This is a genomic window from Phycicoccus sp. M110.8, assembly GCF_032464895.1.
Taxonomy (GTDB): domain Bacteria; phylum Actinomycetota; class Actinomycetes; order Actinomycetales; family Dermatophilaceae; genus Pedococcus.
On sequence record NZ_JAWDIC010000001.1, the window covers coordinates 1194250 to 1417712 of the forward strand.

General features: G+C 72.6%; 229 protein-coding genes, 4 tRNA genes, 1 pseudogene and 2 riboswitches (2 of these 236 only partly in view). Of the genes and pseudogenes, 110 read left to right on the plus strand and 124 right to left on the minus strand.

Features of this window, described 5'->3' with window-relative positions; translation table 11 throughout:
• From RKE38_RS05575 to RKE38_RS05590, 4 genes are all read right to left on the minus strand, one after another.
• Positions 1-390, minus strand: the 5' end (the start) of a protein-coding gene (locus RKE38_RS05575; protein WP_316006455.1) for a YeiH family protein. It extends 567 nt beyond the left edge of the window; 390 of the gene's 957 nt are visible here — the first part of the coding sequence; it begins with the start codon at positions 388-390; the stop codon falls past the left edge of the window.
• Positions 391-735: 345 nt separating this feature from the next.
• Positions 736-811: transfer RNA gene (locus RKE38_RS05580), tRNA-Ala, on the minus strand.
• A 184-nt stretch (positions 812-995) separates the two neighbouring features.
• A complete protein-coding gene (locus tag RKE38_RS05585; protein ID WP_316006456.1) occupies positions 996-1838 on the minus strand; it encodes a zf-HC2 domain-containing protein in 843 nt (280 codons plus the stop codon).
• On the minus strand, positions 1835-2347 hold the full coding sequence (locus RKE38_RS05590) for a sigma-70 family RNA polymerase sigma factor (protein ID WP_316006457.1): 513 nt from the start codon (positions 2345-2347) through the stop codon (positions 1835-1837). Before RKE38_RS05590 ends, RKE38_RS05585 begins: the two co-directional genes overlap by 4 nt.
• Before the next feature lie 138 nt (positions 2348-2485).
• Here RKE38_RS05590 and RKE38_RS05595 point away from each other — a divergent pair, with 138 nt between their 5' ends.
• A complete protein-coding gene (locus RKE38_RS05595) occupies positions 2486-2950 on the plus strand; it encodes a DUF2231 domain-containing protein (RefSeq protein WP_316006458.1) in 465 nt (154 codons plus the stop codon).
• 69 nt (positions 2951-3019) lie between these two features.
• Here RKE38_RS05595 and RKE38_RS05600 read toward each other — a convergent pair whose 3' ends face one another.
• The 6 genes from RKE38_RS05600 to RKE38_RS05625 form a co-directional block, all read right to left on the minus strand.
• Positions 3020-4045, minus strand: a complete 1026-nt coding sequence (locus RKE38_RS05600) for a hypothetical protein (protein WP_316006459.1) — start codon at positions 4043-4045, stop codon at positions 3020-3022.
• A 10-nt stretch (positions 4046-4055) separates the two neighbouring features.
• The gene (locus RKE38_RS05605) at positions 4056-4736 is read right to left on the minus strand and encodes a GNAT family protein (protein WP_316006460.1); all 681 of its coding nucleotides are present in this window, start codon (positions 4734-4736) and stop codon (positions 4056-4058) included.
• A complete protein-coding gene (locus tag RKE38_RS05610) occupies positions 4736-5215 on the minus strand; it encodes a MogA/MoaB family molybdenum cofactor biosynthesis protein (protein WP_316007602.1) in 480 nt (159 codons plus the stop codon). Before RKE38_RS05610 ends, RKE38_RS05605 begins: the two co-directional genes overlap by 1 nt.
• Before the next feature lie 14 nt (positions 5216-5229).
• Positions 5230-5661 (minus strand): cyclic pyranopterin monophosphate synthase MoaC, encoded by a 432-nt coding sequence (gene moaC / locus RKE38_RS05615; RefSeq protein ID WP_316007603.1) that lies wholly within the window; start codon positions 5659-5661, stop codon positions 5230-5232.
• A gap of 62 nt (positions 5662-5723) precedes the next feature.
• Positions 5724-6944 (minus strand): gephyrin-like molybdotransferase Glp, encoded by a 1221-nt coding sequence (gene glp / locus RKE38_RS05620; protein ID WP_316006461.1) that lies wholly within the window; start codon positions 6942-6944, stop codon positions 5724-5726.
• Positions 6941-8353 (minus strand): UTP--glucose-1-phosphate uridylyltransferase, encoded by a 1413-nt coding sequence (locus RKE38_RS05625; protein WP_316006462.1) that lies wholly within the window; start codon positions 8351-8353, stop codon positions 6941-6943. Before RKE38_RS05625 ends, glp begins: the two co-directional genes overlap by 4 nt.
• 29 nt (positions 8354-8382) lie before the next feature.
• Between RKE38_RS05625 and RKE38_RS05630 the strand changes: the two genes are divergently transcribed.
• On the plus strand, positions 8383-8928 hold the full coding sequence (locus RKE38_RS05630; protein WP_316006463.1) for a 5-formyltetrahydrofolate cyclo-ligase: 546 nt from the start codon (positions 8383-8385) through the stop codon (positions 8926-8928).
• 18 nt (positions 8929-8946) lie between these two features.
• Here RKE38_RS05630 and RKE38_RS05635 read toward each other — a convergent pair whose 3' ends face one another.
• Positions 8947-11691, minus strand: coding sequence for a penicillin acylase family protein (locus RKE38_RS05635; protein ID WP_316006464.1), 2745 nt, complete (start codon positions 11689-11691; stop codon positions 8947-8949).
• A 48-nt stretch (positions 11692-11739) separates the two neighbouring features.
• On the opposite strand from RKE38_RS05635, the gene RKE38_RS05640 reads away from it, so the two are divergent.
• The 5 genes from RKE38_RS05640 to mscL all read left to right on the plus strand — a co-directional run bounded on the left by RKE38_RS05640 (position 11740) and on the right by mscL (position 15869).
• The gene (locus RKE38_RS05640) at positions 11740-13353 is read left to right on the plus strand and encodes a potassium/proton antiporter (RefSeq protein WP_316006465.1); all 1614 of its coding nucleotides are present in this window, start codon (positions 11740-11742) and stop codon (positions 13351-13353) included.
• A gap of 88 nt (positions 13354-13441) precedes the next feature.
• Entirely contained in the window at positions 13442-13729 is a 288-nt protein-coding gene (locus tag RKE38_RS05645; RefSeq protein WP_316006466.1) for an FmdB family zinc ribbon protein, read from the plus strand.
• 112 nt (positions 13730-13841) lie between these two features.
• Positions 13842-14687, plus strand: a complete 846-nt coding sequence (locus RKE38_RS05650; RefSeq protein WP_316006467.1) for an S-methyl-5'-thioadenosine phosphorylase — start codon at positions 13842-13844, stop codon at positions 14685-14687.
• Between the two features lie 10 nt (positions 14688-14697).
• On the plus strand, positions 14698-15387 hold the full coding sequence (locus RKE38_RS05655; RefSeq protein ID WP_316006468.1) for an SAF domain-containing protein: 690 nt from the start codon (positions 14698-14700) through the stop codon (positions 15385-15387).
• 119 nt (positions 15388-15506) lie between these two features.
• Positions 15507-15869, plus strand: a complete 363-nt coding sequence (mscL, locus tag RKE38_RS05660) for a large conductance mechanosensitive channel protein MscL (RefSeq protein WP_316006469.1) — start codon at positions 15507-15509, stop codon at positions 15867-15869.
• A 120-nt stretch (positions 15870-15989) separates the two neighbouring features.
• On the opposite strand, the gene RKE38_RS05665 is transcribed toward mscL, so the two are convergent.
• The 4 genes from RKE38_RS05665 to RKE38_RS05680 form a co-directional block, all read right to left on the minus strand.
• On the minus strand, positions 15990-20189 hold the full coding sequence (locus RKE38_RS05665) for an AAA domain-containing protein (RefSeq protein WP_316006470.1): 4200 nt from the start codon (positions 20187-20189) through the stop codon (positions 15990-15992).
• Positions 20190-20198: 9 nt separating this feature from the next.
• Entirely contained in the window at positions 20199-21512 is a 1314-nt protein-coding gene (locus tag RKE38_RS05670; protein ID WP_316006471.1) for an MFS transporter, read from the minus strand.
• A 164-nt stretch (positions 21513-21676) separates the two neighbouring features.
• A complete protein-coding gene (locus RKE38_RS05675; protein ID WP_316006472.1) occupies positions 21677-22210 on the minus strand; it encodes a hypothetical protein in 534 nt (177 codons plus the stop codon).
• A 480-nt stretch (positions 22211-22690) separates the two neighbouring features.
• Positions 22691-23449, minus strand: coding sequence for a matrixin family metalloprotease (locus tag RKE38_RS05680; protein ID WP_316006473.1), 759 nt, complete (start codon positions 23447-23449; stop codon positions 22691-22693).
• A 341-nt stretch (positions 23450-23790) separates the two neighbouring features.
• Between RKE38_RS05680 and RKE38_RS05685 the strand changes: the two genes are divergently transcribed.
• Positions 23791-24225 carry a nuclear transport factor 2 family protein gene (locus tag RKE38_RS05685; protein ID WP_316006474.1) on the plus strand — a complete coding sequence of 145 codons (435 nt, stop codon included), beginning with the start codon at positions 23791-23793 and terminating at the stop codon, positions 24223-24225.
• A gap of 149 nt (positions 24226-24374) precedes the next feature.
• A tRNA-Arg gene (locus RKE38_RS05690) sits at positions 24375-24447 on the plus strand.
• Positions 24448-24465: 18 nt separating this feature from the next.
• Here the strand turns inward: RKE38_RS05690 and RKE38_RS05695 are convergent.
• From RKE38_RS05695 to RKE38_RS05730, 8 genes and pseudogenes are all read right to left on the minus strand, one after another.
• Positions 24466-25209, minus strand: coding sequence for a site-specific integrase (locus tag RKE38_RS05695; RefSeq protein WP_316006475.1), 744 nt, complete (start codon positions 25207-25209; stop codon positions 24466-24468).
• Positions 25206-25409, minus strand: coding sequence for a helix-turn-helix domain-containing protein (locus tag RKE38_RS05700; RefSeq protein ID WP_316006476.1), 204 nt, complete (start codon positions 25407-25409; stop codon positions 25206-25208). The genes RKE38_RS05695 and RKE38_RS05700 overlap by 4 nt, the downstream gene beginning before the upstream one ends.
• A 31-nt stretch (positions 25410-25440) precedes the next feature.
• A pseudogene (locus RKE38_RS05705) lies at positions 25441-26969 on the minus strand (replication initiator).
• 10 nt (positions 26970-26979) lie between these two features.
• Entirely contained in the window at positions 26980-27342 is a 363-nt protein-coding gene (locus RKE38_RS05710; RefSeq protein WP_316006478.1) for a WhiB family transcriptional regulator, read from the minus strand.
• Entirely contained in the window at positions 27339-28925 is a 1587-nt protein-coding gene (locus RKE38_RS05715) for an FtsK/SpoIIIE domain-containing protein (RefSeq protein WP_316006479.1), read from the minus strand. Before RKE38_RS05715 ends, RKE38_RS05710 begins: the two co-directional genes overlap by 4 nt.
• A gap of 9 nt (positions 28926-28934) precedes the next feature.
• Positions 28935-29186, minus strand: coding sequence for a hypothetical protein (locus RKE38_RS05720; RefSeq protein ID WP_316006480.1), 252 nt, complete (start codon positions 29184-29186; stop codon positions 28935-28937).
• The gene (locus RKE38_RS05725) at positions 29183-29650 is read right to left on the minus strand and encodes a plasmid replication, integration and excision activator (RefSeq protein WP_316006481.1); all 468 of its coding nucleotides are present in this window, start codon (positions 29648-29650) and stop codon (positions 29183-29185) included. The genes RKE38_RS05720 and RKE38_RS05725 overlap by 4 nt, the downstream gene beginning before the upstream one ends.
• 81 nt (positions 29651-29731) lie before the next feature.
• Complete coding sequence (locus RKE38_RS05730) at positions 29732-30508, minus strand: GntR family transcriptional regulator (RefSeq protein WP_316006482.1); 777 nt, start codon at positions 30506-30508, stop codon at positions 29732-29734.
• Between the two features lie 52 nt (positions 30509-30560).
• Between RKE38_RS05730 and RKE38_RS05735 the strand changes: the two genes are divergently transcribed.
• Together RKE38_RS05735 and RKE38_RS05740 are read left to right on the plus strand one after the other, a co-directional pair.
• Positions 30561-31022: an NUDIX hydrolase gene (locus RKE38_RS05735; RefSeq protein WP_316006483.1), complete on the plus strand. Its 462-nt coding sequence runs from the start codon at positions 30561-30563 to the stop codon at positions 31020-31022.
• Positions 31019-31624, plus strand: coding sequence for a hypothetical protein (locus tag RKE38_RS05740; RefSeq protein WP_316006484.1), 606 nt, complete (start codon positions 31019-31021; stop codon positions 31622-31624). The genes RKE38_RS05735 and RKE38_RS05740 overlap by 4 nt, the downstream gene beginning before the upstream one ends.
• Before the next feature lie 574 nt (positions 31625-32198).
• On the opposite strand, the gene RKE38_RS05745 is transcribed toward RKE38_RS05740, so the two are convergent.
• From RKE38_RS05745 to RKE38_RS05755, 3 genes are all read right to left on the minus strand, one after another.
• Entirely contained in the window at positions 32199-32795 is a 597-nt protein-coding gene (locus tag RKE38_RS05745) for a hypothetical protein (RefSeq protein ID WP_316006485.1), read from the minus strand.
• Between the two features lie 26 nt (positions 32796-32821).
• Positions 32822-34048: a DUF262 domain-containing protein gene (locus tag RKE38_RS05750; protein WP_316006486.1), complete on the minus strand. Its 1227-nt coding sequence runs from the start codon at positions 34046-34048 to the stop codon at positions 32822-32824.
• 234 nt (positions 34049-34282) lie between these two features.
• Positions 34283-35680 (minus strand): hypothetical protein, encoded by a 1398-nt coding sequence (locus RKE38_RS05755; protein ID WP_316006487.1) that lies wholly within the window; start codon positions 35678-35680, stop codon positions 34283-34285.
• Between the two features lie 309 nt (positions 35681-35989).
• On the opposite strand from RKE38_RS05755, the gene RKE38_RS05760 reads away from it, so the two are divergent.
• Positions 35990-36520 carry a DUF2199 domain-containing protein gene (locus RKE38_RS05760; protein ID WP_316006488.1) on the plus strand — a complete coding sequence of 177 codons (531 nt, stop codon included), beginning with the start codon at positions 35990-35992 and terminating at the stop codon, positions 36518-36520.
• A 350-nt stretch (positions 36521-36870) separates the two neighbouring features.
• Here RKE38_RS05760 and RKE38_RS05765 read toward each other — a convergent pair whose 3' ends face one another.
• On the minus strand, positions 36871-37230 hold the full coding sequence (locus RKE38_RS05765) for a hypothetical protein (RefSeq protein ID WP_316006489.1): 360 nt from the start codon (positions 37228-37230) through the stop codon (positions 36871-36873).
• Positions 37231-37416: 186 nt separating this feature from the next.
• On the opposite strand from RKE38_RS05765, the gene RKE38_RS05770 reads away from it, so the two are divergent.
• From RKE38_RS05770 to RKE38_RS05785, 4 genes are all read left to right on the plus strand, one after another.
• A complete protein-coding gene (locus tag RKE38_RS05770; protein WP_316006490.1) occupies positions 37417-37848 on the plus strand; it encodes an SRPBCC family protein in 432 nt (143 codons plus the stop codon).
• Between the two features lie 137 nt (positions 37849-37985).
• Entirely contained in the window at positions 37986-38798 is an 813-nt protein-coding gene (locus RKE38_RS05775) for an SGNH/GDSL hydrolase family protein (RefSeq protein WP_316006491.1), read from the plus strand.
• A gap of 174 nt (positions 38799-38972) precedes the next feature.
• Positions 38973-39398, plus strand: coding sequence for an SRPBCC family protein (locus RKE38_RS05780; RefSeq protein WP_316006492.1), 426 nt, complete (start codon positions 38973-38975; stop codon positions 39396-39398).
• Positions 39399-39467: 69 nt separating this feature from the next.
• On the plus strand, positions 39468-39812 hold the full coding sequence (locus tag RKE38_RS05785) for a hypothetical protein (protein ID WP_316006493.1): 345 nt from the start codon (positions 39468-39470) through the stop codon (positions 39810-39812).
• A gap of 42 nt (positions 39813-39854) precedes the next feature.
• Here RKE38_RS05785 and RKE38_RS05790 read toward each other — a convergent pair whose 3' ends face one another.
• Positions 39855-41357: a carboxylesterase/lipase family protein gene (locus RKE38_RS05790; protein ID WP_316006494.1), complete on the minus strand. Its 1503-nt coding sequence runs from the start codon at positions 41355-41357 to the stop codon at positions 39855-39857.
• A 195-nt stretch (positions 41358-41552) separates the two neighbouring features.
• Here RKE38_RS05790 and RKE38_RS05795 point away from each other — a divergent pair, with 195 nt between their 5' ends.
• From RKE38_RS05795 to RKE38_RS05805, 3 genes are all read left to right on the plus strand, one after another.
• On the plus strand, positions 41553-42626 hold the full coding sequence (locus tag RKE38_RS05795) for a sodium:calcium antiporter (RefSeq protein ID WP_316006495.1): 1074 nt from the start codon (positions 41553-41555) through the stop codon (positions 42624-42626).
• Positions 42627-42741: 115 nt separating this feature from the next.
• The gene (locus RKE38_RS05800) at positions 42742-43437 is read left to right on the plus strand and encodes a PAS domain-containing protein (protein WP_316006496.1); all 696 of its coding nucleotides are present in this window, start codon (positions 42742-42744) and stop codon (positions 43435-43437) included.
• Between the two features lie 149 nt (positions 43438-43586).
• Positions 43587-44192, plus strand: coding sequence for a hypothetical protein (locus tag RKE38_RS05805; protein ID WP_316006497.1), 606 nt, complete (start codon positions 43587-43589; stop codon positions 44190-44192).
• Between the two features lie 69 nt (positions 44193-44261).
• On the opposite strand, the gene RKE38_RS05810 is transcribed toward RKE38_RS05805, so the two are convergent.
• The gene (locus RKE38_RS05810) at positions 44262-44456 is read right to left on the minus strand and encodes a hypothetical protein (protein WP_316006498.1); all 195 of its coding nucleotides are present in this window, start codon (positions 44454-44456) and stop codon (positions 44262-44264) included.
• 65 nt (positions 44457-44521) lie between these two features.
• Here RKE38_RS05810 and RKE38_RS05815 point away from each other — a divergent pair, with 65 nt between their 5' ends.
• The 3 genes from RKE38_RS05815 to RKE38_RS05825 all read left to right on the plus strand — a co-directional run bounded on the left by RKE38_RS05815 (position 44522) and on the right by RKE38_RS05825 (position 46825).
• Positions 44522-45010 (plus strand): MarR family transcriptional regulator, encoded by a 489-nt coding sequence (locus tag RKE38_RS05815; protein WP_316006499.1) that lies wholly within the window; start codon positions 44522-44524, stop codon positions 45008-45010.
• Positions 45011-45133: 123 nt separating this feature from the next.
• Entirely contained in the window at positions 45134-46156 is a 1023-nt protein-coding gene (locus tag RKE38_RS05820) for an NADP-dependent oxidoreductase (protein ID WP_316006500.1), read from the plus strand.
• 129 nt (positions 46157-46285) lie between these two features.
• Entirely contained in the window at positions 46286-46825 is a 540-nt protein-coding gene (locus RKE38_RS05825) for a GNAT family N-acetyltransferase (protein WP_316006501.1), read from the plus strand.
• Here the strand turns inward: RKE38_RS05825 and RKE38_RS05830 are convergent.
• On the minus strand, positions 46819-47328 hold the full coding sequence (locus RKE38_RS05830) for an ATP-binding protein (RefSeq protein WP_316006502.1): 510 nt from the start codon (positions 47326-47328) through the stop codon (positions 46819-46821). The two genes, RKE38_RS05825 and RKE38_RS05830, sit on opposite strands and share 7 nt — an antisense overlap.
• Positions 47329-47521: 193 nt before the next feature.
• Here RKE38_RS05830 and RKE38_RS05835 point away from each other — a divergent pair, with 193 nt between their 5' ends.
• Together RKE38_RS05835 and RKE38_RS05840 are read left to right on the plus strand one after the other, a co-directional pair.
• Positions 47522-48199 (plus strand): GAF and ANTAR domain-containing protein, encoded by a 678-nt coding sequence (locus RKE38_RS05835; RefSeq protein WP_316006503.1) that lies wholly within the window; start codon positions 47522-47524, stop codon positions 48197-48199.
• A 67-nt stretch (positions 48200-48266) separates the two neighbouring features.
• Positions 48267-49043 (plus strand): GAF and ANTAR domain-containing protein, encoded by a 777-nt coding sequence (locus RKE38_RS05840; protein WP_316006504.1) that lies wholly within the window; start codon positions 48267-48269, stop codon positions 49041-49043.
• On the opposite strand, the gene RKE38_RS05845 is transcribed toward RKE38_RS05840, so the two are convergent.
• Positions 49040-49216 (minus strand): hypothetical protein, encoded by a 177-nt coding sequence (locus tag RKE38_RS05845; RefSeq protein ID WP_316006505.1) that lies wholly within the window; start codon positions 49214-49216, stop codon positions 49040-49042. The two genes, RKE38_RS05840 and RKE38_RS05845, sit on opposite strands and share 4 nt — an antisense overlap.
• Positions 49217-49264: 48 nt before the next feature.
• Positions 49265-50596 (minus strand): glycoside hydrolase family 32 protein, encoded by a 1332-nt coding sequence (locus RKE38_RS05850; RefSeq protein ID WP_316006506.1) that lies wholly within the window; start codon positions 50594-50596, stop codon positions 49265-49267.
• Between the two features lie 150 nt (positions 50597-50746).
• Between RKE38_RS05850 and RKE38_RS05855 the strand changes: the two genes are divergently transcribed.
• From RKE38_RS05855 to RKE38_RS05865, 3 genes are all read left to right on the plus strand, one after another.
• The gene (locus RKE38_RS05855; RefSeq protein ID WP_316006507.1) at positions 50747-52069 is read left to right on the plus strand and encodes a D-alanyl-D-alanine carboxypeptidase/D-alanyl-D-alanine-endopeptidase; all 1323 of its coding nucleotides are present in this window, start codon (positions 50747-50749) and stop codon (positions 52067-52069) included.
• A 69-nt stretch (positions 52070-52138) separates the two neighbouring features.
• Positions 52139-53866 (plus strand): alpha-glucosidase, encoded by a 1728-nt coding sequence (locus tag RKE38_RS05860; RefSeq protein ID WP_316006508.1) that lies wholly within the window; start codon positions 52139-52141, stop codon positions 53864-53866.
• 252 nt (positions 53867-54118) lie between these two features.
• Positions 54119-54619 carry a PLD nuclease N-terminal domain-containing protein gene (locus RKE38_RS05865; RefSeq protein WP_316006509.1) on the plus strand — a complete coding sequence of 167 codons (501 nt, stop codon included), beginning with the start codon at positions 54119-54121 and terminating at the stop codon, positions 54617-54619.
• Positions 54620-54633: 14 nt separating this feature from the next.
• On the opposite strand, the gene RKE38_RS05870 is transcribed toward RKE38_RS05865, so the two are convergent.
• Complete coding sequence (locus tag RKE38_RS05870; RefSeq protein WP_316006510.1) at positions 54634-55533, minus strand: DUF1028 domain-containing protein; 900 nt, start codon at positions 55531-55533, stop codon at positions 54634-54636.
• Positions 55534-55626: 93 nt separating this feature from the next.
• Between RKE38_RS05870 and RKE38_RS05875 the strand changes: the two genes are divergently transcribed.
• The gene (locus RKE38_RS05875) at positions 55627-56724 is read left to right on the plus strand and encodes an ionic transporter y4hA (protein WP_316006511.1); all 1098 of its coding nucleotides are present in this window, start codon (positions 55627-55629) and stop codon (positions 56722-56724) included.
• A gap of 16 nt (positions 56725-56740) precedes the next feature.
• Here RKE38_RS05875 and RKE38_RS05880 read toward each other — a convergent pair whose 3' ends face one another.
• The 4 genes from RKE38_RS05880 to RKE38_RS05895 all read right to left on the minus strand — a co-directional run bounded on the left by RKE38_RS05880 (position 56741) and on the right by RKE38_RS05895 (position 60581).
• Entirely contained in the window at positions 56741-57418 is a 678-nt protein-coding gene (locus tag RKE38_RS05880; RefSeq protein ID WP_316006512.1) for a DsbA family oxidoreductase, read from the minus strand.
• Between the two features lie 87 nt (positions 57419-57505).
• Positions 57506-58252: a C40 family peptidase gene (locus tag RKE38_RS05885; protein ID WP_316006513.1), complete on the minus strand. Its 747-nt coding sequence runs from the start codon at positions 58250-58252 to the stop codon at positions 57506-57508.
• 1 nt (position 58253) lies between these two features.
• Positions 58254-58463: riboswitch (cyclic di-AMP (ydaO/yuaA leader) on the minus strand.
• A 172-nt stretch (positions 58464-58635) separates the two neighbouring features.
• Entirely contained in the window at positions 58636-59334 is a 699-nt protein-coding gene (locus RKE38_RS05890; protein ID WP_316006514.1) for a metal-dependent transcriptional regulator, read from the minus strand.
• A 26-nt stretch (positions 59335-59360) separates the two neighbouring features.
• Positions 59361-60581: an MFS transporter gene (locus RKE38_RS05895; protein ID WP_316006515.1), complete on the minus strand. Its 1221-nt coding sequence runs from the start codon at positions 60579-60581 to the stop codon at positions 59361-59363.
• Positions 60582-60626: 45 nt separating this feature from the next.
• Here RKE38_RS05895 and RKE38_RS05900 point away from each other — a divergent pair, with 45 nt between their 5' ends.
• The 3 genes from RKE38_RS05900 (at position 60627) to RKE38_RS05910 (ending at position 63222) form a co-directional block, all read left to right on the plus strand.
• A complete protein-coding gene (locus tag RKE38_RS05900) occupies positions 60627-61352 on the plus strand; it encodes a hypothetical protein (RefSeq protein ID WP_316006516.1) in 726 nt (241 codons plus the stop codon).
• Complete coding sequence (locus tag RKE38_RS05905; RefSeq protein WP_316006517.1) at positions 61349-62149, plus strand: SDR family NAD(P)-dependent oxidoreductase; 801 nt, start codon at positions 61349-61351, stop codon at positions 62147-62149. The genes RKE38_RS05900 and RKE38_RS05905 overlap by 4 nt, the downstream gene beginning before the upstream one ends.
• Before the next feature lie 401 nt (positions 62150-62550).
• Positions 62551-63222 carry a DUF4232 domain-containing protein gene (locus tag RKE38_RS05910; protein ID WP_316006518.1) on the plus strand — a complete coding sequence of 224 codons (672 nt, stop codon included), beginning with the start codon at positions 62551-62553 and terminating at the stop codon, positions 63220-63222.
• A gap of 112 nt (positions 63223-63334) precedes the next feature.
• Here RKE38_RS05910 and eda read toward each other — a convergent pair whose 3' ends face one another.
• From eda to pdxH, 3 genes are all read right to left on the minus strand, one after another.
• A complete protein-coding gene (gene eda / locus RKE38_RS05915) occupies positions 63335-63988 on the minus strand; it encodes a bifunctional 4-hydroxy-2-oxoglutarate aldolase/2-dehydro-3-deoxy-phosphogluconate aldolase (protein WP_316006519.1) in 654 nt (217 codons plus the stop codon).
• Complete coding sequence (gene edd, locus RKE38_RS05920; protein WP_316006520.1) at positions 63985-65865, minus strand: phosphogluconate dehydratase; 1881 nt, start codon at positions 65863-65865, stop codon at positions 63985-63987. The genes eda and edd overlap by 4 nt, the downstream gene beginning before the upstream one ends.
• Positions 65866-66105: 240 nt before the next feature.
• Positions 66106-66786 (minus strand): pyridoxamine 5'-phosphate oxidase, encoded by a 681-nt coding sequence (gene pdxH, locus RKE38_RS05925; RefSeq protein ID WP_316006521.1) that lies wholly within the window; start codon positions 66784-66786, stop codon positions 66106-66108.
• 132 nt (positions 66787-66918) lie between these two features.
• Here pdxH and RKE38_RS05930 point away from each other — a divergent pair, with 132 nt between their 5' ends.
• The 3 genes from RKE38_RS05930 to RKE38_RS05940 are packed head-to-tail and all read left to right on the plus strand — an operon-like array spanning position 66919 to position 69880.
• The gene (locus tag RKE38_RS05930; protein WP_316006522.1) at positions 66919-67377 is read left to right on the plus strand and encodes a hypothetical protein; all 459 of its coding nucleotides are present in this window, start codon (positions 66919-66921) and stop codon (positions 67375-67377) included.
• Positions 67374-68249 (plus strand): oxygenase MpaB family protein, encoded by an 876-nt coding sequence (locus RKE38_RS05935; protein ID WP_316006523.1) that lies wholly within the window; start codon positions 67374-67376, stop codon positions 68247-68249. The genes RKE38_RS05930 and RKE38_RS05935 overlap by 4 nt, the downstream gene beginning before the upstream one ends.
• A 47-nt stretch (positions 68250-68296) precedes the next feature.
• The gene (locus RKE38_RS05940; RefSeq protein WP_316006524.1) at positions 68297-69880 is read left to right on the plus strand and encodes an NAD(P)/FAD-dependent oxidoreductase; all 1584 of its coding nucleotides are present in this window, start codon (positions 68297-68299) and stop codon (positions 69878-69880) included.
• 98 nt (positions 69881-69978) lie between these two features.
• Here the strand turns inward: RKE38_RS05940 and RKE38_RS05945 are convergent, their stop codons facing one another.
• Positions 69979-70422: an SRPBCC family protein gene (locus RKE38_RS05945; RefSeq protein WP_316006525.1), complete on the minus strand. Its 444-nt coding sequence runs from the start codon at positions 70420-70422 to the stop codon at positions 69979-69981.
• Positions 70423-70778: 356 nt separating this feature from the next.
• Complete coding sequence (locus RKE38_RS05950; protein ID WP_316006526.1) at positions 70779-72056, minus strand: MFS transporter; 1278 nt, start codon at positions 72054-72056, stop codon at positions 70779-70781.
• A gap of 76 nt (positions 72057-72132) precedes the next feature.
• Here RKE38_RS05950 and RKE38_RS05955 point away from each other — a divergent pair, with 76 nt between their 5' ends.
• On the plus strand, positions 72133-72900 hold the full coding sequence (locus RKE38_RS05955) for an NYN domain-containing protein (protein ID WP_316006527.1): 768 nt from the start codon (positions 72133-72135) through the stop codon (positions 72898-72900).
• Here RKE38_RS05955 and RKE38_RS05960 read toward each other — a convergent pair.
• Positions 72897-73478, minus strand: coding sequence for a pentapeptide repeat-containing protein (locus RKE38_RS05960; protein WP_316006528.1), 582 nt, complete (start codon positions 73476-73478; stop codon positions 72897-72899). The two genes, RKE38_RS05955 and RKE38_RS05960, sit on opposite strands and share 4 nt — an antisense overlap.
• A gap of 170 nt (positions 73479-73648) precedes the next feature.
• Here RKE38_RS05960 and RKE38_RS05965 point away from each other — a divergent pair, with 170 nt between their 5' ends.
• From RKE38_RS05965 to RKE38_RS05975, 3 genes are all read left to right on the plus strand, one after another.
• Positions 73649-74746 carry a citrate synthase 2 gene (locus tag RKE38_RS05965; protein WP_316006529.1) on the plus strand — a complete coding sequence of 366 codons (1098 nt, stop codon included), beginning with the start codon at positions 73649-73651 and terminating at the stop codon, positions 74744-74746.
• A gap of 166 nt (positions 74747-74912) precedes the next feature.
• Positions 74913-76043: a phosphoserine transaminase gene (gene serC, locus RKE38_RS05970; protein WP_316006530.1), complete on the plus strand. Its 1131-nt coding sequence runs from the start codon at positions 74913-74915 to the stop codon at positions 76041-76043.
• A 169-nt stretch (positions 76044-76212) separates the two neighbouring features.
• On the plus strand, positions 76213-77520 hold the full coding sequence (locus RKE38_RS05975; RefSeq protein ID WP_316006531.1) for a lytic transglycosylase domain-containing protein: 1308 nt from the start codon (positions 76213-76215) through the stop codon (positions 77518-77520).
• Between the two features lie 229 nt (positions 77521-77749).
• On the opposite strand, the gene RKE38_RS05980 is transcribed toward RKE38_RS05975, so the two are convergent.
• The 3 genes from RKE38_RS05980 to RKE38_RS05990 form a co-directional block, all read right to left on the minus strand.
• Positions 77750-79042, minus strand: coding sequence for an MFS transporter (locus RKE38_RS05980; protein WP_316006532.1), 1293 nt, complete (start codon positions 79040-79042; stop codon positions 77750-77752).
• Positions 79039-79503: a MarR family transcriptional regulator gene (locus RKE38_RS05985; protein WP_316006533.1), complete on the minus strand. Its 465-nt coding sequence runs from the start codon at positions 79501-79503 to the stop codon at positions 79039-79041. Before RKE38_RS05985 ends, RKE38_RS05980 begins: the two co-directional genes overlap by 4 nt.
• 170 nt (positions 79504-79673) lie before the next feature.
• The gene (locus RKE38_RS05990) at positions 79674-81185 is read right to left on the minus strand and encodes an NCS2 family permease (protein ID WP_316006534.1); all 1512 of its coding nucleotides are present in this window, start codon (positions 81183-81185) and stop codon (positions 79674-79676) included.
• Between the two features lie 54 nt (positions 81186-81239).
• Between RKE38_RS05990 and RKE38_RS05995 the strand changes: the two genes are divergently transcribed.
• The gene (locus RKE38_RS05995) at positions 81240-81569 is read left to right on the plus strand and encodes a DUF2530 domain-containing protein (protein ID WP_316006535.1); all 330 of its coding nucleotides are present in this window, start codon (positions 81240-81242) and stop codon (positions 81567-81569) included.
• Positions 81570-81724: 155 nt separating this feature from the next.
• Here RKE38_RS05995 and RKE38_RS06000 read toward each other — a convergent pair whose 3' ends face one another.
• The 3 genes from RKE38_RS06000 to RKE38_RS06010 form a co-directional block, all read right to left on the minus strand.
• Positions 81725-82645 carry a type IV toxin-antitoxin system AbiEi family antitoxin domain-containing protein gene (locus RKE38_RS06000; RefSeq protein ID WP_316006536.1) on the minus strand — a complete coding sequence of 307 codons (921 nt, stop codon included), beginning with the start codon at positions 82643-82645 and terminating at the stop codon, positions 81725-81727.
• 175 nt (positions 82646-82820) lie between these two features.
• Positions 82821-83561: a DUF3027 domain-containing protein gene (locus RKE38_RS06005; RefSeq protein ID WP_316006537.1), complete on the minus strand. Its 741-nt coding sequence runs from the start codon at positions 83559-83561 to the stop codon at positions 82821-82823.
• The gene (locus RKE38_RS06010; protein ID WP_316006538.1) at positions 83561-83956 is read right to left on the minus strand and encodes a cold-shock protein; all 396 of its coding nucleotides are present in this window, start codon (positions 83954-83956) and stop codon (positions 83561-83563) included. Before RKE38_RS06010 ends, RKE38_RS06005 begins: the two co-directional genes overlap by 1 nt.
• Positions 83957-84255: 299 nt before the next feature.
• Here RKE38_RS06010 and RKE38_RS06015 point away from each other — a divergent pair, with 299 nt between their 5' ends.
• Positions 84256-85626, plus strand: a complete 1371-nt coding sequence (locus RKE38_RS06015; RefSeq protein ID WP_316006539.1) for an MFS transporter — start codon at positions 84256-84258, stop codon at positions 85624-85626.
• Here the strand turns inward: RKE38_RS06015 and RKE38_RS06020 are convergent.
• Both RKE38_RS06020 and RKE38_RS06025 read right to left on the minus strand, forming a co-directional pair.
• Positions 85545-86474, minus strand: a complete 930-nt coding sequence (locus tag RKE38_RS06020) for an aldose 1-epimerase family protein (RefSeq protein ID WP_316006540.1) — start codon at positions 86472-86474, stop codon at positions 85545-85547. The two genes, RKE38_RS06015 and RKE38_RS06020, sit on opposite strands and share 82 nt — an antisense overlap.
• Positions 86475-86572: 98 nt before the next feature.
• Complete coding sequence (locus tag RKE38_RS06025) at positions 86573-87514, minus strand: hypothetical protein (RefSeq protein WP_316006541.1); 942 nt, start codon at positions 87512-87514, stop codon at positions 86573-86575.
• A 101-nt stretch (positions 87515-87615) separates the two neighbouring features.
• On the opposite strand from RKE38_RS06025, the gene RKE38_RS06030 reads away from it, so the two are divergent.
• Positions 87616-89889 carry a helicase-associated domain-containing protein gene (locus tag RKE38_RS06030; protein WP_316006542.1) on the plus strand — a complete coding sequence of 758 codons (2274 nt, stop codon included), beginning with the start codon at positions 87616-87618 and terminating at the stop codon, positions 89887-89889.
• A gap of 63 nt (positions 89890-89952) precedes the next feature.
• Here RKE38_RS06030 and RKE38_RS06035 read toward each other — a convergent pair whose 3' ends face one another.
• Entirely contained in the window at positions 89953-90903 is a 951-nt protein-coding gene (locus RKE38_RS06035; RefSeq protein ID WP_316006543.1) for a hydroxymethylglutaryl-CoA lyase, read from the minus strand.
• Positions 90904-91012: 109 nt separating this feature from the next.
• On the opposite strand from RKE38_RS06035, the gene RKE38_RS06040 reads away from it, so the two are divergent.
• The 7 genes from RKE38_RS06040 to RKE38_RS06070 all read left to right on the plus strand — a co-directional run bounded on the left by RKE38_RS06040 (position 91013) and on the right by RKE38_RS06070 (position 100987).
• Complete coding sequence (locus tag RKE38_RS06040) at positions 91013-91810, plus strand: hypothetical protein (protein ID WP_316006544.1); 798 nt, start codon at positions 91013-91015, stop codon at positions 91808-91810.
• Between the two features lie 4 nt (positions 91811-91814).
• Complete coding sequence (locus RKE38_RS06045; RefSeq protein ID WP_316006545.1) at positions 91815-93464, plus strand: DNA repair helicase XPB; 1650 nt, start codon at positions 91815-91817, stop codon at positions 93462-93464.
• A 281-nt stretch (positions 93465-93745) separates the two neighbouring features.
• Positions 93746-94519: a CHAP domain-containing protein gene (locus RKE38_RS06050; protein ID WP_316006546.1), complete on the plus strand. Its 774-nt coding sequence runs from the start codon at positions 93746-93748 to the stop codon at positions 94517-94519.
• Positions 94520-94750: 231 nt separating this feature from the next.
• Complete coding sequence (locus RKE38_RS06055; RefSeq protein WP_316006547.1) at positions 94751-95461, plus strand: response regulator transcription factor; 711 nt, start codon at positions 94751-94753, stop codon at positions 95459-95461.
• A gap of 188 nt (positions 95462-95649) precedes the next feature.
• Positions 95650-97095, plus strand: a complete 1446-nt coding sequence (locus RKE38_RS06060) for a HAMP domain-containing sensor histidine kinase (RefSeq protein ID WP_316006548.1) — start codon at positions 95650-95652, stop codon at positions 97093-97095.
• 49 nt (positions 97096-97144) lie between these two features.
• Positions 97145-98734, plus strand: a complete 1590-nt coding sequence (locus RKE38_RS06065; RefSeq protein ID WP_316006549.1) for a S1C family serine protease — start codon at positions 97145-97147, stop codon at positions 98732-98734.
• 219 nt (positions 98735-98953) lie between these two features.
• Positions 98954-100987, plus strand: a complete 2034-nt coding sequence (locus RKE38_RS06070; RefSeq protein WP_316006550.1) for an AAA family ATPase — start codon at positions 98954-98956, stop codon at positions 100985-100987.
• Here RKE38_RS06070 and RKE38_RS06075 read toward each other — a convergent pair.
• Positions 100941-102161 (minus strand): hypothetical protein, encoded by a 1221-nt coding sequence (locus tag RKE38_RS06075; RefSeq protein WP_316006551.1) that lies wholly within the window; start codon positions 102159-102161, stop codon positions 100941-100943. The genes RKE38_RS06070 and RKE38_RS06075 overlap by 47 nt on opposite strands.
• Before the next feature lie 63 nt (positions 102162-102224).
• Here RKE38_RS06075 and RKE38_RS06080 point away from each other — a divergent pair, with 63 nt between their 5' ends.
• Together RKE38_RS06080 and RKE38_RS06085 are read left to right on the plus strand one after the other, a co-directional pair.
• On the plus strand, positions 102225-102761 hold the full coding sequence (locus RKE38_RS06080) for a CGNR zinc finger domain-containing protein (RefSeq protein WP_316006552.1): 537 nt from the start codon (positions 102225-102227) through the stop codon (positions 102759-102761).
• Between the two features lie 123 nt (positions 102762-102884).
• The gene (locus RKE38_RS06085; protein WP_316006553.1) at positions 102885-103532 is read left to right on the plus strand and encodes a hypothetical protein; all 648 of its coding nucleotides are present in this window, start codon (positions 102885-102887) and stop codon (positions 103530-103532) included.
• A gap of 198 nt (positions 103533-103730) precedes the next feature.
• Here the strand turns inward: RKE38_RS06085 and RKE38_RS06090 are convergent, their stop codons facing one another.
• Together RKE38_RS06090 and RKE38_RS06095 are read right to left on the minus strand one after the other, a co-directional pair.
• Entirely contained in the window at positions 103731-104240 is a 510-nt protein-coding gene (locus tag RKE38_RS06090; protein ID WP_316006554.1) for an NUDIX hydrolase, read from the minus strand.
• Positions 104237-104974, minus strand: a complete 738-nt coding sequence (locus RKE38_RS06095; RefSeq protein WP_316006555.1) for a DUF4031 domain-containing protein — start codon at positions 104972-104974, stop codon at positions 104237-104239. The genes RKE38_RS06090 and RKE38_RS06095 overlap by 4 nt, the downstream gene beginning before the upstream one ends.
• Positions 104975-105150: 176 nt before the next feature.
• Here RKE38_RS06095 and RKE38_RS06100 point away from each other — a divergent pair, with 176 nt between their 5' ends.
• Positions 105151-105441 (plus strand): WXG100 family type VII secretion target, encoded by a 291-nt coding sequence (locus tag RKE38_RS06100; RefSeq protein WP_316006556.1) that lies wholly within the window; start codon positions 105151-105153, stop codon positions 105439-105441.
• Positions 105442-105571: 130 nt separating this feature from the next.
• On the opposite strand, the gene RKE38_RS06105 is transcribed toward RKE38_RS06100, so the two are convergent.
• The 5 genes from RKE38_RS06105 to RKE38_RS06125 form a co-directional block, all read right to left on the minus strand.
• Entirely contained in the window at positions 105572-108112 is a 2541-nt protein-coding gene (locus RKE38_RS06105; RefSeq protein WP_316006557.1) for an ABC transporter permease, read from the minus strand.
• A 3-nt stretch (positions 108113-108115) separates the two neighbouring features.
• Entirely contained in the window at positions 108116-108931 is an 816-nt protein-coding gene (locus RKE38_RS06110; RefSeq protein WP_316006558.1) for an ABC transporter ATP-binding protein, read from the minus strand.
• A 233-nt stretch (positions 108932-109164) separates the two neighbouring features.
• Entirely contained in the window at positions 109165-110853 is a 1689-nt protein-coding gene (locus RKE38_RS06115; RefSeq protein ID WP_316006559.1) for an alkaline phosphatase D family protein, read from the minus strand.
• A 155-nt stretch (positions 110854-111008) separates the two neighbouring features.
• On the minus strand, positions 111009-112634 hold the full coding sequence (gene groL, locus RKE38_RS06120) for a chaperonin GroEL (RefSeq protein WP_316006560.1): 1626 nt from the start codon (positions 112632-112634) through the stop codon (positions 111009-111011).
• 315 nt (positions 112635-112949) lie between these two features.
• Positions 112950-113390 (minus strand): phage tail protein, encoded by a 441-nt coding sequence (locus RKE38_RS06125; RefSeq protein WP_316006561.1) that lies wholly within the window; start codon positions 113388-113390, stop codon positions 112950-112952.
• An 896-nt stretch (positions 113391-114286) separates the two neighbouring features.
• Here RKE38_RS06125 and RKE38_RS06130 point away from each other — a divergent pair.
• Positions 114287-114592 (plus strand): endonuclease domain-containing protein, encoded by a 306-nt coding sequence (locus RKE38_RS06130; RefSeq protein WP_316006562.1) that lies wholly within the window; start codon positions 114287-114289, stop codon positions 114590-114592.
• Positions 114593-114767: 175 nt separating this feature from the next.
• On the opposite strand, the gene RKE38_RS06135 is transcribed toward RKE38_RS06130, so the two are convergent.
• The 8 genes from RKE38_RS06135 to RKE38_RS06170 form a co-directional block, all read right to left on the minus strand.
• Positions 114768-117803, minus strand: coding sequence for an alpha-mannosidase (locus RKE38_RS06135; RefSeq protein WP_316006563.1), 3036 nt, complete (start codon positions 117801-117803; stop codon positions 114768-114770).
• 121 nt (positions 117804-117924) lie between these two features.
• Positions 117925-118971, minus strand: coding sequence for a P1 family peptidase (locus RKE38_RS06140; protein ID WP_316006564.1), 1047 nt, complete (start codon positions 118969-118971; stop codon positions 117925-117927).
• Positions 118971-119363: a VOC family protein gene (locus tag RKE38_RS06145; RefSeq protein ID WP_316006565.1), complete on the minus strand. Its 393-nt coding sequence runs from the start codon at positions 119361-119363 to the stop codon at positions 118971-118973. Before RKE38_RS06145 ends, RKE38_RS06140 begins: the two co-directional genes overlap by 1 nt.
• Complete coding sequence (locus tag RKE38_RS06150; RefSeq protein ID WP_316006566.1) at positions 119360-119812, minus strand: GNAT family N-acetyltransferase; 453 nt, start codon at positions 119810-119812, stop codon at positions 119360-119362. The genes RKE38_RS06145 and RKE38_RS06150 overlap by 4 nt, the downstream gene beginning before the upstream one ends.
• 116 nt (positions 119813-119928) lie before the next feature.
• A complete protein-coding gene (locus RKE38_RS06155) occupies positions 119929-120219 on the minus strand; it encodes a DUF3263 domain-containing protein (protein WP_316006567.1) in 291 nt (96 codons plus the stop codon).
• Positions 120220-120347: 128 nt separating this feature from the next.
• Entirely contained in the window at positions 120348-120884 is a 537-nt protein-coding gene (locus tag RKE38_RS06160; protein ID WP_316006568.1) for a hypothetical protein, read from the minus strand.
• A gap of 147 nt (positions 120885-121031) precedes the next feature.
• Positions 121032-122402, minus strand: a complete 1371-nt coding sequence (locus RKE38_RS06165; RefSeq protein WP_316006569.1) for a pyridoxal phosphate-dependent decarboxylase family protein — start codon at positions 122400-122402, stop codon at positions 121032-121034.
• A 22-nt stretch (positions 122403-122424) separates the two neighbouring features.
• Entirely contained in the window at positions 122425-123096 is a 672-nt protein-coding gene (locus tag RKE38_RS06170) for an HAD-IA family hydrolase (RefSeq protein WP_316006570.1), read from the minus strand.
• Between the two features lie 33 nt (positions 123097-123129).
• Between RKE38_RS06170 and RKE38_RS06175 the strand changes: the two genes are divergently transcribed.
• From RKE38_RS06175 to RKE38_RS06200, 6 genes are all read left to right on the plus strand, one after another.
• The gene (locus RKE38_RS06175) at positions 123130-124101 is read left to right on the plus strand and encodes a DUF389 domain-containing protein (protein ID WP_316006571.1); all 972 of its coding nucleotides are present in this window, start codon (positions 123130-123132) and stop codon (positions 124099-124101) included.
• Positions 124102-124111: 10 nt separating this feature from the next.
• Entirely contained in the window at positions 124112-124417 is a 306-nt protein-coding gene (locus RKE38_RS06180; RefSeq protein ID WP_316006572.1) for a metalloregulator ArsR/SmtB family transcription factor, read from the plus strand.
• Between the two features lie 62 nt (positions 124418-124479).
• Positions 124480-125157 carry a uracil-DNA glycosylase gene (locus RKE38_RS06185; protein ID WP_316006573.1) on the plus strand — a complete coding sequence of 226 codons (678 nt, stop codon included), beginning with the start codon at positions 124480-124482 and terminating at the stop codon, positions 125155-125157.
• The gene (locus RKE38_RS06190; RefSeq protein ID WP_316006574.1) at positions 125154-125984 is read left to right on the plus strand and encodes an SGNH/GDSL hydrolase family protein; all 831 of its coding nucleotides are present in this window, start codon (positions 125154-125156) and stop codon (positions 125982-125984) included. The genes RKE38_RS06185 and RKE38_RS06190 overlap by 4 nt, the downstream gene beginning before the upstream one ends.
• A gap of 104 nt (positions 125985-126088) precedes the next feature.
• A complete protein-coding gene (locus tag RKE38_RS06195; protein ID WP_316006575.1) occupies positions 126089-127273 on the plus strand; it encodes an acyl-CoA dehydrogenase family protein in 1185 nt (394 codons plus the stop codon).
• 6 nt (positions 127274-127279) lie between these two features.
• Positions 127280-128044: an SDR family NAD(P)-dependent oxidoreductase gene (locus RKE38_RS06200; RefSeq protein WP_316006576.1), complete on the plus strand. Its 765-nt coding sequence runs from the start codon at positions 127280-127282 to the stop codon at positions 128042-128044.
• Positions 128045-128341: 297 nt separating this feature from the next.
• On the opposite strand, the gene RKE38_RS06205 is transcribed toward RKE38_RS06200, so the two are convergent.
• Together RKE38_RS06205 and gabT are read right to left on the minus strand one after the other, a co-directional pair.
• Complete coding sequence (locus RKE38_RS06205; RefSeq protein ID WP_316006577.1) at positions 128342-128887, minus strand: GNAT family N-acetyltransferase; 546 nt, start codon at positions 128885-128887, stop codon at positions 128342-128344.
• Positions 128888-129031: 144 nt separating this feature from the next.
• A complete protein-coding gene (gabT, locus tag RKE38_RS06210) occupies positions 129032-130363 on the minus strand; it encodes a 4-aminobutyrate--2-oxoglutarate transaminase (protein ID WP_316006578.1) in 1332 nt (443 codons plus the stop codon).
• 150 nt (positions 130364-130513) lie between these two features.
• Between gabT and ligD the strand changes: the two genes are divergently transcribed.
• Complete coding sequence (gene ligD / locus RKE38_RS06215) at positions 130514-131488, plus strand: non-homologous end-joining DNA ligase (RefSeq protein ID WP_316006579.1); 975 nt, start codon at positions 130514-130516, stop codon at positions 131486-131488.
• Here ligD and RKE38_RS06220 read toward each other — a convergent pair.
• The gene (locus RKE38_RS06220; protein WP_316006580.1) at positions 131485-132618 is read right to left on the minus strand and encodes a glutamate--cysteine ligase; all 1134 of its coding nucleotides are present in this window, start codon (positions 132616-132618) and stop codon (positions 131485-131487) included. The two genes, ligD and RKE38_RS06220, sit on opposite strands and share 4 nt — an antisense overlap.
• Before the next feature lie 113 nt (positions 132619-132731).
• Here RKE38_RS06220 and RKE38_RS06225 point away from each other — a divergent pair, with 113 nt between their 5' ends.
• From RKE38_RS06225 to RKE38_RS06240, 4 genes are read left to right on the plus strand one after another with little or no spacing between them, the layout of a single operon-like run.
• Positions 132732-133136 carry a molybdopterin-binding protein gene (locus RKE38_RS06225; RefSeq protein WP_316006581.1) on the plus strand — a complete coding sequence of 135 codons (405 nt, stop codon included), beginning with the start codon at positions 132732-132734 and terminating at the stop codon, positions 133134-133136.
• Positions 133133-133948: a molybdate ABC transporter substrate-binding protein gene (modA, locus tag RKE38_RS06230; protein ID WP_316006582.1), complete on the plus strand. Its 816-nt coding sequence runs from the start codon at positions 133133-133135 to the stop codon at positions 133946-133948. The genes RKE38_RS06225 and modA overlap by 4 nt, the downstream gene beginning before the upstream one ends.
• Before the next feature lies 1 nt (position 133949).
• Positions 133950-134735 (plus strand): ABC transporter permease, encoded by a 786-nt coding sequence (locus tag RKE38_RS06235; protein ID WP_316006583.1) that lies wholly within the window; start codon positions 133950-133952, stop codon positions 134733-134735.
• Positions 134732-135778, plus strand: a complete 1047-nt coding sequence (locus RKE38_RS06240) for a sulfate/molybdate ABC transporter ATP-binding protein (protein ID WP_316006584.1) — start codon at positions 134732-134734, stop codon at positions 135776-135778. The genes RKE38_RS06235 and RKE38_RS06240 overlap by 4 nt, the downstream gene beginning before the upstream one ends.
• 4 nt (positions 135779-135782) lie before the next feature.
• Here the strand turns inward: RKE38_RS06240 and RKE38_RS06245 are convergent, their stop codons facing one another.
• Positions 135783-136154: a VOC family protein gene (locus tag RKE38_RS06245; RefSeq protein ID WP_316006585.1), complete on the minus strand. Its 372-nt coding sequence runs from the start codon at positions 136152-136154 to the stop codon at positions 135783-135785.
• A gap of 101 nt (positions 136155-136255) precedes the next feature.
• Positions 136256-136534 carry a hypothetical protein gene (locus RKE38_RS06250; protein WP_316006586.1) on the minus strand — a complete coding sequence of 93 codons (279 nt, stop codon included), beginning with the start codon at positions 136532-136534 and terminating at the stop codon, positions 136256-136258.
• 206 nt (positions 136535-136740) lie between these two features.
• Between RKE38_RS06250 and RKE38_RS06255 the strand changes: the two genes are divergently transcribed.
• The 8 genes from RKE38_RS06255 to RKE38_RS06290 all read left to right on the plus strand — a co-directional run bounded on the left by RKE38_RS06255 (position 136741) and on the right by RKE38_RS06290 (position 144240).
• On the plus strand, positions 136741-137565 hold the full coding sequence (locus RKE38_RS06255) for an alpha/beta hydrolase (protein ID WP_316006587.1): 825 nt from the start codon (positions 136741-136743) through the stop codon (positions 137563-137565).
• Between the two features lie 91 nt (positions 137566-137656).
• A complete protein-coding gene (locus RKE38_RS06260; RefSeq protein ID WP_316006588.1) occupies positions 137657-138256 on the plus strand; it encodes a hypothetical protein in 600 nt (199 codons plus the stop codon).
• 223 nt (positions 138257-138479) lie between these two features.
• A complete protein-coding gene (locus RKE38_RS06265; protein ID WP_316006589.1) occupies positions 138480-138692 on the plus strand; it encodes a heavy-metal-associated domain-containing protein in 213 nt (70 codons plus the stop codon).
• Positions 138689-139651, plus strand: a complete 963-nt coding sequence (locus RKE38_RS06270) for a heavy-metal-associated domain-containing protein (protein WP_316006590.1) — start codon at positions 138689-138691, stop codon at positions 139649-139651. The genes RKE38_RS06265 and RKE38_RS06270 overlap by 4 nt, the downstream gene beginning before the upstream one ends.
• Before the next feature lie 43 nt (positions 139652-139694).
• Positions 139695-141968 carry a heavy metal translocating P-type ATPase gene (locus RKE38_RS06275; protein ID WP_316006591.1) on the plus strand — a complete coding sequence of 758 codons (2274 nt, stop codon included), beginning with the start codon at positions 139695-139697 and terminating at the stop codon, positions 141966-141968.
• 50 nt (positions 141969-142018) lie between these two features.
• Positions 142019-142309 carry a YHS domain-containing protein gene (locus tag RKE38_RS06280; protein WP_316006592.1) on the plus strand — a complete coding sequence of 97 codons (291 nt, stop codon included), beginning with the start codon at positions 142019-142021 and terminating at the stop codon, positions 142307-142309.
• A 69-nt stretch (positions 142310-142378) separates the two neighbouring features.
• A complete protein-coding gene (locus RKE38_RS06285) occupies positions 142379-143593 on the plus strand; it encodes an NAD(P)/FAD-dependent oxidoreductase (protein WP_316006593.1) in 1215 nt (404 codons plus the stop codon).
• A gap of 119 nt (positions 143594-143712) precedes the next feature.
• On the plus strand, positions 143713-144240 hold the full coding sequence (locus tag RKE38_RS06290; RefSeq protein ID WP_316006594.1) for a DinB family protein: 528 nt from the start codon (positions 143713-143715) through the stop codon (positions 144238-144240).
• Positions 144241-144282: 42 nt separating this feature from the next.
• Here the strand turns inward: RKE38_RS06290 and RKE38_RS06295 are convergent, their stop codons facing one another.
• Genes RKE38_RS06295 through arsM form a run of 3 tightly spaced genes read right to left on the minus strand, consistent with a single transcriptional unit; the run spans position 144283 to position 146686 of the window.
• On the minus strand, positions 144283-144705 hold the full coding sequence (locus tag RKE38_RS06295) for an arsenate reductase ArsC (RefSeq protein ID WP_316006595.1): 423 nt from the start codon (positions 144703-144705) through the stop codon (positions 144283-144285).
• The gene (gene arsB, locus RKE38_RS06300; protein WP_316006596.1) at positions 144702-145799 is read right to left on the minus strand and encodes an ACR3 family arsenite efflux transporter; all 1098 of its coding nucleotides are present in this window, start codon (positions 145797-145799) and stop codon (positions 144702-144704) included. The genes RKE38_RS06295 and arsB overlap by 4 nt, the downstream gene beginning before the upstream one ends.
• The gene (arsM, locus tag RKE38_RS06305; RefSeq protein ID WP_316006597.1) at positions 145796-146686 is read right to left on the minus strand and encodes an arsenite methyltransferase; all 891 of its coding nucleotides are present in this window, start codon (positions 146684-146686) and stop codon (positions 145796-145798) included. Before arsM ends, arsB begins: the two co-directional genes overlap by 4 nt.
• 77 nt (positions 146687-146763) lie before the next feature.
• Here arsM and RKE38_RS06310 point away from each other — a divergent pair, with 77 nt between their 5' ends.
• Together RKE38_RS06310 and RKE38_RS06315 are read left to right on the plus strand one after the other, a co-directional pair.
• Entirely contained in the window at positions 146764-147105 is a 342-nt protein-coding gene (locus RKE38_RS06310) for a metalloregulator ArsR/SmtB family transcription factor (protein WP_316006598.1), read from the plus strand.
• 85 nt (positions 147106-147190) lie between these two features.
• Positions 147191-148081 (plus strand): PAS domain-containing protein, encoded by an 891-nt coding sequence (locus RKE38_RS06315; protein WP_316006599.1) that lies wholly within the window; start codon positions 147191-147193, stop codon positions 148079-148081.
• A 15-nt stretch (positions 148082-148096) separates the two neighbouring features.
• Here the strand turns inward: RKE38_RS06315 and RKE38_RS06320 are convergent.
• The 5 genes from RKE38_RS06320 to RKE38_RS06340 all read right to left on the minus strand — a co-directional run bounded on the left by RKE38_RS06320 (position 148097) and on the right by RKE38_RS06340 (position 153082).
• Positions 148097-148169, minus strand: a tRNA-Thr gene (locus tag RKE38_RS06320).
• A gap of 137 nt (positions 148170-148306) precedes the next feature.
• Positions 148307-149044, minus strand: a complete 738-nt coding sequence (locus RKE38_RS06325; RefSeq protein ID WP_316006600.1) for a transglycosylase family protein — start codon at positions 149042-149044, stop codon at positions 148307-148309.
• Positions 149045-149052: 8 nt separating this feature from the next.
• Positions 149053-149232, minus strand: a riboswitch (cyclic di-AMP (ydaO/yuaA leader).
• 126 nt (positions 149233-149358) lie between these two features.
• The gene (locus RKE38_RS06330) at positions 149359-150837 is read right to left on the minus strand and encodes a threonine/serine exporter ThrE family protein (RefSeq protein ID WP_316006601.1); all 1479 of its coding nucleotides are present in this window, start codon (positions 150835-150837) and stop codon (positions 149359-149361) included.
• Entirely contained in the window at positions 150837-152594 is a 1758-nt protein-coding gene (locus RKE38_RS06335; protein WP_316006602.1) for a serine/threonine-protein kinase, read from the minus strand. Before RKE38_RS06335 ends, RKE38_RS06330 begins: the two co-directional genes overlap by 1 nt.
• A 59-nt stretch (positions 152595-152653) precedes the next feature.
• Positions 152654-153082: a CBS domain-containing protein gene (locus tag RKE38_RS06340; protein WP_316006603.1), complete on the minus strand. Its 429-nt coding sequence runs from the start codon at positions 153080-153082 to the stop codon at positions 152654-152656.
• Between the two features lie 76 nt (positions 153083-153158).
• Here RKE38_RS06340 and RKE38_RS06345 point away from each other — a divergent pair, with 76 nt between their 5' ends.
• Entirely contained in the window at positions 153159-154694 is a 1536-nt protein-coding gene (locus RKE38_RS06345; protein WP_316006604.1) for a trehalose-6-phosphate synthase, read from the plus strand.
• Positions 154694-155461 carry a trehalose-phosphatase gene (gene otsB / locus RKE38_RS06350; protein WP_316006605.1) on the plus strand — a complete coding sequence of 256 codons (768 nt, stop codon included), beginning with the start codon at positions 154694-154696 and terminating at the stop codon, positions 155459-155461. The genes RKE38_RS06345 and otsB overlap by 1 nt, the downstream gene beginning before the upstream one ends.
• Positions 155462-155533: 72 nt before the next feature.
• Here otsB and RKE38_RS06355 read toward each other — a convergent pair whose 3' ends face one another.
• Positions 155534-156547: a LacI family DNA-binding transcriptional regulator gene (locus RKE38_RS06355; RefSeq protein WP_310151054.1), complete on the minus strand. Its 1014-nt coding sequence runs from the start codon at positions 156545-156547 to the stop codon at positions 155534-155536.
• Between the two features lie 253 nt (positions 156548-156800).
• On the opposite strand from RKE38_RS06355, the gene RKE38_RS06360 reads away from it, so the two are divergent.
• The 3 genes from RKE38_RS06360 (at position 156801) to RKE38_RS06370 (ending at position 159947) form a co-directional block, all read left to right on the plus strand.
• The gene (locus tag RKE38_RS06360) at positions 156801-157910 is read left to right on the plus strand and encodes a sn-glycerol-3-phosphate ABC transporter ATP-binding protein UgpC (RefSeq protein ID WP_316006606.1); all 1110 of its coding nucleotides are present in this window, start codon (positions 156801-156803) and stop codon (positions 157908-157910) included.
• A gap of 78 nt (positions 157911-157988) precedes the next feature.
• Entirely contained in the window at positions 157989-159254 is a 1266-nt protein-coding gene (locus RKE38_RS06365) for a DUF4032 domain-containing protein (protein WP_316006607.1), read from the plus strand.
• Positions 159255-159320: 66 nt separating this feature from the next.
• Complete coding sequence (locus tag RKE38_RS06370) at positions 159321-159947, plus strand: RDD family protein (protein WP_316006608.1); 627 nt, start codon at positions 159321-159323, stop codon at positions 159945-159947.
• A 49-nt stretch (positions 159948-159996) separates the two neighbouring features.
• On the opposite strand, the gene RKE38_RS06375 is transcribed toward RKE38_RS06370, so the two are convergent.
• From RKE38_RS06375 to cysS, 4 genes are all read right to left on the minus strand, one after another.
• A complete protein-coding gene (locus RKE38_RS06375; protein ID WP_316006609.1) occupies positions 159997-160443 on the minus strand; it encodes a DUF2752 domain-containing protein in 447 nt (148 codons plus the stop codon).
• Between the two features lie 10 nt (positions 160444-160453).
• Positions 160454-160843: a CD225/dispanin family protein gene (locus RKE38_RS06380; RefSeq protein ID WP_316006610.1), complete on the minus strand. Its 390-nt coding sequence runs from the start codon at positions 160841-160843 to the stop codon at positions 160454-160456.
• A gap of 151 nt (positions 160844-160994) precedes the next feature.
• A complete protein-coding gene (rlmB, locus tag RKE38_RS06385) occupies positions 160995-161984 on the minus strand; it encodes a 23S rRNA (guanosine(2251)-2'-O)-methyltransferase RlmB (protein WP_316006611.1) in 990 nt (329 codons plus the stop codon).
• Complete coding sequence (cysS, locus tag RKE38_RS06390) at positions 161984-163438, minus strand: cysteine--tRNA ligase (protein WP_316006612.1); 1455 nt, start codon at positions 163436-163438, stop codon at positions 161984-161986. The genes rlmB and cysS overlap by 1 nt, the downstream gene beginning before the upstream one ends.
• A gap of 70 nt (positions 163439-163508) precedes the next feature.
• Here cysS and RKE38_RS06395 point away from each other — a divergent pair, with 70 nt between their 5' ends.
• On the plus strand, positions 163509-163919 hold the full coding sequence (locus RKE38_RS06395; protein ID WP_316006613.1) for a hypothetical protein: 411 nt from the start codon (positions 163509-163511) through the stop codon (positions 163917-163919).
• A 77-nt stretch (positions 163920-163996) separates the two neighbouring features.
• Positions 163997-164500, plus strand: a complete 504-nt coding sequence (locus RKE38_RS06400; protein ID WP_316006614.1) for a phosphatase PAP2 family protein — start codon at positions 163997-163999, stop codon at positions 164498-164500.
• Between the two features lie 68 nt (positions 164501-164568).
• Here the strand turns inward: RKE38_RS06400 and RKE38_RS06405 are convergent, their stop codons facing one another.
• The 3 genes from RKE38_RS06405 to ispF form a co-directional block, all read right to left on the minus strand.
• On the minus strand, positions 164569-165237 hold the full coding sequence (locus RKE38_RS06405; RefSeq protein WP_316006615.1) for an MBL fold metallo-hydrolase: 669 nt from the start codon (positions 165235-165237) through the stop codon (positions 164569-164571).
• The gene (locus RKE38_RS06410) at positions 165234-166322 is read right to left on the minus strand and encodes an S-(hydroxymethyl)mycothiol dehydrogenase (protein WP_316006616.1); all 1089 of its coding nucleotides are present in this window, start codon (positions 166320-166322) and stop codon (positions 165234-165236) included. The genes RKE38_RS06405 and RKE38_RS06410 overlap by 4 nt, the downstream gene beginning before the upstream one ends.
• A 135-nt stretch (positions 166323-166457) precedes the next feature.
• Entirely contained in the window at positions 166458-166949 is a 492-nt protein-coding gene (gene ispF, locus RKE38_RS06415; RefSeq protein WP_316006617.1) for a 2-C-methyl-D-erythritol 2,4-cyclodiphosphate synthase, read from the minus strand.
• Between the two features lie 71 nt (positions 166950-167020).
• Between ispF and RKE38_RS06420 the strand changes: the two genes are divergently transcribed.
• Positions 167021-167605 (plus strand): GNAT family N-acetyltransferase, encoded by a 585-nt coding sequence (locus RKE38_RS06420; RefSeq protein WP_316006618.1) that lies wholly within the window; start codon positions 167021-167023, stop codon positions 167603-167605.
• Between the two features lie 106 nt (positions 167606-167711).
• On the opposite strand, the gene ispD is transcribed toward RKE38_RS06420, so the two are convergent.
• Together ispD and RKE38_RS06430 are read right to left on the minus strand one after the other, a co-directional pair.
• Positions 167712-168386, minus strand: a complete 675-nt coding sequence (gene ispD, locus RKE38_RS06425; protein ID WP_316007604.1) for a 2-C-methyl-D-erythritol 4-phosphate cytidylyltransferase — start codon at positions 168384-168386, stop codon at positions 167712-167714.
• Positions 168383-168865 (minus strand): CarD family transcriptional regulator, encoded by a 483-nt coding sequence (locus RKE38_RS06430; protein ID WP_310151095.1) that lies wholly within the window; start codon positions 168863-168865, stop codon positions 168383-168385. The genes ispD and RKE38_RS06430 overlap by 4 nt, the downstream gene beginning before the upstream one ends.
• Before the next feature lie 197 nt (positions 168866-169062).
• Here RKE38_RS06430 and RKE38_RS06435 point away from each other — a divergent pair, with 197 nt between their 5' ends.
• On the plus strand, positions 169063-169629 hold the full coding sequence (locus RKE38_RS06435; protein WP_316006619.1) for a hypothetical protein: 567 nt from the start codon (positions 169063-169065) through the stop codon (positions 169627-169629).
• 148 nt (positions 169630-169777) lie between these two features.
• On the opposite strand, the gene RKE38_RS06440 is transcribed toward RKE38_RS06435, so the two are convergent.
• Together RKE38_RS06440 and RKE38_RS06445 are read right to left on the minus strand one after the other, a co-directional pair.
• Entirely contained in the window at positions 169778-170461 is a 684-nt protein-coding gene (locus RKE38_RS06440; RefSeq protein WP_316006620.1) for a response regulator transcription factor, read from the minus strand.
• Positions 170458-171669, minus strand: a complete 1212-nt coding sequence (locus RKE38_RS06445) for a sensor histidine kinase (protein WP_316006621.1) — start codon at positions 171667-171669, stop codon at positions 170458-170460. Before RKE38_RS06445 ends, RKE38_RS06440 begins: the two co-directional genes overlap by 4 nt.
• Positions 171670-171835: 166 nt before the next feature.
• Between RKE38_RS06445 and phoU the strand changes: the two genes are divergently transcribed.
• The 3 genes from phoU (at position 171836) to RKE38_RS06460 (ending at position 174645) form a co-directional block, all read left to right on the plus strand.
• Positions 171836-172525, plus strand: coding sequence for a phosphate signaling complex protein PhoU (gene phoU / locus RKE38_RS06450; RefSeq protein WP_310151106.1), 690 nt, complete (start codon positions 171836-171838; stop codon positions 172523-172525).
• 168 nt (positions 172526-172693) lie between these two features.
• Positions 172694-173245, plus strand: coding sequence for a SigE family RNA polymerase sigma factor (locus RKE38_RS06455; protein WP_316006622.1), 552 nt, complete (start codon positions 172694-172696; stop codon positions 173243-173245).
• Positions 173242-174645, plus strand: coding sequence for a hypothetical protein (locus RKE38_RS06460; RefSeq protein ID WP_316006623.1), 1404 nt, complete (start codon positions 173242-173244; stop codon positions 174643-174645). Before RKE38_RS06455 ends, RKE38_RS06460 begins: the two co-directional genes overlap by 4 nt.
• Positions 174646-174655: 10 nt before the next feature.
• Here the strand turns inward: RKE38_RS06460 and RKE38_RS06465 are convergent, their stop codons facing one another.
• The 5 genes from RKE38_RS06465 to RKE38_RS06485 all read right to left on the minus strand — a co-directional run bounded on the left by RKE38_RS06465 (position 174656) and on the right by RKE38_RS06485 (position 178381).
• Positions 174656-175393: a phosphoglyceromutase gene (locus RKE38_RS06465; protein ID WP_316006624.1), complete on the minus strand. Its 738-nt coding sequence runs from the start codon at positions 175391-175393 to the stop codon at positions 174656-174658.
• Complete coding sequence (locus RKE38_RS06470) at positions 175378-175596, minus strand: DUF6767 domain-containing protein (RefSeq protein ID WP_316006625.1); 219 nt, start codon at positions 175594-175596, stop codon at positions 175378-175380. The genes RKE38_RS06465 and RKE38_RS06470 overlap by 16 nt, the downstream gene beginning before the upstream one ends.
• Before the next feature lie 40 nt (positions 175597-175636).
• Positions 175637-176176 (minus strand): YbjN domain-containing protein, encoded by a 540-nt coding sequence (locus RKE38_RS06475; RefSeq protein ID WP_410055432.1) that lies wholly within the window; start codon positions 176174-176176, stop codon positions 175637-175639.
• 5 nt (positions 176177-176181) lie between these two features.
• Entirely contained in the window at positions 176182-177534 is a 1353-nt protein-coding gene (gene mshA / locus RKE38_RS06480) for a D-inositol-3-phosphate glycosyltransferase (RefSeq protein ID WP_316006627.1), read from the minus strand.
• A 70-nt stretch (positions 177535-177604) separates the two neighbouring features.
• Positions 177605-178381: a hypothetical protein gene (locus RKE38_RS06485; protein WP_316006628.1), complete on the minus strand. Its 777-nt coding sequence runs from the start codon at positions 178379-178381 to the stop codon at positions 177605-177607.
• Between the two features lie 80 nt (positions 178382-178461).
• Between RKE38_RS06485 and RKE38_RS06490 the strand changes: the two genes are divergently transcribed.
• Positions 178462-179289, plus strand: coding sequence for a class I SAM-dependent methyltransferase (locus RKE38_RS06490; RefSeq protein ID WP_410055433.1), 828 nt, complete (start codon positions 178462-178464; stop codon positions 179287-179289).
• Here RKE38_RS06490 and RKE38_RS06495 read toward each other — a convergent pair.
• The 7 genes from RKE38_RS06495 to RKE38_RS06525 all read right to left on the minus strand — a co-directional run bounded on the left by RKE38_RS06495 (position 179277) and on the right by RKE38_RS06525 (position 183688).
• Positions 179277-179675: a phosphomannose isomerase type II C-terminal cupin domain gene (locus tag RKE38_RS06495; protein WP_316006630.1), complete on the minus strand. Its 399-nt coding sequence runs from the start codon at positions 179673-179675 to the stop codon at positions 179277-179279. The genes RKE38_RS06490 and RKE38_RS06495 overlap by 13 nt on opposite strands.
• A gap of 11 nt (positions 179676-179686) precedes the next feature.
• Positions 179687-180022 carry a DUF2516 family protein gene (locus tag RKE38_RS06500; protein ID WP_310151134.1) on the minus strand — a complete coding sequence of 112 codons (336 nt, stop codon included), beginning with the start codon at positions 180020-180022 and terminating at the stop codon, positions 179687-179689.
• A 28-nt stretch (positions 180023-180050) separates the two neighbouring features.
• On the minus strand, positions 180051-180476 hold the full coding sequence (gene dtd, locus RKE38_RS06505; protein WP_316006631.1) for a D-aminoacyl-tRNA deacylase: 426 nt from the start codon (positions 180474-180476) through the stop codon (positions 180051-180053).
• Between the two features lie 3 nt (positions 180477-180479).
• On the minus strand, positions 180480-181460 hold the full coding sequence (locus RKE38_RS06510; protein WP_316006632.1) for an asparaginase: 981 nt from the start codon (positions 181458-181460) through the stop codon (positions 180480-180482).
• A 133-nt stretch (positions 181461-181593) separates the two neighbouring features.
• Complete coding sequence (locus RKE38_RS06515) at positions 181594-182070, minus strand: hypothetical protein (RefSeq protein ID WP_316006633.1); 477 nt, start codon at positions 182068-182070, stop codon at positions 181594-181596.
• Between the two features lie 14 nt (positions 182071-182084).
• Entirely contained in the window at positions 182085-182627 is a 543-nt protein-coding gene (locus RKE38_RS06520; RefSeq protein ID WP_316006634.1) for a helix-turn-helix transcriptional regulator, read from the minus strand.
• Positions 182628-182836: 209 nt separating this feature from the next.
• Positions 182837-183688, minus strand: coding sequence for a 3-keto-5-aminohexanoate cleavage protein (locus RKE38_RS06525; protein WP_316006635.1), 852 nt, complete (start codon positions 183686-183688; stop codon positions 182837-182839).
• Between the two features lie 140 nt (positions 183689-183828).
• Here RKE38_RS06525 and RKE38_RS06530 point away from each other — a divergent pair, with 140 nt between their 5' ends.
• Positions 183829-185241 (plus strand): polysaccharide biosynthesis tyrosine autokinase, encoded by a 1413-nt coding sequence (locus tag RKE38_RS06530; protein ID WP_316006636.1) that lies wholly within the window; start codon positions 183829-183831, stop codon positions 185239-185241.
• Positions 185242-185356: 115 nt separating this feature from the next.
• Here the strand turns inward: RKE38_RS06530 and RKE38_RS06535 are convergent, their stop codons facing one another.
• Both RKE38_RS06535 and RKE38_RS06540 read right to left on the minus strand, forming a co-directional pair.
• The gene (locus RKE38_RS06535) at positions 185357-186409 is read right to left on the minus strand and encodes a glycine cleavage T C-terminal barrel domain-containing protein (protein ID WP_316007605.1); all 1053 of its coding nucleotides are present in this window, start codon (positions 186407-186409) and stop codon (positions 185357-185359) included.
• Between the two features lie 32 nt (positions 186410-186441).
• Positions 186442-186855, minus strand: coding sequence for a Fur family transcriptional regulator (locus tag RKE38_RS06540; protein WP_316006637.1), 414 nt, complete (start codon positions 186853-186855; stop codon positions 186442-186444).
• A gap of 56 nt (positions 186856-186911) precedes the next feature.
• Here RKE38_RS06540 and RKE38_RS06545 point away from each other — a divergent pair, with 56 nt between their 5' ends.
• On the plus strand, positions 186912-187931 hold the full coding sequence (locus tag RKE38_RS06545) for an LCP family protein (RefSeq protein WP_316006638.1): 1020 nt from the start codon (positions 186912-186914) through the stop codon (positions 187929-187931).
• 102 nt (positions 187932-188033) lie between these two features.
• Here the strand turns inward: RKE38_RS06545 and RKE38_RS06550 are convergent, their stop codons facing one another.
• Genes RKE38_RS06550 through RKE38_RS06560 form a run of 3 tightly spaced genes read right to left on the minus strand, consistent with a single transcriptional unit; the run spans position 188034 to position 190066 of the window.
• Entirely contained in the window at positions 188034-188981 is a 948-nt protein-coding gene (locus tag RKE38_RS06550; RefSeq protein WP_316006639.1) for a hypothetical protein, read from the minus strand.
• Positions 188981-189565 carry a low molecular weight phosphatase family protein gene (locus RKE38_RS06555; protein ID WP_316006640.1) on the minus strand — a complete coding sequence of 195 codons (585 nt, stop codon included), beginning with the start codon at positions 189563-189565 and terminating at the stop codon, positions 188981-188983. The genes RKE38_RS06550 and RKE38_RS06555 overlap by 1 nt, the downstream gene beginning before the upstream one ends.
• Before the next feature lie 3 nt (positions 189566-189568).
• Positions 189569-190066, minus strand: coding sequence for an FABP family protein (locus RKE38_RS06560; RefSeq protein WP_316006641.1), 498 nt, complete (start codon positions 190064-190066; stop codon positions 189569-189571).
• Positions 190067-190188: 122 nt separating this feature from the next.
• Here RKE38_RS06560 and RKE38_RS06565 point away from each other — a divergent pair, with 122 nt between their 5' ends.
• A complete protein-coding gene (locus tag RKE38_RS06565; protein ID WP_316006642.1) occupies positions 190189-190560 on the plus strand; it encodes a DsrE family protein in 372 nt (123 codons plus the stop codon).
• A 56-nt stretch (positions 190561-190616) separates the two neighbouring features.
• On the opposite strand, the gene RKE38_RS06570 is transcribed toward RKE38_RS06565, so the two are convergent.
• Both RKE38_RS06570 and RKE38_RS06575 read right to left on the minus strand, forming a co-directional pair.
• On the minus strand, positions 190617-191474 hold the full coding sequence (locus RKE38_RS06570; protein ID WP_316006643.1) for a hypothetical protein: 858 nt from the start codon (positions 191472-191474) through the stop codon (positions 190617-190619).
• A 16-nt stretch (positions 191475-191490) separates the two neighbouring features.
• Positions 191491-191751: a MoaD/ThiS family protein gene (locus tag RKE38_RS06575; RefSeq protein ID WP_316006644.1), complete on the minus strand. Its 261-nt coding sequence runs from the start codon at positions 191749-191751 to the stop codon at positions 191491-191493.
• Between the two features lie 83 nt (positions 191752-191834).
• Between RKE38_RS06575 and RKE38_RS06580 the strand changes: the two genes are divergently transcribed.
• Positions 191835-192524 carry a response regulator transcription factor gene (locus RKE38_RS06580; protein ID WP_316006645.1) on the plus strand — a complete coding sequence of 230 codons (690 nt, stop codon included), beginning with the start codon at positions 191835-191837 and terminating at the stop codon, positions 192522-192524.
• A 149-nt stretch (positions 192525-192673) separates the two neighbouring features.
• Here the strand turns inward: RKE38_RS06580 and RKE38_RS06585 are convergent, their stop codons facing one another.
• The gene (locus RKE38_RS06585; RefSeq protein WP_316006646.1) at positions 192674-194530 is read right to left on the minus strand and encodes a bifunctional metallophosphatase/5'-nucleotidase; all 1857 of its coding nucleotides are present in this window, start codon (positions 194528-194530) and stop codon (positions 192674-192676) included.
• A gap of 113 nt (positions 194531-194643) precedes the next feature.
• On the opposite strand from RKE38_RS06585, the gene mshD reads away from it, so the two are divergent.
• From mshD to pstB, 7 genes are all read left to right on the plus strand, one after another.
• Positions 194644-195624, plus strand: a complete 981-nt coding sequence (mshD, locus tag RKE38_RS06590; protein ID WP_316006647.1) for a mycothiol synthase — start codon at positions 194644-194646, stop codon at positions 195622-195624.
• 10 nt (positions 195625-195634) lie between these two features.
• Positions 195635-197893, plus strand: coding sequence for an RNA degradosome polyphosphate kinase (locus RKE38_RS06595; protein WP_316006648.1), 2259 nt, complete (start codon positions 195635-195637; stop codon positions 197891-197893).
• Positions 197890-198840, plus strand: coding sequence for an NUDIX hydrolase (locus RKE38_RS06600; protein ID WP_316006649.1), 951 nt, complete (start codon positions 197890-197892; stop codon positions 198838-198840). Before RKE38_RS06595 ends, RKE38_RS06600 begins: the two co-directional genes overlap by 4 nt.
• Before the next feature lie 210 nt (positions 198841-199050).
• Positions 199051-200184: a phosphate ABC transporter substrate-binding protein PstS gene (pstS, locus tag RKE38_RS06605; RefSeq protein ID WP_316006650.1), complete on the plus strand. Its 1134-nt coding sequence runs from the start codon at positions 199051-199053 to the stop codon at positions 200182-200184.
• A 185-nt stretch (positions 200185-200369) separates the two neighbouring features.
• Entirely contained in the window at positions 200370-201344 is a 975-nt protein-coding gene (pstC, locus tag RKE38_RS06610) for a phosphate ABC transporter permease subunit PstC (protein WP_316006651.1), read from the plus strand.
• The gene (gene pstA / locus RKE38_RS06615; protein WP_316006652.1) at positions 201341-202279 is read left to right on the plus strand and encodes a phosphate ABC transporter permease PstA; all 939 of its coding nucleotides are present in this window, start codon (positions 201341-201343) and stop codon (positions 202277-202279) included. Before pstC ends, pstA begins: the two co-directional genes overlap by 4 nt.
• A 104-nt stretch (positions 202280-202383) precedes the next feature.
• Positions 202384-203160 carry a phosphate ABC transporter ATP-binding protein PstB gene (gene pstB, locus RKE38_RS06620; RefSeq protein ID WP_316006653.1) on the plus strand — a complete coding sequence of 259 codons (777 nt, stop codon included), beginning with the start codon at positions 202384-202386 and terminating at the stop codon, positions 203158-203160.
• Between the two features lie 55 nt (positions 203161-203215).
• Here the strand turns inward: pstB and RKE38_RS06625 are convergent, their stop codons facing one another.
• The 7 genes from RKE38_RS06625 to RKE38_RS06655 form a co-directional block, all read right to left on the minus strand.
• Positions 203216-204313 (minus strand): hypothetical protein, encoded by a 1098-nt coding sequence (locus tag RKE38_RS06625; RefSeq protein WP_316006654.1) that lies wholly within the window; start codon positions 204311-204313, stop codon positions 203216-203218.
• A gap of 261 nt (positions 204314-204574) precedes the next feature.
• Complete coding sequence (locus RKE38_RS06630; protein ID WP_316006655.1) at positions 204575-205567, minus strand: inorganic phosphate transporter; 993 nt, start codon at positions 205565-205567, stop codon at positions 204575-204577.
• Between the two features lie 8 nt (positions 205568-205575).
• Positions 205576-206202 (minus strand): DUF47 domain-containing protein, encoded by a 627-nt coding sequence (locus tag RKE38_RS06635; protein WP_316006656.1) that lies wholly within the window; start codon positions 206200-206202, stop codon positions 205576-205578.
• A gap of 99 nt (positions 206203-206301) precedes the next feature.
• Entirely contained in the window at positions 206302-206520 is a 219-nt protein-coding gene (locus tag RKE38_RS06640) for a hypothetical protein (RefSeq protein ID WP_316006657.1), read from the minus strand.
• A gap of 578 nt (positions 206521-207098) precedes the next feature.
• A complete protein-coding gene (locus RKE38_RS06645) occupies positions 207099-207746 on the minus strand; it encodes a hypothetical protein (RefSeq protein WP_316006658.1) in 648 nt (215 codons plus the stop codon).
• Positions 207747-207798: 52 nt separating this feature from the next.
• On the minus strand, positions 207799-208179 hold the full coding sequence (locus RKE38_RS06650; RefSeq protein WP_316006659.1) for a zf-TFIIB domain-containing protein: 381 nt from the start codon (positions 208177-208179) through the stop codon (positions 207799-207801).
• 74 nt (positions 208180-208253) lie between these two features.
• The gene (locus tag RKE38_RS06655; protein WP_316006660.1) at positions 208254-209729 is read right to left on the minus strand and encodes an MFS transporter; all 1476 of its coding nucleotides are present in this window, start codon (positions 209727-209729) and stop codon (positions 208254-208256) included.
• Positions 209730-210112: 383 nt separating this feature from the next.
• Between RKE38_RS06655 and RKE38_RS06660 the strand changes: the two genes are divergently transcribed.
• Positions 210113-210733, plus strand: coding sequence for a TetR/AcrR family transcriptional regulator (locus RKE38_RS06660; RefSeq protein ID WP_316006661.1), 621 nt, complete (start codon positions 210113-210115; stop codon positions 210731-210733).
• A gap of 115 nt (positions 210734-210848) precedes the next feature.
• Positions 210849-210921 (plus strand) — tRNA-Lys (locus RKE38_RS06665).
• A gap of 81 nt (positions 210922-211002) precedes the next feature.
• Here RKE38_RS06665 and RKE38_RS06670 read toward each other — a convergent pair.
• Positions 211003-211461, minus strand: coding sequence for an SRPBCC family protein (locus tag RKE38_RS06670; protein ID WP_316006662.1), 459 nt, complete (start codon positions 211459-211461; stop codon positions 211003-211005).
• Positions 211462-211698: 237 nt separating this feature from the next.
• Here RKE38_RS06670 and RKE38_RS06675 point away from each other — a divergent pair, with 237 nt between their 5' ends.
• From RKE38_RS06675 to RKE38_RS06685, 3 genes are all read left to right on the plus strand, one after another.
• Entirely contained in the window at positions 211699-212136 is a 438-nt protein-coding gene (locus tag RKE38_RS06675; RefSeq protein WP_316006663.1) for a cupredoxin domain-containing protein, read from the plus strand.
• Positions 212133-212594 carry a hypothetical protein gene (locus RKE38_RS06680; protein WP_316006664.1) on the plus strand — a complete coding sequence of 154 codons (462 nt, stop codon included), beginning with the start codon at positions 212133-212135 and terminating at the stop codon, positions 212592-212594. The genes RKE38_RS06675 and RKE38_RS06680 overlap by 4 nt, the downstream gene beginning before the upstream one ends.
• Positions 212595-213051: 457 nt before the next feature.
• Entirely contained in the window at positions 213052-213186 is a 135-nt protein-coding gene (locus RKE38_RS06685; protein WP_316006665.1) for a hypothetical protein, read from the plus strand.
• Between the two features lie 109 nt (positions 213187-213295).
• On the opposite strand, the gene RKE38_RS06690 is transcribed toward RKE38_RS06685, so the two are convergent.
• Both RKE38_RS06690 and RKE38_RS06695 read right to left on the minus strand, forming a co-directional pair.
• A complete protein-coding gene (locus RKE38_RS06690) occupies positions 213296-214540 on the minus strand; it encodes an amidohydrolase (RefSeq protein WP_316006666.1) in 1245 nt (414 codons plus the stop codon).
• A gap of 245 nt (positions 214541-214785) precedes the next feature.
• Positions 214786-215643, minus strand: a complete 858-nt coding sequence (locus RKE38_RS06695) for a PAS and ANTAR domain-containing protein (RefSeq protein ID WP_316006667.1) — start codon at positions 215641-215643, stop codon at positions 214786-214788.
• 108 nt (positions 215644-215751) lie between these two features.
• On the opposite strand from RKE38_RS06695, the gene RKE38_RS06700 reads away from it, so the two are divergent.
• A complete protein-coding gene (locus tag RKE38_RS06700; RefSeq protein WP_316006668.1) occupies positions 215752-217005 on the plus strand; it encodes an FUSC family protein in 1254 nt (417 codons plus the stop codon).
• 31 nt (positions 217006-217036) lie between these two features.
• Here the strand turns inward: RKE38_RS06700 and RKE38_RS06705 are convergent, their stop codons facing one another.
• Entirely contained in the window at positions 217037-217252 is a 216-nt protein-coding gene (locus RKE38_RS06705) for a hypothetical protein (RefSeq protein ID WP_316006669.1), read from the minus strand.
• A 115-nt stretch (positions 217253-217367) separates the two neighbouring features.
• On the opposite strand from RKE38_RS06705, the gene RKE38_RS06710 reads away from it, so the two are divergent.
• The 7 genes from RKE38_RS06710 to RKE38_RS06740 form a co-directional block, all read left to right on the plus strand.
• On the plus strand, positions 217368-218369 hold the full coding sequence (locus RKE38_RS06710; RefSeq protein ID WP_316006670.1) for a pirin family protein: 1002 nt from the start codon (positions 217368-217370) through the stop codon (positions 218367-218369).
• A complete protein-coding gene (locus RKE38_RS06715; RefSeq protein ID WP_316006671.1) occupies positions 218366-219358 on the plus strand; it encodes a hypothetical protein in 993 nt (330 codons plus the stop codon). Before RKE38_RS06710 ends, RKE38_RS06715 begins: the two co-directional genes overlap by 4 nt.
• 29 nt (positions 219359-219387) lie before the next feature.
• A complete protein-coding gene (locus RKE38_RS06720) occupies positions 219388-219606 on the plus strand; it encodes a hypothetical protein (protein ID WP_316006672.1) in 219 nt (72 codons plus the stop codon).
• On the plus strand, positions 219603-220445 hold the full coding sequence (locus RKE38_RS06725; protein ID WP_316006673.1) for an oxidoreductase: 843 nt from the start codon (positions 219603-219605) through the stop codon (positions 220443-220445). The genes RKE38_RS06720 and RKE38_RS06725 overlap by 4 nt, the downstream gene beginning before the upstream one ends.
• A 189-nt stretch (positions 220446-220634) precedes the next feature.
• The gene (locus tag RKE38_RS06730) at positions 220635-222077 is read left to right on the plus strand and encodes a GuaB1 family IMP dehydrogenase-related protein (RefSeq protein WP_316006674.1); all 1443 of its coding nucleotides are present in this window, start codon (positions 220635-220637) and stop codon (positions 222075-222077) included.
• Positions 222078-222095: 18 nt separating this feature from the next.
• On the plus strand, positions 222096-223145 hold the full coding sequence (locus RKE38_RS06735; protein WP_316006675.1) for a PHP domain-containing protein: 1050 nt from the start codon (positions 222096-222098) through the stop codon (positions 223143-223145).
• A 72-nt stretch (positions 223146-223217) separates the two neighbouring features.
• Positions 223218-223463 carry the start of a hypothetical protein gene (locus tag RKE38_RS06740; RefSeq protein ID WP_316006676.1) on the plus strand. 681 nt of this gene lie beyond the right edge of the window, so only the first 246 of its 927 coding nucleotides appear in the window; the start codon lies at positions 223218-223220; its stop codon lies off the right edge, out of view.

Here is a 223463-nt window from a genome sequence, read left to right on the forward strand (position 1 = left end):
GGCCGCGGCCACCGCGGCAGCCCCGCAGATGGAGAATCCACACGCGATCAGCAACGCCTGTTTGGCACCGACCCGGAAGACCCGTCCCAGCCCCACTGAGGAGAGCACGCCAACGGCCACGACCGTGACGATGACGCCGACCATGCCGCCCCCCAACCCGAGGATGTCCTGGAAGGCGACTTGCAGTCCCAGCAGGACGACTCCGGCGCGCAGCGCCTTGCGTGCCACGACAGCAACGCCGGGCGCCACCCGCCTCAGCATCTCGGCCACGTTGGCAAGCAGGACTCCCAACACGATGGCCCAGACCAGTGGCCCGATGCCGTGAGTGGCGCGGGACCCGCGGCACGCCCGCACAGTCCAGCAAGGGTGGCCAATCGGGCCTTCCTCCATGCGCTGCAGGCCGGCCGCCTACGCGCCCCGCCAGGACGGCAGCCCCTTCTGGGCTGAGCTCGCCATGCAGCGGCTCGCGATCATCATCACTAGTTCGCCGACGGATCGCGGGTGTCGGTTAAGGGTCGACACGATGCCAGGGCTGCTGCTGGCCATTGAACTTGCACGCCGCTCCTTCGCACCTTCGGGCGCCGTCAAGCAGAGTCAGACGCACATGCCGCTGCATGTGGAGGCATGGAGTGCATCCACCGACTTGTGCCACACCGGGGGCACAAGCCAATGGGTCAAATAGCAACACCCTGTGTCCATCCTGCGACGTTTCCGCAGTTCAGACCCGGTGTCCTTTGGTGGAGCTGAGGGGATTCGAACCCCTGACCTTCTCATTGCGAACGAGACGCGCTACCAACTGCGCCACAGCCCCTTGATGCGGACGAAACTGTAACACCAGCCCGGCACCGGCGAGAAAACGGCCCACCGTTGCCGAGCCGGGCGGTCACCGGCGCCTTTGCCGTGGCACCCACCCTGCGTTGCCCCAGCCTCCGGGGCAACGCAGAGCACCGACGAGACGACGTCCGCACAGGCCCTCGGCGACAGCCGCACCCACATCAGCTCAGGCGCGCCCGCATCACCGTGGCGCCGTCCGTCACGCGGCGGATCTCCACGGCGCCGATACGGCCGACGGGCAGGTCCGAGCGCCCCACGGGACGCATCACGCGGTCGGGCCGGGCGGTCCAGGCGTGCAGCTCCGTGGCCGCCCCGGAGCGGTCGACGACCCAGATCGCGTATGCGACGCCGTCCTCACCCGGGTACCGACCGTCCGACGCGCCTGAGGTGGAGTCCGCGGAGGACCGCGCGTACTGGCACTCGACCCGCAGCTCGGTCCCGGACGCGACTGGCACCACGTCGACCACCGCCGTCATCAGCGACGGCTGAACCGGGGAGAAGGCCAGTCGCGCGGCCCCGGCGCCTCCGGCCACACTGCCGCCACCGGTCGAGGTCGCCGTCGCCACCGGGCCCGGCGAGCGGTCCCCTAGAACGGCCGACACGGCATACCCCGCGAGCGCGCCGAGCACCACGGCGGCGGCGAGCCCGAGCGCCACCCACCTCGGCGCACGGGCCGTGACCGGCAGCGCGCGCAGGGGTCTCGGCGCGGACCTCGGCACGGAGCCCCGCCCGGGCCCCCGTCCCGACTCGCCGTCGCGGGGCAGTACGGGCATGAGCGACGACGGCGGCTCGGGCCACTCGCCGCCCTCGGCCTCGTCCAGCGCCAACGCCTCACCCGGGGGCACCTGGGCGAGCAGACCGGGGACTCCGGCGAGCTCGGCCACCGCGGCCTGGCAGCGCGGGCACCCGGCCAGGTGAGCCTCGTACTCCACGCGCTCGGGGCCGCTCAGGGCACCCAGGACGTAGGCGGCGTCCCAGTCGGCGTATGCGTCGGTGCCGGTCACGAGCCCGTCACCCCCTTCTCCTGCAGCACCAGGCGCAGGCTTCGCAGCCCGTAGTGCAGGCGGGACTTGACGGTGCCCTCGGGCACCCGCAGCTCGGCGGCGATCTCCGCCACGCTCCTTCCCTCGTAGTAGGCGGCCGTGATGACCTGGCGGTGGTCACGCGACAGGCGGGACAGGCCGTCGGCGACCAGCCAGCGGTCGAGCACCTCGCCGGTCCGGTCGGCCTCCCCCGGGTCGAGCAGGTCGGCGCCGGTGAGCTCGTGCCGCGCGGCCGCGCTGCGCCACCGGTCCACCACGAGGTGGCGCACGACGGTGAAGAGCCACGCCCGCGACTGCGGGTCCGGGCGCTCGAGCAGGCCCGGGTCGCGCCAGGCCCGCAGCAGGGCCTCCTGCACGAGGTCCTCGGCGACCTGCGGGTCACGGGTCAGCCGCAGCGCGAACCGCCACAGCTCGGCGGCGTGCCGGTCGTGCAGCCCCTGCAGCACGGTCTCCCGCTGGTCCGGTTCCACCGCCTCTCCTTCACCCTCGCCCACGATTGTCGCGGTGGTGCACCGCGCTGGGAAGGACGAGACAGGGCCGCGTGTGGTTCACCACCTCCGCGGCCTGGCTGCCCCCGGCGCAGGGGTCGCGGTGAACCGAACGCGTGCGTGCCACGTTCCCCCGGCATGGAGATCAACGGCCTGCCGGCACACCCCCTCCTCGTCCACCTCGTCGTCGTGCTCCTGCCGCTCAGCGCGGCCGGCGGCATCCTGGTGAGCACCTGGCCGGCGGCCCAGCGCAAGCTCGGTCTCCTCGTGCCGCTCGGCGCCGTCGTCGGCATGCTCGCCGTCCCGCTGACCACCCGTGCCGGACGCGACCTGGCCCGCCACTTCGGCAACCCGCCGTTCATCGCCCAGCACCAGAACTACGGCAACCAGGTCCTGCCGTGGGCGATCGCCCTCGCCGCCACCACGACGCTGCAGTGGCTCGTGCTGCGTCGACCCAGGACGACCACCTCGAGGGCGCTCCGGGCGGCGCTGGGACTGGCCGTGGTCGTCAGCGCGGTCGGCACCGTCGTCATCGTCGTGCTCACCGGTGACTCCGGCGCGCGCGCCGTCTGGGGCTCCCGCTAGGCGGGGCCAGCCGGGCCCAGGCGCTTCGTCGGCTCCAGATGCCTCGTCGGCACCGGGCCCCGGTTGGGCTCAGGCGCCGGCGGCGCGACGGACCGGCTGCTCGTCCTCGACGGGGGCGTACTCGGTGTCCGCGTCACCGACCAGGTCGGCCGAGGTGGGTGCGGGCCGGGTGACCCGGGCCTTCATCGTGTAGGTCGGGCGCGGGACCGGCACCGGGTCCCAGGTCAGCGGGATGTCGTCCTCGTCGACGAGCGGCCGAGCCGGGACGACGAGCTCCTCGACCGGCGCAGCAACCTCGACGGGCCCCGCGGACCGGGTCGCGTGGGCGGCCTCGACCGCCTGCACGTCGTAGAGCTCCGCCCCCCGGGCCACAGGTGAGCCGGCGACGGCCTCGACCGCCTCCTCGATCTCCTCCATGCCCTCGACCCGAGGAGTCGCAGCGACACCAGCGGGTGCAGCGGCACGAACGGGTGCAGGGACGCGAACGGGTGTGCGCGACTCCGCACGCTTCTGCGCCCAGCTCTCGGACGCGTCGACCGCACGCCGCTGCGGGCGGCCGGCGGCGCGGCGAGCGCGCTGCTCGGCCCGAGCCGAGGCCCGCACCCAGCCGAATGAGCCCGCGATCGACAGCACCGGCACGAGCAGCGTCCACAGCGGCAGCAGCGACAGGGCCAGGAGGGGAAGGGTGACGACAGCGGTGGACAGCGCCCCGAGCATGACCAGGGCGCGGGTGCGCCGGACGGACGCGGCAGGACGACCCGCCTGCTCGCCCTCGCGGGGGCCGCCTGCAGCCTCGGCGTGGTCGTCGGAGTGGCCGGAGGTCGCCGGCACCTGCGCGGAGGAGGCCGCACGCCGCAGGAGCAGCTGGCTGTATGCCGCGTGGGCCGTGGTCGCGGGCGCGTCCGAGCCGCCGGCAGCGGACGTCACCGGCTGCGGGTTGCGGCGCTCGAGGACGCGCATCGACTCCGAGAACTGGTCCACCGACTGGGCCGTCGCGAGGTGCTCGCGCCGACGGACCCAGTACTGGATGAAGTAGGCAGCCCAGACACCGATGATGACCACGAAGATGAGACTGCTGAGACCGCCTGGCTGCACGGAGAAGACGTTAGGTCTCGCTCGGCTCCCCTCCGGGGAGGTGGGGCGGTGTGTCGCCAATGTGGCGGATGTGATCAGTGTGAATCCGCTCCAGGTACCGCTCGAGGAGGCTGTGCCCACCCAGGTCCTCGGTGGTCAGCGCGAAGGTCCGGTGGTCGCGCCAGGACCCCGAGATGTGCAGGTATGCCGCGCGCGTCCCCTCGTCGCGGAACCCCAGCTTGCGCACGACCGCGAGGCTGCGCGCGTTCTCCGGGCGGATGTTCACCTCGACCCGGTGCAGTCCCATGGTCTGCATGGCATGGTCGCCCGCGAGCGCCAGGGCCGTCGGCGCGACGCCGGCGCCGGCGACCCGCTCGTCGACCCAGTACCCCGCAGCCGCCGACAGCAGCGACCCCCAGGCGATCCCGAAGAGGACGACCTGCCCCACGAGCCGGCCGTCGAGCCGGATCGTCAGCGGCACCATCCGCCCGGCCCGGGCCTCGCCGTTGTAGTGACGGACCAGTCCGGCGAAGGACACCCGTTGCGGCTCGGCCTCGGGCGAGGTCGCCTCCCAGGGCCCGAGCCAGTTGCGGTTGCGGGAGCGAACCTCGATCCACTCGTCCTTGTCCCGGCGGCGCAGGGCGTCGAGCACGAGCGCCCGGCCGCCGGGCGTCTGGCCGTGCAGTTCGATCGGCCAGGCCGACCGGGACATCAGTGGTCGCCGCCCCGGACCTGCGACACGGCGTGCCGCACCACGGGCTCGAGCACCTCGAGCGCGTCGCGGACCCCGCCGCTCGAGCCCGGGAGGTTCACGACCAGCGTCCGACCGGCCAGGCCGGCGACCCCGCGGGACAGCATCGCCGTCGGCACGCCCTTGGCGACGCCGGCCGCCCGGATGGCCTCGGCGATGCCCGGCACCTCGCGGTCGAGGACCGCGCGGGTGGCCTCCGGTGTGCCGTCGGTGGGCGACAGTCCCGTGCCCCCGGTGGTGACGACCACGTCGGCGCCGGACGACAGGGCCGCCGAGAGCGCCTCGGCGACCTCGGGACCGTCGGGCACGACCGTCGGGTCCGCCACCTCGAAACCCCACTGCCGCAACGCCTCGACGACCAGCGGGCCGCCGCGGTCGGGGTAGACGCCGCCGGCCGCGCGGGTCGAGCACGTGATGACGACTGCGCGCCCGAGCGGCATGGCCGCCTGCTCGCTCACGGCCCCTCCACCCAGTCGCCCGAGCGGCCCCCGGACTTCGCGGTGACCCGCACGTCGGTGATCCGCGCGTGCTTGTCCACGGCCTTGACCATGTCGATGAGGGCCAGGGCGCCGACGGCGACCGCGGTCAGGGCCTCCATCTCGATGCCCGTGCGGTCGGCGGTGCGCACCGTCGCCACGATGTCGACTCCGTCGTCGGCCACGGACAGGTCCACCTCGACGGCGTGCACGGCGATGGGGTGGGCGAGCGGGATGAGCTCGGGGGTGCGCTTGACCGCCTGGATGCCGGCGATCCGCGCCACGGCGAGCGCGTCGCCCTTGGGCACCTCCCCGTCCCTCAGCGCCGCCACGGCAGCCGCGGAGAGCAGCACCCGGCCGGCCGCGCTGGCCGAGCGGGCCGTCACCGCCTTGGCCGAGACGTCGACCATGTGGGCCGACCCGTCGGCGCGCACGTGGGTCAGCCCGGAACGCGCGCTGCCGTCCCCGGACGTCACAGCCCCTCCCGGCCGAGCAGCGGCAGGCACTCGATCGCGTCGCCCGCCTGCACGGAGGTGACGTCCTCGGGGATCACGGCCAGGGCGTCGGCCGCGGCCAGGGCGCCGAGCATGTGCGAGCCCTGCCCGCCGGCCAGCCGGGCGGAGTCGCCGTCGAGGACGACCCGCAGGAACTCCATCTTCCCGGGCACCGAGGTGAACGGCTCGGACGCCACGGCCGGCACGTAGCCCGGCGGGTAGGACGGCTCGGGCCGACCGGCCATCGCCCGCAGCGCAGGCGCGACGAAGACGTGGAAGGACACCAGGGCGCTGACCGGGTTGCCGGGCAGGGTGAACACCGGCACCTGCTCGTCGCCGAGCAGCCCGAACCCCTGGGGCATCCCCGGGCGCATCGCGACCTTGTCGAACTGCACGGTGCCGACGCGCGACAGCACCTCCTTGACCGTGTCGAACGCGCCCATCGACACCCCGCCCGTCGTGATGATCGCGTCGGCCCGGACCAGCTGGCCCTCGAGGGTGTCCATCAGCTCGCGGGCGTCGTCCTTGACTCCCCCGACGCGGAAGGGCGTCGCCCCCACGGCCGTGACCGCCGCCGAGATCATCACCGAGTTGGAGTCGACGATCTGCCCGAAGCCCGGGGTCAACCCGACCTGCACCAGCTCGTCCCCCGTCGACAGCACGACGACCCGCGGTCGCGGCACCACCTTGAGCCGGGCGATGCCGGCCGCCGCCAGCAGGGCGATCTGTCCCGGCCCGAGCAGCGTCCCGCGCCGGAGCACGACGTCCCCCGCCTCGACGTCCTCGCCGGCCTCGCGGACGTGCTGGCCGACGACGGACCGCTGGCGCACCTGCACCCGGACGACGCCGCCGTCGGTGGCCTCCACGGGGACGACCGCGTCGGCCCCGCGCGGCATCGGCGCGCCGGTCATGATGCGCATCGTCTGGCCCTGGGCGAGGGACAGCGCGTGGGTGTTGCCGGCCGCGATGTCGTTGACGACGGGCAGGACGACCGGGTCCTCCGGGGTCGCCGACGCCACGTCGGCGGCGTGCACGGCATACCCGTCCATCGCGGAGTTGGTGAAGCCGGGCAGCGAGCCGCGGGCGGTGATGTCCTCGGCCAGGACGCACCCCTGCGCATCGAGCACCCCGAGCTCGAACGGGCGGATGACCTTGACGGTGCCCATGATCCGCGACAGGTGCTGCTCGACCGAGATCACCGGCCGACCTCCGCCGGCGACTCCTCGAGGCTGTCGTGCAGGACGGTGTCGTCGGCGATGGTCCGCGGCTCGTCCGCCTCGACCACGACGTCGCCCACGCAGCGCACGCCCGCGCCGAACGTCACGTCACCGTGCACGACGAGCGACGTGCACTCGACCAGCGACGGCGCCCCGGCCGGGAACCGCTCGTCGAAGTCGCCGATCAGCGTGTAGTGGTCGTCGAGGTCCACGCGCGGGTCACGCCGGTCGCTCTGCGCCACCACCCGGGACAGCTCGTCGAACGCGAACAGGTCCGAGCGCAGCAGCAGCAGCTCGTTCGTCGTCTTCACCGGCCGGAACCGGCTGCGCGGGATCCGCAGGGCGCGCGACCCGGCGAACACCTCGATCGCCGTTCCCATCGCCGACTCGACCTGGATGACCGGCGTCGAGTCCTTGCGGCTGGGGTCCACGGTCTTGCGGTTGACGATGATCGGCAGGCCGAGCACGCCGTCGCTCTCGGTGAGCTTGGCCTCGAGCGCGTCGAGGTCGACCCACAGGTTGTTGGCGTGGAACAGCGGGTGGCGCTCGGTGTCCTGGAACCAGCGGTCGTCCTCCTCCGACACCATCGACCGCTCGCGCAGCACGATGCGGCCGTCGGAGCGGCGGATCGCCAGGTGGCCGCCCTTGCGGTCGTTGGCGGTGCGGTCGCACACCTCCGACACGTACGGGATGCCCTCCTTGGCCATCCACACCGGCACGGTCGGGTCGCAGGTCGCGCCCAGGTTGTCGGAGTTCGAGAGGAAGACGTAGCGGAAGCCCTTGTCCCGCAACGCCTGCAGCACCCCACTGGCCAGCATCGCGACGTAGACGTCACCGTGGCCGGGCGGGCACCACTCGAGCTCGGGGTCGTCGGGCCACTCGACGGGGGTGAGGTCGTCGGCCCGCAGCTTCGGCTCGGCGTTCTGCAGGAAGTCCAGCGGCAGCCCCTCGACCTCGAGCTCGGGGTAGGCCGCCAGTGCCTCGAGCGACGCCTCCCGGGTGCGGAACGAGTTCATGAGCAGCAGCGGCACCTCGACGCCGTACTCCTCGCGCAGCGCCAGCACCTGGCGGGCGATGACGTCGAGGAACGTGCGGCCGTCGCGGACCTCCAGCAGCGACTTCGGGCCGGAGAGGCCCATGCTCGTCCCGAGCCCGCCGTTGAGCTTGACCACCGCCGTCCGCGACAGCGCCTCACGCCGCTCGTCCTCGGTCGCCTGCAGCTGCTCGAGCGAGGTCACCTCGCTCAGCGGCTCGATGTCCGACTCGGCGATCAGGCCGGTCGTCCCCTGCTCGAGCTGCTCGTAGTAGTGGGAGAAGACACGGATCGCGCGCTCGTCGACCCCGCGCTCCTCCAGCCGCTCCACGGCCGCTGCCAGACCAGATTGGCTCATGCCAGCCACCCTAGTGCGACGATCAGGGCATGGCTGGTGCGACCAAGGACGCCGAGCGCCGCCGCCTCGCGGCGCTGCGGCGCGAACGCGTGCCCGGGCGGGACCGGGCCAAGGACGCCGAGTCCCTCGAGCTCGGCGCCCTCGAGGTGGCGTATGCCGAGGGGCTGGGTCCCGGGGACTGGGTCGCGGCATACGAGTCTCTGGCGAGCGAGCCACCCACGGAGTCCCTCATCGGCGCCCTCGCGGCGCGGGGCATCCGCGTCATGGTCCCGGTGACGCTGCCGGACTGGGACCTGGACTGGCGCGAGGCCGGGGACGACCGGCTGCTGGGCCGCGATGCCGTCGCGGACGCCCGGGTGGTGTTCCTGCCCGCGCAGGCGGTCGACCGCCACGGCACCCGGCTCGGGCGCGGCAAGGGCTGCTACGACCGCGCCCTGTCGCGCACCGCCGCCCGGACCGTCGCCCTCGTCCACCCGTGGGAGGTGCTCGACGAGGCCCTGCCGGCCGAGCCGCACGACCACCCGGTCGACGCGGCCCTCACCGCCGAGCAGGGCCTGGTCCGCCTGGGCAACTGACCGACCGACCGGGGCAGGTCAGTTGGAGTTGGGTGCCGGCACCAGGGTCAGCGTGTCGCCGCCGGCGGCGTCCACGGCCTTGCGGGTGAACGGCCAGTCGAACAGCTCGCCCTTGACCCAGGCGTCGGTCTGGTCGTCGTAGTGGTCGTTCCAGGCGTGGCCGCTGTTGCCGGTCTGGTTGACCCAGCGCGACCGGTCGAGGTCGGACAGGTCGACGACCATCCGCATCGAGGGCGCCCAGTCGACGTCGTACGCGCCGTTCTTGAAGCACTCGTCCGGGGGCTGCACCGTCGTGCACGCGGCGTTCCAGCCGTTGGCGTCGACGATGGCCGAGCCGCCGGGCATCTCCTTGGGCGAGAGGTTGAAGATCGACCGGACGATGCCGGGCACGTCGTCGCCGCCGAGCACCTGGTGGCGCAGGGTCAGCTGGTGCAGCCGGCCCCACTTCCAGTCCGACGGGTCCTTGCCGAGCTGACGGGTCAGCTCCAGCCGCGCCTCGACGAGCGCGCGACGCAGGATCTCGGACTTGCCCTCGGTGATGCCCGCGGTGCGCTTGTCGTCCCACCAGGCCGAGGTGCCCTTCTGCGACAGCAGCGAGGCCATGGCCGCCATCCACTGGTCACCGCCGTCGGCCCGCAGGTCACGCGGCAGCTCGTCGTTGAAGGTCAGGTCGAGCAGCTTGGCCCACACGGCGTTGTAGTAGGCGGCCGCGGCGGCCGAGTCGCTGTCGTCGGCCGGCTGGCTGAAGTTCCACCCGCGCAGCAGGTCCTGCGCCTGCTTGGTGAAGTCGTCGTGCCCGAGGTCGATGTCGAGCAGCGCCTTGACCAGGGTCGGCGCGAACTGGTTGCGCGTGTCCATCTGGATCCGCGCCATGTCGGCGGGGCTGACCTTGTCGTCCTTGCCGAGCAGGTCGCGGATGCGCTGCGCCCGGTAGCCGTAGTCCCACTCGGTGGTCAGGAACGGCGTCCCGCTGGCGGTGACGGCCTGGTTCGCCGTGACGAGGTAGCCCTCGCTGGGGTTGTACGTCCACGGCATCTCGTCGAAGGGGACCCAGCCCTTCCAGTCCCACGAGGAGACCCAGCCCGGGCGGATCCAGTACCCGGGCGCGGCGTCCATGTAGCGGCTGCGGATCGGGATCGCACCCGGCGCCTGGTAGCCGATGTTGCCCTTGGTGTCGGCGTAGATGAGGTTCTGCGCCGGGACGGCGAAGTCCTTGGCCGCCGCGCGGAACTGCTGGAAGTCCTGCGCGGTGTTGAGCCCGAAGATGGCGTCGGCGGTCTGGCCGACCTTCAGGCCGGTCCAGTCCAGGGCGACCTCGTAGGCGCCCGGGCTGCGCCGCCCGTTGACCGGCGGCGAGTCGCCGGCCTGGTCCACGCCCTTGATCGCGTCGGAGAGGATCGGCCCGTGGACCGTGGAGCGGACGGTGATCGTCTGCTCTCCCCCGCCGCCGACCTTGATCGTCTCGGTGCGCATGGTGAGCGGCACCTGCTTGCCGTCGCGCAGGTAGGTGCGGCCCTTGACCTGCTCGAGGAAGAAGTCGCTGACGTCGGGCCCGAGGTTGGTGAAGCCCCACGCGATGGACTGGTTGTGGCCGATGACGACGCCCGGCAGGCCGGAGAAGGAGTAGCCGGCCACGTCGAACGGGCAGCTCGGGCCGACCGACCGGCAGTGCAGGCCGACCTGGTACCAGATGCCGGGCACGCTGACGCCGAGGTGCGGGTCGTTGGCCAGCAGCGGCTTGCCCGTCGTGGTCCGGCTGCCCGAGACGACCCACGAGTTGGACCCGATGCCGTCACCCCGGCCGAGCGTCTGGGGCACCGCGGCGAGCGCCCGCGACACCGCGGCATACGCCTGCTGCACCTGCTTGTTCCCGGGACCGGGCAGCTGCGAACCGGCCGGCGCGACGCCGGCCTTCGTCGGCGCGGTGCCCGTCGTGGACGCGGCGCCGGTCTGCGGCGCGGTGCCGGACTTCGACGCGGTCCCGGCCTTCGCGCCCACGGTGGGGACGGCGGACCCGGCGCTGGAGGTGGTGGGGGCGGCCGTGCCCGGCGACCAGTCCTGGGCGGAGAGGATCGGCTTGTTGGTGGCGTACTGGTACGGCGGCCACAGCTCGTCGATCTGGCTCATCGGCATGGTGCTGGCGAGCCGCGCCCGCATCAGCTCGGCGGAGTAGTCGCCACGCAGGTCCCAGGCCATGGCCTTGAGCCAGGCCAAGGAGTCGGCCGGCGTCCAGTCCTCGACCCGGTAGTCGGGCACCTTCTGCCCCAGGACGACGTACTCCAGCGACATCTTCGACGGCGAGCCGGCCTGGTGGATGTAGGCGTTGACGCCGTCGGCGTAGGCCTGCAGGTAGCGGCGGGTCTCCGGCTTGAGGGTCGGCAGCTCGGCCTCGGCGGTGCGGCGCCAGCCCAGCGTGCGCACGACGCGGTCGGTCTCGACCCCGCCCTCGCCGACGAGCTCGGCGAGGCGGCCGGCCGTGATGTGCCGGCGCAGGTCCATCTCGAAGAAGCGGTCCTGCGCGTGGACGAACCCCTCTGCCTTGAACAGGTCCTCGGAGGAGTCCGCGTAGATCTGCGGGATGCCGTGGTCGCCGCGGACCACGGTCACCTTGCCGGTCAGGCCCGGCACCTGGACCTGCCCGTCGGTCACGGGGAACGGACGCCGGACCCAGGTCACGGCCAGGACCGCCACGATGCCGATCACGACGACCAGCAGGGCCGCCAGCGCGACGGCGACACGGCGGAGGAGTTTCAGGCGGGGCACCCTGCGAGACTATCCGCACCGCCACGAGGGGAAGGGAGGGGACAGGCCGTGCCGTTCGGATTGTCCAGCGCCGGTGCGGCGTTCACGCTGCACGAGCTGACCCCCGCCCTCCTGGTGGGTTCGGTCGTGCTCCTCGTCTCGGTCGCGGCGGTCCGGTTGTCGACCAAGTCGGGGCTGCCGTCGCTGCTGCTCTACCTCGGGATCGGGCTGGTCATCGGCGAGGCCGGCTTCGGCATCCGGTTCGACTCCGGCGAGCTGACACAGGTCCTCGGCTACTCGGCGCTGATCCTCATCCTCAGCGAGGGCGGCCTCAGCACCCGCTGGGAGGGCATCCGCCGGGCGGTGGCGCCCGCGGCGGTCCTGTCGACCGTCGGCGTGATGGTCTCGGTGGTCGTGGTCGCCCTGGCCGCCCGGTTCGTCCTGCACCTCGACTGGGACACCGCCCTGCTCGTCGGCGCGATCCTGTCCTCCACCGACGCCGCCGCCGTGTTCTCCGTGCTGCGCCGGGTGCCGCTGCCACGCCGGGTCACCGGGATGCTCGAGGCGGAGTCCGGCTTCAACGACGCGCCCGTGGTCATCCTCGTGACGGCCCTCGCCGCCCGCAGCGCCGACCCGGCCGGTGCCGACCCGTGGTGGCACCTGCTCGGGCTGGCCGTGTTCGAGCTGACGGTCGGCGCGGCGATCGGCCTCGCGGTGGGGTGGCTGGGCGCGCAGTTCATGCGCCGCGCCGCGTCCGGGTCCTCGGGCCTGTTCAGCCTCGGGGTCGTGGCCCTGACGGTGCTCGCGTATGCCGCGGCCGCCAGCGTGCACACCAGCGGCTTCATCGCCTGCTACCTGGCGGCCCTGCTGCTGGGCAACCTCCAGCTCCCCCACCGGCCGGCGGTGCAGGGGCTCTCGACCGCGCTCGGCTGGCTGGCCCAGATCGGGCTCTTCGTGCTCCTCGGCCTGCTCGCCGCCCCCGGTCACATGTGGAGCCAGGTGCTGCCGGCGATCGTGATCGGCCTCGTCCTGCTGCTCGTCGCCCGGCCGCTGTCGGTGCTGGTGTCGGTCGCGCCGTTCCGGCTGGGGTGGCGCGACCAGGTGTTCCTCTCGTGGGCCGGGCTGCGCGGGGCCGTCCCGGTCGTGCTCGCCACCGTCCCGGCGACGATGGGGGCCCGCGGCGTCGACTGGATCTTCGAGCTGGTCTTCGTGCTCGTCGTCATCTTCACCCTCGTCCAGGGCCCGACCCTGCCGTGGGTGGCCCAGCGCCTCGGGATCGTGGAGGACCACAGCACCCTGGACCTCGCCGTGGAGGCGACGCCCCTGGAGGAGCTCGGCGCCGAGGTGATCCAGGTGACCGTCGGGCCCGCGTCCAGGCTGCACGGCGTCGACGTCTTCGAGCTGCGGCTGCCCGAGGGGGCGAACGTGACCCTCGTCGTCCGCGGCGGGGAGGGGTTCGTCCCCGCGTCGAACACGGTGATCCGCCGCGGCGACCAGCTGCTCATCGTGGCCACGGCCGCGAGCCGGGCGCGGGCCGAGAAGCGCGTCCGGGCCGTGAGCACGTACGGGCGCCTCGCCGGCTGGAGCGAGAAGGGCGGCCGGGAGCAGGCCGACGGTCGCGAGGCCCGCGGCCGCTGGTGGTCCGGCCTGCGGGCCGCCCGGACCCTCGACGGGAAGAAGTAGGGCGCTCTGGGCCTTATAGTTGGCACTCGAACCGATCGAGTGCCAGACCGCGCGGGGGCGCGTGGCCTGTGACCGTCCAGGAGGAACCGTGCCGACGTACGCCTACGCCTGCACCGAGTGCGACCACCGCTTCGACATCGTGCAGTCCTTCAGCGACGACTCGCTGACCGTCTGCCCGGAGTGCGACGGGAAGCTGCGCAAGGTGTTCAACGCCGTCGGGGTCGTCTTCAAGGGTGGCGGCTTCTACCGCACCGACTCGCGCAGCGGGTCGTCCTCGTCCGTGCCCGCGTCGAGCTCGTCGGACTCCGGCAGCTCGAAGTCGGAGTCGTCGTCGAGCTCGACCAGGAGCGCTGCCGCGGACGGCTCCGCCGCCTGACGCCGCACCACCTGCGCCCGCGCCTGTCCACAGGCGCGGGCGTCGCAGCACCTCGTTCACAGGCCTGCTGCGCGGATGCCGGGTGCTCGCGGCCCGTGCGTAGGCTGCCGCCATGACTTCCTCCCCCGTGCCCGACGGAGGGGCCGACCTCGGGCTCATCGGCGGCTCCGGCTTCTACGAGTTCTTCGAGGGCGCCGAGCGCGTCCGGGTGACGACCCCGTTCGGCGACCCGAGCGACGACGTCGTCATCGGTGAGGTCGACGGCCGGCGGGTCGCGTTCCTCGCCCGGCACGGCCAGGGCCACCGGTTCCCCCCGCACCGGGTCAACTACCGCGCCAACCTCTGGGCACTGCGCTCGGTCGGCGTGCGCCAGGTGCTCGCGCCGTGCGCGGTCGGCTCGCTGAAGGCCGAGAACGGCCCCGGCACGGTCGTGGTCCCCGACCAGGTCGTGGACCGCACGTGGGGCCGCGACCACACCGTGTATGCCGAGGAGGGCCCGGTCGTCCACGTCTCGTTCGCCGACCCCTACTGCCCGCGGGGCCGGGCGGTCGCGATCGAGTCGGCGGAGCGCGCCGGGCTGCCGGTCGTCGAGGACGGCACCCTGGTCGTGGTCAACGGACCCCGCTTCTCCTCCAAGGCCGAGTCCGCCTGGCACCAGGCCGCGGGCTGGTCGATCGTGGGCATGACCGCCATGCCGGAGGCCGCGATCGCCCGCGAGCTGGCGATGTGCTTCACCACGGTGGCGCTGGTCACCGACCTCGACGCCGGGGTCGACGGCGGTGACGCGGTCACCCACGAGGAGGTGCTCGCCGTCTTCGCGAAGAACGTCGAGGGCCTCAAGACCGTCCTGCGGTCCGCGCTGGCCGCCCTCCCTGCGCCCGAGCCCGACGCCGAGGCGACCTGTCCGTGCCGTCGAGCGCTCGACGGCATCGAGCTGCCGTTCGCCCTGCCGGGCTGAGGCCGCAGCCGTGCCGACGTCGCCGCTGGCCGCCGTGACCGCCTGGGTGCGCGGTCCCGGTCGCCGACGCGAGTGGCGTCGCAGGGTCCTGCGTCGGGGCGTGGCAGCCGCCTGCGCCGCGGCCGCTGTGGTCGGCGTCGTCTCGATCGCCCGCCAGCCGGGCGAGCCCGTCGTCCCGGTCGTCGTCGCCTCCCGGCCGCTCGCCGTCGGCGAGGTCGTAACCGCTGCCTCGGTGCGGCTCGTCGCGTGGCCCCGGCGGCTGGTCCCGCCGGGCGCCGCCCAGGACCTCGCCGAGGTCGTCGGACGACCGCTCGCCTCCCCGGTCGGGCTCGGCGAGACGGTGAACCAGTCCCGGTTCAACGCGCACTCGCTGCTGGCGGGACGTCCCGCGGGCGAGGTCGCCGTCCACGTCACGGTGGCCGACGACGGTGCAGTGTCGATGGTGACGTCGGGCGACCGGATCGACCTGCTCGGGGCCGACCGCGTGGTGGCGCGGGACGTGTTGGTGCTGCGGGTGGAACGGCCGCTGCGGACCGACTTCGGGTCGGTGATCCAGGGCCAGGGCTCCTCGGGTGGGTACGCGCTCGAGGGCCCCGGGTTGGTCGTGGCAGCCGACGACAACACCGCGCGTGCGATCACCGCCGCGCCGCTCGACGCCTCGGGCCGGGCCGCTCTCCAAGTGGTGTTGAGGGGGCGCTGAGGCGCGACCCCTGAGCTCGTCGTCCCGGCGCCACCCGGTGTTCCGCCGCGAGATCGGGCACTTCGGTCGCTACGGTGCAGAGGTCAGGCTTTCACTCCAGAGCGAAAGGTCGGGGGCCCATGAAGGGTTTCAAGGACTTCATCATGCGGGGCAACCTCATCGAGCTTGCCGTTGCCTTCATCATCGGCGCGGCCTTCGCAGCCGTGGTCACGTCCTTCACCAAGGTCATCATCGAGCTCCTGGCCAAGGCCGGGGGCGCACCCAACTTCGACAAGTGGCAGCCGGGCGGCCTGGTGTCGGTGGGTCCCTTCCTCACGGCGCTGGTGGCGTTCCTGATCATGGCGGCCGTCGTCTACTTCTTCATCGTCAAGCCGTACGAGGCCGTCAAGGCGCGCTACGCCAAGGCCGAGGAGGACGCCGCTCCCGACGAGCAGGTCGTCCTGCTCCGCGAGATCCGCGACGCCCTGACCCGGCGGATCTGACACTCCCCCGAGACGTAGGCCGACGGCGCCGGACCCTGAAGGGCCGGCGCCGTCGTCATGTCCCGTCGGCTCTCGCCAGGCAGGGTCGTGTGCCGCCGGTGGAGGCACCTGCCGCCCGCGTCAGTCTCTGCCCCAGTGCGGCGGGCGCTGCTCCTCGAGCCACCGGTCGTGGGCGGCGCGGTCGGAGTACTCGCCCCAGCCCGCGTCGGTGTCGTCCTTGGTCTGCTCCGGCGGACGCCTCTTCCGACCCCGGACGCGCCGCGTCCGGGCGCCCTCGTCCGGCGTCGGCACGAACTCCGGCTCGCGCTCGGGCTCCTGCATCTCGTCCACGGCTCCATCCTCCACCGGAGCCTGGCCGTCCCCCACGCCCGGGTCGGCCGGTCCGGCGGCGGCGGGTGCGGCGTCGGCGCGTCCGGCGTCCCGCCCCTCCGTCCCACCGGAGTCGGCTCGTCCCGCGTCGCGAGCCGGGGCCGGTCGGGCCTGCTGCGCCTCTGCCTCGGCGCGGGCGGCCGCGGCCTGCTGCACCGCGGCGTGCACCCGGGCGACGTCCCGCGCCGGGTCGCGGAAGATGTCCGTCGACCAGACCCGCACGTGCATCCAGCCGAGGCGCCCGAGCTGCTCGCCCCGCAGCCGGTCACGGTCACGGGTGCTGGGCATCGCGGCATACCCCGGGCCGTCGGTCTCCACGGCGACGAGGACGGTGCCCGGCCGGTCGGGGTGCTCGACGGCGAGGTCGATCGGCTGGCCGGCGACCCCGTAGCGCTCGTGCACCACGAGCCCGCTGGCGCGCAGCCGCTGGGCGAACTCGGCGACGACCGCGTCCGGGCGGTCGTGGTCGCCGGAACCGGCGGCCGTCGCCGCACGCGCGCCGTTCCCGGGCGGGGCGGCCGCGGCGGCACCGTCGGCGGCAGCACCGCCGGCGGCGGACCCGGGGAGGGAGCCGTCAGCGGCATACGCGAGGAAGTCCCGCAGCATCATGGCGCCGCGCGCCTTGAGCCGCGCCGGGTCCAGGTCACCCGCGACGAGCGAGGAGACCACGGTCATCCGGCGACGCGAGCGGGTGATGGCGACGTTGAGGCGACGCTCGCCGCCCTCGAGGTTGAGCGGCCCGAACCGGTGCAGCACCCGGCCGTGCGGGGTCTTGCCGTAACCGACGGCGAGGATGATCGCGTCGCGCTCGTCGCCCTGGACCCGCTCGAGGTTCTTGACGAAGAATCGCTCCGGCCGGTCCTCGTCGAAGAAGTCGCCGACTCCGGCGGCCGCGTCGCCCGCGAGGGCGCGTCGCAGGGCGTCGTCGATGCGGGCGGCGTGCTTGATGCCGAGGGCGATGACGCCGAGGGACTCCCACGGACGGGTGCGGGCATGCTCGAGCACGAGCTCGACGACCCGCTCGACCTCCGCCTCGGTCGACTCGATGGCCTCCTCGCCGGGCGAGACGACGCCGGCTCCCTCGACGGCCTCGAGCCGGACGACGGGGTCGGTGCCCGTGCCGGGGAAGGTGACGAGCGAGCCGTCGTACATCTCGCGGTTGGCGAAGGCGATGAGCCGCTCGTCGAGCGACCGGTAGTGCCACGCCAGGCGGCGGGTCGGCAGGGCGGCCGTGAGCACGTCGAGCACCGACTCGAAGCCCTCGGTCAGCGTCTCGGTCTCGGGCGAGCCCGCGGCCTCCTCGTCGACGGCGGAGGTGAAGAACGACGTCGGGGGCAGCTGGCGCTCGTCGCCGGCGACGACGACCTGGTGGGCACGGGAGATCGCCGAGACGGCCTGAGCGGGCGGGATCTGCGAGGCCTCGTCGAAGATCACCACGTCGAACCAGCGCCCCGGCGGCAGCACCGAGGCCACGACCAGCGGCGACATGGCCCAGGCCGGCTTGACCGCGGTGAGCGTCTCGCCGGCGCGGGGCAGCAGGTCGCGCAGCGGCCGGTGGCGACGGGACTTGCCCGCCTCCGCCCGGACCAGCGACTCCTGCTCGGGGTGGTCGGCCAGCACCTCGCGCAGCCGCCGCCCGGCCCCCGCCTTGACCCGCTCGGCGCTGGCGCGCAGGTGCGCGTGGTCGGCGGCGACGTACTCGCGGGCGACCCGCTGGAGCTGGGCACCGTCGTGGGCGCCGTAGCGCGGGTCGCGCACGGTGAGGTCCTCCGACAGCGAGGTCCACCAGACGAACTCGAGCTCGGCGGCCACGTCGTCGGCCTCGACCCCGCGCGCGGCGAGGTCGTCGACCAGCGGGCCCATGCCCGCGGCGCGCAGGGCGTCGAGCGCCCCGAGCACCTGCGGCACGACCGCGAGCCGCTCGGGCGCCGCGGCGAGCGTGGTCAGCCGCTCCCGCAGAGCCGGCAGGTCGGTGTCGAGGAGGGCTCCCCCGGCCGCGGTGGTGGCCAGCCGCTCGCCGAGCCACGTGAGGTCGGCGGCCACGGCGGCATACGCGGCTCGCGCACGGTCGAGGTCGATCGGGATCTCGGGGCGCCCACCGGCGCCGGCCATCTGCTGCCACGCGGTCCGCTGGACCTGGGCGTCGGCGAGCGCGGCGTGCAGGTCGGCGGGCGGCGGGCCGGGGCGCAGCAGCGCGCGCGCCTGCCGGCGCAGCCGCCAGCGCGACCACGCGCCGAGGTCGACGTCGTGGTCGCGGCGGTACTGCGCGGACCCGGTCGCGGAAACCAGCTCGCCGAGCGGGATGTCGAAGACCTCCGGCCGGAACACCTCGAGCGTGTCGCGGACCCGGCCGACGGACTCGAGCACCGCGCCCCAGTCCCGCGCGCGCTGGGCCTGCGGCAGGCTCACCTCGGCGAAGACCTCCTGCATGGTCCGCTCGAGCTCGTCGAGCCCGCCCTCGCTGAGGCGGCTGGTGATGTCGCGGGCCCGGACGGCGTCCTCCTGGGTCTCGACGCGCGCGCCGAACCAGGGGTCCTCGCCCTCGCGGGTCGACCACGCGCCGAGCGAGGCTGCCTCGGTGAGCTGCCGGCCGAGCTCGTCGACCCGCTGGCGGGAGAGCCCGGCGAGCTGGTCGCCACGCACGCGCACCCGCGAGGTCGGCGGGTGCTCGCGACCGGTCAGCCCCGTGATGGCCTGCTGCGCCTGGTAGACCGAGACGCCCCACGGCTGGCGGACCTCGTGCAGGGCGGCCGCGTGCTCGACGAGGCGCGTGCGCCGGTCGACGAGCGCGCGCTCGAGCTCGCCGGTGTCGGGGTCGCGCGTCTGGGTGGAGCGCTCGAGCGCGTCACCGAGCTCGCGGGCCAGCCGCCGCTTGTTGACCGCGCCGTCGTAGGCGTCGAGGACGAGGTCGGACAGGCCCACCCCGTCGAGCCGGGAGAGCACCGCGTCGATGGCCGCGCGCTTCTCGGCGACGAACAGCACGCGCTTGCCCTCACCGGCGAGCGAGGCGATGAGGTTGGCGATGGTCTGGGACTTGCCGGTGCCGGGCGGGCCTTTGATGACCAGGTGCGCGCCGGAGCGGACGGCGTCGATCGCCGCCTGCTGGGTGGAGTCGGCGTCGAGGATCAGCAGCTCGTGCGAGGGGTCGGCGTCGGCCGGCGAGTCAGGGACGGCCGTGCGGACCGTACGCAGCGCGCCCGGGTCGCCGGCCAGCGCCGCCACGACGTCGTGGTCGGCGAGCGACGGGCCCTGCGCGGCCAGGTCGGCGACCATGGGCAGCTTGGCGTAGGAGAAGGTGCCGACGACCAGCCGCGGGGTGATGGAGAAGTCGGGGACCGAGGCGCACAGCCGCCCCAGCTCCTCGTAGACCGGGTACGGGTCGAAGGCGTCGCCTGCCGTGGCCAGGTCCTCCAGCGAACCGGTGTCGAGCTCGAGCCCCTGCTCCGAGCGCAGGTAGTGCTCCAGGACGGGGTTGAGCTCGACGTCCGGGCCGAGGTCGATGTCGAAGTCCTCGCGCGCGGCGCCCGTCGGCTTGAGCACGCACGACCGCAGCAGCACGGGCGCGGCCGGGGGCCGGTTCGCGCCGCGGACGGTCCACGACGCCATGCCGATGGCGATGAACCCGGCCGCGATGCCGCGCTCCTCCGCGAGCTCGAGGGTCTTGGCCCGGATGGTCCGCGCCCGGCGGCGCGCCTCGTCGAGCGCGACCGGCTCGCGGACGAGGTCGGACAGCCGGGTCGGGCGCCCGGCGAGCAGCATGGCGAGCCCGCCGGGATGGGCGGTGGTGAGGTCGAGGGTGCCGCTGGGCAGGTCGCGGTACCAGAGCAGGGTGTTGCGACCACCGAGGTCGACGAGGTGCCGCTGCCAGGTGCGGACCGCCGCCGCGACCCTCTCCCCGCGGGGGTCGGCGTCGCGGGGGTCGGCGTCCTGGGGCTCGGTGGGCTGACTCACCCGTGCAGGCTAACCAACCTCGCTGTCCACTTCGCCGGGCAACACCGGTGGCGGCGAGACCCGCTCCAGATCGGTCGGCCGCAGGAGCAGGGCGGCCACCCCGACGGCCCCGGCGAGGCACGCCGCGAGGGTGCCGAGCACGGCATACCCGAGCTGCCCGACGACGACGCCGGCGAGCGCACCCCCGCCACCGGCGGCCAGACCCATGGCGAGGTCGGAGGCGCCCTGCGCCCCGGCGCGCTCGCTCAGCGGCACCGCCCGCACCACGAGGGTCGACCCGCTGACGAGGGTGAACGACCAGCCCAGCCCCAGCAGGAACAGGCCCACCGCGAGCCCCGGCGACCAGCCGGTGGGCGCCTGCGCGGCGAGCACGCCGGCGGCGACGAGGATGGCTGCGCCCGCGAGCGCCGTCGCGCGGCCGCCCCACCGGTCGACGGCGAACCCGACCACCGGCGAGAACGCGAACATGCCGAGCACGTGGGCACTGATGACCAGCCCGATGACCTGCAGGTCGGCTCCGCCGTGGTGCATGTGGAGCGGGGTCATCACCATGACACTGACCATGACGGTGTGCCCGATCGCCATCGTGATGACGCCGAGCAGGGCACCGGGGTAGGCGCCGAGGGTGCGCAGGCCTCGCCAGACCGACCCGTGCTGGCGCTCGAGCGGCTCGGTCGCGCGGGCGGCCTCGACCTGACGGGCCAGGAGCAGGGGGTCGGGGCGCAGCCGCAGCAGGATGACCAGGGCGCCGAGCAGCAGGCCGCCGAGGGAGAAGACGTAGGGGCCGGCGAGTGAGGGGACGCCGAGGAAGCGCGCGACCGGCTCACCCGGCCCGGCGAGGTTGGGCCCGAAGACCGCGCCGACGGTCGTCGCCCACACGACGATCGACAGGTCGCGGCCGCGGCGGTGCTCGTCGGCGAGGTCGGCCGCGACGTAGCGGGCCTGGCTGTTGGCGGCGTTGGCGCCGCCGAAGAGGGTGGTGCCGAGCAACAGGAGCGGGAAGCTGCGCAGCGCCGCCGCCACGATGATCGTCACGGCGCCGAGGATCCCCAGCCCGTAGCCGGCTAGCATGCCCCAGCGGCGGCCGCGGGCGGCCATGACGTGCGCCATCGGGATCGCGACGAGGGCGCCGCCGAGCACCTGGAACGTGCCGCCCAGACCCGCGAGGTCGGCCGAGCCGCTGGTCTGCTCCGCGAGCAGCGCGCCGACGGCGGCACCGGCCGAGACGCCGACCCCGACGAGCACCTGGGTGCCGACGAGTGTGGTGACGGTGCGCCGCTGGACGGCGTGGACGTCGGCGGTCGTGGGCACGGCTTCGGGCACCGCGACAGTATGCCGCCGGGTGCCGACACCGCCGTACCGGTTTGTTCGCGGCGTCCGGCTGGCTGGTTCAGGGTCGGCGCGCCGGTCCGGGGCGGCCCGCGAGCGAAGGCCCTGGGCACAGGCCCTGCGCCCTGCCCAGGGCCTCCGCCCTCCCGGGACCCCCGTCAACCGGCGTTCGTGGCCGCGCGACCCGGGCTGACCACCCCCGTGAGGGTCAGCGGGAAGGTCGCGTCGCGGCAGCTGTCCTGCCCCGGCAGCGCCAACCGCATGACCGTCACCGGGATGCGGATGCTGGACCCGCGCGGCACCACGTAGGTGGGCGCGCCGGTCCGGTCCGAGCGGTAGGAGCTCACGACCAGGGACCGGTCGGCCCGGCAGTCCGTGCCGGTGTCACGGGGCGTGGCGGTGAGCTCGAGCACCCGGTATGCCGTGCTGCCCGGGTTCGTCACCGTCACCTCGACGGTCCGCAGCTCCCCCGGCGCGAGCGCCCGGATGCCGTCGGCAGCGGCCCAGGGCGCGTCCTGGGTCGGCTTGGGTGCGGCGACTTCCCCGGCCGCGGCGACGACCTGGAGGGTGCCCGCCCGGGTGGTCTTGGCGGCACCCGCGTGGTGCGACGACGCCACGACGGCGACCACCCCGAGCGCGACCACGCCGGCGACGGCGGCCGTGACGGTGCGGATCGCGCGGGTGGTGGACATCGGGGCGCTCCTTCGTGGCGGATGAGGAGGACCCGGTGGCGTCTCAGGGGCGAACGCCACCGGGTCGGTCTCTGGCCCGGCCCCCAGCTGGAGGACTGAGTGGGGCTCGGGCCGGGGCTCCTTCCCCCGAAGGAGCCGACACCCATGGTTGTCGCTGGAGCCACCTCGGCACATCAGCCCTCGGGGCACGGCCGACTCAGCCGTTCAGGTAAAGGCAACCCCATGTAAAGGTAAAGGGATGGTAAAGCGCGGATCGCGGTGGTAGCGACGCGAGCGGGCTGCGGCCGAGGTCGGCACGGCGTCACCACGGGGCGGCACGACGTCACGACGGGGCGGCACGACGTCACGACGGGGCACATGCACGACGCCCGCCCACCGGGTGACGGTGGACGGGCATCGGGTTCGGGGGCGTGCCGGGGTCGGCCTCGGGGGGGATCGGGTGGGGATCGGCCCGCTGGCGGCCGACCGGCCGGCTCGCGGCTAGCTGAGGTCCCTGTACGGCAGGCCCGTGGTGCTCAGGCAGCCCGCGCCACGACCGAGCCTGGCCAGGCCGGCCAGGTCACCGGTGGCGTACGCGTACGGAGACGTGGTGCGCAGCGTCGGGTACATCTGCTCGCGCGTGTCGCTGACGTGCTGCAGCCCCATGACGTGGCCGAGCTCGTGCATGAGCAGGTTGGTGCGCCGCAGCCCCGACCCGAAGCCGCCGCGCAGCTGCGCGAACGCCTGCGGGGTGTCGAGGACGACGAAGCCGCGCTGCGCGGCATACGTGTAGGTGGTCCGGCCGTTGACCCAGCGCGAGGCCCAGGCGTAGCTGAAGCCGCCCTGGCCGGCAGTGGCGCCGGTGAGGGAGTAGCGGGTCTTGGCCGGCGTGGTCCACGCGATGATGATCTCGGCGGACTGCTTGGCGGCCGAGCCCGGCTGCGGCACCTCGCTGGTGGTGCCCTTGTATGAGAACCGGATCCGGGTCGCCGTGGAGATCCGGGCGACCGCGGACTTCGTCTCGTTCAGCACGGTGGTGCGCGAGGCAGCCGGCACCGAGGCGAGGTTCACCTTCCAGGTGATGGCGGTCTGGCACGGGTTCCAGCGCAGGACCGGCTTGGTGCCGTTGGGGAGGCTGGCGTAGGCGAGCTTGTACGAGGTCGTGGCCCCGCTGGCGGCCTGCGGGGCGGCGACGGAGGCCGCGGCCACCAGCGCGACGGGCGCGAGGGCGGCGGCGAGTGCGCGGAGCGACAGGCGCATCGAGCGATCCTTCGGGGAGCTGAGCCGTGGGGGGAGGTGCGGCGCTCGCAGCGGGGGCAGGGGCAGGGCTCGCGCGACGCGGTGCCCAGTATGCGTGGGCACATGCCGCCGACCAGCACGGATGTGGACATTTCAACCGAACGGGTGATGTGCGCCCACCCGTCCTCGCGAGCTGCCCTGCCGGCAATCTGCGCGGACGCGGGTCATAGGTCACGCGCGCACGTCCGGCGGCCGTCGGATGCTGGTGACGTCACCGCAGGGGGACGCTGCGACGGGCGCTTGCCCGTGGCACGACTGGGGTGGGGACGATGACGGGGCGCAGTGGGCATGCACGACGTTGGGTGGCTCCGGTCGCGGCGGCGGTGCTGGCGGGGGCCGTCGGGGCCGCGGGCGGGTACGCCATCGGTCACCGCGAGCCGCCGCAGGGACTGGCCTCGCCCAAGGTCGAAGCCGTCGTGGACGGGGCGCTCGCAGCCCTGGGCAGGGGTGACTTCACGACGTTCGGGTCCTACTTCGCCCCCGACGCCGTCTACGAGGAGCCCGGCCCGGGCGCTGCTCCCGTCACAGGCCGTGCACGCATCGTCGAGGTGAACCGCAGCCTGTACGGCATGGGCGCCCGGTACCACCGGACCGGCGCGATCCTGCAGCGTGGCCACGTCGTGTCGTATGCCGTGAGCTGCCCAGGGTGCCCCGGCGCAGACGAGGAGATCGACATCGCGGTCCTCGACGACCAGCTGCGGTTCGTCCACTACTGGATGATCGAGGGCGGCGGCTGAAGCGACTGCCTCAGCCGACGCAGCCAGCGCTGCGGCCAGCCACACGCATGCGTACCAGCTCAGGGCTGCGGGTCGGATACGCTGCCTGCGGTAGTCCTCCACCGCGCCGGGCCTTCACAGCCCTGGCTTGGGGAGGCCGACCACACCCCGCCCTCGTAGCTCAGGGGATAGAGCACCGCTCTCCTAAAGCGGGTGTCGGCAGTTCGAATCTGCCCGAGGGCACAACTACGAAACCGCAGGTCAGAGGCTTGCACTGCCGTTGTCGCTCCCGCTCTGTTTCCCCGAAACGTCGGCTCGGGCCCCCGTGAGGCCCCCTAGTGCGCGGTTGACCCGCTCCAGAGCAGCCCTGTCGGCATCCGTCCCCATGAGGTGGCCGTAGGTGTCCAGCGTCAGCTTCGCGGTGGAGTGACCCAGCCACGCGGAGACCGTCTTGATGTCGATCCCTGCCGCGATCCACAAGCTTGCCGCGGTGTGGCGGAGGTCGTGGGGGCGACGTCCCCGTGATGTCTCGTTCCAGTGGACCGCACGTCGCCAGTTCTGGGCTCGGAGGTAGCCGCCCTCAGGAGCCGGGAACAGCAGATCATCAGGCTCACGGCCCTCGACCCAGCTCGCGACCACTGGCTGCATGGGCGCGGAAAGCGGCACCAGCCGTGACCGGCCACTCTTCGTCGTGGCCCGTTCGATCGGTGCGCTGGTACGACCCGATTGGGGTATCGAACGCTTCTCCACCAGCGCCGGATAAGGCACGTCGACCACGTCCCGAACGCGCAAGCCGCGGAGTTCCCCGAGCCTCACGCCGGTCAGCGCCAGGACGGTGATCCGGCCCGCTGCTGGCGCCACGAACTCACCGGACTGCAGCAGCCGTTTCTGCTCCATCTCCCAACGAACGGCATCGCCGCGCCGCTCGAAGGTTCGGTCTGCCACGATCACACCGCGGAACTTGACCTTGACTCGCCATTTCCCGTTGGGGCGCTTGAGGATCACGTCGACTCCTTGTTCGCCTCAAGCCAGTCGAGCAGGTCCTTCGGCATCCAGAAGCAACGCTTGCCGATCCTCACAGCGGGTGCGAACCGACCGTGCAGCCGCAGGTGGTTCAGCGTCCCGACGCTGATGTGGCACCACTCGGCCGCCTCCGTGGGAGTATGCAGGACCGGTGCCTGCACCCCCTCCACTTCCACGCTCATGACCGTTCCCCTCTCTTGGAATCTGTTGTGCTCACTTCGAAGTTCCTGTCTTGCGCTTCGCCTTGTACTGCGCGTGCTCACGAGCCCTGGCCGCGGCCGCCTTGGCGAGGGCGACGTCTCCGGGGGTGTCCCAGCCGATTCCGGCGAAGGACCAGCTGCCGACGATGAGCGTGGCTTCGGCGTCGTCGTCGGCGAGGAGCTGGGCTTCCATGGAGGCGAGGTCGATCGGGTCGCCACGGCGTTGAGCATCGGCGAGGAGGACCTGCGCGCGGCGGCGGGCGCGGCGGAGCTGGCCGAGGGTAACGGAGTAGCGCCGGGACTTGGAGGCGAAGTGGCCGCGGAACCCGAGGTCGTGGACCCATTTCCCTAGCAAGCCGTAGGGCCAGTCGCGCAGTTCGACGGGGCGTCCGGCGTGGTTCCACTGGTCCTCGACGGCGCGGGCGAACTCGTCGACGACGGTCTTGATGCGGCGCAGGTGGGCGTTGCCGTGGTCGGTGGTGTCGGTGGCGGACTTGGTCGAGTACTTGGCGAGGTAGCCGGCGACCTGCTCGGGTGCGAGGTGCTGGCCGGGGTCGTCGGTGCGGTGGCCGGTGCGGACGTGGCGGGCGTCGACCTGGGCTCCGAACGCCAGGACCCGTTCGACGTCTCCGTCGGACACGGGTGCGGCGGTGAACCGGACGGACGCTGCAGCGTCGCGGATGAGGTCGGCCAACTGGTCGGCGTCGACGTCGACGGGTGCGGGCCCGAAGGCCCCGTCGACCTTGGGGCCGTCGAGGCGGATGAGGGCGTGGAAGTGGATGAGCCCCCGCGCTGGTACTCCCCGACCTTGGCGTACTGCAGCGACGCCCGGGTACTGAGCTTGGTCTCGCGGATGCTGAGGTGCTGGGCCAGTGCGCGGCGTAGCGCGATGGTGAAGCGTCGCCATAGCTCCGGGGCCCACCACTGCCACACGACGTGGGAGGCGTAGTCGTAGCACTCCCAGCACAGGGGCTGCCCCAGCTGCGGGTCCTCGTCGTCGTGGACGGCCATGCAGGTCGTGGGGCGACCGTGGGGGCAGCGCGGGTTTTTGGCGCGTGGGCGGCAGCGGCGGTGGTTGTCGCGGGTGCCGTGGACGTGCCCGAACGAGGGCGCTGTCAGGGTGGCGAACACCAACGGGTTCTCGCTGATCGTGTCGGGGACACCTTTGCCGCCGGCTACCCCGGCGCGGATGAGATGGAACATGTCCGCGGCGTAGATCCGCGAGCAGGACAGGCATTCCGACGCGCGGCGGTTGCCGCAGCGGATCAGCGTGGCTCCGCCGGGCTCCTGGTCGGAGCAGTAGGTCGACATGACCTCACCGGTACGGGCGTCGAGCGTGGTCGAGGAGCCGGTGAGGTGGATCGGGTTGGCGCAGAACCCCACCCGGGACAACTGGTCGCTGAAGTTCTCGAAGTCCGGCGACAGCAGCCGCTTGACCACCTGCGCGGCGACGGCGGGTGAGTCCAGGTCGAGGTCGAGCGCTGCCTCGTCTCCGTACCCGGCGAACCGGTTCGGAGTGGTGGCGGCGTCGACGACGGTCATGGGTGGAGCCTCAGCCCGCGTCCTGGAGGGTGAACAGGTCGAAGGGGTGCTGGCGGGTCTTGAGCAGGTCCCGCTCCCTTGCGGTGGCGCCCTGTCGCAGGACGGCCCGGTCGACCTCGCACAGGCCACCCCAGACGCCGTACTCCTCCCCAGCCGCGAGGGCGTAGTCGCGGCACTCGGCCAGCACTGGGCACCCGTCACAGAGGGTGCGGGCTCGGTTCCTGGCGTTGAAGTAGCCGGAGCCGCTGACGAACCATGCCTGCGGGTGTGATGACGCGACGCACTTGCCCTCCTGCCCGATGCGGGCCAGCGTGTGTCGCAGGTCCGGTCGGGCGGCGAGGACAGCTTCGGTGGTCGCCTTGGTGCCGTTCATGAGGTCTCCTCCCCGTGGGTAGTCGACGTGGTCGATGCGGCTGCGCGGGCCCGTGGCTTGCGTGGCTTCCGCTGCCTCGGGGGTGCTGGGGATGCCGCTGGCGCAGCGGGCTCGGGTGGAGCTGGGGCCCGGTCGGGGTTGAACGCGTCGAGCGGGTCGACCGGCTTCGGCGGTCGCGGGGCCGACAGGGCCGGTGATGCGGTGACGGTGCGGGCTAGGTCGGCGATGTCTTCGTCGGTCAGGTACGAGGCGCGCACGCGGCGGATGGCGCGAGTGCCCTCGACCCGAACGAACGCGACCCCGGGAGTGAGTTCGCTGATGTGGTCGGCCGTGGCACCCACGTCGCGGGCTCCTTCGCCGAGGACCATATCGACCTGGATCGGGTTGTCCAGGCGCATCGCGACCCGGGTCGGGAACAGGTCGCGCCAGCCAACGACGTCCTTGCCCGGGTCCTGCACCGCCGCCAGCACCGTGATCCCCACGGCTCGCCCCTTGGTCAGCAGAAGTCCGAGGGCCCGGTCGATCCGGCGGACGGTGTCGCGTTCGGCGAACGCAGTAAGCGTGGCCAGCTCGTCGATCACCGCGAGGATGTGCGGGTCCCGCACCCACGGCTCGTGCTTGCGCACCCCTCGGGACGCGAGGGTCTTGGCACGGCGGTCCATCACCGCGACGAGGTCCTCGAGGAGGTCGCACATGGCCTCCGGGGTGGAGTCCTCGAACCGAGAGAACAGCGGCAGGCCGGGTCGGAGTTCCATGCCGCCTTTGGGGTCGATGGCCCACACCTGGACCCAGCCGTCGTTGATGGCCGGGGCCAGGCCGCGCAGGAGCGACCACAGCACGGAGCCCTTGCCTGCCCCGGTCGCGCCCGCGATGAGGACGTGGGTGCCGTGCAGGTTGAACTGCCACGGTGTTCCGTCCTCGTGACGTCCGACCGGGACCCCGGCGAGGTCCACCTGGTCTCCAGGCGGGGTCGGTAGCGGGGCGATGGTGGCTTTGAGGACATCGGTGCGGTGCAGCTCGACCCAGACCGATCCCGTGCCGGCCCGGGTCACTCGTGCCTCGCGGACCTCGAACGCCACGGCCAACGCGTCGGCCCTGCGGGTGTAGTCGTCCAGGGTGAGCCCGGTCGGGATGACGATCCGCAGCCGCACGACCCCTGCGGGCGTGACCTTCACGTCCTTCAGCGCACCGTGGACCCAGCGGGCGTCAGAGCCGGTGTTGTCGTGGACGACGAGCCCGACCCGGGAGGCGATGCCACGCCACTTGCGCGGGTACGTCGCCCGCACCCATGCCGCACGGAGCCGTGGACGGATGCGAACAGAGTATGAATCCGGCCGCGCCATCCGCCACACCCCCAGCCCGACGACGAGCACTCCGAAGAGCGTCAGCACCGCGATGTGACCGGCGTACCGGTCCAGCGCCACCACCGCTGCGGCGGCCGAGGCGACGCGGGGCCGACGGATCGCGAACCGAATCAGCCGAAACACGGAACGGACCGCGAACCCGACCAGCAGCACCACCGCTTCTAGCAGCATCGGGATCGGCTCGTCGCTGCCGAACATTGGTCCCTTGGGCGAACTCATCGCAGACTCCTACGGCGTCCGGCGTGCGTCCGCGGCAACCGCCATGACCCGCGACTCGGCCGCACCGAGTGAGGAGTACGCCCGGAACATGCCCTGGCGCACCTCGTCGTCGGGGGCGCCGGCGAACTCCCGGACGAGCTTCGCCAGCTCGGTACGGACGCCGTCGACCCGGGCCACCTCGTGGTTCAGCACGGCGGGCAGGTCCTTCACGTCGACGTCGAACGCGTCCGCCCACGCCACCGCCTCAACCGGGCGCATCACGCGGCATCCTTGTCAGAACCCGACGAGGGCGGCTTGCCCGTCGAGCCGGTCGACTGCTTTGCACCGGGGGCACGCATGCCCTCTGCACGGAAGGACCACGCCAGCTTCGCCCGGCTCCCCCGGTCATCGATCCAGCCCGTCAGGGTCAGCCCTACCAGCTCGACTGGCCGCATCGGCAGGCCGTCGACCCGCGGCGGGGGCACCGGCTGCTGCTCGGACGCGATCTTCACGACGATGTCGCCCTGACCCTTCGGCGCCTCCTCGTCCAGGTCGACCACCCGGAACTCCCAGACCCGCAGACCCGTCTCCTTGTCTCGGACCTGAACGTCCCCCGGCTCCCTGCCCTCGGCCTTCGCCCGCTGGATCAGGTCGAAGTCCTCGACAGCCGTCACCTCTCCACGAAAGAACGCCCCCGCCGGGAAGACGTCCTCGAACCGAACCGGCATCCGCTGCTTGATCGCCACTGCATTCTCCTCTACTTGCCTAGAGCAGTTATCTACCACGAGCAGTAAAGCACACTCCTCTAGATGAGCAAGGAAGCGGTCTCAATTGGCCGGGAAGCGGTACTCCAAGACGTAACTAGGCGCCGCCTTAACCGTGTCCGTCATCTCCACGGGTGTCCCCGCCGTGTCGTACGCGATACGACGCACCGTCAAAACCGGCGTTCCAGCGGGCAGCTGCAGCCGGCGACGCTCCTCGGGGGTGGGCATACGCGCCGCCACCTCCTCGGAGAACTCAGCGAGTTGATGCCCCAGCTCCTCGAGGCGCGCATAGATACCACCGGGGCCCGTGTCGCTCTCAGCGATCTTCGTCCCGCCTGCGATGACCTGTGGAACGAAGGACTCCGCCAGCTCCACGGGCCGCCCGTCCATCAGGTAGCGCCGTCGACGAGCCACGACTTTCGCTCGCACGGGCAAGGCAAGAACTTCACGGATCGCGGGGGAGGCCGGCTCCGCGCCCACCGCAAGCTGATCCACCGAAGGGACGCCGACGCCGTCCGCCTCAGCAAGAAACGCCGCTTGACCGTCTTCACGATGCCGCCGAGCAAAGCGATCAGATGCGACGCGCCGCACAACGGGCCGCTCTCTTACGAAGACGCCCCGGCCGTGCTCGGCAACCAATAGCCCCTCAGCGCGCAGGTCGGCCAGAGCCTGACGAACGGTCATGCGCGCTACACCGAAGTGCTCCATGAGCTGAGACTCAGAAGGAACCCTGTCGCCGGGCTCAAGTCGGCCGGTGGTGACCGCCGCGCGCACCTCTTCGGCGATCTGCTTGAAGGCAGGCTTGTCCGAGGTCTTGTCGACCTGGCCGAGTTCCAACATCACTCCTCCAGACGTCTGTACTGCATACACTCTGACAGATGAGGAGGAACCGATGAGCGATAGCCCACGCCACTCCGTGAGCGTTGCGGCGGCGATCTTCGACGACTCCGGAGAGAACGTCCTATTGATCAAGCGCCGCGACAATGGCCGCTGGGAGCCACCTGGAGGCGTGCTCGAACTAGAGGAGACAATCGAGGACGGCCTCCGCCGCGAGGTTCGCGAGGAAACGGGGGCGGAGATCCAAGTCGGACCACTAACCGGCGTATACAAGAACATGGCTGGTGGCATCGTCGCCCTAGTCTTCGCAGCCCGGAGCGCCACAGAGCCGCAGTCGGATACCGCAGAGGCTTTCGCCGTCCGATGGGTGCCATTGAGCGAGATTGACGGCCTGATGACGCCTGCATACTCCACGCGCATCCGCGACGCGCTTGGTTCCCACGCCGGACGACCTACAGTCAGAAGCCACGACGGACGAAACCTGCTTCCGCGCTCCACCATGGGGGACCGGACGTGACCCTTGTGGCGCCGGCTGGCCACAGTCACGGGTCATGGGTCAATGAAGTAGTTAGCGACCCAAAGCTTGCCATTTCCGCCATTGGACTCTTCGTGGCGATAACCGCTGGGTTGGTCGGCTGGCGCAGTTTGAGGACATCTAGGTCCTCTCTGAACCTCTCAAAGGCCCAGGACCTGCGCAAACAACCTGGGCTTAAGATTGAGTACCTCAAGGGAATATGTCTAATCGGGCCCGTTTATCGCGACTATCTCTTTGAACTAATTATTCGGAACCCTGCAGACACGGCGAATTCGATCAGCGACGCAGAACTCCTTTTGGACTACGAAGTCGAGGGAAAGGGTTTGATACTGAAGGTGCGTGCCGCACGCGATGGACTGCCCGAAGATTCCGAGGCAGCCGTGATGAAACTTCCGGTCGCAATTGCTGCGAACCAATCGAGTGTTGGCGCAGTCAAATTTCGCATAGCAAACGAGGTTCTTGCTGCGCGTAGCGTCGAGCGTTTGCGCGTCGAACTTACCGACACGTTTCTAAACAAACTCACAGTCTCGACGGAAATGGTTCAGGAGCGCATTGACGAGGTTCCCACGGAGGCGGCGGAATGAAGACCGAGAAGAAGAGGCTCCACGCCGATGCTGTTCTTCCCGTGGTAGCAGACGGAGCAGTTGCCCATCACAACGTAGGCGGTGGACGCCTGATTCCAGTCGTGATGGTTGATCTTGACGACCACCCGCAGGTCGCGGAGTTGCTGCGTGTACATGAGCACCTTCCCCCAGGAGATTGCGACTCTCAGTGGGCATCCATTTTAGGAAAGGACTCCACACTCGGCCTAGTACTTGAGTTCGCGCGACCAATCGAAATGAGCATGGTCGTGATCTTCGAGTTGCCGCACCACGCGGGTCTCGTCGACCAAGTCCTCCGGGCTCGAAGCATGTATCTAGGTCACGGAAAACCGGGTGACCGGATGAGTACCACACAAGGCTCTAAGCGTGTGCTTATCGAACTTCCGCCAACTGGATTCGAGGAAGAGTGGGAACGACTTTTTCCCAAGGTCGTAACCAAGCAGATGCGCGACCGCGGACTTTCACGGCGCGATGCCCGAGAGGCCGCGCAGCAACACATCAGGAAATGGCGCCAGCTGGGGTCCATCCGACTCCCGTAGTCCTGGAAGGCACGCCACTACGGGTTTAGAGGGAAGGTCTCGACTGCTACTTGGAGGGCGTCGTCAAGCTGCTCGAGCAGACCCACGATGTCCTCGACCTGCTTGACCTCGACGCTCGGCGCAAAGTGACTGCGAGCTCGCGTGATCGACACATGGACAACCGGGTCGCGTCGATCAGCCAACGACTGAACCTTATCCGCTAAACCCGAGGGGACCTGATGTTGGCGCAACCCAACTGGATTAACGAGGCGGGCGAGGTCCTTGGAGTTGAGGCCGTGACTTCCCGAAACGGATGTCAAATAGGAATCAAGTATCGAATCATATTCAGAGAAATATGACCCGACATCTGCCTCGTGGATTGGGATAACGCCAGGCGTGTTTCGACTAACGCCCCAAATCACGAGAGCTCTCCCCGTAGAGGTAGGCAACCCCTTCTTGAGCCTTTCCATTCCGTCGCGGGCCGCTTGCTTGCAACGCTCCTCGACGTATTCTTCCATTGCCGCACTTGACAATATCCGAAACGCGATTGCCTTGGCATGCTCTTCTGGCCCGCAGTCGAGGTCTTCCTTGTCGGTGATGAAGTATGACCTGTAACTACTGATTCGATCGCTCATGCCGACCCAAAGCGTCGAGGGCAACACTAACTCCTTGCGTTAGCCAGTTGCTCAACCCCGGCCCTCAACTGCAAATTGACGCCGAGAATCTCTTCAATGCGCCCGGCAAAGGTCAGGAAGCGCCCACTCACCGAGTCAATGGACTTCGTCGTTGCAGTGATGCTGGACTGAAACTCCTCATCGTTGCTACACAGATCCTCATATGCGCCGCGAATCTCTCGCGCGTGCGTTTGAATCAACTCGTCGGTCACGGCGTCGTCGCTCAGGACGACAGACATCAGGTCAAATACGGCAATATTGAAGCGCCGGTTGTAGGAGCCCTTTTCAAAACGCAAGAACGCGTCATCCCCAAAGACCATAAATGTTCTAGCGATCGCTTGTTCACAGAGCGCCCCAAGAATTTCGTAGTGTTCGGGTCCCCGCCTCTTCCAGTTATCGTCGCCACGCACGCATGCATCATCCAGAAATTGCCGGAGATTCCCTCTATAGGTGGCGATCCCCTCTTTCCATGCAACGAATCGGAGCAGCATCTCCGCATCGCGCATTCGGAAGTCCTCGCGCTTCGCCCGTCGGGCTTGATGGATCAGGACGCTTTCCGCGGACTTCTTGTTGATCCAAAAGGTGAACGGCGTTGGGAACAGGGCTTGACGCAGCTCCTGTGGCGACAGGGGCAGACTATTTTGGTTCAGACGAATGAAGACCTCATACAGCACCGCGGCTTGGCCCCAGTTGCGCACAACCACGGTCCTGATGGGCTGCGCCAAGAAGTTCTCGGCGTAGTCTCGTGCCATCAGCGACGAGGTCATGTCAGCAAACGTCATCCCCTCCAAGCCATCCGCAAACTGCAACCCGCGAAGCTTGAAGCTTGGGAAGTGCTCGTTCGGCGATGCGAACTGCTTGAGAGTGACCAGTCGCTGCTTACCGTCCAAGACTATAAACCGGCCCTTCCGCTCGGGATCCTCCGCTAGGACGATCTGCGGAATCGGCAGACCCAAGATGACGGACTCTATGTAGGAGCTCTTGCGGCTCGGCGACCACGCGTCGCGGCGCTGGAAGCTCGGGTTGACATCGAACGTGTCACCGATGCGTTCGAGAATGGACTGCACACTCCAGTCCAAGGAGTAGAGGACCAGCCCCTGAAGGTCCTCAGGCCTGAGCTTGTCATCTTCATTTGCCTCGTCGACAAGCTCGTCTGGCAGCGCTTCGTCATCCTCTGCGTCGGTGGCGTCCCGCCCGTCCGTGCTCTGAGTCATGCGCCGAGTCTAGGCAGAACCGACAAACCGGAAGCGACTGTCGTGAGAAGTTTCCTTACTGGTTCAAGGCCGCGGCTCCGCCGCGGCGCGGGACCCCGCGGTGGGACCCCGCGCTCCGAGCGCTTCGCGCCCTGCGCGCACCCCACCGCACCCCGCGACAACCAGCGGTAGCGCCCTGCGTCCCAAGCGCCACCGCTCCCAGCCTGGCGAGAGCCCGAGCCGCAACCGGCTTGATCACCGACGTCCCAGGGATACGTCGCTCCCCTCCCTCATTTCGGGCCCGGGACCCTCCTCACTCATCCGAAATCCGGGGCCGTTTCGACGCCTACCACGCCCGGACCCCCAAGAGAGAGCCGCTCGACACTGGACGAGGCCTTGGTTAGCAATGAGAGCCAGAATTAGGCACGCGCGGGCGTGATTCGTGGCAGCCACGAGAGTGTGATGCTGATTCAGGAGCAGTGCGCGCGTCCGATCGGCGCGAATGTCGAACGGGGTACCGAAGAGACTCGCGGCCTCCCAACCATCGCTCGCAACGCTCTGCATTGTCGCGAGCTCGTCGAGCGAGACCGACAAGCGAGCAAGCCAAACAAAGCACGGTTGCCACCTACCGGTGTCGAAGAACATCCCCACCAACTTGAGGCCGCTCAACGGTTCATTGCCCGATTCGACAACGTCAATACCGAGCTCCTCGTCTAAAGCACGCAGAGCCGCCGCCCTTAGTGGAGAGCCACCCGCGCGCACGTCGGCTGGGATCATTCCTTCCGCGACGATGTGGACCTTGGTCCGCCGATCACCCGGAAGCGGTCCGCCGATATACGTCGAAGCCCTCTCCAAGAGCACGATCTGGTTGTCATTGGTGACAACCACGACACCGCAACCCATCGCGGCAGGAGCAGGAAGCGACGAGACATGCTCCAGAGCCAGCGGCTCGTGGCCCCATCGCTCACGAAGTGTGTGGGTGTTTTCGAAAAGTTCGCTCACGTCCTCGTCGAGTGCGTTGGACATGCCGGCGAATCGGAAGTACGTCGTGGCACCCACACTCAATTCATAGACAGTAACGGGACGACCGTCCTCCAGATCGCGGCTCCGCACAGCGTCGAGGAGATCGAGCTTTTCGTCATCGAAGAACACTTGTCGTCGTTCTTGGGCACGCTGCTGCAAGCGGGGAAGCAGGTCTGTTTCGATGCGAAACCACTCCGGAGGATCGGCCCTGCGAGGTAGGTCATCTCCGCCAGGACTCAGCACGCGGAACCTCATGCGCCTCTCCAACTCATCGCCGGCCGCAACTACGCGTATATCTTCGATCGATAAGTGACCAAGGGACAGGCTGGGCCGCGACGTCGCGGGAGCATCCTGCAGGCGATTCAGTTCGCGGCGCTCCTGCATCTCCTTATTCGCGATAACCAAGAGCGACGCAAAAGCCGCCACGGCGGTCACACCAGAACCAAGGAGGGTCGGCCCTACATAGTCGCGCAGGAAGGACCCACTGGCGGTCCACCTCCACAGCAAACCGGAGACGACCATTAACGCAATGGCACCCATCCAGTAGAATGCCAGGCTGCGGTTTAGCCCCGTATTCCACCACCGTCTCAACCAATCGCGCAGTCCATCTTCTCCGATATCCGTCCGCATGAACAGAGGGTAAGTGTCGGAAGCACACACGTTGGAGGGGCGCGCGGTCAGTGGAAGCATCTGATTACCGCTCAAATCTAGCCACCGGCAACAGGGGTCCGCGCCCCGGTCGGCATCTGCGCGCAGCCGACCCTGCGCTTCACTCTGCGCCCGCCTTCGGGCCGCATCAAGGGCGCTGCGCGTCACTTCGTGATGGCCTGCGGCCACCCTTGACCCGACCGCTCCGGCCGGCTCTTCTGCTCCGCTATCGGGTCGGTGTCTGCGTATGGTCCCCGTGCTGGTCGTTAACGTCGCAGTACTGTCAGCCCCGTGACTGACGACGGCTCCATCTGGCAGTGCTCGATGTGTGGCGAGCATCATCACGGCCTCGCCACCGTCTTTGGGCCACCCGCACCGGAGCCTTGGGTCGAGGCCACCCGTCGTCAACGGCGCCGAGGTGAGATCAACGACGACCTGTGCGCCTTTGAAGACGACGCCGGTCACGAGCGCTACTTCCTGCGCGGCCATCTTGAGATCAAGGCGCCCGACCTTGAGGAGGGCCAGTTCATCTGGTCCGTCTGGGTGGAACTCGACGTCCACGGGTGGGAAATGACCAGTCGACATTGGGACGACCCCGACCGCGACCAGCTGCTGCCCCTTCCGGGCATCCTCGCGACCGACCTGCCCTACACGAAGGCCACTCGAGGACTGGGAGTCCGCGTCTTCACCAGGCCTCCCGGGGTCGTTCCCTTCGTCAAGCTGGACCGGTCCCAGGACCATCCCCTCGTCGACGAGCAGCGGGAGGGCATCAGCGCGCATCGCGTTGCAGAGCTGAACAACGAACTCCTCGGCAGCCGCTAACCCAGCACGACGCACGCTCAGGTACCTCGGAGGTACCCACAGGGTCCGAAACAGCCAGAACCACCCGGCATTCATCCACCGCATAGCTGTTGCCGGGCAATGGGATTCGCGAACCGGGTCACCCCTAGGCTCGCTCCTAAAGCGGGTGTCGGCAGTTCGAATCTGCCCGAGGGCACGACCACTTCTTTGGAGTGAGCGCTCAACCGCTCGTGCGCGCTTCCCTGGCCCGGCCAGCCCTGCCGACCCCAGCCCTGGCGCAGCCCTGACTCCCGGCGCATCAAGGGGGCACCGGGTGACACAGGACCAGCCCCGCCCGAAGGAAGGGCGAGGCTGGTCAGGATGGAGCTCCGTCAGGGCTCTTCGCCACCACCGGCCAAGAAGCCGCTGTGGCCGTTGCAGGAGTCGCCGGGCGCGAAGCCGGAGGCGTTGATCTCGGCAGGCGTGGCACCCATGGCTGTCAGCTGCTGCCGGACGTGGCCCCAGTTCTGGACCCGGCCCGGCTCGTAGTTCGGGTCGGACGGGTCGAGGAACCGCTCGGGGTTCTGTCCGGAGAAGCCGCAGATGGAGTTAGCGTGTCCGCGCATCCCGGTCTCGTTGATGTTCCCGGCGCTGCTGTTGCCTTGGGCCTCCCCCGCGCTGGCTGCGGAGGTGCCGAGGAGGATGAGAGTCCCGGCGAGGGCCGGGACGGCGAGTGCGGATCTGATTCTCATGGAGAATGACCGTAGGCGCCAGGTTGACGGTGCGCCTCCATCATCTTTGCTATCTCGCCTGAAGCAGAACACCCCTTCGCCCTAGAACATTTGCGTGGACGGCCCAACATTCGGCTATGGCCCTACCCCCTCCCGCGGATGCACCATTCCCTCATCACGGCGTACTGCCGTGATGAGGAGCGGACCATGGCCAGAGCCAGCCACACCGTCGTCATCAACCGGCCGATCGAGGACGTGTTCGCGTTCTTCACGACCCACTCCAACGACAAGTCGTGGCGCTCCCACGTCAAGGAGATTTCCGACATCGGACCACCCGGACTTGGGGCGCACATCCACCAGGTGGTCAAGGGCCCCGGTGGCCGCGGCATACCCGCGGACGTGGAGGTGACTGACTACGAACCACCGACGAGGTATGCCTTCGTGGCGGTCGCCGGACCCGTGCGGCCGGCCGGTGAGTTCCGGTTCCGCTCCCTCGAGGGCGGCACAGAGGTGACGCTCACGTTGCGCGCCGAGCTCGGCGGCCTGAAGCGCCTGGTCATGTCACGCTCGGTCCAGAAGGCCATGGACAGCGAAGTGGCCGGGCTCGAGAAGGCGAAGCGGCAGCTGGAAGCCCCATGACGGCCTCCCACCGCCCAGTTCAACGGGCCGCACAGGTCGGGCCAGACAGTGCTGCAGAGAAGGAGTTGCTGCGGCTCCTCCGCGGGTCCATGGTGAGGCCAGAGAGTCCGGACAGTGTCCGCGAAAGGTGGCCCGCCATGCGCCGTGTAGTGATCTCCCTCCTCGCCGCCATCGCCCTCGTCGTCGGCGTGGGCCCGACCGCGAATGCAGCCGCTCCTCCGGTGCCACACAGCATGGCGGCCATCGGCGACTCGATCAGCCAGGCGGTCGACGTCTGCTGCTGGTACGGGAACCACCCGGCGAACGCTTGGAGCACGGGCTACTCGAGCTACGACGGCGTCACCAGCCACTACGAGCGCCTCCGGGCGTTGAACGGCGCCATCAGCGGCTACGAGTACAACGACTCGGTGTCGGGCGCCCGCATGAGCGACGCCCCGCGCCAGGCGACGTCGGCCGTCTCCCAGGGCGCGCAGTACGTCACGATCCTCATGGGGGCCAACGACGTCTGCACGTCCTCCCCGTCGACGATGACGCCGGTGGACACCTTCCGTCAGGAGTACGAGCAGGCGCTGGGCATCCTCAACTCCGGCCTGCCTGCGAGGGCCCACATCTTCGTGGCGAGCATCCCCGACATCTACCACCTGCGGCAGATCTACTACACGGACAGCACCGCCGAGCTGGTCTGGGCTGCTGCGGGCATATGCCAGTCGATGCTCTCCCCGTTCCTGACGGAGTCGCAGCGCCTCGCGGTGCGACAGCGCAACATCGACTTCAACACCGTGCTCGCCCAGGAGTGTGCGAAGTACACGCGCTGCAAGTTCGACGGCAACGCGGTCTTCTCCTACCAGTTCAGCCGAAGCCAGGTGAGCAAGCTCGACTACTTCCACCCGAGCCTGTCCGGACAGTCCGCGCTCGCCAGCATCACCTGGGCGACGAGCTGGTGGGGCTGAGCCAAGGGGGAAGCCAGCCGCACGGTCGTCATCGACCGGCTGATCGCGGACGTGGACGCTCCGCCGACGAGTAATGCCCGACGACCGGGTCACAGGACCAACGGCCCTCTGAGGCTCAGGGCACCGGCGCCACCGTGGGACGAGGTAGTGGGAGCCAGCCCCGAGGAGCCAGTCATGGCCGAAGCCAGTCGCACCGTCGTCATCAACCGCCCGATCGACGAGGTGTTCGCCTTCTTCACCACTCCGTCGAACGACCCGTCGTGGCGAACTCAGGTCAAGGAGATCTCCGGGGAGCCTCGCACGGGCGCGCGCATCCACCAGGTCGTCAAGGGACCGGGCGGCACGGACTTCCCTGCCGACATGGAGGTGACGGCCTTCGAGCCACCGACCAGGTACGCGTTCCGCGTCGTGGCTGGGCCGGTCAGACCAGAGGGCGAGTTCCTCCTGACGTCCGTGGACGGAGGCACCGACGTCACCTTCCACCTGAAGGCCGAGATCAAGGGCCTCAAGGCCCTCGCCCTGGCGCGGCCGGCGCAGAGCGCGATGGACAGCGAGGTCGCTGGCCTCGAGACGGCCAAGCGCAAGCTCGAAGGCACCTGACCAGTTCCGCCCACCGTCGCTGGACTGCCGTGCCACCCTGTCCGTGATCGAGTCACGTGGGGGGGACGCATGACAGGGCAGGGCACGACGGACCGGACGGACGAACCCACGCACCGGGGCCATGTCGTCGCCCTGGTCGTGACGTCCCTCGTCCTGGGCGCCTTCGACTTCCTGCTCCTCAGCGTCGCGGTCGCCTTCGGCCCGAGCGGGTTCGGCGGCGACCGGACCATGTCCGACGGCGAGATCCGGGCGGCGCACCTGACCCAGGCAGCCGCGATCGCGGGCTGCCTGCTCGGCGCGGCCATCCTCGTCCTGTCACTGGTCACCCAGGCGTCACCACGACGCAACCGGGCCTTGTTGTGGATGCTCGCCGGCCAGGTGGCCGCGACGGTCGCCGTGTACGTCCTGTCGTGACGGCTCAGCCGCCGTCGCACACCTCAACCACCGGCGGACACCTCAGCCACCGGCGGACACCTCGGGGGCCGGCCCCAGGGCGGCGAGCTCGTCGCCCCGCGGGTCGAGCTGCAACGAGGACGGAGTGTCGAAGACCTGGACCGGTCGCTGCGCCGGGTCCCACTGCGACCACCCCGGGTCGCCGGTCTTGGCGAACGCCACCCAGGCGGCGTGCATCTCGTCGGCCAGCTGCTGCGGGGCTTCGGGCCCCGTCAGCGTCCCACCACCCGAGAGCGTGTCGAAGACGAAGGGCAGCTCCAGCGCGTGACAGGCCCCGAGGCCCGGAACGCCTGACTCCCAGTCGAACTCGTACACGTGGGTCCGCCCACCAGCCGCCGTGTGGGCGTCGGCGAGACGCACCGTCTCCCGCCGGAACGACGCATCCGTGAGGATCGACGCGAGCAGGTCACCGCCGGTCGCACCCGGACGCGACGCGGCATACACCTGCGCGACGGAGGGGTCGATGCCATAGCGGCCCAGCACCATCGGCAACGCGGCGTCGCTCACCATCGCCGCGATGCCGGTCGGCATCAGGAAGAAGCGGAACTCGTCGCGCGTCGTGCCGGTGAGCAGCTCGACGCCGCTCCCCGCGCCGGCGGCGATGCGCTGCAACGGAACCTCCGGAACGACGTCCCCGTCGACCGTCGGGAAGAAGCTCATGATGCCCAGGCCGTTCCGGATGACCGAGGCACCCCACCGCTCCGGGTCCGGCGCCTGGGCGAGCGCCAGCCCCACGGCGTTCTGCGCCTCGAGCAGCGCCTCCGGGTCGGTCGCGCCGAGCGCCTCGGCGCTCGCAGGCACCCCCACGTGGGCGGCGACCGCCTCCGTGACGCGGCGCGCGTCGGACTCGTCGGCCACCGCCGTGGCCATGCCGCTCTGCACGACCGCCCGCCGGAAGAGACCCTCGGCGGCCGGCGACGCCAGCAGGTTCGCCACGCTCATGCCACCGGCCGACTCGCCGAACACCGTGACGTTGCCCGGGTCGCCGCCGAAGGCCGCGACGTTCTCCTGCACCCACGCGAGCGCCAGCAGCTGGTCGCGCAGCCCGCGGTTCGACGGCGCTCCCTCGACCGCCGCGAAGCCCGGCACCCCGAGCCGGTAGTTCACCGAGACGAGCACCACTCCGTCGCGCGCGAACGCGGTGCCGTCGTAGATGGAGAGCGCGTTCCCGCCCCGGGTGAACGCCCCGCCGTGGATCCACACCATCACCGGCAGCCCGGAGGCGCTGGGGTCGGGCGTCCAGACGTTGACGTGCAGGTGGTCGTCGCCGGGCAGGATCGTCGTGCCGAGGATCGCCGCGATCGGCGGCGGGTACGGCGACTGGGTCGCCGTCGCCGCCAGCGTCGTCGCCTCGCGCACGCCCTCCCACGCCTCGACCGGCCGAGGCGCCTCGAACCGCGCGGGACCCACGGGCGCCGCGGCATACGGGATCCCGAGGAACGCGCTCACGCCGTCGCTCGTGCGCCCCCGCACGCGTCCGGTGGTCAGGGAGACGACAGGGTCCACGGTTCCTCCAGAGTCGTTGCCTCGCGAGCGCCGGGCACCGCCCGGCACCCCAGCAGCCTCGTCCACCACGGGCTGCGGTGCACGTCCGGCACGCCGACATCGTTGCGCCCCCCAACTTGCACGCCGGCAGCGGCCCCGGTAGCCAGAAAGGGACACATCCCCCAGCACCACGACAACCCGGACGGAGTCGCCCCCTTGTCCTCCTGGTCCCTGCCCGTCCTGCTGCTCGTCTTCGCCGCCGCGGCCGCCGCCATCTGGGTGGCCGGCATCCAGCTCTCGAACCAGACCGACGTCCTGTCGACGCGGCTGCACCTCGGCACCGCGCTCGGCGGCCTCATCCTGCTCGCCGTCGCGACGAACCTGCCCGAGATCGCCATCGTCGGGAGCGCCTCGCTGGCCGGCAACGTCGGCGTCGCGGTCGGGAACATCCTGGGCGGCATAGCGATCCAGACCGTGGTGCTCGTCGTGCTCGACGTCTTCGGCATCCGCGGCAGACGCCCCCTGACTTACCAGGCGGCCTCGCTCGTCCTCGTGCTCGAGGCCGCTCTGGTCGTCGCCGTCCTTGCCGTCGTGGTCGCCGGCTCGCAGCTGCCGTCGAGCCTCGAACGCTTCCGGCTGGCGCCCGCCTCGGTGCTCATCACGATCCTGTGGGTCGCGGGACTCGTTCTGCTGCAACGGGCTTCGCACTCCCTCCCGTGGACCGACTCCGGCGAGGCGCCCGACAACCAGGAGAAGCCGAAGGGCCACTCCCAGCAGAAGGCCGAGCAGGACGCCTCCACGCGCGGCACCAGCACCGCGAAGTCCGCCACCGTCTTCGGCGTCGCAGCGCTCGTCACCCTCGTCTCCGGCGTCGTCCTCGAGCGCAGCGGCGACGCCATCGCCGGCCACATCGGGCTGTCCGGCGTGCTCTTCGGCGCGACGGTCCTCGCCGCGGCCACGTCGCTCCCCGAGGTCTCGACCGGCCTCACCTCCGTCAAGAACGAGGACTACCAGCTTGCCGTCAGCGACATCTTCGGCGGCAACGCCTTCCTGCCGGTCCTGTTCCTGCTGGCGACCCTGCTGTCGGGCAAAGCCGTTCTGCCACAGGCACAGTCGACCGACGTCTACCTCACCGCCCTGGGGATGCTGCTCACCCTCGTGTATGCCGTGGGCCTGGTCTTCCGGCCGCAGCGCCGGATCGCGCGCATGGGCGTCGACTCGCTGGCCGTCCTCGTCCTCTACGTCCTGGGGGTCGCCGGTCTCTTCGCCGTGGCGAGCAGCAGCGGCTGACACCTGCAGGCTCCACGGAGCGGGGGGACGTTGGTCCCATCCCGCCGCCCCGGCACCACCCCTAGGGTCCGGCTGTGTTGCGGTCGGCCGAGGAGGCGAAATGCTGTCTGCCCAGGTGAGGTCGTCAATCGTCGAGTCCGACTGGTTCGAGACGAGCTGGGCGCCGTGGGTCCTGCTCGACACCGACCTCGTCATCCGAGCCGTCAACGGCGCCCTGGAGCGCGAGCTCGGCCTGGCGCGGGACCAGGTCACCGGTCGACCGGTGTTCGACGTCTTCCCCGAGAACCCGGCGGACCCCATCGGGGCCCAGGAGCGCCTGGCCGCCTCCCTCGAGCAGGTGTTGCGGACCGGGCGACGCCTCTGGAGGGGCGTGCAGCGGTACGACCTGCCGGACCCCGCCTCGCCGGACGCCTTCGTCCACCGGATCTGGATGCCGGTCCTCGTGCCCGTTCGCGAGGACGGGCGCACCGTGGGCGTCCTCATCAACAGCCAGGACGTCACGGTCCCCCTGTCGACCGCTGACCGTGCGGCATTCGAGGCGTTCCGTCCCGGCGAGCTCGAGGCCGCCGCCGAGCTGCTGCTCAGCCAGTTCCCGGGTGCCGCGCCATCGCTGGTGCTCAGCACGCTCGCGCACTCCCAGCGCAGGGTCCTCGAGGCGACAGGGACCCCCGACTCCCGCTCGGCCACGGACCTTGCCCGCCTGCGCCTCGAGGCGCGCACCCGCCAACCTGCCCTGAGCGTCCATGACACCGAGGGCACTGAAGACGCTGAGGACGCCGCGCGCGCAGAAGACTCTGACGCCGGGGAATGACCCGAGCATCGACCCGGGCGCCGCTGTGTGATCTGGACCTCATGGGACGAAAGTCCTTCTGCCCCAACGGCTCCCGCCGAGATGGTTGAAGTGCCAACAAGGCACACAGCACAGGGCCACCAGCCCTGAGACAGCGGGAGTTGATTTGAATGCGACGCAAGACCCTTGACGCACTACTCACCACCGGTGGCTTCGTCGTCACCGCCGTCCTGCTGGTCGCCGGCGGACTGCTGATGTGGGCCAGCAACTTCGTGCACGACAACGTGCACAGCCAGCTGGCCGAGCAGCGGATCACGATGCCGTCCGGCAAGGCCATCGAGGACCCGGCCATCAAGCCCTACCTGCAGCAGTACGCGGGCCAGCAGATGACCACCGGGGACCAGGCCAAGGCCTACGCCGACCACTACATCCTGGTTCACATGAACAAGGCCGGTCAGGGCCGGACCTACGAAGAGGTCAGCGGCGAGTACATCGCCCTCTCGGCCAACCCGAACGCCGACAAGGCCAAGGTCGCCGAGCTCGGCCAGCTGCGCCAGACGCTCTTCATGGGCAACACCCTGCGGGGCCTGCTCCTCAACGCCTACGCCTTCGGCACCATGGGCACCATCGCCTTCTGGGGCGCGATCGCCAGCTTCGTGGGCGCGGCCTTCCTGTTCCTCCTCAGCCTCCTCGGCCTCAGGCACGAACGCCACGTGCCGGCCGAGCAGGAGGTCCGCATCGGTCGCGGCGCAGCAGCCGCTCCCGCTGTCGGCTGACTCCAGCCGCACCCCGCGGACCGCGTCAAGGCCTCCGACCCCCGGGTCGGGGGCCTTGGCACGTCCCCGTCAGCCCTTGGCGAGGCGGGCCGCGCGGGCGGCCTCGACCTTGCGCCGTCGCTCCCGGCGCAGCCGCTCGTGCGGGTCGCTCGGCCCCTGCAGCTCGGCCGGCCCGTACAGGTGCCACCCCAGGTACCGGATGCGCCACAGGATCCGGTAGCCGATGGACAGGCCCTCGTTGTCGGCCTTGTGCGCCATGGTCATCCAATCGTTAGTGCCCTAATGATTCGTGCACTACGGTAACCGACCGCCGCCCCTAGACTGAAACCGTGACCCGCGCCCGCTCCTCGGCCCGCACCTCCGTGCAGCCCAGCGACGACCTGCTCGCCCTCGACCGGCAGGTCTGCTTCGCCCTCGCCGTCGCCTCGCGCAACGTCATCGCGCTCTACCGCCCGCTCCTCGAGCCGATGGGTCTGACCCACCCCCAATACCTCGTCATGCTCGCCCTCTGGGAGGAGTCCCCCCTCAAGGTCGGGGACCTCGCCCGCCGGCTCAGCCTCGAGCCGGCCACGCTGTCGCCCCTGCTCAAGCGGCTCGAGGCCGGCGGCATGGTGACCCGCGAGCGGGACCCCCGCGACGAGCGCGCCCTGGCCGTCACGCTGACCGAGAAGGGCGCCGCGGCCCGCCAGCAGGCACTCGGTGTTCCGCCCGCCATCCTGGAGCGCCTCGGCATGGACGTCTCCGAGCTTGAGACCCTGCGCGACGGCCTCACCCGCCTCATCGCCGCCGCCCGGCCGCCGGAGCAACCGACCACCTGAGGAGACCGACGGCCTGAGCCCCCGGGTGAGAAGGGTCACGGCATACCCAAGGGCTTCCGCGTCGTTGTCTCCTGACGGCAACGACGCCGCCCCTGTCCCCTCACCACACCCAGGAGGTCGTCCATGACCGACGCCACCACGCCCGCCACCGCACCCCGCGAGTGGCGGCTCGCCTCGCGCCCCACCGGCTGGCCCACACCGGAGAACTTCGAGCTCGCCGAGTCAGACGTCCCCGAGCTCGCCGACGGCCAGATCCGCGTGCGCAACGAGGTGCTGTCGGTCGACCCCTACATGCGCGGGCGGATGAGCGCCGCCAAGTCGTACGCAGCGCCGTACGAGGTTGGTGCCGCCATGACCGGTGGCGCGGTCGGCGTCGTCGAGGAGTCGCGTGCGGAGGGGGTCGCCGTCGGTGACCACGTCCTGCACGGCCTCGGCTGGCGCGAGGTCGCGGTCCTGGACGCCAAGGACGCCCGCGTCGTCGACACCAGCGCTGCCCCCGCCTCCTCCTACCTCGGCGTCCTCGGCATGACCGGGCTCACGGCATACGCAGGCCTCAAGCGCATCGCCGAGCTCAAGGAGGGCGACGTCGTGTTCGTGTCCGGCGCGGCAGGCGCCGTCGGCGGCGCCGTCGGCCAGATCGCCAAGGCGCTCGGCGCCAGCAAGGTCATCGGCAGCGCCGGCTCCGCCGAGAAGGTGCGCCACCTCACCGAGGACCTCGGCTTCGACGCGGCGTTCTCCTACCGCGACCGCAAGGTCTCCGAGGCCCTGCGCGAGCTCGCCCCCGACGGCATCGACGTCTACTTCGACAACGTCGGCGGCGACCACCTCGAGGCCGCGATCGGCTCGCTGCGCCTCGGCGGCCGCATCGCCGTCTGCGGGATGATCTCGGCGTACAACAACACCGAGCCCGCCCCCGGTCCGCGCAACCTCGTGCGCCTCATCCAGACCCGCGGCCGGATCGAGGGCTTCCTGGTGGGCGACCACTACGACCTCGCGGGCGAGTATGCCGAGCAGGCCGCCGCGTGGCTGGCCGACGGTTCGCTGTCGCTGCGGGAGACCGCGGTCGACGGGTTCGAGAACACGGTCGACGCGTTCCTCGGCGTCCTGCGCGGTGACAACACCGGGAAGATGGTCGTCCGCGTCTGACGTCGCCCGGTGGCGGCCCCGCGCGAGCAGCTCGTGCTGCCGGGCGCGGGGCCGCCACCCACCGGACTGCTATCCTGCAACCGCAGCCCAGCCTCCCGTCCGCACGTGCCGGACGCGGAGGCTTTTTTCATGCCCTCCTCCACCACGCCCGCCGCCCCTGGTCCCCCTCTCCCCCTCGTGGTCCGCCGGGCCACGGCCGACGACCGACCGCTGCTCGAGCGCCTGTGGCTGCTGTTCCGCCACGACATGTCCCGGTTCACCGCTGACCTCCCCCGGCCGGACGGCTCGTTCCGCAGCGAACGGCTGGAGTCGGCCCTGACGAACCCGGGGTGGGCGGCGTTCACGGCCTTCCTCGGGGAGGCGCCCGTCGGTTTCGCGTTCGTGCGCGGGCTCGAGGGCTCGCCCCGGGTGCTCAACAGCTTCTTCGTCGTGGCCGGTGCCCGGCGTTCCGGCCTCGGTTCGGCCCTGGCGCACGAGGTGCTGCAGGCCTTCCCGGGGCGGTGGGAGGTGGCCTTCCAACAGGCGAACGCGGGCGCGGTCCGGTTCTGGCGGGCAGTCGGGGCCGCCCACGACACCGGCTGGACCGAGGAGCTGCGCGCGGTGCCCGGCTCCCCTGACACGCCGCCCGACTCCTGGATCTCGTTCCGGGTGAGGGTCCCGCCTCAGTAGTGGCACCACGGCGGCAGGTCCCCATCGGGACCCTCGCCCGACGGGCCGCCGTCCTCGCCACGCCCTTCGCCCTCGGCCGCGCCGCCGCCTGCGCCGGCCCTGCCCCCGTCCTGCGGGTCGAGGTTGAAGGCCGCCCAGACCGACTTGCCGTCACGCCTGGGCCACACGCCCCACGCCTGGCTCAGGGCCTGCACGATCTCCAGGCCCCGGCCGTGCAGCTCCACCCCGTCCGACGGCGGGGGCACGGCCACCCGGCCGGCGACGTGGTCACGCACCTCGAGCACGAGCCAGGAGTCGCGACGGGCCAGGGTGACGGTGAACGGCGTGTTGGCGTGGAGCACGACGTTGGTCGCCAGCTCGCTCACGACGAGCGCGACGGCGTGCGCCTGACGCTCCAGCTCCGTCTCGGCCAGGCAGTCCAGCACGAAGGTCCTGGCGTCGCTGACGTGCAGCGGATGGGCAGGCCAACGTGCCTCGCGACTCCACGCGAGCTGCGTGTCCATCCCTCACCCCACGTCGACGACGTGCGCCACGAGGCGAGGTCCGGGCTCTCTGCGCGTTCCACCAGCCACTGTGCCCCCGAGTGGTCCCGGCTCGCAACCGGTTCAGCCCGGTCCGACCGTTTCGGCCGGGGGTAGGGTGGAACCGACGGCCGTGGCCCACTGGTCGCTGGCGCACGGCGGATCCAGGTGAGACATGGCGACGGACAACGGGCTCACGGCCCCGGGCTTCGAGATCGAGGCCGACCTCAGCGAGATGTGCCTGGACTGTGTCGACAAGGCCGGCGTCGACGGGGTCGGCCTCGCGGTCTTCGCCAATGACGGCACCCCCGGGACCGTGCACGCCACCAACGAGCTGGCCGCCCGGATCGAGGACCTGCAGTTCACCACCGGCGAGGGACCGTGCGTCGACGCGGCCCGCACCGGGTACCCGGTCCTCGTGCCGAGCCTTTCTGCGACCCACCAGGAACGCTGGCCCGCCATGGCCCGGGAGCTCACCACGGCGGGTGTGCGGGCCATCTTCGCGCTGCCCATCCGGGTGGGCGCGGTGTCGTTCGGGTCGCTGGACCTGCACCGCCTCGAGCCCGGGCCGCTGTCGACCCGGCAGATGACCGAGACGCTGCGCACCGTCGACCGGGCCAGCGAGCTGCTGCTCTCCGCCGCAGGGGAGCACCTCGAGGAGCTGTTGCCGGCCACGACCTACCGCATGGTGGTCCACCAGGCGGTGGGCATGGTCATGGTGCAGCTCGACGTCGGCGTCGAGGACGCCATGTTGCGCCTGCGCGCCGCGGCATACGCGGAGGGGCAGTCGATCACGGAACTGGCCGCCGACATCGTCGCTCGGCGACGCCGGCTCGCCGAGGAGGGGTCATGAGGAGCGTGCCTAGGGGCGGGTTCCTCCGGGTAGGACCCACGGGGACGGGACTCTGCGAGGAGGCACGATGACGACGGAACAGGCACGACCGCCGAGCCATGACGAGACCGAGCGGTACGTGCTGCTCGCCCAGCGCTTCGTGTCGCTGGCAGACACGCTGGTGGACGACTACGACGTCGTCGACCTGCTCGACCAGCTGGTGCAGTCGTGCGTGGAGCTGCTCGACGTGAGCCAGGTGGGTCTGATGCTGGTCGACCAGGACGGCAACCTCAGCCTGGTCGCCTCCTCCAGCGAGAAGACCCGGCTGCTGGAGCTCCTGCAGATCCAGACCGAGGAGGGTCCCTGCCCCCAGTGCGTCCGCGAGCGCCGGGCCATCACCGTCCCCGACATCGCGGCCTCGCGGGACGAGTGGCCCCAGTTCGCGCGGGCAGCCGACGAGGCCGGGTTCACGTCCGTGCAGGCGCTGCCGCTGCGGCTGCGCAACGAGACGATCGGCGGGCTCAACCTCTTCAACACCGGCGACCGGGCCCCGCTCAGCAGTTCCGAACAGCGCATCGCACAGTCCCTCGCCGACGTCGCGACGATCGGCATCCTGCAGCAGCGCGCGTCCCAGCGGGCGTCCCTGCTCGCCGACCAGCTGCAGAGCGCGCTGACCAGCCGCATCGTCGTCGAGCAGGCCAAGGGCGTGATCGCCGAGCGTGGCAACCTCGACATGGACGCCGCCTTCGCGCACTTGCGCAACTGGAGCCGGTCCCACCGGCGCAAGCTCGTCGAGGTGGCCGACGACGTCGTGCAGCGACGGCTCGACCCCACCGAGGTGCTCGCCGCCCGCCCCCACCACTAGGACGCCGGCGCCCCCTCGTCCGTCGGCGGCGGGTGGATGACCCCGAGCAGCTCGTCGACCCGCGCGTCGGACAGGTGCTCCACCTGGCCCGCGGCAGCAGCCATCAGCTCACCCAGCAGGACGATCTCCTCGGCGAGCGCCCGGTCCTCGACCCCGTCCGGCCCCGACCCCACATCTCACGGTAGGACGGCGGCCGGACCAGCCGTCACCCCCCAGCCGAGTCATCTGGGGATGGCCCGCAGGGCCATGGGCCCGTCCGGGAACACCAGGGCCGTGAGCACCGCCTCACCGTCCGCCGCGAACACCTCGACGCTGCAGCTGTCGACGGCCACCTCGAGGCGCACCACCCCGTCGCCGACCGGGACGGCGACCGACGAGACGCAGGGGTATGCCGGGTGGAACGGCCGGGCGTCGCCGGCCACCGGTCCGCGCGCCAGGGACAGCAGTCCTGTGCCGCGGTCGTACCCGACACGGGCCACGTCACCACGGTCACCGCCGGCGAGCTCCACCACCGCCGAGGGGCGGTCGCGGACGTCGAGCTCGACCTCGTGCCACTGCAGTCCCGGCGCCGACCGGGCCTGCGCCACCGGCCGCTGCACGAGCGCGAGCTCGCCACCGGCCCGGCGCCGGAGCGAGAGGTCGCGGGGCAGGGTCATCGCTCCCCGCCACGGGGTCGTCGGCAGGTCCCGGGCGTAGGCCCAGTTGGCCATCCAGCCGACGAGCACCCGCCGCCCGTCGGGGGCGTCGTTCCACGTCACCGCCGCGTAGTCGTCCGGGCCGTGGTCGAGGCGGCGGAAGCCGCGGGCGTCGGGGGTGAAGCGGACCCCGTCGAAGGCGCCCACGGCATACCAGGTGCCGCAGCCGGCCACCGTCGTGTCGTTGCCGCTCAGCACCAGCACGTGCCCCTCTGCCCCCGGCTCACCCTCCACGGGCAGCCGCACGAGGTCGGGGCACTCCCAGATCCCGGCCGGCTCGGACAGCGGGCCCAGCTCGCTGAGCAGCTCCCAGTGCCACAGGTCGCTCGAGCGGTAGAACACGACGAGCCGCTCGACCGCCTCCACGGCCACCATCAGCCAGAAGCCGGTGGAGCCGTCGCCCGGCTCCCACCACGAGACCTTGGGGTCGCGGAAGTCCGCCGAGGCGCGGTCGAGCACCAGGCCGGCGCACCGCTCCCACGTCGCGCCGGCGTCCCGGGAGCAGGCAAGCGACTGCGCCTGGTGGCCCTCGCGGGCACTGGTCCACACCGCGACGAACGGCGGGTACGGGTCGCCCTCGCGACGCAGCCCGGAGGTGTCGTCGTGGTCGACGACGACCGAGCCGGAGAAGACCTGCTCCCCCGACTCGAGGTCGTGCGTCAGGGCCACCGGGTGCTCGGTCCAGTGCACGAGGTCGGTGCTGGTGGCGTGGCCCCAGCTCATGTTCCCCCAGTCGGGACCCTCGGGGTTGTGCTGGAAGAACAGGTGCCAGGTGCCCTCGTGGTGGACGAGGCCGTTGGGGTCGTTCATCCAGTGCCGGGCGGGCGTGAAGTGGGCGCGTGGCCGCCAGTCCGGCACCGTCCACCTCCACGTCTCCGGGCCGCGCCCATTGCCTCGGCCGATCGGGCCGATCATCCTGTGAATACCCGCCCAAACGGCCACAACCGGGCGCGTCCGGGGTTACCTTCCGTGCGTCACCCACCCAGTCTCCCCTCCGAGGACCGCGCCATGACCGACCGCCACGCCCGGGTCAGCGCCACCACCCGCAGCCGCCGCAGGGCCCTGCGCCTCACCGTCGCGGGTGTCGCCGCGGTGGCGGTAGGCGCGCTCGTGCCGGCTGCCGCCGGCGCGGCTCCCATCGACACCACCCACGCCTCCACGCCGGCACGCACCTTCACCAAGGCGCCCAACGCCGACCCCCGGATCTCCCAGCTGCTCACCGCCCGCGCGACCACCAGCCGGTTCGGCAGCGCCTTCAGCGGCGCGGTGGTCGACGCCGCGAGCGGCCGTGTCGTGTGGAGCCGCAACGGCAACACCGGCCTGATGCCGGCCTCCACGACCAAGCTCGTGACGGCGACCGACGCGCTCGCCGTCTTCGGCTCGGGCCACCGCTTCACCACCCGCGTCAAGCGCGGCACCGCGGCCGACCAGGTCTACCTCGTGGGCTCCGGCGACCCGGCGTTCTCCTCCGGCCAGCTCACCGCGCTGGCCAAGACCACCGCGGCCGCGATGAAGGCCGCCGGGCGCACGACCGTGCGCGTGTATGCCGACGACTCGCTCTTCCCCGCCCCGAGCCTGGCGACCGGGTGGCGGTCGACCTACATCCCCGCCGACACCACGTGGCTGCGAGCCCTGGACGTCGACGGCCGCCAGAACTCCGACACGAGCATCGACGCGGCGAAGCTGTTCGCCGGCAAGCTCAAGACCTACGGGCTCACGGTCAGCTCGGTCGCCCGCGGCAAGGCCGCCTCGAACGCACCGGTCCTCGCCTCCTCGGCCGGCCAGACGGTCGGACAGATCATCTCGACGATGATGCTGAACTCCGACAACGAGCACGCCGAGTCGCTGCACCGGCTCGTCGGCATCCAGCTCGGCTACGGCAACACCTGGTCAGCGGCCCGCAGCGCCCAGGCCTACCGGATGGCGCAGGAGGGCCTGAGCGTCTCGGCGCTCTACGACGGCTCCGGCCTGTCCCGCAGCGACCGGCTCACGAGCCTGCAGCTCGCGCGCATCGTCAGCAACGTCTTCGAGCCGGCGAACGCCACCCGCCTCGGCCTCCTGCGGTCCGACGCCGGGCTGCCCATCGCGGGGCGCACCGGGACGCTGCAGGCGGCATACGGCCGATTCACAGCGCCGACATCGAGCTGCGCGGCCGGACTCGTCCACGCCAAGACCGGCACGCTCACCGACGCGGCCGCCCTGGCCGGGTGGGTGGTCGGGACCGACGGGCGGGTCAAGACGTTCGCCTTCGTGGTCAACGGGCGCACGGTCACGACGACCCTCAAGCAGGACATCGACATGCTCGCCGCGACGGTCGCCGGGTGCTACTGACCGGGGGCTGCTGACCATCGGCTGACCCACTGTTGCCGCTGGGGTGCACGGGCCCGAGACTTGCGACCCATGACCGATGACCAGTGGTTCCGCGAGGCAGTCGTCTACCAGATCTACCCGCGCAGCTTCCAGGACACCGACGGCGACGGCATCGGTGACGTCCCGGGCATCATCGACCGGCTCGACTACCTGCACACGCTCGGCATCGACGTGCTGTGGCTGTCGCCGATCTACCGCAGCCCGCAGGACGACAACGGCTACGACATCAGCGACTACGAGGACGTCGACCCCACCTTCGGCAGCCTCGCCGACGTGGACCGGCTGATCGAGCAGGCGCACGCCCGCGGCATACGCATCGTCATGGACCTGGTGGTCAACCACACCTCGGACGAGCACCCGTGGTTCGTCGAGTCGCGGTCGTCCAAGGACAACCCCAAGCGCGACTGGTACTGGTGGCGGCCTCCGCGCCACGGCCACGAGGCCGGCGCCCCGGGGGCCGAGCCGACCAACTGGCAGTCCTTCTTCAGCGGGCCGGCCTGGGAGCTGGACGAGGCGACGGGTGAGTACTACCTGCACCTGTTCACCCGCAAGCAGCCCGACCTCAACTGGGAGAACCCGGACGTCCGCGCGGCCGTCTACGCGATGATGCGCTGGTGGCTCGACCGCGGCGTCGACGGCTTCCGCATGGACGTCATCAACATGATCTCCAAGCGCGTCGGGCCGGACGGCTCGCTCGCCGACGGGCGGCCCATCGCGGGCACCGTGCTCGGCGACGGGACACCTCAGTTCATCTGCGGCCCGCTGATCCACGAGTTCCTGCAGGAGATGCACCGCGAGGTGTTCGAGGGGCGGCCGCAGAAGTACCTCACCGTGGGCGAGATGCCGATGGTCACGGTCGACGAGGCGGTGCTGTTCACCGACCCGGCGCGGCACGAGGTCGACATGGTGTTCCAGTTCGAGCACGTCGACCTCGACCACGGCGAGCACAAGTGGGACCGCAAGCCGCTCGACCTGCGCGACCTCAAGGCGTCGTTCGCGCGCTGGCAGGAGGGCCTGGCCGACGTCGGGTGGAACTCGCTCTACTGGAACAACCACGACCAGCCGCGGGCGGTCTCCCGCTTCGGGTCGGACGCGCCGGAGCACCGGGTCGCCTCGGCCAAGCTGCTGGGGACGGTGCTGCACCTGCACCGCGGGACGCCGTACGTCTACCAGGGCGAGGAGCTCGGCATGACGAACATGCCCTTCGCCGGGCCCGAGGACTTCCAGGACGTCGAGTCGGTCAACTACTACCGGACCGCGGTCGAGGCGGGGGCCGACCCGGAGTGGGTGCTGCACAACCTGCGCCTCGGCAGCCGCGACAACGCCCGGTCGCCGATGCAGTGGGACGCCTCGAACCAGGCGGGGTTCACCACCGGCACGCCGTGGGCGCGGGTCAACCCCAACTACCCGGAGATCAACGCCGAGGCCGCCGTCGCCGACGACGGGTCGGTGTTCCACCACTACCGGCGCCTCATCGCGCTGCGCCGGTCCGAGCCCGCAGTCGCCCACGGCCACTTCACGATGCTGGCGCCCGAGCACCCGACGCTGTACGCCTTCACGCGCACCTTCGAGGGCACCGAGCTGCTGGTGCTGGCCAACTTCTCCGCCGACGACCTCACGGTGACGGGCGAGGACGTGCCCGGGCTCGACGGCTGGTCGGCCGCCGACCTGGTGCTGGGCAACCTCGCCGACGACCCGTCCTCCGTCGTGGCACCCCTGCGCGCCTGGGAGGCCCGCATCCTGCGCCGCACCACCTGACCACTGATGGGCGGTCCCGGGGCGCCCGGCATTCCTCGGTGTGCTCGAGAAGCGAACCTGGGTTTCGGACTTCCGAAACCCAGGTTCGCAGTTCACGCACACACCTCTGCCCCACGGCCCCACTGCCGCACGGCCCCTGCCCCGCCCGCGCAGGATGGAGGTGGGTGACGCGTCTCCGTCGTTCGGGTGGGGGTGTGCGCCAGATGTCCGGTTTCGCCTCCGGGCGGTATGCCGGTGTGCCACCATCGCGGCGTGATTCGCGCTGAACTGGGGTTGGGGATCCTGGGCACGGCACTGTGGGTGTACTGCCTGCTGGACGTGATCATGACCGACGAGAGCCGCATCAGGAACCTGAACAAGGGCACCTGGATCTTCGTCGTGCTCATCACGTCGGTCGTCGGGGCCGTCGCCTGGCTCGTGGCCGGTCGGCCGGAGTCGTCGCCGCGCGGCGGTGGCCTGCCCTACAAGGGGAACCGCGGCACGGCATACCCGGAGTACGACCGGCCGGGACGCGCGGTGGCGACGAACCCGGACGACGACGCCGAGTTCCTGCGCAAGGTCCGCGAGCGCGCCGAGGCGCAGATGGCCGAGGCCAAGCGGCAGCGGGCCGAGCGCGAACGGGCCGAGCGTGAGGCGGTCGAGCGCGAGCGGGCCGCCCGCCGAGCGCGCGAGGAGGAACTGCAGCGCAAGCGCGACGAGGCCGCTCGCACCGACCCGACGACCGGGCCGGACGCCCCGCTGCCCGAGGCCTGAGCGCCCCGGTCGGGCTACTCCTCCTCGTCGAGGTGGTCCTCGGCCTCGTCCTCGGCGTGCTCGTCGTCGCCGTATCCCTCGAGCCGGTCCTCGTCCGTGGCCGCGCGCAGGGCACCGAGCACCTTGGCATCGATGCCGTCGGCGCTGAGCCGGGTCTCGTAGTTCTCCTCCGACGCCCACGCCGCCAGCGCCTCCGCCGCGGAGCTGCCGCTGAACCCGATCGACTCCAGCCGGGCCAGCACCTCGTCGGCGAGCGCACCCTCGAGCGGCTGCACGTCCTCCGGCGACCCGAACAGCAGGTCGTTCAGCCCCACCAGCCGGGCCAGCTCGCGCGGCGCGTCGGGGTGGTCGTCGACCCGGACGTCGGCGAGCAGCCCGTACTGGTCGTACCCGGCACCCGGCCGCACGGCATACAGGGCCGCGCCCTGGCGTCCACGTGAGTCGCCGCCGGCGTCGTCACCGGCGAGCAGCGCGGCGACGAGCCGGTCGGTGAACGGCCGCCCCGCCGACGCCAGCCACGCGCGCTCCATCGCCTCGACGACCTCGGGACCGACGAGGATGTTGCCCTGGATCGCGTAGGCACCGGACTCGTCGCGCCCGCTCACCCCGCCGGCCCACGGCAGGCACGAGGGGCCCGTCCAGGTCGCCTGCGAGTCGCGACCGACGACGCCGAGCTGGCGGTGGTCGCGCTCGTCGTCCGGCCCGGTGCAGGCCTCGATGGCGGCTGTTGCGTCCGCGCCGGACGACAGCGCCTCCAGGGCGGTGTCGCGGTAGGACACCCGCGCCATCGCCTGGGTCGCCACGGCACCGAGGCCGAGCCGCGCGTCGGGCACGACCGCGCCGACGAAAGGGAACTTGCTGGCGACGGCGACCCCGAAGGAGTCACCGTCCTGGGCCACGATCGAGAACGTCACCCCCCGGACGCTAGCCGGGCTGCGAGGTTCTGGCAGGCCGTCCGGCGACCGGTTGCTGGCCGGGCACGTGTCCGAAACCTGCGAGAATGCGGCATGGCCGCGCGAACGACCAGTCCCCTGCTCACCTGGACCAGTCTGGCGCCGCCCCTGGCGCTCGTGGCGCTGGTCCTCACCTGGGGACGCCACCTCAGCGCGGTCCCGGTCGTCATCGTGGCCGTCGTGCTCGGCCTTGCGGTCCTCGCCGCCGTCCACCACGCGGAGGTCGTGGCGCACCGGGTCGGCGAACCGTTCGGGTCCCTCGTGCTGGCCGTGGCCGTGACGATCATCGAGGTGGCGCTCATCGTCACGCTGATGGTCAGCGGCGGCAAGGACACCGACACGCTCGCGCGCGACACCGTGTTCGCCGCCGTGATGATCACCTGCAACGGCATCGTCGGCCTCGCCCTGTTCATGGGCGCGCTGAAGTACCGGCTCATCGCGTTCAACGCGGAGGGCGCGGGCGCTGCGCTCGCCACGGTCACGACCCTCGCGGTGATGACGATGGTGGTCCCGACGTTCACGACCAGCCAGCCGGGGCCGGAGTTCACCAGCAGCCAGCTCGCATTCGCCGCGGTCGTCTCGCTCGCGCTCTACGGCATGTTCGTGTCGACCCAGACCCGGCGGCACCGCGACTTCTTCCTGCCCGTCGGCAAGGACGGCGAGCCGCTCGACGACGAGCACGCCGACCCGCCGACCAACCGCGCGACCTACGCCTCGCTCGGGCTGCTGCTCGTCTCGCTCGTCGCCGTCGTCGGCCTGGCCAAGGTCGAGTCCCCCGCCATCGAGTCGGGCGTGGCGGCCGCGGGCTTCCCCCAGTCGTTCGTCGGCGTCGTCATTGCGCTGCTCGTGCTGCTGCCCGAGACGCTGGCCGCCGTCCGGGCCGCCCGCCGCAACCGGATCCAGATCAGCCTCAACCTCGCACTCGGCTCGGCCATGGCGAGCATCGGCCTGACCATCCCGGCCATCGCGGTCGCGTCGATCTGGCTCGAGGGCCCGCTGGTGCTCGGCCTCGGCGCGACGCAGATGGTGCTGCTCGCGCTGACCGTCGTGGTGAGCGTGCTGACCGTGGTGCCCGGCCGGGCGACGCGGCTCCAGGGCGGCGTGCACCTCGTGCTGCTGGCGGCGTTCGTGTTCCTCGCCGTCAACCCCTGAGCCGGGCGCTGGGCGCTCAGGCGCCCTGGGTCATGGCCTCCGTCGAGCCGTCGGTCGCGGCCTCGATCAGCTGGCCGATGACCTCGACCGAGTGCGCGCCCGAGAGCGCCACCTTGCGGTTCGCCATGAAGAACGGGACGCCGGTGATGCCGATCTCCGTGGCCGCGCGCTCGTCCTGGCGCACGTGGTCGGCATACTCACGGCTCGCCAGCACCGCCGACAGGCGACGCCCGTCGAGCCCCGCCTCCGCGCCCAGCCGCTGGAGCGTCTCGATGTCGTCGATCTGCCTGCCCTCGGTGAAGTGCGCGCTGTACAGCCGCTCGAGCACCGCGGCCTGCAGCGCGTGGCCACCCTGGGCCAGGCCGAGCGCGATGATCCGGTGCGCGTCGAAGGAGTTGGCGCGGCGCTGCTCGTCGACGTTGATCTCGAGCCCGTCCGGACGCCCGAGCACCGCCGGGCGCTCGGCCATCTCGCGGGCGCCCTCGAGGTCGGTGCCGTAGCGCTCGGCCAGCCAGGACAGCACGAGGCTCCCGTCACCGACCGGTGCACCGGGGTCGAGCTCGTACGCGTGGTAGGTCACCGTCACGTCCGCGGGGTGGGCGCACTCGGCGATCGCCTGCTCGAGGCGGCGCTTGCCGATGTAGCACCAGGGGCAGACCACATCGGCCCAGACGTCGATCTCCACAGCAGTCATGCCTCCATGTAAACACGGCGGAACGGCGAAGGCCCCGGCCGCAGCTGCGGTCGGGGCCTTCGCCGAGGTGGCTTCGAGAGCCTCAGGTCACGGGCGGCCGTAGGACACGTTGCCGGACCAGATGGAGCGCTTCTGCACGGTCTCGCCGGTGCGCGGGCTGTCCCACATCATGCCGTTCCCGGCGTAGATGCCCACGTGGTACGCGGGCGAGCCGAAGAACACGAGGTCGCCGGGCTGCGGGGACGACACGGGGGTCGCGGCCTGCCGCTGCTCCTCCGCGGTGCGCGGCAGCGAGATGCCGACCTGGCGGAACACCCACTGGGTGAAGCCCGAGCAGTCGAAGCCGGTCGACGGGCTCGTGCCGCCGTACTTGTAGGGCAGGCCCTGGTACTGCGCGGCGATGGCGAGGACGCCACCGGCAGCCGGCTTGAGGTTGGTGTAGTCCTTCGTCGCCAGCGGCGCGCGCTGGGTCGACCGGCTCGCGGTCTGCGTGTCGGTCGCACGGACGACCGGCTTCGGCGCCGGCTTGGGCTTCGGCTTGGCCGTGGCCTGGAAGCCGATGACACCGAAGGCGTCGGTGGCCTCGGGGGCAGCCACCTCGGGAGCCTTGACGGCGACGGGGGCCACGGAGGTGGCCTGGCCGGCAGCCTTGGTCGCAGCGGCCGGGGCGGCCGAGGCGGGGAGGGCGAACGACGCGACGAGACCACCGGAGGCCGCGATCACGGCAGAGGTCTTGACGGCCGGCTGGGCGGCGGTGGCCACGATGCCGGACAGCTCGCTGACGGGGTTGAAACGACCGGGCGCGCGGTGGCGGCCAGAAGTGGGAGAAGCCACGATGAATAACCTCCGGCGCCTACGAGGTGAGCTGTCGGGTTCGGGTGGAGGTAGATCACCCGGCCCTCGTTCGTCCGACCTCGCGGTCGCACTCCCGAGGGCTTCACCCCAAGGACCGTCCGGAGACGGCCCACAAGTGGGTCCCCCGCTCCTGCCAAGCGGTGTTCGTTGCTGACCCGGGCGTGGCGGCAGGACTAGGCGTGTCCACATCGGGCCGGATCCTCGGGGGGCTGAGGAACCTCGGGAAACCGTACACAACGCTCCCGGGAAAGTCACGCTGCGGTCACGGTCGGTCCAAGAAAGTTCCACACGATGCCAACCGCAGGTCCCGATCCGTGCTCAGCGGACCCTCGGCGGCCGCCCGGCGGACGTCCAGCCGACGCTCAGATGAGCGCGCCGAAGACGTGCTGTGCCACGTCGTCCGGCAGCGAGACGCCCGTGGACTCCGGAGCCCCCTCGCGCACCGCCACGACCCGCCCGTCGGCGCGGTGCACACGCACCCGCTCCCCCGGGAGCAGCCGGGCCACCGTCAGCAGGCTCAGGGCCTCGTGGTCGACCTGCACCGGCTCGCCGATCCGGCGGACGAGCACCGTCTCGGGCTCGGCGCCGGCCAGCTCGGTGAGGGTGTGCAGCCCCGAGCGGAAGTCCTCCGTGGGCTCGGCCTCGCCCAGCTCGTCCAGTCCCGGGATCGGGTTGCCGTACGGCGAGTCGTGGTGGTCCTTGAGCAGGGCCAGGATCTTGCGCTCGACCCGCTCGGACATGACGTGCTCCCACCGGCAGGCCTCGTCGTGGACGTACTCCCACTCCAGGCCGATGACGTCGATGAGCAGGCGCTCGGCCAGCCGGTGCTTGCGCATGACCCGCGTGGCGAGGCGACGACCCTCCTCGGTGAGCTGGAGGTGACGGTCGCCGGCCAGGGTCAGCAGGCCGTCGCGCTGCATCCGTGCGACGGTCTGGGACACGGTCGGACCCGAGTGCGCGAGCCGCTCGGCGATGCGGGCGCGCAGCGGGGGGATGCCCTCTTCCTCGAGCTCGAAGATCGTCTTGAGGTACATCTCGGTGGTGTCGATCAGGTCCGTCACGGGCCCAAGCCTGCCACCTGCGGGCGTCACCGTGCCCCGGCGTCGCCCCGGCCCGGCTCGAACCGCCTCACCCAGTACCCCAGCCAGCCCGTCCCGAGCAGGGTCAGGCTCCCGATCCCGACGCACGCCGCGGCGAGACCGACCTGCGCCGTCACGGCGCTGATGAGCAGCGGGGCGCCGCTGCCGCCGATGACCGACATGAACCGCCAGCCGCCCAGGAACTGCGAGCGCCCCACGTTCGGCGCCGTGTCGGCACCCAGGGTCATGACGATGCCGGAGCCCAGCCCGTTGCCGACCGCGGCCAGCAGCGAGGCGCCCAGGACGGTGTATGCCGTGTGGGTCAGGGGCAGCAGCAGCGCCCCCACCCCGAGCAGCACCGCACACGGGACGGCGACCCAGAACCGGCCGAACCGGTCCATCACCGAGCCCGCCGGGTAGAACAGCAGCATCTCGATGCCCCCGGTGACGCCGAAGATGACGGCCGTCGCCGACGCCGACAGCCCGACGTGCGCCGCCCACAGGGGCACGAGCACGACCCGGGCCGACCGCGCGGCGCCGATGACGAGGATCCCGAGGCCGAGCGTGGCATACGTGCGGCGGTGGGCCCACAGCAATCGGCGGGTGCTCGTCTGCGCCTGCGCTCGCTGCGCCTCCTCGTGGTGGGCCGTGATGTCCGGCGCGCGCCACACGAGCAGGCTCGCGGCCAGCCCCGAGACCACCGCCACCCCGAACGCCGCCTGCGCGCCCCACGCCGCGATGACCGGCGCCCCGACGAACGGCCCCACGAACAGGCCGATTCGGTTCACCCCGCCGAGGGTCGACATGGCCCGGGCGCGCATCGAGTACGGCACCGCGTCGATGAGGTACGCCTGCCGCGCCACGAGGAACATCGAGGAGGTGAAGCCCATCGCGAAGACGGCCGCGAAGAGGACCACGACGTTCGGCGCGAGCAGCGCGACGGCCGAGGCGACGGCGTCGACGGCTCCGGCGGACAGCAGCGCCCGCCGCTCCCCGATCCGGTGCACCATCGCCCCGGCCGGCACGGCGAAGAACAGCTCGGCCACGAGCGCGGCCCCGGCCGTCAGCGCGGCCACCGACGGGCTGGCGCCCAGCTCCAGGGCGGTGAGCGCCACGACGGGCAGCGTCGCACCCGCACCGACCGCGGCGACGACGGTCGGCCCGTAGGCCGGCACGGCGATGCTGCGCAGCCGGAAGCCGGCCTCGGTGCCCGTCGGCGGCGTCGCCATTCCACCCCTCGTTCCCACCCGCTCCCCGGCGGGTACGTTCGGCCCATGGACTTCGTCATCCCCGCCCGGTTCTGCGGGCCACCCGAGTCGGGCAACGGCGGCTGGACGAGCGGTCACGCCGCGCGCCTCGTCGCGACGACCAGTGACCATCCTGCCGTGACGGTCCGACTGCGCACGCCTCCCCCGCTGGACCGCCCCCTCGTCGTGACCCGCGAGGACGGCCTCGTCCGCGTGAGCGACGGGGACCACCTGGTCCTCGAGGCCTTCGCCGCCGCCCGGCCGAGCGCCGAGGGCGCCCCGGCACCGGTGGCGTACGACGTCGCAGTGGCCGCCGGCGACCGGTACGAGGGCGACGTCGACCACCCGTTCCCCACCTGCTTCGCGTGCGGGACCGGGCGCGAGCCCGGGGACGGCCTGCGGCTGCGGCCGGGTCGCGTCGAGGGCGGTGACGGCGCGTATGCCGCCGCGTGGACGCCCGGCCCGGACGTGGACCAGGAGACGGTGTGGGCGGCGCTGGACTGCCCGGGCGGCTGGTCGTCCGGGTTCGCCGGGCGTCCCATGGTCCTCGGCACGGTGACGGCGGTCGTCGACGAGCTGCCGGAGCCCGGCGTCCCGCACGTCGTCATGGCGTGGCAGCGTGGCGCCGAGGGCCGCAAGACCTTCAGCGGCACCTCCCTGCACGCGCCGGACGGGCGCGTCCTGGGCCGGGCCGAGGCGACGTGGATCTCGGTCGACCCCACGGCCGTGCGGCCGGCGGGAGCACTGACGTGAGCACCGAGGAGAGGAACGACGTGACGAGCGACAGCAGGGACGACGTGGCGAGGAGCGACCGGCGGCTGGCCGTGGTCACCGGCGCCTCGAGCGGCATCGGCGCCGAGACCGCGCGCCAGCTGGCCGCCGCGGGCTTCGACGTCGTGGTGGCCGCGCGCCGTGCCGACCGCATCGAGGCCCTGGCGCAGGAGATCGGCGGCCGGGCGGTTGCCTGTGACGTCTCCTCGGCCGACGACGTGGCCCGGCTCGCCGAGGCCGTCGGCCCGCGGCTGGACGTGCTGGTCAACAACGCCGGTGGCGCGCTGGGGCTGGCTCCCGCCGCGCAGACCGACGTCTCGGACTGGCGCGGCATGTACGAGTCGAACGTCATCGGCACGCTGCAGGTCACCCAGGCCCTGCTGCCCGCCCTCGTCGCCTCGGGCGCCGGGACGATCGTCAACGTCGGGTCGATCGCCGGCCGGACCGTCTACGAGGGCGGCTCGGGCTACACCGCCGCCAAGCACGCGGTCGCCGCCCTCACCGAGACCCTGCGCCTCGAGCTCGTCGACCAGCCGGTCCGGGTCACCGAGATCGCGCCGGGGATGGTGCGCACCGAGGAGTTCTCGCTCACCCGGTTCGGGGGCGACCAGGAGCGCGCCGACGCCGTGTATGCCGGGGTGCCCGACCCACTCGTCGCCGCCGACGTCGCGGAGGCGATCGTGTGGATGGTCGACCGGCCCGCGCACGTGAACATCGACCTGCTGGTGATCAAGCCCCGCCGGCAGGCCGCGTCGTACAAGGTCGCCCGCGAGTCCTGACCCGGGGCCACCCCCGGGGGCACCCACGACCGCCGACCGGCACCTCCCCGGACCCGGGTTTGTTCCCGTGTTCGCCCAGCGGGAAAACCGTTGCAGGACGCGACCACCCGGCATAGCGTTCTGAGCACACGGAAAGGAGGTGGTCCAGGAAGTGATTTCCCATAGGACGCGTGAGGTGGCTGCGCGCTAGCGCACCCTCGACTGCTTCGAGGGCGCGAGAGCGCAATCCCAGCAGTACCACCGCAGCCCGTGGGCCGCGCAGGTCGTCCCCTGCGCACGCCTCGCCGCTCGTCTCGGCAGGCAGGGCCCACGGGCTGTTTCCTGCCCGGGCTCCCGGTCGGACCAACCCAGAGGCGCCCTCGGACGTCTCCAGGACAAGGGGAACCGACAGGAGGATCGTCATGGCAGGAACGGGACACCAGGGCCGACGGCACCTTGCGGGGCTCACGCTCGTCGCGACGGCGGGACTGGCCCTGGGGGCATGCGGCGGCGGGGGCACCTCGGGCGGATCGGGCAGCTCCAGCAGCTCCAGCAGCGCGACGCCCTCGAGCGCCACCGGCACATCCTCGAGCTCCACCACCAGCAGCAGCTCCTCGAGCGCCACGTCGAGCGGGTCGGCCGGCTCCAGCAGCGGCACGGCCACGACGGCCGCCGCCCGGTGCACGGCTGTCACCACCCGCACCCGAGCGGTCACCGAGCCGGGTGGAGGAGCGGCAGGCAGCTACGGCGTGGAGCTCGTCACGACCAACACCGGCCGGACACCCTGCACCCTCAAGGGCTTTCCCGGCGTCTCCCTCACGGCACCGGGCACGGGGGCCCAGCTCGGCGCGGCCGCGGACCGTGAGCCGGGGCAGACGACCCCGCTCGTGCGCCTGGCACCCGGCGCCTCGGCGACCGCGCTGGCCCGGGTGACGCAGGCCGGCAACTACGGCTCCCGCTGCCAGCTGGCGAAGGCCTCAGGGTTCCGCGTGTACCTGCCCGGCGAGAAGGCCGCGCAGTACGCGCCGTACCCGGCCCAGGCGTGCAGCAACAGCGACATCCACCTGCTGACGGTGCGGCCCTTCCACACCTGATTGGGGCGTCCCCCGGCGCCCGCCAGGGGCTCCCCCCAGCGGCTTTGGGTGCCCAGAGGGTCGGATATCCGACCCTCTGGGCACCCAAACGCCGGCGAGAGCGCGAGGGACCTCAGCGGGGCAGGGCGGCGGCCTCCCGCGCGAGCTGCTCGATGCGGGCCCAGTCGCCCTGCGCCACGGCGTCCTTGGGCGTCAGCCACGAGCCGCCGACGCAGCCGACGTTGGGCAGCGCCAGCCAGTCGGCTGCGGTCTGCGGCGTGATGCCGCCGGTGGGGCAGAACCGCAGCTGCGGGCAGGGACCGGCCACCGCGGACAGGTAGGGCCGCCCGCCACTGGCCTCGGCGGGGAAGAACTTCTGCACCTCCAGCCCGGCCTCGGCCAGCGTCAGCATCTCGGTGAGCGTGCCGGCACCGGCCAGCAGCGGCAGCCCCGAACCGAGCGCCGCCTCGACCAGCCGCGGCGGGGAGCCGGGGGTCACGAGGAACTGCGCGCCGGCGTCGACCACCTGCTGCACCTGGGTGGGCGTGACGACCGTGCCGGCACCGACGACGATGCCCTCCACCTCGGACGCCACGGCCTCGATGGCGCCGAGCCCGGCCTCGCTGCGCAGGGTGAGCTCGATGACGGGGATGCCGCCGCGGAGCAGGGCGCGCGCCAGCGGCACCGCCTGCTCGACCGAGTCGACGACGACCACCGGGATGACGGGCGCGAGTCCGAGGATGTCGGCCTCCCCCGAGATGACGGGCTTGGTCGTGACGGCGGTCATCGGGACTCCTCCTGCGGCAGGTGCGGGACAACGGGTTCGGGGACGGCGGCGAGGCTGCCGAAGACGTGCGCACCCTCGTCGGCGCGGCCGACGGCCGAGCGCATGACGCCGAACAGCTCGCGGCCGGTGCCGACGCCCTCCTCGGTCACCCGCGACGCGGGGAGCCGGGAGGCGAACTCGGACTCGTCCACGAGGACGTCGAGGCGCCCGGTGACCGCGTCGACCCGGACGACATCGCCGTCGCGCAGCTTGGCGATCGGGCCGGCGTGCACCGACTCCGGCGTCACGTGGATGGCGGCCGGGATCGAGCCCGACGCCCCGCTCATCCGGCCGTCGGTGACCAGCGCCACGGCATACCCGCGCTTCTGGAGCACCCCGAGCGAGGGGGTGAGGGCGTGCAGCTCGGGCATCCCGTTGGCCGAGGGGCCCTGCTCGCGCAGGACGACGACGACGTCGCGGTCGAGCTCGCGCCGCGAGAACGCCTGGAGGAAGCCGACCTGGTCGGTGAAGACGCGCGCCGGCGCCTCGACGACACGGTGCTCCTCGGCGAGGGCGGACGTCTTGATGACTGCCTGTCCGAGGGTGCCGCGCAGCAGGCGCAGGCCGCCGTCCGGCTCGAACGGGTCGTGGGCGGGGCGCAGGACGTCACGGTCGAGCGACTCCTCGGCCGCCTCGACGAACTCGAGCGAGCCGTCGGCGCCGACCACCGGGCGGCGGGTGTACCGGCGCAGCCCCGGGCCGTCGAGGGTGAGGACGTCCTCGTGGAGCAGACCGGCGTCGAGCAGCGTGCGCACGAGGAACGGCGTGCCACCGGCGGCGTGGAAGTGGTTCACGTCGGCGGTGCCGTTGGGGTAGATCCGCGCGACGAGCGGCACGGCGGTGGACAGGTCGTCGAAGTCCTCCCAGCGCAGGTCGATGCCGGCAGCCGCGGCCATGGCGACGAGGTGCATGGTGTGGTTGGTCGAGCCGCCGGTCGCGAGGAGGGCGACGACGCCGTTGACGACCGACTTCTCGTCGACGACCTGGCCGATGCCGTACCGGTCCTGGCCCGCCGCGATCTGCACGACCCGACGGGTGGTCGCGTCCGTGAGGGCCGCGCGCACCGGGTCGTCCGGGTGGACGAACGCCGCGCCCGGCAGGTGCAGGCCCATGACGTCCATGAGCATCTGGTTGGAGTTCGCCGTGCCGTAGAACGTGCAGGTGCCCGGCGAGTGGTAGGACGCGACCTCGCTGGCGAGCAGCTCGTCGCGGCCGGCCTCGCCGGCGGCGTAGGCCTTGCGGGTCTCGGCCTTCTCCGCGTTCGAGCGGCCGCTCGCCATCGGGCCGGCCGGGACGAGCGCGGTCGGCAGGTGCCCGAACGACAGCGCGCCCATCACCAGGCCCGGCACGATCTTGTCGCAGACGCCGAGCATCAGCGCCGCGTCGAACACGTCGTGCGACAGGGCCACGGCCGTCGACATCGCGATGACGTCGCGGCTGAAGAGGCTGAGCTCCATGCCCGCCCGCCCCTGCGTGACGCCGTCGCACATGGCCGGCACGCCGCCGGCGACCCGGGCCACGGCACCGAGCTCGCGCGCGGTCGCCTTGATCTCCTGCGGGTAGTGCTCGAACGGCGCGTGTGCCGACAGCATGTCGTTGTAGGACGTCACGATCCCGACGCCGACCCCCGTCTCGGCCGACAGGACGGCGCGGTCTGCCCCTCCACAGGCTGCGACGGCGTGGGCGAGGTTGGAGCAGCCGAGCTCGGTGCGCGCGGGGCGCAGGCTCAGCTCGGAGGCGGCGCGGGAGATGCGCTGCAGGTATGCCGTGCGGCTCGCGCGGCTGCGTTCGGTCACCCGGGCGGTGACGTCGGCGACGACGGGGTGGACGGCGGCCATGGGTCTCCTGGCGGTCGACGGTCGGGACGGACCGCGGACGACGACTCTGGCGCCTGCGTTGTGACGTGCGTCACCAGTGTGGGGACGCCGTCCCGTCACGGGCAGGGGCGTCCCGGCATACGGACGGGTAGGGCCGCAGGGTGGACAGCGCGTGCGTGGCAGCACACGGCGGTGCGGGCGGCACCCGAGGCGACGCGAGGGGCACCTGCGGCGATGCGAGTGGGGCCTGCGGTGGCAGGCTCAGGGCTGGCGGCGCCAGAGCCGCCACGCGCCGGCGTCGTCGAGGTCGCCCTCGGCGACCCGGGTGAAGACGAGCCGGTCGTGCAGCCGGTTGCGGCGGCCACCCCAGAACTCGACCTCGTCGCAGGCGACCCGGTAGCCGCCCCAGAAGTCGGGGACGGGCACGTCGTCGGGGTTCCCGCGGTCGGGCCACTGCGCGGCATACCGCTCGTAGGTCTCCTCGAGCTGCGCCCGGCCCTCGACCGGCCGCGACTGCTGCGAGGCCCAGGCGGAGATCCGCGAGGCCCACGGGCGCGAGCCGAAGTACCCGGCGACCTCGTCGCGGTCGAGCAGCTGGGCGCGGCCGCGGAAGCGGATCGCGCGGTACATCGCCGGCCAGGTCAGGGCTGCCGCGATCCCACCCGAGGCGGCGATCTCGATGCCCTTGGACGACTCGGTGTTGGTGACGAAGCCCGGCCCGCGCTCGTCGAAGAACCGCATGAGGACGGTCCGGACGTTCGGCAGGCCGTCGGCGTCGACGGTGGCGACGGAGATGGCGAGGGGCTCCGGGACGTCGGCCTGCGCGTCGGCCCGGGTGAGCGCGTCGTCGACCCAGCGGCGGGCCTGCTGCCACGGTGTCGGTGCGACCTCGTCCTCCGAGATGCCCGTCCCGACGTAGTCCACGCGCCGCACATCGTCCATGGCGGCAGCGTATTGCCCGGCCGCCACCGCCACCGGCGCACCCGTCGGCACCGGCTTACGCTTGGAGACAGGAGAGCGGGCGACCGGTGCCGGACGCCGCTCACGAGGACGCGAGGGCGTCGGGGAGGCAGCATGCCGGACAGGGGTCGGGCCGTCGGCCGGGTCGTGAAGTGGGGCGTCAAGTACGGCCCCCACGTCGTCGTCCTGGCCCAGCAGGCCAAGGAGCCGGCGATGAAGGCTGCCCAGACCGTCCTCGACCGCCAGCGGGCGAAGCGGCGGGCGCTCGAGCACGCCGCGACCCTGCGCGAGGGCACGGTGCTCAAGACCTTCGACCCCGCCGCCGACCACGGCGAGCCCGTCTGGGTGGTCTTCACCGGGGACGAGCCGGTCGCCGCGCACCCTGCCACGACGACGCCGCTGGCCCAGCTCGTCGCGCACAGCGACCTCTCGACGCGGGTCCGGCCGGCGGACCTCCCGACGCCCGTCGAGCGGGTCAAGGCCCTGCCGCGGTCCGTCCGCGGGCGGGGACCGGGCGCGGCCCGCCGGGCGCCGGGCGGGGCGGCCGGCCAGGACGCGGGGCGCCGCTCATGACGCTCCTCGAGCCGATCACCTCCGGGGCGCGGCGTGAGCTCGGCCGCGCGTTGCGCTCGCGCGTGGCGGGCGAGGACGCGCAGACCAAGGCCGCCCGCATCTGGCAGTCCGAGGGCGAGCGCTGGTTCGGCCCGGACGACCCGGTGTGGCGGGTGCACGCCGACGCGGCCATGTTCCCCGGCGGCATCCGGGCCCTGCTGCTGCAGTCCCTCCACCCGCTGGCGATGGCGGGCGTCGCGGCCCACTCCGGCTACAAGGGCGACCCGTGGGGCCGGCTCCAGCGCACCAGCGAGTTCCTGGCGACGACGACCTTCGGCACGGTCGAGCACGCCCAGGAGGCGATCACCCGGGTCCGCTCCATCCACGAGCGCGTGAAGGGCACCGCCCCCGACGGCCGGCCGTATGCCGCGAGCGACCCCCACCTGCTGCTGTGGGTGCACGTGACCGAGGCCGAGTCCTTCCTCACCTCCTTCCAGCGCTACGCCCGCGAGCCGTTGAGCGACGCCGAGGCCGACACCTACGTCGAGCAGGCCGCCGTCGTGGCCCGGCTGCTCGGGGTGCTCGACCCGCCCACCACCGTGGCGGGGCTGCGCGCCACGATCGAGGGGTTCCGCCCCGAGCTGGCCGGCACGCCCGCGGCCCGGGAGGCTGCGCGCTTCCTGCTCGTGAACCCGCCGCTGCCGCCGGCCGCCCGCCCCGGGTATGCCGCGCTGGCCGCCGGTGCCGTGGCGATGCTGCCGCGCTGGGCACGCCGACCGCTGCGGCTGCCCTGGCTGCCGGTGACCGAGCGCGTCGTCGGACGGCCGCTGGGCGGTGCGGCGACCGCCGTGGTGCGCTGGGCCATGCACGCCGAGGACCCGCGCCTGTCGTAGGGCCGGCTCGGCTGGTCCCCCCGGCCGGACGCTGGAAGGGTGGCGCCGTGGAGAGCGTCGACGCAGTCGTCATCGGAGCGGGACACCACGGCCTCGTCGCCGCGTCGGTGCTCGCCGACGCCGGGTGGGACGTCCTCGTGCTCGAGCGGCGCGACACCGTGGGGGGCGCGGTCGCCTCGGTCGAGCGCGACGGCTGGGTGATGGACGAGTTCAGCTCGTGCCACCCGCTCGCGGCGATCTCCCCCGTCATCCGGAACCTCGACCTGGAGGCGCACGGCCTGCGCTGGAGCCGGGTCGACCGGGTCGTGGCCCACGCCGGCACGCCCGACGACCCGCGGGGCGCACTGATCCACCGCGACCCGGCCGTCACCGCCCGCGGCGTGGCGGTCGACCACCCCGGTGACGAGCAGGCGTGGCACGACCTGGTCGGCTTCTGGCACGACATCCGGGACCCGCTCATCGACGCGCTGCTGACCCGGTGGCCGCCGGTGCGCGCCGGCGGGAGGCTCGTGCGGTCCGTGGGGGCCCGCGACGTCCTGCGGCTGGCGCGCGAGTTCCTGCTGCCGCTCAACCGGTTCGCGGTCGAGCGGTTCGAGGGCGAGCAGGCTCGCATGCTGCTCGCCGGCAACGCCGCCCACGCCGACATCCCCTCCGAGGCGCCCGGGAGCGGGCTCTTCGGCCTGATCATGGCGATGCTCGCGCAGGACGTGGGATTCCCGTCCCCCACCGGGGGCACCGGGCGGCTGGCGGAGGCCATGCGCAGCCGGGCCGAGTCGGCCGGTGCGCGGGTGGACACGGGGGTGACGGTCAGCCGCGTGGTGACGTCGGGGGGTCGGGCCGTCGGCGTCGAGACCGCGGACGGCCGTCGGGTCCGCGCACGGCGCGCCGTCATCGCGGACACCACCGCGCCGGCGCTGTACGGGAGCCTCCTGCCGACGGGCAGCGTCCCGGCCCGGCTGCTGGAGGACCTCGAGCACTTCGAGTGGGACCTGCCCACGGTCAAGGTCAACCTGCGCCTGTCGGCACCGCTGCCGTGGACGGCGGAGTCGGCCCGCGGCGCCGGGGTCGTGCACGTCGGGCATGATCGGCAGGGCCTCATGCACTGGGAGGCGGACCTCGCCGGGGGCACGGTGCCCGAGAAGCCGTTCGCCCTGCTCGGGCAGATGACGACGACAGACCAGACCCGGTCACCGGCGGGCACCGAGACGGTGTGGATGTACTCGCACCTGCCGCGTGGCGTCAGCGACGACACGAGCGGGGCCCTGCTCGCGGACCGCATGGACGAGATGCTCGACGCGTTCGCACCGGGGTGGCGCGAGCACCTCGTCGAGCGCTGGGTGCAGCTGCCGTCGGACCTGCAGGGCTCCGACCCGAACCTCGTGGGCGGCGCCGTGGCCGGTGGGACGAACCAGCTGTTCCAGCAGCTGGTGTTCCGGCCGGTTCCGGGCCTCGGCGGTCCCCGGACACCCGTGGACGGCCTCTACCTCGGCAGCGCGTCGGCCCACCCGGGCGGAGGCGTGCACGGCGCGTGCGGGTACCTCGCAGCGCGCGCAGCCCTCACCGACTCGGCCTGGTGGGGCAGGCCGCGGCACCGGCTCGAGCTCGCGGCGCTGCACTGGCTCTACCGCTGAGGGCGTCGCGACACCGCCCACAGTGCCGAAGTCCCAGACTTCGGGCCCAACTCCCGCCCATGGTGCCGGAGTCCCAGACCTCGGCGGCCAAGGAGTGGCTAGCGCTCGCCCGCGCGGCCCTCGGCGATGAGGCCGAGCCGGCGCAGCGCCTCGGTGTTCCGCCACGCGATGAACGGGTCGACGACGCTGTCGGGCAGCGTCGCGCCCGGGCCGCGGATGATGGTCTCGTCCATCGTGATGAGCGCCCCGTCGCCGTCGTCGTCGACGCGCATCACCACGAGCGCCTCGCCGAGCGGGCGGCCCTTGGCCTGAAGCGTGAGCTCGGTCGGCGCGTGCGACTCGACGACCTCCGTGTGGTCGTTGAGCAGCAGCGGCCAGGCGCCCACCGAGTGGTGGATCCGCGCGCCCGCCTGGGGCCAGGAGCCCTCGACGTCACGCAGCCGCGAGGCGCCCACCACCCAGCTCGGGTACATCCACGGGTCGGCCAGCACCTGCCACACCACACTGCCGGGCGCCTTGCACCGTCGGCTCACCGTCGCCACGTCCCACTCCTGCCCTCGACTGCTCGGTCCTCCTCGAGCATGCCCCAGTGGCGGCATCCCGTCGCCCCGAGCTGAACCCCGGGCGCGGTCCGCACCCCGCCTGGGAGGCTCTCGGCGCGTGCTACGTCACTGACCACCATCCGGATCAGTGACGTAGGACCGGCAACCCGCCCCCTTCCAGGGGCTACGTCACTGACCACAGTGCGGATCGATGACGCAGTAGCGGCGTCCCACACCTCGTACCGGCGCTACGTCACTGATCAGCGAACCCGATCAGAGACGTAGCACTACCGACCCCATCCCTGGCCGGCCCCACGTCACTGACCGGCGAACCCGATCAGAGACGTAGTACCGCGTCAGGGCGTCGGCCGGTGCGCGTCGTACCGGACGAACCCCGGCTGCAGCCGCGCCAGCACCCCCATCGCCAGCACGCACGCGATCCCGCCGAAGAGCGCCATCCGCCCCTCCCCGATCCGCGACGCCACGACGCCACCGGCCAGCTCCCCCAGCCGCGGCCCGCCCGCCACGACGACGATGAACACGCCCTGCAGCCGCCCGCGCAGGTGGTCCGGCGTCGCCGCCTGCAGGATCGTCGTGCGGAACACGGCGCTGACCGAGTCCGAGGCGCCGGCGACCGCCATGGCGACGAGCCCGGCATACAGGGCGTGCGAGCGGGACAGCGCACCACCGGCGGCGAGCATGGAGACACCGAACCCGGCGATCGCCGCACCCCACCCGACGATGGCGACGAGGATGGCCGCCCCCTGGCGGCGCACGTGCCCGAGCCGCCCGGAGAAGAACATCGCGAGGATCCCGCCGACGGCCGCCGCGGCCGACAGCGCGCCCACCGTCTTGGCCCCGCCCCCGAAGATCACCGCTCCGGCGGCAGGGAACAGCACCCGCGGCTGGGCGAGGAACATCGCGGCGATGTCCGCGATGAAGGTCATCCGCACGTTGGGCCGGGTCGCGAGGAAGGTGAACCCGTCGAGCACGGACCGCAGGCCCGGGCGCGTCGTCGGCGGCCCGTCCTCGCCGTGGTCCGGCGGCAGCGGCGGCAGCGTCGACAGGCCCCAGAGCGCGGCCGTCGTGATGACCGCGTCGACCGTGTACGCCGTCCGGAAGCCGCCCCAGTCGACGAGCACCCCGGCGAGCAGCGGCCCGACCGTGAGCGAGGCGTTCATCGCGAAGACCGACAGGGCGTTGGCGGCGGGGAGCAGGTCGCGGTCGAGGATGCGCGGGTAGATCGAGGTCCGCGCGGGCGACGTCACGGCGAACGCGCCGTTCCACACCGCGACCAGCGCGTAGAGCACGCCCACGTGCGTGTTGCCGAGCCAGGCCTGGACCGCGCAGGCCACGCTCGTGAGGAACGCGACGGACTGCGCCACGAGACCGACCCGGCGCCGGTCGAAGTGGTCGATGAGCGCACCGCCGTACAGCCCCATGACGACGAGCGGGACGAGCGCGCACAGCCCGACGACACCCACCGCGGCGGTCGAGCGGGTGAGGTCGTAGACCTGCAGCCCAACCGCGACGACTGCGAGCTGCGAGCCGACGTTCGAGAGCGTGAAGCCGGTGTAGAGCCGCCGGTATGCCGGGTTGGCCCGCAGCGGGGTCAGGTCCAGGAGCAACGGCACGGGATGGAGCGTATGCCGCCGCGCCGGTACCGCCGTTGCCGGGCGCCGACCGCACGAAGTCCGTACGGTGACCTGCGTGGACGCCAAGCCCCGCATCGCCCTGCTCATCGACGCCGACAACGCCTCGGCCAAGCGGATCGACCTGATCCTCAACGAGCTGTCGAACTTCGGCGAGACCAACATCCGCCGCGCGTACGGCAACTGGACCAAGCCCGAGCTCGCCGGGTGGACGGCCGTCCTCAGCGACAACGCGATCCGGCCCGTGCAGCAGTTCGACCAGACCAAGGGCAAGAACGCCAGCGACATGGCCCTGGTCATCGACGCCATGACGCTGCTGTACACCGACGCCCCCGACGCCTTCGCCATCGCCTCGTCCGACGCCGACTTCACCCCGCTCGTCATGCACCTGCGCGAGAAGGGCGCCGCGGTCTACGGGTTCGGCGACCGCAAGACGCCGATGCCGTTCCAGAACGCGTGCACCCGGTTCCTCGTGCTCGACCAGCTCCGCGACGCGCAGGAGGAGCCGTACACCGAGGAGGCGCCGACGACCCGGCTCCGGGCGACGACCCAGGAGCTCAAGCAGGACACCAAGCTCGTCGCCCTGCTCCGGCGCGCCGTGCAGAACGCCGCCGACGACGACGGCTGGGCGAGCGTCGGCGCGGTCGGCAACCTCATCGCCAACCAGTCGTCGTTCGACTCGCGCAACTACGGCTACGCCAAGCTCACCGCGCTCATCAAGGCGACCGAGCTGTTCGAGATGCGTGACGAGGGCAAGCCCACGCTCGCCGTCCGGGACAAGCGCGTCGGCGGCGGCTCCGGCGGCGGCTCGAGCCGGAACCGCTAGTCGGCCACCCGGATCCCCAGCTCCGCGGCGAGCGCGGGGGCCAGGTCGATCAGCTGCAGCCGCGACACGGTCGCGCCCCGCAGCCCGGCCAGCCCACGAGGACCGGCCAGGTCGGCCCCGGACAGGTCGACGTCCTTCATCCGCGCGCGCCCGAAGTCTGGCGACACCAGCCGCGACCCGGCGAAGTCCACCTTCTCCAGCGTCGCCTCGGCGAAGTCGGGCTCGAGGAGCTGGCAGTCCACGAAGGCGCAGTCGGCCAGCCTCGCACCCCTCAGGTTGAGGAACTCGATCTTGCAGCCCTCGAAACGCACCCGGCGCAGCTCCGCCCCGAACAGCTGCACGGCCCCCAGCCGCGCGCCCTGCACCACGCAGTCCAGCCACGTCGACTCGGCGAGGTCGACGCCCGCGCCGTGCACCGCATACAGGCCCGTGTCGCCGAACCGCGCCCGTGGTGCGGAGAGCTCGGTGAGGTCGCACCGCTGGAACGTGCACTCCAGGAACCGGGCGTTGCCCGCGGACGCGCCGGAGAGGTCGCCGGTCAGGACCTCCCCGTCGAGGTCGGCTTCGGGTCGCAGCATCCCGCCATGGTGGACCATCCCTCGGACAGGGTGCAGCGGACGTCGCCGCCCCTGCCGCTACGGTGCAGAATGAACCCGCCAGTAACGAGCAGGGCCGCCCGAACGAGTGGGCGGCCCCTCCAGCAACCGGCCAGCGCACCCGCTGGCCGTCTCGAGCCGAGAGGACGCCGATGTCCGACAGCGACTTCAAGCCCGGCCTCGAGGGCGTCATCGCCTTCGAGTCCGCGATCGCCGAACCCGACAAGGAAGGCGGGGCGCTGCGGTACCGCGGCGTCGACATCAAGGACCTCGTCGGACGGGTCAGCTTCGGCCAGGTCTGGGGGCTGCTCGTCGACAACGAGTTCGACCCGGGCCTGCCGCCGGCCGAGCCGTTCCCGCTGCCCGTGCACACCGGCGACATCCGGGTCGACGCGCAGTCGGCGTTGGCGCAGCTCGCGCCCGTGTGGGGCTTCAAGCCGCTGCTCGACGTCAGCGACGACGAGGCGCGCGAGCAGCTCGCCCGCGCCTCGGTCATGACGCTGTCGTTCATCGCCCAGTCCGCCCACGGCCAGGACACCCCGATGGTGCCGCAGAGCCGGGTCGACGAGGGCAAGACCATCGTCGAGCGGTTCATGATCCGCTGGCGCGGCGAGCCCGACCCCAAGCACGTCGAGGCGATCGACGCGTACTTCATCTCCGCCGCCGAGCACGGCATGAACGCCTCGACCTTCACCGCCCGCGTCATCGCCTCCACCGGCGCCGACGTCGCGGCCTGCCTCTCCGGTGCGATCGGCGCGCTGTCCGGGCCGCTGCACGGCGGCGCCCCCTCGCGCGCCCAGCACATGATCGAGGGCGTCGAGCGCACCGGTGACGCCACGGCGTACGTCCAGGGCGTCCTCGACCGCGGCGAGCGGCTCATGGGCTTCGGCCACCGCGTCTACCGGGCGTACGACCCGCGCGCTGCCGTCCTGCGCGACACCTGCCAGCGCCTCGGGGCGCCCCGCTACGAGGTCGCCCTCGAGCTCGAGAAGGCCGCCATCGCCGCCCTCGCCGAGCGCCACCCCGAGCGCAAGATGGAGACCAACGTCGACTACTGGGCCGCGGTCCTGCTCGACTTCGCCGAGGTCCCCGGCAACATGATGACCCCGCTGTTCGCCTCCGCCCGCACGGCGGGCTGGGCGGCGCACATCCTCGAGCAGAAGAAGACCGGGCGCCTGATCCGCCCGTCCTCGCGGTACGTCGGCGAGGGCCCGCGCGGCCTCGAGGACGTGGCCGGCTACAAGGGCTGAGCCGAGAGGGACGCGCCCCGGCTGCCGGGGCGCCCCACGAGCACGAGGTATGCCGCGTGGCCGGCTCGGCCACGCGGCATACCCCTGCCCCGGGCACCGATCTCCGGTGCGTCCGCGTGGTGGACCTCACGTCCCACGCCTCGGGACAGGGTGCGACACTGGCCGGGTGACAGACACCGCGGCAGCGCCCACGCAGACCATCCCCGCCGACCTGCTCCCCAAGGACGGCCGGTTCGGCTCCGGCCCCTCCAAGGTCCGTCCCGAGCAGGTGGAGTACCTCGCCGGTCTCGGCACCACCCTCCTCGGCACCTCCCACCGCCAGGCCCCCGTCCGCAACCTCGTCGGTGCGGTCCGCGAGGGCCTCGGTGAGCTCTTCTCGCTGCCCGAGGGCTACGAGATCATCCTCGGCAACGGCGGCTCGACCGCGTTCTGGGACATCGCCGCGTTCGGCCTCGTCCGCCAGCGCGCCCAGCACCTGTCGTTCGGCGAGTTCTCCAGCAAGTTCGCCTCCGTGACGCAGAAGGCGCCGTTCCTGGGCGACTCCACCGTCATCAAGGCCGACCCCGGCACGCTCGCCGCACCGCGGGCCGAGGAGGGCGTCGACGTCTACGCCTGGCCGCACAACGAGACCTCGACCGGCGTCATGGCCCCGGTCAAGCGGGTCGAGGGCGCCGACGAGGGCGCGCTCGTGCTCATCGACGCCACCTCCGGCGCCGGCGGCCTGCCCGTCGACGTGGCCGAGGCCGACGTCTACTACTTCGGTCCGCAGAAGTGCTTCGCCTCCGACGGCGGCCTGTGGCTCGCGGCCTTCTCCCCCGCCGCGCTGGCCCGCGTCGAGGAGATCGAGGCGACCGGCCGCTGGGTCCCCGACTTCTTCAGCCTGCCGACCGCCGTGTCCAACAGCCGCCTCAACCAGACGTACAACACCCCGGCGCTGTCCACGCTCGCGCTGCTGCGGTCGCAGGTCGACTGGCTCAACGAGCAGGGTGGCCTGGACTGGGCCGTCGCCCGCACGGCCGACTCCTCGGGCCGGCTGTACGAGTGGGCCGAGCGCACCTCGTACACGACCCCGTACGTCACCGACCCGGCAGCGCGCTCGCAGGTCGTGGCGACGATCGACTTCTCCGACGACGTCGACGCCGCCGCGGTCGCGAAGACCCTGCGCGCCAACGGCGTGGTCGACGTGGAGCCGTACCGCAAGCTGGGGCGCAACCAGCTGCGCGTCGCGACCTTCCCCGCGGTCGACCCCGAGGACGTCAGCGCCCTCATCGCCTGCATCGAGCACGTGGTGGGCTGACCAGCCACGACGCTCCCCCACACCTCCTCAGGACCCGTGCCCCGCGCCACCGTGCGCGGGGCACGCGTCTGTCCACCGGCGGGATCCCCCGAGCACGCGTAACCTCGGCGACTCGGGCTCGTTGAACCTCATGACACGGGGTGGGACGACGACGTCGAGGAGCCGAGACATGAGCCGCGCAGGGCATGGACCGCAGCGAACCTTCCAGCTGCCGTGGCGGGCGCTGGCCGGAGGGCTGCCCGCGGTGGCGCTCATCGGCAGCGGGATCGGGCTCACCCTGACCGGCGGCCACCCCCTCACCGAGATCGCGAGCGACTCCGGGCCGGTCGTCACCGTCCCGAAGGCCCCGGTCGAGCAGCCCGCGGCCCCGACCCTGCCGATCCTCCCCGCACCGCCGGAGCAGCAGGCCACGCCGCTGGGCGGTGAGGGAGGCGCCACCTCCCCGGCCGGAAGCCTGCCGCCGAGCCTCACGGTCAAGGGCATCCCGGCCGCCGCCCTCTCGGCATACCAGCGCGCAGCCCGCATCGTCGACGCCGCGGACGCGCAGTGCCGCATCGACTGGGCCCTCATCGGGGCCATCGGCAAGGTCGAGTCCGACCACGGGCGCTACGGCGGCAACGGCACCGACTCGACCGGCACCGTGCGCCCCGGCATCTACGGCATCCCGCTCAACGGGGCCAACGGCACCGCGGTCATCCACGACACCGACGGCGGCGTCTTCGACCGCGACACCACCTGGGACCGCGCGGTGGGCCCCATGCAGTTCATCCCCGGCACCTGGCGGGTCGTCGGCGTCGACGCGAACCAGGACGGGCGCAAGGACCCGCAGAACCTCGACGACGCCGCCACCGCGACCGCCGTCTACCTGTGCTCCGGCCCCGGCGACCTCAGCACCGCGTCGGGCGCCCGCAGCGCGGTCCTGCGCTACAACCACAGCGACGCCTACGCGAACGAGGTCCTCGCGATCGCCGACGCCTACCGCAACGGGTACACCGTCGTGCCGGACTCCGGCCTGGCGCCCGGGCAGGCGGACGCCGCGCCATACCTCCCGTCGGGCGACCCGCAGACCATGGCGCAGTACGACCCAGCCGCGGTGCGCGAGCCGGCGCCGACGCGGGCGTCCGGCGGCAAGCCGGCGAAGGGCTCCGCGGGCGGCTCGGGCTCGTCCGGCGGCACCGGCGGCACGAGCGCGGGCGGGGGCCCGGGGCCGACGCCCACCAGCACGAGCTCGGCGTCCGGCCCGGTCGGCCAGGTCGTGGGCGGGGTGACGGGTGTCGTCGGCGGCGTGGTCGGTGGCCTCACCGGCAGCACGCCCAGCTCGACCACGAGCTCCCCGAGCCCCTCGCCGTCCCCGTCGCCCACCTCGACGACCTCCCTGCCGCTGCAGGTCCTGCCGACCAACGGGAAGTGCCCGACCGGCTACGACCCGGTGCTCAGCACGCTCGGCATCACCGTCCTGTGCGTCCTGCACCAGTGACGCCGTCGGCGAGCACGTGCGCGGGCGCCACGACCTGACCGCCACCTGACCTCCTGGGGTGCGCCGACAACCCCCACGGCGCACCGGCGAAGGCCCACCACTCCTCGAGGGTGGTGGGCCTTCGTCGTGCCGGACAGCGCCGGCGGTCAGTGCAGGACGCTCGCGACGACCGCCACGGCCACCACGATGACGAGCACGGCGATGGTCATGCGCCGGCGGAACGTCGGGGTCACCGGACCGCCTCGGGCACCGGCTCGGAGACGGGCGCGGTGGTCCGGATGCGCAGCCGCGGGCGGGCCTTCGACTCGTAGGTCACCTGCACATTCTCGTGCTTCGCGAGCCAGTACGACACCGCCACGAGCGTGACGCCGACCGCGATGGTGCCGATCGCGATGGTCCACCGCGGGCCCCAGGCGTCGCCGATCCACCCGATCAGCGGCGCGCCGAGCGGGGTCCCGCCCATGAAGATCGCCATGTACAACGCCATGACCCGGCCCCGCATGGCGGCGTCCACCCTCGTCTGCACCATCGCGTTCGCGGTGGTGAGCGCGGTCAGGGCGGCCAGCCCGGTGGGCACGAGGGCGATGGCGAAGAGCACGTAGGTGGGCGCCAACGAGGCGAATGCCGTGGCGGCGGTGAAGCCGACGAGGGCGACGAGCAGGGTCCGCAGCCGGGCCTGCGCCCGGCGGGCCGAGAGCAGGGCGGCCGTCAGCGAGCCGATGGCCATGATCGAGCCGAGCAGGCCGTACTCCTCCGGCCCCTTGCCGAACTCCTTGGTCGCCATGAGCGCGGTCGTCACCTGGAAGTTCATGCCGAACGTGCCCAGCACGAACACGAGCAGCATGACCAGCTGGATGTCGGGGCGGTTGCGCACGTAGCGCACACCCTCCTTGATCGCTCCCTTGCCGCGCGCCAGCCGCGGCGCCGGCTTGAGCTCGCTGGTGCGCATGGCGGCCAGGGCCAGCAGCACGGCGACGAAGGTCAGGGTGTTCGTCAGCAGGGTCCAGCCGGTGCCGAACGCGGCGATGGTGAGACCGGCGAGGCCCGGGCCGATGAGCCGGCCGGCGTTGAACGAGGCGCTGTTGAGCGAGACCGCGTTGGTGAGCCGGTCGCGCGGGACCATCTCGGAGACGAAGGTCTGGCGCGCCGGGTTGTCGAAGGCCGTGGCGACGCCGGTCCACAGGGCGGCGACGTACACCATCCACAGCTGGGCGTGGCCGGTCACGGTGACCAGACCGAGTCCCAGCGACGACAGGGCGAGCGCCGTCTGGGTCACCGCGAGCAGCCGCCGCTTGGCGAAGCGGTCGGCCACGACGCCGGTCCACGGCGCGAGCAGCAGGAAGGGCAGGAACTGCAGCCCGGTGACGATGCCGAGGGCGGAGGAGGAGTGGCGGGTGAGCTCGGTGAGCACCAGCCAGTCCTGGGCGACCCGGCCCATCCAGGTGCCGATGTTCGACACGAAGGCGCCGGTGGCGTAGATCCGGTAGTTCCGGACGCTGAGGGAGGCGAAGGTCGGACTCACTCGCTCGCCACCCTCGTGAGGATCGCGGCGGCCCGCTGCAGGACCTCCTGCTCCTCGGCGCTCAGGTGGCTGACCCGCACGGACATCCACGCGTCGCGCCGGCGACGGATCTCCTTGAGCAGGGTGGTCCCCTCGCGCGTCAGCGACAGGATCACCTGGCGGCGGTCGGCGGGGTCGGCGGTGCGCTCGACGAGCCCGCGCTCGACGAGGCCGCCGACGGTACGGGTCATGCTCGGCGCGCTCACGCGCTCGATCTCCGCGAGCTCCCCCGGCGTGCGGGGGGTGTCCTCGAGGCGGCACAGCACCGAGAACTGGTGCGGTGCGACCAGGTCGGTGCTCTCGAACCGGACCCGGCGCGAGATGCGCATGCAGGCGAGCCGGAGCTCACCGGCGAGGGCGGAGACGGCGGAGGGCGACAGGCCGGTGGCGGCGCGGCTCCTGCGCGCAGGCGGTGGCGTCATGCTTCTACTCCTCGGTCAGGTACTTAGCATAACTCATTACCTCTGCTAAGTATTTCCGGCGTCGACCGCACGCCGGCCGCGGTGCCTCACAGTGCCCGGACGCACGTATGCCGCGCGGCCCCGAGCGGGGGCCACGCGGCATACGCGGGTGTCGCGGAGGTGCTGGGCGCTCAGCCCACGCCGAGCAGGGACTTCACCGGGTCGATCGCGAAGTACACGACGAACAGGGCCGACACCGCCCACAGCAGCGGGTGGATCACGCCGGCCTTGCCCCGGACGACCTTGATGATCGTGTACATGACGAAGCCGGCACCGATCCCGGCCGTGATCGAGTAGGTGAACGGCATGAGGACGATCGTGAGGAACGCCGGGATCGCGATCTCGAGGTCCTCCCAGTTGATGCCGCGGACCTGCTGCATCATCAGGAAGCCGACGACGACCAGGGCCGGGGTGGCCGCCTCGTAGGGGACGATCTTGACCAGCGGGGCCAGGAACGTCGCGAGCAGGAACAGCACGCCGGTGACGACCGACGCCAGGCCGGTGCGCGCGCCCTCGCCGACGCCGGAGGCCGACTCGATGTAGGACGTGTTCGACGAGACCGAGCCCGCGCCACCGGCGACGGCGGCGAGGCTGTCGACGAGCAGGATCTTGTCCGAGTTCGGCGGGTTGCCGTTCTTGTCGAGCAGCTTGGCCTCGGCGCCGATGGCGACCATCGTGCCCATCGTGTCGAAGAAGTCGGCCAGCAGCAGGGTGAAGACGAGCAGGATCGCCGAGACGAAGCCGATCTTGCCGAACGAGCCCAGCAGGTTGAAGTGGCCGAGCAGGGAGAAGTCGGGGACGTCGACGACCTGGTCGGGCAGCTTCGGGACGTTGAGGCCCCAGCCGGCCGGGTTGACCACCTTGCCGGTCGCGTCGGTCTGGCCGCCGATCGAGCCGATCGCCTCGACGATGACGGCCAGCACGGTGGCGCCGACGATGCCGAAGAGGATCGCGCCCTTCACGTGCTTGACCATCATGATGACGATGGCGATCAGGCCGATGACGAAGACGAGCAGCGGCCAGCCGTTGAGGAAGCCGCCGATGCCGAGCTCGACCGGCACGGGGCCGGTGGCCGGGCGGCGGATGAAGCCGGCGTCGACCAGGCCGATGATCGTGATGAACAGGCCGATGCCGACGGAGATCGCGGTCTTGAGCTCGCCGGGGATCGCCTTGAAGACGGCCTGCCGGAAGCCGGTCAGCACCAGGATCGTGATGATGACACCCTCGATGACGATCAGGCCCATCGCGTCGGCCCAGGTCATCTCGGGCAGCTTGGCGATGCCGAACGTGACGAAGGCGTTGAGGCCGAGCCCGGTGGCGAGCGCGAGCGGGAAGTTCGCGACCACGCCCATGAGGATCGTCATCACGCCGGCGACCAGCGCGGTGCCCGCGGCGACGAGCTGGATCGCGTGCGGGACGCCCTGGCCCCCGAGGAACTTGCCGGTCCCGTCGGCCTGCGTGCCGATGATGAGCGGGTTCAGCACGACGATGTACGCCATGGTGAAGAAGGTCACGAGTCCACCGCGGACCTCCCGACCGACGGTCGACCCGCGCTCGGTGATCCGGAAGAACCCGTCGATGCCGCCGGTCTTCGCCGGGGCGGGGCGTTGCGCCGTCGTGGGCGCCGATGAGGGGTTGGCCATGGCGCACAGGGTAGGGCCTGCGTGTTTCCGAGATGTGAAGGCTACGCTGACCGCGTGACCGAGTCGCAGCGCACGGGCGGTGAGCCCGCCCCCGACGAGGTCCTCGCGGGGGTCGCGGAGGCGGTGCCGGCACCGGAGCCGGCACCGGCACTGGAGCCGCTCGGGGCACCGGGGCTGGAGCCGCTGGCCTGGAGCTCGGCCCGGATCGTCCTGGGCGGCCTCGTGCTGTGGGCGCTGGCCCTGGTCGTCACCCTGGCCGTGCCCGCGCTGCACACCGGCGAACGCGACTGGTGGCCGTGGTGCTGCGTCGCGGGTCTCGCGCTGGGCTCGCTCGGCTACGCCTACATGCGCCGCGGCCGCGGCAACGCCGCCGGCGCCCTCTGACCCACCTACGCCCGGGCAGCCTCCCAACAGACCCTTCCCCGCAAAACGGCAGTTGCTCGACGTCCCGCGGGACAGCAACCCGCGGTATGCCGCGAAACCGCCGTTTTGCGAGCGGAAAGGCAGGGGCGCCGGACACCCCGGGAGACCTTGCCGGCTCAGACCGCGGCTCGGGCGAGGGCTGCAAGCACGTGCGCCCGCACCAGCTCGGGGCGCTTCAGGTCGTCCCACGTCAGGCGGACGACGGCGTAGCCGAGCGCGCGGAGGCGGTCCTCGCGCCGCTTCTCGGCGACCAGCGCCTCGCGGCCGTCGGCGCCGCCGTACTTGAGCGCCCCGTCGAACTCGACCACCACACGACCCGCCACCAAGAAGTCCACCCTTCCCACCAGCGATCCCGCGCGGTCACGGACCTCGACCTGTGATCGGACCGGCACACCGAGGGCAGTGAGCAGGAGGCGGCTGATGCTCTCACCGGGAGACTCCGCTACCGGGTCGAGGTTGCTCAGCATCGTCCGCACCCGCCGTCGTCCGCGGAGCCCGGGCGTCAGCCGGTCCGCCGCCTCGGCGATGTCCTCCAGCGTGCACAGACGCCGATGCAGGGCTGCGTCGGCGGCCACCACCGCTGGCGTCACCCCGAAGGACGCCGTGGTCACGAGGGAGTCCGGCAGGGCGTCGCACGGCAGACCGTCCACATCGTCCGGGGCGCTCAACCCCCTCAGCGGCGCGACCCGGACACCCGACCGCGTCGTCGTCTCCTCGACGTCGCCACTCAGCACCACCACCCGCCAGTCGACGTCCCACAGGGGAAGCCGGCGCAGGGCCAGCGCGCTGTGCCGGCTCGCCGACTCGACCGAACCGCGCGACAGCACGACACCCCGGACCGTGAGCCGGTAGCGCTCGTCACGGTCGGCGGCATCCCAGAGGTCGGCCACGGCATACGCCCCTCGGCGCACGCGGACGACCTCCCCCGTCCTGACCCACCGCGACACGTCATCGGCGCTGACCCCGAGCCGACCGATCTGGCACCACCCAGCCACGCCACCCTGGGCCGCGAACACGGCCGCCACCTGAGCATCCATCCGGTCAGGGTCGAGGGGGCCGCTCCCGAGGCACACCCCGGCCGCCCGGGGTTGTGGACGGACGATCCGCGATCACCGCACCTGTGGACACGCAAAACGGCGGTTTCTCGACGACCCGCGGGTCAGCATGCCGCGGGTCGTCGAGCAACCGCCGTTTTGCGGGAAGCACCCGGGGTCAGACGAGGTCGAAGGCCTCTTCGTCGACGATGGGCTCGGGAGCGGCCGCCAGGGACTCGGCGGGCTCGACGTCGACCTCGGAGTGGGCGCCGCAGCCGTGGTCAAGGCTCACGACGCGACCGTCGGAGGGCGACCAGGCGTTGGCGCACACGCCGAAAAAAGAGCGGAGTGCACCTGCCATCGGGAGGAAGTAGCCGCAGCTCGAGCACGGCGCCGGCGCCTTCTCGGCGACGGGCGAGTGCGGCCCGTTCTCGCCGTCGTACCAGCGCTGGGCAGCCGCCTCGCGCCCCTCGGCCGACAGCACCCGCTTGCGGCCCAGGCCGAGCTCGTACTGCGCCAGCTCGTCGACGTCCTCGTCGCCCGTCGCCTCGAAGCCGGGCTCGAGCAGCGGGTCGTCCTCCTTGTACGGCAGCACGTCGCCCGCGCCGAGGTCCCCCGGTGCCAGCCGGTCGGCATACGGGAGCCACTCGGGGGACAGCAGCGCACCGTCACCCGGCACGAGGTTGGTCTCGCACACCGTCGCGACCTTGCCGCGCGGCACGCGGGCGACGGTGATCGCCCAGCGCCAGCCCGGGTACGCCTTGGCGGTGCAGGCGAAGTAGTGGGTGGCCAGCCGCTCGTCGTCCATCTCCATGCCGAGGTGGTCGCCGACCGTGCCCGACTCGGCGATCGACTCGGCGGCCTCACGGGCCTGGTCGACGGCGGCGGCGAGCACGGCGTCCTGCTTGGGTGCCGGCATCAGGGCTCGATCTGGTCGGCGAGGAAGCGCAGCACCTGGGCCAGCTTGGTGGCGTGGTCCTTCTCGGGGCGGCGGCCGCGGCGGAAGGTGTTCGAGGCGCTGTCGAGCAGCTTGATCGCGTCCTCGACGAGCGGGGCGAGGTCCTCGGGCGACTTGCGGCCGGCCTCGCGCTTGCCCGCGGACACGGTCGGTGCGGGCTCGAGCAGGGTCACCTGGAGCGCCTGCGTGCCGCGCCGCCCCTCGGCCACGCTGAACTCGACGCGCGTGCCGCCCTTGAGCGTCTGCACGCCCTGCGGCAGCGCGTTGGCGTGCAGGAACACGTCCGCACCGTTGTCCTCGGAGATGAAGCCGAAGCCCTTCTCCGCGTCGTACCACTTGACCTTGCCAGTGGGCACCGTTCGTCCCTTTACCTCGAAGTTCGCGAGCGCGCGTCACGCGCACCTGCAAGCCTAACGGCCGCGTCCAAATCCATTTGTCGTATGCCGGGTGCGCCCGGCGCAGGGGCCGTCGCCTGCCCGGCTCGCCCGGTGCAGGGGCTCTCGCCTGTCCGGCTCGCCCGGTGCAGGGGCCGTCGCCTGCCCGGCTCCCCCGGTGCAGGGGTCCCGCCGCCTGCGGCGGACACCCGGGCCGTGCTCACCGCAACCGGGACGAAAACCGTTTCGGCGTTGTCGGTGGGGTGCGGGAGACTCGTCCGGTGAGTGGGACGACGACCTCGGGGCACGGCATCCGCGACTTCTGGGCGGCGCTGCCGAGCGCCGGGAGGTGGCTGCTGTCCACCGTCGCGGTGCAGACGCTCGGGCGCGGCCTGACCCTGCCGTTCACCGTCATCTACCTGCACGAGGTCCGCGGCATCTCCCTCGACCTCGCCGGCGTGCTCATGGCGTTCATCGCGGTCGTGGCGCTGGCCGTCACCGGGCCGGCGGGAGCCCTGACCGACCGCCTCGGCGCCCGGACCGTGCTCCTGTGGGGCACGACGGCGCAGGTCGTCGGCTGCGTCGTGCTGGCGTTCGCGACGACACCGCTGGTCGTCGCCGTGGCGTTCCTGTTCCTCGGGTTCAACTTCGGCGTCTCGTGGCCGGCGTTCAACGCCCTCGTGGCGGCCATCGTCAGCGGCAAGGCGCGCCAGCAGTACTTCGGCATCAACTTCGCGCTGGTCAACCTCGGCATCGGACTCGGCGGCGTCATCGGCGGCCTCTACGCCGACGTGCACAAGCCGACGACGTTCACCGTGATCTTCCTGGCCGACGCCGTCTGCATGCTCATCCCGATCGCGCTGCTGCTCGGCCCGCTGCGCCACGTGCACGGCCGGGCTGAGAAGCCGGAGGGCGACGACGCCGAGGGCGGCTCGTACCTCGCGATCCTGCGCCAGCCCGCGACCCTGTGGCTGACCGGGCTGACCTTCCTCGGGGTGTTCATCGGCTACGGCCAGATGGAGGCCGGCTTCCCGGCGTTCGCCCGCCAGGTGAGCGGGGTGTCGACCGACGTCATCGGGTTCGCGTTCGCGGTCAACACCGCGGTGATCGTGGGCCTGCAGTTCTGGGTGCTGCGCCGCATCAGCGGGCACCGGCGCACCCGCGTGCTCATCGTCATGGTCGCCCTGTGGGCAGCAGCCTGGACGGTGCTCGGGTTCACCGGGGCGGTGGCCGGGACGATGGCCGCGGCGGCCGGGGTGCTGCTCTTCCACGCGATGTTCGCGCTCGGCGAGACGTTGCTGCAGCCGACCGTGCCGGCGATCACCAACGACATGGCCCCCGACCACCTGCGCGGGCGCTACAACGCGGTCAACGCCGGGGCGTTCCAGACCGGGACGATCCTCGGGCCGGTCGTGGCGGGCTTCATGCTGAGCCGGCACTGGTCGACGGCGTTCGTGGTGATGATCGTCATCGGCTGCGGGCTCATGGTCGTGCTGTCGCTCGCCCTCGAGCGCCGGATCACGCCCGCGGTCAACGGGCTCGGTGACGGCGGCGACGGGGCGTCGGCCGGTCAGCCTGCCGACGCGGTGGACGGGCTGATGCCCCAGGTGCCGCTCCACGACTCGCCCAGGGTGAGCACGACCAGCCCCTGACCGGAGTTGAAGGCCTCGGCCGGGCAGCTCATCGGCTCGACCGCGATCCCGCGGACGCCCGGGGCGTCGTCGGCTCCCTTGACGGTGAAGACCTGCAGCCAGCCGAAGGACTCGTCCGCCCACAGGCGCACGTCGCCGCGGTCCTGCAGGCCGGACACGGTCACGACCCACCGCCCGGTGCCGGGGTCGCGCTCGAGCCCGGTGAATGCGGTGTCGAGGCTGGTCGACCCCAGCGGCCGCGCGCTGCGGAAGTCGGTCTCCGGGCGGACCGGCTGCGTGCCGGTCGGCAGCATCCGGTCGTCGACGAGGACCTCCTGGCTCGCCGGCAGCTGCAGCACCACCTCGGCCAGGGGCGTGCCACCGATCGCGACGTAGGGGTGAGCGCCGTACCCGAAGGGCACGGTCGCTTCCCCGACGTTCGTCGCCCGGTTCGTGACGGTGAGGCCGGACGCGTCGAGCGCGTAGGTGACCGACAGGTCGAGCACGCCGTCCCACCCGGGCTGGGCGTGCAACCGCGTGCCGACGGTGAGGGCGTCCTCGGTCTGCTCGACGACGTGCCAGGGGACCCACCGGACGAGCCCGTGGCTGGCGTTGTGGAAGGCCGGCTCGGTCAGGGCCAGCTGCTGGTCCTTGCCCTCGAAGGTGTAGCGCCCGTCCCGGATCCGGTTCGGCCACGGCATGAGCAGCTGGCCACGGCCCGACGACGCCGGCTCGTCCACGGCATACCCGGCCATGACGTCCACGCCCTCCAGCGTGTACGTCCGCACGCCGCCGCCCACCTCGACGACGGTGACCTCGTGACCGCCGGAACGGATCGTCCACTGCTCGCCCGAGGGGTGCACGCTCATGGCGCCACCGTAGTCCCGCGCCGCCAGCCGGACCGATACCGGCCGGACCGATACCGGTGGGCGTCGCGTGGGCCCCGGGCCTCCGAGCCAGCCGCTGGTCAGCGGGTGAGCCTGACGAGCACGGCCTTGCTGCCCTGCTTCTGCGCGACGACCAGCACGGAGTCGCCGTTCGCCACGGTGCGTGCCGGGGTGCGGGTCGAGGAGTCTAGGGCGTAGGTCGCGGTGAAGCCGTCGGTGCTGCGCACCGAGAGCGACGTGGCGCTGGCCGCGGTCACCGTCCCGCGCTGCAGCGTCATGGTCGTCGGCGTTCCACCGGAGCCGGTGACCGTGAACTCACCGTGTTCGACGGAGCCCAGCCCCGCCGCGCCGCCCAGCAGCGAGCCGCCGCCGTTGCCGCCCATGCCGTTGCCGCGCTGCTGGGGACCCAGCTGGCGCTGCTCACCCAGCCCCCGCTCACCGGGGCCGCGCATCCCCGGGCCCATGCCGTTCCCTCGGCCGGGGTGCACCAGTCCCACGCGGGCCTCACCGTGATGGTTCAGCCCCCGGCCGACCGCGAACGCTGCCGCCCCCGCCACGGCGACCAGGAGCAGGACGACGAGGACCCCCGCCACCACGAGGGCCACGAGCCCACCGGTGGTCGAGGTCGCGCGCCGGAAGACGTTCGGGCGGCCACCGCCCGACGGCGCGGCCTGCGCCGGCCCGAGAGGTCCGGGCGGGCCGCCTGCCGAGCCCCAGCCCCCACCCGTCGCGTATGCCGGCGGTGCCGGCTGCCCGGGACCCGCCGTCCCGGCAGCTGTGGGGCCACCGGTCGCCGAGGGGCCACCGGTCGCCGAGGGACCGCCGGCGGCCGAGGCGCCGGCAGCCGAGGCGCCAGGAGCCGACGGCGCGGGAGGCGAGACGTGGGGCCCCGACGAACCACCCGCGGGCGGACCGGCGGACTGCGCGGCCGGCTGCACGGGCAGCTCGGAGGTGGGCGCGGACGCCCAGGACTCGGTCGGGTCCTGGGGTGTGGCGGGACCGTTCGGTTCGCGGGTGGTCATGGCTCCTCCTGTCGAGCTCCCCACCAGTGTGTAGGTCCGTGCTGGGCCGGCAATGGGAATTCGCTGTGAAGGCGCAGGACCGCGCGGACTACCGTGGGTGGGTGCCCCCGACCTCCCCCACGCCCGCTGCCGGCGCCCGGTCGATGGCCGACGACATCCGCGCGCGCAGCGACGAGCAGCTCGGGGAGCTCCTGCACCTGCGCCACGACCTCGCCCGCCCCGCCCCTGCCGACCTCGCCGCCCTCGCGGCGCGCGCCAGCACCCGGGCCAGCGTCCAGCGCGCCGTGGACAACCTCGACCTGGCGCACCTGCAGGTGCTCGAGGCCGTGACCGCCGGGCCGAGTCCCGTCGACCCGGCCGAGCTCGCCGGCTTCCTCTCGCTCCCCGACTCCGAGGCGGTCGATCCCCTCCTGCAGGACCTGTGGGCCCTCGCCCTGCTGTGGCGCAGCCCCGAGGGCCTGCGCGTCGTCCGCACCGTGGGCGAGGTGCTGGGCCACCCCGCGGGCCTCGGTCCGCGCGCCGAGGACCTGTCCGCCGACGTCCCGGACGTGGACTCGGTCGTCGAGGCGGCCGCCTCCGCCCCCGCACCGGCCCGCGCCATCCTCGACCGGCTCACCTGGGGACCCGCCGTCGCCGTCCTGCCGCCGGGAGCCCCCGACCGCGTTGCCGAGGGGGCCCGCTGGCTCCTCGAGCACCGCCTGGTGCACGCCCCCACGCCCGACCAGCTGGTCCTCCCGAGGGAGGTCGCCCTCGCCCTGCGGGGCGACCGGACGCACCGCGACCCGGCCCCCACCGCACCGGCCCTCGACGGCCGGCAGGTCCCGCCGCAGGACGCAGACTTCGCCGCCGGCCAGCAGGTCACCGACCTGCTGGCGCTGCTCGACGAGCTCGCGGCGGAGTGGGGGCTGCGGCCGCCGCGGGTCCTGCGGTCCGGCGGGCTCGCCGTCCGCGACCTCAAGCGGCTGGCGAGCGTCCTCGACGTGGACCAGGAGCGTGCCGCCTTCGTCGCCGAGACGGCGTATGCCGCGGGGCTGGTCGCCGACGACGGTTCCCTGGACCCCTCGTGGGCACCGACACCGGCATACGACGAGTGGCAACAGCAGCCCGCGGAGGTGCGCTGGGCCACGCTCGCCCGTGCCTGGCTCGCCACCACCCGCGCGCCACACCTCGTGGGCACCACCCCGCCCGGCGGGTCGGGCACGGTCAACGCCCTCGGACCCGAGGCCCACTGGCCGCCGGCCCGCAGCCTGCGTCGCGACCTGCTCGACCTCGCCGCGTCCGCGGAGCCGGGCCTGGCCCCCACCGCTGGGTCCTGGGCGGCGCTGCTGCGGTGGCACCGTCCGCGACGGGTGCCCGCCCGCCTCGACACGGTCGTGGCCGCCGTGGCCCGCGAGGCCGAGTGGCTCGGGGTCACCGGCCGCGGCGCGGTCTCCAGCGCGGGACGGGTCCTGCTCACCGACGCCGGGGACGAGCAGCTGGCCGACGCGGTGCGCCCCCACCTGCCCGAGCCGGTGGAGCACGTCCTGCTGCAGGCCGACCTCACCGCCGTGGCCCCGGGGCCCCTCGCCGGAGGCCTGGCGACGTTCATGCGGCTCGTCGCCGACGTCGAGAGCCGCGGTGGCGCGACGGTCTACCGGTTCACGCCCGACTCCGTGCGCCGCTGCCTGGACGCCGGCTGGTCGGTCGACCAGCTGCTCGGCACACTGACCGACGCCAGCCACACGCCGGTGCCGCAGCCGCTGGAGTACCTCGTGCGCGACGTCGCCCGGCGGCACGGGCAGGCCCGCGTCGGCTCGGTCCGGGCCTACGTGCGGTGCGACGACGAGACGACGCTGGGGGCGATGGTCGCCGACCGCGAGCTGTCGCCGCTGCAGCTGCGCAGCGTCGCCCCCACGGTGCTCGTCTCCCCCGTGGCCGCCGAGACGGTCCTGGACTTCCTGCGCGACAACGGTTACGCCCCGGCGGCCGAGAGCCCCGACGGCGGGGTGGTCGTCCCGACGGCGGGGCGCCACCGCACCCCGGTGCACCGCCGCCCGAACCAGGTCAGCGCGCAGGTCGTCGACGACGACCTCGTGACCCGGCTGGTCGGTGCCCTGCGCGCCGGCGAGGAGGCCGCGGCATACCAGCGCGAGCAGCTCGCCCGCCGCGAGGGACCGGCGCTGCCGAGCACCGACCCCAACACGACCCTCGCCGTGCTGCGGGACGCGGCGGCGGACCGCCAGGCGGTGTGGCTCGGGTACTCCGACGCCGACGGGCGGGTGCGGCGCCTGCTGTTCTACCCCGACCGGGTCGAGGGCGGTCGGGTGCACGGCACCGCCGACGGCGCGCTGCGGACCCTGTCGATCCACCGGGTCACCGGCGCGGCCCCCGGCTGACCAGCCCGGACCCCTGACCAGCCCGGACCACTGACCGGTCCGGCCCGGGGTGAAGGGACGGGCTCAGTCGCCGCCGGCGAGCGCCTTGACGACGCGCGACGGCGACGGACGGCCGAGCCGCTCGGCCATCCAGACGCTGGTGTCCACGAGGGCGGCGAGGTCGACGCCCGTAGCCACGCCCGCGCCGTCGAGGGCCCAGACGAGGTCCTCGGTGGCGAGGTTGCCGGTCGCGCTCTTGGCGTAGGGGCAGCCGCCGAGACCGCCGGTCGACGCGTCGACCACCCGGACGCCGTGCCGCAGCGCCGTCATGGTGTTCGCGAGGGCCTGGCCGTAGGTGTCGTGGAAGTGCACGCCGATCCGGTCGGCGCCGATGCCGCGGGCGTCCAGCTCGTCGAGCAGCCGGCTGACGTGGCCGGTCGTGCCGGTGCCGATGGTGTCGCCGAGCGACAGCTGGTCGGCGCCTAGCTCCATGAGCCGCACCGCCACGTCGGCGACCTGCTCGACGGGCACCGGTCCCTCCCACGGGTCGCCGAAGCACATGGACACGTAGGCGCGCACCCACAGCCCCGAGTCCTTGGCGCGGCGGACGACCGGCCGGAACATCTCCACCGACTCGGCGACCGTGCGGTTGAGGTTCTTGCGGGCGAACGTCTCGGTGGCGCTGCCGAAGACCGCCACCGCCCCGACACCGGCGGCGAGCGCGTCGTCGAGCCCGCGCTCGTTGGGGACGAGCACCGGCCGCCGGGCGCCCCTGCCGACGTCGCCGAGGTCGGCGAGGAGCTCGCGCGCGTCGGCCAGCTGCGGCACCCACGACGGCGGCACGAACGAGGTCGTCTCGATCGTCTCGAGGCCCGCGGCCGCCAGCCTGCGGACGAACTCCGCCTTCACCTCGACCGGGACGACCGTCTTCTCGTTCTGCAGTCCGTCGCGCGGGCCGACCTCGTAGATCGTGACGCTCTGCGGCAGGTCGGTCGCGGGCTCGCGCTGGGGCAGGGCGGGACGGTCTGTGCTCACGCGTCGATCCTGCCATTCCGGCGGACCTGCGACCCCGGCCCCGCACGAGCGGGTTAGATTTGGGCACAGGTGACAGGCCACCGGAGCCAGGCCACGACGAAGGACGACCATGAGCGACACCCCTCGGAACGACGAGAGTCCCGAGTTCCGCGACCCCACCGCGCCGAGCGACCCCTGGTCCGACTCCACGGGTGGGACGGACGAGTCCGCCTCGTCGCCCGAGTCCGCGTCGCCCGAGCACACCCGGCCGGTCGAGACCTCGCAGACCCAGCAGGTGCCGCAGGCGCCCGGGTCCGATGAGGGCACAGCCGCGTCGGTGCCGCCGGTCCCCCCTGCGCCTGGTTCCGAGTCGCCGTGGGCCTCCTCGTCGGCGACCCCCGAGAACCCGTACGCCAGCCCGGCGCCCGGCTCGACGCCCCCTCCTCCCCCGCAGAACCCGTACGCCAGCCCCGCCCCGGGCTCGACGCCCCCTGCGCCGCCCCAGAACCCCTACGCCGCACCGCAGAGCCCGTATGCCGCGCATCCCCCGGCCGCGCCGCAGAACCCGTACGCCAGCCCCGCTCCCGGCGGAGGCTACGGCCCCCCGCCCGGCTACGGCACCGCCGCCACCCCCGGGTACGGCGCGAACCCGTACGCCTCAGCCCCCCGCTCGATGAGCGGCAACACCATCGCGCTGCTGGTCGTCTCCGGCCTGCTGACCCTCGGCGGCTGCGGCGTCGGCATCGTCGCCCTCGTCTTCGGCATCCTCGCGGCCACCAAGAACAACGAGCCGCAGGAGCAGGCGAAGTTCACCCGCTGGGGCTGGTGGGCGCTGGGCATCACGATCCTGCTGGCGATCATCGCGATCGTCGCCGTCGTCGTCCTGGCCGCGGTCGGCAGCAGCACCAGCACCGGCGGAGGGTACTGACCGCGTGCCTGACGGCCCCCTGATCGTCCAGAGCGACAAGACCCTCCTGCTGGAGGTCGACCACCCCAGGGCCGAGGAGGCCCGGCGGGCGATCGCACCCTTCGCCGAGCTCGAGCGCGCGCCCGAGCACATGCACACCTACCGGGTCACCCCGCTGGGCCTGTGGAACGCGCGTGCTGCCGGGCACGACGCGGAGCAGGTGGTCGACGCGCTCGTCACGCACAGCCGGTACGCCGTGCCGCACGCCCTGCTCGTCGACGTCGCCGACACGATGGACCGGTACGGCCGGCTCACCCTGCTCAAGGACGACGAGCACGGCCTGGTGCTGCGCACGACCGACCGGCCGGTGCTCGAGGAAGTGTTGCGGCACAAGAAGATCAAGCCGCTCGTCGGTTCCCGGGTCGACGACGACACCGTGCTGGTGCACCCCTCCGAGCGCGGCCACCTCAAGCAGGAGCTGCTGAAGGTCGGCTGGCCCGCCGAGGACGAGGCCGGTTACGTCGACGGCGAGGCGCACCGCATCGACCTCGACAACGCCGACTGGTCCCTGCGGCCCTACCAGCAGCAGGCGGTCGACGGGTTCTGGCACGGCGGCTCGGGCGTCGTCGTCCTGCCGTGTGGGGCCGGCAAGACCCTCGTCGGGGCGGGTGCCATGGCGCAGGCCAAGGCGACCACGCTGATCCTCGTCACGAACACGGTGTCGGCGCGGCAGTGGCGCGACGAGCTGCTGCACCGCACCTCCCTCACCGAGGAGGAGATCGGCGAGTACTCCGGTGCCCGCAAGGAGATCCGGCCGGTCACCATCGCGACCTACCAGGTGCTGACGACGAGGCGGAAGGGCGTCTACACGCACCTCGACCTGCTCGACGCCCGCGACTGGGGCCTCATCGTCTACGACGAGGTCCACCTGCTCCCCGCGCCGATCTTCCGGATGACCGCCGACCTGCAGGCTCGCCGGCGCCTCGGCCTCACCGCCACCCTCGTGCGCGAGGACGGCCGCGAGGCGGACGTGTTCTCCCTCATCGGCCCCAAGCGCTTCGACGCGCCGTGGAAGGACATCGAGGCGCAGGGCTACATCGCGCCTGCCGACTGCGTCGAGGTGCGGGTCACGCTCGGCGACAGCGAGCGCATGGCGTATGCCGTGGCCGAGCCGGAGGACCGCTACCGCCTGTCGTCGTGCAGCCCGACCAAGCTGCCGGTCGTCGAGCGGATCGTCGAGCGCCACAAGGGTGAGCCGACCCTCGTCATCGGCCAGTACCTCGACCAGCTCGACGAGGTGGCCACGCGGCTCGGGGCCGACGTCATCACCGGCGAGACCCCGGTCGGCCAGCGGCAGAAGCTGTTCCAGGCGTTCCGGGACGGCGACATCGACCTGCTGGTCGTGTCCAAGGTCGCGAACTTCTCGGTCGACCTGCCCGAGGCCACGGTCGCCATCCAGGTGTCGGGGACGTTCGGCTCCCGGCAGGAGGAGGCCCAGCGGCTCGGTCGGGTGCTGCGCCCCAAGGGCGACGGCCGCACCGCGCACTTCTACACGGTCGTCGCGCGCGACACCGTCGACGCCGAGTTCGCCGCGCATCGGCAGCGGTTCCTCGCCGAGCAGGGGTACGCCTACCGCATCGTCGACGCCGACGACCTGCCCGCCGGTCGCGCCTGACGCCGCTGACGCGGTTGCCGCCCCGTGGCTCCCTGACGCCGCTGCCGCGAGGGCACACCAGCGCAACCCCCGGGGAGGGGAGCGCTCCCCTCCCCGTCGGCACACGGCATACCAGGTGCGCCAAAGTGGTTGTGCCGCAATGGATTTCACCAGAACGACCCGCACAGCCGAGCGTATCCACGGGTAGCTCTCCCCATCGCCAGCGGGTGTCCGACGCTCCTACGTTCCTGCCAGCAGCCGGAACCACAGGGGGGCCGGCCGACACCCAGGAGCGAACAGACATGGGCATCACCACCATCGCCACCAAGCCGGTCCGCGTGGCCGTCGCCTCCCTCGCCGGACTCGGCATCGCCGGCGGGATCGCGGTCGCGGCCAACGCCGCCACCGGGACGATCAAGACCTCCGGCGCCAACCTCACCGTCCGCAAGGGCCCCGGCACCGGCTACGCGGCCGTCGGGACCGTCGCCAAGGGCACCAAGGTCAACATCATCTGCCAGACGACCGGCTCGAGCGTCAAGGGCACCTACGGCACCTCGAACATCTGGGACAAGATCGGCACCGGTCGGTTCGTCTCCGACGCCTACGTCTACACCGGCTCCGACGGCCGCGTCGCACCGGCGTGCGGCAGCACGGGCGGCAGCACCACCCCGAGCGGCATCATCGGGAACAACTACCCGTACAGCGGCCAGACCTCCGGCGTCGACCCCTGGAACTTCTACAAGGGCCAGTGCACCTCCTTCGCCGCCTGGCGCGCCCGGAGCGTCAAGCACGTCAGCTTCACCAACTCCTACAAGGGCCAGCACTGGGGCAACGCCAACCACTGGGACGACGCGGCCCGCGCGGCCGGCGTGACCACGAGCGGCCGCCCGCACGTCGGTGACATCGCCCAGAGCGACGCCGGCTCGTACGGCCACGTCGCCTACGTCGCGAAGGTCAACGCCAACGGGAGCTTCGTCGTCGAGGAGTACAACTGGGCCAACCCGGAGCACTACGGCACCCGCACCACCACGGTCGGCGGCGCGCACGGCCAGTTCGACACCTTCATCCGCTTCTGAGGGATCGGCCACCGGCCGCCTTCCGGCCAGCCGCGCCCTCTGCAAAACAACGGTTGCGCGGCAACCCGCGGGACAACAACCCGTGGGAAGCCGCGCAACCGTTGTCTTGTTCAGCCGGTGACACCTCCGAGTGCTGGCGACCGGCGCCGGCGACCACGGCCCGGCGAACCGGCGAGGACGCGCCCAGACGGCATACAGGAAACTCCCAGAGAGCGGGCAGACACTGGTGCCGTGAGCACCACGACCCAGCCCGAGGCCCGGCTCCTCGTCGTCGAGGACGAGCCGAACATCCGCGAGCTCCTGGCCACCTCCCTGCGCTTCGCGGGGTTCGAGGTCCACGTCGCCGGCGACGGCGCGACCGCCCTCAACCTCGCCACCGCGCACGACCCCGACCTGGTCGTGCTCGACGTGATGCTCCCGGACATGGACGGGTTCTCGGTGACCCGCAAGCTGCGCGACACCGGCCGCCAGCTCCCGATCGTCTTCGTCACCGCCCGCGACTCGGTCGACGACAAGATCAAGGGCCTCACGGTCGGCGGCGACGACTACGTCACCAAGCCGTTCAGCCTCGAGGAGGTCGTCGCCCGGATCCGCGCCGTCCTGCGCCGCACGCGCGGTGAGGTCGACGACGGCGCGTCGATGCGGTTCGAGGACCTCGAGCTCGACGAGGACTCCCATGAGGTGCGCCGCGCCGGCCGCGTCATCGACGTGTCCCCCACCGAGTTCAAGCTGCTGCGCTACCTCATGCTCAACCCCAACCGCGTGCTGTCCAAGGCGCAGATCCTCGACCACGTGTGGGACTACGACTTCCGCGGCGAGAGCGGGATCGTCGAGTCCTACATCTCCTACCTCCGGCGCAAGATCGACACCGAGGGCCTCGCGCCGCTCATCCACACCAAGCGCGGCGTCGGCTACGTGCTGCGCAAGCCGCCGGAGGCGTAGTGACGACGCCTCCCGCCGCGACCCCCGCCACTTCTGCGACGGCGGCGACACCGCCGCCCGTGCCTCCTGCGCAGGCGGGTGGGGGTGCAACGCCGGGCGGTCCTGCGGTGCCGGGCGATCCCGCCACCACGGGAGGACCCACGGGTTCCCTCGGACCGCGCCTGGGCCGGCCGCACCTGCCCGACCGGGTGCACCAGCGCCTCGAGGAGCTCCCGCTGCGGGTGCGGCTCGTCAGCGTGCTGCTCGTCCTGCTGCTGCTCGCCCTGACCCTGACGGCCGGCGCGACGGCGGCGCTGATGCGTCGCGACCTCATGGGCCGGGTCGACCAGGACCTGCAGCGGGCCTACCCCAGCGTGGCGCAGCAGGCGCTCGACACGCTGCGGGCGCCGACGCGCAACCGGCTGCCCAGCGGCTACGCCGTCGTCTTCTACCCCACCGACGGCTCGAACGCGGTCGAGATCGACCCCACCGGGCTCGACGCGCGTCCCGGCGTGCCCGACACCCTGCCCCTCAACGACCGGCGGGTCACGGGGACCGACGCGTTCACCATCACCTCCCGCGACGGGAACGGCGAGTGGCGCGCCGTGGCCGGCAAGCTGCGCGACAACTCCGCGACGTTCATCGTCGCCGTGCCCCTGACGTCCGTCAGCCACACCGTCCGCCGGCTCATCCTCGTCGAGCTGCTCATCGGCCTGGGCGTGCTCGTCGCGATGGGCTGCGTCGGCTGGTATGCCGTGAACCGTGCCTTCCGGCCGCTGCGCCAGATCGAGGACACCGCCGCCGCCATCGCCGACGGCGACCTGACCAGGCGCGTGCCCACGCGGACGGCCAAGGACGAGGTCACCTCGCTCTCGCGCTCGCTCAACGCGATGCTCGCGCAGATCGAGCAGTCGTTCGCCGCCCGCGAGGCCTCCGAGGAGAAGATGCGGCAGTTCGTGGCGGACGCCTCGCACGAGCTGCGCACACCCCTGGCCGCCGTCCGGGGCTACGCCGAGCTGTACCGCCAGGGCGCCGTGCGCGAGCCCGAGGACGTGGCCAGCGCGATGAGCCGGATCGAGGGCGAGGCCGGCCGGATGAGCGGGCTGGTCGAGGACCTCCTGGTGCTCGCGCGGCTCGACGACCAGCGGCCCCTCGCCATCGCCCCCGTCGACCTCACCGTGGTGGCCGCCGACGCGGCCCAGGACGCCCGGGCCATCGACCCCGGCCGCCGCATCGAGGTCGTCGGCCTCGAGGGACCGCTCGGTCCCACGGTGGCCCAGGGCGAGGACGCCAAGCTCCGGCAGGTGGTGGCGAACCTGCTCTCCAACGCGCTCAACCACACGCCGGCCGGCACGCCCATCGAGGTCGCCGTCGGCCCCCGCGCGCAGGACGGCATGGCCGTCGTCGAGGTCCGGGACCACGGGCCCGGCGTCGACCCCGACAAGGCCCGGCGCGTCTTCGAGCGCTTCTACCGCGCCGACCCGTCCCGCGCCCGCACCGGGGGTGGCGGCAACGGCCTCGGGCTGGCGATCGCCGCAGCCATCGTCGCCGCGCACCGGGGCCGGATCGGCGTCGCGCAGACGCCTGGTGGAGGCGCGACATTCGTGATGGAGCTGCCCACAGGAAACTCCCAGCAGGCGCCCAGTAGCCGTTGACATCGACGGGGTTGACTCGGGTCATCAGCCACACCGAGGAGATCGAGAGATGACCCAGACCCCGCACGACACCCGGTTCCCGACCAGCGGCAGCGCGGGCACGGACCCCGGGCGCGAGCCGGGGTCGGCGGCCGAGCAGCCCGGCACCCAGGCCCCCCAGCAGGAGCCGTGGGCGGCCCCGCAGCCGCCGCATGCCGCGCCGCACGGGTCCCAGCCCACCGCCCCGCAGCCCGGTGTGGACGCCCCTGCCGCGCCGCAGTCCGACGTCACGGGACCGGTCTGGTACGGCCAGACGCGTGAGCTCCCGCGCACGTCCGCCTTCGGCCCCGGCGCGTCCGGCTACGACGCATCCGGCTACGGCGCGTCCGGCTACGGCGCGTCCGGCTACCCGGGCCAGCACCCCTCCTCACAGACCCCGGCTGGGCCGCCCCCTTCCTTCCCCACTCGGGACGGGGCAGAGCCTGCCCAGCCGGCCAAGCGGCGTCGCCTGGCGGAGCTCACCACCGTCGCGGCGCTGGCCGCCCTGCTCGCCAGCGGCGGCACCGTGGCCGCGACCCAGCTGGTCGACGGCTCGCAGCCCTCCTCCACTGCGAGCTCGACGACCCTGGGTCGCGGCACGGACAAGGGCCCGGTCGTCCAGGCCGACGCGAGCAACCCGAACTGGACCGCCACCGCCGCTGCGGTCTCCCCCAGCGTCGTGGCCATCACGGTGGCCTCCAGCCAGGGCGAGGCCGAGGGCAGCGGTGTCATCATCGACGCCAAGGGCCACATCCTCACGAACAACCACGTGGTCAGCGGCGCCGGATCGGGCGCCAGCCTGACCGTGACGCTGAACGACGGGCGGTCCTACAAGGCGAGCGTGGCCGGCACCGACCCCAGCACCGACCTGGCCGTCATCACGCTGTCCAACGCGCCGAGCGACCTCAAGCCGGTCGCCGTCGGCGACTCCGGCGCTCTCAAGGTGGGCGACCCCGTGATGGCAGTCGGGAACCCGCTCGGCCTCGCGGGCACGGTGACGACCGGCATCGTCAGCGCCCTCAACCGCCCGGTGACCACCCAGGCCGAGGACAACAACCAGAACCAGAACCCGTTCGGGCAGCAGCAGGGTGGCAGCGACAGCACGGAGGTCGTGACCAACGCGATCCAGACGTCGGCCGCCATCAACCCCGGCAACTCCGGTGGCGCGCTGGTCAACGCCTCGGGCCAGCTCGTCGGCATCAACTCCTCGATCGCCAGCCTCGGCGGCTCGAGCAGCGGCAGCCAGAGCGGCAGCATCGGCATCGGCTTCGCCATCCCGGTCAACGAGGCGAAGATGATCGCGACGCAGCTCATCGACTCCGGGAAGGCCCAGCACTCGTTCCTCGGGGTCACCACCCGTGACGGCACGGCCTCCGACGGCACCAGCCAGCGCACCGGCGCCCAGGTCGTCGACGTCTCGGCCGGCACGCCGGCCGCCAAGGCCGGCCTGCGGTCCGGCGACGTGGTCATCAAGGTCGACGGCCAGTCCACCGGCTCGTCGGAGTCGCTCGTGGCGAGCATCCGCGAGCGAGCCGTGGGCGACAAGGTCACCCTGACCGTGATCCGCGACGGCAAGCAGATGACCCTCTCGGCCACCCTCGCCGCCAAGCCGGCGCAGTAACCCTCCCGGCGCCGGGCGTCCTCCCCCGGCTGCCGGTGGCCGCCCCTTGTGTGCGGGGCACGTGCCGCGCCCCTCGGATCCCCTTCCCGAGGGGCGCGGCCTCGTCTGCGCCACCCTGGGCGCTCGGGGTCGGCATCGCGACCGGCCCCCTCCGGGGTCGGGTGAGCACCGGTGAAACCCGGTTGGCCGAGTCCGCCTCCGGTGGCAGAATCGCCCCTCGTGCCTGACGCCTCCGCCCTCGACGAGCTCGAGCGGGAGAGGGAGCACCTCGAGCGCGCACGGGCAGCGCTCGCCCGGATGCGCGAGCAGACGCTGTCGCTGAAGGTCCAGGCCCACGACCCGATCTCGGCCGAGCACCTGGCCCGCACCCTGCACCTGCGCGCGGCCTCGCTCGAGGACGACCCCTCGACCACCCTGTTCTTCGGCCGGGTCGACACCGACGGCTCGCACTCCGACCAGGGCCCCGAGAGCTGGCACATCGGCCGGCGCCACGTGGCCGACGAGCACGGCGACCCCATGGTCATCGACTGGCGCGCCCAGATGTCGACCGCCTTCTACCGGGCCTCGCGCACCGACCCGATGGGCGTGGTCCTGCGCCGCCGCTTCGGCCTCGACCACGGGCGCATCACGGCATACGAGGACGAGCACCTCCAGGACGTCCGCGAGCACGAGGTCCGCAGCCAGATCCTCGCCGAGGAGATCGAACGACCGCGTGTCGGCCCGATGCGCGACATCGTGGCCACCATCCAGCCCGAGCAGGACGAGATCGTGCGCGCGGGCGCGGACCGGACCATCTGCGTCCAGGGGGCGCCGGGCACCGGCAAGACCGCCGTCGGCCTGCACCGCGCGGCGTGGCTGCTGTACGCGTTCCGCGACAAGCTCGCCCGGTCCGGGGTGCTCGTCATCGGCCCCAACCGCGCGTTCCTCGAGCACATCGGCGCCGTCCTGCCGGCCCTCGGCGAGGTCGCCGTCGGCCACACCACCATCGAGGAGCTCGTGGCCTCCGTGCCGGTCCGCGGCACCGACCCCACCGACACAGCCGTGCTCAAGGGCGACGCCCGGCTCGCCGAGGTCCTGCGTCGTGCCGTGTGGTCGGCCGTCCGTACCGCGACCGAGCCCCTCGTGGTGCCGCGCGGGGTGCGCAAGTGGCGCGTCCCGGCATACGAGGTCGCGGAGATCGTCGAGGAGCTCCGCGCGCGGGGCGTGCGGTACGACGCCGCCCGGCAGATGCTCCCCCAGCGCCTTGCCCACACCGTCCTGCTCAAGATGGAGGCCGCCGGGGACTCGCCCGACGACCGCGTGCAGGACTCCGTGGCGCGCTCGGCAGTGGTGAAGAAGTACGTGGGCACGCTCTGGCCGGCCCTCGACGCCAAGGCGGTCCTCTTCGACCTGCTCTCCGACGCCGAGGCGCTCGCCCGCCACGCCGACGGCCTGCTGACCGAGGACGAGCAGCGGGTCCTGTTGTGGGACAAGCCTGCTCGCACCAAGGGCTCAGCCCGCTGGTCCCACGCCGACACCGTCCTGCTCGACGAGCTGGCCGACCACATCAGCCGCACGCCCTCGCTCGGCCACGTCGTGCTCGACGAGGCGCAGGACCTGTCACCGATGCAGCTGCGCGCGGTGGGCCGCCGCTGCTCCACCGGCGCGGCGACGGTGCTCGGTGACATCGCGCAGGGCACCACCCCGTGGGCGACCGACTCGTGGGAGTCCTCGCTGGAGCACCTGGGCAAGCCGGGCAGCCACGTGGAGGTGCTCGACCGCGGCTTCCGGGTGCCCGCGTCGGTCATCGAGTATGCCGCGCGCCTGCTGCCGCACATGGCGCAGGGACTGGGGGCGCCGGTCTCCGTGCGTGACAACCCGGGCCGGCTCGACCTCGTCCCGGTGAGCGGCGACGTGGCCGCCCGCGTGGCCGAGGTGGTGGCGACGGAGTCGGCGGAGCCCGGTTCGGTCGGGGTCATCGCTCCGGACGCCTCCGTGCCCGTGATCTCGAAGGCGTTGCAGGACAACGGCATCGAGCACGGCGTGCTCGGCCAGGACCACGGCGACATCGACCACCAGGTCGACGTCGTCCCGGCCAGCGTCGCCAAGGGCCTCGAGTTCGACCGGGTCGTCGTGGTCGAGCCTGCGGAGATCGCCGCCGCCGAGCCCGACGCGCGCACGGGGCTGCGCCGGCTCTACGTGGTCCTGACCCGTGCCGTCTCGGCGCTCACCGTGGTGCACGCCCTACCCCTGCCGGCCGAGCTGTCCGACTGAGCTCCGCACGGCGCCGGACCCCCGGCGCGGTTCCGAGGGCGGACAGCACCGTCACGGCGCCCAGCACGGCGAGCACCCGCTGGCCGCCCCACGCCGCAGCGAAGCCGGCGAGCGCGGTCCCGGCCGAGGAGAACGCGACCTTGGCCCCGCCGACAGTCACGAACACCGCCCCGGCGAGGTGGGGCGGCGAGAGCTCCCCGCGTGCCGACAGGCTGAGCAGGGTGTGGACCGCGAGCACTCCTCCCAGGGCGCCGAACCCGGCGGCGAGGAGCCGGGGGTCGGCACCCACGACGGCGCAGCCGGCCAGGACGGTGCCGAGCGCCCCTGTCGCCAGGACCATCCCCGTGTCGAGCTGCACCCGCAGGGGCCGGACCGCCAGGCACAGGCCGCCCGCCACCCCGCCCAGCCCGAAGGCCGAGACGACCCACCCGGCCTCGGCGCTGCCCTGCCCGCGGGCGAGTGCGGTGCCGGTGAGCAGGGCTGCCGAGACCGTGAGGGCGCCCACCCACGTCAGGGCGACGACCCTGCGAGGCCCGGGTTCCCGCCACAGGTGCCTGGCTACGTCCCGGGCCGTCACGCGCCCCTGTACGGACGATGCGGCGGCGACGCGGGGCAGGGCCAGGACGCCCAGGGAGCCGGCGAGGCCGCTGGCGGCCAGGGCCAACAGGGCGGCGCCGGAGGACCAGGTCGTGGCGAGCAGGGCCACCAGGGCAGGGGCGATCGTCGCCGATGCGCCGTAGGTCAGGGCGTCGAGGGCCCTGGCCCGCCGGGCGTCCCCGGACTCCCCGCAGTCCCCGGAGGCTGTGGGGAGCAGGCTGCTCAGGCCGCCGGTGAGCATCGGGCCGCCCGCCCCTGCGAGTGCCCACGGCACGAGGGCAGCAGCCAGCGGCCACGAGCCCACCACGGGGGTCCCGACCGCCACGCCCGCGGACGCGAGCACCCCCGCCGCCGACACCACCCACCTGCGGTCCCGCGCCCGTCCGAGCAGGGGAGCGCTCAGCGGTCCGGTGACGTGCAGCGCCGTGAGCGCGGCGGCAAGCATCCCGGCGACCCGGACGGGTTGGTGCGCCACCCGGTCCGTGCAGAGCAGGACGAGGCCCACGCCGGCGCCGGCGTCCATCGACCGCACCAGGACCGCACTGACCAGGAACAGGACCACACCGCGCCATCCCATGACACCCCTTTGACCGGTTACGACGACCTTGCTCGCCCTCGTGACACCTGTCAAACTGGTGACATGTCCCTGGTCCACGTGGCCGGCAACCCGGCCCTCGACCTCGTCGGCACCGTCGCGGAGCGCGGCACGACCGACCTCGACGAGCTCACCGACCCCGCGACGCTGGCGCGGTGGTTCGTCGACGCCGGGATCGTCGACCGGGCGCCGAGGGCGACGAGCGAGGACCTGCGGGCAGCCGTGCGACTGCGCGAGCACCTGCACGCCCTGGTCACCGCCCTGGTCGACGGCACGGCACCGCCATCGGCCAGCCGGGCGGCAGTGAACCGGCTCGCGCGCCTGCCGGGCCCCGTCCCGCAGCTGGGTCCGGACGGCTCGGTCGTCCGCCGGGGTCCCGCGGCAGCCTGCCTGGCTGCCGTGGCGCGAGCTGCGACCGAGCTCTACGACCGCGACGACGGCGCCGTCGTCCGCTGGTGTGCCGACGACCGGTGCACCCACCCCTTCCTGGACCGGTCGCGCAGCAAGCAGCGTCGCTGGTGCGACATGGCCACGTGCGGCGACCGGGCCAAGGTGCGCCGCTACCGCGGTCGCACGGGCTGATCCCCCCCAGGGCAACCTGCCGCCTCCGTGCCGCAGCCCTGCCGCCTCCTGCCGTGGTCAGCACCCCGGGCACGGTCCGCCGCCTCCGTGCCCGGCACCGCGACCCGTGCCAGACTGCCCGCCGTGCCGGCCCTCATCACCTGGTGGAAGCTCGACCTCGCCGACCTCGCTCCCGGGGCCCACTCCGACGCGGTCCAGGCGATCGGCGCCGACCTGCTGGGCCGCTGGACCGAGCCGCACCGCAGTTACCACACCACCCGCCACCTCGTGGAAGTGTTCTGGGCGCTGGAGGACCTCGAGCAGGCCGGCGCCCTGAGCGCCCGCGAGGGCACGCTGGGGCGCCTCGTGGGCTGGTTCCACGACGCCGTCTACGACCCGTCGGCCACGGGCGGCGACAACGAACAGGCCAGTGCCGACCTCGCCGCCCGGGACCTGCACGCCCTCGGCCTCCCGGAGGACGACGTCGCCACCGTGCGCGACCTCGTCGTCGCCACGACGTCCCACGACCTGCCCGACAGCGGCCTCGCAGCCGCCTTCCACGACGCCGACCTGTGGATCCTGTCCGCCCCGCCCGACCGGTACACCCAGTACACCGGGCAGGTGCGCGAGGAGTATGCCGCCGTGCCCGACGAGGCGTTCCGCTCCGGCCGGGCCGCCGTGCTGCGACCGTTCCTCGAGCGGGACTCCGTCTACGCGACCTCGTTCGCCCGCGAGGCCTGGGAGGAACGCGCTCGGCAGAACCTCGCCGAGGAGCTGCGCGCGCTCGGCTGAGTGGCCCGCCCCGCGACCGCCGAAGTCTGGGACTTCGGCGCAACACCCCGCGCTGATCCCCGAAGTCGGGGACTTCGGGGCATTCCGACGCACCGACCACGAGGTCTGGGACTTCGGGGCATTCCGACGCCCTGATCCCCGAAGTCTGGGACTTTGGCGCAACACCCCTCGCTCATCCCCGAAGTCTGGGACTTCGGGTCAGCCGGCCAGGACGCCGGCCACCATCGGCCACCAGAACTGGCCGCCCGAGCGCGCCTCCAGCTCCTCGGGCTCCAGCCACTGCGGGTCGACAGCGTCCGGCTCGCCCGCCACGAGGGGTGGCCCTGCGACCCCGAGCCGCGCGGCATACAGCTGCATGCTGCCGCCGTCGACGGGCCAGCGACCGCGGACGCCGATGGGGTGGAAGTCCTCGTGCCCGACCGGCACGAGGTCGGCCGCGCGCAGCCGCACGCCGGTCTCCTCCCACACCTCGCGCACGGCGCACTCGGGCACGGACTCGCCGTCCTCGCGCCAGCCTCCCGGGATCCCCCACTCCTGCCTGCGCGGGCTCCACGCGGCCGCGCACCGGCCGTCACCGTCGCGCAGCACCACCATGGCCGCGAACACGCGGTCGGGCGGGACGGGCGCCGGGTCGAGCCAGAGCTCGACGTCGCACGAGCTGCCGTCGGCGAAGCGGGCACCCGGGACGCGGCCGACGAGACCCCTCACCGGCGCGGCCCTCCCGACACCAGCGGCCACCAGTGGCGCGTGGACAGCTCGTCCTCGACGTCCCCCGGCAGGACCCAGCGCCCGGCGAGGGCCCGCGTGCCCGCCCCGACCTCGTCTGTCCAGACCGCGAAGGCCGCCGTCGGCACCGGCCACGGGTAGTCGGGGTCCGGATGGGGCACGGTGTTGCGCACGTAGCCGAGCAGGGTCGCCGTCGCCGGCACCGGGCCGCCCATGACGACCGTGTGCAGGTGGTCCAGCACCGCCCCGGTGTCCAGCGCCCCCACCGGCGCCGACGGCAGGTCCGGCCCGCCGCCTCCCAGGCGGTCCACGACGAGCAGCTCCTCGCCCCGCCAGAGCGCGAGCCGGACGACCACGGTCGTCGCGGGCGGTTGCGCCTGGCGCGAAACGATGACGTCGGCCCGAGACCCCGGGGGCAGCCACGCTGCGTCCGGCACCGAGGCGACGACCCGCTCGAGCCGGCGCTTCTGCACCCGCAACCCGCTCGCGCGCAGGATGCGCACGAGGTCGCGACCGGCCACCGGCTGTGCCCCGGCGCCGACCAGCGCGGCATACCGCTCCTCGGGCACGTCGTAGTGGTCGCCCTCGAACGCCCGGCGCGGGATGCCCGCCGCCGCAGCGAACTCGTGCAGCTCGTCGTACGAGCGGTCGCTCACGAGGTGGGACCACAGGCGTCCGTGCGCGGGCCAGGCCGGCGGGTCGATCCAGATGGTCACGGGGCGACGCTACCCCGGCCGTCGCGGGCCGACCCGTGCGCGCGACCGGCTGGGGCCCCACCAGGTCCCACCAGCCCCTCACCACGGGGCTGTGGACAACCGGCTGCCGACCCCGGCGGCGCGCCTACCGTGCTGGGAGTCGGCGCCACCGGGGTGCCGGGACGACAGGAGGGGTCATGTCCGCACAGTTCCAGGTCGACACCGAGCGGATCTCGGCCGCGTCGGGCGACGTTGCCCGGATCTCGGGTGAGATCGACGGGCAGGTGACGGCGATGATGAGCCGGCTCACCTCCCTGCAGGACGCGTGGACCGGCACCGCCTCCGCGCGGTTCCAGTCGCTCGTGGGCGAGTGGCAGTCCACGCAGAAGCAGGTCCGGGCCTCGCTCGACTCGATCGGCGGTGTGCTGGCGGCGGCCGGCGCGCAATACGCCGAGACGGAGGCCCAGACCGTGCGCATGTTCCAGTGACGGTCCGGGCCTGCGCCCCCGCGGGCTGACTCCGGCAGCCCACCACCTGGGTGGGCTGCCGAGTCGGACTGCGTATGCCGCGGGGCCGCCGGGCACGGCCGCCGGGCACAGGCGCCGGGCGGCCGTCGGGCTACTCGGTGGTGATCGCGCGCAGCACGTCGAGGCGGGCGGCTCGCCGTCCCGGCCACAGGGCGGCCAGCACCCCGACCAGCCCGGAGAGCACCACGAACACCGCCAGCTGCGCAGCCGGGATCGACAGCACGTCGATGCCCTGGTCGGCGAGGCTGCGCTGGAGCACCCAGCCGGCGCCGAGGCCCAGCAGGACGCCGAGCACCGCACCCAGCAGGGCGATGGCGACCGACTCCAGCCGCAGCATGCTGCGCAGCTGGCGCCGGCTCAGGCCGACCGCCCGCAGGAGGCCGATCTCGCGGGTCCGCTCGATCACCGACAGCGCCAGGGTGTTGACGATGCCCAGCACCGCGATGACCACGGCCAGGCCGAGCAGGGCGTAGATGATGTAGAGCATCTGGTCGATCGGCTTGCGCTGCTCGGCGGCGAAGGCGCCCTGGTCCTTGAGGGTCACCGACGGCTGGGCGTCGACGACCTTTGCGAGGGCCGACTCGACCGTGGCTGCCGAGGCGCCGGGCTTGCGCAGGATGTACGTCGCCGTGTCCTGCACCGGAACCCCGGCGGCAGTCGCGGCCGCCTGCGTGACGAGCACGGGCGGTGTGATGGCCTGCTTGGCGAAGATGCCCGCCACCGTGAGGGGCTGCGGCTTGCCGCCCGCGATCGCCACGTCGACCCGGGAGCCCACGCGGGCGTCGAGCGCCGCCGCCTTGTCCTCGTCGAGGAACACGCTGCGGTCGCCGGCGCCCCCGAAGGAACCCGACTTCATCTGCAGCGGCACGACCTCGGCGAACTGGTCGGGGACCACCGCTCCGGTCCACGAGCGGTCACCCTCGATGGTGGAGCCCGTGTAGCGCATGGAGGCTGCGGCCTCGACACCCGGGACGGCGGCGAGCTCGCGGGTGATCGTGGCCGAGAACGGCTGCCCGATGGCGTTGGACACCACGTAGTCGGCGACGAAGTTCTCGCCGATCGACCGGTCGACGCTGGCCTTGGCCGAGGCCCCGAACACCGACATCATCGACACGAGGGTCAGGCCGATCATCAGGGCCGACGCGGTGGCCGCCGTGCGCCGCGGGTTGCGGACGGCGTTCTGCTCGGCCATGAGGCCCACGGCCCCGAACACGCTGCGGTACAGCGCGCCGAGCAGCGCGATCACCGGACGGCCGATCACCGGGCTGGTGAGGATGGCCGCCATGACCAGGCCGAACACACCGGACCCCACCCAGTAGGAGCCGTGGTCGGCGCTGGTGAACGCACCGAGCCAGGTGGCCCACAGCCCGAACAGGAACAGCACCAGGCCCACCATGAGCCGCCAGCGCATCGTCGACTCCGGCAGTGTGACGTCGTCGCGCATGGCGGCGACCGGCGGCATCTTGCCGGCGCGGCGAGCGGGCAGGTAGGCGGCGAGCATCGTGACGACGAGCCCCACGGCATACGCGATGAGGGCGGTGGTCGGGCGGAAGACGAGCGGCGAGCCCGTGAGGTCCAGCCCGAACTGCCCGAACAGCTTCGTGATCCCGATGGCCAGGACGAACCCCAGGCCGAGGCCGAGGGTCGACCCGACCAGCCCGACGACGAACGCCTCGAACAGCACCGACCGCGTCACCTGGCGCCGTCCCGCCCCGAGCGCCCGCAGCAGGGCCAGCTCGCGGCTGCGCTGGGCGACCAGGATCGAGAACGTGTTGATGATGAGGAACGACCCGACGAACAGGGCGATCCCGGCGAAGATCAGCAGGAACACGTTGATGAACGACAGCGCCTTGGTGACGGAGTCCTGCGACTCCTTGGCGACGGCGTCACCCGTGACCGCCTGGTAGCCGGACGGCAGCTTGGCCTGCACGGCACGGGCAAGGTCCGCGGGCGAGACGCCGGGCTTGGCGGTCACCCAGGCGTCGCTGTACTGGTCCTTGCCGCCGTAGTAGATCTGCTGGGCGGACTTGGTGTCGAAGAACGCCAGCGTGGCGCCGACCGTGCCGCCCTTGAACTGGGCGATGCCGACGAGCTTCGCCGACAGCTTCGGCGTCGCGCTGCTGGTGACCAGCTGGACCGTGTCGCCGAGCTTGTACCCCGCCCGGTCGGCGGTCGAGGAGTCGAGCACGACCTCGTCCTTCCCCTGCGGCCAGCGGCCGCTGGAGAGGGTCGCCGGCGGGTCGCCGGCCGACGTCGGGGCGTCGTTGTGGCTCAGTCCGAGCCCGGGTGGGCCCCCGCCGCCGATGAGCTTGCCCTCGGTGGACACGACGAACGTGGTCGGGTCGCTGACATTGCCGTCGGCGCGGGCGACCCCGGGGACGTCGGCGAGCGAGCGCACGAGCGAGCCGGGCACGGTCCTGGCCGTCGGCCCCTGCTCGAAGCTGCTCCCCGTCACCTCGGGGCGCACGACGACGTCGCCGACGGTGTTGACGATGCCGTCGAACGCCTTGCCGAGCGTGTCGGTGAAGATGAACGACCCCGACACGAACGAGACGCCGAGGATGATCGCGAACGCGCTCATGAACAGCCGCAGCTTGCGGCCGAGCAGGCTCTTCCAGCTGGCCCTCAGCACGGCTCAGCCCTCCGCGGGGGCGCTGGCAGCCACCGGGTGGTGCGCCGACAGCTCGGCCATCCGCTCGAGGATCCGCTCGGCGGTGGGGTCGCGCATCTCGTCGACGAAGCGGCCGTCGGCGAGGAAGACGACGCGGTCGGTGTGCGACGCGGCGACCGGGTCGTGCGTCACCATGACGATCGTCTGGCCGAACTCGTCGACGCTGCGGCGCAGGAAGGACAGCACCTCGGCGCCCGAGGTGGAGTCCAGGTTGCCGGTCGGCTCGTCGGCGAAGACGATCTCGGGACGGCTGACCAGGGCGCGGGCGCAGGCCACGCGCTGCTGCTGGCCACCGGAGAGCTCGCTCGGCCGGTGCGTGAGCCGGTCACGCAGCCCGACGGTGTCGATGACGAGGTCGAACCACTCGCGGTCCGGGCGGCGGCCGGCGATGGCCATGGGCAGCAGGATGTTCTCCTGCGCGGTCAGGGTCGGGACCAGGTTGAACGCCTGGAAGACGAAGCCGATCCGGTCCCGTCGCAGCGCCGTGAGCGCCTTGTCCTTGAGCGTCGTGATGTCGACGTCGCCGATGAGGACCTGGCCGCTCGTCACGGCGTCCAGACCGGCCGCGCAGTGCATCATCGTGGACTTGCCCGACCCGGACGGCCCCATGATGGCGGTGAACTCGCCGCGGCGGATGTCGAGGCTCACGCCGTCGAGGGCGCGGACCGCCGTCTCCCCCTTCCCGTACACCTTGGTCAGGTCGACGACCCGTGCCGCGGGCGGCTGGACGTCCCGGCGGCTCGGTGCCGCGGTCGTCCCGGTCGTGGTGGTGGATGTCATCTCAGGCTCCCGGCTCACAGTGGTTTCCCCTTCTCCTCCACGGTAGGGACGACGCCGTCCCGGGACCCTCGGGTTCGACCCTGACCTCACCCTGAGGAAACCCCGAACGTCCCGGCTTCGTTCCCGGGGGTCGGGTGTCGCCCGCTCTGCCCGGTCTGCACCGTCTGCTCGGGTATGCCGGGTCTGAAGCGGGTGCGCCACGGGGGTGCACCGGGGGGTTCGTCGCAGCGGCGTCAGGAGATGGCGACCCGGGCGACCTGGCGCGTGTCCGGCTGGTCGTAGCGCTCGCCGTGCACCTCGCCGGCGTCCCAGCGCACGACCAGCCCGCGACCGCGGACCTCGAGCGTGGCCAGCGTGTTGTCGAACCACGGGCCGTGCGTGACGGTCCACGGGTACGGCGCGGTCGGCACCTTGTCGGTGTGCCGGACGACGAGCTCCATGGGCCTGGCCAGCCGCTTGCCGAGGAAGGCCTGGGCGATGCGGACCTTGCGCGGCAATGGGTTCCGGATCGGCGAGCAGACGAGCTGGACGACCTTGCTGCTGCCCGGCTCCAGGCTCGACGGGGTGATCTCGGTGACGTAGGAGTTGTGCACGTCCCCGGACAGGAAGGTGATGGTGCCGGGCCGCTTGCCCCGGCGGCCGCCGGCCACCTCGGTCACCATGCCCATGACGCGCTGGAAGCCCTCCTGGAAGGCCGCCCAGTGCTCGAGGTCGATGGCGCGGCGCATCTTCTCGCCCCACACCGCGACACGGTGACCCCAGGCGCCATTGGCCATCGCCTCGTTGATGGCCTCGAGGTCGTGGATGCCCTGCGCCATGAGGAACGGCAGCGACGTGCCGACGAACAGGTGGTCGACGTCGCCGCGCAGCTGCTGGTCGAGCCACGCCATCTCGTCGTCGTCGAGGATCGACCGGTGGCCCGGCTCGAGCACCCTGGCGGCACGCGAGTCGACGACCACGAGGCGCGACTCCCCCAGGTCGCGGCTGTAGCTCCACCGGTAGGTCTCGGGCCGGCGGTCGACCCGCTCCGCGAAGGCGTCGAGGGCCTCGGTGAGGTCCACCTCGTCGTCGCCCTCGTGCCCGGCGACGAGCTGCCACAGCTCGTCGCCCGCGAGGTCGTCGGGCGAGAGGTTGCCCAGGTGCTGGTAGACCCAGTACGACGCAAGGCCCCCGACGATGCGGTCGTGCCACCACGGCTTCGCGTTGATCTCGCGGTGCCACGACAGCGAGGTGTTCCAGTCGTCGCGGATGTCGTGGTCATCGAAGATCATCGCGCTCGGCAGGGTCGACAGCAGCCAGCGGTTGAGCGGGTCCGACCAGGCCAGCAGGTACAGGTGCGCGTACTCGTCGTAGTCCTTGAGCTCCTCGCCCGGCGGCTCGTCGAGGCTGCGCCTCGAGGCGATGTAGGCGCGCATCTCCTCGGAGGTCTCGTCGGCATACACCTGGTCGCCGAGGAAGGCCACGAGGTGCGGCCACTCCTCGGCCTGCCGCTGGGGTCGGCTGAGGTGGTAGGCCATCGCCCTCAGGGCGTCCACGCCGTTGCTGGCGTTGCCCTCCTTGTCGTGCGGGACGCTCGTGCGGCACGAGCCGAAGGTGAGGCGGGTCGGCTCGGACCGGCGCAGCAGGCGCACCCGGCTGGCGGGCAGACCGGCATACCGCGGCTCCGGCTCCGGCCAGACCTGCTCGCCGGCGATGCGCACGACGTAGTCGCTGCTCGCACCCGCCTCGAGCCCGTCGAGCACGACGAGGGCGTAGTGCCGGCCGTGGGCGCCGAACGTCCGCGCCTGCCACGTCCGGCCGAAGGCCTCGACCTCGACCGTGCCCGCGTCGCGGGTCTGCACCCAGATGGTGGCCGAGGTCTCCCCGACGTACCGCAGCAGGGGTCCGAGGACGAGGGGCCCCTCGGGCACGTCAGTGGTCACCGCACAGTTCTACACGTCCCCGCGGTGCGGGGCACCGGAGTCGCCCCGACGGAAGGCGAGGCACGCGGCATACCGGGGCATGCGGAAGGGCGGCCCACCCGGAGGTGAGCCGCCCTTGCGCGTATGCCGTGTGCGGCAGGTGTCCGAGCGTCAGCTCAGAAACCCATGCCACCCATCTCGTCGCCACCCGGAGCCATCGGCGCAGCCTTCTCGGGCTTGTCGGCGATGACGGCCTCGGTGGTGAGGAACAGCGCGGCGATCGACGCGGCGTTCTGCAGCGCGGAGCGCGTCACCTTGGCCGGGTCGATGATGCCCGCGGCCACGAGGTCGACGTACTCGCCCGTGGCGGCGTTGAGGCCGTGGCCGGCGGGAAGGTTCGAGACCTTCTCCGCGACGACGCCGCCCTCGAGACCGGCGTTGATCGCGATCTGCTTGAGCGGGGCCTCGATGGCGACCTTGACGATGTTCGCCCCGGTGGCCTCGTCACCCTCGAGCTCGAGCTTCTCGAACGCGGCCTTGCCCGCCTGGAGCAGGGCCACGCCACCACCGGCGACGATGCCCTCCTCGACGGCAGCCTTGGCGTTGCGCACGGCGTCCTCGATGCGGTGCTTGCGCTCCTTGAGCTCGACCTCGGTCGCGGCGCCGGCCTTGATGACTGCGACACCGCCGGCCAGCTTGGCCAGGCGCTCCTGCAGCTTCTCGCGGTCGTAGTCGCTGTCCGACTTCTCGATCTCGGCGCGGATCTGGTTGACGCGACCCTGGATCTGGTCGGCGTCGCCCGCACCCTCGACGATCGTGGTCTCGTCCTTGGTGACGACGACCTTGCGCGCACGACCGAGCAGGTCGAGCTCCGCGGTGTCGAGCTTGAGGCCGACCTCCTCGGAGATGACCTGGCCACCGGTGAGGATGGCGATGTCGGCGAGCATGGCCTTGCGGCGGTCACCGAAGCCCGGGGCCTTGACGGCGACGGACTTGAAGGTGCCACGGATCTTGTTGACCACCAGGGTCGACAGGGCCTCGCCCTCGACGTCCTCGGAGATGATCAGCAGCGGCTTGCCGGACTGCATGACCTTCTCGAGCAGCGGGAGCAGGTCCTTGATGCCCGAGATCTTGGAGTTCACGACGAGGACGTAGGGGTCCTCGAGCACGGCCTCCATGCGCTCGGTGTCGGTCACGAAGTAGTGGCTGATGTAGCCCTTGTCGAAGCGCATGCCCTCGGTGAGCTCGAGCTCGAGGCCGAAGGTGTTGCTCTCCTCGACGGTGATGACGCCTTCCTTGCCGACCTTGTCCATGGCCTCGGCGATCATCTCGCCGATCTGGGGGTCAGCGGCGGAGATCGAGGCGGTGGAGGCGATCTGCTCCTTGGTCTCGACGTCCTTGGCCATCTCGAGCAGCTGGCCGGAGACGGCCTCGGTGGCCTTCTCGATGCCGCGCTTGAGGGCCATCGGGTTGGCGCCGGCCGCGACATTGCGCAGACCCTCCTTGACGAGGGCCTGGGCCAGCACGGTGGCGGTGGTGGTGCCGTCGCCCGCGACGTCGTCGGTCTTCTTCGCGACCTCCTTGACGAGCTCGGCACCGATCTTCTCGTACGGGTCGTCGAGCTCGATCTCCTTGGCGATGGACACACCATCGTTGGTGATCGTGGGGGCGCCCCACTTCTTCTCGAGCACGACGTTGCGGCCCTTCGGGCCGAGGGTGACGCGGACGGCGTCGGCGAGGGTGTTCATGCCCCGCTCGAGCCCGCGACGAGCCTCTTCATCGAAGGCGATGATCTTGGCCATTCGGGTGGTTCCTCCCACGCGAATCGATGTGACGGCCAGCGGGTGCCCGCGACGGACGGACCGGCACGCACGGCTCAGGTCATCCGCGCATCCCGGACCTCACCTTGACTGGCCAGGATTGTCACTCTCAGGGTGAGAGTGCTAACGCCATTATTGGCACTCTCGGGTGGAGAGTGCAAACGACAGGACGGGGTGCGGGACGCCGCTTGCGGGCAGCGCAGCGGGCGGCGCAGCGGGCGGCGCAGCAGGTGGCGCAGCAGGTGGCGCAGCAGGTGGCGCAGCGGGTGGCGCTCCGGCACCGCCCGGGCCCCCCGCTCAGGTGGCCTCGACCTCCATGGAGTCGAAGACCAGCTCCACCGTCTCGAGGACCACCTCGCCCGATCCCGCCACCAGCGGGGAGACGCGGTATGCCGCGGGGAACGCGTTGCGGAACCGCCAGGCCAGGACCGGCGCACGGGTCGCGTCCAGCAGCCGGACGCGGACGTCGCGGTCCACGTGCGGGTCGCCGTCACGGGCGGACTTCCACCACGTCCAGAGCGACAGGTCGGTCGTGAGGCCCCGCGTGAGCACCAGCCGCGAGTAGCCCGCGCGGCCCGGCTGCATGCGCGCCTCGTTGCTCCGGTCGGCGCCCGAGCGGTACGCGACCTCGTCGACGTGCGCGACCGGGAGGTCCACCCGTGAGAATCGGACCTCCTCGCCCGTGCCGAGGTCCACGGTGAAGTCCGAGCCGTCGAAGGGGTCCGTGGGAGCGGCCATGCCACAGCGTGGCAGGTCCCGCGGCACCCGGTCGAGGACTCCGCTTTCACTCGCGGACGAGGTCGGGCACATCGCCCCCCGACACTCCTCCGCTGCCGAAGTCCCAGACCTCGCCTGATTGCGGGACGGACGTCGCCGAAGTCTGGGACTTCGGGGTATGCCGGTCCGCTTGCACCCGAGGTCTGGGACTTCGGGGCATGCCGGTCCGCTTGCCCCCGAAGTCTGGGACCTCGGGGCAGTGAGCACAGTGGCGTATGCCTGTGGACAGCGCCGTGGGGCGCCGGGACTCGCGACAGGCTGGGACCGTGTCACGACCACTCACGGATCTCCCGGAGGAGCTGCGCGGCCGCCCGTTCACACTGTCGGAGGCGCGTGGACTTCGGGTGTCTCAGGCCCGCCTCGAGGCGCGGGACCTCCTGAGGCCGACGTGGGGAGTCCGTGCCCACCACCGGGCAGGGACTGTCGAGGAGCTCGCGGAGACCGTCAGCCTCGCCCTGGGTGAAGGGTTCGCCTTCTCGCACCTGACCGCGGCACGGCTGTGGCGCCTGCCCCTGCCGACAACCTGGCTCCCCGACGAGCCGCTGCACGTCATGCGCGATGGAACGCCTTTGAGGCGAGCCGGAGTCGTGGGGCACCGTGGCTTGCGGACCCGAAGCCACGAGGTACTGAGGGGACTCCCGGTCACCTCGGCCGTGGACACCTGGGTGGACCTGGCCGCGATGCCCGGGTTCGGCGTGGAGGACCTCGTCATCGCAGGGGACGCCTTCGCGACACGGGACCCCGCCCTCCTCGAGCGCATGGTGGGAGCGGGCAGGGCGACCGGCCGACGCGGCCGACGGGGGCGCCGGGGCCTCCGGGAGGCTGGGCCCCTCTTGCGGTCAGGAAGCGGCTCGCCGATGGAGTCCCGGGCGAGGCTGCACTTCGGCCGGGCGGGGCTCCCCGAGCCGGAGCTGAACGCCGAGGTCTTTGCCGAGGACGGGAACTTCGTGGCACGGGCCGACTTCCTGTGGCGTGACGCCCGCGTCATCGTCGAGTACGAGGGAGATCACCACCGGACGGATCGGCGCCAGTGGCAGAGCGACATCCAACGCACTCGGCTCCTCGAGTCGCTCGGCTGGCGCGTGCTGCGCATCACGGCAGCCGACCTGCGCGGCTCGGCCCTGACCCGTCTCCTCGCCGAGCTCGCGGCCCTGCTCGGGTAGTCCCGGTCGAGCCGGAACGGCAAGGCGGTCACCGAGGTCTGGGACTTCGGGCTGAAGAGCAAGACCATGGGCCGAGGTCTGGGACTTCGCGCTCCCGACAGCGGTTCTTCCCCGAAGTCTGGGACTTCGGCGGTCAGACGGAGGTGAGGCACCGAAGTCTGGGACTTCGAGTGCCTCAGCCGCGGGCTAAGCGGAGGGTGACGACCTGGAAGGGGCGCAGCGCCAGCGAGACACCCCCGTCCGGGCCGTCGTCGACGACGCCGTCGGTGGGCATCGGTCGCTCGAGCAGGTCCACGGCACACGCCCCGGAGTGCTCGAACGTCGCACGCACCCGGACCGCGCACCGCCGCCCGAGCGCCTCGTACAGCCGCACGACCACGTCGCCGGACCCGTCGTCGGCCAGCTTGACGGCCTCGACCAGCACGCCGTCACCGTCGACGGCCACCAGCGGCTCGACCGGCTCCCCGCTGCCGCGCAGGACCCGCAGCGGCAGGTTGACCCGGTAGCCCTCCCGGACCGCGTCCGCGATCCCGGCACCGGGCACGAGGGCGTACCGCATGCGGTGCACGCCGAGGTCGGCGTGCGGGTCGGGGCTCTGCGGCGCACGCAGCAGCGACAGCCGGACGCAGGTGCTCGTCCCGCCACCCTCGCGCTCGCGCCGGGTCACGTCGTGCCCGTAGGTCGAGTCGTTGACGACGGCCGCGCCGTACCCGGGCTCGCCCACGTGGACCCAGCGGTGGGCGCAGGTCTCGAACTTGGCGGCGTCCCAGGACGTGTTGGCGTGGGTCGGCCGGTGCACGTGCCCGAACTGCACCTCCGACGTCGCCCGCTCGGTCGCGACGTCGAGGTCGAACCCCGCCTTGAGGATCTGCTCGCGCTCGCGCCAGTCCACCTCGGTGTCGACGTCGACGCGCGGCTCGCCGACCGGCAGGGTGACGAGCTGGGTCACCGTCGACGACCCGAACCGGCGCACCACACGCACGCCACCGGCGACCGCTTCGACCGACTCGGCATCGTCGAGGTCGCGGACCGCGTTGCGGTAGAAGGCGTCCACGTCCCAGGCGTCCCACTTGTTCGGGGTGTCCGGGTGGATCTGCAGCAGGTTGCCGGCCGAGCCCGGTGCCAGGGCCTCGCGACCGGTCGCTGCGTCGACGACCGACACGAGCAGGCCGCGGGCGTCGAGCCTGGCCGTGACGAGCCCGTTGTCGAGCACCCACCCCTCGCCGTCGGCGCGCACGTCGACAGCCGATCGCCCCTCGACGTCGTCACCGGACGGCTCCACCGGCGCGACCCCCAGCGCAGGCACCCCCGCCCGGTCGTGCGGCGCGGCGTTGAACGCCACCTCCACGTCGCCCTCTCCCGCCAGGGCCGATTGCGCGCGGGCGATGATCCCCTCGAGCTCGGCCGCCACCGCGGCATACGCCTCGACGGCCTGGCGGTGCACCCACGCGATCGAGGAGCCGGGCAGGATGTCGTGGAACTGGTTGAGCAGCACCACCTTCCAGATCCGGTCCAGGTCCTCGCGCGGGTATGCCGAGCCGGTGCGGACCGCGGCCGTGGCCGCCCACAGCTCGGCCTCGCGCAGGAGGTGCTCGCTGCGTCGGTTGCCCCGCTTGGTGCGCGCCTGCGAGGTGTACGTGCCGCGGTGGAACTCCAGGTACAGCTCGCCGACCCAGATGGGGGCGTCGGGGTACTCCGCCTCGGCCGCCGCGAAGAACGCGTCCGGTCGCTCGACCTCGACCCGCGGCGAGCCGTCGAGGTCTCGCAGGCGCGCCGCGCGGGCGAGCATCTCCCGGGTCGGGCCGCCGCCGCCGTCGCCCCACCCGAACGGCACCAGCGACCGCGTGGCCGCGCCCTTGTCGGCGAAGTTCCTTGCTGCGTGGGCCAGCTCGGCCCCGGAGATCTCCGAGTTGTAGGTGTCGACCGGCGGGAAGTGCGTGAAGACCCTCGTACCGTCGAGGCCCTCCCAGCGGAACGTGTGGTGCGGGAACCGGTTCGTGGTGTTCCACGAGATCTTCTGGGTGAGGAACCACTGCGAGCCCGACAGCGCGACCAGCTGCGGCATGGCGGCCGTGTAGCCGAACGAGTCCGGCAGCCACACCTCGCGCGTCTCGACCCCGAGCTCGTCGAGGAAGAACCGCTTGCCGTGGTTGAGCTGGCGCACCAGCGCCTCGCCGCCCGGCATGTTCGTGTCGGACTCCACCCACATGCCGCCGACCGGCACGAACCGGCCCTCGCGCACCCGCTCCACCACGCGCTCCCACACCGCCGGCCGGTGCTCCTTGAGCCACGCGAACTGCTGCGCGGACGACATCGCGTAGACGAAGTCGGGGTGGCTGTCCATGAGGTCGACGACGTTGGCGCAGGTGCGGGCGACCTTGCGGACGGTCTCGCGCACCGGCCACAGCCAGGCGGAGTCGATGTGGGCGTGCCCCACCGCCGAGATGCGGTGGGCGCTCGCGCGAGCAGGCGCGGTGAAGGCGGCGGCCAGCTCGGCGCGAGCGGCGGGCGCCGTCCCCGCGATGTCGGCGACGTCGACCAGGTCCAGCGCCCGGTCGAGCGCCCGCAGCAGCTCCCAGCGGCGGGCATCCTCGAGCGGCAGCTCCGCCGCGAGCTGGCCCAGCACCTCGAGGTCCTGCTGCAGCTCCCAGACCTCCTGCTCGAAGACGGCGAGTTCGGCGCGCGCGACCCGGTAGAGCAGCTCGTCGCCGGCCGTCTCGGGGTCGCCGAGCGGGTTCGGCTGGAACGCGAAGCCGGGACCGCCCAGCAGCATCGGGTTCGACGCCGACTCGACGAAGAGCTCGACCTGCTCGCCGCCGGTCGCCTCGTCGGCCACCCGCACCCACTGCGTCCGCGGGTTCAGGCCCTTCACCGGGGTGCCGTCGGCGCGGTGGACGAGGCCCTCTGCGTGGAAGCCCGTCCAGTCCGGGTTGAAGCCGAGGTCCAGCCGCAGGTCGACCACGCGCCCGGCGTGCCGCTCGGGGACCGTCCCGCGGACGCGCCACCAGGTCGTGCCCCACGGCGCGCCCCAGCGCTGTCCCACCTGCGCCGGCTCGTATGCCGCGGCCAGCCCCTCCGCCACCGGCACCGGCTCCCCCGGCGCCTCCCAGCACGCGAGCTCCACGGGCTCCGGCTCGGACCACACCGCCTCCGCGATCCGCCCGAGCATGCGGGCCAGCCGACCCTCGATCAGCTGCCGGTCGTCGTGCATCAGTCTCCTCGTCAGTGGGGTCGGGTGGTGCGTGTCGCGGTCGGCGGGAAGGGCTCCGCGGTCAGCGGCGGGAGGGGCGCGGCGCCGGGGCGCCCCGCCACGTGCCGCGCCAGGTGCCCGGTCAGGTCCCGGGGAAGGCTGACGGGAACGCGTCCCGGTAGGACCGCAGCTCCCCCTCGGCGGTCGTCGTGGTCGTCGCGGCCAGTACGGCGCGCCCGACTGCCCGCGTCACGCAGTCACCGGCCGCGACCATGAGCGCGTGCAGGCCGACGAGGTCAGGGGCGGGCCGGGCGCCGGACGCGAGCGTGAAGAGGGTGTCGCCGTCGAGCAGCGTGTGCACGGGGTGGACGGCCCGCGCGAGGCCGTCATGACCCAGCCCGCTCACCTTCTGGCACTGGGCCTTGGTCAGCGCGGCGTCCGTGGCGATGACGCCGATCGTGGTCGCCGTGCCCGGGCGGATCGGGCGTTCCGCGTATGCCGTGGCCGCCCGGTCCCGCGCCGCCGCCACGTCCTGCGGCGCGGGGGTGACCAGCCCGGCGAACTCGTCGGCGAGCGCCCACCGGGAGGCGTGCAGCTCGCCCGTCACAGGGTCGACGGCGTCTCCGAGGGCGTTGACCGCGACCAGCGCCGCCACCGTCGTGCCGTCGTCGAGCACGGCACTCGCCGAGCCGATGCCGCCCTTGAGACCGCCGAGCCTCGCCCCCGTCCCGGCGCCGACGCACCCGAGCCGGACGGGTCCGGCAGTCGCCTCGTCGTACGCCGCGACGCCGTCCTCGGCAGTGGGCACCGCGGCGAAGTCGCCGCCACGGCCGAGGTCGAAGAGCACGGCCGCCGGGACGATCGGGACCACCTGCCCGGGTGCGCCCATTGGCCAGCCGCGGCCCGCGGCATACAGCCGGCGCATCACCCCGTCGGCGGCGGCGAGGCCGAACGCGCTGCCGCCGGTGAGCACGACGGCGTCGACCCGGTCGACGAGGTTGCGCGGGTCGAGCAGGTCGGTCTCGCGCGTGCCGGGCGCCCCGCCGCGGACGTCGACACCGCCGACCGCGCCGCCGTCCGGCGACAGCACGACCGTGGTGCCGGTGAGCCAGCCGTCGCCGGTGCGCGTGGAGTGCCCGACCCGGAAGCCGGGCACGTCCGTGAGGGTGTTGGTCGGCCCCGGCCGCATCAGTCACCGCTCGCGTCGATGACGCAGAACCGGTTGCCGTCGGGGTCCTCCAGGACGACGAAGTCGTAGTCCTCGTCCTGCGGGTAGGGCCAGTCCTCCACCAGGCGGGCGCCGAGGCCGACGAGCCGGTCGACCTCGGCGGACTGGTCGAGGGCGTAGAGGTCGAGGTGCACGTGCGGGACCTCGTCGGGCCGCGTGCCGCCGGCGTTGAGGGACAGGTTCGGACCCTCGCCGGGGCCGGTCAGGATGACCCAGTCCGGCTCGGGCGCGTACTTGGGGTGGTAGCCGAGAGCCGGGGCCCAGAAGGCCATCGCCGCGGGCACGTCCGACACGTTGAGCACGATCGAGCCGATCCGCAGGCCTGCCGCGGCGTCGGGCGCAGGGTCGCTCACTGCAGCTCCATCCGGTAGGCGGCCTGGTCCGCGGCGAAGCCGACGCGCTCCACCATCGGGCGGGTGTGGATCCCGGCGGTCATCCGGACACTGGCGAAGCCGCCGTCCCGGGCCCACCGCGCCGCCTCGGTCAGCAGCTGCTCCCCCACGCCGATGCCGCGGTGGGACGGGCGGACGAAGAAGGTCTCGACGTGCAGGTCCGGCGAGGGTGTCGCGTGGGGCACGGGCAGGGGCTCGACCACGCGCGCCTGGAGGAAACCTGCGTGGTCCTCGCCCGCCTCGGCGACCCAGACGGGAAGTCTGCGCAGGTCGGCGAGCCAAGCCCGCGCATACCGGTCGAGGAAGCCCGGCTCCCCCGTCCCGCCCCGGTGTATGGCGCACTGCAGCGCGAGGGCGGCGACGACGAGCGCGTCGTCGGCCCCTGCCGTGCGGATCCGCACCTCACCCACGGACGGCAGTCAAGCACGCCGGGCCCGCTCGCGACACGCGCAATGCGGGGAGGGTCGAGACGCAGCAACGCCCGTCCAGCCTGGCGCAGGGACGGGCGTGGCTGGCCGAGGGGGCGCTACAGCTGGATGCCGAGCCGCCGGGCGCTGCGTGCGCGCTGGCGCGACGCGCGCAGTCGGCGCAGCCGCTTGATGAGCATCGGGTCGGCCTCGAGCGCCGCCGGGGAGTCGATGAGGCTGTTGAGCACCTGGTAGTAGCGGGTGGCGCTCATGTCGAACAGGTCGCGGATGGCCTGCTCCTTGGCCCCGGCGTACTTCCACCACTGGCGCTCGAAGGCGATGATCTCGCGGTCGCGCTCGCTCAGCTCCGTGGCTGGGCTTGCGTGGTCCTGCTCGTGTGCCGCGTTCACTCTCGAGTCTCGTCCTTCATCGCCGTGTGGTGCCGTCCGTGCGGGCACAACTATACGGATCGAATCACACGCTTGTCATTCCGTTCGCGGCAAGTCCCGGGAACGCCGAATCCCGCCAAACCCACAGGTCACACGGGCCCCGGCAGCCCCTCGCGGCGCCTGCTGCCGGGGCGCTCGGGCGCAGTACCGCGCACGAGGTCGCGGCGCATCGCCGGGGTGAACGGCAGCAGCAGGAGCGCCAGCCCGAGGGCGCCGTAGACGACGTGGAAGAAGGAGAACTCGATCCACACGAGCTCGAGCCCGATCCAGACCACCTGCCCGAGGCCCAGCAGCACCGTCGCCAGCCACGACCAGTGCCGCCCGGTCAGTCGCCGCACCCAGCCCGTCCAGCCCCACTCGACGCGGGTCCGCATGCCCCAGCGGGTGACCAGCGAGCCCACGCCGAACCCGAGGCCGAGCACCAGGCCGGGGAGGACCCAGTTGTCGATGAGCGGGATCTGGTCGATCCAGCGGCGCGGGAACCACGAGTCGATCCCGAGGGCCTGCGCGAGGACGAAGGCCGCACCGCCGGCCGACGCCGTGATCCCGAGGAAGAGCAGGAGCGAGAGGACGGCCCGCTCGGCGACGGGTCGGTGGGACAGGTGACTGCGGTGGCGTGCGGACATGGCGGGGACCTCCTGGCCCCACGCTCGCGCCGCGCCGCCGGAGGTCGGCAGGGGCCAAGGTCCCCGGGCGACCGGCGCAGTGCGGTCGGGCCATCACCCGCTCAGGCCGTGGTCCGCAGGCGGTGGTCCGGTCAGGCCGTGGTCCGGTCAGGCCATGGTGTCGAGGATGGCCGCGATGTCCTCCTCGGACGTCCTGGGGTTCACGATCGCGAACCGGGTGAGCGTCTCGCCCAGGTGCGAGGTCGGCACGACGAAGGCGAACTCCTCTGCGAGCAGCCGGTCCGACCACTCCTGGTACTGCGCCGCGGTCCAGCCGATCCGTCGCAGCACGACGACCGACAGGTCCGGCTCGCGCACGACCTCGACGTAGTCGCGCCGCCCGATCTCCTGCGCCGCGAACCGGGTCACCTCCAGCGTCCGCTCGACGGCGTCGCGGTACGCGTCGGTGCCGTGGGTCGCGAGGCTGAACCAGAACGGCAGGCCACGTGCCCGGCGGGTCAGCCCGACCGAGTAGTCCGTCGGGTTCCAGTCCGGCGCCGCCGTCAGCACGTCGAGGTACGACGCGTGCTGGGTGTGCGCGGCGCGCGCCAGGGCGGGCCGGCGGTAGAGCAGCGCACAGCAGTCGAACGGCGCGAAGAGCCACTTGTGCGGGTCGACGATGAACGAGTCGCAGTGCTCGATGCCCTCGTAGAGGTGGCGCACCGAGGGCGCCGCGAGCCCGGCGCCGCCGTAGGCACCGTCGACGTGGAACCAGATGCCGAACTCGCGGCACACGGCCGAGACGGAGGCGAGGTCGTCGACGATCCCGAAGTTGGTCGTCCCCGCGGTCGCCACGACGGCGAAGAACGTCTCCGGGCCGTGCTCGACGAGCTGCGCGCGCAGGGCCTCACCGGTCAGCCGGCCGTCGGCGTTCACCTCCACGCCGACGAGCTCGGCGTCCATGACGTCGCAGGCCGACTGGATCGAGGAGTGGGCGCCGTGCGTGGCCGCGACGCGCCACGGCCGCCCGCCGGCCCCGGTCCGCCCCTGCTGGGCGGCATCCATCCGCGCGGTGTGCCGCGCGGCGACGAGCGCCGACAGGTTGCCGATGGTGCCGCCGGGCACGAAGACGCCACCGGCCTCCGGCGGCAGCCCCACGAGGTCGGCGATCCAGCGCAGGGCCTGGTTCTCGGCATACACGGCGCCGGCGCCCTCGAGCCACGAGCCGCCGTAGATCGACGACGCGCCGACGACGAGGTCGAACATCGCGGACGCCTCGGTCGGGGCGCACGGGATGAAGGAGAGGTAGCGCGGGTGGTCGGTGGAGATGCACGCCGGGGCGAGGTCCTCCTCGAACAGCTTCAGGGCCGCGAGCCCGCCGATGCCGTCGCTGGTGATCGTCTGGCCGGCCTTCGCGTCGAGCTCCGCCAGGGTCCGCGGCCCGTCGAGCGGAACCGGTTCGAGCTTGAGGCGGTCCGCCGAGTAGGCGAGGATCGCGTCGCCGAGGTCCTCGAGCTGCTTGTCGCTGTAGCCGTGCACGGCGCGAGTCTAGGGCGGACCCCTACCGCCCGACGACGCCCCGACCGCCGACCGGCGCCAGCAGCGCTCCCCTCAGGCCCGCGACGTCCGCCACGACCGCGTCCGGCCCCACGGCCGCGAGCGCGGCCTCGTCACCGGCTCCCCAGGTGACCGCGACGGCACCCATCCCCGCAGCCCGGGCGGCCTGCACGTCGACCGTCGCGTCGCCGACGTAGACGCACTCGGTCACGGACACCTCGAGGCGCTCCGCGGCATACAGCAGCGGCGCGGGGTGCGGCTTGTGGTGGTCGGTCTCGTCCTGGCCGGCCACCACGTCGATGACCTCGTCGAGGCCCACGGCCCGCAGCCCGAGCCGCACGGTCTCGGCCTTCTTGGAGGAGACGACGCCGGTGCGGGCGCCGCGGTCGTGCAGCTCGGCCAGCAGCTCCGGCATGCCCTGGACGTCGCGGATGAGGTCGTCGTGGTGGGCGAGGTTCCAGCGGCGGTAGACGGCGGTGAGCTCGGCGCCGCGGCCCGGGTAGCGCTCCTCGAGCACCGGCTGCAGCGGGCGCCCGATCCACGACAGGACCTCGGCCTCGTCGGCGACCTCGCCGAGCGTCCCGATCGCGTGGTGGTAGCTCGCCACGATGAGGGGGATGGTGTCGGCCAGGGTGCCGTCGAAGTCGAAGAGGACGACGGGCCAGCGCGGAGTCACGGTCCCGAGCCTAGGCTGCGGCACACTGACGCCATGCTGCAGCTGCGGATCTCGGTCAGGACCGAGCTGGCCGACGACGTCCTGCAGGTGCTGACCGAGGACCCGGCAGTGAGCAGCGTGGCCGCGGTCCGCGGCGCGTCGATCAAGCCGTCCGGGGACCTGCTCTTCGCCGACGTCGCGCGCGAGGCGGCCAACGACGTCATCGACCGGCTCCGCACCCTCGGCGTGCAGGACGACGGCACCATCCACGTCGAGCCCGTCACCTCGTGGCTGTCCCGTCCCGGCCTCGAGGCGGAGCGGCTGGCCCCCGGCAGCGGCGCCGACTCGGTCGTCTGGCTCCAGGTGACCCAGCGGGCCATCGAGGACTCCGAGACGAACTGGACGTTCATGTCCTTCATGGTGCTGGCGACCCTCATCGCCGGGGTCGCCATCGTGCTCGACTCCCCCGTCCTCGTCGTGGGGGCGATGATCCTGGGCCCCGAGTTCGGGCCCATCGCCGCGCTCGGGCTGGCGCTCGTGCGCCGGAGGTACGGGCTGCTGCGCCGCGCCGTCCGGGCCCTGGTGCTGGGGTTCGCGACGGCCATCGCGGTGACCTTCCTCGCGGGGCTCGCGGCCGGGGCGCTCGGGTGGGTGACCGGGGACGACCTCACCGGCTCACGACCCGCGACGGCGTTCATCTACCGGCCGGACCAGTGGTCGTTCTTCGTCGCGGTCGTCGCCGCCGCGGCCGGCGTGCTCTCGATGACGTCGTCGCGCGTCGGGGGCCTGACGGGCGTGTTCGTGTCCGTGACGACCATCCCGGCCGCGGGCAACATCGGGCTCGGGCTCGCGTTCGGCGCGTGGCACGAGGTGCGGGGCAGCGCGCTGCAGCTCGTCGTCAACCTGACCGGCATGGCCCTCGCGGGCTGGGTGGCCCTCGCCCTGCAGCAGGTCGTCTGGTCGCGGGTGAGCCGGCGACGGGCGCGCCTCGCGCGACGCCTCCGGCCCGCCGCCCCCATCGACTAGCATCGATCCCGTGAGCGCGACCCTGGCGACCGGCGAGCCGTGGGACGCCGCCGAGGCGGAAGAGACCGCGCGGCTGCTCAAGGCCGTGGCCGACCCCGCCCGGCTGCGGCTGCTGTCGATCATCCGCGCGGCCAAGGACCAGGAGGCCTGCGTGCGTGACCTCGTGCCCGCCGTCGGCCTCAGCCAGCCCACGGTCAGCCACCACCTGCGGGTGCTCACCGAGGCCGGCCTGCTCACCCGCGAGCGCCGTGGCGCGTGGGCGTGGTTCCACCTCGTGCCGGGCCGGCTCGACGACCTGGCCGCGATCTTCCACTGAGGGACTGCGGACCTCCAGGGGCCCGGTGCGTGCTGCCCTCGGCGCCGGGCTAGGTTGCCGGTATGCCGCCCGCTCCCCTCACCGAGCTCGTCCACCCCTCGTGGGCGGCGGCGCTGGAGCCCGTCGCCGGGACCGTCGGTGAGCTCGGCGAGTTCCTGCGCCAGGAGGTCGCCGCGGGGCACGGCTACCTGCCGGCGGGCGGGCACGTGATGCGCGCGTTCGAGCAGCCGCTCGACGCGGTGCGCGTGCTCATCGTCGGTCAGGACCCCTACCCGACGCCAGGCCACGCCGTGGGGCTGTCGTTCTCGGTCGCGCCCGACGTCCAGCCCATCCCACGGTCGCTGGTCAACATCTACAAGGAGCTGCAGGCCGACCTGGGCGTCCCGGCCCCCACGACGGGTGACCTGTCCCCGTGGGCCGACCGCGGCGTGCTGCTGCTCAACAGGGTGCTCACGGTCAGGCCCGGCAAGCCGGCCAGCCACCGCGGCAAGGGCTGGGAGGCGGTCACCGCGGCCGCCATCACCGCCCTCGTCGAGCGCGGCGGCCCGCTCGTCGCGATCCTCTGGGGCCGCGACGCCCGCAACCTCGTCCCGCACCTCGGCGGCACCCCGTGCGTCGAGAGCGCCCACCCCTCACCGCTGTCGGCCCACTCCGGGTTCTTCGGCTCGCGCCCGTTCAGCCGGGCCAACGAGCTGCTGGCCCGGCAGGGCGCCGACCCGATCGACTGGAGCCTCCCGTGAGCGACGACGCCATCGACCGCGCCGACCAGACCCACCTGCCCGAGCGGGGCAAGGTGTGGCACCGCTACGTCGCGATCGGCGACTCCTTCACCGAGGGCATGAGTGACGCCGACCCCGACCACCCCGACCGGTACGTCGGCTGGGCCGACCGCCTCGCCCGGCACCTGTCCGAGCTCGCGGACGGCGACCTCACCTACGCCAACCTGGCCGTGCGCGGACGCTTGCTCGCCGACGTCGTCGGACCGCAGCTCGACGCGGCACTGGCCCTCGGGCCCGACCTCGTCTCGATGGTCGGGGGCGGCAACGACATCCTGCGCCCGCGCGCGGACCTCGACGCGATCGCCGGGCAGCTCGAGGCCGCGGTCGTGCGCATCCGGGCGACCGGGGCCGACGTCCTGCTCGCCACCCCCACCGACCCCGTCGGCGCCCCCGTCCTCAAGCACCTGCGCGGCCGTCACGCCGTCCACTCGGCCAACGTCTTCAGCATCGCCCAGCAGCACGGCTGCTACGTCATCAACCAGTGGGGCATGCGTGCGCTGCAGGACTGGCGGCTCTGGTCCGAGGACCGCATCCACATGACGGCCGAGGGACACCGCCGCGTCGCCCTCAACGCCCTCTCCGCACTCGGGCACGAGACCGACCGCGAGGACTGGTCGACGCCGCTGCCCCCGCCGGAGCCGGTCGGCCGCCGCGAGGCCGTCGCCGCCAACGCCGACTGGGCCCGTACGCACCTCGCGCCCTGGGTCCAACGCCGGCTGCGCGGGGAGTCCTCGGGCGACACCGTCACCGCCAAGCGCCCGCAGCTGCGCCCGGTCGACCCGGCCTGAGGGCGTCGCCCCCACCCGGCCGACGTCCGCGTTCGCGACGCGCTTCCAGCCGCCGCGACCTGCGCGATTCATTTAGTTGGACGTCCTACTACTACCCTTCCCTCATGCCTGCCACGCGCCTCATGCCCACCGAGGAGGGCCAGGACCTCATCGACCTCACCCGTGAGATCTGCACCAAGGAGCTGCTCCCGCGGGTGGCCGAGGCCGAGCGCCGCGCCGCCACCGCGCCGGAGCTGCCCGTGGACGCGTTCCGGGTGCTCGGCCGCGCCGGCCTCCTCTCCCTGCCGTATGCCGAGGAGCTCGGCGGAGGGGGCCAGCCCTACGAGGTGTACCTCCAGGTCGTCGAGGAGATCGCCTCGGTGTGGATGTCGGTGGCCGTGGGCGTCAGCGTCCACGCGCTCACCTGCTACCCGGTCGCCCAGTTCGGCACCGACGAGCAGCGCGAGCGCCTGCTGCCCGGCATGCTCTCCGGCGACCAGCTCGGCGCCTACTGCCTGTCCGAGCGGTCGGCCGGCTCCGACGCCGGCTCGATGACCACCCGGGCGACGCCCGACGACGCGGCCAGCCCCACGGCATACCGGCTCAAGGGCACCAAGGCGTGGATCAGCCACGCGGGGCACGCGGACTTCTACACGACGTTCGCGCGCACCTCCGACGACGGGGGCCGCGGGCTCTCCTGCCTCGTCGTGCCCGGCGACGCCGAGGGCCTGTCGTTCGGCACCCCCGAGAGGAAGATGGGCCTGCACTGCGACCCGGTCAGCGAGGTGCACTTCGACGGGGTCGAGGTCGACGCGGACCGGCTGGTCGGCGAGCCCGGCCAGGGCATGGCCATCGCCCTGTCCGCCCTGGACTCCGGCAGGCTCGGGATCGCCGCCGCCGCAACGGGTCTCGCGCAGGCGGCCCTCGACCACGCGGTCGCGTACGCCAAGGAGCGCGAGCAGTTCGGCCACCCGATCGGCGACTTCCAGGGGCTGGCGTTCCTGCTCGCCGACATGGAGGCGGCGGTCACGAGCGCCCGCGCGGCCTACCTGCACGCCGCCCGGCTGCGCGACGCCGGCCGCGCGTTCTCCAAGGAGGCGGCCGTCGCCAAGCTCGTCGCCACCGACAACGCCATGCGCGTCACGACCGACGCGGTGCAGGTCCTCGGCGGCGCCGGCTACACCCAGGACTTCCCGCTCGAGCGGTACATGCGGGAGGCCAAGGTGACCCAGATCTTCGAGGGCACCAACCAGATCCAGCGGCTCGTCATCAGCCGCCAGCTGCTCCAGAACACGCCCAAGAGAGGCTGAGAGCCCGTGCAGATCACCGAGAACACCGTCGCCCTCGTCACCGGCGGCGCCTCCGGCCTCGGCGAGGCCACCGTCCGACGGCTGCACGCCGACGGGGCCGCCGTCGTCGTGGTCGACCTCCCGTCGTCCAACGGCGAGGCCCTGGCCGCCGAGCTCGGCGACCGCGCGCGGTTCGCCGCCGCCGATGTCCGTGACGAGGCGCAGGTGCAGGCCGCCGTCGACTCCGCGCGCGAGCTCGGCACCCTGCGCATCGTCGTCAACTGCGCCGGCGTCGGCACCCCCGGCCGCGTCGTCGGCCGCAAGGGCCCGCTGCCGCTGCAGACCTTCGCCGACGTCGTCTCCATCAACCTCGTCGGGACCTTCAACGTCCTGCGCCTCGCCGCCGCCGCGATGCTCGAGAACGAGCCGGTCGACGGCGACCGTGGCGTCGTCGTCATGACCGCGTCGATCGCCGCCTACGACGGCCAGATCGGCCAGGCCGCGTATGCCGCGAGCAAGGGCGGCGTCGTCGGCCTCACCCTGAGCGCCGCCCGCGACCTCGCGGACAAGGCGATCCGGGTCATGACCGTCGCGCCGGGGACGTTCATGACGCCCATGCTGGCAGGGCTGCCCGAGGAGGCCACGGCCGTCCTCGAGGCGCAGGTGCCGCACCCGTCGCGGCTGGGCCAGCCGGCCGAGTACGCCAGCCTGGTGCGGCACGTCGTGGACAACCCGATGCTCAACGGCGAGGTCATCCGCCTCGACGGTGCCCTGCGCATGCCGCCCCGCTGACGAAGCTCACACCTCCGGCTCCGGCTTTGGGTGCCCAGGCGGACGGAAATCCGACCCTTCCGGCACCCAAACCCGGGGGGACGGACGTCGGGCCCTTGCGCGGGGAGCCGGCGGGGGTGCACGATCGGCGGACCTCCTTCGGGAGGCCAGTCCCCCTCGGGGGACACGAGACCCGGCCAACTCATACTTGGCCGGGTCTCCCCTTTTGTAACAGGAGCACGGGGTCGGTTCCGAATCCGACACGCGTCCCGGGCGTGAACGGGTGACGAACCTCTCGTCCGCCACGCGTGGGAGCCGTCAGGCCTGCGTCGGCACCCAGAAGCGGAGCTTGCCGTCCCGCTCGTCCTCGAGGACGCCTCCGCACGCCTCGATGACCCGGCGGGACGCGACGTTGTCCGGGTCGCAGGTGACCAGCGCCGAGACGATGCCATGGCGCGTCCGCGCGATGGCGAGCATCGCCCGCAGCATGGCCGTCGCGTGCCCCCGGCGGCGGTGCTCGGGGGCCACGTCGTAGCCGATGTGGCCGCCACCGGCGAGCAGCCGCTCGTTGAGCCGTTGCCGCAGCTGGATCCGCCCCAGCCACTCCTCGCCCTCGACCCACCACAGCGTGGTCGACGGCACCATGTAGGCGGGGCGCGGGGTGTCCGCGAGCGCCTGGGCCCGGAGCTCGTCGACGTATGCCGCGAAGGCGCCCGGCTCGTCCCAGCTCGCCGCCCACGTGCGCAGGTCGCGCCCGATCATCGAGTCGTCGTCGACCGACCCGCGACCCTCCGCGGTGAAGCCCGCCATCGCCCGCAGGAACGAGGCGTGGAACCGGGTGTCGGGCTCGACCAGCTCGGGCACCCGTCCATCCAACCAGCCGGGCCCACCACTCGCCCGTGTCCGCCCGGACCCGTGTCCACCCGACCCGCGCCGGGCCGGCGCTGGGTCAGGCCGACCCCGAGTCAGACCGGCGCCTCGCCGGCGCCGGGTCGGACCGGCGCTGGGTCAGACCGACGCGGCGAACGCCTCCTCGAGCACGTCCAGGCCCTCCGACAGCAGCTCGTCCGAGGACGACAGCGGCGGCAGGAAACGGAACACGTTGCCGAACGTGCCGCAGGTCAGGGTGACCAGGCCGCGCTCGTGGCAGGCCTTGTTGACCCGGCCCGCGAGGTCGGCGTCGGGCGTCTTCTTCTCCAGGTCGGAGACGAGCTCGATCGCGAGCATCGCGCCACGACCGCGGATGTCGCCGATGACACCGTGCTTGTTCGCGAGCGCCTCGAGCCGCGGGCGGAAGAGCGCCTCGACCTCGCGAGCCCGGCCGCACAGGTCGTCGGCCTTCATCGTCTCGATCGACGCCAGCGCCGCGGCACAGGCCACCGGGTTGCCGCCGTAGGTGCCGCCGAGGCCACCGGTGTGGATGGCGTCCATGACGTCCGCGCGCCCCGTGAGGGCGGCCAGCGGCATACCGCCGGCGATGCCCTTGGCGGTGGTGACGAGGTCGGGCACCACGCCCTCGTGCTCGGAGGCGAACCAGTCGCCGGTGCGGCAGAAGCCGGACTGGACCTCGTCGGCGATGAAGAGGATCTCGTTGTCACGGCACCAGTCGGCGACCATCTTCACGAAGCCCGGCGCCGGCACGATGAACCCGCCCTCGCCCTGGATCGGCTCGAGGATGACGGCGGCGGTGTTGGACTCGCCGACCTGGGCGTGCACCATCGACGTGAACGTCTCGAACGCCTCCTCCGCGCACGCCTCGGGCCCGGTGGGCCAGCGGTAGGGGTAGGCCATCGGCACGCGGTAGACCTCGGAGGCGAACGGCCCGAAGCGGTGCTTGTACGGCATGCTCTTCGCGGTCAGCGCCATCGTCAGGTTGGTGCGGCCGTGGTAGGCGTGGTCGAAGGCGACGACGGCCTGGCGGCCGGTGAAGTGGCGGGCCACCTTGACGGCGTTCTCGACGGCCTCGGAGCCGGAGTTGAAGAGGGCCGAGCGCTTCTCGTGGTCGCCGGGGGTGAGCTCGGCGAGCGCCTCGGCGACGAGGACGTACTCCTCGTACGGCGTCACCATGAAGCAGGTGTGGGTGAAGTCGGCGATCTGCTTCTGCACCGCCTCCACCACCCGCGGGTTGCCGTTGCCGACGGTGGTGACGGCGATGCCCGAGCCGAAGTCGATGAGCTGGTTGCCGTCGACGTCGCGCAGGATGCCCCCGCTGGCCTGCTCGACGTAGACCGGCAGGCCCGTGCCCACACCGGCCGACACCGCAGCCGTCTTGCGCTGCTGGAGGGCCTGGCTCTTCGGACCGGGGATCGACGTGGCGAGGACGCGCTTCTGCTCGAGCATGGGGCGAGCATAGGCCTGCACTCCGCGGCCCTGACAGGGGTGCCGGGGGGTGCGGTGCACGGTGGCCGTGGGCGCCCGGGGTCGCCTGCCCGCAATGGTGCGGTATGCCGCGTGCATGCCCCTGCGGCACACCTCCTCTAGCGTGGGCGCATGGCAGCCAAGGCGAGCTCCCCCGCCGTCGAGGTCGAGGTGGGCGACCGCGAGGTGCGGATCAGCAACCCCGACCGCGTCTACTTCCCGGCCCGCGGCGAGACCAAGCTCGACCTCGTCAACTACTACCTGTCGGTCGGCGACGGGATCGTCAACGCGCTGCGCGAGCGGCCGTGCATGCTGCACCGGTTCCCCAAGGGGGTCGGTGGGGGCGACAAGGTGCACCAGAAGCGGATCCCGCAGGGCGCGCCACCGTGGGTCGAGACCGTCCGCCTCACCTTCCCGCGCTGGAACCGGACGGCCGACGAGCTGTGCGTCACCGAGCTGGCGCAGGTCGTCTGGGCGGTGCAGATGTCGACGGTGGAGTTCCACCCGTGGAACAGCCGCCGCGCCGACGTGGAGAAGCCGGACGAGTGGCGGATCGACCTCGACCCCGGACCGGACTGCCCCTGGGACCGGGTGCAGCGCGTCGCCCACGTGGCGCACGAGGTCCTCGACGAGCTCGGCGCGGTCGGCTGGCCGAAGACCAGTGGCGGCTCGGGAATGCACGTCTACGTCCGGATCAAGCCGGAGTGGGGGTTCAAGGACGTCCGCCGGGCGGCGCTGGCCTTCGCGCGGGAGGTCGAGCGCCGGGCCCCCGACGACGTGACGACGACGTGGTGGCGCAAGGACCGCGACCCCGCCGACCTGTTCGTCGACTACAACCAGAACGCGCGCGACCACACCATCGCCGCGGCATACTCCGTGCGCGGCAACGCGATCGGCACGGTGTCGACCCCCATCGCCTGGGACGAGGTCGACGACGTCGAGCCCGACGACTTCACGATCGCGACCGTCCCTGCCCGCTACGCCGAGAAGGGCGACCTGCACGCCGGCATCGACGACGCCGTGTTCGAGATCGACCCGCTGCTGGAGTGGGCAGCGCGTGACGAGCGCGAGGGCGCGCAGGACCCGCCGGAGCCCGAGGACTCCTAGGAGTCCTGGGAGTCCTGGGAGTCCTGGGCCGCCGGGTCCCGGTTCGTCGCCTCCGCGGCTGCCGCCACGACCGCGCGCAGGTCGCCGTCCGCAGCCCGGGCGGCGGCGCGCTGCCGGTCGGCCCCGGTTCCCCCGGCGAGGATGCGGGCCAGACCGTCGCGGACGACCTCGGTGTCACCGGCGCGCTCCAGCGCCGGGCCGACCTGCTCGAACAGCGCCCAGACGACGTCGGCCGCCGGTGCCAGCGAGCCGTCGGCGGGGTCGACCAGCTGGTCCCCGACGCCGTAGCGCGACGACCGCCAGGCACCGGCACGGACGACCGCGGCCGACGTGGGGTCCGGCTCGTGGTCGCGCCACTCGGTGGCCGCCGTGTCGACCAGCGCCCGCACCAGCCCGGCGACGGTCACCGAGTCGCGGACGTCGAGGCAGACGTCGGCCACGCGCACCTCGACCGTGGGGTAGTCGACCGACAGCCGGGCGTCGAAGTAGAGCATGCCGTCGTCCATCGCCGCCCCGGTGCGCTTGAGCGAGGCGACGAGCTCCTCGTACGCCGCGTGGCTGCCCAGCGGCTCGATGGGGCCGGCGCTCGGCCAGCGTGACCACAGCTGGTGGCGGAAGCTCGCGTAGCCGGTGTCGTCGCCGTCCCAGAAGGGCGAGTTGGCGGTGAGGGCGGCCACGACGGGCAGCCGGGTGCGGATGCGGTCGAGGACTGCGACCCCCTCCTCCGGTGAGTCGACGCCCACGTGCACGTGGCAGCCGCAGACCAGCTGCACGTCCTGGACCGGGCCGTAGACCCGGGCCATCCGCCGGTAGCGCTCCTTGGGGGTGGTGATCGGCGTCGTCGGCGTGGGCGCGGTCCCGAGGGCGGCGGTCCGCGCCCCCACGGTGCGCGCCAGGGCGTCCGCGCGCTGTCGCAGGTCCGCGAGGTCGGCGAGCAGCTCGCCGAGCTCGGTCTGGGGGCGTGAGTTGGTCTCCAGCTGCTGCTCCTGCAGCTCGCCCTCGACCCGCTCGCGCAGGTCGACCGAGCGACCGGCACGCGCGTCGTCGAGTACCCGCGACGCCACGGCGACGGCACGGCCGACCTCGGGGTCGACGAGCAGCAGCTCCTCCTCGACCCCCACCGTGCGCACGCCTGCAGTCTGCCGCCGGCCGGCCGACCTCGCAGACCGCACAGACGTCGCTTGGCGCAGACGCTGCGGAAGGGGCTGTTTGTTGCCGCACCTGCGGAGGTAAGGTGCCATCCGTGCCGCTCATGAGGATCCGCGACGCCGCCACCTTCCTCGGCGTCAGCGACGACACCGTCCGCCGCTGGGTCGACGGAGGCGCCCTGCCGGCAGAGACGGACGAGGCCGGACGCAAGGTGGTCGACAGCTACCGGGTCGCCCTGCTCGCGCGCGAGCACGCCCGGGCCGTGGACGACCCGTCCGGGGTCGGGCGCTCGGCCCGGAACCGGTTCGTCGGCCTCGTGACGGACATCCGGCGCGACACCGTCATGGCCCAGGTCGAGCTGCAGTGCGGACCGTTCCGGGTCGTCTCGCTCATGAGCAGCGAGGCCGTGGACGACCTCGGCCTCGAGCTGGGGTCGGTGGCCATCGCGGTCGTGAAGTCCACCACCGTCATCGTCGAGACCCCCGGAGGCGCCTCATGAGGACCGTCACCCGCCGATTCGTCCTGCCTGCCGTGGCCGCCCTGGTCGCGTCGACCGCCGCCTGCGGGTCGGGGGCCGGCTCGGCGCAGGGGGGAGCCGCGGCCTCGTCCACGGCGGCCTCGTCCGGCGGTCGGCTCTCGGGCACGCTCACCGTCTTCGCCGCCGCGTCCCTGAAGAAGACGTTCACCGAGATCGGCGCCCGGTTCGAGAAGGCCCACCCGGGCACCAAGGTCGCCTTCAGCTTCGCCGGGTCCTCCGACCTCGTGGCACAGATCCAGCAGGGAGCCCCGGCCGACGTGTTCGCGTCCGCCGACGAGCGGAACATGTCCAAGGCCACTGCCGACTCCCTCACCTCGGGCGCTCCGGTCGACTTCGCGACCAACACCCTCGAGATCGCGGTCCCGCCCGGCAACCCCGCCAAGGTCGCGAGCCTTCGGGACCTGGCCCGGCCCGGGCTCAAGGTCGTCGTGTGCGCACCCGCCGTCCCGTGCGGAGGGGCCGCGGCGAGGGTGGAGGCCGCGGCGAAGGTGGACCTCAGGCCGGTCAGCGAGGAGCAGTCGGTCACCGACGTCCTCGGCAAGGTCTCGGCCGGTGAGGCGGACGCCGGCCTGGTCTACGTCACCGACGTCGAGGGCTCGGGCGGCTCGGTCCAGGGCATTCCGTTTCCCGAGGCGTCGGCCGCCGTCAACACCTACCCGATCGCCGCGCTCCGCAGCAGCCGGAACCCCGCCCTCGCCGCCGCCTTCGTCCAGGCCGTGACCGGCGACCCGGGACAGTCGGTCCTGGCCGGCGCCGGGTTCGGCAAGCCCTGACGTGCGCGCCCACCGGCTGGGGCTGCCTGCGTGGCTCCTCGTCCCCGCCGTCGTCGGCGGGGCGTTCGTCGCCCTGCCGCTGGTCGCCATGCTCACGCAGGTCCGCTGGTCGCGGTTCGGGGCCCTCGTGACCTCGGACTCCTCGCAGGCCGCCCTCTTGCTCAGCCTGCGCACCTCGGTCGCCAGCACGGTGCTGTGCATCCTGCTCGGGGTCCCGATGGCGGTCGTCCTGGCCCGGTCGCGCTTCCCGGGCCAGGCGTTCGTGCGGTCGCTGGTGCTGCTGCCCCTCGTGCTGCCACCTGTCGTCGGCGGCATCGCCCTCCTCTACACCTTCGGGCGCCGCGGGCTGCTGGGGCACACGCTCGACGTGCTCGGCTGGCAGGTCGCCTTCTCGACCACCGCCGTGGTGATGGCCCAGACGTTCGTCGCCCTGCCGTTCCTCGTGGTGAGCCTCGAGGGTGCGCTCCGCTCCTCCGGGCAGCGGTACGAGGAGGTCGCCGCGACCCTGGGCGCCCGCCCGACGACGGTCTTCGTCCGGGTCACCCTCCCGCTCGTGCTGCCCGGCCTGGCCTCGGGGGCGGTGCTGGCGTTCGCCCGCGCGCTGGGTGAGTTCGGCGCGACCATCACCTTCGCCGGCTCCCTCCAGGGGGTGACGCGGACCCTGCCGCTCGAGATCTACCTCCAGCGCGAGACCGACCCACAGGCGGCTGTCGCGCTCTCCCTGGTCCTCGTCGCGGTGGCCACCATCGTTATCACGCTCACCCGCCGGTCCCGGAGCGCCCTGTGAGCCTGCACGCGCGGCTGCGGGTCGTCGAGCGCGACCTGGACCTGGCCCTGGACGTCCCGACGGGGCATACCGTCGCGCTCCTCGGACCCAACGGCGCCGGCAAGTCGACCACGCTCGCCACCCTCTGCGGACTGCTCCGGCCCGATGAGGGCGAGGTGGTGCTCGACGACCGGATCCTGTTCTCCGGCAACGGCTCCCACCGCGAGGTGCCACCCCACGCACGCGGTGTCGCGTTGCTGGCGCAGGAGGCGCGGCTGTTCCCGCACCTCTCGGTGGCCGACAACGTCGCCTTCGGCCCCCGCAGTGCAGGTATGCCGCGCAGGGCCGCCCACGCCCGGGCCGCCCGGTGGCTGGCCGAGGTGGAGGCGAGCGACCTGGCCAGCCGCCGGCCGGCGCAGCTGTCCGGCGGCCAGGCCCAGCGCGTCGCGGTCGCCCGCGCCCTGGCCACCGAACCCGCGCTCCTGCTCCTCGACGAGCCGCTGTCCGCCCTCGACGTCGAGGCGGCACCGGCACTGCGCCAGCTGCTGCGCCGGGTGCTGGCCGGCCGCACCACGGTCCTGGTCACGCACGACGTGCTCGACGCGGTCCTGCTCGCCGACGAGGTCGTCGTCCTCGACGGCGGTCGGGTGGTCGAGCAGGGGCCCACCGCGCAGGTCCTCACCCGGCCCACCAGCTCCTTCGCCGCCAAGGTCGCCGGCCTCAACCTCGTCCGGGGGACGGCTCGCGACGGCGGGGTGGACGGACCGGACGGGCTCCACCTCGCGGGGCTGTCCGAGCAACCACCGGCCGACGGGGAGCCGTCGGTCGCGGTCTTCAGCCCGTCGGCGGTGGGCGTCTACCGACAGACCCCGCACGGCTCCCCCCGCAATGTCGTGCGCGCCACCGTGACCGACCTGGAGCCGCACGGCCACCAGGTCCGCGTGCACACGCCACACCTGTCGGCCGACATCACGCCGGCGGCGCTCGCCGAGCTCGGGATCGCGCCGGGCGACGAAGTGGTGCTGGCGGTGAAGGCCAGCGAGGTGGCTGTCTACCCGGGGTGACCGGTCAGGAGCTGCGAGCCGGCAGCTGCTGCAGCGACCACTGGTTGCCGTCCGGGTCGGCGAAGCGGACGAAGCGGCCCCAGGCGAGCTCCTGCACGTCCGAGCAGTCGATGCCGCGGGCGCTCAGCTCCGCCCTGGCCGCGTCAGCGTCCGCGACGACCACCTGGATGTGCTGGGTCTGTCCCTCGGGGAACATCTGCAGCCCGGTGCCGAAGCAGAACGAGCAGGCCGAACCCGGCGGGGTCACCTGGACGAAGCGGAGGCCCTCCACCGGCGTCTGGTCGAACTCCGCCGACCAGCCGACGCGCTCGTAGAAGGCCTTCGTGCGGTCGACGTCGGTGCTGGCGATGGGGACCAGCTCGATCCTGAAGTCCATGTCGTGTCCTCTCGTGGAACCACCGGGACCTCCGGCGGCACTGTCCACGCTAGGAGCGGTTCCGGCCACTTCCTGACCGGAACGAGGAGAACCCGCGGTGGTCAGGCGGGAGTGGGCTCGGCCGTCGGGGAAACGGTCCCCGCGGACTCGGCCACCGACCGGCGGTGCAGCTCGGCCAGGATGGCGTGCTCACGGTCGATGGCCGCCTGCAGGTAGGGCGGCACGGTCGACCCCGTCAGCTCGTGCCGGTCCCGGAGGGCGTCCTCCAGCTCGGCGAGCGCGGCGACGAGCTGGCGCACGCTCCAGGTGGCGGGGTCCGAGGACGGCTTCACGTCGTGGAGCGGCGTGGTGACGACCGACGGCTCGAGGAAATCGGTCATGGCAGGGCTCCTGGATGGGACGACGATGTCTGGGGCCCCGACTGCTTGAAGCCAATCGATGGTTGACCCCTTTGTCCGGTTCTGTCAACTGGACGGCGAACCCGGCACCCCTCGCCTAGGGTCGGAGCCGGTCGAACCCAGGCCTTGACCGACGTCACCACGCGCCCAGGGGCCCGTGACCGACAGAGCCCGCCGGAGGACCGAGCGTGGAAGGACCGCGTGGCGCAGGCCTGCACAGGCGGGTGCTCGCGCCCCGGGACCAGCCCGGAGCGATCACCACCTGGACGGTCGTCGACGGGGCGGCCGTGCGGGCGGTGGAGTACCGGCCCCGGGGCCCGTCGCACGGGCTCGTCTGCCTGCTGCCCGGGCTCAGCCTCACCGACTACGTCGCCCCGACCGCCCGCGCCCTGGCCGCTCGGGGCCTGCACTGTGCCGTCCTCGACCTGCCGGGCCTGGCGCGTGCGGCCCGCGTCAGCGAGGCGCACCCCGCCAGGGCCGGGGAGTGGGGTGCCGCCTGGTTGCGGACGCAGCCGGCGGACCAGCCGGTGGTGGTCATGGGGCACTCGACGGGAGCGCTCGCGGCCCTCCGGGCCGCCACGACAACCACGACGCCGCCGGACCTGGTCGTCCTCGCCGGTCCCGTCTTCGTGCCGGACCACCGCCGGCTTTCCGCGCTGGCACTGGCTGCACCGGCGGCATACCGGAGGGAGTCGCCACGGGAGCTGCCGGCGGCGCTGCGCCTGCTCCGGCACGCCGGACGGACGGCCGCCATCATCCGCTCGGCGATGCACCTGCGGCCCGAGGACCAGATCACCGACGTGACCGCACCGCTGGTCCTCACGGCCGGCGAGGCCGACACCATGGCCCCACAGCACTGGCTCCAGCACCTGCACGGCAGGGCGACCGCCTCCCCGCACAGGCAGGTCGCGGTGCTGCCGGGTTCGCACAACAACCTGTTCACCCACCCCCGCCAGGTGGCGGACGTCGTGGTGGCCGGGCTCGCACCAGGGCGGGCGCAGCCGGAGGCCTGACCGCGGGCACCCGGGCACTCGGCCGGCGTGAACCGGCCGCGTCCCCACTGCGTCCTGACGGGTACCAGCACGGCAGAACGCGAGGCACCCCATGTCCAGGCCATCCACCCCCAGCACCCGCACCGCCGCAGCAGCCGCCGGCACCGCACTCAGCGCCGCCCTCCTGCTCGCCGCCTGCGGCTCCAACGGCTCGTCGTCCGGCGGCCTCTACGGCAACGCTTCCGGCAGTTCGAGCACCTCGTCGTCGAGCACGTCGGCCCCGAGCAGCTCCGCCGCAGGTGGCCGCTACGGGAACCCTCCCGCACGCTCGGGCAGCCCCGCTGCGGCCTCGGGTGCCCCGACGACCGCACCCTCGCGCGTCGGGACGATCCTCGTGACGCAGCAGCGGATGACGATGTACGTGTTCGCGATCGACCCGCGTGGGCAGTCGCGCTGCACCGGGTCGTGCGCCACCTACTGGCCGCCCGTCCCCGCCGGCGACGCGCCCACGCACCCCGCCGCCGGGATCACCGCCACCTTCGGCTCCATCACCCGCCCCGACGGCACGAAGCAGCTGACGGTCGACGGCTACCCGGTGTACACGTACGCGGCGGACCGGACCCCGGGCGACGTCAACGGCCAAGGGGTCAACGCCTCCGGCGGTCTGTGGTGGGCGTTGTCCCCCAACGGCTCCTGGGACACCCACAGGTGACGGTCGTCCGCGTCCCGGTCGAGGACGAGCCGCGCCCGGCGCTCGACGCCTGAGCTCTTCCCGCACGCACGCACCCGGCCGGCTCGGCCGGGTGCGTCGCTGCTGCCTGCCCACCAGGCGTGGGCGCGTCCGCCCCTGCCGTTGAGGAATACGCCCGGGGGGTATACGGTGGTGCACGAGACCACACACCACTACCCCGTATGGGTATGAAGAGGAGACTGTCATGAGCACGACCACGTACCAGGTGACGGGCATGACCTGCGGCCACTGCGAGATGTCGGTCCGCGAGGAGGTCGGCCAGGTTCCGAGCGTCGAGACCGTCGAGGTCAGCGCCCAGACCGGGACGCTGGTGGTCGGCGGGCCGCAGACGATCGACGACGCCCAGGTCCTCGCGGCGGTCGAGGAGGCCGGCTACTCCGCGGTCCCGGTCCGATGAACGCGCCCACCCGGCTCGGCCTCTACGGCGCCGGCCTGGGAGTCGCGTTCGTGGCGGCCTTCGGCCTGTCCGGCGCCCTCGTGCCGCCCAGTGCCGTCACGGCCTGGGCCGGCCGAGCACACTCCCAGCCCCACGGCGGCGGGGACGACATGGGCATGGGCGCCACCGCGCACGGCGGCGACGAGCTGAAGGGCCAGTCGCTGTCGGCCCACGGCTACGTGCTGTCCCCGATCGCGGCGCCGCGGACTCCCGGCGAGCAGGGGCGGCTCAGCTTCCGGGTCGAGACCACTGCGGGTGCACCGGTGACGACCTTCGCCACCGCGCACGACAAGCAGCTGCACCTCGTCGTGGTGCGCTCCGACGGCACCGGCTACCGGCACGTGCACCCGACCCTGGACACGGCGACCGGCACGTGGTCCATCCCGTGGGCGTGGAGCGCCGCGGGCACCTACCGCGCCTACGCGGACTTCGCCACCACCGGATCCTCGGCCCAGTCGGCGACCCTCACCAGGGCCGTCGAGGTCGCCGGCTCCTACGTCCCGGTGGCCAGCACCCCCTCTCGCACGGACACGGTCGACGGGTTCGACGTCGCCGTTGCCGGGGACCTGGTGGCGGGCGCGTCCAGCCCGCTCACCGTCTCGGTCACCCGCGACGGCAAGCCGGTCACCACCCTCCAGCCGTACCTCGGGGCGTTCGGGCACCTGGTCGCGCTGCGCGAGGGAGACCTGACCTACCTGCACGTCCACGCCGAGGGCACGGCGCCCCGGGCCGGCGACGTCGCCGGGCCGGACATCGCCTTCGCGGCGGAGGCTCCCACCGCCGGCAGGTACCTGCTCTACCTGGACTTCCAGGTCGACGGGCAGGTCCACACGGCCCGGTTCGTCCTCGACGCCACCCCCGGCGCACACGCCGGCACGCCCGGCAGCAACAGCTCCACCGACACGCACAGCGGGCACTGACCTCCATCGGCCAGCGCCCGGAGACGACAGAAGGAAGACGACCATGACCACCTCGGCACCCGTCGAGCGGGACACCGGCATCGAGCTGCAGATCGGCGGGATGACCTGCGCCTCCTGCGCCATGCGGATCGAGAAGAAGCTCAACAAGCTCGAGGGCGTCACCGCCACGGTCAACTACGCGACCGAGAAGGCGAGGGTGACCGTCCCCGTCGGGTACGACCCCGCCCTGCTCGTCGCGGAGGTCGAGAAGACCGGGTACACCGCCGCGCTGCCCACGCCCGCCAGGGCAGAGGGCCCGGCGGACGGCGCCGGCGCGGGCGGCGCGGAGCAGGGCGACCACGAGCTGGCCTCGCTGCGCAACAGCCTCATCGTGACCATCATCCTGACCGTGCCCGTCATCGCGATGTCGATGGTGACCGGGCTGCAGTTCACCTACTGGCAGTGGGCCTCCCTGGCCCTCGCCGCGCCGGTGGTCATCTGGGGCGCGCTGCCGTTCCACAAGGCCGCCTGGGCCAACCTGCGCCACGGCACCGCGACGATGGACACGCTCATCTCCATGGGCACCACCGCGGCCTTCCTGTGGTCCCTCTACGCCCTGTTCCTCGGCACCGCAGGCACTCCCGGCATGACCCACCCCTTCGAGCTGACGCTGGCCCCCTCGGACGGCGCCGCCAACATCTACCTCGAGGTCGGGGCCGGCGTCACCATGTTCATCCTGGCCGGGAGGTACTTCGAGAAGCGCTCCAAGCGCCAGGCGGGGGCAGCGCTTCGAGCGCTGCTCGAGCTCGGCGCCAAGGAGGTGTCGGTGCTGCGAGGCGGCGTCGAGAACAAGATCGCGATCGATGACCTGGCCCTCGGCGACGAGTTCGTCGTCCGCCCCGGCGAGAAGGTCGCCACCGACGGAGTGGTCGTCACGGGCACCTCGGCCGTCGACGCCTCGATGCTCACCGGCGAGTCCGTCCCCGTGGAGGTGGGTCCCGGTGACGCCGTCACCGGCGCCACCGTCAACGCCGGCGGGCGCCTGGTGGTGCGTGCGACCCGGGTGGGGTCGGACACCCAGCTCGCCCAGATGGCCCGGCTCGTCGAGGACGCCCAAACCGGCAAGGCCGAGGTCCAGCGCCTGGCGGACAGGGTCTCCGGCATCTTCGTGCCGATCGTCATCGGCATCGCCGTGGCCGCCCTCGGCGCCTGGCTCGGCGCGGGCTTCCCCGTCGCCGCCGCGTTCACGGCCGCTGTCGCGGTGCTGGTGATCGCCTGCCCCTGCGCGCTCGGGCTGGCCACCCCGACCGCGCTGCTCGTCGGGACCGGCCGCGGCGCCCAGATGGGTGTCCTCATCAAGGGCCCGGAGGTCCTGGAGTCGACCCGCGCCGTCGACACCGTCGTCCTGGACAAGACCGGCACCGTCACCACCGGGAAGATGACCCTGGTCGACGTCGTCGTCGCGCCCGGCACGGACCACGCCGAGCTGCTGCGCCTGGCCGGCGCCCTGGAGGACGCGTCAGAGCACCCGATCGCGCAGGCCATAGCGAAGGCGGCCACCCAGCAGACCGGCGCCCTGCCGGTACCCGAGGACTTCGCCAACGTCGAGGGCAAGGGCGTCCAGGGCATCGTCGAGGGGCACGCCGTGGTCGTGGGCCGCACGTCGCTGCTGGCCGAGTGGTCGCTGCACCTCGACGCCGGGCTCGCCGCGGCCAAGGACGCTGCGGAGCGGGCCGGCCGGACGGTCGTCGCTGCCGGGTGGGACGGACGGGCGCGCGGGATCCTCGTGGTCGCCGACACGGTCAAGCCGACGAGTGCGCAGGCGATCGCCGAGCTCAAGGCCCTGGGCCTGACGCCGGTCCTGCTCACCGGGGACAACGAGGCCGTGGCGAGGCAGATCGCGGCCGAGGTCGGCATCGAGGAGGTGATCGCCGAGGTCCTGCCGCAGGACAAGGTGGCGGTCGTCTCCCGGTTGCAGGGCGAGGGCAAGGTCGTGGCGATGGTCGGCGACGGCGTCAACGACGCGCCCGCACTGGCCCAGGCCGACCTGGGCCTGGCCATGGGCACCGGGACCGACGTCGCCATCGAGGCCTCCGACATCACCCTGGTGCGCGGGGACCTGCGCAGCGCGGTCGACGCGATCCGCCTGTCCCGCAAGACCCTCAGCACCATCAAGTCGAACCTGTTCTGGGCGTTCGCCTACAACGTCGCGGCGGTCCCCGTCGCCGCCCTCGGCTTGCTGAACCCGATGCTCGCCGGGGCGGCGATGGCGTTCTCGAGCGTCTTCGTCGTCGGCAACAGCCTGCGCCTGCGCGGGTTCCGGAGCATCGCCGGCTGACCACCGTCGGCCGACCACCACCCCACCCAGGAAGAAGGAGCACACCACCGATGAGCAACGACCAGCAGGCCGGAGCCTCCAGCTGCTGCGGCCACGGCGCCGCACCCGAACCCACCCAGGCCACCCAGGCCACCGCCGAGAACGGTCGCGAGAACCTCCTCGCGCCGGCCGAGGATGACCTCGCGACCTGCCCCGTCATGGTGGGCAGCACCGTCGTCAAGAGCGTCGCCGAGGCCGCAGGCCTCTACCGCGACTACGAGGGCCAGCGCTACTGGCTCTGCTGCGCCGGCTGCGGTCCCGCCTTCGACGCCGACCCGGCGCGGTACGCCACCGCGTCCTGACGCCCGGCTGCCGGGGGCTCGCGACGCCACGACGCGTCGCGAGCCCCCGCTCGACCAGGAGGCACCACCATGAGCAGGACCACCCACCGCGTGGTCGTCCTCGGCGCCGGCGCGGCCGGGGCCTCCGCGGCCCGCGCCCTCGCGGAGGCGCCCGACGGCGCCTCGCCCGACGGCGCCTCGCCCGACCGTGCGTCGCCCGACGGCGCCTCGCCTGACGTGGACGTCACGCTGGTCGCCCGCACCGGAGAGACGCCGTACAACCGCATGCTCGTCAAGGCCGTCGCCCACGGACAGCTGACGCCCGAGCTGGTCCGGATGCACCTGCCCAGCGCCACCCTCCTCGCCGACAGCGCCCAGGACGTCGACACCGACGCCCGCCTCGTGCGCCTGGAGTCCGGGCACCGTCTGCCCTACGACTGTCTCGTCGTCGCCACCGGCAGCCGGCCGCGCACCATCGACCGCACCATCGAGGGTGTCGCCCACGCGCAGCGGCTGGGCCTGGTCACGACGTTGCACTCGCTCGCCGACGCCGTCCACGTCCGCGACTCCCTCGCCGCGCACGACCGCCCCGGACGCGTCATCTGCTACGGCGGCGGCGTCACGGCCGCGGAGACCGCGTCCACCCTGAGCCGGGACGGCCACCACGTGACCCTCGTCGCCCGCAGCACCGTCCCGGGCACCCGCGCCTTCGGTGCCGATGCCGCAGCCGTCATCGCCGACGACCACCACGCGCACCTGGCCGCGACCCGCTTCGGCCGCACCGTCGAGGCCGTCCACGCCCGGGAGCACGGGATCGACGTCCACCTCGACGACGGCTCCGTCATCACCGGCGACCTGCTGGTCGTGGCCCTCGGCACCCTTCCCTCGGCACCCGCCCCGTGGCGCGGCGCCGTCGCCGTGGACGACCGCCTGCGTGCGCAGGCGACAGGCGTGTATGCCGCCGGCGGCGTCGCCGTGCACCACGACGGCCTCGGCACCTGGCGCATCGACCACTGGGAGGACGCCGTCGCCCAGGGCGCCCACGCCGCCGCCATGGTGCTCGCGGCCCTGGGCCGCGCCCCCGACCCCGGGCCCTACCGACCACGCAGCCCCTTCGTGGCCCAGGTCCACGGCAGGACGGTGGCGGGAGCGGGTCTGACGACGCACGCCTCCACCCGACGGTCACCGTCCGAGCAGCTCACCCTGCACCAGCACCGGGACACCGTCGTCGGTGTCAGCGGAGTGGATGCCGTCGCCGCGGTCTACCGGTGGAGCCCGCTCCTCCACGACGCGGCCCCGTCCTGACCCGCGGCCGCGCGGAGGGACGGTCGCGCGGCCGCCGGCGCCTGCCGGCATACGCCAGCCGTCCCCGGACCGCCCGCGCGGTGGTGGACGCGGAGGCGTCCGGGGTGGACCGTGGAGGGGTGGCACTCCCCCAGCAGCAGCGGGCGGCCCTCACCTGGGTCACCGAGGACTTCGACGCACTGGTGGGCGGGGCCAGGGTCGACGAGCTCGTCCGCCCGACGAGGGGCACCCGGTGGACCAACGAGCAGCTGCTGTTCCACATGTGGTTCGGGCAGCGGATCGCCCGCGTGTTCGTGCCGGTGCTGGGCGGCTTCTCGCGGCTGCCCCCGGGTGTGTCGGTCGGGTGGTCGCGCCTGCTGGGCAGCCTGACCCGACCCTACGACTGGGTGAACTTCGCGGCACCGGTCGCCGGCTCCCGGGTCGTGCCGCTGCCCCGCGTCCGTCAGTGGATGCGCCAGGACACGCAGTGGCTGCTGCGGTGGGGTGACGAGGCGTCGGCCGTGGACCTCGCGCGCGGGATGACCGTGCCCGCCTCGTGGGACCCGTACTTCACGCCGTGGATGAGCCGCCTGGACGTCCTGGACTGGGCGCCGAAGCACTACCGGCACCACCGGGCACAGCTCACCCTCGAGGCGACGGGCGGCTGAACGGCCCCGTGTGGGCGGCCCGGGGGGTCCCGCGCGCGCCCGTCAGCTCGTGGGGGCCGCTTGTATGCCGAGCTCGCCCAGGAGCGTCGTGACCCGCCGCTTGACCTCGTCCCGGATGGGGCGCACGCCGTCGACGCCCTGGCCCGCGGGGTCCTCGAGCTCCCAGTCGAGGTAGCGCTTGCCGGGGTAGAACGGGCAGGCGTCCCCGCATCCCATCGTGATCACGACGTCCGATGCCTGCACCGCCTCGGGCGTCAGGAGCTTCGGGGTCTCCCCGGCGATGTCGATGCCGTCCTCGAGCATGGCAGCACGCACTGCCGGGTTGATGCTGTCGGCCGGGGCCGAACCGGCGGAGCGCACCTCCACCTGGCCGCCCGACAGGTGGGCCGTGTACGCGGCAGCCATCTGCGAGCGCCCCGCGTTGTGGACGCACACGAAGAGCACGGACGGTCGCTGGTCGCTCATCGGAGGGACTCCTCGGGTGTGGCGTGGGGGTAACGGTTCCTCAGGGCGAGACTGACGTAGACGAGCCCGACCAGGACCGGGACCTCGATCAGGGGGCCCACGACACCGGCCAGCGCCTGCCCGGAGGTGACGCCGAAGGTGGCGATCGCGACGGCGATGGCGAGCTCGAAGTTGTTGCCGGCGGCGGTGAAGGCGAGCGTCGTGGTGCGCTCGTAGGTGAGGCCCAGGGCCTTGCCCAGCAGGTAGCCGCCACCCCACATCAGCGCGAAGTACGCCAGCAGGGGCAGCGCGATCCGGGCCACGTCGAGCGGCCGGCTGGTGATCTGCTCCCCCTGCAGGGCGAACAGGACCACGATGGTGAACAGCAGGCCGTACAGCGCCCACGGGCCGACCCGGGGCAGGAACGAGTGCTCGTAGCGGTCCCGGCCGACGCGGCGCTCCCCGAGCCGACGGCTGAGGTAGCCGGCGAGCAGGGGGATGCCCAGGAAGACGAGCACGCTCTTGGCGATCTGCCACGGTGAGACGTCCAGGCTCGACCGGTCGAGCCCGAGCCAGCCCGGCAGCACGGAGAGGTAGAACCACCCGAGGGCGGCGAACGCGACGACCTGGAACAGCGAGTTGAGGGCGACGAGCACCGCCGCGGCCTCGCGGTCGCCACACGCCAGGTCGTTCCAGATGATGACCATCGCGATGCACCGGGCGAGGCCCACGATGACCAGGCCGGTGCGGTACTCCGGCAGGTCGGGCAGCAGCAGCCACGCCAGGGTGAACATGAGGGCGGGGCCGACCAGCCAGTTCAGGACCAGGCTGGAGACGAGCATCCGCCGGTCGGCCGTCACCGTGTCGAGCCGGTCGTAGCGGACCTTCGCCAGCACCGGGTACATCATCACGAGCAGCCCGATCGCGATCGGCAGGGAGACACCGTCGACCTGCACGGCGGTCAGGGCTCCGGCGAGCCCGGGGACGAGGCGACCCAGGGCCAGGCCGGCCGCCATCGCGGCGAGGATCCACACCGGCAGGAACCTGTCGAGCGTGGAGAGCCGAGCCGCCACCGCGGACTGGGGGCGGTTCGTGGTGGGCGTGGGAGCGGTCACGGCTTGCGCGCCCGCACGAACGCACTGGCGAAGGCACCGTCGAGCGCGGCGACCAGCTCGGGCAGCGCCATGCCCTCCGGCAGCTCGGCGACGTCGGTCACCTCGGCCATCGCCTCGAGGTCGTCACGCGAGTACTCCCGCGTCACCTCGACCGAGGCGTCCTCGAAACCGGCAGCGGTGAGCTTCTCGACGAACTCGTGGTCACGCAGGGCGCCGGAGATGCAGCCGGTCCACAGCCGCACCACCCCGCGCAGCTCCTGCGGGATGTCGCGCAGGAGCACGATGTCGGACACCGCGAACCGGCCCTCCGGTCGCAGCACGCGGTACGCCTCCCGCAGGACCGTGTCCTTGTCCGGGGAGAGGTTGATGACGCAGTTGGAGATCACCACGTCGACCGACGCGTCCGGCAGCGGCACGTCCTCGATGGTGCCCTTGACGAAGCGTGCGTTCTCGATCCCCGACTCGGCCTGGTTGCGGCGCGCCAGCTCGAGCATCTCGTCGGTCATGTCGAGTCCGTATGCCGTGCCGCCCGGGGCGACGCGACGGGCGGACAGCAGGACGTCGAGACCTCCCCCGGAGCCCAGGTCGAGGACGTCCTCACCGGGGCGCAGCTCGGCCAGGGCGGTCGGGTTGCCGCATCCCAGTGAGGCGGCGAGGGCGGTGTCGGACGGGGCCTGCGTCCCCTCGTACAGGTTGGAGCTGATCGGGTCGACGGCCGTCGCGGCGGACCCGCAGCAGCCGCCTCCGCCGCAGCAGCCCGACTCCGACCGGCCGGTGAGCAGGCTGGTCGCCGACGCGGCATACCGCTCCCGCACCGCCTCACGGACCTGCTGCTCGTCCATCCGCTCGGGTGCTCCCTGCTCGGTCGCCTTCTGGTCGGTCGCCATGACGCGCTCCTTGGTTTGACGATTGTCGAATCAGCGTCAGCATGGTCCTTTGATTCGACATCTGTCAAGATAGTGGCATGGCCGTTCTCGAGTCAGAGCCGAAGGTCCGTGAGGCCAGCTGCTGCGGCATGGCCACCTCCCCCGTGACGGCTGCGGATGCCGAGCGCCTGGCGCCCATGTTCAAGGCCCTCGGCGACCCGGTCCGGCTGCAGATGGTGTCGATGATCGCGGCGCGGCCCGAGCTGTGCGTCTGCGAGATCACGCCTGCGTTCGACCTGTCGTCGGGGACGATCTCGCACCACCTCAGGACGCTGCGGGAGGCGGGGCTCGTGGACTGCGAGCGACGCGGCACCTTCGTCTACTACTGGATCCGCCCCGAGGCCCTCGAGGCCTTGTCGGCACTGCTGTCTGCAGCCTGACCCCCGCGGCCCGGCCTCCGCGGACCGGCCCAGTCCGGGGCTTTCGGCCCCTTGCCACGCCCAGCACGGGGAGCAGGCTGGGTCCATGGACACCAAGGCCCTCCCTCCGCGCCCGTCGGCCGACGAGCTGCTGGACGCCCTCGGGCACGCCGTGATCGCGACGGACACGCAGGGCACGGTGCTGTCCTGGAACGGCGCCGCAGAGCAGCTGTACGGCTGGCCCGCCGCGGAGGCCGTCGGACGCGACATCGCAGAGGTCACCGTGCCGGAGCTCTCCAGGAAGGCCGCCGAGGAGATCATGACCGCCCTGCGGGACGGCCGTTCGTGGTCCGGCGGGTTCCCGGTCCGCAACCGCAGCGGCGCCGTGCTGCACGCGCTGGTCACCGACAGCGGCGTGTACCGCGACGGGAAGCTGATCGGCATCGTCGGCGCCTCCCTCAACCTCGGCGACGCCGTCCGGCACCTGATGGAGCGCTCCAGCGACGCCGCCGTCCTGCTCGACGCGAACCACCTCGTCAGCTACGCCAGCCCAGCGGTCGCCACCCTCTTCGGCTGGGCGGTCGACGAGGTCATGGGCACACCGCTGACCGACCGCATCCACCCCGAGGACCACCACGCCTTCGGGGAGCTGCTGGCCACCGACCCACCCCGGGCGGAGCGGATCGGTGAGCTCCGGGTCCGCACCGACGGGGCCTGGACCTGGGTGGAGGTGGCGGTGACCGACCTCTACGCGCAGCCCGGACCGCAGGGCCAGGTGTGCAACATCCGGCGCAGCGAGCGCCTGACCCGCCTCGAGGAGCGAGAGCGCATCCTCGAGGCAGTCCACTCCGAGGTGCTCCAGGACCTCTTCGCGGCGGCACTCGAGCTCGACCGCGCGCTGGCGCACGCCCCGTCCTCGAGCGCCGTGCGGATCCACGGCGCGCGCGACGCCGTGGGCCGAGCCATGCGGACCCTCCGCGAGGTCGTCAAGCCCTAGAGCCGCTGGTCAGAGAGCCGGCGATGGGACTCGAACCCACAACCCCCTGTTTACAAGACAGGTGCGCTACCGATTGCGCCACACCGGCGTGCCCGCGAGGCGGACGGCGACGATCGTACCGGCGACACGGCATACCCACCGCACACGCCAGCGGGCCCGCGCACGAGGCGCGGGCCCGCTGGTGGGCACTGCACGACCGTCCCACCCACGAGGCGGGACCGTGGCTCAGTGGTTGTTCAGGTACGTCTGCAGCGCGCGGACCGTGGCGCGGTCGAGCGTGTGCGAGCCGTTGTGGCGGGCACCGATCTTCGTCTGCAGCGCGCGGACCGTCTTCGGGCCGATGATGCCGTCGGGGGCGGAGCCGACCTTGCGCTGCAGGGCGCGGGCGTCGGCGCGGTCGAGGTTGCCGTCGACCCGGGCACCGACCCAGCGCTCGATGGCGGCGTTGGTCTTCGGGCCGCGGATGCCGTCGACGGCGAGCTTGCCGGCGGGGGCAGTGCGGCGGACCGGGGCGGTGCGGACCGAGGACCGGGACACCGTGCGGTCGGACGACGACGTCGAGCCGGCGCTGGCAGCACCGCCGTTGGCGCGGGTCAGGCCGGCGCGCGCGCCGCAGGTCGGCCAGGCGCCGGGGCCCTGCGAGGCCAGCACGCGCTGGGCGACGGTGATCTGCTCGCTCCTGCTGGCGAGGTCGGCGCGGGCGGCGTACCGGCCGCCGCCGTACGCGCTCCAGGTGCCGGAGGAGAACTGCAGGCCGCCGTAGTAGCCGTTGCCGGTGTTGATGTGCCAGTTGCCACCGCTCTCGCAGGCGGCGACGCTGTCCCAGACGGAACCGGCGGCGGACGAGGAGGTGGCGGTCGCGACACCACCGGCGACGGTGGCGGCACCGGCGACGGCGACACCGGCGACGCGGCGGCGGATCGGCTTGGGCTTACGGGCGGAGTGCTTGGGGGCGTAGAACATTCCGGGGGGTCCTTCCTGACCTGCGCCTTCGAGGTGAGCTGTCGGGTTCGGGCCGTCAGGTGCCCGGCCGGCCGGAGCCGGCTTCACCCCGAGGCCGCCGTGGCGACCGAGGTGGTTCCCCCGCCCTCGTCTGCCCGGGCTGGTGCCCGGCGGGACACCCACCTGACGAGGTTCGGCGCGGTGGGTGTGCGGTTGCTGTGGTGGGTGTGCCGTGTGCAGTTGTGGCGGGCGCCGGGAGGCGCACTCGTCAAAGGTAGATAGGTCACGGGAAGGTCACAAGCCCGTGACGACATATCAGCCGAACGGCTGAGGACTTATCTGGACCGCACGCGCCTTTTCTGGACAATTCGCCGGTCGAAAGGGGCTCCCAGGTAGTCCCCGAGGACGGTCCCGGCGGCGATCGCCAGCAACACGGCCATCGCGCCGAGCAGTGTCGTGAGACCTCCCTGCAGGGACAGCGTGCCGGAGTCGACCTTCGAGCCGTTGACCATCTCGTAGAGCCCGCGGAAGATCGCCAGGCCGGGCAGCAGGCCGTACGACGCCGGCACGACGAGCACCATCGCGGGTGCGCGCAGCCACTGTCCCAGCACCCGGCCGAGCGCCCCCAGGACCGTCGCCGCCGCGCCTGCCGCGGCCAGCGGCCCGAGCCCGTCCACCTTGCTGACGAGCAGCGAGAGGATCGCGGCCACGGCGCACAGCAACCCGGCCCAGACGACCAGGCCCCGCCGGCTGCGCAGCGACAGCGCCCCGGCCAGGCCGACCACGAAGGCGCCGGCGACCGCGGTGACGACAGGGGCGGAGTACTGCCGGGTGGAGACGATGGAGGGGTTCACCAGCCGCAGGTCGAGGGCGTGCGTGATCGCAAGGGTGACGGCAAGCCCGGTGGCCACCCCGAGGATGATGCCGGCGGTCGTGAGGAACACGCCGAACATGCGACCGGCACCGGTCACCGAGTAGCCGGAGATGGCGTCCTCGAAGGCCGACGCGACCGTGCGCCCCGGCAGGAGCACGGTGATGCCACCGGCCACGACGTACGCGAACTCGGTCGACGAGACCGGCACCCAGCCGACCGCACCCAGGCTGAAGGCCGCCCACGCCACCGCCGTCGCGAGGAACCCGCCGACCGCGCACTGGTAGAAGTCCGGGAGGCCCGCGCGCCCCAGCGAGCGGGCGGCATACCCCACGAGCAGGCCCGCTCCCCCGGCCACGACGGCGGCCGTCGGCCCGGCACCGAGCATCACGGCGATGGCGGCGGCCAGGACGCCGAGCGCGCCACGCACGGCCCACCGTGGCCAGAACCGCGGGGCCCGCCGGATCTCGCGCAGCCTTGCAGCGGCTGCCTCGCGGTCGTAGCTGCCGGCCACGAGGTTCTCCACGAACTCGTGCACCGCCGCCAGCCGGGCGAAGTCGCGGGTGGAGGACCGGACCACGCGCAGCATGGTCAGCGGCACCCCGGACGGGGACGTGCACTGCACCAGGAGCGACTGCAGGGTGATGTCGACCTCGAGGTTGTCGAGCCCGGCGGCCGCGGCGACCGCCACGACGGAGGCCTCCACCTGGGGCGCCCCGGCGCCGCAGCGCAGCATCAGCTCGCCGACCCGCAGGGCCAGGTCGAGCGACGCACGCGCCTCGCGCTCCTCGGCGACCGCCTGGCGCACCCGGGCGTTGCGGTAGGGCGTGTGGCGCAACGAGTCGACCATCGAGACGGTCTCGGTGACCTCCTCGCCCCGCCAAATCCGGCTGTGCCGCAGCGCAGGTCGGCGTGGCCGCGCCGGACGTGTCCCCTCGGTCATCAGCGGAGCGCGACCCCGCTCGGCAGCAGCCCGGCCGGCGACTGCGTGGGCCACCAGTCGGGCTGGCCCGCGTGCTGCAGGCTCCACAGCGCGCACCCGGCCGCGACGACGAGCGACAGGGCGACGACCACCTGTGCGGCCCGGGGACCCCGGCTGACGCCGCGGACGATGCTGCGCGAGCCGCGGCGCAGGCCTGAGCCGCCGGGACCCCACCACGCCATGAGGGCCGCGAGCGCACCCCCGACCGCGAGGGGCAGGGCCGCCTGCGGCTGGGGCGAACCGCCCACGACGGCAACGGTCGCGAGCGCGGCGCTGAACACGGCGCACACCCCCACCACGAGCGGCAGCAGGGCGCTGACGACCGTCGCCACGGCGCCGACCACGAGGTGCCACGGGCTGGCCACGACCGCGATCGGCACGTCGGACCGGCGGCGCCCGTGGTGGTAGCGGCGGACGACGAGCGAGGTGACGGACCGGTCCGCGGTCCGGGCGGCCCACGACCAGAGGAGCGCGACGACCCCGGCGACCACCGGGAAGACCGCGGTCGCCGCGACGACGGCGAGGAGCAGGGCCAGCAGGGTTCCCGTGCGCTGGGGACGGTCGATGCGGGGGTCCGGCTCACCCGGGCCGCCCTGCCAGGCGGCCTGCCAGTCCGAGACCTCCTGGTCGTCCTCCCACGGCACGAGCTCGCCCGGCTCGTCCCAGGCCTGCTGCTGGGCGACCTGCCCCTGGTACCACTGGCCCGCGGGCTGCGCCGGCGGCTGGAAGCGGGGAGCGGCAGCCGGTTCGCCCGGCGACCCCGCCGCGGCCCCGGGCACGGCCGCACCCGGACCGACCTCGGGGCGTTCCCAGCGCGCCGTCGGGCGCTGCTCGAGCACCTGTGTGCCCCGGACCGGCTCGGGCAGGGCCTCGGTGACCGGCTGGCCGGAGGCGTACCGCTCGAGCGCGTCCAGGACCTCGTCGATGTCGGGGCGCTCGCGCGGCACGGGCGAGAGGGCGGCGTGCAGCAGGGGCGCCAGCCGCGGGTCCACACCGGTGAGGTCGGCCTCGCCCCGGCTCACCCGCGACAGGACGAGGTCCATCGGCCCGCGCCCGAACGGCGGGGCGCCGCTCGCGGCGAACGCCAGGGTGGCCGCCCAGCCCCACCAGTCGGTGGCCTCGGTCACCGGGGCACCCTCGACCACCTCGGGCGAGAGGTACCCGGGCGTGCCCATGACGAGCCCGGTCATCGTGATGCGGACGTCGTCGGCCACGTGGGCGATCCCGAAGTCGATGAGGACCGGCTCGTCGTCGAGCATGAGGACGTTGCCCGGCTTGAGGTCGCGGTGGATGACGTCGGCCGAGTGGATCGCGTCGAGCGCCTCGGCCAGGCCGCGGCCGAGCTGCAGCAGCTGCTCGCCCCGCACCGGTCCGTGCTCCTTGACGACCTCGTCGAGCGGGGGCCCCGGCACGTAGCGCGTGACGAGGAACGGCCGCTCGCCGTCGAGGTCGGCGTCGATGACCGTCGCCACCCGCGGGTCCTCGATCCGTCGCAGCACGTCGACCTCGCGGGCCAGCCGGGCCCGGGCGTCGCGGTCGTGCGCGACGTGCGGGCGCAGCAGCTTGAGGGCCACCGCCCTGCCGTGGGGGTCCAGCGCGAGGTGTACGACGCCCATGCCGCCCTCGCCGAGCTGGGAGATGACGCGGTAGGGGCCGATGCGGGTCTGGTCGGGCAGCCCGCGGCCGCCGTCGCTCCCCTGGATGGCCTCGGTGGTCACCTCCCTACGGTAAGGGACCGGGCGGGAGGTTTCGGTGAGGCTGCGACCCGGGTGCTGGGCTACTGCTGGATGTACCCGACCAGCTGGTCGCGCTCGGCCTGCAGCTCGTCGATCCGGTTCTTGACGATGTCGCCGATGCTGACGATGGCGTGCAGCCGGCCGTCGACGACCACGGGCACGTGCCGGATGCGCTTGTCGGTCATCGTGCGCGCGAGCTCCTCGATGGGGGTGTCGGGGTCGCAGGTGGTGACGTCGGCGGTCATGATCGAGGAGATCGCTGCCTTGACGACGTCCGGGCCGTCGCTGTGCAGGTGCCGCACGACGTCGCGCTCGCTCACGATGCCGGCGACGGACTGGCCGTCCTCGCTCACGACGACGGCACCGATGCGGTGGTCGGCGAGGAGCCGGAGCAGCCGCTCCACGGTCTCGTCGGGACGGACGGTGACGACCTCGTCACCCTTGCGGCGCACCACATCCGAGATCCTCATGCACAGACCGTAGACCCGCGCCACGAGCGACCGCTAGGGGAAGCCGCATAGGGTGGTCGCAGCCGATGACGACCCCGTGGAGTTGAGTGCCGTGCCCCGCAGCCGCAAGACCTTCGACCTGGTGGTCGCTGCCAACCGACTGCCCGTGGACCGGGTGGTGGAGCCCGACGGCAGCTCCTCGTGGCGCACCAGCCCGGGCGGCCTGGTGACCGCCATGGAGTCGGTGATGAAGGGTCGCGACGGTGCCTGGGTCGGCTGGGCCGGCGAGGCCGGGGACGCCCCCGAGCCGTTCTCCGAGCACGGCATGTTCCTGCGGCCGGTGCCGCTGTCCGCGCAGGAGGTCGCCGAGTACTACGAGGGCTTCAGCAACGACACCCTGTGGCCGATCTACCACGACGTCATCGTCCCGGCGTCCTTCCACCGCCAGTGGTATGCCGCGTACGAGCGCGTGAACCGGCGGTTCGCCGAGGCGATCGTCGAGGTCGCCGAGCAGGGCGCGACGGTGTGGGTGCACGACTACCAGCTGCAGCTGGTGCCGGCGATGGTGCGCGAGCTGCGGCCCGACGTGCGGATCGGCTGGTTCGACCACATCCCCTTCCCGCCCGTGGAGCTGTTCGCCCAGCTGCCGTGGCGCAAGGCGGTGCTCGAGGGACTGCTCGGTGCGGACTACCTGGGCTTCCAGCGGGTCGCCGACGCGCAGAACTTCGTCCGGGCCTGCCGCCAGCTGCTCGGCCTCCCGACGAAGGGCGACGTCGTCGCGGTGTCCCGCGCCGAGGACGCCCGCCGCGTGCGCGCCAGCGCCGTCCCCATCTCCATCGACTTCGCCGGCCTGGAGGAGAACGCCCGCCGTCCCGAGACCGCGGTCCGGGCCAAGGAGATCCGCGAGTCGCTGGGCAACCCCAAGACGCTGATCCTCGGCGTGGACCGGCTCGACTACACCAAGGGCATCGGCCACCGGATCAAGGCCTACGGCGAGCTGCTGGCGGAGGACAAGGTCGCGCCCCCGGACGAGGTGTTCGTCCAGGTGGCCACGCCGAGCCGCGAGCGCGTCGCGGCATACCAGGCACTCCGCCAGGAGATCGAGGGCGAGGTCGGGCGGCTCAACGGCGAGTTCAGCCGGATCGGGGCCCCTGCGGTGCACTACCTGCACCACTCCTACCCCCGCGAGGAGATGGCGGCCCTCTACCTCGCCGCCGACGTGCTGCTGGTGACGCCGCTGCGCGACGGGATGAACCTCGTGGCGAAGGAGTACGTCACGTGCCGGTACGACGAGGGCGGCGCGCTGGTGCTGTCCGAGTTCACCGGCGCGTTCCACGAGCTGCACCAGGCGTTCGTGGTGAACCCCCACGACATCGCTGGTCTCAAGCAGACGATCATGCGGGCGATCGAGACCCCCGACAAGGAGAAGCGCCGCCTCATGCGCGCCATGCGGCGCCGGGTGGCGGACCACGACGTCCAGCGGTGGGCGGCGCGGTTCCTCGAGAACCTCGAGACCGCCCCGGAGCGGCCGCAGCGGACCGCACGCGAGCAGCGCGCCGACGACGCGCATGCCGCCGCCGACCGCACCGCGTGCGAACGGCACAACGCGACCCGCCCCTCGGTCGCCCGCTGATGGCCCTGCCCACCGCGGTCGCCGACGCCCTCGCCACCGCGGCGAGGGCGGGGTCGCTCGTCGTCGCCACCGACTTCGACGGCGTGCTCGCGCCGCTGGTCCTCGACCCGTCGACCTCGCGCCCCCTCCCGGGCACCGTGGAGTCCCTGCGGGCGCTGGCCGGGACGCCCGACACGTATGCCGCGGTGGTGAGCGGGCGCGACCTGGCCACCCTCGCCGCGCTGACCGGGATCGAGGACGCGGCAGTCACGCTGGTCGGCAGCCACGGCGCGGAGTCCAGCGACGAAGCCGCCGGCAGCGCCCTGGGCGAGGACGAGCGCGAGACGCTCGAGCGGCTCACCGTCGACCTCGAGCAGCTGCGCGAGGAGCTCCCTGACGTTCGCCTGGAGACCAAGCCCAGCGCGGTGGTCGCGCACACCCGGGGGATGGACGCCGACGCGGCGGCGCGCGCCGAGCAGTCGGTGCTCGAGGTCGCGGCCCGCCACGACGGGGTCCGCGTGATGCAGGGTAAGCACGTGGTGGAGATGAGCGTCCACGACGCCGACAAGGGGACGGCCCTCACCGGGCTGCGGGACCGGGTCGGCGCGGACGTCCTCGTCTACTTCGGCGACGACGTCACCGACGAGGACGTCTTCACCCGTCTGCGCGACGGCGACGTGGGCGTCAAGGTCGGCGACGGCGACACGGCCGCCGGCTGGCGGGTCGAGGAGCCACAGGACGTGGCGGACGCCCTGGCCCTGCTGGCCGACGTGCGCCGTTCGCGCTGAGCCCGACGCCTCGCGGGTCGCGCCCTCGCACCGCCATCCGCGGCTCAGAGCCCCTGGCCCGTCACCCGCGGCTCAGCGACCGGGGGCCGCCCCCGTGGACCCGCGGACGACGAGCTCGGGCCGGAAGACGTACTCGGCCCGCGGCGCCGGCTCCCCCGCGATCTCGTCGAGCAGTGCACGGACCGCGGCCTCGGACATGGCCTGCACGCTCTGGCGCACGGTCGTGAGTGGCGGGTCGGTGAACGGGATCAGCGGGCTGTCGTCGTAGCCGACCACCGAGAAGTCCTCGGGCACCCGCCGACCGGCACGGCGCGCGGCGCGGATGGCACCGAGGGCCATGAGGTCGGACCCGCAGACGACGGCGGTGCACCCGCGCTCCATGAGCCGTGCCGCGGCGGTGTCGCCCCCCTCGACCGAGAACAGCGTCCGCTCGATCAGCTCCTCGACGTCGTCGCGGCCGAGCAGCGAGCGCATCGAGCGGCGGAAGCCCTCGATCTTGCGGATGACGGGCACGAACCGGTCGGGGCCGACCGCCAGGCCGATCTGCGTGTGGCCGAGCTGGACGAGGTGGGACAACGCCAGGTCCATCGACGCGACGTCGTCGTTCGAGATGAAGGGCGCGTCGATGCCCTCGTGGTAGCCGTTGACGAGCACGATCGGCAGCCCGCGCTCACGCAGGGCCGTGTAGCGCTCCGGGTCGGTGGTGACGTCCGCGTGCTGGCCTGAGACGTAGATGATTCCGGCCACGCCGCGGTCGAGGAGCATCTGCACGTACTCGTCCTCGTGCACGCCGCCGGGGGTCTGGGTGCACAGGACCGGGGTGAACTGGTGGCGGGCCAGGGCCGTCTCGATGATCTGGGCGAACGCCGGGAAGATGGGGTTGGTCAGCTCCGGGACCACGAGCCCGACGAGGTCGGCGGTTTTGCGCCGCAACCGGGACGGCCGGTCGTAGCCGAGGATGTCGAGGGAGGTGAGCACCGCCTCGCGGGTCGTCTCGCTGACACCGGGCTTGCCGTTGAGCACCCGGCTGACCGTCGCCTCGCTGACCTCCGCGTGTGCCGCGATGTCGGCCAACCTCGCCTTCATGCGCAAAACCTAGCAAGGCCGTGCAAGAAATTTCGGGCGCCCCGCCAAACCGTCCACCGCACGGACAGGCGGCCCGCGCGCCGCAGGAGTGCGTAAACGTTTCCACCATGCGGGACCGCCGTCGCGGACGGTGGTCAAAACCGTCGCCGTCGGCCAGACTGAGCCCACCCGCGCACACCGACGTCCGCGGGTGTTCCACCTTTACAACGGATCGTCCGGCACGTTCCTGCCGGTGAAGGAAGGCAAAGACGCCATGGCAACTGTGAAGTTCGACGAGGCCACCCGCCTCTACCCGGGCAACGACAAGCCCTCGGTCGACCGGCTCAACATCGACATCGAGGACGGCGAGTTCCTCGTCCTGGTCGGCCCGTCCGGCTGCGGCAAGTCCACCTCCCTGCGCATGCTCGCGGGTCTCGAGGAGGTCAACGCCGGCAAGATCTGGATCGGCGACCGCGACGTCACCAACCTGTCCCCCAAGGACCGGGACGTCGCGATGGTCTTCCAGAACTACGCGCTCTACCCGCACATGACGGTGGCCGACAACATGGGCTTCGCGCTCAAGATCGCCGGCGTCGACAAGGCCGAGATCCGCAAGCGCGTCGAGGAGGCCGCGAAGATCCTCGACCTGCAGCCCTACCTCGAGCGCAAGCCGAAGGCCCTGTCCGGTGGCCAGCGCCAGCGCGTCGCCATGGGCCGTGCGATCGTCCGCTCCCCGCAGGTGTTCCTCATGGACGAGCCGCTGTCGAACCTCGACGCCAAGCTCCGCGTCCAGACGCGCACCCAGATCGCCTCGCTGCAGCGCCGCCTCGGCGTCACCACGGTCTACGTCACCCACGACCAGGTCGAGGCCATGACCATGGGCGACCGCGTGGCGGTCCTCAAGGACGGCATCCTCCAGCAGGTCGACACCCCGCGGCGGATGTACGACCACCCGAACAACGTCTTCGTCGCCGGCTTCATCGGCTCCCCGGCCATGAACCTGCTCGACGTCGACATCGCCGACGGCGGCGTCTCCGTCGGTGGCTCGCAGATCCCGATCGAGCGCGACCGGCTCAGCGGCGCCTCGGGCAAGAACGTCACCCTGGGCGTCCGCCCGGAGGACCTCGAGCTCACCACCGAGGGCCAGGGCATCCCCGTCACCGTGGACGTCGTCGAGGAGCTGGGCGCCGACGCGTACATCTACGGCTCGACCAAGGCCCACCAGCACGTCGACGAGGAGGACAGCGACGCGCCGGAGAAGCCCTTCATCGCCCGCGTCGACGGCCGGCGTCCCCCGGCCAAGGGCGAGACGGTCTTCCTCGCGCCGAAGGCCGGCCACGTGCACCTCTTCGACGCTGCCGACGGCCAGCGCCTCGGCGACTGACCGATCCCTCGTATGCCGTGTGGCCGGCTCCCGCACCGGGGGCCGGCCACACGCGTCTTCCCGGAAGGGTGAGCTCCCATGGCCCTGTCCATCACCACCTCGCGCCCCGACCCCGCGCTGCTCGACCTGCCCTGGGACCTGCCGCTGGAGACCTGGCCCGACGAGTACCTTGCGGCCCTGCCCCGCGGCATCTCGCGGCACGTGGTCCGCTTCGTCAAGCTCTCCGGCCGGGTCCTGGCCGTCAAGGAGATCAAGGACGAGCTGGCCACCCGTGAGTACCAGATGCTGCGGATGCTCGACCGGCTCGACCTCCCCACGGTCGAGCCGTTCGGCGTCGTCAGCGGCCGGGTCGGCCGGGACGGCCAGCCGCTCGACGCCTGCCTGGTGACGCGGCACCTGCAGTTCTCCCTGCCGTACCGCGCGCTGTTCAGCCAGTCGCTGCGCGCGGACACCTCCACCCGCCTCATCGACGCCCTCGCCGTCCTCCTGGTCCGCCTGCACCTCACCGGCTTCTGGTGGGGTGACGTGTCCCTGTCCAACACGCTGTTCCGGCGCGACGCGGGCGCGTTCGCGGCATACCTCGTGGACGCGGAGACGGGTGAGCTGCACCAGTCCCTCACCGACGGGCAGCGCGAGCACGACCTGGACATCGCCCGCGTCAACATCGCCGGCGAGCTCATGGACCTCGAGGCCGGCGGCATGCTCCCCGAGGGGGCGGACCCGGTCGACACGTCGAACCAGATCGTCACCCGGTACACCGAGCTGTGGGCGGAGCTGACGGGGCAGGAGCGGTTCGAGCGCGGCGACCGGTGGCGGGTCGACGAGCGCATCCGCCGGCTCAACGAGCTCGGCTTCGACGTCGACGAGCTGGCCATCTCCACGGACTTCGACGGCACCCACATCCAGATCCAGCCCAAGGTCGTCGACGCCGGCCACCACTCGCGGCGGCTGCTGCGGCTCACCGGCCTGGACGTCGAGGAGAACCAGGCGCGCCGGCTGCTCAACGACCTCGACTCCTACCGGGCCGGCACGGACCGCCAGAACGACGACGAGGAGATCGTCGCCCACGACTGGCTGGCGAAGATCTACGAGCCCGTCACGCGCCGCGTGCCGCGGGACCTGGCCGGCAAGCTCGAGCCCGCGGAGCTGTTCCACGAGGTGCTCGAGCACCGCTGGTACATGTCCGAGCGGGCGGGGCACGACGTGCCCATCGAGGACGCGCTCGCCGACTACGTCGCGACGGTGCTGCCCGGCAAGCCCGACGAGGCCACCGTGGTCGGCGTGGACACCGTGGAGATGCCGGTGCTCGCGATGTTCGACGACGAGCAGGCCAGCCGGTCCTGACCTGCCCCTGAGCGCGGCCCGCGGTCGCTAGGCTGGCGCGCGACGTCCGACGACCAGGGGGATCCCGTGACCGACCAGCCCACGCAGGACCAGCAACCCGCGCAGGGGTACGCGCCGGCGGCATACCCGCAGCAGCCCGGCCAGCCGCAGCAGGCGAGCTACCCGCCGCCCGGCTTCCCGGGGCAGGCTGCACCGTCCGAGCCGTGGGGGCCGCTCGCGAACTGGGGCACCCGCGTCGCCGCATCGCTCCTGGACGGCCTGCTGTCGCTGGTGGGATTCGTCTTCTACGTCGTGGGGATCCCGCTGATCGTGGCAGGCTCCCCCCGCAACTCCTTCGACACCACGACGGGCACCTACGAGACCACGAGGGCGGCGCACACCGGCCTGCTGGTGCTCGGGTTCGTCTTCATAGGGCTTGGCATCGTCGCCATCGTCGCGATCCACCTGTGGAACCGGGTGTTCCGGATGGGCCGCACCGGCCAGAGCGTCGGGAAGAGGGTCATGGGGATCCGGCTGGTCGAGGAGCACACCGGCCGGCCGATGGGGGCGGGGATGTGCTTCGTGCGCGAGATCGCGCACACGCTCGACCAGTTCTTCTACCTCGGCTACCTGTGGCCGCTGTGGGACCCCAAGCGGCAGACGTTCGCGGACAAGATCCTGTCCACGGTCGTCGTCGAGGTCCCCAAGTCCTGACCAGGGGCGGCGGGGCAGTCGCCTCTCTGCGCCCCGGGGTCGCGAGGGGTCAGGCCGGGGAGAGCCAGGTCGTGCCCGGCAGGTTGCGCACGACCCAGAAGACCAGGACGAGCGCGAGCAGGCCGTAGAGCAGCCACGCCGGCGCGACCCACGAGCGCGGGCGTCCCTGCCAGAGCCGGCGCACCCACACGACGTACCCGACGAGCAGGCCGGCCGTCGCGAGGACGGTGAGGGGGTTGCGTGCCATGGCCGTCGCCACGTCGCCGTGCGCGAGGGCGTGCAGCGCCCGCAGCGACCCGCACCCCGGGCACCAGTAGCCGGTCATCGCGAGGAACGGACAGGTCGGGTAGTGCCCCGGCTGGTTCGGGTCGACGACGCCGACGGTGGCGAGGACCGCCGCAGCGGTGCCTGCGGCCAGCAGGGGCAGGCGCAGCGCCCCGTACCGACGAGCGCGGGGCTCGGCGGCGACGGGGCGCTGTGCCACTGAGGTGGTCATGGGACCAGGGTCAGCTGTTGCCCAGGTTGGGCAGGACGAACGCGGCGTAGGCGCCGTTCACGACGACACCCACGACGGCCGCGATGATCGCGAACCGCTTCGCCTTGGCGGAGCTGTCCTGCGCCCCGGCGTGGTCACCGGAGTTCCACTTGCCGTTGACCTGCGCGGCGAACACGATCGACGCGATGCCGAACGGGAGGCAGCAGAAGATGGTCGACAGGATCGCCCACACGAGGTAGTTCGGCGGCGGGGTCCCCTGGACGCCACCGGCCTCGTAGCTCGGCGCCGGCGGCGGGGCGCCGTACCCACCACCCTGTCCGGGCGGCGGCGGAGCACCGTAGCCACCCCCCTGGCCCGAACCGGGCGGCGGCGGAGGCGGCGGCGTGGCGTTGTCAGACATGAAGATCCCTTCGGTTGCGCCGCTCCCCCTTGGGCGCGACTGCGCAGAACCTATCGGAAAGGACCTTTCGGGTGGCTGAACTCGGGCACCGCGTCTCGCTGCGTCGTTGCCGTGCCGGTCAGCGCGTCGCGCCGCTCCGCCGTCTTGGTGGTCAGCGCGTCGCGCCGCGCCGCCGCCGCGCGACCTCGTACAGCGCCACGCCCGTCGCCACACCGGCGTTGAGGGACTCGACGGCCGAGGACATCGGGATCGAGACGACCTGGTCGCAGGTCTCGCGCACGAGCCGCGACAGGCCCTTGCCCTCCGACCCCGTGACGATGACGATCGGCTCGGTGGCGAGCTCGAGCTCGGGCAATTCGACGTCGCCCTCCATGTCCAGGCCGAGGACGAAGAAGCCGGCCTTGCGGTAGTCCTCCAGCGCGCGGGTCAGGTTCGAGGCCATGGCAACCGGCACCCGGGCCGCGGCACCGGCAGACGTCTTCCAGGCGCTGGCGGTCATGCCCACCGAGCGGCGTTCCGGCACGACGACCCCGTGACCGCCGAACGCCGCGACGGAACGCACGATCGCGCCGAGGTTGCGGGGGTCGGTGATGCCGTCCAGCGCCACGACCAGCGGCACGCCCGGCGCCTCGGGGTCGATGAAGTCGCGCGGGTGCGCGTACTCGTACGGCGGGACCTGCAGCGCGAGGCCCTGGTGCACGGCCCCGTCGGTGAGCCGGTCGAGCTCGCCGCGGGGGGTCTCAAGCACCGGGATGCCGCGGGACGTGGCGGTCTTCAGCGCCTCACGGACGCGGTCGTCGGCGTCGATGCGGCCCGCGACGTACATCGTCGTCACCGGCACCTCGGCGCGCAGCGCCTCGACGACGGAGTTGCGCCCGGCCACGACCTCGCTGGACGCCTTGCCGCCGCTGCGGCGGGTGCTGGCGCCCCGCGACGCCCCACCGGGGCGCGCCGCTGCTGCACCACCGCGCTTGGCGGCGGCCTTGGCCATCTTGTGCGCCTTGTGGGCGGGCCGGTCCTCCGCGCGCGGCGTGGGGCCCTTGCCCTCGAGTCCCCGGCGGCGCTGGCCGCCCGAGCCCACCGTCGGGCCCTTCTTGCCGCCCTTGCGGATCGCGCCGCGGCGCTGAGAGTTGCCGGCCATCAGGAACCGTCCTTCGTGGAGTCTCTGCGCGCGAGCGACCAGTTGGCCCCCGAGGCGGTGTCCTCGATGGCCACGCCGGCCGCCGAGAGCTGGTCGCGGATCGCGTCCGCGGTGGCGAAGTCGCGGGCGGCGCGCGCAGCGGCACGCGCCTCCAGCTGGGCGCCGATGAGCGCGTCGAGGGCTGCCTGCGCCTCGCCGCCGCCGGAGTCGCGCCCACTGCCCCACCGGGGGTCGAGCGGGTTGACGCCCAACAGGTCGGTCATCGCCAGCACCGAGGCGAACGCCTGCTCCAGCGCGACCGTGTCGCCGTCGTCCATGGCCGTGTTGCCCGCGCGGACGGTGTCGTGGACCACCGCGAGCGCGCCGCTCACGTTGAGGTCGTCGTCCATCGCCGCCGCATACGCCTCCGGCACGCGCGTGGGGTCCGGCACCGTGGAGGTGCCGTCGGGCAGCGCCCGCAGCGCACGGGTGAGGAAACCCTCGACCCGCTCGACCGCGGCCTCGGCCTCCTTCAGGGAGCCCTCGTGGTACTCGATCGTCGAGCGGTAGTGGGCCGCCGTGAGGTAGTAGCGGATGGCGAGCGGCCGGGCCACCTTGACGACCTCGGAGACGATGAGCGAGTTGCCGAGCGACTTGCTCATCTTCTCGCCGCCGACGGTGACCCAGGCGTTGTGCAGCCAGTAGCTCGCGAACCCGAGCCCGGCCGCGTGCGACTGCGCCTGCTCGTTCTCGTGGTGCGGGAAGCGCAGGTCGACGCCGCCGCCGTGGATGTCGAAGCTGTCGCCGAGGTACTTGCGGGCCATGGCCGAGCACTCGAGGTGCCAGCCCGGGCGGCCCACCCCGAACGGCGTGGGCCACGAGGCCGACTCGGGCTCGGACTCCTTGCGGCCCTTCCACAGGGCGAAGTCGCGGGGGTCGCGCTTGCCGCGCGGGTCGGCGTCCTGCGCCGCCTCCATGTCCTCGATCCGCTGGTGGGTGAGCGAGCCGTACTCGGGGAAGCTCTGCACGTCGAAGTAGACGTCGCCGCTGTCGTCGGGCGCGGGGTAGGCGTGGCCCTTGTCGACGAGGGTCTCCATCAGGGCGACCATCTCGGGGACGTGCCCGGTGGCCCGCGGCTCGTACGTCGGGGGCAGCACCCCGAGCGCGTCGAGCGCGGCGGTCGTGGCCAGCTCGTTGCGGTAGGACAGGGCGAACCACGGCTCACCCGCCGCAGCCGACTTCGCCAGGATCTTGTCGTCGATGTCGGTGACGTTGCGCACCAGGGTGACGTCGTAGCCGTACCGGCCCACGAGCCAGCGCCGCAGCACGTCGAACGCCACGGCGAACCGCACGTGACCGATGTGGGGCTCGGCCTGGGTGGTGAGTCCGCAGATGTAGATCCCCACCCTGCCGGGCTCCAGCGGGGTGAAGTCGCGCAGCTCACGCGCGGCGGTGTCGAACAGGCGAAGACTCACGCGCGCAAGGCTACCTGCGGGCGCACCCACCCACCGAAACGCTTCCGGCCGCCCACGGGGACGCTACGGTGTGCGCACTCGCACGACCGAGCTCAGGGGGGCCGGGGTGAACCCGTTCGACGTCCGCAGTGTCAACATCCTCGACGTGGCGACCATGGCGGCGATGGCCGTGGCCGCCGCCGTCGTCCTGGCCCGGGGCCGCGGCGCCCCGTGGTCCGTCCTGGGCGGCACGGGCTTCGCCCTGCTTGCCCTGACGCGCCTGGCGAACCTCCTCGTCCTCCAGTGGCTCGTCCGGAGCGACGCCACGCCGATCTACGAGCGGGTCCGCACCCTCCAGCTGCTCAACGGGGCAGTCTCCCTCATCGGCACGATCGGCCTCGCCCTGCTCCTCGCGGCGGTGCTCGCCGGGCGTTCGAGGGCCGCGGCAGGCCCGACGACCACCGGTGCGACGGCACCCGCGGGGTCTTCGCCGCCGGCCTGAGCCGTCCGCCGAGGGCTTGACCCGGCACACAGGAACCTCCAAGGAACCGTCCAGCGCGGTGGACCACGGTGTACGGCGTGGACACCCTGATCCGCCTCACGGCGACCTACGCCCTGTACGCCGTCGCCCTCGTCGCGGCGGTGTCGTGGCTGCGGCCCCCGCGACAGACCAAGGCGCCGTATGCCGTCGCCGCCGTCCTCGCCGCCGGTCTCGTGGGTGTCCTCGTCAAGGTCGCCGGCACGGCGTGGACCGACCCGCGACCGTTCGTCGTCGACCACACCACCCCCCTGATCGCGCACTCGGTCGACAACGGCTTCCCCTCCGACCACACCGCGCTCGCCGCGGCCATCGCGCTGGTCGTCCTCGCCTGGCACCGGCGCACGGGCGTGCTCCTGCTCGTGCTCGCGGCCGTGCTCGGCGCGTCCCGCGTCCTCGCCGGCGTGCACCACGTGCCCGACGTCGCCGCCGGGTATGCCGTGGGCGTCCTGGCCGGGGGCGTCGCCGTCCTGGTGTCGCGCGCGCTTCCGTGGCCCCGCATCGAGGCCCGCGTCCCCCTGCTGAGGGGCGCCCGGGCCACCTAGACCGACCCGGTGGGCGCCCCGGTCTCCCCTGCCGCGCGGCGCCCGCCGGGTCACTCCATGGTCGCGGCTCAGTGGCCGCGGTCCAGCCACTCCTGCAGGTGCGGGGCCTCCGCCGCGATCACGGTGCTGTCGCCGTGCCCGGTCAGCACGACCGTCTCGTCCGGCAGCGTCAGCAGGCGGTCGCGGATCGACGCGACGATCGTCGGGAAGTCGCTGAACGAGCGTCCCGTGGCACCGGGACCACCCTGGAACAGGGTGTCGCCCGTGAAGACGACCCCGAGCTGGGGCACGTAGAAGCTGCAGGCCCCGGGCGTGTGGCCCGGCGTGTGGATCACGTGGAGGTCGGCGTCGCCCACGTGCAGGACGTCGCCGTCGGCCAGCTCGCGGTCCGGGGTGACGGGGTAGAGCTCGTCCCACAGCATCCGGTCGGCCGGGTGCAGGTAGGACGGCGCGCGGGTGGAGTCGCAGACCTCACCCGCGGCGTTGATGTGGTCGTTGTGGCCGTGCGTCAGGAGCACCGCCGTGACGCGGCGCGTGTGCGGGATCGACTTCACGATCGCGCGCCCGTCGTGCGCGGCGTCGATGACGACGCACTCCTTGTCGTCGCCGACGACCCAGACGTTGTTGTCGACCTCCCACGAGCCGCCGTCGAGCTCGAAGGTCCCGGACGTCACGACGCGCTCCACGCGGACTCCGCCGGCGGTCGGGCCGACGTCGGCCAGCAGCTCCGCCGTCATCGCAGCACCACGACGGACCGCAGCACGTCGCCCTTCTCCATCTTCTCGAACGCCGCCTCGACGTCGCCGAGGCCGATCCGCTCGCTGACGAAGGCGTCGAGGTCGAACCGTCCCTGCCGGTACAGGTCGACGAGCATGGGGAAGTCCCGGCTGGGCAGGCAGTCGCCGTACCAGCTCGACTTCAGCGCCCCGCCCCGCCCGAAGACCTCGATCATCGGCAGGGTCACCTGCTTCTCCGGCGTGGGCACGCCCACGAGCACGACCGTGCCGGCGAGGTCGCGCGCGTAGAACGCCTGCTCGTAGGTCTCGGGCCGGCCGACCGCCTCGACCACGACGTCCGCCCCGAAGCCACCGGTCAGCTCGCGCACGCGCTCGACGACGTCCTCGGTGCGGCCGTTCACGGTGTGGGTCGCGCCGAACCGCTTCGCCTGCTCCAGCTTCCGGTCGTCGACGTCGACGGCGATGATCGTCGTCGCTCCCGCCACCTGGGCCCCTGCGATGGCGGCGTTCCCCACGCCGCCGAAACCGATCACCGCGATCGAGTCGCCGCGGCCCACGCCACCGGTGTTGACGGCCGCGCCGAACCCGGCCATGACACCGCAGCCCAGCAGCCCCACCGCCGCCGCGTCGGCCTCCGGGTCGACCTTGGTGCACTGCCCCGCCGCGACGAGCGTCTTCTCGGCGAAGGCGCCGATCCCCAGGGCCGGCGTGAGCTCGGTGCCGTCCGCCAGGGTCATCCTCTGGCGGGCGTTGTGGGTGGCGAAGCAGTACCAGGGCTTCCCCTTGAGGCAGGCCCGGCACTGGCCGCACACCGCCCGCCAGTTGAGGACGACGAAGTCGCCCGGCGCCACCTCGGTCACCCCCTCGCCGACCGCCTCGACCACGCCGGCCGCCTCGTGCCCCAGCAGGAACGGGAACTCGTCGTTGATGCCGCCCTCGCGGTAGTGCAGGTCGGTGTGGCAGACCCCGCACGACTGCACCGCGACGACGGCCTCGCCGGGCCCGGGGTCGGGCACGACGATGTCGACGAGCTCGACCGGCGCGCCCTTGCTCCGGGCGACGACGCCCTTGACGGTCTGCGGCATGGGTTCTCCTTCGGGGTGGCTCCTGTCGCACCGACCCTATGCCGGGTGCGTGCACCCGGCCCGGCGGCCCGGGCTCGTCGCGGGTCGGCCGGCGGCCCGGCCGGTCGTGGGTCGCGAGGCCGGCCGCTGGACCGGTCAGTCCCGGGGCACGACGAGAGCGGTCGCGATCGCGGCGACACCCTCACCGCGGCCGGTGAGCCCCAGGCGGTCGGTCGTCGTGCCGCTCACGGACACGGGGGCGCCCACGGCCCGCGACATCGCCGCCTGCGCCTCCGCGCGCCGGCTCCCGACCTTCGGCCGGTTGCCGATGACCTGCACGGCCACGTTGCCGACCTCGAACCCGGCCGCACGCACCAGGCGAGCCGCCTCCGCCAGCAGGGTCAGCCCGGACGCACCCGCGAGCTCGGGGCGGTCCGTGCCGAAGTGCTCCCCGAGGTCACCGATCCCGGCAGCCGAGAACAGCGCGTCGCACGCGGCGTGGCAGGCCACGTCGGCGTCCGAGTGGCCCTCGAGTGCGGGCTCACCCGGCCAGCCGAGCCCCGCCATGCGCAGCTCCCGGTCCGGACCCCCACCGAAGGCGTGCACGTCGACGCCGATGCCCGTGCGCGGCATACCGGGAGCAACCATGGCGCCATCCAACCACCGGCGGCGCAAACCCGGGTGAGCCGCAGCCCACGGCCCGGCTACGGTTGCGCCGCATGGACGCCCCGATGCACGTGCCCACCCTCTCCGACGACCAGGTGACGCTGCGCCCGCACCGGGAGGACGACCTCGACCCGGTCCTCGAGCGCTGCCTCGACGAGGACACACGGCGCTACACGACCATCCCGCTCGAGTACACGCGCGAGATGGCGAAGGAGTACCTCACCGGCCTCCTCGAGCCGTCGCCGGCCATGGTCTCGTGGGCGATCGAGGTCGAGGGCGCGTATGCCGGGACGATCGACCTGCGCCGCATGCCGGTCGACGACGGAGCGGGCGACCTGGGATTCGTGACGCACCCGGCCTTCCGTGGTCGCGGCGTCATGTCGGCGGCCGTCCGCCTCGCCGTGGGGCACGCGTTCGGCACGCTCGGCTGGACGGCGGTCCGGTGGCAGGCGCACGCCGGCAACTGGGGCAGCGCGAAGGCGGTGTGGCGGTCGGGCTTCCCGGTGCCCGTCTTCGTCCCGGACCTGCTGGTCGAGCGGGGCCGGCTGGTCGACGGCTGGATCAGCACCCTGCGCGCGCCGGCGCCGGACGAGCCGGTTGCCCCGTGGGAGGACGTCCTGGCGACGCTGACCCGCTGACCCGCTGACCCGCTGACCCGCTGACCCGCTGACCCGCTGACCCGCTGACCCGCTGACCCGCTGACCCGCTGACCCGCTGACCCGTTGCCGCGGCGTGGCCGGGGCGTCAGAGGTCGGCGAGGTGGCGCTCGGCGACCGCGAGGTCGTCGGGCGTGGTGATCTTGAAGGCGAGACGGTCGCCGTCCACGACGTGCACCGTCCCGCCGGCCCGCTCCACCAGGGCTGCGTCGTCCGTCGCTGCCACCCCTGAGGCGTGGGCCTCCTCCAGCACGCGGCGCCGGAACGCCTGGGGCGTCTGGATCGCGCGCAGCGCCGACCGGTCGGGCGTCCCGACGACGCGCCCCGCCGCGTCGACCTGCTTGATCGTGTCGGCCACCGGCAGGCCGGGGACGACGGCGTCGTGTCCGGCGCGCACCTCCCGGACCAGCCTGCTGAACAGGCTCGGTGGCGCCAGCGCGCGGGCGGCGTCGTGCACCAGGACGACCTCGTCCGTGGGTCGCAGTGCTGCCAGCCCGGCAGCGACCGAGTCGGTGCGCTCGGCGCCGCCGGTCACGACGACGACGTCCTGCGGTCGGTCACTGCGGGACGCGATCGCGCCCGCCTCCCCGATGTGGGAGACGGGCGCGACGACGATGACGTGGGTGACCTCGGGTGCCCGCAGGGCGCGGGTGACGGCGTGTTCGAGGACCGTCACACCGGCCAGTGGCACGAACGCCTTGGGCTGGGCGGCCCCTAGCCGGGTGCCCTGTCCCCCGGCGACGAGGACGACCGCAACGCTCAGGAGGCGAGCACCTCGTCGAGGATGGCCTCGGCCTTGTCCTCGTTGGTCTTCTCGGCCAGGGCCAGCTCGGAGACGAGGATCTGGCGCGCCTTGGCCAGCATGCGCTTCTCGCCGGCCGACAGACCGCGGTCCTTGTCACGGCGCCACAGGTCGCGGACGACCTCGGCCACCTTGATGACGTCACCGGACGCCAGCTTCTCGAGGTTCGCCTTGTAGCGACGCGACCAGTTGGTCGGCTCCTCGGTGTGGGGGGCGCGCAGGACCGCGAAGACCTTGTCCAGACCGTCCTGGCCGACGACGTCACGGACGCCGATGTCCTCGCAGTTCTCCGCGGGCACCTCGATCGTCAGGTCGCCCTGGGCCACCTTGAGCTTGAGGTAGATCTTCTCCTCGCCCTTGATCGTGCGGGTGTTGATTTCTTCGATCAGAGCAGCCCCGTGGTGGGGGTACACGACCGTCTCGCCGACCTTGAAAACCATGTGCTGTTTTCCCCTTTCGCGACCTCAAGAATAACACGACACGCCGATCACGGGAAAGCCGGAGCGCTTGCGTTTTCGCTGGTCAGGGGCTTGCAAAGGCCTTGAGCGACAACGATTTCGGTCTTGACAGAAGGGTGCGGCTCATGCAACGCGCGGGGGTGCGTGCGAGTCGGGAAGGGCCCGGTAGGCTGTCCCGCGTGACTCGCCGAACCCCCCTCGCCACCTCTTCCACCGGCCGCCGCACCGTCGTCCGTCGTCTCGTGCCGGTGGGCGTCCTCGGCGCAGCGCTGGCCCTGTCGGCCTGCCAGACCCAGTCGCCGGTGCAGACCGACGTCACCTACAACGCCGCCGACGGCGTCCCCGTCGACCTCGGCGCGGTGCAGCTGCGTGACCTCGTGGTCATCGGCACCGGCAAGGGCAAGCCCGGCGTGCTGAGCGCCGCGGTGAGCAACAACGGCGCGCAGGCCGAGCGAGTCGCCTTCGCCCTGCCCAACTCCCAGCCCGTCTACGCGACGGCCCCGGCCAACAGCTCCCAGCCGCTGTCCGACGGCAGCCAGGTCCAGCTGTCGCAGGTCCCGGTCGAGCCCGGCGACGTGGTGCAGCTCAACGTCCAGTCCGCAGGGGCCCGCTCCGTGGTCGTCACGGTGCCGGTCGTCCCGGCGGACAACTACTACTCGACGCTGTCCCCCACCAGCGCGCCCACGACGGCGAGCGGCACGTCCACGAGCGACACGAGCTCGCCGACCACGACCGCGACCCCCTGACGGGTCCGACCCCCTCACGGGTCCGACCCCCTCACGGGTCCGACCCCCTCACGGGTCCGACCCCCTGACGGGTCGGTCGCTCCCGCGGCCGTATCCGGGCGCGGGCCGCTCCGGGAGGCGCGGTCTGCTCCGGCTCCGGGCCGCGAGCTCAGTCGCTCTCGAACTTGTAGCCCAGCCCCCGGACCGTGACGATGTACCGCGGCTCGGCGGGGTCCGGCTCGATCTTGGCGCGCAGCCGCTTCACGTGGACGTCGAGCGTCTTGGTGTCCCCCACGTAGTCGCTCCCCCACACGCGGTCGATCAGCTGCATGCGGGTGAGCACGCGCCCGGTGTTGCGCAGCAGCATCTCGAGGAGCTCGAACTCCTTGAGCGGCAACGGGGTCTGCTGCCCACCCACCGTCACGGTGTGCCGCTCCACGTCCATCCGGACCGGGCCCGCCTCGATGGTCGCCGGCAGCAGGTCCTCCGGCTCCTGGCCACGACGCAGGACCGCCTTGATCCGGGCCAGGAGCTCCCGCGAGGAGTACGGCTTGGTGACGTAGTCGTCGGCCCCGATCTCGAGGCCAACGACCTTGTCGATCTCGCTGTCCTTGGCGGTGAGCATGATGACCGGGACAGTCGAGCGCTGGCGCAGCGCGCGGCACACCTCGGTGCCGGAGAGGCCCGGCAGCATGAGGTCGAGCAGCACGAGGTCCGCCCCCTGACGGTCGAAGTCGTCGAGCGCCTCGGGGCCGGTCTCGGCCACCGCCACCTCGTACCCCTCCTTGCGCAGCAGGTAGGACAACGGGTCCGAGAACGAGACCTCGTCCTCGACGACCAGGATGCGGGTCATGCGGGGGCTTCTCCTTGCTGCAGGGTTCGGGGAGCGGAGTCGGGGTCGGCGGGCCCGGCGGTGGCCCGGCCACCGGTCCGGTCGGCCGCGGCGGGCAGGCGGATGGTGAAGGTCGAGCCGCGACCCTCCTCGCTCCACACGGCGACGTCGCCGCCGTGGTTCGCGCAGATGTGCTTGACGATGGCCAGGCCGAGGCCGGTGCCACCGGTCGCGCGCGAGCGGGCGGCGTCGACACGGTAGAACCGCTCGAAGATGCGCTCCTGCTCGGACTCGGGGATGCCGAGGCCCTGGTCGGTGACGGTGATCTCGACCATCTCGTCGTGCACCCGGCCGCCGACGGCGACGCGCGAGCCCGGCTCGGAGTACGCGACCGCGTTCCCGACGAGGTTGCGCACGGCGGTGACGAGCAGGTCCTCGTCGCCGAACACCTTGAGGTCCGGCGCGCAGGCCTCGACGATCTCGATCTGCTTGGCGTCGGCCCCGACGCGCGAGTAGTCGATGGCCTCGTGGACGGCCGCCGTGACGTCGACGAGCCTCGGCTCGTGCAGCGTGTCGGCCACCTGCAGGCGGGACAGGTCGACGATCTCCTTGACCAGCTGCGTCAGCCTCGCGCTCTCGACCTGCATGCGGGTGGCGAAGCGCGCCACCGCCTCGGGGTCGTCCTTCGCGTCGAGGATGGCCTCGGCCAGCAGGCCGATCCCGCCCACGGGCGTCTTGAGCTCATGGCTGACGTTGGCGACGAAGTCGCGTCGGACCTCCTCGACCCGCCGCGCCTGCGTGTGGTCCTCGACGAGGAGCAGGACGTGGTTGCTGCCCAGGGGGGCGACGCGCGCGTGCATGATCGACTGGGCCTGCCCCAGCGGTCCCCGCGCGAGCGCGAGCTCCGCCTCCCGGATGACGCCGTCGCGGCGCACCTGCCGCGCGAGGTGCCGCAGCTCGGCGTGGACGAGGTCGCGACCCCGAACGAGCCCGTAGGCGACGGCCGACGGCGAGTTGTTGATGACCTCGTCGGCCGAGTCGACCACGATGGCGCCGCTGCGCAGGACGGCCAGGACGTCCGCGACGCCGGCGGGCAGGGCCGACGCCGAGGCCTCGGAGGGCGGGACGCTCGTCTGCTGGCGCTCGGAGTAGCGCACGGCGACGACGGCGACGGCGCCGGTGAGGAGACCGGCGAACCCCGCCAACAGCGCAGCAGTCGTCGCGTCCACGCCTCAAAGATACGGTGCACCCGGGACCGCTCCGGTCGGCCGCCGCCTCCTCCCGCGGGCGCGTCCCCAGATGTTCACCTGAGTTCACCCGACCGTTCACTGCTTCGTGGGAGCCTCGGTCGGAACGCAGACCACGCACGCCCCGTGCCGACACCCAAGGGACGCAATGCGCAACGCCTTTCACGAGGACCTCGACCTCATCTCCGACCAGCTCGTCGAGATGACGCGACTGGCCGGTTCCGCGATGGCCCGGGCCACGACGGCCCTGCTCGACGCCGACATCCAGCTGGCCGAGTCGGTCATCGAGGCCGACAAGGAGCTCGACACCCTGCGCGAGGACCTCGACGCCCGCTCCATCGACCTGCTGGCCCGCCAGCAGCCCGTCGCCACGGACCTGCGCATGGTCGTCACCTCGATGCGGATGAGCGCCGACCTCGAGCGCATGGGCGACCTCGCCCGCCACGTCGCCAAGGTCGCCCGACTGCGCTACCCCGACTCGGCGGTGCCGGCCGACATCCGCGCGACCATCCTGCAGATGGGCCAGGTCGCCGAGCGCATCGTCGCCAAGGCGGGCCAGGTCATCGCCGGCAAGGACGTCGAGGGCGCCAAGACCCTCGAGCGCGACGACGACGCGATGGACGAGCTGCACCGCGAGCTCTTCAGCCACCTCATCGACGGCTCCTGGCAGCACGGCACCGAGGCCGCCGTCGACATGACCCTCGTGGGTCGCTACTACGAGCGCTTCGCCGACCACGCCGTGTCGGTCGCGCACCGCGTCGTGTACCTGGTCACCGGTGAATGGGATGTCGCCGAGGACCACGAGGAGCAGGAGGACCGCGCCGACGGGCTGCGGTGACCCCTGCTCCCCGAAGGGCCCGGACCGCCGCGGGGGCGGCGTCCGGGCCCTTCGCGCTGCCTGCGCCGTGACACTCGGCCGGCCGCCGGACCCGCCGCACTCGCCGGGCTCCGCGAAAACCCCACCGGGGCTCTCAACCTCGGCGACACTGGCTCGCGTCTAGGGGGCATGAGCACCGCACTGGTCGAGAGGGGGGTCGCCGTGGACACCACGGAGGAGGACTTCGCGCGCTTCGTCCGGACGCGCTGGGACCACCTCGTCCGCACGGCATACCTCCTCACCGGGGACCGGGGGCGGGCCGAGGACCTCGTGCAGACGACCCTCGTCAAGGTCCACCGGCGCTGGGCGCACGTCGCGTCCGAGTCGCCGTACGCCTACACGCGGGCCGCCCTGGCCAACGAGTCCGCGTCGTGGTGGCGCCGGCGGCGCGTGGCCGAGTCGCTGGGCGAGGTCCCGGCCCACGCGGACCGCTCGCCCGGTGACGCGTATGCCGCCGTGGACGCCCGCGACGAGCTCGCCCGGGCCGTGCTCCAGCTGCCGCCGCGGATGCGGGCGGTGATCGTCCTGCGGTACTTCGAGGACCTGTCGGAGGCGGACACCGCCGCCGCGCTCGGCATGTCCGCGGGCTCGGTCAAGAGCCAGGCCTCGCGCGGGTTGGAGCGGCTGCGCGCGGTGATGCGGGTGCAGGACGACGCGACGGGCGAGAGGAGCCTGGCATGAGCATCGAGACCCAGCTGCGCGAGGCACTGACCGCTCGCGCGGACGACGTGGCCCCCACGGTGGAGGACCCGTGGTCGAGGGTCGACGGTGCGATCCGCACCTCCGCTCGTCGCCGTCGCGCGGCATACGCAGGTGTCACGGCGGCGGTCGTCGCCGTGGCCGTGCTCGTCCCCGGTCTGGTGGGCGGCGGCCACCGCGCGACCACCCCGGCCACCCACACCGCACCCGTCGTCCCCGGCCCCCAGGACCCACGGTGGAGGGCCCTGTCAACGTGGCCGACGCGCGGCTGGCTGTCCGGCGACGCCGCCTTCCTCCGGGCCGTGGAGCAGCGCACGGGCGCCCACGTCCTCTACGCGGGGGACGTCGGCGAGCGCCGCGTGGTCGTCACGTGGAACGAGCAGGACACCGGGTCCGGGCTGGGGACGACGTACCTGCTCAGCGGACCGCGCGACTCCGCCGTCGACCGACTGGCCCAGGTCGCCGAGGCACCGCCGTCTGCGGCGACCGTCGTGACCGTGCTGGCCGGGCAGAGCACGGGTGCGACGCTGCTCGCACTGGCCACCCCGGGGCACGGGTCGATGGAGGTCTCCCCCACCGTGCGGATCGAGCCCGACGCGACGGTGACCCGCTCCTGGTCGACCGCGAGGCTCGACCGGGACGGGACCGCGAAGGTGTCGCTGCCCACAGTCGCCCCCTACGCGACGCGGGTGCGGCTCGCGGGCTCCGACGGCGCCCCCACCCTGGTCGATCCCGGTGAGCCGCAGGCGGCCGACCCGGCGTCGAGCATCTGCGTCAACTGCCCCGTGGCCGAGCTGCGCACCAAGGCGCCGCGGGCCATCAGCCGCACCATCGGGCTCTCGCTCGGGCTCGACCCGGCCCGCATCACCACCCGTGAGGTGTATGCCGGCCCTGTCGACCTCGGGGTGGCGGCCGCGGCCGGGCTCACCGACGCCCGCAGCAGAGGGTTCGACGTCCTGCTCTACGTCGCGACGTCCGAGCTTCCCGGGGGCGGGGTGCTGCGCACAGCGCTCCTCGTGAGCACGGCGAAGGACGGGAGCTCGGCGCAGACCACCGAGCTGGAGAGCGGCGTGCCGGTCGACGCAGCCACGGCTGACCGGCGCCCGGTCGTCATCTCCGGACCCGACCTCAAGGGCTCCGACACGATGATCGAGGTGTTCGCACCCGGTTCGGCGCGGGTTGCGCTGGTCTCCGACGCCCCCACGATCTTCCCGGGGACAGCACCCAAGGCCGTGGCCGATGGGTCGGCGTCCTTCCGTGTGTCCGGCACCGGTGGCACCGACCACCTGCGCGTCGCGACCTACGACGCCATCGGGCGGGAGACCGGGCGATGGCCGCTTCGCAGCCCTAACGCCGACGACCCGTACGACGTCAGGCCCTGAGCACCGAGGTTCAGCGGCGGCCCTGGTTGGCGACGGCTGCGGCGGCCTCGGCGGCAGCCTCGGGGTCGAGGTAGCGCGCCGGCTCGGACGGCATGAAGTCCTCGCCGAGCGTGTAGACGAGCGGCTGGCCGGTGGGGATGTTCAGGCCCGCGATGTCCTCGTCGCTGATGCCGTCGAGGTGCTTGACGAGCGCCCGCAGCGAGTTGCCGTGAGCGGTGACGAGCACCGTCTCACCCGCTGCCAGGTCGTCGCGGATGGGTCCCTCCCAGTACGGCATCATCCGGGCGATGACGTCCTTGAGGCACTCCGTGCGCGGCACCTCCACCCCGGCGTAGCGCGGGTCCGAGCTCTGGTCGAACTCCGAGCCGACCTCGATCGGGGGCGGCGGGACGTCGAACGAGCGGCGCCACAGCATGAACTGCTCGTCGCCGTACTTCTCCCGCGTCGCGGCCTTGTCCAGCCCCTGGAGCGCACCGTAGTGGCGCTCGTTGAGCCGCCAGCTGCGCCGCACCGGGATCCAGTGGCGGTCAGCGGTGTCGAGGGCCGTGTTGGCGGTGTTGATGGCCCGGCGCAGGACCGAGGTGTGCACCACCGTGGGCAGGATCCCGTTGTCCTTCAACAGGTTCCCGCCGTTGACCGCCTCGGCGCGACCCTTGTCGTTGAGGTCGACGTCGACCCAGCCGGTGAAGAGGTTCTTGGAGTTCCACTCGGACTCGCCGTGACGCAGCAGGATCAGGGTGTGGGCCATGGGGGCAGCCTAGTGCTCGGCTGCGCCGCCCGGACCGCTGCCCGCTGCTCGGCCAGGGCCGCACGCAGCTCGGGGTCGTCCATCGCCAGGTAGACCAGTCCGCAGTCCTGCGGGCCGGTGGCGCCGGGGAAGCACAGGGAGCAGGGGTCGCCCGGCCGCAGGGGGCACTGCGCGACGGGACGACGGTGGGTTGCGATGGTCACGGCACCACCCTCCGGCCGCCGCGTGGTCTCCGCGAGGGGCCTAGGTCCCGCTGCCGCCGGCGCCGTCGGTGCCGTCGGGTCCCGGGTCGCCCTCGCGCTGCAGGATCGCCCGGAACGCCTCGAGGTTGCGCAGGGACTCCCCGCGGGACACCCGCCAGTCCCACTCCTTGCGCATCGAGCTGAGGAACCCGATGGCGAGCAGCTCGTTGAAGTGCGAGTCCGCCGCCTCGAGCACGGCGCCGAACAGCCGGTCGAGGTATGCCGTGTCGACGCCCTCGAGCGGCACGCGGCCGGTGACGTAGACGTCACCGGAGCGGTCGATGGCGTAGGCGAGGCCCGGCAGGCGCAGGTTGCGCCGCAGCAGGTAGCGGTAGAACTCCTGGTGGTTCTCGTCGGGGTTGCGGATGACGAACGCCGAGACCGACAGCGAGTCCTCCCGCACGATCAGCGACAGGACCGTCTTCAGCTTCTTCTCACCGGGCAGGGTGATGACGTACTCGCCCGTCCTGGCGCCCGCCTCCCACGACACGCCCGCGTCGGCCAGGAACTCCTCGATCGCGTCCACGGCGGAGGTGCGCACCGGGTTCACGGGACCACCGCCGACGCCATCCCGTCGAGGGCCTCGCTGGTGGGCGGCTCCAGGGACTGTGGCGTGACGGGCTCGAGGCGCCCCGGCTGCCCCGCCAGGCCGGCCCGCCGGGCACGGCTCGCCTCGACGTAGACCTCGTAGAGGCGCTCGGTCGTGCGGTCCCACCCGAACAGTGCGGCGTGCCCCACCGCCTTGTGGGACAACGCCGCCCGGCGGTCGGGGTCGAGCAGCAGCGACTCCAGGGCATCGGCCCACGTGGGGACTGCGTGGCCGTCGACGAGCACCCCAGCATCGCCGACGGCGGTGGGCAGGCCACCGACGTCGGCGGCGACCACCGGGGTGCCGCAGGCCTGCGCCTCCACGGCGACCAGGCCGAACGACTCCGAGTGCGAGGGAACGGCCACGAGGTCGGCAGCCCGGTACCACTGGGCCAGCTCCGGACGTGGCACCGGCTTGACGAAGCGGACCTGCGGGGTGACGCCCAGCTGCTGAGCGAGCTGCTGCAGCGACTCCGGGTGCTCCAGGCCCGAGCCGCTCGGGCCCCCGAGGATCGCCACCACGAGGTCACCAGCCCACGAGGGGTGCCGGGCGAGCAGCTCGGCCGCCGCCCCCACCAGGACCTCGGGCGCCTTGAGCGGCTGGATCCGCCCGACGAACAGGAGCACCTTCGCGTCCGGAGGAAGGCCCACGGAGGCGCGCGCGGCCGCCCGGTCGCCCGGCGAGAACAGCTCCAGGTCCACCCCCGGTGGCACCACAACGACCTTGTCCGGCTCCGCGGCATACAGCTCGATGAGCTCGCGCCGCTCGCCCAGGGTGTTCGCGATGAGGCGGTCGGCGGCCTCGACGACCTGGACCTCGCCGATTTCCCGGCCGGGCGGCTCAGGGGAGTCGTCGTTCGCGAGGTGCTGGTTCTTCACACGGGCCATCGTGTGCATGGTGTGCACGAGCGGCACCTGCCAGCGGTCGGCGGCCAGCCAGCCCACCTGCCCGGAGAGCCAGTAGTGGGAGTGCACGAGATCGTAGTGCCCCTCGGGTGCGAAGGCGCCGATGCGCATGACCCCGGCCGCGAACGCGCACAGCTGGCCGGGCAGGTCGTCCTTGCGCAGGCCCTCGAACGGCCCGGCCGTGACGTGCCGCACCAGCACCCCCGGCTCGAGCTCGTGCACCGGCGCCTGGTCGACCGACGTGGCCCGGGTGAAGATCTCGACCTCGACGTCGCGCCGCGCGAGCTGCCGCGCGACCTCGACGACGTAGACGTTCATGCCGCCGGCGTCGCCGGTGCCCGGCTGCTCGAGCGGCGAGGTGTGCACGCTGAGCATCGCCACGCGGTTGATGCGCTCCGGTGCCATGCAGCCGAGTCTGCCACCTGCCCCCACGGCCGGCTGCCCGGCCCGGACCCGTGGGACGCCGGCGGACGGGTCAGCCCGCTCCCCCGCTGCGCGACTGGGAGGAGACGCTGAGGAAGGTCGCGTCGGACCAGATGTGCACGTCGGTGCGCCCCTTCGCCCGCACGTCGACACCGCGGGCCACGCGTTGCGGGCCGAGGCCGACGTCGGTCCCGAGGCTCGAGGAGAACGCGGCCTGGCCCTCGAGCGTGGTGGGTCGCAGCCACCGGGCGGACCCCCGCAGGTTGACGTGCGGCAGGCCCGGCGGCAGGCCCTCGGTGAGCGGCCGGTGGTCGAGGTGCCAGACGACGCCGTCGGCCCCGTTGACGTTGACGCCGATCTTCACCACGCCGCCGGCGAGTTCCACGCGCAGCGTGAAGGGCATCGACCCGTGGCTGTCGAACACCTCGCCGACGTAGGTCGCGCGCCCCGGCAGGAAGACCAGGCCGTCGACCCGCATGTTGTCGAGCCGGCGGTCGATGTGCTCGTGCGTCGTGCTGCCGGTACCCGTCGTGTGCCCCTGCACCGCGGACAGCAGCGAACCCCCGATGACCGACTGGAACAGCAGGCTGTCGCCGCGCACGACCCGCATGCCGTCGGCATACATGCTCACCGTCACCCCGCCGCCCAGGGTGGCGACGCCCTTGGCGTCGGGCCGGACCGTGAGCAGCCCGGGCGTGACGCCCTGGAACCCGTGGTCCTCGCCCAGCCACTTCGGGACGTGGGTCACGAGCCCGAGCAGGGCCAGCGCGCCCAGCGAGGCCACCAGCGCGACCATGCTGCGGCTGATGTCCTGCTCGCGCCAACGCACCCCGCCAGCGTAGAGGGGCGCGGGGCCTCCCCCGCACGCCTCGCGCCGGACGCGCGCGGGGGATAGCCCAGTGCTTCCGTATGCTGCGGGGCGTGGTTGCGCAGCGCCCGGTCGGCACCGTGACGCGCGGGACCACCAACCCCAACCGCCTGCGCCGCGTCGACCGCTGGCTGGCCGGTCCGCAGGCGTGGCGGCTGCGGTCGCCCGTGCGGCCCCCGGTCGTCGTCGACCTGGGCTACGGCGCCTCACCGGTGACGGCGGTGGAGCTGCACGACCGTCTGCGCCTCGTGCGCCCCGACGTGCAGGTGGTGGGCGTCGAGATCGACCAGGCACGGGTCGAGGCCGGGCAGGCTCTCGCCCGGGACGGGTTGTCGTTCCGGCGCGGCGGGTTCGAGGTGCCGCTGCCGGGGGGTGCGCGCGCCACGGTGGTGCGCGCGTTCAACGTGCTGCGGCAGTACGACGAGGCCGACGTGGCCGACGCCTGGCGCACCGTGCAGGGCCGGCTGACCGACGACGGGGTGCTCGTCGACGGCACCTCCGACGAGCTGGGTCGTCGCAGCACCTGGGTGGCCGTGGACCGCGACGGCCCCCGGTCGTTGACCCTGTCGTGGCGGCTGCGCGGGATGCAGGCGCCGTCGGAGATCGCCGAGCGGCTGCCCAAGGTGCTGATCCACCGCAACGTGCCCGGGGAGCCTGTGCACGCCTGGCTCGCGGCGCTCGACCGGGCGTGGGCGCACGCTGCGCACCACGGCAGCTACGGCGCGCGCCAGCGGTTCCTGGCGACCGTCGCCGCCCTGCGCCGGGAGGGCTGGCCCCTGCTCGACACGGCCTCGCGGTGGCGCCTCGGTGAGGTCACGGTGGCGTGGGACGCCGTGGCGCCCCGGCCCGCGGAGGGTCAGCGGGCGTAGTCGTCCTCGAGGCGCACGATGTCGGCCTCGTCGAACTCGCCGTACGCGATCTCGAGCAGGCGGCCGGGACGGTCGCCCTTGTTGGCCATGCGGTGCAGCGCGCCCACGGGCACCCAGACGGCCTCCCCCGGAGCTGCGCTCCAGGTCCGCTCGTCGACGGTGACCTCGATCGGCACGTCGAGCACCTGCCAGAACTCACCCCGGTGGGAGTGCGTCTGCAGCGAGAGCCGGTGGCCGGGCTCGACGGTGATGATCTTGACCGTGACCCGCTCGTTGGAGACGAACTGCTGGAAGTTCCCCCACGGCCGGTCGACGGTGAAGATCGCCTCGCGCGGGTCGGGCAGCGTCTCGCCGGGCGCCTGCACGTCTGCGGTCCTGTCAGTCATGGATCCCCCTGTCACCACGGGCCGTAGGGGCCCATGTGCTGGTTGCCGCCGCGTCCACCGCTGACCTGGCGCAGGGCGGGCCGGACGTCGGCCAGGTAGATGGCCGCGCCGACGAAGCCGATGAGGCCGATCGAGAACAGCAGCCCCGACCCGATCGAGATGAACCCGAACAGCGCAGCCACCGCCGTCACGATCGTCCAGAACTTCTTGGTGCGCTTGCCTGCCGCGACGAAGGCGTCGGGGCGGTGGCGCACGCAGTCCACCAGGGCGAAGACCTCGGCCGCGAAGGCCGCGAGGCTCAGCAGCCAGACGACGAGGTTCTGGGCCGAGCCCAACGCGGAGAACATGCGGACCAGCGTAACGGGACGCCGGACCTCAGACGTCCACCACGAGCGTGACAGGTCCGTCATTCACCAGCTCGACCTGCATCATCGCGCCGAACCGTCCGGTCGCGACCTCCACGCCGCGCTCGCGCAGCGCCGCCACCAGCGCGTCGACGAGCGGCTCGGCCACCGGGCCGGGCGCCGCCGCACCCCAGGACGGGCGGCGGCCCTTGCGCGTGTCGGCATACAGCGTGAACTGGCTGACCACGAGCACGGGCGCACCCTCGTCGAGGACGGAGCGCTCGTCGCGCAGGATGCGCAGCTCGCTGATCTTGCGGGCGAGCGTGGCGACCTGCTCCGGCCCGTCGTCGTGGGTGACGCCCACGAGGGCCACCAGCCCGGGTCGCGTGATCTCGCCGACGACCTCGGCCTCGACGACGACGCGGGCCCGGGCCGCGCGCTGCAGGACGGCGCGCACGGGTCAGATGCCGACCGCGACGACCGCCCCGACGGGTTCGCCGTGGCCCAGGACGGGCGCGTCCTCGAGCTGGGCGAGCGCGGCGGACTCGATCCCGAGCCGGCGCATCACGGCGGCGAGGATCACCGGCTTGGCGCGGGTGCCGCCGTCGGCGACCTTGACCGCGATGCCCCGGCCGTCCGCCAGCCCGACGGCGTACACCGCCTCGGCGCCGTCCTTCGCGATGAGCCCGGGCGTGCCCTCGACGAGCGCCGTGACGTCGCGTCCGGTGCCCCCGAGGTATGCCGGGAACGCGCGGATGCCGTCGGCCACCATGGCCTCGGGGGTGCCCGGCTCGGCGGACGCGAGGCGCCCGAAGGCACGGGCCAGGCCGGCGAGGGTGACGGCCATCACCGGGGCGCCGCAGCCGTCGACGGCCGTGGCCGTGATCTCGTCACCGGTCAGCTCGGCCAGGGTCTCGGCGATCGCCTGCTGGAGCGGGTGGCCGGGATCGCGGTAGGTCGCGGTGTCCCAGCCGTTGACGACGCAGGTGGCGAGCATGGCCGCGTGCTTGCCCGAGCAGTTCTGCGTGATCGGCAGCTTGCCGCCGCCGCCCCGGATGACGGCGTTGCGGGCCGCCTCGTCGAGCGGGTAGTCCGGCGTGTTCTGCAGCGCACCCTCGGTGAGGCTGACCGAGGCGAGGACCTCGCGCACGCCCTCGAGGTGGAAGTCCTCGCCCGAGTGGCTGGCCGAGGCCAGGGCCAGGTGCTGGGGCGCCAGCCGCAGGCCGGCGCGCACCATGGCGAGCGTCTGCAGCGGCTTGTTCGACGAGCGGGGGAACACCGGGTCGTCGACGGCCCCGAGGGCCAGCAGGTGGCTGCCGTCGGCGGCGGTGGCCACGACGGACGCGCGGTGGGCGGACTCGACGAAGCCGCCCCGCACGTAGTGCGCGAGCACGGGGGCCGAGTCGAGGGCGGGCGGGGTGGGCAGGGCCGGATCGGTCACCCGGCGAGCGTAGCCACCGCGGGGCGGACCGGCGTGGCGGGGCGGGGCCGGGGACGCGGACGGCCCCCACCCGGGTGCCGGGTGGGGGCCGTCGACGGCTGGACCGGTCAGCGACCGGCCGCGGTGGCCGGGCTCAGTCGCCGACCTTCTCGGCCGCGGCGGCCTCGCGCCGGCCCGTGGTCAGCGTGGCCTTGGCCGAGCGCTGGATCTCGCTGGCGGACCGGCGCACCGTGGTCACGGCACCCTTGCCGAGGGCGAAGGTCGCCTCGGCCTGGGCGAGCAGGTCCTGCGTCGGCTTCTGGGTGCGGACGCGCTTGACGAGCTTCTCGCCGCGGGCGACGACGGTCTCGTACTCCTCCTGCGCCTTGCCGGCCAGGACGAGGCCGCGGTTGAGCGCGAGGGCGGGCAGCTCCTTGCCCTGCTCGACCGCGACGGTGGCGCGCGCCTGGGCCTTGGCCTGCAGGGCGGACGGGTCGAGCTCGGCGCCGACGGTGCGGGCCTTGAGCCGGGCCTCGCGGACCTTCTCGACGGCGAGGTCGGTCAGGCCGACGACGGCGTACACGGGGGTGCTGTCGGTGACGGTCTTGCGGATGTCGGCAACGCGTGCCATGGGGATCTCCTTCATCAGGGTGTGGTCGTGGTGGGCCGGGACGCGCCGCGGGGAGCGGCGGCCCTGGTCGCCGGCTTCCCTGCCGGCTTCGGCCCGGTGGTCTTCGTGGCGGTGGACTTCTTCGCGGTGGACTTCGTCGCGGCGGTCTTCGTCGCGGCGGCGCGCTGGGTGGCCGTGCGCGTGGTGTCCGGCTTCCCCGCACCGACGAACGAGTCGTAGATGTCGAGGAGGGCGGCTCTCTGGCGGTCGGTGAGCTTCGGGTCGGCGCCGATGACGGCCCGCGTGTCGAGCGGCTCGACCTCGTGGCCGTGGCGCTCGTCGAGGATCCCTGCCCGCACGTAGAGCGACTCCGCGGAGACCTCGAGGCCCTTGGCGAGCTGCTGGAGGATCTCGGCGCTGGGCTTCTTCAGGCCCCGCTCGATCTGCGACAGGTAGGGGTTGGAGATCCCGGCCAGCTCCGACAGCTGGCGCAGCGAGAGCCGGGCCGACTGACGCTGCTCGCGCAGGTAGTCGCCCAGGCTGTTGCCTGCCAGCGGGCCGAGCGGGATCCGGGTCATGCCTCCAGTGTGCTTGCTTCAGTTAGCAGAATGCAAACCCGAGACAGCGTGACGGTGACCACACGGTGGCTTCCCCCCACGCAAGACGGCGGTTGCGCGGCAACCCGCGGGACAACAACCCGAGGTATGCCGAGCAACCGCCGTTGTGCGGGAGAGCCAGGGCGGCCGACTGGAGGGGAGGACGGCCGGCCGGAGGGGCGGGGAGAGGGTCAGGCGGTGGGCCTGCGACGGTCCTTGACGCCGAGCAGGGCCCGGGCGTCGTCGGTCGACATCGCCGGGCGCTGCATGACCTCGGCCAGGTGGGCCGCACGCTCCACGAGCTGGGAGTTGTGCTCGACCGGCACGCCACGGGCGTAGACCACGTTGTCCTCCATGCCGACGCGCAGGTGGCCGCCCGCGGACAGTGCCGCGGCCGCGACGGGCAGGTGCGAGCGCCCGATGCCGGTGGCCGACCACGACGTGACCTCGGGCGGCAGCATCGCGACGCCGGCCATGAGGGCGGCGGTCGTGCCCGGCATACCGCCCGGCACGCCGGTGACGAGGTCGACGTGCACCTTCCCGCCGAAGGGGAGCCCGTGCCGGTCCAGCAGCCGGGCGAGAGCCGCCACGTGGCCGAGGTCGAAGAGCTCGAACTCGGGCACGACCTCGCGCTCCTGCGCCTGGACGTAGAGGTCGGACATGAAGCCCCACGGGTTGAGGAAGACGTCGTCGCCGAAGTTGGTGGTGCCGCAGGTCAGCGAGCACGAGTCGGGCTCGGCGTCGAGCACGGTGAGCCGCTGCTCGAGCGGGTCGTGGACCGACCCGCCGGTCGACAGCTGCACGATGAGCGACGTCTGCTCGCGCAGCGCCTCGACCGCCGCCGCCAGGTACCCGTGGTCGAGCGTGGGGCGGTGGTCCGCGTCGCGGATGTGCAGGTGGATCATCGCGGCGCCGACGGCCTCGCAGGACTTCGCGGTCTCGACCAGCTCCTCCAGGGTGGTGGGCAGCTGGGGGACGTCGGCCTTGTCGAGCTCGGCGCCGGTGGGTGCGACCGTGATGAGGGTGCCGGGGGTGGGAGGCATGGCGTCATCATGGCAGCGAGTGCTCGCGTCGAGGTCCCCGGAGTGCCTCGCGCGTGTGGGACACTGAGCACCGCCTGTGCGCAAACGCGCGCAAACCGGGACCGGGGACACCCCGGGGGACAGAGAGCGAAAGCGGGACCGTGGACCTTCACGACTACTACCGGGTGGTACGCAAGCGTTGGCGCACGATCGCCGCCTGCACCCTCCTGCTGGTCGCCCTGGCGGCGCTCTTCACCCTGACGAGCCCCAAGACGTACCAGGCCCGCACGCAGCTGTTCGTCTCGACCTCTGGCGGCTCGGACTCCACCCAGCTGCTCCAGGGCAACACGTTCACCCAGCAGCGCGTGAAGTCCTACGCCGACCTGATCAACACCCCGACCGTGCTCAGCCCGGTGATCAAGCAGCTCCGCCTCGACACGACCCCGGACGCGCTCGGCGCCAAGATCACCTCGGACGTCCCGCTGGACACCGTGCTCATCGACGTCCTGGTCACCGACCGCGACCCGGAGCAGGCGGCCAAGATCGCGGACGCGGTCGGCAAGCAGTTCAGCAGCACCGTGGGCGAGCTCGAGCGAGTCTCCGACTCGGCCCCGAGCCCGGTCAAGGTCTCCGTGGTGCGGCCCGCCGCCGTCCCCGGCGGTCCGATCAGCCCCAACCCGACCCGGAACATCGGCCTCGGCGTCGTGCTCGGCCTGCTCGTCGGGCTCGGCGCCGCGCTGCTGCGCGACACCTTCGACACCTCGGTCAAGAGCGAGCGCGACGTCAAGGACGCCACCGACGAGACGGTGCTCGGCGGCATCGCGTTCTCCAACGACAGCGCGAAGCAGCCGCTTATCATCCAGTCCGACCCGCACGGCCCGCGAGCCGAGGCCTTCCGCGCCCTGCGCACGAACCTGCAGTTCGTCGACGTGGCCAACCACCCTCGCTCCATCGTCTTCACCTCCTCCCTGCCGGGCGAGGGCAAGACCACGACCACCGCCAACCTCGCCATCAGCATGGCCGCCGCCGGGGCTCGGGTCTGCGTCATCGAGGGCGACCTGCGCCGTCCGCGCATGCTGCAGTACATGGGCATGGAGGGTTCGGTCGGCCTCACGAACGTGCTCATCGGGCAGGCCGACCTCGAGGACGTCATCCAGCCGTTCGGCGACACCGGCGTGCAGGTCCTCGGCGCCGGCCAGATCCCGCCGAACCCGAGCGAGCTGCTCGGCTCGGAGACGATGGCCCGCGTGCTGCGCCAGCTGGAGCAGATGTTCGACTACGTGATCATCGACGCCCCGCCCGTCCTGCCCGTCACCGACGCGACGGTGCTGAGCACCATCACCGGCGGCGTCGTCGTGGTGGCCGGCTGCGGCGTGGTGGCCAAGGAGCAGCTCAGCCGGACGATCGCCTCCATCAAGGGCGTCAACGGCAACGTGCTCGGCGTCGTCGTCAACCGGATCCCGACCCGGGGAGCGAACGCCGAGACCTACTACTACGGCGAGGGGTACGCCCCGCTGTCGCCGGACCGCAGCCGCCGCGAGCGCTCCCGCGACCGCCAGGGCGTCCGCGTCTGACCGACGCCCCCGCACCGACCACACGGCCCGCCGTCCCCCAGGGGAGGCGGGCCGTCGTCGTCAGGGTGGTGGCTCGTCAGGTTCGGCCGTCCCCAAGGTGGCTGGGCCACCGTCGTCAGGGGGCGACGACGACCTCCTGCGCGGCGCTGACGCCGGCCACGTCGAGGGTGGCGTCCACGGGGGTGTTCCGCTTGACCAGGGCCAGGCCGATCGGGCCGTCCTCGTGGTGCCGGGCCACGGAGGTCAGGAAGCCCACCTGCCGGCCGTCCAAGCTGACCGCGCTCCCCCGGTCCGGCAGCGTGTGGCCGGAGCCGTCCAGGTGCAGGAACACCAGCCGCCGCGGCGGCCGCCCGAGGTTGTGCACGCGGGCAATGGTCTCCTGCCCGCGGTAGCAGCCCTTGTGCAGGTGGACCGCCGTCCGCAGCAGGTCGACCTCGTGCGCGATCGTGCGGTGGTCGGTCTCGAATCCCAGGCGGGGGCGCCAGGCGGCGACCCGCAACGCCTCGCTCGCACACGTGCCGGCGAGGTCACGGTCACCCACCGCCGCCGCCAGCTGAGCGCGGGGCACGAGGACCTCGCGCCAGCGCCGGTCCTGCGCCGGGTGCCCCTCCACCGGCCCGTATGCCGCGGTGTCACCGACCAGCCCCGGCCAGGGGTCGCGCCACGCGAGCGGCTCGCCGGGGCGTGACTCCGAGCCGGACGGCTCGCCCAGCACGGCCCAGTCCGCGGTGACGTCGGCGACCTCGACGCGCAGCATGAAGCGCATGGAGTCGAGCCACCCGGCAAGGGCCGCCTGGGTGCCCGGCTCGGTGGTGATCCACGTCGTGGTGCCGTCGTCGACGAGGTGCAGGTCGTGCTCGACGTGGCCCTTGGGGCTCAGGACCAGGGCCTCGCGCGAGTCCTGGGGCGCGAGGCCGGTCAGCTGCTGGCTGGTGATCGAGTGCAGCCAGGAGAGCCGGTCGGGCCCGGTGACCGTCACCACGCCCCGGTGGGACAGGTCGACGACGGCCAGGCCCTCGGCGAGCAGGCGCTGCTCGCGCACCGGGTTGCCGTAGTGGGCGGCCACCCCGGCGTCGGGGCCCTCGCCCTCGACCGCCCCGGGGCGGGACAGCAGCGGCGACCGGTAGGCAGCCGCCTCGGTCCCGACGTCCTCGGTCCCGACGTTCACGGTCCCGCTGTTCACGGTCTCGACGTCTCCTGTCACCGGCTGCACTCTGCACACTCCCCGTGGACGGCCATGTGGGTCACGTCTGCGACAAAGCCGCTGGCGGCCAGAACATTCCCGACGAACTCCGTGGCGAAAGCCTCAGGGCACTCCTCGACGCGGCCACAGCGGCGGCACACGAGGTGGACGTGCCCGGCGTGGTCGGCGAGGTGGTAGCTGGGCGCCCGGTGGTCGAGGTGGGTGTGCGCCACGACCCCGAGCGACTCCAGGGCCTCCAGCGAGCGGTAGACCGTGGACGCGGCCAGCGGCTGGCCGCCGTCGGCCGCGACGAGGGCCACGACGCGGTCCGGCGTCACGTGGCCCTCCCTCGTGACGACGTCGAGCACGCGCCGCCGCTGGGAGGTCATCCTCAGGCCCTGGGCGCGCAGCTGCTCTCCGACGTCCTGCACCGTTCCACTGTACGGTCCTGGCCCGGGCGGCCCTCCGGGTTACCTACACTGTCCGGGTGCTCGATGAGTTCGAAGACACCCGGCCCACCCCGCAGACCCCCCGCCGCAGGCACCGCGCCCGGCGGGTCGTCGCCGTGCTCGTCGCGCTCGTCGTGCTCGTCGTCGTGGGGGGCGCCGCGGCATACCTGCTGCTCCTGAACCACACCGTCTCGACGAACGTGAAGCGGGAGTCCCTGCTCCCCACCCCCGGCGTGAGCGGCGCCGACGCCGGCCCGACCAAGAAGCCGGCCGCGAAGGACGCACAGAACATCCTGTTCATCGGCTCCGACGCCCGGGCCGGACTGGCCGGGGCACGCTCGGACGTCATCGTCCTCATGCACGTGTCCGGCGACCGGAAGAAGGTCACGCTCGTGCACTTCCCCCGTGACCTCTACGTCGACGTGCCGGGCCACGGCAAGGACAAGATCAACGCCGCCTTCGCCTACGGCGGCGCACCGCTGCTCGTGCGCACCCTGCAGGACCTCGTCGGGGTGCCGATCGACCACGTGGCGATCAGCAACTTCGAGGGCTTCAAGAACATGACCGACGCCGTGGGCGGCGTCAACGTCTACGTCGAGGAGCCCAGCAGCGGGCCGAACTACACGTTCCACAAGGGCTTCCAGGAGATGGACGGCGCCGAGGCGCTGGCCTTCGTCCGCGAGCGCAAGGACCTCAGCGAGGGCGACATCTCGCGTGGCCGCCGCCAGCAGGCGTTCATCAAGGCGCTGCTGCTGAAGGCCCTGAGCAAGGACGTCCTCACCAACCCGGTGAAGCTGGCGCAGTTCGTCGACGCGGGGACCAAGAACCTCATCGTGGACGACAAGTTCACGGTGGGCGAGATGCGCAGTGAGGCGTTCTCGATGCGCAACCTGCGCGGCCGGGACGTCAGCTTCGTCACGGCGCCGTTCGACGGGTTCGGCACCTCGCCCGTCGGCGCCTCGATCGACATCCTCGACGAGCCGGGGATGCGGGTCCTGGCCGACGCGCTGCAGAACGACGACATGGCCAGCTACACCGACAAGTCGCTGACGCCCTGAGGCGACCGGCCCCGTCGGGCGCACGGGTTCCGGCAGGAGGTCCCGGGCGCTCGGCCCTCGGCCGGAGTCCCGGCAGCCACGCCCGGGAGACCGCAGTGCGGACTAGGGGGTCGTCCAGTCGCCCAGGTCGGCCGCGGAGGTGTGGACCTCGTCCCCCACGCGCAGCCAGGCCCGGTCGGCGGTGACCGACAGCGCCACGCTGCCCGGGTCGACCTTCGTCAGGTCGGTCTCGACGCAGCCGGCCGCCTTGGTCGGTGACCCGCTGGCCACGACGGCCAGGCCCTTGCACCCGTCGACCTTCGGGACGACGAGGTAGGAGTCCCCCGAACCGTTGATCGCGACGGCCAGCGCCCCCTCGGCGGTCGCGACGGTGCGCCACGACGTGCCGGTCTTGCTGGAGAGCAGCTTGCCGTTGCCGCAGAGCACCTGGGCGCCGCTGTCGACGACGGCGAGGTCGATGACGTCGGCCGAGCCGCACGGCTTGCCCCGCTTGCCGGTGGGCAGTCCCACGGTGTCGGTGGCCCGCGGATCGCGGTACCAGGCGTCGTTCACGCTGCCGCCGTCACCGAAGTCGGCGTCCACGGCGCTGGTCTGCTTGATCGCCGGGGAGCAGTCGCCCTTGTCGGCGCCGACGGCGAAGGCCGACCCGTCACCGCGCACGCGGACACGGACGATGACGTCGAACGGCGCGGAGCGGGGCCCCCACGTCTTGCCGCCGTTGGTGGTGAGCTCGAGCGTCGCGCCGCCCTTGTCGCACGAGCCCTGCGTGAACCGCAGGGCCCGTTTGGCGTCCACCCCGACCACGCCGACGGCGACGGGCACGACGTCCACGGCCGGGGAACCGGAGCTCCCCTTGGAGCCGGTCGTGGAGCTGCTCGACGCGGTCGGCGTCGAGCCGGCGGGAAGACCCTCGGACGAGGCGCCGACCGTCTCGCCACCGCGGGCCACGGGCTGCCGGGTGCTGCTCATGGCGAGCCCCACGAGGGCCACGTCGACGACGAGGAACGCTCCCAGGGCGACGAGGCCGGCGCGTTCGGTGAGCCGGGCCATCAGGGCCGCCCCAGGGCCGCGACGACGGTGGGCAGTGCGCTGCTGATCTCCTGGGCCATCTGCTCGAAGACCTCCGGGCCACGTCGGTAGGGGTCGATGATGTCGGCCTCGGCGTCGGACAGCGGGGGGCGCATGCCGCGCTGGCCGGCCGCCAGCGCCACGACCCGCTGGACGTGCTCGGAGGCGGACGCCGACGGGGCGTGCAGCTCGGCCGGGTCGATGCCGGCGAGGAGGTCGGCGAACTCGCGGAAGGCGAAGACGTAGCGCAGCGCGCGCGGGTGGAGCGTGGCGACCTTGCCCCGGTGCGCACGGGTCGCGGTCAGCACGAGGTCGGCCGACGCCACGTGCTCGGGCAGCAGCGTGCGGGCCACGAAGCCCTCAGAGGGGTAGCCGAGCCGGTCCATGATGACCCGCGAGCCCTCGTCGACCGGGTTGCCGGCCAGGGCACCGGTGCCACCGCTGGTGACCTCGACCTCCCCGGGGCCCCAGGAACGGTCGAGCTCGGTCTGCAGCGCCCGCTCGAGGTAGGGCGAACGGCACACGTTCCCGGTGCACACGGTGAGGATGCGCGCAGGCGTCGTCATCGGTCAGCCGACACGCTTCAGCTCGGCGGAGACGTGGCTCTGCAGCGGCTGGCCGACGGCCGCCATGTCCATCGCCCAGAGCAGGTTGGAGTTCACCAGCCCGTAGAGGCGGCTCGCGGCGTTGTACTCCTTGGCGTGCGGGCTGCGCAGGACGCCGTCGGTCCGCAGCTCCACCTTCGCGGGCTCGGCCTTGCCGTAGTACATCTCGACGATCCCGGTGGGGTGGGTGAGCAGCAGCTCGACCTCACCGCCGTCGACGGGGCGCCAGAACCCGAGCTCGGTGGCGAGCGGGCGGACCTTCTGCCCGGCGTCGTCGAGCAGCCAGGTGCGGCTGTGCCACTCCAGGAACGGGCGCCCGTCGTGGGTCACCTCGATCTCCTGGCCGAAGTTGGCCGACTCGATCGTGGGGTAGCCGACGACGCCCGCCCCCTCCCAGCGCCCGATCAGCCAGGCGAGGGGGGCGAGCTCCCGGGGCAGGTCGGGGTCGAGGGTGAACTGCATCAGCGCGGCGTCTTCACCAGGCGGTAGACGACGAAACCGGCGAACCAGGTCACCACGACGGCCGTGGCCACGAGCAGGGCGATGTAGAACGTGTGCACGCGCCAGATCGTAGCCTGTGGGCCATGTCCGAACCGCGAACCCGCCTGGTTGTCAAGGTCACGTCCGGCGTCGAGGCCCTCGAACGGCTCAACCAGGCGTTCACCGTGGCAGCCACGGCGGCGGCCAGCGGGGTGGAGGTCAGCCTCTGGCTGACCGGGGAGGCGTCGTGGCTCGCGGTACCCGGCCGCGCCGAGCAGGTGAGCCTGCCGTATGCCGCGGAGCTGGCCGAGCTGCGCGACGCCGTCCTGGCGGCCGGCACGCTCACGGTGTGCGGGCAGTGCGCCGCCCGGCGCGGCCTGGAGGTGGCCGACCTCGTCGAGGGCACCACGGTGCGGGGCGCGGCGGCCTTCGTCGAGGAGGTCATGGCACCGGGGGCGCAGGCGCTCGTCTACTGACCGGGTGCCTCTCGCAACGGGACGCCCGGCGCCCCGTCGCCGGCCGGCCCTGCGCCTCAGCCGGAGAACACCGGCGAGGTGACGACCGTGAACGCGATGACACCCACGAGCAGCGAGGCCGCCAGGGCGGAGGCGAGCTGTGCCCGGGGCAGGGGCGCGGCGGGCAGCGGGGCGAGCACCCGGCGCGCCGCGTGGGAGATGGCGGCGGCGAGCAGCCCCAGCAGGGCACCCGACCCCGCGGTCGGCTCGCCGGCCACCAGGGCGACGACGAGCGCGGCCAGACCGCCGGCGAACATCGAGATGAACAGCGCCCACTGCCGCAGCCGCGGCACCGAGATGAGGGGGTCGGCGAGGACGCCGACCGCCAGGCCCGCCATCGCCGCCGCGAGGCCGTGCTCGCCGTAGAGGTACTGCGGGATGGGGGCGAAGGCCGCCCCCGAGGCGACGATGGCCAGTCCGGCCACGGTCGAGGCGATGGACTCGGTCAGGCGGGGGCGGCCGTCCCGGCGCAGCAGCTGGTGGGCGAACGCGGCGAGCACGGCCAGGGCCATGGCCGCGGGCATCCACTCCAGGTACGGCTCGTCCCGCGTGAGGAGCACGGCGGCCGTCGTGAGCGCGACGCCGACCGAGAGGACGGTGGTGGTGCCCCTGGGGCTCGGCAGCCCGAGCAGGACCGGCCAGCCCCACGCGAGCACGAAGCCGCCCAGGGCGACGGCGAGCGCCACGAACCGGGGGCTGGCGTAGCCGGTGAGGGCCACGAGCGCGGCGAACGCGATGGTGGCGACGATGGAGACGGGGCGCACGGCGAGGGCCCGCGTGGGCAGGTCGGACCGGGACGCCTCGGCCACCGCACGTCGCTCGCGGCGGGTCAGCGGCAGGACCGGCGCGGACTCCTGCTCAGGCACCTCGGACACAGCCCGCATCCTCCCATCACCCCCCGGCGAACGGGGGCAGGACCTCGACGACGGCTCCCCCGGGCAGGACGTCGGACCGCTGGGCGGCCCGGCCGTCGAGCAGGAGGCTGCTGACGGCCGCCACCGGGGCCAGCCCGGGGCGCAGCGCCGTCGCGGCCGCCAGGGCGTCGCCCACGGTGGCGCAGCCGGTGACGACGTCGCAGTCCGCCCCGGCAGCCGCACGGGCGCCAGCCCAGTAGCGGACGGTCACGGACTGCTGCTCCTGCTCCGACGGCATACCTGCCCCTCTCTGGTGAGACAACGATCTCACCATGCGTACCGCACCCCGGTCACGTCGCCCTGCCCGTATCCTCGACAGGGATGGCCCGACTGCTGCTCCTCACCAACGCGCTGGCACCCAGCGCGGACGTGCTGCCGGCCCTGGGGCTCCTGACCCACCAGGTGCGGGTCATCCCGGCCGAGCCGACCGCGCTGGTCGACGCTCCCCCCGCCGACGCGGTGCTGCTCGACGCCCGCCGCGACCTGGCCGTCGCGCGGTCGCTGTGCCGGGTGCTGCGTGCCACCGGCATGTCCGTGCCGCTGCTCGCGATCCTCACCGAAGGTGGCCTCGCCGCCATCACGGCCGAGTGGGGCGTCGACGACGTGCTGCTCGAGTCCTCCGGGCCGGCCGAGGTCGAGGCGCGCCTGCGCCTGGCCGTGGGCCGGATCGCCGAGGCCCAGGAGCCCGAGGAGGTCCAGATCACCTCCGGCGACGTCACCATCGACGAGGCGACGTACTCCGCGCGCGTCAAGGGCCGCCTGCTCGACCTGACCTACAAGGAGTTCGAGCTCCTGAAGTACCTCGCCCAGCACCCGGGCCGGGTGTTCTCCCGCGCCCAGCTGCTGCAGGAGGTCTGGGGCTACGACTACTACGGGGGCACGCGCACCGTGGACGTCCACGTCCGCCGCCTGCGGGCCAAGCTCGGCTCGGAGTACGAGGTCCTCATCGGGACCGTGCGCAACGTCGGCTACCGCTTCGTCCCCGCCGAGGACATCGTCGCGGACGCCTGAGCTCGCCTGCTCGCCCCCTGCGGGCGGGCGCAGCCACCCTCTGGCCCCCTCCGCGCTGGCGGCTGCGCGCGCCGGCCGCACGAGGACGGCGCCCCACCCGCTCTCGGGTGGGGCGCCGTCGTCGCCGGTCGGGGCACGAGGCCCCGGTCTCAGTTGGCCGTGATCCGGTCCAGCGGGCCCGGGGTGTAGGGCGAGCTCGCCGACAGGTAGTTGGCGAACGCGTCGATGTCCAGGCCGCCGTAGTAGACGTTCGTCCCCTGCGCCATGGTCGGGAAGTTGTCCCCACCACCCTGCAGGAAGTTGTTCGTCACGACGCGGTAGGTCTGGCTGTCGACCAGCGGCTGGCCGTTCACCGTCACCGGCCCGAGCGTGGTGCCCGAGTAGCTGTAGCTGAAGCCCTTGTTCACCTGCAGGATCTTCTTCGCGGAGCCGGAGTTCTTGCCGCTCCACTGCTCGGTGAGCAGCTGCTTGACCTGCGCGCCGGTGAGGTCGAGCGACACGAGGTAGTTGTTGAACGGCTGGACGTTGAAGGCCTCCTCGAAGGTGATGTCGCCGGGCGCCTCGCCGTACTTGCTGTTGCTGTACGTCAGGTCGGTGCGGATGCCGCCCGGGTTCATGAAGGCGATCACTGGCTTCGTGCCACCGGTCACGACGGACGGGTCGGCGAGCTGCGCGTCGGCGATGAGGTCACCGAGCTGGGACTCCCCACCGGCGTTGCCCGCGCGGGTCACGTCGGAGGTGACGTGGCCGATGACCTTGCTCGCGATCGGCGTCACGAGCGTCTTGTAGCGGTCGATGAGGGCCGTCTGGTCGGCGTCCTTGGGGACGTCACGGGTCACGACCATGTTGGCGCTGTCCACCGAGGTGCGGACGATGTCCTGGGTGCGGCGGTCGTAGGTCAGCTCCGTGTCGGTGAAGAGCCGGCCGAACGACGACGCCGAGGTGACCATGCGCGGCTGGCCGGCCGGGTCCTTGATGTCGCAGACGTACGGCTGGTGGGTGTGGCCGGACACGATCATGTCGATGGCCGGGTCGAGGCCCTTGGCGATCGGGATGATCGGGCTGTCAGGAGCCAGGCTGCCGCCCTGCGCACAGGTGTAGTCGTACGTCGGGTTCACGGTGTACGGCTTGTTGTCCGGTCCGTACCAGACCTGCTGGTTCGGGGTGCCACCCTGGTGGATGAGCACGACGATCGCGTTGACGCCCTGGGCCCGCAGGACCGGCACCAGCGCGTTGGCGGTCGCGACCTCGTTCTTGAACTGCAGCCCGGCGACACCGGCCGCGGTGACGATGGTCGGGGTGTCCTGCAGGGTCATGCCGATGAAGCCGATCTTGGCGCCCTTGATGTTCTTGATGGTGTAGGGCGGCAGGATGGTCTTGTCGGTGCCCGAGTAGACGACGTTCGCGGCCAGGTAGTCGAAGTTCGCACCCGTGAAGGTCTTGCCGCCGGGGCAGGAGTCCTGGTTGTTGGCGCCCGTGCCGTCGTCGAGGCAGCCACCGTTCGCCATCCGCTGGAGCTCCTTGTAGCCCTCGTCGAACTCGTGGTTGCCCACGGCGCTCGCGTCGAGGCCGAGCGAGTTCATCGCCTCGATGGTGGGCTCGTCGTGGAAGGCCGCCGACAGCAGCGGCGAGGCGCCGATGAGGTCACCGGCGGCGACGGTCAGCGAGTACGGGTGGCCCTTGCGGGCCTCCTTCAGGTGGGTGGCGAGGTACTCCACGCCCCCGGCGTCCGTGGTGACGTCCTTGGGGATGGGGTTGCCGTTCTTGTCGAGCACGAGCTTGCCATCGGCGTCCTTGGTGAACTCGTGGCCCGTCACGATGCGGCCGCTCGAGCCCGAGGGGGTCTCGAGGTTGCCGTGGAAGTCGTTGAACGACAGGAGCTGGATGTCCATGGTCGGGCCGTTGGCGGCAGCCGTCGAGCTGCCCCCCGTCATGGCCAGGCCGGCGGCGGCCATGGCGGCCACGGCGACGACTCCCGACAGGCGTCGGGTGCGCAGAGAGGTCATGTGTGCGTCCTTGTGCGGAGGTGGGTCCCGGCAGGTGGGCCGGACCCGTGCACGCTAACCGCACCCCGCCGGTTAGGGAAGATGCAGGTGGATGGCGTGGTCCAATGCTTTCCGTGCCGTCACCACGAGTCCGCCCCACCGACACCCTGACCACCGACGAGCGCGACGCCGTGCGCTCCCTCGCCGCGCGCGCGACGCAGTCCGACGGCGTGGGCGCCCTGTCGGAGCAGACGCTCTTCGACCTCGCCGCCGGCCCCGGCCGCGTGCGCCACGTGCTCGCGTATGCCGGGGAGCAGCTGGTGGGGTACGCCCAGCTCTCCGGCGGCCTCGCCGACGGCGGCGCCGGCGGCCGCGAGGACGGCGACGGGGACGAGGGCCCCTCGGGCGAGCTCGTCGTGGACCCGGACCACCGGCGTACCGGCATCGGGCGGGCGCTGCTCGAGGCGGTGCTGGCCGAGGCGGGCGAGGTGCGCCTCTGGGCGCACGGGAACCTGCCCGCGGCCCGGGCGCTCGCCGCAGCAGCAGGGCTCGAGACGGTGCGCGAGCTGCACAAGATGTCCCGCGCGCTCACCCCGGACGACGCCACGTCGCCTGCGACGGCGCTGCCGGCCGGCTACACCGCCCGGGCTTTCGAACCCGGCAGGGACGAGCAGGCCTGGCTGGCCACGAACGCCGCGGCGTTCGCCCACCACCCCGAGCAGGGCCGGATGACGCTGGCCGACCTGCAGGACCGGATGGCGCAGGACTGGTTCGACCCCGCCGGCTTCATCCTCGTGGGCACGGCCGAGGCGCCCGACGCGGTCGCGGCGTTCCACTGGACCAAGGTCGACCCGGAGCAGCGGTCCACGCTCCAGCCCGGCGCCACGGCCGGGGAGGTGTACGTCGTGGGGGTGGACCCCGACCACCAGGGCCGGGGCCTGGGCAAGCCCGTCACCGCCCTCGGCCTGGCCCACCTGGCCCGGCTGGGTCTCCCGGAGGTCGTCCTCTACGTCGACGGCGACAACGCGGCGGCGATACGCACCTACACGGGACTGGGATTCCGCAGCATCATGGTCGACGTGATGTATTCGCGTCCCGTTCACCGCCCCCTGTGAGGATGACCGCATGAGCGTGACCACCGAGGCCGACGACGCCGACACCTTCGACACCGACGAGTCCGGTCACGAGGTGTCGATCGCGAGCGCCCAGCCCCGCGCCGCGAACGGGCGGTTCATGCGGGTCGTGCAGTCGGCGGGGTGGCAGGACGACAGCGGGCTGCCCGCCGACCGGTTCCTGGACCGGGAGATCTCCTGGCTGCAGTTCAACGAGCGGGTGCTGCAGATGGCGGCCGACGAGTCGGTCCCCCTGCTCGAGCGGGCCCGGTTCCTGGCCATCTTCACCTCGAACCTCGACGAGTTCTTCATGGTCCGGGTGGCCGGGCTCAAGCGGCGCATCGCCACCGGCCTCGCGGTCCGCTCCGCGTCCGGGCTCGAGCCGAGGGAGGTGCTCGAGCAGATCTCGCTCGTCGCGCACGAGCTGCAGGCGATGCAGACGGCCGTCTACAAGGACAAGGTGCAGCCGGCCCTCGAGGAGGAGGGCATCTCGATCGTCCGCTGGGACGAGCTCAGCGACGACGAGCGCACCCTGCAGTCCGAGCAGTTCACCGACCAGGTCTTCCCGGTCCTCACGCCCCTGGCCGTCGACCCGGCGCACCCGTTCCCGTACATCTCCGGGCTCTCGCTCAACCTCGCCGTCGTCCTGGTCAACCCCAAGACGGGCAAGGAGCACTTCGCCCGGGTCAAGGTGCCGCCGCTGCTGCCGCGGCTGCTGCACATCGAGCCCGAGGCCGGCGAGCCGGTGACCGCCGACCTCTTCCACACCCGGTTCGTCCCGCTCGAGGACGTCATCGCCGCCCACCTGGACATGCTCTTCCCGGGCATGGAGGTCCAGGAGCACTTCACCTTCCGGGTCACCCGCAACGAGGACCTCGAGGTGGAGGAGGACGACGCCGAGAACCTGCTGGCCGCCCTCGAGAAGGAGCTCACCCGGCGCCGGTTCGGCCCGCCCGTGCGCCTCGAGGTGGACGAGCTCATCGACGACCACGTGCTCGACATGCTCGTGCGCGAGCTCGGCGTGAGCGAGAGCGAGGTCTACCGGCTCCCGGCCCCGCTGGACCTGCGCAGCCTCAACCTCGTCGCCGACCTCGAGCGGTCCGACCTGCGGTACCCGCCGTTCCGCGGCATGTCCCACCCGGACCTCGCGCCCGCCGAGAGCTCCAAGGCCTCGGACATCCTGCCGGTGGTCCGCGACAAGGACGTCCTGCTGCAGCACCCGTACGACTCGTTCTCGACGTCGGTGCAGGCCTTCATCGAGCAGGCGGCCGCCGACCCGCACGTGCTGGCGATCAAGCAGACGCTGTACCGCACGAGCGGCGACTCGCCCATCGTCGACGCGCTCATCGACGCGGCCGAGGCGGGCAAGCAGGTCCTGGCCATCGTGGAGATCAAGGCCCGCTTCGACGAGCAGAACAACATCTCCTGGGCCCGCAAGCTCGAGCACGCGGGGGTGCACGTCGTCTACGGCATCGTCGGGCTCAAGACCCACGCCAAGCTCTGCATGGTCGTGCGCCAGGAGAGCGACGGCGGCCTGCGCCGCTACTGCCACATCGGCACCGGCAACTACAACGGCAAGACCGCCCGGCTCTACGAGGACTTCGGGCTGCTCACGTCCGACCCGCAGGTCGGCGACGACCTCGCCCGGCTGTTCAACCAGCTCTCCGGGTTCGCGCCGCGCAGCAAGTTCAAGCGGCTGCTCGTCGCCCCCCGGTCGATCCGCAGCGGGCTGGTCGAGCGGATCGAGGCCGAGATCGACCACGTGAAGGCCGGCCGGCCTGGCCTGGTCCAGATCAAGGTGAACTCGATCGTCGACGAGCAGGTCATCGACGCGCTGTACCGGGCGTCCATGGCCGGCGTGCACGTCGACGTCTGGGTGCGCGGTATCTGCGCGCTGCGGCCCGGTGTCGAGGGCCTGTCCGAGAACATCGAGGTGCACTCGGTCCTCGGCCGCTTCCTCGAGCACTCCCGCGTGTTCCACTTCGGCGGCGGGGGCGAGCCCGAGATCTGGATCGGCAGCGCCGACATGATGCACCGCAACCTCGACCGACGCGTCGAGGCCCTGGTCCGCATCGCCGAGCCCCGGCACGTCGAGGACCTGCGCTGGCTGCTCGCGCGCGGCATGAGCGACGAGTACGCCCACTGGCGCCTGGGCTCCGACGGACGCTGGACGCGGGTCAACACCGGACCCGACGGCGAGCCGCTGCTCGACCTGCAGGCCACCCTCATCGAGCAGCACACCAAGCGCCGCCGCAAGGCCCGCCGCCGTTGAGCACCCCCATCCCGGCCGCGGGGACGCTGCCCTGGCGACGTCGACGCGGCCAGCTCGAGGTCGCCCTCGTGCACCGGCCCAAGTACGACGACTGGTCGTGGGCCAAGGGCAAGCTCGACCCGGGTGAGCCCTGGCCGGTGGCCGCGGTGCGCGAGACCGTCGAGGAGACCTCGCTCGAGGTCGGGCTCGGGCGGCCGTTGCCCGGTGCCTCGTACACCGTGCTCGACGGCGCCGGGCAGCCCGCCACCAAGGAGGTCCGCTACTGGGCGGCGGAGGTCACCCGGCCGCCGGGTCCGCTCACCAACGAGGTGGACGAGGTCCGCTGGCTCGACGTCGTCGCGGCCTCGGACCGGCTCGACTACGCGCGCGACCGCGAGCAGCTGCGGGCGCTCGTGCGCGCCGACCACGCCGGCACCCTGACGACCTGGCCGCTCGCGCTCGTGCGGCACGCGCACGCGGTCGGGCGCGGCTCCTGGCCCGGTGAGGACCCGCTGCGCCCCCTCAGCGCCGCGGGGCGCGACCGGGCCGCGCAGCTCGGCGCGCTGCTCGCGGCATACGCCGTGCGCCGGCTCGTGAGCTCACCGTCGGTGCGGTGCACCGACACGGTGCGCCCGTATGCCGCGCTGCGCGGCATACCCCTGCGCACCAAGGACGGGCTCAGCGAGGAGGGCTACGAGGCGGACCCGACCCGGGCGGGTCGGCACCTCGAGCGGTTGCTGGAGCGGGGCGTGCCCTCGGCGCTGTGCAGCCACGGACCGGTGCTGCCGGACCTGCTCGCCCGCCTGTGCGACCGCGTCGACGACACCGAACCGGACGCCGGCGCCACCCGTGCGGTGCTGCGCGAGGCGGCCGCCGAGAAGATGGCCAAGGGTGAGGCGCTGGTCGTCCACCTCGCCGGGACCGGCGCCGGCGCGCGGGTCGTCGCGGTGGAGCGACACCTGCCCTGACCTGCGGCTTCGGCCAGGACCTGACCTGCTCCTGACCCGCCGTTCACCCGGCGGTCGGGTGGCCGTGCTGGGGCCGCCGTCCAGAGTCTGGGTGTTGTTCACCGTCCGTTCACCTGCGACGGGCCGCCGCGTCACCAACCCTCCCTACCTTCAGGGTCGTCGGGCAGTGCGCCCGCCCCGAGTTTCCCCCTGTGGAGAGGTTTGAACACCGTGAAGATCCAGCGTCTCGGCCTCGTGGCCAGCGTGGCCCTGGTCGGCTCCATCGCGCTGTCCGCGTGCGGCTCCGACAACAACACCGGCTCCGGTGCCAGCGCGTCGGGCTCGTCGTCGTCCTCCGGCGCCGCGTCGTCCGACTGCCCCCAGGGCGGCGGCACGCTCAACGCCGAGGGCTCGTCCGCCCAGAAGAACGCGATCGAGGAGGCCATCTCGAGCTTCCAGGACGCGTGCTCGGGCACGACCGTCAACTACAACCCGACCGGCTCCGGCGCGGGCATCAAGCAGTTCATCGCCGGCCAGGTCGACTTCGCCGGGTCCGACTCGGCGCTGAAGACCAAGCCCAAGGACGGCAAGGTCGAGGCCGATGAGGCCGCCAAGTACTGCGGCTCCCCCGCGTGGAACCTGCCGATGGTGACCGGCCCGATCGCGATCTCCTACAACCTCAAGGGCGTCGACAAGCTCGTCCTGACGCCGTCCGTCGCCGCTCAGATCTTCAACGGCAAGATCACGTCCTGGAACGACAAGGCCATCGCGGCCGTCAACCCCGGCGTCACCCTGCCGAACGAGCCGGTCAAGGTCTTCTTCCGCTCCGACGAGTCGGGCACGACCGAGAACTTCACCAAGTACCTCAACGCCGCCGCCCCCAAGGACTGGACGGCTGAGCCGGGCAAGACCTGGACGGGCAAGGGCGAGGGCAAGCCCAAGTCCGACGGTGTCGCGAACGCGGTCAAGTCGACCGAGGGTGGCATCACCTACGCCGAGTGGTCCTACGCCAAGGACAACAAGCTGGGCATCGCGCAGATCGACAACGGCGGCGGCGCCGTCGAGCTCACCGGCGAGTCCGTGGGCAAGGCCGTGGCGGCCGCGAAGCAGGACGGCGAGGGCAACGACCTGCGCCTGAAGCTCGACTACGCCACCAAGGAGGCCGGCGCGTACCCGATCCTCCTCGTCACCTACGAGATCGTCTGCTCCAAGGGCAAGGACCCGAAGAAGACCGAGCTGACCAAGGCCTTCCTCAAGCACTTCGCCGACAAGCAGACCCAGCAGTCCCTCGAGGAGATCGGCTACGCGCCGCTCCCCGACGAGGTGCAGTCCAAGGTCGAGGCCGCGATCTCCGCGCTCTCCTGACCGACCGGGTGCCGCGGGGCTCGACAGCCCCGCGGCACCCGTGCTGCGTCCCCCCCGCGCAGCACAGCACGACCCCCGCGGCAGCCGTGTCACGGAGAAGCACCACCCGAGCACCACCACCGCAACACCCCAGCAGCACCAGATCCCCACATCCCCCACATCCCAGAGGCATCCCAGTGGCAACAGTGACCGGAAGGACGCTCGAAGGCGACCTGCAGGGCGACCGCGCAGGCACCGGACGGCTCGGCGACCGCCTGTTCGGCGGCGCCGCGAAGGCCTCGGGCGGCCTCGTCATCGGCATCGTCACCCTCGTCGGCCTCTTCCTGCTGTGGCAGGCGATCCCCGCCATCGCCGACGACAAGGTCAACTTCCTCACCTCGCGGGAGTGGGCGGTCGGCGACCCGACCAACCTGCGGTTCGGCATCCTCGAGCTGCTGTGGACCACCGTGGTGGCCTCCACCATCGCGATGCTGATCGCCGTCCCCGTCGGGGTCGGCGTCGCCCTGTTCATCACCCAGTACTCGCCGCGCTGGCTGGCCAAGCCGGCCGCCAACCTCGTCGACCTGCTCGCGGCTGTCCCGTCGATCGTCTACGGCCTGTGGGGCCTGAAGACCTTCGGCCCGAAGTTCGACCCGGTGCAGGGCTGGCTGACCGACCACCTGTCGTGGTTCCCGCTGTTCTCCAAGACCTCGACCAGCGGCGGCACGATCCTGTTCATCGGGGTCGTGCTCGCCATCATGATCCTGCCGATCGTCACCGCGCTGTCGCGCGAGGTCTTCGCCCAGACGCCCACGGCGCACAAGGAGGGAGCGCTCGCCCTCGGCGCCACGCAGTGGGAGATGATCCGCACCGCCGTGCTGCCGTTCGGCCGGCCGGGTGTCATCTCCGCCGCCATGCTGGCCCTGGGCCGCGCGCTCGGCGAGACCATCGCCGTGACGATCATCGTGTCGTCCCTGGCGCCGGGCACGCCGTGGAGCTGGTCGGTCCTCAACGGTGGCGAGACCTTCGCCTCGCGGATCGCCAACAACGCCAGCGAGTTCGACTCCCCCGCGAAGACGGGCGCGTTCATCGCGGCCGGCCTCGTGCTGTTCGTGCTGACCTTCGTGGTCAACGCGATCGCGCGGGTCGTCATCGAGCGCAGGAAGGCCTTCACCGAATGAGCACCGACACCGTCGCCCCCGGCCGCACCGTCGGCTCGACCGGGTCCTCCCGGCCCGGTGCCCCCGTGCCGGTCCTGGGCCACCCCGCGCGGCGTCGCGAGGCCAAGGACCTGCTCGCGCGGGTCGTCATGTGGCTGGCGTTCGCCCTCGCCCTCGTGCCGCTCGTCTGGATCCTGTGGACCGTGGTGTCCAAGGGCTTCCACCTGCTCCTCGAACCACAGTGGTGGACCAACTCCCAGAAGGGCATCACCTCACGGCGTGAGGGCGGCGGTGCCGTCCACGCCATCCAGGGCACCCTGATCCAGGGGCTGGTCACCGCGGCCATCTCCGTGCCGATCGGCGTGATGACGGCGATCTACCTCGTCGAGTACGGCCGCGGGCGGTTCGCCAGGGCGGTGTCGTTCATGGTCGACATCCTCACCGGCGTCCCCTCGATCGTGGCCGGCCTGTTCGTGTATGCCGTGTGGGTCACGACGTTCGGGTTCCAGCGGGTGGGCTTCGCGGTCTGCCTGTCGCTGGTGCTGCTCATGATCCCGGTCGTCGTGCGCTCGACCGAGGAGATGCTCAAGCTGGTCCCGAACGAGCTGCGCGAGGCGTCGTACGCGCTCGGCGTGCCGAAGTGGCGCACCATCGCCCGGGTCGTCCTGCCGACCGCCTTCTCGGGCATCATCACGGGCATCCTGCTCGGCCTGGCCCGCGTCATGGGCGAGACCGCGCCGCTGCTGATCCTCGGCCCGTACACGAAGTCGATCGCGACCGACCTCTTCGGCGGCTACATGGCGACACTGCCGACGATGATCAACCAGGACCGCACCGAGAGCCTGCAGCCGGCCATCGACCGCGTGTGGGCCGCGGCGCTCACGCTCATCCTGCTCGTGCTGCTGCTCAACCTCGCCGGTCGCTTCGTCGCCCGCTTCGGCTCGGTGAAGAAGTAGCACCCCACGTGAGGCACACGGCATACCGCGACGGAGCGGCGCCGGCACCCACCTCCCCCGACATCCCCTGAGACCACATCCCATCCCGAAGGACGAACAACCCCATGGCCAAGCGAATCGACGTCAGCGACCTGAACGTCTACTACGGCGCCTTCAAGGCGGTCGAGGGCGTGACCATGACGGTCGAGCCGCGGTCGGTGACCGCGTTCATCGGACCGTCCGGCTGCGGCAAGTCGACGTTCCTGCGCACCCTGAACCGCATGCACGAGGTGATCCCCGGCGGACGCGTCGAGGGCAAGGTCATGCTCGACGACCAGGACCTGTACGCCTCGAACGTCGACCCCGTGGCGGTGCGCCGGACCGTCGGCATGGTCTTCCAGCGACCGAACCCGTTCCCGACGATGTCGATCTACGACAACGTCGCAGCCGGGCTGCGCCTCAACGGCGTCAAGGGCAAGAAGAAGCTCGACGAGGTCGTGGAGAAGTCCCTGCAGGGCGCGAACCTGTGGAACGAGGTCAAGGACCGGCTCGACAAGCCCGGCGCCGGGCTCTCCGGTGGCCAGCAGCAGCGGCTGTGCATCGCGCGGGCCATCGCGGTTGAGCCGCAGGTGCTGCTCATGGACGAGCCGTGCTCGGCCCTCGACCCGATCTCGACCCTGGCGATCGAGGACCTCATCTCCGAGCTCAAGGAGACGTACACGATCGTCATCGTGACCCACAACATGCAGCAGGCTGCGCGGGTCTCGGACCAGACGGCGTTCTTCAACCTCGCCGCGACCGGCAAGCCCGGCAAGCTGATCGAGGTCGACGACACCCAGAAGATCTTCAACAACCCCAGCGTCAAGGCCACCGAGGACTACATCTCCGGCCGCTTCGGCTGACCCACCCCACCGCCCCGTCCCCGCCACCGAAACCCCACTTGTTGCCACTTAGTGGTCACCACGTGGGGTTTCGACGTCCCGGGTGACGACTTCGTGGCAACAAGTGCGCGGCGACGCGGGGTCCGCCGGACAGGTCGCGCCAGTCCCTCAGCTCGTCCCCCTGGCCCTGCCGCCACAAGCACCGCACCCGTGCGGCGTCTGCACGCCGCCGCGCCCTGACCAGGACGGCGTCCAGACCAGCCCCGCCGTCACGCAGCTCGGCCGTTCCCCAGCGCGCCACCACCAGACCCATCGACTCGAGCTCCCGCTCCCGGTCGCGCTCGCGCAGCATGAAGGTCGCGGCGCGGTCGGCGTCCCACTGCTCGTCGAAGCTGCCGAGATACTTGCTCCGCCCGTCGGCCTCGCCGACGATGCCGAGACCGCCCCAGAGAAGGTCCACCCTGCCGACGAAAGATCCATCAAGGCGGTGGATCGCGACCTGGCTCATAGGCGGCGGCCAACCGAGGGCCACCGCCGTCGCCACCGAAGCCGACTCCAGCCAGGACTCCCGCCGACCCTCGGTCAGCACGATCCCGAGGTCCGCCGTGCGTATGCCGGGCCACCTGCGTTGGCGACGTCGCACCGCCTGGAGCTCCTCGACAGTCACCATCCCACGACCCACCGCGGCATCGGCGATCGCCAGCCCGTCACGCAGCCGTAGGGTGCGCAGGCAGTCGACGACAGTCCGCGCCACCGTGGTCACGCACACGCCGTCCACCCCCGCCACGTCGTCGGGCGGCAGCGCTCCGTCGAGGACGCGCCGCCAGTCGTCCGTCGCCGCCGTGCGGGTCGTCTCGCGCGCCGTGAGGCAGACGCTCGAGCCCATGGGTCCCCACGGCTGCGGGAGTCCGTGGAGAAGGGCAGCCGTGGCGTGGCTGATCACCGAGCCGGCCACCGAGACCTGTCCTGCGCGCGCGAGGCCCAGGTGCGCTGCGGCCGGCGACAGGGCCGACCACGCCGCACTGACGGCATACACCTGCGGGGCAGGCACCACGAGTTGTCCGCGCCTCACGGCACCCGCGATAGCCGTGCTGGTCAGGCCGAGGGCGTGCGCCTCACGGGCGAGGAACGGTTGGGGAAGGGTGAGCCAGGTGGCCTCGGGGGTGGTTCGCACCCGCCGACGATGACTGGTACTGCGCCCGTGAGGTCGGGATGCCCTCCTGGCTGTGGACGACGACGCCGCCTGCCACAGCCTGTGGACGGTCCCACCCTTGGCCTCGCCCCGCGGTCGGTTTGCCGCGCACTTGTTGCCACGTGGTGGTCACCGCAGCCCCGGAACCTGCCCCGAGTGACCATCAGGTGGCAACAAGTGGGGAAAGTCGGCGCGGCGCGGGACGGACAGGGGTGTCCGACGCGCGAAGACGTGAGCCGGTGGTCAGACGAAGAGGTGGATGACCCAGAAGCCGAGGGCGGCGACGATGCCGGCGCCGGGGAAGGTCAGGACCCACGCGCCGACGATGTTGCCGGCCACGCCCCACCGCACGGCCGAGAGCCGCTTGGTCGCCCCGACACCCATGATCGCCGAGGTGATCGTGTGCGTCGTCGAGATCGGGGCGCCGAACGCCAGGCCCGCGACGTACAGGATCGAGGCCGCGGTCGTCTCGGCGGCGAAGCCCTGCGGCGGGTCGAGGTGGATGATGCGGCGGCCGAGGGTGCGCATGATCCGCCAGCCACCGGCATACGTGCCGAGGGAGATGACCACCGCGGAGATGAGCAGCACCCACAGCGGCACGTTGTTGCCCGAGTGGTACCCACCGACGGTGAGGGCGAGGACGACCACGCCGACCGTCTTGGACGCGTCCTGCAGGCCGTGGCCGAACGCCATCGCGGCGGCCGACGCGGTCTGCGCGTAGCGGAACCCTCGCGACACCTTGCCGGGCTGGGCGCCCCGGAAGAGCCACAGGATCACGGTCATCACGATGTAGCCGAGGATCACGCCGACGATCGGCGAGAGCACCATCGGGATGACGACCTTCTCCCAGATGCCGTGCCACTTCACGGTGGCGCCGGCAGCCAGGGCCGCACCGCCGAGCCCGCCGATGAGGGCGTGCGAGGACGACGAGGGCAGGCCGTACCACCAGGTGAGCAGGTTCCACCCGATGGCGCCGATGAGCGCGGCCGCGACGATGACCAGGCCCGTCGTGCCCACGGGGGCGTCGATGATGCCCTTGCCCACGGTGTCGGCGACCTTCTTGCCGAAGAACGCACCGCAGAGGTTGGCGACGGCAGCCATGGCGAGGGCGACGCGCGGGGTGAGCGCGCGCGTCGACACCGAGGTGGCGATCGCGTTGGCGGCGTCGTGGAAGCCGTTGGTGTAGTTGAACCCCATCGCCAGGGCGATGACGATCCCGACCGGAAGCCATTCCATGAGGTGGCTCAGGACTCCTTGACCGCGATGCTCTCGACCTTGTGCGCGACGCTCTCGAACGCGTCGGCCGCGGCCTCGAGCTCCTCGACGACCTCCTTGAGCTTCATGATGGTGATGGCGTCGTTGCCGAAGTCACCGTTGAAGAGGCCCGCGAGGAGGCGGCGGTAGGTCTGGTCGGCCTGGTTCTCGAGGCGGTTGATCTCGATCCAGTACTCGGAGAGGTCCTTCATCGAGCGCAGCCGCGGCATGGCCTCGGCAGTGAGCTCGGACATCCGGGAGAGCACCTCGACCTGGTCGGACACGCCGGCCGGGAGGTCGCCCACGCGGTAGAGCACGATGAGGTCGACGGCCGCGTCCATGAGGTCCATGCAGTCGTCGAGCGCGGAGGCCAGGCCGTGGATGTCCTCGCGGTCGAACGGCGTGATGAACGAGCTGTTGACCTTGCGGATGATCTCGTGGGTCGCCTCGTCGGCGGCGTGCTCGATCTCGCGCATGCGGGTCGCGATCGAGTCGCGCTCCTCGGTCCCGGCGCCGAGCATCTTGGTCAGCTCACGCGAGCCCTCGACGAGGTTCGATGCGGACTTGGCGAACAGGTCGTAGAAGCTGTTCTCCTGGGGGGTGAGGCGAAAGCCCACGGTTCTCTCCGGTCATGCGGGGGGATGGCCGGAGACGATGCTACGGGCAAGGGCGCTCAGGAGCGCAACCCGGCTGGGTGCAGGTCGGACGGGTACAGGTCAGACGTGCAGGCGGGCGGACGAACGGTGCGGCGCCGCCGGACCGCCCTCGGGCGCGCTGCGGTGGCCCCTGACCAGGCCCAGGGCGCGGTCGATCTCCTCGTCGGTGAGGGGTCGCTCGCTCGCGGATGCCGCGACCACGAGGTCCCCGACGAGCTCGATCTCGTCCTGCAGGGCGTCGTCGGTGAGGTCGCCACCGGCGTCCGGGTCCGTGGTCATGGAACGACGCTAACCGAGCGGCCCGTGCGCAGGGCAGTCTCCTTTGCCATCTCTTGACCGCCGGGACCGCAGAACCACCCATCCGAGTCATGGAATCCGGTAGTGACTAGTTACTCCCCCCGTGCCGGATGATGGGCGTATGCCGGGCACCGAGCCGTTGCCGTCCCCTGCGGGCGGCCTCCCTGCCGTCACACCGAGCGGCGCCGTCGAGGTGGTGCTGGAGGAGCGGGGCTCCTTCGCGCACGCGACCTGCGCAGCGTGCGGCTGGTCCGGCCCGGGACGGCGGTCACGCGCGACAGCCCGCGACGACGCCGAGACCCATGCCGCGGCCTGCCCGGGGGGACGGGCCGCCACCGCTCAGCCGGCGGGCGCACCGAGGGCTCCTGCACCGAGGGCGCCGGCACCATGACCGGACGGATGTCGTGCGCCGGGCCGGGAGCGCCTCACGGCGCGTGGCCGCTCGTAGCGGCTTCAGTTGGGACCCGGGGCTACCGCGGCCCGGCGCACGTCCGACTGTAACCCGCGCATGCCGGGGAATGTTCCCCGAGCCCACGAGGCCCCGTGCCGCAAGGGGCCGTTCAGGTGAGCTCTCCTGCGCGCCACAGGTGGGCGCCGGCCTCGAGGTCCTCCGCCGTGGTGAGCATGTTCGCGGCCCGCCGGGTCTGCCGGCCGGCCGCCTCGCGGTCTGTCACGTCCGTGCTGTGGGCCCGGTCGGCACGACCCGCCGCGACGACCCGGCAGAACGCCGCCGCCCGCTGCAGCGCCAGGTCGAGGTCTCCCGAGAACACCCCGCGCAGGACCGTGTCGGTGAGGGCCTGCAGCTCCGCCGGGCCGGGCGGCTCGGCGACGCCGGCGACGACGTGGTTGACGTCGGTGAAGCGCATCCCGGCGGCGTAGTCGGCGCTGGCCTCCTCGGGGTTGCGCTGCACCCACTCGCGAAGCGCGTAGAGCCGCCACAGCACGCCCGGCAGGCTGCGGGCCGGGCGGTCGGCCCACAGCTCCGCCACGGTCGACAGCCCGAGCTCGTCGACGAGCGAGACGAGTCGCTCCGTGAGCGCCGGGTCCTCCGCGGCCCGCCCGGTGCCGACGAGCACCGCCGCGGTCTCGTGGGCGATCTCGGTCACCTGGGCGGGGTCGGGGACGGTGCCGCCCTGGGTCTCCATGGCGGCGGGGCTGAAGAAGGCGGGGCGGCGGGGGTTGTCACGTCCGCTGGGCTCGTTGCGCATCGCCGTCCATCCTCCCACCGCTGCGCCGGGGAGGCCGGTGTCGGAGCGCAGGTCAGTCGAACAGCTCGCTGAGGAAGGACTTGCGCCGCCGCTGGCCGTGGGAGCCGTAGGGCGACTTGGACGTGGCCCGGTACGGCGCGGGGTGGCCCTGCGCAGGGGGCTGCTGCCAGGGGTTCTGGCCCTGCTGGTACTGCGGCTGCCGCTGGTACTGCTGCCCCTGATATGGCGGCTGCCCCTGGTACTGCTCGCCCTGGGGCGGCCCGGCCTGGGGCGGCACCTGCGCGTGCCAGGCGTTCTCCGCCGCCACGAGCGCCTCGAGCTCACCGCGGTCGAGGAACAGCCCGCCGCACCCGGTGCACTGGTCGACGTGGACCTGGTTCCGCTCGTAGCTGCGCATCTCGGAACCGCACTTGGGACAGGTCAGGGTGCTCATGTCCGGCCAACGGGTCGGCCCCTCGAGCGGTTCCGGCGGTCTGCGACCGGGCGGACCGACCTCCAGCGCGGCGCTCAGGCCTGCTCCAGCTCCAGGGCGTGCTCGTCCACGCTGCGCGAGTCGGTGAGCGACAGCGCGCCCCACACGGCGACCACGCCCACCACGGCGGACAGCACGGCATACGTGATGCGCTCACCGTGGACGAACGACGCGACGAGCTCCGCGCTCCACGCCCCCACCGGCAGCGTGGTCGTGACGAGGACCGCCACGAGGCTGCCGACCACCGCGATGCCCAGGCTGCTGCCGATCTCCTGGGCCGTGTCGTTGAGGGCGGCGCCGATGGACGTGCGGTTGTGCGGCATGGCCTCGACGAGCGCCACCGCACAGATCGTCATGACGGTGCGCAGGCCGATGGTCAGGACGACCAGGGATGCCGCGATCGCCGGGTACCCGTGGACGACGCCCCAGGACAACCCGGCCAGCGCGCCGGCGAGCAGGACCGCCCCGACGAGGCAGGCGACCCGGTGGCCGAACCGGGCAGCGAGCCCCTCCGACAGCGGCGTCGCCAGCACCATGGTGACGATGAGCGGCAGGTTGGCCAGTCCGGCGCGGACCGGGCTCCAGCCGTAGGCGTACTGGAAGAGCAGGATCAGCCCGAACATCACTCCCGCCATGGCGATCGCCGTGCCGACCTGGGCCACGGCTGCGCCGCGGACCGTGCGGTGCGACAGGAGCCCGAGGTCGAGCATCGGGAACGCGGTCCGGCGCTCCCGGCGGACGAAGAGGCAGAGAGCGGCGACGGCCGCGACGACGGAGGCGATGGTGGCCGCCGAGAGCCAGCCGAACTCGACCCCGCTGGTGAGGGACCAGCAGGCCAGGCCGATCGTCGCGATGCTCAGGCCTGCGCCGGGCAGGTCGAGCCGGTCCCGGGTGAGGTCGTCCGGGCGGTCGGCCGGCACCCCGCGGCGGACGCCGAGCCAGGCGAGGAGGGCGATGGGTCCGTTGGCCAGCAGCAGCCACTCCCACCGCACGTGGGCGAGGGCGGTGCCGCCGAGCAGCGGGCCGAGGACGAAGCCGGACATGCCGACGACGATCATCACGGTCATCGCCCGCATCCGCAGGGCCTGCTCGTCGAACAGGCGGAAGACCAGCGAGTTGGTGATGGGCGCCATGGCCGCGGCTGCGATGCCGAGCGCGGCACGCAGGCCGATGAGCTCGCCGACGGAGGTCACGGCCACGACGGCCAGGCTGAGCGAGCCGAAGAGCGCGAGACCGGCGAGCAGCACCCGGCGGCGCCCCAGGCGGTCCGCGAGGGAACCGGCGGTGAGGAGCAGGCCCCCGAAGGTGAGGGAGTAGGCGCCGGTGACCCACTGCAGGGCGGTCGTGCCGCTGCCGAGGTCCCGGCCGATCGTGGGCAGGGCGATGGTCAGGAGCGTGTTGTCGACCATCTCGACGAAGAACGCGAGGCACAGGGCTGCGAGCGGGACCCACGCGGACCGCAGCGAGGTGTGGACGCGGGGGACGGGTGGGGTGGCGGTCGTGGCCGTCATGGGGACCTCCTCTTATCGAACGCTGTTCGTTAGTCGAACACAGTTCGATAAAATAGAACGATGTTCGAGAAAACGCAACCGATCGGTTTCCGGTGTGGTGGGATGGCCGCATGAGCCCCCAGTCGGAGCGTGCCGCCGGACGACCGCCACAGCGCGGCCGACCTGCGGCGAACGGCGGGCGAGGCCCCGCGGGAAGCGGCGGGCAAGGGCAGGCGGGAAGCGGCGGGCGAGGCCGGGCGGGAAGCGGCGGGCGAGGCCGGGCAGGAAGCGACGGGCGAGGCCCGGCGGGAAGCGGCCGGCCCGACAGCAGGACGGGCGGAGGTCGTGCCGGGCGCGAGCGCCGCCGGGCCTCGCACTCGCTCGACTCGGTCCTCACCGAGGCGGTGGCCCTGCTCGACGAGTCGGGCGAGCAGGCCCTCACGTTCCGCGCCCTCGCGGCCCGGCTCGGCGGTGGCGTCGCCAGCATCTACTGGTACGTCTCGAGCCGGGACGAGCTGCTCGACCGGGCCGCCGACCACGTCCTGGGCGACGTCCTCGACGCGGTCGAGGCCGTCGGCGACGGCGAGCCGATCGAGGACCTGCGCACCATCGCCGTGACGCTCTTCGACGCGATCGTCGACCGGCCGTGGCTCGGCGCGTACTTCATGCGCGACACCGAGACCCAGCCCAACGCCCTGCGCCTCTACGAGAAGCTGGGCCAGCAGGTGCTGCGCCTCGACCTCACGACGCGGCAGCAGTTCCACGCCGTGTCCGCCGTCGTGGGGTTCGTGGTGGGTACCGCGGCCGACATGGGCCAGGACACGCCGGACGTCGTCAGGTCCGGCGAGGTGGGGCGGGAGGAGTACCTCGAGCGGTATGCCGAGCAGTGGCGGTCCCTCGACCCCGGCCGGTTCCCGTTCATCCACCACGTGGTCGACGAGTTCGCCGGCCACGACGACGCCGAGCAGTTCCGCGCCGGACTCGACCTGCTCCTCGCGGGCCTGCGGCTCCAGGCAGGGTCCTGAGCCGTCCCCGCGCGGCTCGCCGGCGGGGACAGCACCAGTAGCCTGTCCCCGGCGGCGATCGCGGCACGGCTTCCTCGACCATCCGGCAGGGGCTCGCTCGAAGTCCTGATCCCCCGGGCCTCTAGCTCAATTGGCAGAGCTGCGGACTTTTAATCCGTAGGTTGTGGGTTCGAGCCCCACGGGGCCCACACAACCGCAGGTCACGGGCCGCTCTGGGCCCATCCAGACGTCCCGGGTCATCGAGATCTGGGAGTGCCCCGCAGGGCGCCTCAGCCAGCGGCCGTTGCCCTTTGGCCGCTCGACTCCATGAGTGCCTTCAACCTCTCCAGGGCACGGTGGTCCTCCCGCCGCTCGGCTCGATCCACGAGCTTGTCGAGCGCACCGAGCCGCCAGACCGACTGCCGCCGGCGGCTCAACGTAACCCGCGTCCCCGAGCCCTCGGCGTCAAAGGTGTACGTCTCCGTTCCCTCGAGAGCCATCGACCACTTGTCAACGATGCGCTTGTTCGCGACGAACTCGGTGAACACGCCGAAGATCTCGAACTGAACTCCCGGCGCCGGCCTCATCTTCCAGACGTGGAAGGTCCCGACTCCTTCCGGCGTCACGTGTGACTGCGTGATTTCTTCCCGACTTGTGGGGTTGAGTGTCAGCCAGTTGCGCGGATCCTTGAACCAGTTGAACACCTGCTCCACTGGCGCCCCGATGTAGACGCTGTGACTCTCCGACATGACGGTCTTCTCCTGACGAAGTGGACGAGCTGCGGGACGTCGTGGATGTGGTCCCCCCTCACGTTCGCGCGACAGACCAGGCAGTCGAGAGGGCCCCTGGTCCCGACGTCCGAGATCGACCAGCCGACGGTGTCCCGGTGCGGCCACCGCGGGCGTCCCACCAAGCCGGACGTCCACTCATGACGAATGCCTGTCCGTGGCTGTCGCAACGACGGTCGGTCTGGAGGCAACACGTCCATGAAAGCCAACATCTGCTGCTTCGCCGTCGCGTCGGCCCTGACCTTGGGCCTGACGGCGTGTGGCAGCACGGGCACCAGTTCGTCGGCCTCGTCGACGTCGAGCATGACGATGCCCACGTCGGCGGCCTCGTCGGCGCCCTCGGCGCCCTCGGCGCCTGCGGCCTCCGCGTCTGCCCCGTCGGCCACCGCGACCGTCAGCTCGATCACCATCAAGGACTTCATGTTCGAGCTCCCGGCACGTGTCAGCCCGGGATCGCAGGTGAGCATCAAGAACCTCGATGCGCAGGCCCACACGGTGACGTCGAAGAAGGGCGGTTTCGACGTCAAGGTGGACCCGAACGGGACGGCCACCCTGACGGCCCCGACGACTCCGGGCAGCTACCCCGTCGTGTGCTCGTTCCACGCGAACATGAGCGCCACGCTGGTCGTCGAGTGAGCGCCGCGCCGACCACCCGCGCGGGCCGCCGGCGGCACACCCGCAGCCGAGGGACGGTCCTGGTCCGCGGACTGGTGGTCCTCGCCCTGGCGGTGGACGCGGTCGTCCACGCCAGGCTTGCCGAGGGGTACCAGAACGCCTCGCCCGGCGGCATCGGCACGGGCACCCTCTTCCGGCTCGAGGCGATCGCCGCCACGCTGGCCGCGCTGTGGGTCTTGTGGCGCGGGAGTCGCGCCGCGTATGCCGCAGCCGCCACCGTCGCCCTGAGCGCGGGGGCCGCCGTGGTGCTGTACCGCTACGTGAATGTGCCCGCCTTCGGGCCCATCCCTGCGATGTACGAACCCGTCTGGTACTTCCAGAAGTCGCTGAGCGCCGTGGCGGAGCTCGTCGGGGGCCTGGCGGCAGCGGCGGCGTCGCTACGGCCGTCCGGCACGGTGGGGACCTCCAGGGAGTCCTGACTGTTCACCGGCACGGATCTCGGACCGCTGCATCGCTCCGTGGGTCCTTGCTTCGTCCCCTGGCGGCCACATCAGGCAAGCTTCAGGGCCGCGGGTGCGCGAGGCGACGCATCCCTGTCCCCGGCTTGTGTGGGGCTGTCCCGGCCACCCCCGTGCGCCTGGGACGGCCCCACTCCCCCAGGGCAAGGAATCACCCGGCCAACGACACTGTGGCCGCTCCACCCTGAAGCCCTTGCCTGGGTCCCGACGTTAGGGAGCCCCAGCGGCTCGTCGCAGGGACCAACGTCCCGAGGCTCGTCCCGACCTGACCCAACCCACCACCACCAAGCCGTCCAGGACGGGCAAGATCCGCCTATTGCACGAGGCGCCCGAGCCGATCGGGGGCAAACATGGACAGATGGTGGGGAATGACGATCGTAGGGAGCCGGACCGGTCGGATGCAGGGGACGAGCACTGGATGGCCGGGTACGAGGGCCCGTGGTTCTCCGGCCTGTCCTGCCCGACGTGCGGGGCGCTCGTGGGCAACCGCGAGGAGTACGCCGTGATGCACACCCGATGGCACGCCTCGGTCGACGCCCGCGTCACGCGCTGACGACCGGGCGGGAGCGAGGGGCCCGAGCAGCCGGGGGCGGCACACCTCGCCGGGGCGGCACACGCGGTGCGATGACGGTCCGGGCGCCCCGCAGGGCGCCCGGGGGGCGTCAGGCCGGGAGCCACTCCCTCGCTGCCGTCAACAGAGCCTCGACCCCCACGGACAGCGTCGGCTCGATCACCGGGGCGTAGTGCGGGGAGTGGTTGTTCGGCAGGCTGCGCATCGCCGCCATCATCTGCTCCGGCGTGCTCGCCCCCGCGAACAGTGCGGGGTCGGCGCCGCCGAGGAACCAGAACGCGCAGGGCACCCCGGCCGAGTCGGCGAGCACACCCACGTCCTCGCTGCCGGTGAGCGGGCCCGTGTCGAACACCCGCTCGGCGCCGAAGCGCTCGCTGAAGGCGGACCGGGTCCGGGCCACGGCCGCGTCGTCGTTGAGCAGCGGCGGGAAGTAGTCGACGTGGTCCACCTCGGCCGGGCGGGGCGCCCCGGAGGCCTCGGCCTCCGCCCGGGCGATCCGCTCGATCGCCGCCAGCGTGCGGTCCCGGACCAGCGGGTCGAAGGTCCGCACGTTGAGGCCCAGCTCGGCATGGTCCGGGATGATGTTCTCCTTGGTGCCGGCGTGCAGGCTGCCGATGGTGACCACCGCCGTCTCGGTGCCGCCGATCTCCCGCGACACGATGGTCTGCAGCCGCATCACCGTGGCTGCGGCCATCACCACGGGGTCGACCGCCGCCTCAGGTCGCGACCCGTGGCCACCGCGACCGTGCAGCCGGATGTGCAGGGTGTCGCTCGCCGACATCGCCATCCCGGGGTGGATGCCGATCATCCCGGCCGGGAACGGCCCCACGTGCTGCCCGAGGACGACGTCGGGACGGCCCAGTCGCTCGAAGAGCCCGTCCGCCACCATGGCGCGGGCGCCCGCCCCCACCTCCTCGGCCGGCTGGAACACGACCATGAGCCGGCCCGACCAGGTCGAGCGATCCGCGGAGAGCGCGGATGCGGCCCCCAGCAGGCAGGTCACGTGGACGTCGTGACCGCAGGCATGCATCAGGGGCACATCGTTTCCGGCGGGGTCGGTGCCGCGCTGGGTGCTGGCGTAGTCCAGCCCTGTCGCCTCGAGGACCGGCAGACCGTCCATGTCCGCGCGCAGCAGGGCCGACGGGCCCGGACCGTTCTCCAGGATGCCGACCACGCCGGTGCCACCGATGCCCTCGGTGACGTCGTATCCCCATGCCGCCAGGCGCTCGGCCACCAGCGCGGCGGTGCGGTGCTCCTGGAACGACAGCTCCGGGTGGCTGTGCAGGTCGCGGTAGACGGACGCCAGGTCGTCGGGTGTCATGGCGGTGCCGGTCATGCACTTCCCCTTCGCCGTGGTCTCGACGATGTGAGTGTGCGTTCGACCGGCTGCCTCGTCAACTGACGGCAGATGAACAGCGTTGCGAGACAGACGAATTCAGACTTTTCTCGATCGAGGCGGCCACCACTTCCCTGCTGGCAGCCCCGGGCGCCATCGCTTGTGACGCCGGCCGGGGGCGCGCCAGCGGGACGGCGGTGCCGAGGTGAGCGACAGTAGCCGGGAGCGCCGGCAGCCGGCGGGCGTCAGGCGTCGGGGTCCGGCTGCAGGCCGAGCACGCGGTCTGCCCGCGCGGCGGCGCTCACCTCGTTGGTGGGGGCCAGGGTGAAGTCCTCGACGAGCGCGGCGGACAGCTCCGCCAGGGTCACCCCCCGCTGCCGCGCCGACCACCACAGCAGCTCGAGCGCGGCGTCCGGGGTGAGCCGGTATGCCGCGACGAGGATGCCCTTGGCGTGCTCCACCACCGCGTTGAAGGCAGTCGGCTCGAGCACCGTCAGCCCGCCGTACGGCTGGGGGTGGTCGACGAAGTCGGTCAGGTCGACGAAGTAGCCGTTGACGGCCACGACCCGCCGGTCCTCGTCGAAGACGCCGATGCCGATCGAGAGGACGTGACGGACCCCGCCCCCGGCGTCGATGACGCGGTGCCGGCAGCAGAACGGCTCACCGGTCGCGAGCGCCCCGCTGAGCGTGCCCTCGGTGCGCGTCCGGTCCTCGGGGTGCTTGTGGGCCAGCAGCAGCTCCGTGGTGGGCTCGGCCTCGTGGGGGCTGAGCCCGTGCAGCTCGAACATCTCGTCCGACCACCACCAGCGGTTGGCGCGCACGTCGTAGGAGAACCGCGCCATGGTCTCGGGCACACCGGCTGCCACTGCGACGAGGACCTGCTCGGCCTCGGGGACCGCGCCCAGGAACGGGTCCGTCCCGACACCGCCTCCCGGGGCCCGCGGACCCTCGTGGGCGCCCGACCCGACGCCGTCGGCAGCACCCCCCGGATCGAGCGGAGAGGGGTTGACGGGGGTGGAGCGGGAGAGGGGGTCGGGGGGCGAGACCGGGTCCTCCGTGATCATGTCCAGGCGTCCGATCTTCGCGGTGGGGAACTCGTCCATGCCACCCTACCTGCGCAAACGCCCCAACCGGGACCAGACTCCCCACAGTTTCCCCTGGCCGCCGGGCCACGCTGGCGAGCGTCGGGCGCCGGTCCTATCGTCGCCCTGATGGACACCTTTGAGCCGGGGGGCACGAAGGGGGAACGGGAAGGCGCGTTCGCGAGGGCGAGGCGCCTGCTGGTCGACGTCGTGCGGGGGTGGTGGGACGCCGCGTCGACCGCGGCGCGCACCGCCGGCCCGCAACGGGACGCCGCGCTCCTCATGGGCAAGGCGGCCCTTGCCACCGTCGTCGCCTGGCAGTTCGCCGACCGCGTCCTCGGCAGCCACCAGGCGTTCTACGCGCCGATGGCGGCCCTGCTCGTCGTCGACCGGACGATGGTGCGCTCGATCGGCGCGAGCGCCCAGCGCGTCGCGGCGGTCGTGGTCGGCATGCTGACGGCCTGGCTGGTCGGGTCGACCCTCGGGGTGCACTGGTGGTCGATGCTGCCGGTCATCTACCTCGCGCTGCTCATCGCGCGGTGGCGGCGCCTCGGCGACCACGGCATCCAGGTGCCCACCATGGTCCTGCTGTCCCTGCTGACCGTCGGTGGCACCAACGTCGACTTCACCTACCTCACGGTGGTCGAGACGATCGCCGGCGGCGTCATCGGCGTCCTGACGAACGCGATCGTGCTCCCGCCCCTGCACCTGCGGGAGCCGCGCGAGCAGATCATGAGCCTGACGACCCGGGTCAGCGAGCTGCTGGCCTCGATCGCGGGCGGCCTGCGCGAGGGGTGGGACGCCGAGGAGGCCCGTGGCTGGTACGACACCAGCACCGAGATCATCCAGCTCGCACCGCAGGTGCACGCCGAGATCGAGACCGGCCGCGAGAGCACCCGCTTCAACCCGCGCGACAACCTCCGGGGCCTCAGCGTCGACTGGTCCGGGTACGCCGCGGCGGTCGAGGCCGTCCGGCGCACGCAGTGGCAGGTCTCGGGCATCGCCCGCACCCTCGTCGACGCCGCGGACGAGGGTGAGGCCCTCCCCGCCCCCAGCCAGCAGTTCCTCGAGGCGTATGCCGAGGCGCTCGACCACGTCGGCGCGGCGGTCAACCACTTCGGCATCGACGACGACGAGGAGCGCCACGAGGTGCGCCGAGAGCTGGGCGAGGCGGTCACCATCCTCGACCGCCTGGGCGACCAGGTGCGCGAGACGCGGCTGGACGACCCGAAGGCCTGGCCGGCATACGGCGCACTGCTGCTGGACGCCCGCCGGCTCGCGCGTGAGCTCGAGCTGCAGACCGACGAGGCGGTGGTGCCCACCGACAGCGGGCCCATCCGCATCCCCAAGGAGGGGCTGCGGCGCCGGGTCCAGGGCCAGTGAGGGACCGGGGCGCGACGGGGAGGGCGGGCGCCTAGGTGGTCGGCTGCTCCTGCGTGCGCAGCCACCGCTCCCGGTGCTCCTGGAAGGAGATGCCGCCGGTGGTCCGGTTGACGACGTCCGCGACGACCTCGCGCGGGAACAGGCTGCCGTCGCCGCGGCTGCCGACGGTCTGCAGGACGCGGCTAATGGTCGCCTCGTCGAGGTCCGCGAACAGCTCGGGGTACAGCTGCAGGTAGCGCCGTGGCATCGTGGTCCAGCCTTCGTGGGGGTGAGCGGAATGCTAGGCCAGCAGAGGACCCCGTGGGCACATCAGCGACAAACTCACAGAAAGCGCACATGGGCCGGCCTGCCAGACTGTGCGGGTGAGCAACGTCGAGACCGACCCGCACGAGACGGTCTGCCACGGCGCCGACGGGGCCGAGGCGGACGACCACCGCGTCGAGGTGCTCGAGCCCCGCGACGTCCCGCTCGGCGGACCGCGGGCCATGACGGTGCGCAGGACCCTGCCGCAGCGGCAGCGTTCGATGATCGGCGCCTGGTGCTTCGCCGACCACTACGGCCCCGACGACGTCTCGCGGACGGGCGGCATGGACGTGCCGCCCCACCCGCACACCGGGCTGCAGACCGTGAGCTGGCTGTTCACCGGCGAGGTCGAGCACCGCGACAGCCTGGGCACCCACGCCCTGGTCCGGCCCGGCGAGCTCAACCTCATGACCGGTGGCCACGGGATCGCCCACTCCGAGGTGTCGACCCCGGGCACGACGACGCTGCACGGCGTCCAGCTCTGGGTGGCGCTGCCCGACTCGGACCGCGACGCCCCCCGCGACTTCCAGCACCACGCGCCGACGCCAGTCGAGCTCGACGGCGCGACCGTGTCGGTCTTCCTGGGCTCGCTGGCGGGGCAGGTCTCGCCGGTGCGGACGGCCACCCCGCTGCTGGGGGCGGAGGTCGTGCTTCGGCCGGGTGCCCGGCTCGAGCTCGCCGTCGACCCGTCCTTCGAGCACGGCGTCCTCGCCGACACCGAGGGGGTCGAGCTCGCCGGCACCCTGCTGCCCCGGGCCGGGCTCGGCCACCTGCCGCCCGGACGCAGCTCGCTCACCCTCGCCAACACGTCCGCCGCACCGGCGCGGGCCGTCCTGCTCGGCGGGCCCCCGTTCGAGGAGGACATCGTCATGTGGTGGAACTTCGTGGGCCGCAGCCACGAGGACATCGAGCGGGCGCGTGAGGAGTGGATGGCCGGGTCCGACCGGTTCGGCGAGGTGCAGGGGTATGCCGGTGCCGTCCAGCACCTGCCCGCGCCCGCCCTGCCAGCCGTGCGGATCCGCCCGCGCCGCAATGCCGCCCGGCCCGACCGGGACTCGTGAGCGCCCGGGGACCGTCGCGCGGCACCCGTCGCAGGCGCCTCCTCGGTGCCGGTGCAGCCCTGGGGGTCGTGGCCGCGCTGGCGCTCACGGCATACGCCACCACGCCCCGCACGCACGGCGTCGCCGGGGACTGGCAGGCGAAGCCGCTGGACGGACGGGTCGTGGGCACCGTCCTGCTCAGCGGCGACCACACGGCACTGGACCTGCGGACCGGGAAGTCGGTCTCGCTGGGCTCGGCGGCCGGTGGGCGGCCGTATGCCGGGGACGGGCGCCTCGTCGTCGCCGGCGCCCACCGGGTGGACTCGGTGGGGCTCGACGGCACGGGCCGCTGGACCTGGCGCCCTCCGGCCGGGCAGGCGCCGGTGCCGCTGGCAGCCCGGCGCGGCACCACCCTCGTCGCGACCTGCCCGGACGAGGCATCGGCGCCGTGCGACCTCGTCGGGATCGACGCCCGCGGCCACGAGGCGTGGCAGACCAACGGCACCACCGGCAGCGGTCGCGTCGCGGCCCCGGCCGACCAGGGGCTGCCGCACGCGTACGCCAGCGCGAACCAGGGCGGCGGTGTCGTCCTCCTCGACCCGGTCGACGGGCGGGAGTCGCTGGTCCCGGGGCAGCGCTTCAGCGCGGAGCCCGACGGGCCGGTGGTCGTGACGGCGGTCCAGGGCGGCCAGTGCGTGCTGACGGCGTACGACGGCGCCGACCCGGTGTCGACGCGGGTCCTCGCACGGTGCCCCGACGACGTCCCGGCGAGCGTGGAGGTGGGTGGCGCCGCCCACCTCACCGTCGCCCGCGAGCGCCGCAGCACTCCCGCGAACCCGCTGCGCTGGGGCTCCCCGACGACCGTCCTCACGGTCGTCGACACCCGCAGCGGCCGACAGGTGGGCCGGGTCGCCGCGACCGGGCGGCTCGACCTGCTGCTGCTCGACGGCGACGGGCTGGTCGTGCGGACCGACGAGGGGATCACCCGGTACACGCTGCCGCAGCACTGACGCCGACCGCGGTCCGGCAGACTGGAGCCATGGCCCCCACGTCCCAGCGGCCCCGGCGCACGGGCGCCGCGGCGTACCTGCCGCTCGTCGTCGCGATCTGCGCGATGGTGCTCGTCCGCGAGCTCGTGACGGCGTTGTGGCCCGACCTGTCGAGCTGGGTCGCGTTCGTCGCCGCCCTGGCGGTCGGGTGGGTGGCCTACGCCCGCGTGGAACGGTTCCTCGCCCGACGCGGGAAGGACCGCCCATGACCTCCACCTCGCTCGCCCCCGTCCTCGTCACCGGCTGCTCGTCGGGGATCGGCGCGGCCACGGCCGAGCTGCTGCTCAAGGCCGGCCACACCGTCTACGCGACCGCCCGGCGCACCGAGGCGCTCGCCGACCTCGAGGCCGCGGGCGCCCGCGTGCTGGCGCTCGACGTGACCTCCGAGGAGTCGATGTCCTCGGCCGTCAAGGCGGTCGAGGACGAGCACGGCCGGGTCGGCGCGCTGGTCAACAACGCCGGCTACGGCGAGTACGGCACGATCGAGGAGACCGACCTCGACAAGGTGCGGCAGATGTTCGAGACCAACGTCTTCGGACTCGCCCGGCTCACCCAGCTCGTGCTGCCGGCGATGCGCGCGGCCCGCTCGGGGCACATCGTCAACATCGGGTCCATGGGCGGCCGGCTCACGTGGCCGGTCGGTGGGTACTACCACGCCACCAAGTACGCCGTGGAGGCGATCAGCGACGCCCTGCGCAACGAGGTCCGCCCGTTCGGCATCTCGGTCAGCCTGGTCGAGCCGGGCCTGATCCGCACCGGCTTCGAGGAGACCGCACTGACCTCCGAGGCGCACGCCGGCACCGACGGGTCGCCGTATGCCGACCTGCTCGCCACCAGCGCGAGCATCACCACGGGCGGCTACTCCAACCCGCTGCTGGCCAGCGGTCCCGAGGCCGTCGCCAGGGTCGTGCTCAAGGCGGTGGAGTCGCGCTCTCCGCGCAGCCGCTACGTCGTGACCGCCGCCGCGCGCGCCGCCATCACGGCACGGACCGTGGGCGGCGACCGCGTGTGGGACGCGATCGTGCGCAACCAGTTCGGCTCGCACTGAGGTCCGGCTCGTACTGACGCGCCGGACCCTCGGCCCGCTCCCGCGACCCGACCGGGTGGACCTGACGCTCGCGCTGCGTCACTGACCCGCATCCGGATCAGTGACGCAGTCGCCGGCCACCCCTCGGCCCCCCGGCCACCCCTCGGCGCCCCGGCCGCCGGCGTCGGTCCCCGACCTAGACTCGGGCCCGTGCAGTTCCTCAACGGCCTCCAGCCCCAGCTCGACCTGACCTACGACGACGTGTTCATGGTCCCGAGCCGCTCCGACGTCACGAGCCGCCTCGACGTCGACCTGACGAGCTCCGACGGCAGCGGCACGACCATCCCGCTCGTCGTCGCGAACATGACCGCCATCGCAGGCCGCCGGATGGCCGAGACGGTCGCCCGCCGCGGCGCCCTCGCCGTCATCCCGCAGGACATCCCGGTCGACGTGGTCAGCGAGGTCACCGGCTGGGTCAAGCAGCGGCACCTCGTCCACGACACCCCCATCACCCTGAGCGCCACCGAGACGGCCGGCGCGGCCCTCGTCCTGCTGCCCAAGCGCGCCCACGGCGCCGCGGTGGTCGTCGACGAGTCGGGCCGCCGCCCCATCGGGATCGTGACCGAGGCCGACCTCACGGGCGTCGACCGGTTCACGCAGGTGCAGGAGGTCATGACCCGCGAGCCGGTCCTCGTGAGCGACGGCACCGACCCGGAAGAGGCCTTCAACACCCTCGCGACAACCCACCACCACGTCGCCCCCGTCGTCGACGACGCGGGCGAGCTGGTGGGCATCATCACCCGTGCGGGCGCCCTCCGGGCGCGGCTCTACACCCCGGCCACCGACGCGCAGGGCCGCCTGCGGATCGCCGCCGCCGTCGGCATCAACGGCGACGTCGCGGGCAAGGCCGCCGCCCTCCTCGAGGCCGGTGTCGACCTGCTCGTCATGGACACCGCGCACGGCCACCAGGAGAAGATGCTCGACGCGCTGCGGGCGGTGCGGGCCCTCGACCCGCAGGTCCCCGTCGCGGCCGGCAACGTCGTGTCCGCAGCCGGCGCGCGCGACCTCATCGAGGCCGGTGCCGACATCGTCAAGGTCGGCGTGGGGCCCGGCGCCATGTGCACCACCCGGATGATGACCGCGGTCGGTCGCCCCCAGTTCTCCGCCGTGCTCGAGTGCGCCACCGAGGCCCGTCGCCACGGCAAGCACGTCTGGGCCGACGGCGGCGTGCGCCACCCGCGCGACGTCGCCCTGGCCCTGGCCGCCGGCGCCTCGAACGTCATGGTCGGCTCGTGGTTCGCCGGGACGCTCGAGTCCCCCGGCGACCTGTTCACCGACGAGCGCGGCCGCCGCTTCAAGGAGTCCTTCGGCATGGCGAGCAGCCGCGCGGTCCGCAACCGCACCGCGACGGACACGGCATACGAGCGGGCGCGCAAGGCGCTCTTCGAGGAGGGGATCTCCTCGGCGCGCATGTTCATCGACCCCGAGCGGCCGAGCGTCGAGGACGTCATCGACCAGATCGTGGCCGGGGTGCGCTCGAGCTTCACGTATGCCGGTGCGCGGACCATCGAGGAGTTCGCCGAGCGGGCCGTGGTGGGGCTGCAGAGCACCGCCGGGTTCGCCGAGGGCCGACCGCTGCACACCTCCTGGTGAGCCGGGAGGGTACGCCGCGTGGTCGCCGCCGTCGCCCCGCTCACCGCCCCCGTCGCGCCTGACGAGGCGCTGCGGCGGATCGCCTTCCTGCTCGAGCGCGAACGGGCCGGGTCCTACCGGGTCGAGGCCTTCCGCAAGGCCGTGGTCACCGTCCGCGAGACGCCGGAGGACGAGCTCCGGGCGCGACACGAGGCGGGCACGCTCCAGGACCTGCCCGGCATCGGGAAGTCCACCGCAGGGGTCGTGGCGGAGGCGCTGGACGGCGAGCTCCCGGCATACCTGACAACGTTGCAGGACAAGGCGAAACCGCTCGTCACGGGCGGTGAGTACCTGCTCGCTCGCATCACCGGCGACTGCCACTCGCACTCGAGCTGGTCCGACGGCGGCAGCCCGATCGAGGAGATGGTCCTGACCGCCGTCGAGCTCGGCCACGAGTGGCTGGCGCTCACCGACCACTCCCCGCAGCTGCGCGTCGCGAACGGGCTGACGGCCGAGCGGCTGACCAAGCAGCTGGCGATCGTCGACGCGGTCAACGCCTCGCTCGGCGACAGCTTCCGGCTGCTCAAGGGGATCGAGGTCGACATCCTCGACGACGGCTCGCTCGACCAGACCGACCGGATGCTGGGGCAGCTCGACGTCGTCACCTCGAGCGTCCACTCCAAGCTGCGGATGAACGCAGCGCCCATGACCCGGCGCATGGTGGCGGCCGTCTCGAACCCGCGCGTCAACGTCCTCGGCCACTGCACCGGGCGGCTCGTCGAGGGGACCCGGGGGAAGCGGCCGCAGTCGGAGTTCGACGCGCGCTCGGTCTTCGAGGCCTGCGCCGAGCACGGCACCGCCGTGGAGATCAACAGCCGTCCCGAGCGCTGCGACCCGCCCGACGAGCTCGTCGAGCTGGCGATGGAGGTCGGCTGCCTGTTCGCGATCGACTCCGACGCCCACGCGCCCGGGCAGCTGGAGATGAAGGCGTACGGCTGCGAGCGCGCCGAGCGACTCGGCATACCCGAAGACCGGATCGTCACGACGTGGCCGGTCGAACGGCTGCTGGAGTGGACGTCGGGCACTTGACGAGCCGCGACACACTATGTCTCAATGTTCTAAGTCATTGAGACAATGTGTGTCGAGGGGTCCGGAGGGGTCATGGCCGTCGTGCTGATGGGGTTCGTGCTGGTGCCGCTGCTGGTGCTGGTGGTGGGGTCGACGGTGGAGCGGCTCGTCTCCCTGACCCGCACCCGCGGGCTCGACCGTTCGGTGCGAGCGCGGTCGCTGCTGGCGTCGGGCGCCACCCTCGTCGCCGGCGTGGCCGCGATGGGGGCCTGGGTGGCCGTCGGGGAGAACCCCGCGTCCGACGTGCGGGTCGCCACCCTCCCGGCCCTCGGCGGGGCC

What these genes read in the sequence shown, in the direction of transcription:
- RKE38_RS06675 (WP_316006663.1), top strand. Translation starts at nt 211,699, where the DNA reads ATGAAAGCCAACATCTGCTGCTTCGCCGTCGCGTCGGCCCTGACCTTG.
- RKE38_RS05630 (WP_316006463.1), top strand. Translation starts at nt 8,383, where the DNA reads ATGGCTGGTGCGACCAAGGACGCCGAGCGCCGCCGCCTCGCGGCGCTG.
- RKE38_RS05765 (WP_316006489.1), bottom strand. Translation starts at nt 37,230, where the DNA reads ATGAGAATCAGATCCGCACTCGCCGTCCCGGCCCTCGCCGGGACTCTC.
- RKE38_RS05860 (WP_316006508.1), top strand. Translation starts at nt 52,139, where the DNA reads ATGACCGATGACCAGTGGTTCCGCGAGGCAGTCGTCTACCAGATCTAC.
- RKE38_RS06650 (WP_316006659.1), bottom strand. Translation starts at nt 208,179, where the DNA reads ATGAGCACCCTGACCTGTCCCAAGTGCGGTTCCGAGATGCGCAGCTAC.
- modA (WP_316006582.1), top strand. Translation starts at nt 133,133, where the DNA reads ATGAGGACCGTCACCCGCCGATTCGTCCTGCCTGCCGTGGCCGCCCTG.
- RKE38_RS06685 (WP_316006665.1), top strand. Translation starts at nt 213,052, where the DNA reads ATGGCCGGGTACGAGGGCCCGTGGTTCTCCGGCCTGTCCTGCCCGACG.
- RKE38_RS06645 (WP_316006658.1), bottom strand. Translation starts at nt 207,746, where the DNA reads ATGCGCAACGAGCCCAGCGGACGTGACAACCCCCGCCGCCCCGCCTTC.
- moaC (WP_316007603.1), bottom strand. Translation starts at nt 5,661, where the DNA reads ATGGTCGACGTCTCGGCCAAGGCGGTGACGGCCCGCTCGGCCAGCGCG.
- RKE38_RS06700 (WP_316006668.1), top strand. Translation starts at nt 215,752, where the DNA reads ATGGACACCTTTGAGCCGGGGGGCACGAAGGGGGAACGGGAAGGCGCG.
- pdxH (WP_316006521.1), bottom strand. Translation starts at nt 66,786, where the DNA reads ATGGACGATGTGCGGCGCGTGGACTACGTCGGGACGGGCATCTCGGAG.
- RKE38_RS06285 (WP_316006593.1), top strand. Translation starts at nt 142,379, where the DNA reads ATGAGCAGGACCACCCACCGCGTGGTCGTCCTCGGCGCCGGCGCGGCC.
- RKE38_RS05830 (WP_316006502.1), bottom strand. Translation starts at nt 47,328, where the DNA reads ATGGACACGCAGCTCGCGTGGAGTCGCGAGGCACGTTGGCCTGCCCAT.
- RKE38_RS05810 (WP_316006498.1), bottom strand. Translation starts at nt 44,456, where the DNA reads ATGACCATGGCGCACAAGGCCGACAACGAGGGCCTGTCCATCGGCTAC.
- RKE38_RS06185 (WP_316006573.1), top strand. Translation starts at nt 124,480, where the DNA reads ATGCCGCCCGCTCCCCTCACCGAGCTCGTCCACCCCTCGTGGGCGGCG.
- RKE38_RS06640 (WP_316006657.1), bottom strand. Translation starts at nt 206,520, where the DNA reads ATGACCACGGACCCGGACGCCGGTGGCGACCTCACCGACGACGCCCTG.
- RKE38_RS06380 (WP_316006610.1), bottom strand. Translation starts at nt 160,843, where the DNA reads ATGTCTGACAACGCCACGCCGCCGCCTCCGCCGCCGCCCGGTTCGGGC.
- RKE38_RS05755 (WP_316006487.1), bottom strand. Translation starts at nt 35,680, where the DNA reads ATGCGGACGGATATCGGAGAAGATGGACTGCGCGATTGGTTGAGACGG.
- RKE38_RS06100 (WP_316006556.1), top strand. Translation starts at nt 105,151, where the DNA reads ATGTCCGCACAGTTCCAGGTCGACACCGAGCGGATCTCGGCCGCGTCG.
- RKE38_RS06025 (WP_316006541.1), bottom strand. Translation starts at nt 87,514, where the DNA reads ATGACCACCCGCGAACCGAACGGTCCCGCCACACCCCAGGACCCGACC.
- RKE38_RS06355 (WP_310151054.1), bottom strand. Translation starts at nt 156,547, where the DNA reads ATGAAGGCGAGGTTGGCCGACATCGCGGCACACGCGGAGGTCAGCGAG.
- RKE38_RS06330 (WP_316006601.1), bottom strand. Translation starts at nt 150,837, where the DNA reads ATGACCGAGGGGACACGTCCGGCGCGGCCACGCCGACCTGCGCTGCGG.
- RKE38_RS05840 (WP_316006504.1), top strand. Translation starts at nt 48,267, where the DNA reads ATGACGACGGAACAGGCACGACCGCCGAGCCATGACGAGACCGAGCGG.
- RKE38_RS06465 (WP_316006624.1), bottom strand. Translation starts at nt 175,393, where the DNA reads ATGGCCCACACCCTGATCCTGCTGCGTCACGGCGAGTCCGAGTGGAAC.
- RKE38_RS06720 (WP_316006672.1), top strand. Translation starts at nt 219,388, where the DNA reads ATGGCCCCCACGTCCCAGCGGCCCCGGCGCACGGGCGCCGCGGCGTAC.
- RKE38_RS06690 (WP_316006666.1), bottom strand. Translation starts at nt 214,540, where the DNA reads ATGACCGGCACCGCCATGACACCCGACGACCTGGCGTCCGTCTACCGC.
- RKE38_RS06195 (WP_316006575.1), top strand. Translation starts at nt 126,089, where the DNA reads ATGCCTGCCACGCGCCTCATGCCCACCGAGGAGGGCCAGGACCTCATC.
- RKE38_RS05610 (WP_316007602.1), bottom strand. Translation starts at nt 5,215, where the DNA reads ATGCCGCTCGGGCGCGCAGTCGTCATCACGTGCTCGACCCGCGCGGCC.
- RKE38_RS05625 (WP_316006462.1), bottom strand. Translation starts at nt 8,353, where the DNA reads ATGAGCCAATCTGGTCTGGCAGCGGCCGTGGAGCGGCTGGAGGAGCGC.
- RKE38_RS05770 (WP_316006490.1), top strand. Translation starts at nt 37,417, where the DNA reads ATGGCCAGAGCCAGCCACACCGTCGTCATCAACCGGCCGATCGAGGAC.
- RKE38_RS05785 (WP_316006493.1), top strand. Translation starts at nt 39,468, where the DNA reads ATGACAGGGCAGGGCACGACGGACCGGACGGACGAACCCACGCACCGG.
- RKE38_RS06270 (WP_316006590.1), top strand. Translation starts at nt 138,689, where the DNA reads ATGAACGCGCCCACCCGGCTCGGCCTCTACGGCGCCGGCCTGGGAGTC.
- RKE38_RS05780 (WP_316006492.1), top strand. Translation starts at nt 38,973, where the DNA reads ATGGCCGAAGCCAGTCGCACCGTCGTCATCAACCGCCCGATCGACGAG.
- groL (WP_316006560.1), bottom strand. Translation starts at nt 112,634, where the DNA reads ATGGCCAAGATCATCGCCTTCGATGAAGAGGCTCGTCGCGGGCTCGAG.
- gabT (WP_316006578.1), bottom strand. Translation starts at nt 130,363, where the DNA reads ATGCTCGAGCAGAAGCGCGTCCTCGCCACGTCGATCCCCGGTCCGAAG.
- RKE38_RS06375 (WP_316006609.1), bottom strand. Translation starts at nt 160,443, where the DNA reads ATGACCACCTCAGTGGCACAGCGCCCCGTCGCCGCCGAGCCCCGCGCT.
- RKE38_RS05910 (WP_316006518.1), top strand. Translation starts at nt 62,551, where the DNA reads ATGGCAGGAACGGGACACCAGGGCCGACGGCACCTTGCGGGGCTCACG.
- RKE38_RS05985 (WP_316006533.1), bottom strand. Translation starts at nt 79,503, where the DNA reads ATGACGCCACCGCCTGCGCGCAGGAGCCGCGCCGCCACCGGCCTGTCG.
- RKE38_RS05935 (WP_316006523.1), top strand. Translation starts at nt 67,374, where the DNA reads ATGACGCTCCTCGAGCCGATCACCTCCGGGGCGCGGCGTGAGCTCGGC.
- RKE38_RS05895 (WP_316006515.1), bottom strand. Translation starts at nt 60,581, where the DNA reads ATGGCGACGCCGCCGACGGGCACCGAGGCCGGCTTCCGGCTGCGCAGC.
- RKE38_RS05855 (WP_316006507.1), top strand. Translation starts at nt 50,747, where the DNA reads ATGACCGACCGCCACGCCCGGGTCAGCGCCACCACCCGCAGCCGCCGC.
- RKE38_RS06515 (WP_316006633.1), bottom strand. Translation starts at nt 182,070, where the DNA reads ATGGCACGCGTTGCCGACATCCGCAAGACCGTCACCGACAGCACCCCC.
- RKE38_RS06365 (WP_316006607.1), top strand. Translation starts at nt 157,989, where the DNA reads ATGGCCCTGTCCATCACCACCTCGCGCCCCGACCCCGCGCTGCTCGAC.
- RKE38_RS06140 (WP_316006564.1), bottom strand. Translation starts at nt 118,971, where the DNA reads ATGCGGCCGGGGCCGACCAACACCCTCACGGACGTGCCCGGCTTCCGG.
- RKE38_RS06250 (WP_316006586.1), bottom strand. Translation starts at nt 136,534, where the DNA reads ATGACCGATTTCCTCGAGCCGTCGGTCGTCACCACGCCGCTCCACGAC.
- RKE38_RS05605 (WP_316006460.1), bottom strand. Translation starts at nt 4,736, where the DNA reads ATGTCCCGGTCGGCCTGGCCGATCGAACTGCACGGCCAGACGCCCGGC.
- RKE38_RS06495 (WP_316006630.1), bottom strand. Translation starts at nt 179,675, where the DNA reads ATGACTGACAGGACCGCAGACGTGCAGGCGCCCGGCGAGACGCTGCCC.
- RKE38_RS06110 (WP_316006558.1), bottom strand. Translation starts at nt 108,931, where the DNA reads ATGACATCCACCACCACGACCGGGACGACCGCGGCACCGAGCCGCCGG.
- RKE38_RS05900 (WP_316006516.1), top strand. Translation starts at nt 60,627, where the DNA reads ATGGACTTCGTCATCCCCGCCCGGTTCTGCGGGCCACCCGAGTCGGGC.
- RKE38_RS05750 (WP_316006486.1), bottom strand. Translation starts at nt 34,048, where the DNA reads ATGACTCAGAGCACGGACGGGCGGGACGCCACCGACGCAGAGGATGAC.
- RKE38_RS06260 (WP_316006588.1), top strand. Translation starts at nt 137,657, where the DNA reads ATGTCCAGGCCATCCACCCCCAGCACCCGCACCGCCGCAGCAGCCGCC.
- RKE38_RS05775 (WP_316006491.1), top strand. Translation starts at nt 37,986, where the DNA reads ATGCGCCGTGTAGTGATCTCCCTCCTCGCCGCCATCGCCCTCGTCGTC.
- RKE38_RS06520 (WP_316006634.1), bottom strand. Translation starts at nt 182,627, where the DNA reads ATGACCCGGATCCCGCTCGGCCCGCTGGCAGGCAACAGCCTGGGCGAC.
- mshA (WP_316006627.1), bottom strand. Translation starts at nt 177,534, where the DNA reads ATGGCACCGGAGCGCATCAACCGCGTGGCGATGCTCAGCGTGCACACC.
- RKE38_RS06560 (WP_316006641.1), bottom strand. Translation starts at nt 190,066, where the DNA reads ATGCAGTTCACCCTCGACCCCGACCTGCCCCGGGAGCTCGCCCCCCTC.
- RKE38_RS06125 (WP_316006561.1), bottom strand. Translation starts at nt 113,390, where the DNA reads ATGGCCGCTCCCACGGACCCCTTCGACGGCTCGGACTTCACCGTGGAC.
- RKE38_RS06405 (WP_316006615.1), bottom strand. Translation starts at nt 165,237, where the DNA reads ATGACGGCGGAGCTGCTGGCCGACGTCGGCCCGACCGCCGGCGGAGTC.
- RKE38_RS05835 (WP_316006503.1), top strand. Translation starts at nt 47,522, where the DNA reads ATGGCGACGGACAACGGGCTCACGGCCCCGGGCTTCGAGATCGAGGCC.
- RKE38_RS05715 (WP_316006479.1), bottom strand. Translation starts at nt 28,925, where the DNA reads ATGAGTTCGCCCAAGGGACCAATGTTCGGCAGCGACGAGCCGATCCCG.
- RKE38_RS05745 (WP_316006485.1), bottom strand. Translation starts at nt 32,795, where the DNA reads ATGAGCGATCGAATCAGTAGTTACAGGTCATACTTCATCACCGACAAG.
- RKE38_RS05975 (WP_316006531.1), top strand. Translation starts at nt 76,213, where the DNA reads ATGAGCCGCGCAGGGCATGGACCGCAGCGAACCTTCCAGCTGCCGTGG.
- RKE38_RS05825 (WP_316006501.1), top strand. Translation starts at nt 46,286, where the DNA reads ATGCCCTCCTCCACCACGCCCGCCGCCCCTGGTCCCCCTCTCCCCCTC.
- RKE38_RS06295 (WP_316006595.1), bottom strand. Translation starts at nt 144,705, where the DNA reads ATGAGCGACCAGCGACCGTCCGTGCTCTTCGTGTGCGTCCACAACGCG.
- RKE38_RS06020 (WP_316006540.1), bottom strand. Translation starts at nt 86,474, where the DNA reads ATGAGCGTGCACCCCTCGGGCGAGCAGTGGACGATCCGTTCCGGCGGT.
- mscL (WP_316006469.1), top strand. Translation starts at nt 15,507, where the DNA reads ATGAAGGGTTTCAAGGACTTCATCATGCGGGGCAACCTCATCGAGCTT.
- RKE38_RS06575 (WP_316006644.1), bottom strand. Translation starts at nt 191,751, where the DNA reads ATGCCGTCGGAGCAGGAGCAGCAGTCCGTGACCGTCCGCTACTGGGCT.
- RKE38_RS06500 (WP_310151134.1), bottom strand. Translation starts at nt 180,022, where the DNA reads ATGTTCTCCGCGTTGGGCTCGGCCCAGAACCTCGTCGTCTGGCTGCTG.
- RKE38_RS06280 (WP_316006592.1), top strand. Translation starts at nt 142,019, where the DNA reads ATGAGCAACGACCAGCAGGCCGGAGCCTCCAGCTGCTGCGGCCACGGC.
- ispF (WP_316006617.1), bottom strand. Translation starts at nt 166,949, where the DNA reads ATGGTTGCTCCCGGTATGCCGCGCACGGGCATCGGCGTCGACGTGCAC.
- eda (WP_316006519.1), bottom strand. Translation starts at nt 63,988, where the DNA reads ATGACCGCCGTCACGACCAAGCCCGTCATCTCGGGGGAGGCCGACATC.
- RKE38_RS06440 (WP_316006620.1), bottom strand. Translation starts at nt 170,461, where the DNA reads ATGACCCGCATCCTGGTCGTCGAGGACGAGGTCTCGTTCTCGGACCCG.
- ligD (WP_316006579.1), top strand. Translation starts at nt 130,514, where the DNA reads ATGGCAGCCAAGGCGAGCTCCCCCGCCGTCGAGGTCGAGGTGGGCGAC.
- RKE38_RS06655 (WP_316006660.1), bottom strand. Translation starts at nt 209,729, where the DNA reads ATGACGGCCACGACCGCCACCCCACCCGTCCCCCGCGTCCACACCTCG.
- RKE38_RS06580 (WP_316006645.1), top strand. Translation starts at nt 191,835, where the DNA reads ATGGCCCGACTGCTGCTCCTCACCAACGCGCTGGCACCCAGCGCGGAC.
- RKE38_RS06265 (WP_316006589.1), top strand. Translation starts at nt 138,480, where the DNA reads ATGAGCACGACCACGTACCAGGTGACGGGCATGACCTGCGGCCACTGC.
- RKE38_RS06725 (WP_316006673.1), top strand. Translation starts at nt 219,603, where the DNA reads ATGACCTCCACCTCGCTCGCCCCCGTCCTCGTCACCGGCTGCTCGTCG.
- RKE38_RS05930 (WP_316006522.1), top strand. Translation starts at nt 66,919, where the DNA reads ATGCCGGACAGGGGTCGGGCCGTCGGCCGGGTCGTGAAGTGGGGCGTC.
- RKE38_RS06075 (WP_316006551.1), bottom strand. Translation starts at nt 102,161, where the DNA reads ATGGGATGGCGCGGTGTGGTCCTGTTCCTGGTCAGTGCGGTCCTGGTG.
- RKE38_RS06040 (WP_316006544.1), top strand. Translation starts at nt 91,013, where the DNA reads ATGAGCGACACCCCTCGGAACGACGAGAGTCCCGAGTTCCGCGACCCC.
- RKE38_RS06050 (WP_316006546.1), top strand. Translation starts at nt 93,746, where the DNA reads ATGGGCATCACCACCATCGCCACCAAGCCGGTCCGCGTGGCCGTCGCC.
- RKE38_RS05700 (WP_316006476.1), bottom strand. Translation starts at nt 25,409, where the DNA reads ATGAGCGTGGAAGTGGAGGGGGTGCAGGCACCGGTCCTGCATACTCCC.
- RKE38_RS06525 (WP_316006635.1), bottom strand. Translation starts at nt 183,688, where the DNA reads ATGCCTCCCACCCCCGGCACCCTCATCACGGTCGCACCCACCGGCGCC.
- RKE38_RS05960 (WP_316006528.1), bottom strand. Translation starts at nt 73,478, where the DNA reads ATGCTGCGACCCGAAGCCGACCTCGACGGGGAGGTCCTGACCGGCGAC.
- RKE38_RS06160 (WP_316006568.1), bottom strand. Translation starts at nt 120,884, where the DNA reads ATGTCCGCACGCCACCGCAGTCACCTGTCCCACCGACCCGTCGCCGAG.
- RKE38_RS06275 (WP_316006591.1), top strand. Translation starts at nt 139,695, where the DNA reads ATGACCACCTCGGCACCCGTCGAGCGGGACACCGGCATCGAGCTGCAG.
- RKE38_RS06550 (WP_316006639.1), bottom strand. Translation starts at nt 188,981, where the DNA reads ATGGCCCGGCTCACCGAACGCGCCGGCCTCGTCGCCCTGGGAGCGTTC.
- RKE38_RS06130 (WP_316006562.1), top strand. Translation starts at nt 114,287, where the DNA reads ATGGAGTCCCGGGCGAGGCTGCACTTCGGCCGGGCGGGGCTCCCCGAG.
- RKE38_RS05990 (WP_316006534.1), bottom strand. Translation starts at nt 81,185, where the DNA reads ATGGCCAACCCCTCATCGGCGCCCACGACGGCGCAACGCCCCGCCCCG.
- RKE38_RS06670 (WP_316006662.1), bottom strand. Translation starts at nt 211,461, where the DNA reads ATGTCGGAGAGTCACAGCGTCTACATCGGGGCGCCAGTGGAGCAGGTG.
- RKE38_RS06705 (WP_316006669.1), bottom strand. Translation starts at nt 217,252, where the DNA reads ATGCCACGGCGCTACCTGCAGCTGTACCCCGAGCTGTTCGCGGACCTC.
- edd (WP_316006520.1), bottom strand. Translation starts at nt 65,865, where the DNA reads ATGGCCGCCGTCCACCCCGTCGTCGCCGACGTCACCGCCCGGGTGACC.
- RKE38_RS06245 (WP_316006585.1), bottom strand. Translation starts at nt 136,154, where the DNA reads ATGGACTTCAGGATCGAGCTGGTCCCCATCGCCAGCACCGACGTCGAC.
- RKE38_RS05710 (WP_316006478.1), bottom strand. Translation starts at nt 27,342, where the DNA reads ATGAACGGCACCAAGGCGACCACCGAAGCTGTCCTCGCCGCCCGACCG.
- RKE38_RS06175 (WP_316006571.1), top strand. Translation starts at nt 123,130, where the DNA reads ATGCTGCAGCTGCGGATCTCGGTCAGGACCGAGCTGGCCGACGACGTC.
- RKE38_RS05730 (WP_316006482.1), bottom strand. Translation starts at nt 30,508, where the DNA reads ATGTTGGAACTCGGCCAGGTCGACAAGACCTCGGACAAGCCTGCCTTC.
- RKE38_RS05680 (WP_316006473.1), bottom strand. Translation starts at nt 23,449, where the DNA reads ATGCGCCTGTCGCTCCGCGCACTCGCCGCCGCCCTCGCGCCCGTCGCG.
- RKE38_RS06005 (WP_316006537.1), bottom strand. Translation starts at nt 83,561, where the DNA reads ATGCCGGCACCCAAGCAGGACGCCGTGCTCGCCGCCGCCGTCGACCAG.
- pstA (WP_316006652.1), top strand. Translation starts at nt 201,341, where the DNA reads ATGAGCACCGACACCGTCGCCCCCGGCCGCACCGTCGGCTCGACCGGG.
- RKE38_RS06340 (WP_316006603.1), bottom strand. Translation starts at nt 153,082, where the DNA reads ATGAGGATCTCGGATGTGGTGCGCCGCAAGGGTGACGAGGTCGTCACC.
- RKE38_RS05880 (WP_316006512.1), bottom strand. Translation starts at nt 57,418, where the DNA reads ATGACTGCTGTGGAGATCGACGTCTGGGCCGATGTGGTCTGCCCCTGG.
- RKE38_RS05965 (WP_316006529.1), top strand. Translation starts at nt 73,649, where the DNA reads ATGTCCGACAGCGACTTCAAGCCCGGCCTCGAGGGCGTCATCGCCTTC.
- RKE38_RS05675 (WP_316006472.1), bottom strand. Translation starts at nt 22,210, where the DNA reads ATGTCCACCACCCGCGCGATCCGCACCGTCACGGCCGCCGTCGCCGGC.
- RKE38_RS06000 (WP_316006536.1), bottom strand. Translation starts at nt 82,645, where the DNA reads ATGGATGCTCAGGTGGCGGCCGTGTTCGCGGCCCAGGGTGGCGTGGCT.
- rlmB (WP_316006611.1), bottom strand. Translation starts at nt 161,984, where the DNA reads ATGGCCGGCAACTCTCAGCGCCGCGGCGCGATCCGCAAGGGCGGCAAG.
- RKE38_RS05735 (WP_316006483.1), top strand. Translation starts at nt 30,561, where the DNA reads ATGAGCGATAGCCCACGCCACTCCGTGAGCGTTGCGGCGGCGATCTTC.
- otsB (WP_316006605.1), top strand. Translation starts at nt 154,694, where the DNA reads ATGGCCCTGCCCACCGCGGTCGCCGACGCCCTCGCCACCGCGGCGAGG.
- RKE38_RS06555 (WP_316006640.1), bottom strand. Translation starts at nt 189,565, where the DNA reads ATGACGACGCCTGCGCGCATCCTCACCGTGTGCACCGGGAACGTGTGC.
- RKE38_RS06455 (WP_316006622.1), top strand. Translation starts at nt 172,694, where the DNA reads ATGAGCACCGCACTGGTCGAGAGGGGGGTCGCCGTGGACACCACGGAG.
- RKE38_RS06490 (WP_410055433.1), top strand. Translation starts at nt 178,462, where the DNA reads ATGCTGCGGGGCGTGGTTGCGCAGCGCCCGGTCGGCACCGTGACGCGC.
- phoU (WP_310151106.1), top strand. Translation starts at nt 171,836, where the DNA reads ATGCGCAACGCCTTTCACGAGGACCTCGACCTCATCTCCGACCAGCTC.
- arsM (WP_316006597.1), bottom strand. Translation starts at nt 146,686, where the DNA reads ATGGCGACCGACCAGAAGGCGACCGAGCAGGGAGCACCCGAGCGGATG.
- RKE38_RS06325 (WP_316006600.1), bottom strand. Translation starts at nt 149,044, where the DNA reads ATGTTCTACGCCCCCAAGCACTCCGCCCGTAAGCCCAAGCCGATCCGC.
- RKE38_RS06630 (WP_316006655.1), bottom strand. Translation starts at nt 205,567, where the DNA reads ATGGAATGGCTTCCGGTCGGGATCGTCATCGCCCTGGCGATGGGGTTC.
- RKE38_RS05875 (WP_316006511.1), top strand. Translation starts at nt 55,627, where the DNA reads ATGGCCGCGCGAACGACCAGTCCCCTGCTCACCTGGACCAGTCTGGCG.
- RKE38_RS06695 (WP_316006667.1), bottom strand. Translation starts at nt 215,643, where the DNA reads ATGGACGAGTTCCCCACCGCGAAGATCGGACGCCTGGACATGATCACG.
- RKE38_RS06420 (WP_316006618.1), top strand. Translation starts at nt 167,021, where the DNA reads ATGGACGCCCCGATGCACGTGCCCACCCTCTCCGACGACCAGGTGACG.
- RKE38_RS06585 (WP_316006646.1), bottom strand. Translation starts at nt 194,530, where the DNA reads ATGACCTCTCTGCGCACCCGACGCCTGTCGGGAGTCGTCGCCGTGGCC.
- RKE38_RS06460 (WP_316006623.1), top strand. Translation starts at nt 173,242, where the DNA reads ATGAGCATCGAGACCCAGCTGCGCGAGGCACTGACCGCTCGCGCGGAC.
- RKE38_RS06430 (WP_310151095.1), bottom strand. Translation starts at nt 168,865, where the DNA reads ATGGTTTTCAAGGTCGGCGAGACGGTCGTGTACCCCCACCACGGGGCT.
- RKE38_RS06360 (WP_316006606.1), top strand. Translation starts at nt 156,801, where the DNA reads ATGGCAACTGTGAAGTTCGACGAGGCCACCCGCCTCTACCCGGGCAAC.
- RKE38_RS06315 (WP_316006599.1), top strand. Translation starts at nt 147,191, where the DNA reads ATGGACACCAAGGCCCTCCCTCCGCGCCCGTCGGCCGACGAGCTGCTG.
- RKE38_RS05820 (WP_316006500.1), top strand. Translation starts at nt 45,134, where the DNA reads ATGACCGACGCCACCACGCCCGCCACCGCACCCCGCGAGTGGCGGCTC.
- RKE38_RS06595 (WP_316006648.1), top strand. Translation starts at nt 195,635, where the DNA reads ATGAGCGTGACCACCGAGGCCGACGACGCCGACACCTTCGACACCGAC.
- RKE38_RS06310 (WP_316006598.1), top strand. Translation starts at nt 146,764, where the DNA reads ATGGCCGTTCTCGAGTCAGAGCCGAAGGTCCGTGAGGCCAGCTGCTGC.
- RKE38_RS06065 (WP_316006549.1), top strand. Translation starts at nt 97,145, where the DNA reads ATGACCCAGACCCCGCACGACACCCGGTTCCCGACCAGCGGCAGCGCG.
- RKE38_RS06565 (WP_316006642.1), top strand. Translation starts at nt 190,189, where the DNA reads ATGTCCGAACCGCGAACCCGCCTGGTTGTCAAGGTCACGTCCGGCGTC.
- RKE38_RS06080 (WP_316006552.1), top strand. Translation starts at nt 102,225, where the DNA reads ATGTCCCTGGTCCACGTGGCCGGCAACCCGGCCCTCGACCTCGTCGGC.
- RKE38_RS06135 (WP_316006563.1), bottom strand. Translation starts at nt 117,803, where the DNA reads ATGCACGACGACCGGCAGCTGATCGAGGGTCGGCTGGCCCGCATGCTC.
- RKE38_RS06410 (WP_316006616.1), bottom strand. Translation starts at nt 166,322, where the DNA reads ATGCCGCAGACCGTCAAGGGCGTCGTCGCCCGGAGCAAGGGCGCGCCG.
- RKE38_RS05650 (WP_316006467.1), top strand. Translation starts at nt 13,842, where the DNA reads ATGACTTCCTCCCCCGTGCCCGACGGAGGGGCCGACCTCGGGCTCATC.
- pstB (WP_316006653.1), top strand. Translation starts at nt 202,384, where the DNA reads ATGGCCAAGCGAATCGACGTCAGCGACCTGAACGTCTACTACGGCGCC.
- RKE38_RS05805 (WP_316006497.1), top strand. Translation starts at nt 43,587, where the DNA reads ATGCGACGCAAGACCCTTGACGCACTACTCACCACCGGTGGCTTCGTC.